Here is a 230,686-nt window from a genome sequence, read left to right as displayed (position 1 = left end):
TCCGAATTCGAAAAACTTAATATCCTGATTTTTTCTATTGATATTATAAACTGCATTCTGCAAAAGTCCTTCCAACAAAGACTTTCTCATAAATGCCAAATCACCGCTTAATGGGTTTAATAATTTCACAGCGTCAGTTTCATCTTTCACAGAAGTTAATGAATTGTTCATTACTTCGTTGAAACCTAAACTCTGCAAAGTTCTCGCCCAAGAATTTTCCAATTCATCCTGATCGTTTGCACTTAATTTTACAGGAGTAAATGAAATTTTTTGCGGAGCATCAATTTTATTGTAACCATAGATTCTTAAAATCTCTTCGATCACATCAATTTCTCTCGTTACATCGGCTCTGTAAGCAGGAACAGATATTTCAAAACCATTCTGAATTTCATTTAAAACCTGAATTTCAAGTGCTTTTAAAATTTCTTTTACCTTTTCTCTGTGAATTTTTGTTCCTAAAATCTGCTCGATTTTTGAAAATCTGATGATTACGTAATTATCTTCGATTTTCTTAGGGTATTCTTCCAACAACTCTCCTACTAACTTTCCTTCCGCTAATTCTTCGATTAATTTAATTGCATGCGTAATTGCAGTTCTTGTAATATTCGGGTCAACACCTCTTTCAAATCTGAAAGAAGCATCGGTATTCAAACCATGGAATTTTGCTCCTTTTCTTACCGCAACCGGATTAAAATAAGCACTTTCCAGGAAAATAGTTTTCGTTTGATCAGAAACTCCAGAATTTGCACCACCGAAAACTCCGGCAATACACATCGGAGTATCTTTTCCGTCTTTTATGATAATTTCAGAACCGTTCAAAGTTCTTTCAACACCATCTAAAGTCGTGAATTTTGTTCCTTCAGCTACGGTTCCAACTTTTACTTTTTTGTCTGCAATTTTATCAGCATCAAAAGCGTGAAGCGGCTGTCCTAAACCGTGAAGAATATAGTTTGTAATATCTACAATATTGTTGATCGGGTTTAAACCGATTGCTTTCAATCTGTCTTTTAACCAAGACGGAGAATCTGCAACTTTTACGTTTTCGATTACAGCACCGATGTATCTTGGCGTTAATTCTGTATTTTCAACTTCAAGCGTAAAACTGTGAGAACCTTCGTTATTTAAAGCAGAAGAAGAAACTTTCTGAAAATCAGATTTTTGTTGGTTGGTAGAAAGAAAAGCATGTAAATCTCTTGCCACACCGTAATGTGACATTGCATCGGTTCTGTTGGGTGTTAAACCAATTTCAAGAACTTCGTCATTTGTCAATTCAAAAAAATCGGCAAAGTTTTTACCAACTTCATATTTTGTTTCGTCCAAAATCATGATTCCGCCGTGATCGTCGCTTAAACCTAATTCGTCTTCTGCACAAATCATTCCCTGAGAAACCTCACCTCTGATTTTCGCTTCTTTAATCTCGAAAAAACTTCCGTCTTTAGCATAAATTTTAGTTCCAACTACGGCAACAGGAACTGTTTGTCCTTCAGCAACATTAGGAGCTCCGCAAACGATGTTTAAAACTTTTCCATTTCCTACGTCTACCGTTGTTTTGTTTAATTTATCAGCATTTGGATGTTTCTCACAAGTCAAAACCTTTCCTACAACGATGCCTTCAAGACTTCCTTTTACACTTTCAAACTTTTCTATTCCCTCAACTTCAAGACCGATATCTGTAAGAAATTCGCCGATTCTCTCGGTTTTCAGTTCTGTTTTGATGTAGTCTTTCAGCCAGTTGCTTGATATTTTCATTCGTAGAAATTTTTAAATTTAATCTTCAGATTTTGCATTCATCATTTTAAACAACAATAAAACACACCTAAATTTTACGTCTACAAATGTCGTGTTTTTTTAAGAAATACCGAAATCCAAAAAGGTTAAAAAAATCATATAAAACCTTATTTGGATTGAGGAAAAACTATCATTGCACAAACTTTATTTTAATAAGTTTATTTGAAATTTAGAAAGCTTAACTACTCTAGTTCAGTTTCAATGAATTTCCTTTATATTTGAAATTATAAATAAAAACTTCAGTTTTTATTTTCTCACTTAACTCTTTTCAACCCAACATTTTGAAAAAATTTCTTGCCTTAACCATTACTATTTTTACTTGGATTTGTTTCTATTCTCAAAACACGTACGCATTTTTCGGTTCATTCAATTGGGACAAAAATACGGACGGAATATATGTTTACAAATTAGACACTATTACCGGAAATTTATCCAAAGTCACTACATTTAAAGGCATTTCAAATCCGTCTTTTCTTACTTTATCACCTGATGGAAAGTATGTTTTTGCCTGTACTGAAAGCAAAACAGAAAATGGAGGAAGTATAAGCAGTTTTGAATTTAATCCCGAAAAAAAATCGCTAATCTTTATCAGCAAACAAAAAAGTGGTGGCGAAAATCCTGTTTATTTAATGGCTCATAAAAATGGGAAATGGCTCGTTAACGGAAATTACACTGAAGGCAGCATTTCGGTTTATCCGATTATAGAAGGTGGAAAAATTGAACCTTATGTTCAAAATATACAATTCAATGAAGGAAGTATAAATCCTGACAGGCAAGAACGTGCACATATACACTCTACAGTATTTTCTCCTAACTTCGATTATATGTTCCTTCCTGACTTAGGAGCGGATAAAATCAGAGTTTTTAAATTTGAAAATGAGAAAAATCAGCCACTTCAGGATGCTGAAATTTCTTTTATAAAAACTACTTTAGGAAGCGGACCGAGACATTTTACATTTCATCCCAATGGAAAATTTGCTTACTGTATTGAAGAAATGGGAGGAGCGATAAGTGCTTATTCTTACGAAGATGGAAAATTAAATAACCTTCAAAGAATTTACACTCATTCAGAAAAACTTAAAGATAATTTTGAAAGCTCGGATGTACATATTTCTCCTGACGGAAAGTTTTTGTACGCTTCCAATCGTGGAAAGGAAAATAATATTGCCATATTTTCAATTCAAAACGATGGAAAGTTGAAAACAGTCGGTTATCAGTCTGTAAAAGGCAGACATCCAAGAACATTTAGTCTTGATCCAAGCGGAAAATTTTTGATTACAGCTAATACAGGAACTAATAATGTAGTTGTATTTAAGAGAAATTCGGAAACTGGTCTATTGAAAAAGGTTGGTAAAAAGATTAAAATTAAGAACGTTTCGAATGTGCAGATTAGGAAATATTAATTAGATTTATTAGAATAAAAAAACTTAATAATCCAGCTAAAAACTTCAATAATGAACAACCATACATTTTATATTCAATATCATAATGCAGATAAACTTGGATATTTTCCAGGCGACGAAATCAATTTTAATACATTAGTCAAAGACATTACACTGAAAAATGAAGAAGATGATGATTTTTGGATTTACACAAGCAAGAAAAAATCAGTAGAAAAATCAATCGGAAGCAGATGTTTTTTAATTTTAGGAAAAACTGAAAATAAAATTAAAAATTATTATTTGTGGTCCTCCTTTGAAATTCAAGATTATCAACAAAAAGACAACGAAATAATAGATGTTTATGGTAAAGGGAGAAATATAAAGAATCCAATTTATCTAAATAATTTACCCTATTTTGATAATTTTAAAAAATTCTGTGGAAACTTTGGAATAGGTTTTCAAAACATAACAAACAACAATTTCTGTCAGATATTAAACTCTTATACGAGTGATTCGCCGACAAAAACAAATTAACAATACCTTCTACAATATGAATGAATATGAAAAATTTTATATCGAATATGGAAAATTTATAATTCACTTTGAAAATATAAACTTTCAACTTTCCTATTATATTAGAAAAATTTGTACCTCAAATAATATGTTTTCTGAAGAAGATAGAAGAATAGATATTCTTTTAGAAGGATTAACTGCTAACCCACTTCTTTCTAAATTCAAAAGTATTTTTTTAACAACCGAATTATCAAAAAATTTAGAACTAAGAAATTTAGTTGATAGATTTGTGAAAAATTTTATAAAAGTTATTGAGATTAGAAACTTTCTTGCTCATGGAACTTTTTTCTTGGGAGATCCTCATGGTAATGTTGAAAATTTCGAAGTACGAAAACCAAAGTTAGGTAGCAAAGGCTATCAACAAAACGTTAATATTATATCAATTCAGTCTTTAGAGAAACTAAATAAAGATATTCAAAAATTAGAAAATTTCATTTCAAATTTGAAAATTTATGTCGCAAATATTGAAAAGGAGCACACGGTTGCAATCTACAATGAGATGAAATCTGTATTAGAAAATTTAGATATATCTTTAAATATTTTAAACAAATCAATCGATTAGCAACATTTATAGTGAAGCAACATTATCTCCCCACAGAATCACTTTTCTTAAACGCATCCACTTTCAGATAAGAATCATTCTCTTCTTTTTTCTTCTTATCTGAAATTAAAATTCCGAAAAGATGGTCGATTTCGTGTTGAAAAATAACGGCGGTAAAACCTTCCACCATTTCTGAAAATTTCTGTCCTTTTAAATCAACATATTCCAGCTGAATCACTTTGCTTCTATAAAATTCATCTCTAAATTCAGGAATCGATAAATCACCTTCTGGACCGAGATTTTGCAATTCTGATCTCCAAGTAATTACCGGATTTAAGAAATATTCCAACGGTTCGCCTTCTTTATCAAAACGTTGTACCCAGATTACTTTTCTATTAATTCCCACTTGCGGAGCTGCAATTCCTACTCCACCATCGGTTGACAATAGAGATTCTTTCATTCTTTTTACCAGAGTCGCTGTGTTTGGATCTTTTGGATCAATTTCTGTTGAAAGATTTAACAAAGTTGTATGTTGATGAGAATCTGTTGTTTGATAAATCTGTAATGCTGTATTGATGTCGCCTTGATTGATGAGAGCAATTTCTGATTTTGTCAGCTTTTGGGCGTTGATGAAACCAATGAACAGAACGAAAAGTATGAAGATTTTTTTCATTTTAAAAGAATGTTTAACAAAGATAAAGATGTTTTTAGGTTTTGGCTAAAGCCAATGGAATTATTTGCATAAAAAAACGGGCTAAAGCCCGTCTCTATTGAATATTTTTAATCACGTTGACAAGTTTTATGGATGTTTTCATCTCCCACAGATTGCACAGATTTACACAGATTTTTTATATGCTTAATTTGCGTGAATTTTAAACATGGTTCTTAAGACTTAATAAGTCTTGGTCATATCCGCAGGAATAATCAGATTAAAATCTGTCGGGATGTACTCTTTCTCAGGAACTTTTAATTCTGGATCTTCAGATTCGAAGACAGAGATAACTGCTATTTTCAGATTAGGATTTTTCTGTTTGATGTACCAATAGATCCCACCAAATTCTTTACTGTGGAAGTTTCCGTTGTAATGGATGAATATTTTTCCGGGCTGCAGGTTTTTCAGGATAGATTCCGCCATTGTAGCGTCTTTTATCGCCTGAGCCGAAATAAAATTCATAACCTTCGTTCCTTCAGCATGATCACCCATCATTTTTTTCATTTCAGGATAACCCGGAGTATCTAAGGTAACATTTATCGGCAATTGAGCGATATAAGATTTTTCTCTTTCGCTGAGTTTATTTAATGATTCCAAGCCTTCTTTTGCGGTTTGTGAAGCATATTTTCTCGGAACATTGGTTGCAATAAAGTTCAGGTTTTTGTCTTTAGCAAAATCAACCAAAGGTTTGTAATCTGTGGTATAATTATTCCACAAACGGACAGAATCTTTCAAGCTTTTTGCTTCAATTTTTCCTGCAAGATATTTATTAAGCTGTGGCTGATTATCTCTTTCAAACATTTCAGCACCCAAAGTAATCTGTTTATTTTTTTGATTGTACAAACCTTCCGTTACCTTTAACTGTAGCCAATGAACCATCGAATTATTGTGAAGTTCACCAAAAAAAACAACGTCGTAATCTGCAAGTTGCTTGACCAATTTTTCTGTTTTAACGGTTTTACCTTTTTTGTTATAAAACTGATAAGGTATAAAATTCTGTGCATTGATGACAGAAAATCCGAAAACTAATATGGCGATAAAAATATTTTTCATTTTAAATTTTGATTTTTTAAATACAAATGACACGAATGATTTTCACAAATATCACAAATTTTAATCGAATTAAAAACTTGTTGGTTTTCGCAAAGGCGCAAAGATGTTTTTAATTTATTATTTTTTAAGGCGCAAGAAAATCAAAGATTTTCAGCAAGTAATTCATTATTCAAATTAAGTAAATATGGAGTTTTAAATTTTATCTTCGATAAAATATTTGCGCCTTAAAACTTAAATTTAGAAAACTCTTGCGCCTTTGCGTTTTCCAACACAATAATAATACTATCAAACAATTGGTAATTTACAAATTTGTGTTATTTGTGAAAAACATTTGTGCAATTAGTGTTAATATACAAAAAAGACCGCTTTGAATCTACAAACAAAACGGTCTTCATCAAATCATTTAATTATTATGCTTCAAGATTTGCTACCAAATCTTTCCATTCCTGAAGTTCAGGAATTCCAGGTTTTCTTTTTCCGAAAAGTTGTACAATGAATTCTCCTTCTTTGTTGAATACTTCAATTGCTGTTACTTCACCATCTTCTGTTGGTTTTTTCACGATCCAAACTTCAGCGATTTTAGTTACATCCAAATGTAAATTGAAATCAGGATCCATTACGTTAAACCATTGCTGGTGCCACATTGTTTTTTTCACCTCACCCGTGTGAATTTGGATAATTCCTCTGTTTCCGACAAAAACCATGATTGGTAAATTCTTTTCAGAAGCTTCTTCCAAAACATTTACTACTTTTGAAGAATCGATTTTTTGAGTATAACCTTCAGGAGCCAATCTCAGAGCCTGAGTTCTTGAAACCCCAAATTTTCTGGTCATCATAAAGAAATCGTGGGTGTCTTTCAATTCTGTCCAAGCTTTTTTGAAACCTTCAGCATCAATTTCTGAATCTGCTTTTTCAGGAGCTTTTGGTGCTACCGTTTCAAATTCAAAACTTTCCTCTTGATTTTCAGCTTTAAACTGAGCAACAATCGGTTCGAAAGCATCAACATTGCTGTCTTTGGTTAAATAAATTTTGTGAAGCGCCAAACCGTCTTTTCCGAAGAACTGAAGACTTCTTTTATCACCTTCAACCACTGCAAAAGCAAATATCCAGTGATTTTGGAAGATTCTCAAATCGATATCTTCTCCCACGAAAAGCTGAGCATGAGGACTGCTGAAATCTCCATTTAAGTACGTTCCTTTTCTTTCGTGAACACACTCGTCGTTTCTGGTTAGAGCCATTACTTTTCCTAATTTTTCAACTTCAGTTAAGATGTTGGCAAATTCAGGTCTCAGAATGGTAACTTCTTCACCTACGTTAGTTAATAATAATTCTGCTTCGCTTACACCCAATTCTGCAGCTGCATTTCTTATTCTCAAATGTGGGTTTTCTGCTTTCAGAGCTTCCCATTTTTCTTTCAAGTCGTTAACTATTGTATTCATTTTTTTATTTTTTTATGGTTAAAACTGTATATAATCTTGTGACGGTTTCGTTGCCTGCTTTACTTTTTACCTGCTCTTCTTTTTCGGAAATTTTCATTCTTTTAAAATGACTTTTAGAAACTGTTTCTTCCATTTCATCTGAATTGTAAAGCGTAAAATTGAATTGAGTGAAAGGTAAAGTTTCCATAAAATCCCGCTGACCAAAAGTGAGAACAAATGTTCCGTTGTCTTTTAGAACTCTGTAAATTTCATTTAAATATTCCACCGGTTCTTTCCAAAAATAAGCAGTGTTTACGGTAAATATTTTATCGAAAGTTTTATCTTCAAAGGGAAGTTTCGTTCCTTCATACAAAACAAATTCAGCCTGATTTTTAAATTCTTCATTTAATCTTTTGGCTTCATTATGCATTGTTTCAGAAATATCAATTCCTGTATATTGTATGTTTTGGGCTAAATGCAAAAGGCTTTTGACGTGGGCTGCATTTCCGTGACCAATTTCCAGAATATTTTCTCCATCCTCAATTAATAAGGTATGGATACTTTCTAAAGTCATTCCGATATTGGTGGCGTTCATCATTTCACCAATCTCAATACCTTTTTCACCTTGTGGATTACCAAGGTTTTGAGCTAATATTTTTAAATCTTTTTCTTCCATTTATCCAAAAATAATCATTGGGTTTTTAGTAATCGGATGGTCGCAAATGGTACAAGGAAAGTTGTATGCTGTCGTTATATTTTCAGCAGTAAAAACCTCTTCCGGAGTTCCATAAGCAGAAACCTGACCCGATTTCATCAATAAAATTTTATCAGCATATTGAGCGGCAAGATTTAAATCATGTAAAACTACGACCGCTGAATTTTCATGAGTTGTGAAATTTTTGATGATTTCCAAAGCTTTATACTGATGTTTTATATCTAAATTGTTCAACGGTTCATCGAGAAAAAGCAATTTTTGAGTAACTTCATTATCCAACTGAGCCAAAACTCTCGATAAATGAACACGCTGTTTTTCACCACCCGACAAAGTGTTGTATTCTCTGTCTTTTAGATGATAAACATCGGTTTCGTACATCATTTTGTTCATTGCTTCGTGATCTTCCTTTTTTGGCTGAGCATCAAAATACGGATAACGTCCCATCATCACGACATCTTTCACTTCCAAAGGAATATCGTTGGAATTGTGCTGAGAAAATTTAGCTTTATGTTTAGACAGTTCGGCAATTTTCCAATCTCTGATGTTTTTATCTTTTAATAAAATATTGTGATTCGTTTTCACTTCATTCGCCAAAACACTCAAAAGACTCGATTTTCCAGCTCCGTTTGGACCGACAATGGCTAAAAATTCACCAAAACCTAAAGAAATATCCACATCGTTTAAAATATGAAATTCTTTATGTTTATAACTGATTTGCTTTGCCTTAATCATTAAATTGACTTTTTAAATTTCAACAAAATAGCAATGAAAATCGGTGCTCCCATCATTGCAGTTAAAATTCCGATGGGTAATTCTGAAGGCGCTACAATACTTCTGCTAATCGTATCTGCTGTTAATAATAGAACACTTCCGAAAATTGCTGATAACGGTAAAATAAAATTGTAATTTGATTTAAATAAAAGCCTTAAAATGTAAGGTACAATCAATCCTACAAACCCTATCGTTCCGGAAAATGCAACGCAACTTCCCACCATTAATGATACGATAATGACGATTTGTTTTTTTAATCTTTCAACATTAATTCCCAAATGCTGTGCATCTTTTTCACCCAACATCATTGCGTTTAAAGCCTTCCCTTTAGGTAAAAGAATTGAATAAGAAATAATTAAAATAACGGTTAAAATAATATTCTTCGTCCATGTTGCAGCGGCTAAACTTCCCATGTTCCAGAACGTTAAATCTCTCAACTGATCGTCTTTTGAGATGAAAATAAGAAAACCTACGATTGAAAAACCGATTGCAGTAATAGCAACACCCGATAGAAGCATCATGACCACATTGGTTTTACCACCGCTTGTAGAAATTTTGTACACCAGCATCATTGCTAAAAGCGAACCTACAAAAGCGGCAATCCCGACGAGCGAAAATTGTACTGCTTCAGGAAGATACTCTCTGAAATATCCTCCTAAAACAATCGTAATTGCTGCCATTAAAGTCGCTCCCGCAGTAAGCCCGATTAAATCTCCTGTTGCCAACGGATTTCTGAATAATCCCTGTAAACTTGTTCCAGAAACCGAAAGCATACTTCCGATGATGATTGCCATTACAATTCTGGATGCTCTCACTTCCCAAACTATATATTTGTCGCTTAAAGACAAATCGGTATCTCCCGTTATTACTTTTCCTAAAACTTCGAAGGCAGATTTTCCGCCAAAATCATATACACCCGTATTAATAGACCATACTGCTATAAAAAAAAGCAGTATGGAACTTAATGTGATGTATAAATATAATTTACTTTGCGTTTTCAATTAAAAGTTTGTTTAATGAAACTGCAGCCTCTCCCACTCTTGGTCCGAAACCTGAAATCAAACCTCCATCCATAGCAATTACTTTTTTGTTTTTCCCTGCGTTGGTTTGTGAAACTCCCGGCATTTTTAAAGCACCTTCTATTCCACCTGAGCTTTCCAATCCGCTAGAGAAGAAAAATAATACATCCGGATTTGCTTTTACAACAGCTTCCGGAGTTAATGGTTTGAAATCTTCAAAATCATTCACTGCATTTTCACCTCCGGCAAGAGCAATCATTGCTGCCATTGGTGTATTTTTACCTGAAACCATCATCATATTCCCTCTTGAGTAAATGAATAAAACTTTTGGTTTCTTAGCAATTGGCTGAACTTGTTTGATATCAGCATCAATTTTATCATTTAATTTCTGATAATCTGTATTCCCTATTGCTTTTGCAACTTCAGCAATTAATTTTTTAGTTCCTTCAACGGTATATTCCTGCTTAAAAGTTTCAGTTTTGATTCCTGAAGCTTTGATTTTCCCCATCAATTCAGCATTAATGTCTTTATCTGAAGCTAAAATCAAAGTTGGAGAAACCGCCATGATTGGCTCAATTGTAATTGATCTAACGTGACCTAAATTTTCTGAAGATTTCTTTAAAGATTCAGGATACGTACTGGTAACATCTGTTGCAACGATTTCTTTTTCATGTCCTAAAGCGGCAACGATTTCTGTAATTCCACCGTTTAATGTTACAATTTTATTATTTGATTTTGGAGCTTCTGCAACAAGTTCATTTCCGTTTTCTGTAGGTTTATGCGCTTCTTTTTTGCAAGAATAGACTGCCATTAAAACAGAAGCTGCAAGTATGAATTTTTTCATTTTTATTTTTATCTGATTTATTTTTGAATTATAAAGGTTTGTACTCAAAAGTTGGAAAACCTCTTGTACCAGCTAAACCTTGGCTATCTGTTGTAGCTTTTGTAAGTCGCGAAAATCTAAGTTTAAAATAAAATCCGTCGGCATCTTTAATAATATAAAAACGGTCATTATAAACTTCTAAACCATTAGTTCCTACAGGATTTCTCCAGTTTGCACCAATTATTGTGTGATCATTGTAAATAAATTTAGACTCCTGAATATCGGAAGCTTTAAAATTATTGTATGCTTCAACGCCTGATGCAGGCGCCGCTATTTTCATTTCATAAACTCCAACTCCACCGACATTATTATTATTTACAAAATCGGCATAAACGTAACTTCCAGCTCCTGTAATTATATTGGTAAATACTGTAAAACAAAGATCCCATTTCTTTTTTTCAGGCTGAATAAAAACTTCTTTGTCGTTGGTAAGACTTAAAAAATTATAGTTGTATGCTGTATTTTTTGTTACGATGATTTCTTTATGAGTGCTTTCACTAAGTTTAGCGTATTTTACTTTGTACCCATCTCCAGATCTTACAATCTGTATTTTCATCCATCCTCTTGGGTCACCACTGTAAGTCACAGAGCCTAAAGGAACAGAGCCATTGTAAATATCTTTTCCCATATTTAAAAGATAAACTGAGTTTTCTGAATCAGTAGCTTTAACTTCTCCAATTGCAGTATAACCTCCAGGAAAGTTTCCTTTTACATCGTCTATATAAATTTCATTATTAACATCAAAATTAGCTACCTCAACCTGAGTTTTTAAAGATGCTAAACTAGCTTCTGTTACCGCATCAATATTTGTTGCATTAGGTATTTTTCCTGCTGCCATTTGGATTGAAGAGTTCAAAACCACCTTGAAAGCACTTCCTGAATAAAAAGCAAGCTCCCAATCTGTTCTTTTTGTTAAAACTCTCTTATTTTCGCTAAGATCAAACCAAACCTGATTAGGTTGTGTAGGACCACCAACACTGATATCTACTGTAGACCCATCAATTGGAGCAACAGCAATCGGATCTTCGTTATCGTTGATACAAGACTGAGAAACCAAAGAAGCCCCAAACAATAATCCAATTAATATTTTTTTCATTTTTAATATTTTAGAAGTTATAATTAAGTCTGGCAAAATAACTTCTGCCATAAAAAAGATTCTGATTACTATCTGCTGCATTATGTGCACCTCCTGATTGTACAGAATTTCTGATACTGCTTACATCAAAGATGTTTTTAACACCTGCACTGATTTCAAAATGATTATTAAAGAAAGGTTGAGAAACAGTAAAGTTTAGCATACTAAAATCACCCACTTCGCCTAAAATAAAATTAGCTGGAGCACTTACGTCTGCTGTAGACTCTTGTACAAACTGTTTTCTAGTTCCTGTATATTTATAGTATAATGCAAATAAAGTTTTGGTTGGAGCAAGTGTGTAGTTTGCCGCTAAATTAGCTTCTGCATAAAAATTGTAATCGTTTGGTGAAGTAATATTTCCCGCAATAAGTTCCTGAGAAATACCCATTACAGAAACTCCGGCATTAAATGAAAACTGATTTTTCTTAGCAGTAAAACCTCCTCCGAATAGCAATGAATTATACTGATTTATATTCAGAAAAGTTTCTACACGTGGACTCACGGTAATGATAGCGCTCTCGATTCTGTTTTTCACATCCAAATACATTGCAGATAAGCTCACATCAAATTTCCAGTTATTCGAATTAGCAGTCTTATAATCCCAAAATAATCCTACCGAATATCCTGTTTCAGGATTTAAATTTTCATTTCCTTGAATGTTATGATTCGCATCTACAACATAAGTGTAAAGTTCTTCGTAAGTTGGAAATCTATTTGATGAACCAAAAACTGCTCTTAAGTCAGATTTTTCTGAAGTTGAATATCTTGCTGTTAATGAATAGTTCGATTGAGAATCAAATCTGTCACTTAGAGACAGTCTATATCCCGGTCTTAATGAGAAATCATCTGAAACTTTCCATTCTGCAGAGATAAAATTAGCATAACTAAAGATGGCCCGGTTTACATTTTCACGAGTACCAAGTCCTGGAACTGTTTCTGCACTAGCAAAACCGCTTGTTCTGTCTAATTCATAACCTAATTGGAAATTAAATTTTTCACTGTCTAAAAAGTTACTAAATAAACCTCTTGAGTATAAAACCTTAGAATCATAATAAGTTTCTTTAGCATTACGAGAAATTTCCGTTCTGTTTGGAACATCATATCTATAATTCTGAGTTTCTCTTTCCTGAGTTTGATAAGAAAAATCACCTAAATAGTTGATTCTTCCTAATTGGGTTTGAATATTAAACTGGTGAATCCAACGGTTGGTAAAATAATCTTTATCGTTGGAAATATACGTTCTGTTACCGCCGCCTAATGGAAAATCTTCAGTATTTTGATTATAGAAATTGATGTTTTCTTTCAGGTAATTAATTTTATAAAACAATGAAGTATTGTTTTTAGCATATCTTATCGCTGCATTTGCAGTTATTTGATCTTTTGGAAGCCATTCATACCCTCTTTCTCCGTTTTTAACTTCGCTGAAATGCTTATATCCGTTATACTTTCCTTTATATCCTTGGAAATCGTTATGATTAATATCTGCACTTACAGTCCACTCGTTATTAATCTTATAACCCAAGTTTAAAGACTGTACGTGTCTTCCGTTTCCTTTTTTAAACCAATCGTAATCTTTACCAACAGTTTCTTCCTGAAGAGAAAGATTAACATTGATTTTTTTTGCGTAATTTTTTTTGGTAATAATATTAATAACTCCTGTTACGGCGTTATTTCCATATTCTACACCCATTGCTCCTTTTACAATCTCAATACGCTCTATATTATTGACATTGATTTTACTAAGATCCATTTGATTCCCACTTCCTCTGTCGGTTACAACAGGAATATTGTCAATTAAGATTTTAGTATAAGCTCCACCTAATCCCATGATATTTGCCTGAGAATTTCCATCTCCGCTATCAGGTACGATTTGAATATTTAAGTTTTGATTCAGAACTTCGGCCGCTGTAGTTACAGCCATATTTTTGATTTGTTGAGCATCAATTACCTCAACTTTATAAATTGATTTGTTGATTGATTGCTGCATATATTGTCCGGTAATGACAACTTCTTCTATTTTTTTCTGATTTAGAGAATCTTTTTCCTGTGCATGGATCCAAAAAATAGCGGATAAAGACACAATAGAAAGCACTTTCTTCTTCATAAACTCAAAATTTTGCCACAAATATAGTGCTTTATTTAGAATAGTTAAAAATAAATAATTATTTTTGCCACATGATTTTAAGCATGATAGACAGGATTATCAAAAATTTGATAATGATAACTCAGGCTTATTATAATATATGTTCTTTGCTTTGCAATTATTAATTATTCTAAAACAAGATAAATGTCATTCTTTAATTTAGAATAATTAAAAACAATTACTTAATTTTGTAAAATATTAAAAATAGAAAAAAATGAAATTAAAACTACTTTTAGGAGCTTTGATGTTTTCAGCTGTTGCTGCAAATGCGCAACTTGCAACTATAAACGAAAATTTCGATGGATTTACGTCAGGAAATGCTACTTTTCCTCAAAATAACTGGTCTGCAATAATAGCAACTAACCCACAACCATATCCACCTGCACCCTTAATGATTGTAACTACAGGTACAAATAAGGCAGTTCAATCTTATGCAGGTAACAATGGAACAGCTCCTTCATACCTTATAACGCCACAAATTGTAGCTCCAACTGGAGATAAAACATTATCTTTTACTGCAGGTTTAGTAGCTCCGTCTCCTGGTGCTCCATCTCCCGGTACATCAACAATACAAATTGGATTGGCTTCAAACCCTGCTGATATGACGACATTTACTGCAGTTGGAAATCCTTTCTCTATTACAGCTACTAGCAATCAATCTTATTCTGTAAATATTACTGCATCTACATCTTCATACATTGTTTTCAAAATTACACCAACCGCAGCTCATACTGCTACTTTGATTGATGATGTTGTTTACGAAGCTCCTGCAGTAGGAACAATCAACGAAAACTTTAACGCTTTTGTACCAGGTGCTCCTACGACTTCTCTCCCGCAGAATGGTTGGAATAAAGTTATAGCCAATTCAGCAATTAATGTATATATTGCAGCTAACAATGGAAGTAATACAGCTCAGTTTTATGCAGCAAATTCGCCGGGAACATCGTCATATTTAGTTGCTCCAAAAATCGTTGCTCCAGACGGAAGTAAAAAACTTCAATTCACAATAGGAGCGTCAGCCAATTCTACAGGTAGTTCTACCATCGAGGCAGGTATGGTAACAAATCTGACAGATATGACAACGTTTACTTCTTTAGGTGCACCAACAACTATTGCCGTGGGCTCTTCTCCTCAAACATTCGTATTAGATGTACCAACTTCTACTAAACAATATATCGTATGGAAATTTACTGGAGCAGCAACACATTCTGCAGCTTATGTAGATAATGTTGTCTATGATGTATTAGCAAACTTAGGAACTACAAATATCAAAGCTAACACGAATATTTTCCAATTTGTTATCAATGCAAACAACGAAATTCAGTTTGTAGGTAAATCAAATGTGAAATCTGTGAAAGTTTATTCTGCATCAGGAAATTTAGTTGCACAAGGCGCCGTTAACAATAATAGATTTGATGTTTCTTCTTTAGCTACTGGCGTATATATCTTTACTTCAGAAGATGATAACAAAACAGTATCTCATTCAAAATTTATCAAGAAATAATTGATTTAAAATATATTCTGAAAAGGTTGACTACAAATTGTAGTCAACCTTTTTTTGTTAACAAAATGAATAACAACCATTTGTAAATAAATTTTAATGAAAAAAAATTAGTAAAACATGATATTTATCTTGTTTTTATTTAGAATTATTAAAAACAATTACATAGTTTTGTAGAACAATTCTAAATAAGGAATAAGGTTATGAAAACAAAATTATTTTTTGCTTCTCTTTTTGCACTTTCAATACAGCAAACTGTATTAGCACAAACAGATGCAAACGGGTATACTACGGTAAATATGTCTATGGGAAGCCAATACCAGAACAGAGTATTCTTTGATTTAAGCGCCAACAATATGGTTTCACAACCAGCAAATACATGGGATATTGCTTTCTACAGAAATTCAACTTATGATTTCGGATCTAGAGTTAATGATGATAAAAAAATTGAAGTTTATGAAGCTTCAAATTCTGCATCAAATTGGGATAACATTAATCTTGCTAATATTGCTTCTTGGGGAGCTCCCAAATATAATCCAGATAATTCAACATCTCTTCATAATGGAGCTTTTGAACAAGGTTCTGCAAGTTCAGGATGGGGAGTTTACCAATCTAATCACCATATTACAGGATCTATTATTTTTGTTCTAAAATATCTTTCTACTGGTGAATATATTAAATTCATGATAGAAGATTATTTTGGTGGATATACATTTAAATATTCTAAATGGAATGCAACTACATCAACTTGGGAAGCGACGCAAACCAAGACTTTAGCAAATGGTACCGATGATGCTTATTTTAATTATTTCTCTTTTACGACAGGAGCAAAAGTTGAGAATTTAGAACCGCCAAAAGCTAATTGGGACTTAATGTTTACAAGATATTATACATTCTATATGAACATTATGATGTATCAAATGTCTGGAGTTCTACAAAGTCCAACAGTGAGTGTCGCAAAAGTACAGCCGGAAACTCAGGCAACAGCAACTTCTACTCTTCCTGCTTCTACAGCATTTTCAAGTAATATTACTGCAATCGGACATTCTTGGAAACCGACATCAGGATTCTATAGTGATGTTGTTTATTATATCAAACAAGGTTCAGAGTATTATAGAATGTATTTCATCTCAAATGAAGGTGCCAATACAGGAAACATGTACTTTAAATACAAAAACATTACCTCAACATTAGATGTTACAGAAGTAAGCAAAAAAGCGACTTTCGGTATTTATCCAAACCCGACAACTGCTGATAAAAAAGTAACGGTTTTATATGATGTAAAAGAAAAAGCAAACAATAAAGGTAGTGTTGAAGTTTATGATCTTACAGGTAAAAAAGTTTACAATACAGAACTAAGCAATCAAACAGGTTTTTACAAACAAGAGATGAACTTATCTCATCTTCCATCAGGAAATTACATTGTGAAAATTTCTTTTGGAGGTAAAACGGAAACCAAAAAACTTATTGTAAAATAAGGCAATGTGAAAATGTGAATTTACTTCGCAGTGAATAGTCAATTGTCAATTTTTAAAATTCACCATTGACAGCAAAGCTAATTAACAATTCACTCTAAAATTAATACTTTCTATTTTTTCTAATAAAAAAGGCAGTTTCAAAATGATGAAACTGCCTTTTGACTTTTTTGGCTTCTAGCTTCTAGCTTCTAGCTTCTAGCTTCTAGCAAATTTAATAAATCTTAAAACCTTTATAAACCTGTGCCGATTCTTCTGAAATTTTAGAGGCATTTTTTCTGAATTCAAAAAGATGATCGGTTCCGTTGTGAGCATTGTGATGTTCTACGCTTTCCCACAATTCGACAAGGAAAAAAGTTCCTTTATTTTCGTTGTCTTCTATAAGTTCGTATTGCAGACATCCAGCTTCTTTTCTGGTTTCTCTTACCAATGTTTGAAATAATTCCACCGCTTCCATCAGATGGTTCTCTTTAAATCTGAACAGAGCAACAATATGTAAATTCATGTATTATTTTTAGGCTGTAAATGTAAATTATTTTTGATTTTAATTGAATTCTTATTCTGCTAAATTTTTCACAAAAAAAATCTAAAATAATGATTTAAAAATCGTAATCGAACTCATCACGATAACTAAAGTTCCGATAATTAAAAACATATTTTTCACGGGAAGTTTTGCAGTTAGCATTGCAGAAAATGGTGCGGTGATAATTCCACCAATTAAAAGTCCCAAAATGATATTCCAATGCTGAATTCCTAAAGTAAAAAAGAACGTTACCGCTGCGGTGATTGTTAAAATAAATTTTGCAACAGTAGAACTTCCTACTGCAAATCTCGGAGTAAAAGAATTTTTAATTAAAGTTCCGGTAACCAACGGTCCCCATCCTCCACCTGCAAAAGAATCTATAAATCCACCTATAACGCCGAGTCTTGTTAAGTTAGTTTTCTTTTTTAAAGACTTATTCTGTTTTGGTTTAAATGCATTTAAGAAAATTTTAAAACCGAGATATAAAGTATAAAAAGAAATGACAGTTTTTGTAATTTTTGAATAATACTCGCCTAAATAAGTCAAAGAAATAGCTCCGATAATGGCTCCAATAATTGCAGGAATGGCTAATTTTTTAACCAAACTTTTGCTGACATTCTTCAGTTTAATATGACTGATACTTCCAGCCGCAGTCGTAAAACTTTCTGCAGAATGAATACTTGCACTTACCGCATGCGGCGGAATTCCAAGAAATAAAAGTGTCGTCGTACAAATTACACCATATCCCATTCCCATTGAGCCTGCTACAATTTCGGCAAAAACTCCTACCAAAAGCATCCAATAAAAAATGTGATTGTCTTTAGCTAAGATAATTTGTAATTCATCCAAATATCCTAAACTGTAAAGTGAAAAAAATGCAATAACTAAAACTGCAATTGTTGCCAAAAGCAAATTAATTCTGAGCTGGATTTTCGGAGTAATTACCATATTATTACATGTTTGAATTAGTATGAATCACAAAATCATCACAGCTCCCACTGTAGAATTGCTAGTTTCATCAATCAGAATCGCATTTCCGGTTGATTTGCTGTCTTCAAAACTATCAAAAACCAAAGGCGATACGGTTTTCAACCTTAATTTAACGACTTCATTCAACTTGATACTTTCTGTAATCGGAGTTTGTTCAAGCGTATTCACATCAATTTTATATTCGATTTCTTTGATAATAGCTTTCAAAGTTTTGCTTTTATGCTGAATAAAATATTTGTTGCCCTCGTTCAATTCCTTTTTATCAAGCCAGCAAACTACGGCTTCAAATTCATTTTCAACTTTAGGCTGCTGATTTGTTTTCACTAAAAAATCTCCACGACTGATATCGATATCGTCTTCAACATGAATTACCGCAGGTTGATTGGTAAACACATAATCGGTTTCTTTTCCTCCTGTTTCAATTTTAGAAATTTTAGTCTGAATATTTTGCGGAAGAACGGTAATTTCATCTCCTTTTCGATAAATTCCTGAAATCACTTCTCCTGCATAACCTCTGTAATCATGCAGTTCATCGGTTTGTGGACGAATCACATATTGCACCTGAAATCTCGGATTTTCATTGGCTTGAATTTCATTAATTTCAACATTTTCAAGGAAATCTAAAAGAGGTTCGCCTTTATACCAATCTGTTTTTTCAGATTTTGAAACAATATTATCTCCGTGAAAAGCCGAAATTGGAAAATAATTAACGTTTTCAAGCTTCAGTTTTTTTGCTACTAAATCGTATTGTGCTTTGATGTCATTATAAATTTCTTCGGAATAATCTACCAAATCCATTTTATTGATGGCAACAACAACATTTTTCATTTTTAATAACGAAGCGATAATCGAATGTCTTCTTGTCTGTTCAATTACGCCTTGTCTTGCGTCAATCAAGATTACAATCAATTGCGAGTTTGACGCCCCAGTAATCATATTTCTGGTGTACTGAATATGTCCCGGCGCATCGGCAATAATAAATTTCCTTTTCGGTGTTGAAAAATACCGGTAAGCAACGTCAATCGTGATTCCCTGCTCTCTTTCGGCTCTTAGACCGTCGGTGAGAATGGCGAGATCAATTCCGTTTTCGTTTTTATTTTTGGACTGTTTTTCCAATGCTTCAAGCTGGTCAATCAGTATATTTTTGCTGTCGTAGAGAAGTCTTCCGATCAACGTACTTTTGCCATCATCTACACTTCCTGCGGTGATAAATCTTAGTATGTCCATAAGTTTATTTATTAATGATAATTGATGAATGATCATTGATCAATTATCGCTCATCATTTATATTAAAAATATCCTCCTTTTTTTCTGTCTTCCATTGCGGCTTCTGTTGCTTTGTCGTCGATTCTAGTTTCGCCACGTTCGGAAATTCGGGAAGCAGTGATTTCACCTAATACATCATCCAAAGTTTCAGCAGAGCTTTCAACGGCGGCAGTGCAAGTCATATCTCCAACGGTTCTGTAACGTACTTTTTTATTAACAATCGTATCATTTTCATCAATTTGGATAAAATCTGAAACCGCAATTAATTGTCCGTCATATTCAATTACATCACGATCATGAGCAAAATAAATAGATGGCAACTGAATATTTTCCTTTTTAATATAATTCCATACATCAAGTTCAGTCCAGTTTGATATTGGGAAAACTCTCACGTTTTCACCTTTATTAATTCTTCCGTTGTAAATATTCCACAATTCCGGACGCTGTAACTTTGGATCCCATTGTCCGAACTCGTCACGAACAGAGAAAAATCTTTCTTTTGCTCTTGCTTTTTCCTCATCTCTTCTCGCTCCGCCAATACAGGCATCAAATTGAAATTCTTCAATTGTATCTAATAAAGTATGCGTTTGAAGCCAGTTTCTTGAAGCAAATTTTCCTTTTGGCTCGGTTAAATTTTTAGCTTTAATCGTATCTTCAACCTTTCTTACGATTAATCCCGCACCTAAACTTTCGGCAAAATAATCTCTAAACTGCAATGCTTCCGGAAAATTATGTCCCGTATCAATATGTACAAATGGAAAAGGAATTTTCATCGGAGCAAACGCTTTTTTAGCCAAATGAACCAATGTAATCGAATCTTTTCCACCACTGAAAAGCAATGCAGGTTTTTCAAACTGAGCCGCAATTTCACGCATAATATAAATGCTTTCGGCCTCTAACTGTTCGAGATAATTTAATGTATAGTCACTCATTATTATTTGAAAGAATTAAATGTGAATTAGTTTGAATGCAGACCGCATTCTTTTTGTGAAGTTTCCCACCACCAACGTCCGGCTCGCGGATTTTCGCCTTCTTCAATAGCTCTTGTACAAGGTTGACAACCTACACTGATAAAACCTTTTTTATGAAGAGACAGTTCCTGAACTTTATTTTGTTCTAAATAATTTAAAACATCCTGATAAGTCCAATTGATTAAAGGGTTGTATTTGTATAAATTTCTCTCCTCATCCCACTCTAAAATCGGCATATTTTCTCGATTTTCAGACTGTTCGGCTCGAAGTCCGGTAATCCAGACTTTAGCATTTTCGAGCGCCCGATTTAAAGGTTTTACTTTTCTGATGTAGCAACATTCTTTCCTGTTTTCAACGGAATGATAAAAAGCGTTGATTCCTTTTTCAACAACGTATTTTTCAACATCTAAAGATTCAGGAAAATAAACTTCTGTTTTTTTCTTGTACCGAGAATTGTTTTTTGAAAGCAAATCGTAATGCTCGTAAAAAAGTCTCCCCGTATCTAAAGTGAAAACTTTTACCGTTAAATTATTCTTAAAAATAGCGTCAGTAATAACCTGATCTTCCTGACCAAGCGAAGTTGAGAAAACAACTCCTTCCGAAAATTTTGACGAAATAAATTGTAATCCGTCTTCTAAAGTAAGCTGTTGTAAAGTATTTATATCTTCTTGTGAAAACATTTTTTCTGTTTGATACCAGCAAATATCCAACAAAAATATTATCCTACCAAATAAGTAGACTTGTAAAATTAAAATTTAAACTGATTTAATCAATTAGATCTAACAGTGTTTTTTCCTCCAAAATTTTCAATGAAGCATCTCTCACTTCTATCAAAACATCGTGTAAGCTGCAGTGATCTTCGTTGCAATCTGCACATTTTTCATAAAAATTAAGACTTACGCACGGAAGCATCGCAATTGGACCGTTTACAAGACGGATAATCTTTGCTAATGTCACGTTTTGAGGATTTTCTTTAAATAAATAGCCTCCACCTTTTCCTTTTTTGCTGTCTAATATATCGGCTTTTTTGAGTTCAAGGAGGATGTTTTCAAGAAACTTCAAAGGAATTTTCTTGTTTTCTGCAATTTCCGAAATAAGTATTGGGCCTTCATTTCTCTTTTCTACAAGATATGAAAGCGCTTTAAAAGCATATTGAGATTTTTTTGACAGCATTACAGCAAAAATAGGAAAAAGTTTTTTTTAAAGAGCTTAAAAAAATCAAGATCGTTATTCTCTGCTCTCTCATATACTTTTCACTTGTTTCTTTTACCTTTTTACTTGACTCTTTTTACTTAAATTTGTCCCATGTTCAGTAAAGAAGAAGCGCAACAATTAAAAAAGGAGTTTTGGACGGCTTTCGGAAAGTCTTTCCCAAGAAAATGGATTTTGTATGATACAAAAGTCAAGGATTTTTCATTTAAATTTTATGCAGATAAGAAAAAAGCTGAAGTTTCGTTGGATATTGAAATGAAAGATGAAGTTTTCAGAGATGCTTATTACAATAAAATCTGGTCGCTTGAAGATATGTTGAAAGACTACATTGGAGATTTTTACAAGGAAGAATTTTATACTTTAGAAAATGGTAAAGTCATCAGCAGAATTTGGGTAGAAAAAGAAGGTATTTCTGTTTTTAATAAAAATACTTGGCGAGAAGCTTTTGAATTCTTTGTTGAAAAAATGGATGGGTTTGAAAGGTTTTATAATGAGTTTGAGGATTTTATAAAGGATGTTTAAATTAAGTTAATCAATATATAAATGAAAATCTCTTTAATATTATTATTCAGTTGTTTTTTAGCTTTAAATTGTCAGTTAAAAAAAGATAGTTTAAACGATAAATTTACAGGTTGGACTTCACATAACTTAAATGGTAAAGTAAAAGAAATTACTATTAAATCATTTAAAATTGATTCAATAGATAATACAAAAAAACAAGAAGGCTTATATCATCAATTCGAGTTTTCACCGACTGGTAATGAATTAATTTATAATATTTATGATGAAAACGACGTATTAAAATTTAAATCAACTCCTAAATATAATAATGAGAAAGTTGTTAGTTCTACCATAGATAATATTGGAGAAAAAACTACAGAAAACTGGGTAATAAAAAAATATCTTTTAGATTTTTATGGTGGAGAAATTGACTGTTACATTGATAATAAATTAGTAAAGAAAGCTTTCAATACAATTAATAAAAAAGGACATCAAACAAGCTTAAAAGTTTTTAGTAATGATAATAAAATACTTTACGAAAAATATTTGGAGTATGATAATCGTGAAAACATAATTAAGACTACAGATAATTCTTACGCAAATGACACTCTCTATATAATAAAATCTTCATTTACATATACCAAGTTTGATAAAAACAACAATTGGATTGAACGAACTGATAAAGTGGATGGTAAATTTTTGCTTACAGAAAGATCAATTGTTTATTACTAAGATATTAATTTATAAGAAACTTTGAAAAATCACATATAACTGAAGTTTATTTTTTGTCCAAAATATGTTAATAAAAGAAAACTTTAGTACTTTTAAAACAAAACACACTTATGAAAAAAATTGCCTTATTATTTGTTCTATTAGTATTTCCTTTAGCATCTGCTCAAAATGTTTTCAAATCACAAAAGCAAATCTACTTAGCAGAATATTATGCTCATCAGAAAAATGATCAAAAAGCTTTAGACCACTACTTGGAAGCAATTAAAATTAATCCTAAAGTTCCGATTAGTGATGCATATTTAGAAGCATCATCGATAGCTTTTAAATTGAAAGATAATAAAACTGCCAAAGAATTACTTACCCAAAGTATTACCAAACAATTAGCTCCTTTAGATTTTTTAAAAGATTTTGAAAGTCTTCAGACATATAAAAATTTCAAAGAAATGAAGGAAGTTTTGGCTCAATATGATGATTTGGAAAATCAATATTACAGAGAGCTTAAAAATCCAGCGGCATACATGGAAATTCATGAACTTATTGCCACAGATCAACTCATAAGAAAGGAAGATAAAGTTTTTGGCAAATTATCTAAAGAAACAGATTCCATGAATATTATTAAACTAATGGAACTTACCAAAAAATATGGTTGGGAATCTCGTGCATGGATGCTATTGTGGCATCATCGAGGGTATACAGATGATCAAAAATTTGTTTGGGATTTTTTTAAACCTTATTTAGAGAACGAAATTAAAAAAGATAATGTTAGTAAAGATTTTTTTGTTGACTTTGATGAATTTGACAGTTCTATGAATGATTTTACAAATAAAACAAATAAAGGATCTCTTTACACCTTACAAACTTTAGGAAATATAAACCACAACACAACCTATTATGACATAAAAAATCTTGATAAAAGAAGAAAGTCTGTAGGTTTGCCTCCGTTATATTTTGAGCATTTTCTTTATGGATCACAACTGCCAAAAGATTATCAATACAATCCCGAAAATCTTCTGAAAGATCTGGAAAATTTATAATCGTTAAATTTCAATAAACATAACGCAATTTAAACCATTGTTTAAATATTTTCCTTATTTTAGTGATACCAAAAACATCAACATCTACTTATTCATCAAGCTTTTCAGCAGAATACATTATGATATTGACTTAAAATAAAATCACAAAATTTTTAAAATAAAATGGAAAATAACTCATTTATTTTCACGGACGGAAAAGATCCTAAAATGATTAAAGCGTACAAAAAAGCACAGGAAACCTTTAAATATTTCTGGAGAGAGCTTTCGTGGGAGCAAAGAAGAATTATTCCCGGATTAAATCTTGCCTGTGTAAAAGCTTCTTTTTCTGAAAAAACTCCCGATGGAGAACAAATCGTTGAACACATGTGGATGAATGATATCTACTTTGATGGTGACACTGTAAGCGGATATCTCATCAACGAGCCCAATGATTTGACCACAATACAACCCGGAGATTATTTTGAAATACCTCTAAATGAAATCAGTGACTGGCTTTTTGCCATCACTCCTATGCAGAAAAAAACAAAAGGACTTTCGAAATTATTTTCTTCATCTTCAGAGCCAATTCCAAAAGCGTATGGCGGATTTACCATTCAAAAAATGCGTGCAGATATGTCAGAATCTGAAAGAAAAGATCATGATGAAGCGTGGCAACTCGATTTTGGAGATTTTAATGAGATTGAAGTTGTCAATGAACAAAAAGAAAAGCCTGAAAACCTCATTGAACATCCGATGAGCAAAAATATGAAAGAAGATTTTGTGAAATTTCTAAATGATTATCCCGCAGAACTCACCAATATTGATGAAAACGGCTTTACGCTTCTTCACAGAGAAACAATTGCAGGAAATCTAAGCTCGGTAGAAGTCTTGCTTGAAGCCGGAGCTGATAAAAATTTAAAAACCAACAACGGAAAAACAGCTTTAGATTACGCCAAACAGCTCAATTGGGAACATCTGATTCCTGTTTTAGAAAATTAATTTTATAAAGAGAGACTTTCGGGTTTCTCTTTGTATTTTTTACCAAATGACAAATGCCGTGAAAATTTCTTTAGCTAAATTGCATTCATGAAAGAATTATTTGATTTTATCTTAAAATTTGGAAACCTCAACCAGCAGCAAATCGATTTTATCTCAAGCAAAGCCATTGAAATCAATCTTTCCAAAGAAGAATATTTTTCAGAAGCCGGAAAAATAGCAAAACAAGTTGGCTTTGTGGTTGATGGAATTCTTAGGGTTTGCTATTATAACAATCAAAGTGAGGAGATTACAAAATATTTCATTGAAGAAAATAATTTGGTTGTAGATTTAGAAAGTTTTGATAATCAAATCTGCTCGAGCGCTTATGTTCAGGCAGTCACAGATTGTAAAATGATAGTTTTCGAAAGAAAAGACTGGCTCGAACTTTTGCAAACTATCGTTGGGTTTGATGCCATTGTACATAAAATCATTTCCCGAGCTTTAATGCAAAAAGTGGAAAGAAGAAGTCCGCTTGTATCGGAAGATGCAACAACACGTTATTTAAAGTTTCTTGAAATTTATCCGACGGCTGTTAACAGAATTCCGCTTTCTTATGTAGCTTCTTATTTGGGAGTAACGCAATCTTCCTTAAGCAGGATCAGAAAGAATATTACTTTATAAATCATTTTATTTTAAATCTAATCAACTAAAATTAATTTCTCTTTTTGCCAAATGGCAAATGCCACGCTGTTTTATTGACGGAATTTTACACCATTAATTAAAACATACAAAATGCAAACAGTATTAATAACAGGAGCCAACAGAAGTATTGGCTTGGAAACCGCAAAACAACTTTCAGAAAAAGGTTTATTCGTTTATTTAGGAAGCAGAAATCTTTCAAAAGGCGAAGAAGTCGTAAAAGAATTAAACGAAAAAGGATTTCAAAATATCAAAGCTATAGAAATTGATGTGACGAATCCTGACTCTATTTTAAAAGCAAAAAACATTGTCGAAAACGAACACGGAAAACTGGATATTCTGATTAATAATGCCGGAATTTTAGGTGTAAATCCACAAACTGCTACAGAAGCTTCTATTCAAGATATTCAGGAGGTTTTTAACACCAATTTCTTTGGAGTAATCAGTGTGACGCAGGCATTTTTAGATTTGCTTAAAAAATCTGATAGCCCTAGAATAAGTAATATTACTTCAGGATTAGGCTCATTAACTTTACATAGTGATCCAAATTGGAAATATTATCACGTAAAAGCAGCAGCTTATGGTCCGTCAAAATCAGCTTTGAATGCTTACACCATCGTTTTAGCTTACGAATTGAGAGAATTGCCTTTTAAAGTAAATGTTATAGACCCAGGTTATACAGCAACAGATTTTAATCATCACAGTGGTCCCGGTTCTGTAGAAAGTGCAGTTTCATTCATTATTAAACATACTTTAACTGATGAAAATGCTCCAACAGGACAATTTTTCAGCAATGATATTGAAGATGAAATCGGAATCAGCCCTTGGTAATTTTTAAATTCTAATAATAAATAAGAGAAACTTCCGGGTTTCTCTTTTTTTATACTTGTAACAAAATTGTAACTTTAGAAAACGGCGCAATTACCAATATTTTTGAAAAAAATAATTTTGAACGGCTGAAACATTTTAAATTTTAAAACAATGGCAATTCCGTCAAATAAAGAAGAACTGATTTCTGCAATAGAATTGAATTACAAAAAACTAAAGGCAGAAATTGATTTAATTACAGAAGAATTATCAGATTTAAAAACTTTGGAAGGTCATTTAAAAGGAACTCTGATGTCACCAAAAAATCTTATTTCTTACTTAATTGGTTGGGGCGAATTGGTTTTAACATGGAATTCAAAAAAAGATAATAACGAAAACGTAGATTTTCCGGAAACAGGATTCAAATGGAACGAACTTGGAAAACTTGCTCAAAAATTTTATCAAGACTACGAAAATGAAGATTTCAATAAGTTAAAGTTAAAACTTGATTCAACGGTTGAAAATATTTTACTATTGATTGATTCAAAATCAAATGATGAACTTTACCGAATAAGTTGGTATGAAAAATATACTTTAGGAAGGATGATTCAGCTTAATACTTCTTCACCTTATACAAATGCAAGATTAAGGTTGAGGAAATGGATGAAAGAACAACAATTTATCTAGTTCATTTAGAACCTAAATTTCGTCAATTCGAGTAAAATTCTGAAAGAATTTGTATCGAGAATTAGAACCATTTAGCAAAAAAATTCTCAATACATTTTTCCTTCTCTCCGATACTGAAAAACACTCGAATTGACGAAAATTTAAATCAAAAACCAAAAAGACATCTGCATTTCTACAGATGTCTTGATATTTATGACTGTTTCAGATTATTTTTGGTCAGCTTTTACATCGATAGCGATTTCGATATCTTTGCTGATCATCCATTCAGCTGGATCAGTTTCGTCAGTTCCGAATTTAATTCCCCAATCAGCACGGTTTACAGTGAATTGAGCCTTTAAAGTTGCAGACTTTTCTACGATGTCAACTTTTGCAGGGAAAGAAACGTTCATTGTTTTTCCAAGAAGCGTAAGGTTTCCGCTTACTGTTTTGTTTGCTCCGGCAATAGCGTCTGCTCCTGGAGTTGCAAGATCTTCCACTTTAGTGATTTTGAAATCAGCAGTTGGGTGTTTTTCAACATCAAAGAAGTCAGCATTTTTAAGGTGACCTTCAAGATCTGTGTATTTTTTGTCTTTTTCAGTTACAGAAGCCGGATCTACTTTTAGAGACTTCATGTCAATCACAAATTCTCCAGATGCCAATTGATTATCCGCAACAGATAATTCTCCTGTAGAAACCGCCAAAGTTCCCCAACGTGGAGCAAAACCTCCTTTGTGGAAAGCTTTCCAGTTTACTTTAGAAGCTGCTGCATCAACAGTGAAAACATCACCTTTCTTTTCAGCTACATTTTGTTCCTGACCTGCAGTTGCTGCTTCTTTTTTATCACCACAAGATGCAAGAAGTAAACCTAAACTTGCCAAAGCGATTACGCCAATTTTCTTCATTTTTTAAAGTATTTAATATTATTTTTGATTGTTGTCTTAATAAACCTCAAAACTTTTATTTTATTGTTTTGACTCTGCAAACCTCCGAAAATTTGAAGGCTTAACGATTAACATAGGATAAGAAAAGACTAAAATTATAAAAAAGTTTTGGAAATAGATGATTTATCAGTTTAAAAAGATTGCTTATATAACATTTAATCAAACAAAAAACTCAATATTAATCGTAGAAAAAACTTAATATGATTTTTCTACGATAAGTGATTTTAAACGGATTTTTTTTATATTTGAATGAATGGATTAAATATCAAGCTTTTCATTCATTCTAAAATTAACACCAAAAAAATATTATGGGACTAGATATGCGACCAATGGGCAAGCCAAAAGCCGGGTTTGAAGAAAGATTTTTAGAAATATTTCAAATGTTGTCAACAGACAATATTCCGCAACCTTCAATGTATGATAAGCTAAAGGGAAAAAAGTATCCTACAAAAGAAGAATTACTAGACGAATGGTTTTCTAATCAAATTGAATCTTACGAAACCATTAAGGCTCCCAAAGTAGGGCAAAATCAGGAAGCAAATAACTGGATACAAAACAAATACAATGAATTAGAGGAAAAACCGCCACTTGAGGAATTCTTAAATGAATATGACGGCTTTTATGTGATTGAATTAGCCAAAGAACAAGATGGTGTACCTGTTTACATCTCTATGGGAAAGGATGAAAATGTATTCCGAGGGCAGTTTTTGCAGGATTGTGAAGATTTAATTGGTGAAGAACTGGTGAATGAAGCTTGGATGACTAAAACAGCAGACGAAGCATTAGATTACGGAAACAGATTGATGAAAATAGCAGACGAAATAGCTCAACAAAATAACTTAGGATATTTAAAAATTCAAAGATTTCCACCTGAAACTGATGAAGACACTATCGAAAGTAAATTGCATATCCTTTTTTCATTAGCAAAATGGCTGATTTTTTATGGAAAGAATGGGCATGGTTATGAAGCTGATTTTTAATGTAGATTTTCAATTAAGTCGAATACAATGAAACGATTTCTTTTAGGGCTTTTAGTTTTCATTAATTTAAATGGTCAATTAAAGAACAATAATATAAATGAGTGTTATGATGGACAAACTACAGATTTTCAAGAATTCAAAAAAGTGTATCAAAATATTGTTGTAGATGATTACAAAAAAATATTAACTGAAAATAATGATCAATCTCAAAATGAATTTGAAATCATTTTATTTGAAAGAGGCGATAATTCTAAAGGCTCACTAGCTGTTTTTAATGTAAACGGTGATCAAATTTTTGGTTACAATAAGAATATTACTAATGTACATTATCTTAACATAAAAAAAGAAGATATTCTTGAACTCACTAAAAATTTAGCCTTTATCAAAAACAATTTTTATGGTGAAACCTGTATGAAATTACAGCATAATAAGATAAATACATTAATTATTAAAAAGAAGGGAATGATAATTTCTGGATATGTATCATATAATTCTTCAAAATTAAAAACATCAGAAAATAGCAAAGATTTAATTGCCTTGAAAAAAATCCTTTCTATAGTTTATCAAAATTCTTTTCAAAAATAAAAATATGATATGGGAACCGATTACATTACAAGAACTGTCTTCAGAAATTTTAAAAGGAGAAAAGGAAATGACTTCAGAAAACCTAAAATTTTGGAATTATATAAAATTCACTCCCACCAAATGGAATGAACGTGAATATGGAGATGAAGGCGGCGGATTTTGGGTAGTAGCAAAATATAAAAACTTTGTACTTTATTACAATGATATCGAAGACGGATTTAATATCTCGGAATTTGAAAAAGATGGAGAAATAAAAGAATATGGAGCTGAGCAAGATGAATTACAATATGCTTTAATTAAATTCAGAAAATTGATTGAATTTAAATCATAATCAAAAAAAACAACTTCTAAATAAAAGTTGTATGAATAGTATTTCAAACAAAAAAGAGAAACCTCACAGTTTCTCTTTTTCTATATTCTATCCAAATTTCTTTTTTCTTAACCAGAAAAACAATCCTCCTAAAAGTCCTATGATTGCTAAAGGAAGCAACAAGTTCAGGTATTGCCAGTTTGTTCTTTCATCGGTGATTCTTTTACGGTCAAGAAGACGTTCTTCGATGTTTCTGTTTCTCAATTCCATCAGATTACTGTCGTCGAGAAGATAATCTAAAGCATTTCTTAAGAATTGTTCGTTACCAAATTGTTCCTCTGTCAACATATCAACTCCCAAAGGTAAAGCCTGTCCTTTAATTACTTTATTTCTTCCGACGTCACCGTCTGCAATCACAATCATTTTGTTTTCAGGACTTGAAGCTTTAAATCCCGGATAAGATTTTCTTTCAATTCTCGAAGCATAAGCAGAATTAAATTTCCCCTCCAAAGCAACAGCAAAAATCTTTGGTGTACTTGGTCTTTCCATTTGTCCGAGGCTGTCTACACTTGCAATTTCTTTCAGCTCAACATAATTCGGAACCTGCTTTAATAAAGTTCTTTCACTTGACTCAAATAAAACATTGGTTTTAAATTTTCTGCCACCTAGAGTATCGATAGATGTAGGAAACTCAAATTTTACAGGATTGATATTTTTTGTAATTGGATGATCATGCTCTGCAATTCCCAAAGGAAAATAAGGCCACGGAAGACTTGTGTATTGTGCATTCCCTCCTACTTCACCAGTTACAAGCTTTAAAAGAGCATATTTTTTCACATCTTTTACCAAAGCCGGATTGATTCTTAAACCATAATTAAAAAAGAAATCCGTCATGTTGATATCAACCGGGAAAGGCATTACTTTCTTGGACTTCGTTAAAGTATCCATTTCAGCGTTAACTGCATCAATCATCCAAAGCGTTTTTCCACCGTTCATGATGTATTGGTCAAGAATTACTTTTTCTTTGTCTGTAAAAGCTTTTCTTGGTTTTGCAATGACCAAAGCGCTCATTTGTTTCAATAATGGTAAATCTGCCTGAGTAATTTCCACATTATTTTTTGGAACAATCGGACCTGCGTCGTAACTTTCTGTAGCCAATCTCATGAAGCTTTCAAATTCCGTCGGACTCAATTCATCCTGATTTACCAGAATTCCGACTTTTTTTCTCTTATTCGTAGCAACAGCTTTAATATTTGAAACCAAATTATATTCTAAATTTTCAATAGATTTTCTTAACTGCTCATCTGCGTTAATATTCGACTGCTGTACAACCAATGGAATAGAAATTCCTCCACCATTGTATTTTACGACCGCGTAAGGAAATAAATAAATCTGGGTAACTTTTCCGTCTTTAAAATCAGGAAGAACCGAAGGTTGCATTCCCATCGCCATCAAAGTATCCTGGGACATTTTGGTTTTCATGGGATCGATGAATTTAAAATCAATTTTCGGATTGATTTTTCTGAATTCTTCGAGCATAAATTTAGTTTCACTCTGAAGCTGTTTAAAACTTGCCGGAAAGTCTCCTTCAAGGTAAACATCAACTGTCAAAGGTTTTTTAACCGATTCTAAAACTTTGATGGTACTGTCTGAAAGCGTGTATCTTTTTTCTTTTGTTAAATCTAATCTGATGCCCGAAAACGCAAGAACCAATGCAATAACAAAAGTTCCAATCAATAAAATGGCAAATGGAGATTTTAAGTTAATCTTCTTCATGTTTTTACTTCTTTTTATTGATAAAATGATTAGACAATGTTAACGTAAGACCAATGATGAAAACGAAATAGGCAACATCTTTAAAATCGATAAGCCCTCTTGTAAAGCCCAAGAAATGCTGATAAAAACCTATATTCTGTAAAATAAAATCTGCGCCGCCCAACAATTTATAACTTGCCAATTGTTCAATCCCGAAATACATGATGAAACACATGAAAACGCCTAACAAATAAGCCATAATCTGATTCTGAGAAAGCGAAGATGCTAAAATTCCAACACCTGAAAATGCAGCAATCAGAATAATTAATCCAAAATAACTTCCGAAAGTCATTCCCATATCAATATTTCCTTCCGGAACTCCCAAAACGTAAATTGTGTAGAAATAAATCAGCGAAGGAATCAGACATAAAATTCCAACAACCCAAACCGAAAGAAATTTCCCTGCAACCAAATCTGAAACTTTCAGAGGTTGAGAAAACAACCAGTTTAAAGTTCCCGTTTGTTGTTCTTCCGCAAATGTTTTCATCGACAAAGCCGGAATAACAAACATCAGTAACCAAGGTACCAAAACGAAATAGCTCTGTAAAGAAGCCAATCCGATATCGAAAATATTAGAATCATTCTCGAAAAAAAACAGAAACAAAGTCATTATCAGACTGAATGCCGCAATGATAATCCATGCGCTCCAGTTCCCGAAATAACTCCAAAGTTCTTTTTTAAATATTGCAATCATAGTTTTATTGTAAAATGTTGTTAGTTGATTGTTGTTAGTTGTTAGATTCTTTCTATCAACCATAAACCAACAACTATCAACCAATCATTAGTTTTTCTTATTCTTATTTACAAATTTTACCGTCATCATAATCAGAAATACCAAAACGAAAAATCCTGTAATTAATTGCCACCAATATTCAATGACCTGAGATTTTAAGATAACAGTAAATACCACCAAAAATAAAATAAATGTGGCAATTTCGTTTGCCTGTCGCAGTTTTAAATTGGCAGTTTCTAAAGTATTTCCGTTGAGTTGGGTTAAATGTTTCACTTTTTTCCAACACCAATAATGGTAAATCGCCAATCCAATCAGGAAAGTCAGTTTTAAATGAAACCATGCCATTTTCATTAAACCGGTATTCAGAAATATCATTACTAAGCCGCAAACAGCCATAATTATTCCGGCAGGAACGGTGATGATATTCCATAATCTTCGAGCCATAAAGATATATTGTTCTCTCAGAATCAACTTTTTTTCATCTGAAAAAGCATCGGTATCTTTATAATACACGAAAATTCTTACGAGATAAAAAATTCCCGCAAAATAACTGACCATAAAAATAATGTGCAACGCCTTGATGATGGTATAAAGCATCGTAAAAATTTGTGTGCAAAGATAGTTTATTTCAGAAAAAAACAGGTTTTAATCTTTAGAAATGGTTTTAAAATAATAGAATCTTAAATCTATTTAAAATTTGAAAATAAGTTTGATATCAATATTGAAATTAAAACCAAGTTTAGAACCTTCCTTATTCAGCAAAAATTGAAATGGCAATCCATCAGTCGGCTCATATCTTTCTTCCCGATTCACTACATTGCTGTAAGAAATATCACTCTGTCTGATTCCGAATCCTATTTTCGGCATAAAGCCAAACCACGAAGATTCTTTGTGAAGCATGATGCTGTAATTGATGTTTACTCCCGCTTTAGTTCTTTTATAATCTGCTGAAGAGAATGAATAATAGTTATTATTTTCATCATAATAATTTCCATTGACATTATCACCTTTATGATTTAGGTAAAAAACTTCTGCGGAAATTAAATGTTTTAACCTTGAGTCCGGATTTAAACTGTAAAAGACTTCTGGTCGAATTTCAAGCATATTGAACTTTCCTTTAAAATCATTGTGGTTAAAAGGTGTAATTCCTTCAGAACCATAACCCACTTCTGCACCAATCCACCATCTTTCCGAAATTTTTCGCATATAGCCCACATTGTATCGTTGGTCACGAAACGGAGCGAAAGAACTTACAGTAATTATTGATTTATAATCATCAGACTGCGCAAAAATTTGACTTGATAAAATACAAACAAAAAATAGGAGTAATGTTTTTTTCATAGAAAATTTTCAACCGATTAACCTGCTAAAAATAAAAAAATTCTCTGTTCCGCAGCAAAATAATTCATATCTCTTAAAATAATTATTTAGCAAAAGAAATACTGTCAACTTTCTTTCCATCAGCGTATTTTTTAATGTACTTGAGTTTTCCGTTTTCATCATAATATTTCCAATCACCGAAATAATACCAATGTCTTTGAGACTCGGAAATATCCAATTTAGATTGCCCTCTTTCCATCACATTACCGTTTGGGAAGTATAATTTTGTTTTAGTAACCGTTTTTCTGATTTTATCTTTTTGATACAATTTATCCTGGAAAGTAGTTTTCCAAACGCCTACTTTTTCACCTTTTTTATACTTTCCGACTGCAATCAAAGCTCCTTGATCTGAAGAATATTCTTCCTTCCATTTCCCATGGCGTTTTTGAGTTTTAGAATCAATTTTCATGTATTGATTCATTTTTTTTGTCTGACACGAGACAAAAATAAAAACTGAAAACAGCGCAAGTAAGAAATTTTTAAGCATAAAAAAACAGAATTTTTGTAAATATAGAAATTTTGTTTTTATTCTACAATTGTAGAATCGTTTATTTTTTTAAGAAATTATTTTGATGTTATTATTACTTTTAAAATCTATAAACAATTTTAAAATCTCCGACAATCCCATTTTTTTCGGTTGAACCGAAATGACTAATTGACAACCAATTAATTCTTAAATCCTCAATTTCCTGTCTGTTGATTACATTATCATACTTAATAGTAGAATTTGCCAATCCAATACCAATTTTTGGCATGAAATAAAAAGATTTAGACCTTCCAAAAGGAATCATCGGGGCATAACTTACCGTAAATCCTTTTTTATTTCTCATATAATCAGCTCGGTCAAAACGAAAATCTCCGTCATCCGTTGTATATTCGTCTAAAGTTTTCACTTGCGTTTTCTCAATATAAAAAAGAGAGAATGAAACAAAATGCTTAATTCTTTCGCTTGCTTTTGTATCATAATAAAATTCCGGACGAATTTCAAAACCTCTGTAATTATTTTCTGTTCTATCATCTAATCTTGTTCCGTCTGAACCATAACCTGCTTCAATACCGAGCCAAGCTCTGTCATTTAATTGATGTACATATCCTGCTACAATTCTTGGTGCAAAACTTACAACCGGTTTTACAACACTAAAAGTTACAAAAGACTTTTTTTCTTCTTGAGAAAATAAAAGTTGTGCAAAAACACACAATCCTAAAATCAAACTTTTTTTCATTATTAACATATTAAATTTCATAAAAAAACCACTACAATTTTGTAATGGTTTTGGCAAATTATTTTAAGAAATTACTTCTAATTCTTTTCCTACTTTCTCAAAAGCTGTAATTGCTTTATCTAAATGCTCTCGTGTATGAGCCGCAGAAAGTTGTACCCTGATTCTCGCTTTCTCTTTAGGAACCACAGGATAGAAGAAACCAATGACGTAAATTCCTTCATCCATTAGTTTTTCTGCCATTTTCTGAGCCAATTTTGCGTCGTATAACATGACAGGAACAATTGCAGCGTCTCCATCCGGAATATCAAAACCTTTAGCTTTCATTTCTGTTCTGAAATATTCTGCATTTTCCATTACCGTATCACGAAGTGAAGTGTCGTCTGAAATCATTTCTAAAACTTTCAACGCTGCCCCAACAATTCCCGGAGCCAGTGAATTTGAAAATAAATATGGTCTAGAACGCTGTCTCAACATATCGATGATTTCCTTTTTACCAGAAGTAAATCCGCCTAAAGCACCACCTAAAGCTTTTCCTAAAGTAGAAGTTATAATATCTACTCTACCCATCACTTCGTTTGCTTCGTGAGTTCCACGTCCTGTTTTTCCGATGAAACCTGTAGCGTGAGAATCGTCAACCATCACCAAAGCATCATATTTATCGGCTAAATCGCAAACTCCTTTTAGGTCTGCAACAATTCCATCCATTGAGAAAACTCCGTCTGTAACGATGATTTTGAAACGGTGATTTTTTTCGGAAGCAGCAATTAACTGAGCTTCCAAATCAGCCATATTATTATTTTTATAACGGTATCTTGCCGCTTTACAAAGACGAACTCCATCAATAATCGAAGCGTGATTCAATTCATCAGAAATAATCGCATCTTCTTCTGTAAACAATGGTTCGAAAACACCTCCATTTGCATCAAAACAAGCTGCATAAAGAATAGTATCTTCAAGACCTAAAAATTCAGCAATTTTTTCTTCCAGTTGTTTGTGAATATCCTGAGTTCCGCAGATAAAACGTACAGATGACATTCCGTAACCGTGAGAACCAATCATTTCCTGCGAAGCTTTCATTACTTCAGGGTGATTTGACAATCCCAAATAATTATTGGCGCAAAAGTTCAAAAGCTTCTTCCCATTAGCTTCAATTTCTGCACTTTGCTGAGATGTGATGATTCTTTCTTTTTTAAAAAGTCCGTCGTTTTCTATGTTTTTTAGTTCGTTCTGTAGATTTTCAAGATATTTTCCAGAGATCATTATAATTAAATTTAGTTGCGCTAATTTAATAAAAAGGCATTAAACAAAATAAGTTTCGACATTTTTTATTGATTTTTTTAATCGTTGAAAAATTAAAATTTAAAACCAATTAGTCTACTAATTTTGTAGGATATTATTATATTTGACGATTCTAAATTAATTGTAATGAAATTAACACAGGTAAAAAGCACTCAGAATATCAGTTCAGAAGAATTTATTTCAAACCACATGAAAGCCTGTAAACCCATTATTCTAAAGGATTTCGTTGAACAAGACAGTCCGGCTTTTCAAAAATGGAATTATGAATATTTTAAAGAAATCGCAGGCGAAACCAAAGTAAATGTTTACGGCAGTGAGCTGGAATCAATTGATCGAGTGGCAAGTAAACCCGTTGCAGAAACTACTTTTTCAGAATATTTAGACTTAATCAGTACAAAAACTACAGAATATCGTTTGTTTTTATTCAATCTTTTAAGCATAAAACCTGAACTAAAAAATGACCTTCATTATAAAGATGTAACGAAAGGAAAGGTTTTAAAATGGCTTCCTTTTATGTTTTTTGGTGGAAAAGGTTCTATTACAAGAAATCATATTGACATTGATATGTCTCATGTTTTCATAACGCAATTTCAGGGAATTAAAAGAATCTGGCTTTTTCCTTGGGAGCAATCGGATTTGATGTATAAACTTCCTTACAATTTTCACAGTCTGGTTAATCTTCAGGAAGCTGATTACGAAAAATATCCGGCTTTGAAATTTTTAAATGGTTACGAAGCAGTAATTAAGCCTGGAGAAACACTTTATATCCCTTCAGGTTGGTGGCATTATATACAATATGAAACGGAAGGTTATTCTGTTTCGGTTCGTGCTTTACCTTCAAGTTTGCTCGAGAAATGGAGAGGATTTAAAAACTTAGTGATCATCAGACATTTTGATAATGCGATGAGAAAAATTTTTAAAGAAAAATGGTTTAATTATAAGGTTAAAATTGCCAATAAAAGAGCTGAAAGAGCAATCAAGAAAATATATCAATAAAAAACCTTCCAGAATTCTGAAAGGTCTATGTTTGATTTTAAACAATCTACTTTTTGATAAATTTCTTGTTAAATTCCGATGTAGAAGTTTTCACTTTAATCATATAAACACCAGTCACTAAGTCTGAAACATTCAAAATTTTTCCATTGGAAATTCCACCTTCCTGAAAATTTTTAATTAAGCCTCCTTTAGCATCAAAAATTGCAATCGAATTTATATTTCCGTCTGTTTCAATATTTAATTTTTCAGCTGTAGGATTAGGATAAATTTCTATCGATTCTTTTTTTCCAACTTCTGCAGTTAAAAGGACTGCTAAATTATTAATCTGAATATTATCAGCTCTAAATCCAGATCCGAAATCATCATAAACAAAATCAATAACCTGTACATTTTTATTAGTTCCCAAAGTTCCTGAAAAAATTTGCGTCCCATTCAGAAAATACTGTAAAGTATTCGTAGACTGTTTAATAACAATTTTTAAGTTATACCATTGATTTTCTGTTAGAACGGGTCCGTCAACGAATCCTGTCGCATTTCTGTAACTCAAAACACCTGTAAGATAATCGATTCTAAAAGCAGCAGTATAATCAGAAATTAATGCATTGTTATAAATTGCAATTTCATAATCTGAGAATTCAAGATCTGAAAAACTATAATCAAAAGAAATCTCAACATCTCCACTCGTCACTAAACTTGTAATATTTTTTTCAATTCCACAAAAATCCTGAACAGTCTCATTACTAATCATGTTAAAAGATCGGGTTCCATCTGTTGGATTTGAATTAACAACCTGCGCGTTCGCTGCGGGAAGCCCTCCCCAAACTGTCCAACCTTGTTGACCTCCAAGATTTCCAACAGTGTATCCTTCTGTACTTTCAAAGGATATTTTTTGCATCTGCGCTTTAATAAAAAACGCTCCAAACGACATAAATGCCATTAAAGTAAATAGATTTTTTCTCATAGAAAATATTTAACAATTAATGAATCAACAAGTTATAATTTTACGAAGCTGCAAAATTAATACCTTATTTTCAATAATTTAAATATTTCTTTTTATATTTAGTTAATATTCAAGTTTTACCAGATATAACATTCATATCATCAACGTGTGACAAGTATTTTAAAGAAATTAATTTCACAAATCAGAGAAACAAAAATTTAAAATTGTCTTTATAAATGTTTAAAAACAAAAAAAGCCTTCAAAAAAAATGAAAGCTTTAGCATTAAGAAGTAAAATTTATTTTATTTTTTCACTTCATGTTTTTTATATATTACTCCTTGTAAAGATTTTATTCGCGCAGTACATTCATCGGAAATGAATGTCATCACAAGATTTTCTCCTATAATTTCATACTTATATTTCCCAGTAGTTCCTGCATTGCAAGGTGTGCCTCCAGAATTTTTCACGATAGTAATTTCTCCGTTATTGAGACTATAATTCATGTTCTCAATAACTTTATCTCCGAGCAAAACATCTAACTTATCTTTAGAAAACTTCAGAACAACTTCTGTTTCCTGAGGGATTTTTGCAAGGCCACTCCACTGTGTATCCAATAAAGGATTGTCTGATTTTTTAGATTCACATGATGTTAAACCGAACATCAATACAGTGATTAAAACAACTTGAAAAAAGAATAAAGATTTACATTTCATATTTGTCATTTTTTTGTTTATAAACAAATATACACTGAAAATCAATACAATAATTATTTTTTTATTCTTTTACAAATTTTAAGTTTGAGTTATTTATCATAATAAAATAAACTCCTTTTTCCAAAATAGTTATATCAATCTTTTGATCGGCTTTTCCTTTTTTCACCAATCTTCCGTCTGCTGTGAGTATTTGATAATTGGCTTCTTTTTTTAATCCTGAAATAAACAATTCATTTTTTGCAGGATTCGGATAAATACTAAATTCCTGAGTTTTAAAATCTGTTGTACTTAAATTATTATCTTGTGTAACCGTAGAATTTTTCTCCAAAATCTGATATTCATAATTAAACTGAACACTTGCAATGGGAAAACTCACAGTTTCGTTGAAAAATTGGTTATTTGAAGTGTTATTTAGAGCAAAAAAAGCAGTTTGTCCGCCGGTTCCGGTTACTTTAATTGGTAATGGCATCTCGAAAAAACTTACCGAAGAATGACTTTGCGTTTGGGATGCTTTAAAAGTAACCTGATTTCCTGTTTGTTTCCATCGGATATCATAAGTTGGATAACCTTGACCGTAAATCCAATCGTTGAAAAACTCCGTGAAATTTGTTCCCGTAGAAGTTAAAAAAGAAGCATTTAAATCTGAAGTTCTTACATAATTATAGGCTAAATTCGGTCTCGCATGGTAATCTTTTAAAGCCTGATAAAACACTGTATCACCTAAAATCCATTTCATCATTCTTACCACATAACCACCTTTTGAATACGTTAATCTACCATTAAAAATAGCACCTACACTTCCTAAATTACTGTCTGCAACATACACACTTCCTTCTGTATCACTTGTGATATAATTTTTTTCATTGAGAAGATAATTTAGAAATTCAGCATTGGTCATGGTCAATTTTTCATAAGCAACGTGCTCTCCAAAAGTGGCAAAACCTTCATTTAGCCAAATGTCATTCCACGCACCGCAAGTAACTTTATCACCAAACCATTGATGCGCCAATTCATGGGCAATTAATTGTTTACTCCAAGCTCCCATTGAAGTCATCGTTTGATGCTCCATTCCACCACCTGCTGTAAATTCCATGTGACCATACTTTTCATTTCGGAAAGGATAAGCTCCGAAATAGGTTTCAAAAGTATTCATCACGGTTTTCGTCCACTCAATATTATCCATACTTGGTGCATGAGCATAAGTTGAAGGATATAAATAATTGACAAACGGAAATGGAGGAGTTCCCATGGTATCATTCAATTTAACAAAATTAGTAATTGAAAGCGCGACTAAATATGCGGTAACAGGATATTGCGTTCTCCAGAAAGTACGTTTTTGCCCGTTTCCTAAAATCGTTTCAGACATTAATCTTCCGTTTGAAGCAACGCTGTACTGAGCCGGAGTTGTCACTTTTATATCAAATCGTTCAATCTTATCGTTTAAACTTTGCTTCGTTGGAAACCAATCTTGTGCACCATAAGGTTCATTTAAAGTAGCAAGAACTGCCGTTCCGCTTTGAGTATTTGTAAAAAAAGAATTATTTGCAGTAGAAGGCGCTCCGTTATATTGAATTGTAAGCGAATCTAAAACGTTCGCGGCCAAAGCTGCTGTAAAATTAATTTTTATTTCTTTGGTTGAAAGTTGCTGAAAAGTAAGATTCTGACCATGATAATTAACCTGAGAAACATTCATGTTATTATTTAAATCAAAATAAATACTGCTCATTGCCTGGTTCGGTTTGAAATGTGAAGTCACAGAACCCGAAATATTATAAACCGCCGGATCAATCGAAATATCCATTCTTTGATACTGTAAATCGTAGTTTAGAGTATTGGTATTTATATTTCCTGCAGCCATTTTTGCTGCATAAGACTTCATTTCTTTTTTGATTAATCCTTTTTTTTCTACATTCTCATTTTTATATTGAGCCGAAAAAGTATGAAAAGCAAAGATGCTTAAACACAAAAGGTAAACATTTCTCATAGTCAGATAATTAGGGAATAAAGATAAAAAAAACCTTTCAATCGGAGATTAAAAGGTTTCTATATGAAATTAAAATTTTTTATAAATCTAAAGCCGGTTTCAGAATCGCTTCCATTTTGCTTTTTACCTGACCAACAGAACCTGAATAATTATTAACCATCAATGAAAAACAAAGCGTTCTTCCCGAGTTGGTTTTTAAATACCCTGCCAATGTTTTTACTTTATTTAAAGTTCCTGTTTTAGCAAAAACCTGTCCGTTTCCTTCTGTTACAAACATACTTTTCAATGTTCCGGATTGTCCGCCGATTGGTAAAGAATTAAAATAAGTTTTGTAATGTTTTTCATCCATCAAAGAAGTCAAAAACTTTACCTGAGAAATTGGTGTTACATGATTACTTCTCGACAAACCGCTTCCATCCATATAATTTAAACCTTCCAAATCAAAAGCAATATCTTTCAGGTGATTGTTTACAACCAATCTACCCGATTCTGAAGTTTGATCCCCCATTTTGAAGTAACCAACAGTTTTTAATAAAGCTTCCGCTAAAGAATTATCGCTTCTTTGGTTTGTGTAATAAATAATATCACCCAAAGTCGGAGATTTGTAAGATGAAATCATTTTTCTAGCTTCCGGAGAAGATTCTGTAATTCTAGGAGTTACTTTTCCTGTAACCGCTACTCCACTTTTCGCCAAAGTTGCTTTAAATGAATTTGCTAAAAAAGCAGGTGCATCCGGTAATTTTGTAGTTAAAGTTCCGTTCCCGTCGTATTTCTCAGCATACACCATTTGATTGGCATAAGGTGAAACATAGAAATATTTTTTATCTGCAGCAGAATTCATTGATTTTTTAACGATCAGTTTTTCATTTGCCGGATTGATTTCACGGGTTGTACCAACAGGAAGATAGTAATTATTGTTTTCTAGCCACACAACATTTTCCGGAAGTCTCGAAATGTTACCTTTGAAAAGCGCTGTCTGAATAATAATATCACCATTTACCTTTTTGATGCCTTCACGTGAAATTCCGCCTGCAAAATCCGAAACAATATCTTTGTAAGACCAAGCTCCTGCTTTGTTGGTTCCCAAACTCGGATCACCACTTCCTACAATATAAAGATTACCGTTAAGAACTCCATTTTCGTCGATTTCTCCAGAATATTCTAATTGCGTCATCCAACGGTAGTTTTCACCCAACATACTCATTGCAGTTTCGGTGGTTAACAATTTTGTTGTAGAAGCAGGAACAAGCGGAGTATTTTCGTTATACGAAGAAATCACCTTCTTCGTTTTCGGGTCGTAAACTACAAATCCCCAAGTTGCGTTTTTCAGCACAGGATCTGCCATCATCGTGTTTACACTGATATCTACAAGTTCTTTGGGCGACAAAATAGCTTTCTCCACGTACGCAGCCGGCGAAGGAAGGTTTAAGCTACTTTTTTGATTGTCGTAATTCTGAGAGTAAAGAACTGTAGAAACGGTCGATTGAGCAAGGAGAAAACCAGCAGTCAAGACCGTAATACCTGAAATATATTTTCTGAAATTTACCATCTAATTTTTCTTTTCGTTATATTTTGGATAGTATAAAAAACGATTAGTTAAATCATTAATTAAATCCCAAACATATAATCAACGGTCAAATGTAGAAATTATTGTTGTATGGTAGTTCAGTAGACTGTTATAAAACAGCATAAAGTTTGTTAAAGTTTGTTAAAAATCTACAAATATGTCTTTTTTAATGCTTTGATAAGCAGTGATTTCGTCAAATTCGTTTAAACTTAATAAAACCAGACTTTTAAATTTCTCATAGTTTTTACCTCGTGGAAGTTTAAGTAAAACCTGAAACTGATATAAGTTATTCAATCTCGCAATTTGCGCTCTTTCAGGACCTAAGATACAATCTTCGGGAAGGTATTTTCTTAAAATTGAACCTAAAAACTGCGAAGCGCGATCTACTTTTTCGTCTCTTCGGTGTTTCAACTCAATCATAATTAATTTTGTGAAAGGTGGATAATTGAATTTTTGCCTTTCGGTGAGGAAATATTTATAAATTTTAGAAATATTATTCATTTTAATCAACTGAAAAACAGAATGATCAGGATTAAAAGTCTGAATTAAAACTCTACCATTTCCAGAAACTCTTCCCGCTCTTCCGGAAACTTGAGTAATCAGTTGATACGCTCTTTCTTCGGCTCTGAAATCCTGCACATACAACATCGAATCTGCTTTAGGAATCGCAACCAATTCAATATGATCAAAATCCAAACCTTTGGAAATCATCTGAGTTCCAACCACAATATCGGTTTCTCTGTCTTCAATTTTTTCGTATAATTTTTCGTAGGCAAATTTCTTGCGCATCGAATCAACATCCATTCTGTCGACTTCATTATCTGGGAAAATTTTAGAAATTTCTTCGTGAATTTGCTCAACTCCTACTCCTCTTTCGTTCAGATTTTCTGAAAAACATTTTGGACAGGCTCTTGGTTTTGAAGCTCTTTGTCCGCAATAATGGCATTTCATTTCGTTTGCGGCTTTGTGATAGGTCATCACAACATCACAATTTGAGCAGTAATTTACATAACCACAAGACTCACATTCCAAAACACTGGCGTAACCACGACGGTTATGAAGAATCATCGTCTGATTTTTTTCTTCTAAAGTTTTTTTAATCTCATCAATTAATTTCAAAGAAAAATTTCCGGAAACTTTTTTAGAATCCTGAGCTTCTTTAAAATTAATCAATTCAAATTCCGGAAGCTTTACATTTCCGAATCTTTCATTCAGAAAAATATATTTCATCTTCTCTTTTCTGGCTAAATAATAGCTTTCAACAGAAGGCGTTGCCGAGCCTAAAATCACATTGGCTCCATAAAAATTCGCCAAAACCAAAGCCGAATCTTTTGCATTGAAAAAAGGAGAAACTTCTCTCGGTTTATACCCCGAATCATGCTCTTCGTCGACCACAATTAAGCCTAAATTCTGATACGGTAAAAACAAAGAATTTCGTGTAGCAATAAGGATTTTAATATCATTATTTTTAATTCTCCTCCAGATTTCAACCTTTTCAAAATCGGTCAGTTTCTGATGATAAAAACCGAGCTGTCTTCCGTATTTTTTTTCTAATCTTTGGGTAATTTGTTTCGTTAAAGAAATTTCAGGAAGTAAAAACAACACATTTTTACCTTCAGAAATACATTCTTCGATTTTCTCTAAATAAATATGTGTTTTCCCGGATGAAGTTACACCATGAAGCAACACATTTCTGCCTTCTTCGAAAGCTTCATCCACTTCAACTTTTGCAGCTTTCTGAACTTCTGTAAGCTTTTCAACCTCTTCAATTTCGCCTTCATAGCTTTCAATTCTGTCTTTTTGCATGTAATATTCTTCAACAAGATTTTTATCTGCCAAAGATTTAAAATGCGAACTCCCAAAATATCCGTCGTCAAATAATTCTGATTTTTTAATGTGTAAATCAGGGTTCTCAGTCTGTTTTTCTAAAATATGAAGAAAAAGATCTTTCTGTTTCTGAGCTCTTTTCAAGCTTAAAAGAATCTCAGTAAGATTGTTGTTTTTTAAAACCTCATCGTTGATTTTTACATAAGCAACTTCTTTCGCTTTGTATTTTTCAGCGATTTTCTCGTCGATTTCAATATATTGCAAATCAATCAGTGAATTGATCGTCTTAATAATATCTTTTTTCGGGATAAATGCTTCAATATCCGTTAAATTTATCAATTGTCGCACTTCCAATGCCTGAATCAGATACATTTCGTTGACATCAAGATTCTCAAATTCTACAGTAACGTTTGGTTTTAATTTAAGATAAGTTTCACTCTCCAGTTTTAAAGAAGATGGAAAAGCAAAGCGATAAATTTCACCCAAATTGCAGAGATAATAATCTGAAAGCCATTTCCAGAACTTAATTTGTTGCGATGGCAAAATCGGCTGTTCATCTAAAATACTGATGACTTCCTTCGGAACAAACTGCGTAGGTTCTTCATCATGCAACTCAAAAACAATTCCCGTATAGATTTTTTTTCCGCCAAATTGAACCAAAACTCGCATTCCGGGCTGGATTGTTGAAAATAATTCTTCAGAAACTTTATAAGTAAAAGTTCCTTTCAGATTGAGCGGTAAAATAATTTGAGCGTATTGCAAGGGAATAATTAAAGTGTAAAATTAGATTTTTCTTTATTTAAACACAAAAAAGTTGTCTTGGTTTTTTAATAATTAAAATTTGTATTAAATATTCATAAATTAAATAAGTCAGTCATTCGTAATAAATTTCTAATTCAAAAAAACTTTATCTTTGCCTTTATGATTTTACGAGGAGAAAACTTAATCAAAGAATACGGTCCCAAAAAAGTTGTAAAAGGCGTTTCTGTACAGGTTCAGCAGGGAGAAATTGTAGGTTTGCTTGGTCCGAACGGAGCCGGAAAAACCACTTCGTTCTACATGATCGTAGGTTTGGTGAAGCCTACTTCAGGAAAGATTTTCCTTGATAAACAGGAAATCACTTCCGATGCGATGTATCGTCGTGCTCAAAAAGGTATAGGTTATCTTGCTCAGGAAGCTTCTATTTTCAGAAAACTTTCTGTAGAAGAGAACATCATGGGCGTTTTACAGCTCACTAAACTTTCAAAAAGAGAGCAACAAATAAAATGTGACGAACTTATTGAGGAATTTTCTTTACAACACGTTCGTAAAAACCGAGGTGATTTGCTTTCCGGAGGAGAAAGACGTAGAACCGAGATTGCAAGATGTTTGGCAACAGACCCAAGTTTTATTCTTTTGGATGAACCTTTTGCGGGAGTTGACCCGATTGCAGTAGAAGATATTCAGAAAATTGTAAGAAGTTTGACCGATAAAAACATTGGAATTCTCATTACCGATCACAACGTACAGCAGACTTTGGCGATTACCAACAAAACGTACATTATGTTTGAAGGAAAGATTCTGAAAGAAGGTCTTCCCGAAGAATTGGCAAACGATCCGCAAGTAAGAGAAGCGTATTTAGGAGAAAATTTCGTTTACCAGAGTATTTTCGATAAGCCTAGTAAGAAAAGCTATGCTTATAATATTTGGGCAGGAAATTTTGAATCTAAGTCTAAATTTCAGGGTTTTGTAGATGAGAATTTTGCCCAGTTTGATGATTTGAGATTGATGTATGGTTTTGAAGACATTAGTTTTTCATCATTGGGAAATTCAGAAATTCAGCATATTTTCAATGATGTTGTTGACAAAAATGCGAATAATTCTTTTGTTTTCCAGAAGAAAGAAATCAATTCAAATTATTCTTTGGAACAAGCTGAAGCAGATTCTAAAGCAGCAAGCAAAACTGAACTGCATTATCTGACGACTTATGTTTTTGAGGGGTAATTTTTTTTTAACAATTACATTTTTCTGCTTTGCATTTTTTGCTAAAGCACAATTGAATGTAAAATTCCCGTTTTTTTCTGATTCATTTGAAAGTTCTTATTACTTAAATTATGGAATAAGTTTATGTAATTCAGAAAACGGAAACTATGAAAAGGCCTTGCAATTTCTTAAACATGAAAGTTTAAGGAAAAATCCTAAAAATCAATATTACTTACGCTGTTTAATTGATTACCAAACAAAAGGTAAAAGTAAAACTCATGAAATCATAGATTTTTCAAAATTAAATGAAAAAGAAAAAGCTCTTCTGAAATTATGGTTATTTGCGGTTACTAAAAATGACGATGACTACTTCGTAGCTCTGAAAGATATTCAGAATAAATATTCTGCTGATATCGATTTGAAAAAATTAGAAATACGAAAAGCATTACAAGATCGATACGAGTTAATTTTCACCGACGTAGATTTTAAATCTCTTTCTGATAATATTGAAAATATAATTACAAAAAATCATATTTCTAAGGAGGATAGATTGTATTTTAAACTTTTACAATTAGATTGTAATGAATATTTTTACAGAGATAAAAATAAAACAGAAATTGAAAGAGAGAAAATTTTAGGCGAATATTCTTCATTATGGAATGAAAATAAACTTTTTTTTTCAGATCAATACTCTAAGATAAATTTTAAACTTAAATCTAAAACTTCGAAACAATATTTTCATCTGACGAATGAAAATCCACCAGATGATCATATTTTTGATGAATATATAACTTTTGTCTACGGAGAGCCAATACAGGATTTAGCAGGAAGTGACAATAAAAAGTATATAGATTACATAAAAATCAATCCATTTTATTACGGAGAAAAAGAAGGTGGACTTAATTTGGACACTGTCGACTGGAATACAAGTCCAAAAAAAGTAAAAGATAAAGAACAGTTTGAAGCATTTCTTAAAAACATAAATCAAGTAATTACTGAATTCCCCGGTGCAAAAGGTCCTAAAATGACTTATTTAGATGCGCTGATAACCAACAAGAAGTATGTGTATGGTAAGGATTCTGAAATGTATCATACTCAATATCTAAAAAACATCATTGGTGTTTTTGCTTTGGATCAAAGAGCTGATTTTGAAAATCATTTTACCTATTTTAGAGATATTTTAGAAAAAGATTCATCTGAGATAAAATTTGATGATTATTATAAAATATTTCTTAAACAAGTTAAAAATAAAAATGAACAGGAAATAGTTGACTATTTAAATATAGTTGAAAAAGAGTTTCCAAATAATAAGAACATAAAATTATTTGTGAAAGAGTTTTCTAAAGCTTAAAACTGAATTAAATATTTGCGCTAAAAAATAATAAAACGTACCTTTTCTCTCAAAAACGGTACGTTTTTCTTTTAAAACCAATTCATGGCAAAACCTTTCAACAGAACAGTTACTTTATTTGGAATTTACAAACAGCTTATTCCTTTTATAAAACCGTATCGACCGATGATTTATGGGACTTTGTTTCTAACTTTCCTCGGTGCTTTAGCAGCTCAAGTCAATCCTTTAGTTTTAAAATATACGGTGGATGAAGTCACAAAACTGACTCATTTACCAAATCCGATGAATGAAGGAGTTCATATTTTAATTCTCATCTCGGTTATTTTATTGGGAAAAGAACTCTTAAATATTTTCATCAATTTCGGGCAAAAATTTTATGGTGAAAAAATAAGAATTAATGTAAGTTCGGTTTTGGCACAGTCGGCGATTGACAAGATTTTGACGTATAGAGTTGCATATTTTAATGATGAAAACCACGCTTCAGGAAAATTACAAACAAGAATCGACCGTGGAATTGAAAGTTTGACAAGACTCGTTCAAAACTTCTTCATCGATATGCTTCCGCTATTTTCAAATGCATTTATCGCTCTAATTATTATGTATTTGCAAAACGTTTATGTAGGAATAGTTTCTACGATTATTGTTCCTATTTATTTTTATATCAGTTCATTACAGGCAAAAAAATTGGGAGGAGTGAGGCGAACGTTGAGAAATCAACGTGAACAAAAAACTTCCGGACTTTTAAATTTAATCAATTCCATTATGGTGATTAAAAGTTTTGTCCGTGAAAAATTTGAAGGTAAAAAACAGTACGATTTGCAAATGCAGTTGATGGACAGCCAAATGTTTACCCGAAAAACGAGTTTTATCTACGACGGTTTAAAAACTTTTATCGAGCAGTTTGGGGTTGTTTTAATTATTCTTCTGACGGTTTACTTGGTTTTGGATCAAAAGATGACCATTGGTGCGATTATGCTTCACATCATGCTTTTCAATAATGTCTCTTCACCAATCAGACAGCTTCACAGAATTTATGATGATATGAATGATGCGATGATTTATGCGGAAGGTTATTTTGATATTTTAAATGCCGAAAACGAAACTGAACCCAACGGAACTTTTGTAGAAAATAAAATTAAGGGAAATTTTGAATTAAAAAACGTTAATTTCACCTATCCAAACGGAACAAAAGCACTCAACAATGTTTCGATGACTTTTGAAAATGGTAAAACTACCGCTTTAGTAGGATTAAGCGGAGCCGGTAAGTCAACAATTATCAATCTCTTGTGTAAATTCTATCTTCCCGATTCAGGCGAAATTATTTTAGATAAAGTTGATTTGAAAAATTACAACAATACTTTCTTGAGAGACGATTTAGGCTTGGTATTGCAGAAAAATCACATTTTTCAGGGAAGTATTGAAGACAACATTCGCTACGGAAATATGAATGCGAGCTTCGAGGAAATTGAAGAAGCTGCTAAAAAAGCTTATCTCCACGAGCAGATTTTAGATCTTCCTGAAAAATATCAACATGACGCAACTCAACTTTCAGGTGGACAACAACAGAGGATTGCGATTGCAAGATTATTTTTGAAAAATCCACCGATTATTTTTCTGGACGAACCGACTGCAAGTCTCGATGCAATTGCTACGGAACAGATTAAAAATTCTTTGGATGCCATAAAAGCTGGACGAACAGTTGTAATTATTTCACATTCTCTTTCACAAATTTTAGATTCAGATAAAATTTATGTGATGAAAAAAGGACACGTCGTAGAAAGCGGAACTCACGATGAACTGGTGCAGATGAATGGAACTTACCGAGAAATTTTTGATGCTTCGGCGAGGAGTTTGAATTTGGATAGATTGGTGAAAAGTTATAAAGATGAAAATTAGGTTTTTATTTTTAATGGTTTTATTTACTAATTTCTTGTTTTCTCAATTGCCATGTCCGCTAAAAACAGGAGAAATTATACCATCTATTCTTAGATGTTTGGGCAGTGGAGATGATAAATCTTTAAATAGAATCAAATCGGATAATAATCAGGTTTTTAGCCTTTCAGAAGGAAAAGTTGTTAATATTCTTTTACACAGTGATAATTCTAAAACATTGTTGGTTAGAACTGTTGATGATTATTTTTATACTTATTCAAATTTGGATAAAGTTTTTTTTAAACCCCAAGACAAAATTGAAAAAGATGCGTTGTTAGGTTTCGCTCTTTTTGATGAAGATGAAAAAAAATATTTAGTAGAATTTCAATATTGGAAAAAAACAGAACGTCTTAAAGTTGAATTAAATTGTAAAAAGCCCGATTAGATGAATGATCATTACCTAAAAAAGCTCGACCGCGTCACCGCCATTCTCACTCAGTTACAATCAAAACCGATTGTAAGAGCACAGGATTTGGCTGAAAAATTTGAAGTGAGCGTAAGAACGATTTACCGTGATGTGAAAACGTTGGAAAACGCAGGAATTCCGATTGTTGGTGAAGCGGGAAGCGGTTATTCTTTGATGGATGGCTACAAACTTCCGCCTGTAATGTTTACCAAAGAAGAGGTTTTAAGTTTTATTACTGCTGAAAAACTGATGCAGAAATTTTCACATGAAAGTTTGGGAAATCATTATAAAACGGCAATGGAAAAACTGCGGTCGGTATTAAGAAATTCAGATAAAAATTTAATTCAGAATATTGAAAATCAGATTGATATTTTTGATTACAGTCCGAAATCGGATGATTCTATCAAAAATGTAATTCCGATTATTCTTGAAAGTATTGCCGAAAAAAAACAGCTTTCTATTGAATATCAAAGTGTTGGTGCACAGGTTTCAAATCGTACCATTGAAGCCATTGGAATTTTTTACGAATTTACCTATTGGTACATCATGGCTTTTTGTACGTTAAGAAAAGATTTCAGACAATTCAGAGTCGACCGGATTTTGAAAATTTCCAAAACAGAAATTTCTTTTTCGCAGGAATACGGTAAAATAAATGATCATCGGAGAATTGCCTCAAAAACAACCACAAAAGTAAAATTACTGGTCGATAAAAAAATCATGGGATATTTAATCAATTCTAAAAGCTATTACGGATTGATTGAAGAAAAAGAAACTGATCAAGGCATCGAAATGACCTTCGAAACTGAGTGGATTGATGAAGGATTTCCACGCTGGCTGATTACTTTCGCAGATTATGCAACAATATTGGAACCTGAATTATTAAAAACCAAAATGAAAAATTTAATTACTAAAATTGCAAAAGATTTTAAATAAATGAAGACCCTATTTTTACGAAGCTTACTTTTAATTTCACTTACTACTTCTATTTCCACTTCTGCGTGTTCAGCATTTTTACTGAAAGGAAAAGATTACTGCGTGATTGGTTTTAATGAAAACTGGAAAACGATGCCCGGAATGATTGTCGTTAATAAACGAAATGTTCAGAAAAGAAATATCAGCTGGGAAAATCTAACGACCGACAATTTAAATTCAAAAAAAGAATGGAATTCAAAGTATGGTTCAGTTACTTTTAACCTTTTAGGGTATGATTTTCCTTGTTATGGAGTCAATGAAAAAGGACTTTTTCTAGTTGAATTATATCTTGAAGAAACCACAAAAGTTTTTAATCCTAAACAGTCGAATATGTTTTGGGCACAGTGGATTCAATATCAACTGGATAATTATAAAACTGTAAAAGAAGTTGTCGATCATTTGAACGACGGTCCGAATATCGACTGGTGGCCCAATGCAGCAGGAAGCCATTTTTTTGTGACAGATGCCAAAGGAAATACGGCAACTATCGCTTTACTTGACGGCAAATATAAAGTGCTCACCGATAAAGAAATGCCGATGCCACTTTTATGCAACAATCAGTACAGAAAAGATTTTCAAAGTGCTCAAAAACTTGATTTTTTGGGTGGAAATGAAAAATTTGATTTTGCGCAACAGGGAAAATGGGAAGACCGTTACAATCGTGCTTATTATATGCTACAAAATTATCAATACGACCAAAAACCGATAGCGTATGCCTGGAATATTTTAAATTCAATTCATGCGGGAGAATGGCAAACCGTGATTGATGTGAAAAATATGAATCTTACTTTTCGTTCTGACCTTAAAAAAGAAGTGAAGACAATCGATCTTAGAAAGCTAGATTTTTCTAAAAATTCAAAAGTGAAATTTTTAGATATTCACACTAGTCAGTTAGGTGAAGTCAACAAAGATTTTCAGACTTTGACTTTAGACAAGAATAACGAATACGTTGAAAAAGGATTTCCGATTGGCTACGACAACAAAGAATTTGGAACTTCTGAAATTTTTGTGAAACTTAAAGAAAATATCAGAAAATTCTTTCAATCTGTATTACCTGACTAATTATTTTCAGTTCGCTAGTTCGAGTATTTTTTCGAAATGAAATGGAGAAAAATGTATCGAGAACCAGTGAGCTCCCGACAAAATATATAAAACTGAAAAGTATCAGCAAAAACTTCTCGATACGATTTTTTGCAAAATTTAAGCAAAATGACGGTAGCGTAAACTTTAAAAAAAAAGCTTTCAGAGAATTTCTGAAAACTTTAAAAAATTCATTAAAGGCTAAATCTTTCCCAGAAGAAAGGCGGCTCAATTCCTAGAGCTCTTAAATAGACAAATCCCTGTCCACGGTGATGCACTTCATTATCCACAAAATAAAGAATATTCTGATATACCGGAAATTCGTACTGACCGAATAAATTGAACATTTCTTGAAATCTTTCTTCAGAAATCTGATTAAAATAATGATTGATTACCACTGTTTCAGAATCCCATTTTGCCAAAAGCTCTTCTTTAGTTTTAGGCTTAAAAGCTTCTTCCGAAAACTTCTCAATTTGTTGATCTACGATTCCTTTCAAAGCTGGACCTGCAATGCTGATTAGTTCAACTGCTAATTTTGCAAACGGTCTCATTCCACCAATCGAAAACTCAAATAATTCTTTTTCAGGGAACATTTCAATCACTCTTCTTGTCAGGTTTCTGTGTCCTTGCCAATGCTCTAATAGTTGTGCTGAAGAGATAAACTGTGTCGTTGCTGTTGCTGTAGTTGTCATAATTTTTGTTTTAAGTTGTTAATCTTATGACAAAGATAATTCGGGTTAATGACAACAGTTTGTCAGTAGGATTTTTGATGTTTAAAAATTATTTTTTTTTTCAAATAATTAAATATTTCTCACGTTAGATGGATATCCGATACACAAATGTTTCAATTGTAAATATGTAGAGGTAGATAAATTTTGAATTAGGCCGGTTTTTAAAATCGGTCTTTTTATTCGTTCATTGCATCCCAAAGACTCATCACATCAACTTTTCCCAAAGGTTTTGAAAGGGTAATTTTTCTTGATGTATTTGGAAGTAAATCAAAATAATTGTCACTAAAATGTGTATCCCCCACTAAATATACATTTTTCGCCAAAACGTCTGTAGAGATTTCGATTTCAGTTGTTGAAATATTCTTGATTTTAATGGTGGGCTTTGTTAATTTTAAATCTTTTGGTTTTACAAAGAAATGATTATTCTGAGCAATGATTTTTTCGTTTTTATCTTTTAAAGTTAACTTTAAAAAGACTTCATTTTTACTGGAGTCTGAAATTAAATTTTCAATTTCAATCGGATCAAATTTAACAATTTCCTTTAAAGTTTTTCCATCCGGAACGGTTGCAATTTCGTTTAAAACTTTTCCATTAAAATCAATGACTTCAATCTCAACAAAAACATCTTCAAAATTTTTCAAACCATCATTAATTCCATAAAAACTCAAGACTCCATCTTTTTCCTCAGTTAAAATCACCTGATTTTCAAAACTTCTTTTCACCTGATAATGTAATGCTTTCCAGTTTCCCAAATAATCAATCGAAGACCATGAAACTACAGGCCAACAATCATTCAACTGCCAGTACAAAGTTCCCATATTGTAAGATTTTGCACGACGATGCGCTTCAATGGCGATCTGCATTCCGCGAGCTTGAAGTAATTGAGAAACGTAATTGTATTTCACAAAATCCGTAGGAATTTTATAATCCCGTTTCATGTATAAATCGATAATTTCCCAACCTCTGGAATGCTTTTCATGAGCTTTTATCGTTCCGTTTTGGAAGTTTAAATCAGGTTTTTCTGAGAACATCGATTTTGTAGTTTCCAAAGTCGGCATTCCCTGAAAACCATATTCGGAAGCGAATCTCGGAACTTTTTCATTATAAATTTCAAACGGCTGTTCTCCCCACCAAACTCCCCAATAATGAGAATCACCTTCGGTTAAACTTTCTTTGTGTCCCCATCCGATTGATGGTGAACTTTCCCAATAAATCTGCTTGTCATTTGAAGCATATTTTTTGATGGCATTCGGAATCACTTCATGGAAAATTTTCTTATAATCTTTCCAAACCTGCAGAGAATCTTCTTTTGAATATTTGAATTGTTTTTGATATCCCCAGTTGACAATCGCTTCATCAATTTCATTATTTCCGCACCATAAAGCCAATGACGGATGATTTTGTAGCCTTTCAATCTGATCTTTCACTTCAAATTCTACATTTTTCTGAAAATTTTCATCAGCAGGATAAAAACTCCCAGCAAACATGAAATCCTGCCAAACTAAAATCCCGTTTTCGTCACAAGCTTTGTAAAATTCGTCGTCTTCGTAAATTCCGCCACCCCAAATACGAATCATATTCATATTTGCTTCTTTGGAATCTTGTATAAGTTTTTGATAGTTCTCTTTGGTGATTCTAGGGGTAAAACTGTCAGAAGGAATCCAATTGGTTCCTTTTGCATACATCGGATTTCCATTGACTTTAAAATAAAAAGATTTTCCTTTTTCGTCTTTTTCTTGAATTAATTCAACTGTTCTTAAACCAATTCTTTCTGCTTTTTCTGCTAAAATTTTTGAATCTTTCTGTAATGAAATTTTCAAATCATATAAGATTGGATCACCCCAACCATTGGGTTGCCAAAGTTTTGGATTGTTAATGGTAAAAGAAATTTGAATTGTATTTTTTCCTTTTTTTAATTGAATATTGTTGACTTGGTTATTAATTGAAACGAAATATTTCCCTTCTTTATCAGCAAAAATTTCTGTATAAACATTCAATTCTGCTTTTTGCTTTGCTAAAACTTTCTGTTCAATTTTAACATTTTCAATCTTTGCATTATTCCAAAATTCAAGCTTTATATCTTTCCAGATTCCTGCAGTTACCAATCTCGGTCCCCAATCCCAACCGAATTGATATTGTGCTTTTCTGACAAAACTTCTTGGTGATTCCGGCACTGTGAAAGGAACTTTTTTTGCTAATTCTTTTCCAACATTTACCGAAGATTTGAATTTAACTTGTAAAATATTTTCACCAATTTTTAAATTGTTCTTAACAGGAATTTCCCATTTTCTAAACATATTATCTGTTTTTTTCAACAGTTTTCCATTCAGGTAAATTTCAGAATATGTATCCAATCCATTAAAAACCAATTCAATATTTTGATTCTGCAATTCTTTTGATGAAATTTTAAATGAAGTTTGATAATCCCAATCTTCATTTTCTACCCACTGAACTTTTTTCTCATTCTCATCTTTGTAAGGATCGGGAATCATTTTATTATTCATTAAATCTAAATGAACCGTTCCAGGAACCGTTGCAGAAAGCCAATTTTTATCTTTTGAATTTTTAAATTTCCAATTTTCTGATGATAAGTTTCGTTCCGAAAATTGTGCAAAAATCAGATTTTGAATGAGAAGGAAAGCAAAAAGGATAATTTTGTTCATTAATAAATGGATTAAATTTTGGCAAATTAAACGTTCAATTTGTCATTCTGACGAAGGAAGAATCTAAACAATTACAGTTTAAACCATTAAAATTAAAGTTAAGTTTTTAAGAATATTAAATGGAGATTCTTCACTCCACTTTGTTCCGTTCTGAATGACAAACACACCGTTGAATTACAGAGATATTTATTTATTCTTCAAAGCAACAACCTCATCCGCATTTGCAAAAGCTCCACCATCAGTAATCGCAGAAGAGTGGAAATATTCCGCTTTTGTAAACTCTCGAAGTTCTTTAATATTTGTTGAACGAAGTCCGCCCCCTACAAGAATTTCGATTCTTCCGTTAGATAATTCTATCAGTTTTTTAAGGTTTTCCTTGCCTTCTGAAACATTTGGTTTTTGACCGGAAGTAAGAATTGTTTTAAAACCACATTCAATAATTTTTTTCAAAGAGTTTTCCAAATCTTTTGCGCGGTCGAAAGCTCGATGAAATGTACACGGATAAGGTTTTGCTAATTTAACCAATTCTTTATTTTGTTCGATATTTACCTCATCATTTTCATCTAAAATTCCGAAAACGAAACCATCAATATTTAATGATTTTAATTTAATTAATTCAGATTTCATTTGTTCAAATTCTTCATTAGAATAAGTAAAATCTCCTCCGCGAGGACGAATCATTACAAAAATCGGGGTGTTTATTTTTTCACGAAGCTGTTTTGTAGTTTCAAAATTTGGCGTTGTTCCTCCTTCGCTCAATCCGTCGCACAATTCTATTCTGTCGGCTCCGTTTTCAAAGGCGATTATTGCTGATTCGGGGTTGAAGCAGGCGATTTCTATTGTTGACATTTAGATTTAGATTTAGGTTTAGGTTTAGGTTTAGGTTTAGGTTTAGCAAAATTAATTTCTAATTTCTTACTTTATTTCAAAGCAAATTCCGGTTTTTCCAGACGGTTTCCTTTTTGATCATATACCGCAAAATTAAATCCGTCCTGAATACAATACGAACCATATTCCCCTTTTTTATTGATCGCAATAAACCCCACCTGAATATCTTTTAAATTCTTATTTCTTCTCTTGGTAATCTGTACAATTCTTTCAACCGCTTCTTTACAAGCCTGTTGAGGTTTTTTCCCTTGTCGCATCAATTCAACAACCAAATGAGTTCCCACCATTCTGATCACTTCTTCGCCATGACCCGTCGCCGTTGCTGCACCTACCTCATTATCAACAAATAAACCTGCTCCGATAATTGGTGAATCTCCAACTCTTCCGTGCATTTTGAAAGCCATCCCGCTCGTTGTACAAGCTCCGGAAAGATTTCCTTGTGCATCCAAAGCAATCATCCCGATTGTATCGTGGTTTTCAATGTTTACAATAGGTTGATATTTACTGTCTTTCAACCATTCTTTCCATTCTTTCTCAGATTCGGCAGTTAAGATATTTTCTTTTTTAAAACCTTGAGAAATGGCAAATTGCAAAGCTCCGTCACCCACCAACATGACGTGCGGCGTTTTTTCCATTACCGCTCTCGCAACCGAAATCGGATTTTTGATATTTTCTAAAGCCGCAACCGAACCGATATTGTAATTTTCATCCATAATACAGGCATCCAAAGTCACTCTTCCGTCTCTGTCGGGACGACCGCCGTAACCAACGCTTCTTTCAGTCGGATCATTTTCAACTAAACGAACTCCTTTTTCAACAGCATCTAAAGCTCGACCTCCTTTTCCAAGAATCGTCCATGCTTCTTCATTGGCTTTTAAACCAAAATTCCAAGTGGAAAGAACAATTGGTTTATTGACTGTTTTTATATTATTTTCAGGTAAATCTTTTGCAATCAAATCCAATGGATTCAACAATAATGCGGAAGAAGCCAATACTGTATTTTTAAGAAATTTTCTTCTTGAGTTCATAGTTTTAATAAGTATTTAAGTTGCAGGTCACAATTTTTAATTTTAATAAAACGTACAATTTTAATTTGCTCCGATTTCATCAACAAAAAGCCATGCTTTTGAATCTGCTCCCGGATTTCCGGCCGGAATAATTCCTGCGTTTTCTATTTTTATTTTAATATATTTTGAATTTTGGTTTCCAACATTTAATTTAATTTTTCCTTTTGCATTTACAATCTCATCTTTCCCGATTTCTTTGATCATCTTAAAGTTTGTTCCATCATCAGAAACAAAAATTTGAGCCGATTTTGCCCTATGAATCCAGCTTCCTTTATTTTCTAAGGTGTTAAAATACACTTCTGAGAATTGAGTTTTATTTCCAAAATCAATCGTTGCGACAACATCTTTTCCCTGGAAGCCAAGCCACGTTTTGCCTAATTGTTTTACATTCCCAACAATTCCGTCAGCTAATGTGAAAGCTCCGCCAAAAGAATAATTTTCGCTCGGCTGCTGTTCTAATGTAATAGTTTTTCCTGTAGTCTTAGATGTTGTAAATTGTTGAGAAGAAATCGCACTTTTCAATTGTCCGTTTTCAAAATAAGCAGATTTTATCGTCATTGATTTTGAAACCGGAATCGGATTTTGATAGGTTTGAGAATTGGCATTTGGCTCTGTTTCATCTAAAGTATATCTTATTCCATTTGGATTTTGTGAAGTTGAAAGTTCGTAAGAAACTCCATTGTTGTTGGGAATTACTTTACCTAAAACGTTGTAAATGCTTTTCGCAGAATTCACATTCATTTTATCCAAAATTTTGAATTGATTGATTACTCTTCCTTCAAATTCTTTATAATTTTTAGGATCAGAAGTTCCCCATCCGACTTCGGAAAGAGCAAATAATCTTGGAAAAATCATGTATTGAACCTGTTTAAAATCAAGAATATATTCCGTCCATAAATTCGCTTGAACTCCCAAAATATATTTTGCCTGTTCAGCATTCAGTTCGGAAGGAATCGGATTGTAAGAATACACTTTCTCTAAAGGAGTAAAACCGCCAAAAGCATTGGGTTCTGTTGCCGGATCTCCTTGATAATGATCGAAATAGCAATAAGAACCGGGAGTCATCACAGCAAAATGATTTGATTTTGCGGCTTCAATTCCTCCATTCACACCAGTCCAGCTCATTACGGCGGCGTTTGGAGCCAATCCGCCTTCTAAAATCTCGTCCCAACCGATGATTTTTCGACCTTTAGAATTTACATATTTTTCAATTCGGTGGATGAAATAACTTTGCAAGCCATGTTCATCCTTTAATTTATTTTTCTTGATTAATTCCTGACAATGAGCACATTCTTTCCATCTTGTCTTGGGACATTCATCGCCTCCAATGTGAATATATTGTGATGGGAAAAGTGTCATTACTTCGTCTAAAACATTTTCTAAAAAGTTGAAAGTTTCATCCTTTGGACAAAATACATCATCAAAAACACCCCATTTTGTAGCTGCTTCAAAAGGTCCTTTTGTGCAAGCCAATTCAGGATAAGCCGATAAAGCCGCCAAAGCGTGACCGGGCATTTCAATTTCCGGAACTACCGTTATATGGCGGTCTTGAGCGTATTTTACAACTTCTTTTATCTGTTCTTGTGTATAAAAATAAGGTCCGTAAGGTTTTCCGTCGAAAGTATTATCAACGTAAGCTCCTATCATGGATTCTTTACGTTTTGCACCAACTTCCGTCAGTTTCGGATATTTTTTAATTTCAATTCTCCAACCCTGATCGTCTGTTAAATGCCAATGAAAAGTATTCAATTTGTACATCGCCAGATAATCGATGTATTGTTTTACTTCTTCAACCGTGAAAAAATGACGGCAAACATCCAGATGCATTCCTCGCCAAGCGAATTTGGGTTCATCCTCAATTTTCATCGCTGGAATTTTCCCTGAATCTTTGTATTGCTCAAATAACTGAATTAATGTTTGAAGAGCTAAAAAATAGCCCTGCTCTGAACCTGAAGTAATCGTAATGTTTTCTGAAGATACTATTAAAATGTATTTCTCACGATGCCCTACAAGTTGCCAAAATATTAGATTCGGACGTTCTTTTTTCGTTCGTGTACTAAACTCTAAGTAATTGACATTTTTTTTTAAATACTCTGTTTCTTCTTTAGGCAAAACAGTATCCAATTTAAAGTTTTTCGGGATAATAAATTCACCACTCAGAAATTCAACTTTCTGCGGATAAGGAATTAAATTTAATCTTGTTTGAGTAAAAAACAGACTTGAAATTAATAAAGAAAAAGCCAAGAGAAAACGCTTCATTTTTAGTGGAATTAGATTTTAGCGAATATAATTCTTTTCTGAAAAATATTTCTGCGATTTAACTTATTAAGTCAATAATCATCTAATTTTGTACAAAAATAAACGATGAGAAAAACAATTTTATTAGCAGCCGGATTATTATTCTCGGTTTCTACACAAGCACAAATTTTAGATATGATTAAATCTACCGTTAAAAACCAAACTGGTGTAGATTTAAGCAATACTAAAACATCTACTACAACTTCTCCCACTACAACTCAGCAAACTCCAACAAAAAATACTTCATCCATAAATTTAGGAAGCCTGACTTCAACACAAATTTCATCAGGTTTGAAAGAAGCCTTAAATCTTGGCGTAACTGAAGGAGTAAAAAAACTGTCTGTACAAGACGGATTTTTAAAAAATGAAGCCGTAAAAATTTTAATGCCTGAAAAATTAAGAGTTATTGATACCAAACTTCGTGCTTTTGGTTTAGGAAGTTTAGCAGATCAAGGCATAAAACTTTTAAACAGGGCTGCAGAAGATGCTGTGACAGAATCTGCTCCGATTTTCACAAAAGCTATTACGTCGATGACGATTACTGATGCAAAAAATATTTTGTTGGGAGGTGATAATTCAGCAACAAATTATTTACAAAGTAAAACCCAATCTCAACTTTTCACTGCTTTTCAGCCAAAAGTAAAGGCTTCGTTAGGAAAAGTTGGTGCTGATAAAGTTTGGAATAATTTAATTTCGAAATACAATACTTTAACAGGACAAGCTGTTTCGACAGACTTAAATGAATATGTAACCAATGAAACCATCAACGGAGTTTTTAAAATGGTTGCAGAAAAAGAAAGTGGAATCAGAAATAATTCTGTAATGAGAACAACGAGTATTTTACAGAAAGTTTTCGGAGCGCAAGACCAGAAATAAATAACCATTTTTGAAACATTAAGATATTTAAAGTTTTAAGATGTATTAAGTGAAATATTAGAGATGTTTATTAAGTGAATACTTAATTTTAATTGATTCTAAATACAACAAAAAAACCTTGTCAGTGTGACAAGGTTTTTATTTTATCTAAAATTGCATTTCAGGAATTTCACCTTCAATGATTAAATCTGCTTCTGTAGATTGAATGATGTGCTCTACTGAAACTCCGGGAGCTCTTTCAACAAGCTTGAAACCATTTGGAGTAACATCTAAAACTGCTAATTCGGTTACTACTTTTTTAACACAATTAATTCCTGTAAGAGGAAGTGAGCATTTTTTTAGGATTTTGCTCTCTCCAGCTTTGTTGACATGCATCATTGCAACGATAATATTTTCAGCTGAAGCTACCAAATCCATTGCACCACCCATTCCTTTTACCATTTTTCCGGGAATTTTCCAATTGGCAATGTCTCCGTTTTCTGAAACTTCCATTGCTCCTAAAATTGTTAAATCAACTTTTTGGCTTCTGATCATCCCGAAACTGAAAGCTGAATCAAAGAAAGAACCTCCGTCTAATATTGTAATCGTCTGTTTTCCGGCGTTGATAACATCTGCATCTTCTTCGCCCTCAAAAGGAAATGGCCCCATTCCTAAAACCCCGTTTTCACTCTGAAATTCTACAGAAAGATTGTCCGGAACGTAGTTTGCAACCAATGTCGGAATTCCGATTCCTAAATTTACATAATAGCCGTCTTTTACTTCTCTGGAAATTCTTTGTGCAATTTGTTCTTTCGTTAACATAGTATAATCTTATCCCGCCAAATTAACCATTTTTCCAGAATTACGAAATAGTTTCTTTTCTTATCCTATGATAAATTTTACTACTCAAATTGTCGTAAATTTGTGCGCTTTTAATTTTACAAATGAAAATTCTATTAAATTATTTAAAACCATATAAATGGCTAATCTTCGCTTCGTTGTTGTTAGCTTCTATCAATCAAGTGTTTTCACTTTTTGCTCCGGCGATTACTGGAAATATATTAGATAAACTTGTAAACCAACCCAATCATTTTGATAAAGAAAAACTCATCCCAAGAACTTTAAATGAATATTTGTACGGAACAGATATTTATCACGGAGTTTTCTACTTTTTAACATTATTGATTGGAACCGCCATGATTAGTCGTATTGCCAAAGCTTTTCAGGATTATGTGGTAAGTGTGATCATTCAGAAATTTGGTGCTAAAATTTTCACTGATGGTCTACAGCATTCTATGAGATTGCCTTTTCAGGAATTTGAAGACCAAAGAAGTGGTGAAACGCTTTCAATTTTAACTAAAGTGCGTGAAGATTCTGTGAAATTTATCAATAATTTCATCAATGTATTTTTCGGAATTTTGGTAAGCATTATCTTCGTTTCAGTTTATGCCATCCGTTTACACTGGTCGATTATGCCCGTTTATGTGGTTGGAATTATTTTGATTGCAGTTGTAACCAATTTATTGAGTAAAAGGATTAAAACAATTCAGAAAAATATTGTTACAGAAACTACAACTTTAGCAGGAAGCACCACCGAAAGTCTTAGAAATATTGAAATTGTAAAGAGTTTAGGATTAACCAATCAGGAAGTTGAACGTTTAAATAATAATACTTACAAAATTCTTAACTTGGAATTGAGAAAAGTGAAAAGTATCCGTTCTTTGAGTTTTGTACAGGGAACTTTAGTTAATTTTCTACAGCAGGTTATTACTTTCACTTTATTGTTATTAATTTTTAAAAACATTGTAACGCCGGGACAATATTTATCGTTAATGTTTTACGGATTCTTTATTTTCGGACCGATGCAGGAAATCGGTAATATCATTATTTCTTATCGTGAAGCCGAAGCATCACTTCAGAATTTTGACCGAGTGATGAAAAAAGAAGTGGAACCTAAGCCTTTAACTCCAAAAAAAATCGGAGCTATTGAAGATTTAAAATTTGAAAAAGTTTCTTTTCAACATCAAAGTGCCCATTATAAAGCTTTAAATTCTATTTCATTTCATGTAAAAAATGGCGAAACGATAGCTTTTGTAGGACCAAGTGGATCAGGAAAAAGTACATTGGTGAAATTACTTGTCGGTTTATACAGACCAAAGGAAGGTTCTATTCTTTATAATAATATTGACGGAAAAGAATTTGATTTTGATGAATTGAGAAATCAGATTGGATTTGTAACACAGGACACTCAACTTTTTGCCGGAACAATACGAGAAAATCTTTTATTTGTGAATCCTTCTGCGACTGAAGAAGATTTACAATTAGCTTTAAAAAAATCAAGCTGTACTGCACTTTTAGAGCGTGCTGAAAAAGGAATTGAAACCGTAATTGGTGAAGGCGGATTAAAATTAAGTGGTGGTGAAAAACAGAGAATTGCCATTGCAAGAGCTTTATTAAGAAAACCACATTTACTTATTTTTGATGAAGCAACTTCTGCTTTGGACAGTATTACGGAAGAAGAAATTACGACAACTATTAAAGAAATTTCAAGAGAAAAAGAGCAGATTACTGTTTTGATTGCGCACAGATTAAGTACAATTATGCACGCCGACCGAATTTTTGTTTTAGAAAGAGGTAATATCATAGAGACTGGTTCACATTTACAGTTAATTGAAGAAAAAGGGCTGTATTATGCGATGTGGAGACAGCAAATCGGGGAAAGAAAGACTGCAGAATTACCTTTGGCTTGATTTTCACCACAAAAGGGCAAAAAGCTTTAGATTTTTAAGTTGAAAATATTTTCCATTATTTTTTTTGAATAATACAAAACAGGGTGATTTTATTAGTAATTTTAGGTCGTTTTAAAACTTAAAATTCATTTGAATGAAAAAATTTCTATCTGTTTTTATTTTAACGATTTCAGCTTTTATTTTTGCGCAAGAATCAAAGGAAAGTAATTGGATTTTAAAACTAAATGCAACTCAATTAGTAGATGTAATTTCTTATCCTACTTTACAAATTTCTGCTGAAAGAAAAATTAATCCATATTTCAGTGTGAACGCCGAAATTGGATATCAATTATATGATTTTAGTAAACCTGATACGATATTTTTAAAATCGAAAGGATTTAAAGCTAATCTTGAAGGTCGGGCTTATTTGTTCAAAATGCTTCATTCAAGAATTGAATCGAAACGGAATGAATTTTATGTCGGTTTACAATTATTTTACCGTAAAAATCAAAGTACAGATATTGTAGATTATTCTCCTTTAAATAATGCTGATGTAAAATATACCGATAATTTCGGATTTAAAAGAAAAGCAAAAGGTTTTAATGTGATGTTCGGAAATCAGATTTCAGTATCCAAAAAAATTGTTTTGGAACCTTATGTAGGTTTAGGATTAATGAACAGAAAAGTAGAAAATACTGCTATTGATTACAATGAGTCTAAACATGAAATTGCAGGAACTGGCTTGACGCCGCTTTTCAGAGAACTAAATATGGAAAAAAATTCGGGCATTACTTCAACTTTTGTTTTGGACTTAGAGTCGGATATAGATTGTAGAGGAAGGTAGATGCTGAAAGCTGAAAGTTTACATAATTGAAAACAGAGATTCCTCCTTCGTCGGAATGACAACTTTGAAAATAAATTTAAAATGATACCCCGAAAGATGATTTCAGGGTACTATATTTTTAGAAATAAAAAAATTAATCTTTTTTTCTAACTGTTCTCTGCTCAATTCTTTTTTCAAATTTTTCTCCCTGAAAAATTCTTTGAATCATAATTCCAGGAATATGAATTTGGTTTGGATCTAATTCTCCTGGTTCAACCAATTCTTCTACTTCAGCAATCGTTATTTTTCCTGCTCCTGCCATTGGATGATTGAAATTTCTTGCAGATCCTTTGAAAATTAAATTTCCTGCATGGTCACCTTTCCAAGCTTTAACGATGGAATAATCTGCTTCATAAGCGTGCTCCAAAATATGAGGTTTTCCCTTGAAATCTTTTACTTCCTTTCCTTCTGCTACTTCAGTTCCGAAACCTGCAGGTGTATAAAAAGCCGGAATTCCCGCCTGTGCGGCTCTGCATTTTTCTGCCAAAGTTCCTTGTGGAGTAAGCTCAACTTCCAATTCTCCTGAAAGCATCTGTCTTTCAAACTCGGCATTTTCTCCTACATAAGACGAAATCATTTTCTTGATCTGTCTTTTGTGAAGCAATAATCCCAATCCGAAATCATCAACTCCGGCGTTGTTTGAAATACAGGTTAAGTCTTTTACATCGTTATCTACCAAAGCATTGATTGAATTTTCCGGAATTCCACACAATCCGAATCCACCCAACATTAAGGTCATTCCGTCTTTGATTCCTTCAATTGCTTCAGTTGCATTTTTTACTCTTTTATCGATCATTTTAAGTATAAAATTTGAAGGTCTTAAATTAGTATTTTTCTTTGAGATTAAGAAAACTTGTTTTTATTACTTGAAAAAATGTAAATTTTAACGCAAAGCTCGCTAAGTTTTTTTTAATCATTGCGTATATTTTTCGTTCGCAAAGGCGTTTCACTCAGCAAAGACTAAAGCATATTATTTTTCGATTAGAAAAATTTTAAAATATTTAATTATTGGAAATTTTTAACTTCAGTTTGTCATGCTGTAAGCATCTCAGCATAGATTCAGTCGGAAAATAGATTAGATTGTCTTTGGTAATTAATTGAAAGAAAAACTAATTTTGTTTTGCGTGAGGGATGGAAGCGGCATCCTTTTTTGGATTGGGAGATGCAGTTGCGAAAAAGATATAGCGGACAGCCCGACCCGAGTGAGGAAATGGAGCGGAGCGGAATGACCGAGCGAGGGACACGCCCACAAAATATAAGTAATGGGTAATGAGCAATTTACAAATATTTATTTTCTATAAATATTTAATAATAATTATTTGCTAAATTAATTTTTAATTGTATTTTTGCAATCTGTTATTCAACCTCTGACGATGTCCGTGTAAGTTGCTTAGCCTAAACATTTTTTATATTATTAATAATGGATTTATTAAAGTACGTACAAGACAAGTACATTACAAAAAAAGAATTCCCTGAATTCAAAGCGGGTGATACGATCACTGTTTATTACGAAATTAAGGAAGGACAAAAGACTAGAACTCAGTTCTTTAAAGGAACAGTTATCCAATTAAGAGGTACTGGTTCTACAAAAACTTTCACTATCAGAAAAATGTCTGGTGATGTAGGTGTAGAAAGAGTTTTCCCTATCAATATGCCAGCTTTGCAAAAAATTGAAGTTGACAGAAGAGGTAAAGTTAGAAGATCTAGAATCTATTACTTCAGAGATCTTAGAGGTAAAAAGGCTAGAATTAAAGACGTTCCTTACAAGAAGTAATTCAGACAACAACACATACGAAAAGAGGCTTTCTATTTTAGAGAGCCTCTTTTTATTTTGGGGTTTTATTATTTCACTTCATGTTTAGTAGGATTTTATCCTATCCTTTAGAAGAGCGTCCCTTTGCGAACTTTATTTGAAATCTTTCTTTTAAAACAATTCTTTTTTACCACCCCGTCAAAAATTTCAAAGAAATTTTCGCCACCCCTCCAAAGGAGGGGAATATTTGAGAGTGTATAAAACATAATTAGTTTAAATTTAGGATTTTGTTTTCAATATTATAAACATCCAACACCCCGCTTCCAGCTTCCAGCTTACATCCTATTTAATAAACTCATACAAAGCATTCCAAAATTTGTCGTAGACTTCAATATGTGGAAGGTGACCTACATTTTCTAATTCTACTAGTTTTGAACCAACAATTTCTCTTTGGGTTTTCTTACCAAGTTCCTGATATTGTCCCATTGTTGGCTGAATTTCTTTTGGAGCACGGTCTTTCCCGATTGCAGTTCTGTCTCTTGTTCCTATAATTAATAAAGTTGGGGTTTTGATGTTTTTAAATTCATAAACTACAGGCTGATTGAAAATTATATCGCTTGTTAATGCCGCATTCCAGGCAACTTGCGGATAATCTTTGTGTAAAGTCCAGCCTGCGATTAAATCAAGCCAAGGTTGGTATTCTGATTTCCATTTGTTGTCGTAATAGAATTTCAACTGATAATTTTTGTAGGTTTCAGCGGTATTTTTTAATTCAGACTGATACGCCTCATCGACCGTCTGATATTTTGCTAAAGTTTTATAATCTTCCAGCCCGATTGGATTTTCAAGAATTAATTTTTCAACAGTTTCAGGATACATCAATGTGAATCTTGTGGCAATCATTCCACCCATTGAATGTCCTAAAACAATGACCTTATTGATTTTTAATTCATCTAAAATTGCTTTTGTATTATTTGCCAATTGTGCAAATGAAAACTGATAACTCTGAGGTTTTGAAGATTTTCCAAAGCCAATCTGATCCGGAATTATGACTCTAAAACCTTTATCTGAAAGGTCTTTTGCCGTTTTCTCCCAATATGCTCCGTTGAAATTTTTCCCATGAAGAAGCATGATAGTTTTTCCGTTGGATTTTTTTGGAGAAACATCCATATAAGCCATTTTTAGATCTTGTTTTTGAGATTTCAGATTTAAAAAATGAACTTCAAAAGGATATTGATAATTGGAAAGTGTAGCATCCAAAGGTTTTATCTGCGAAAAAGCTAAAGTTGATGTGATCGAAAATAAAATTCCTGTGAGAATATTTTTTAATTTGGTCATGAAGATTGAATTTAGACATAAAAATAAAAAAACCGCTTCAAAAAAAACGGTTTTGGATATTATTTATAATTTAATTATGATTACTTAGTGCTAATTTTTAACGCAGAGTTCGCTAAGATTTTCTTAAAATGATTCTGCATATTTTTCGTTCGCAAAGGCGTTTCACTCAGCTAAGACCAGAAAGTTTTTCAAATTAAATTTTAATGTTCGTATTAAGAAATGGTTTCGGGAATAAGTTTTTCCTTTTTGGAAGGCAAATTCATTAAGACAATTGCCATTAAAATTAAAACAATTCCAATCCACTGAATGAGAATTACTTTTTCACTTAATAAAACAAAAGCCATTGTAACGGAAACCGGAAGCTCTAAAGATGAAATGATACTTCCCAATCCCAAACCCGTATTTGGGAATCCCAGATTAAATAAAATCGGTGGAATAATTGTTCCGAATAATGCCAAAATAAAACCATACGTCCAAAAGATAGAGTAATCAAAAGGTCTTATATGTTCTGTATTTTCAGTAAAATTTATGTAAAATGATTTTAAACTTTCAGAATACAGCGGTCCGATTTGTGCGAAAAATAAAAATGTTAACACGATTACTGAACCTCCAGTCAACATGATGATACTTTTTCTGAGAACCGGTAAATGGGTCGCCAAAGTATTTGATGTGAACATCGTCAGCGTGAATGACGCTGCTGCTAAAAGTCCCCAAAAGATTCCATGCCAATCTAATTTTACTTCTAAATTAATCAGATTAGTTGCTAAAACGGTTCCTAATAAAACAATTAAAGTGGCAACTACTTTTTTAGCATTCGGAAATTTTTTAGTGATAAAACTTTCCACAACAACACTGAACCAAACCGACTGCATCAACAGAACAATCGCAATAGAAACGGCAATATACTGTACTGCAATGTAGTAAAACAAACTGGTGCATCCCAAAGAAGTTCCTGCCATCAAAAGCATTCTGAATTCTTTACGGCTCGGTGATGATAATTTCTTTTTTGAGGTAATGGTCTGAACGAAATTCAGAATTAATAAACCAACTAAACCTAATGCAAATTGAGCTGTTGTAACTTCCGAAGTTGTAAAACCATCTTTGTAAGACATTTTAACGAAAGTTGCGAGCATTCCGTAGATACTTGCACCAAAGCCAACAAATAATACTCCTTTTAAAATATTTTTCTTCTTCATAATTTTTTTCGCAGCCGGCAAAGTTACAATATATTATTTTAAAAAGGAGACAGCCTTATACTAACAAAAATCACTTCAGAAAGTTCTGAAGTGATTTTAATTTTAAAGTTTTTAAATCTATTTTTTAACAATAATTTTTGTGCTGGAATCAATTCCGATGCCTTGTAATTTCACAACATACACTCCGTTTTCAAAGTCTTTTGTTGAAACAGGAATTCTTGAATCCTGTGAAGATCTGTTTTCTGAAAGAACCAATTTTCCTGACATATCATAAATCTGTAAATGAAGACTTCCAATGGTAAAATCTTTCAAATAAATAAAAAATTCATCTTTTGCAGGGTTCGGATAAATGGAAATTAAACTTTTATTCGGTTGAATATTTGAATTTCCATCTGTACAATCTTTAGGAATTGAAAAATCTTCCACCTGATCGTTGATATTCATTTTATTTCCCGGCAAAGCATTTAGCCCTAAACCTCTTTTAGCAAAAGTTTTCCAAATCATACAACGGTTTTCTCCTTTCGTTGTCAGCATTTCAGCGGACAAAATAGCATTTCGCCCATCAATAAACGTTGGGTTACAAGCCTGTAATTTTAATGCATCCGTTACCAATTGTAAAACTCTTGCACTTCCGCTGTTTGTACTTGAAGTTACGTCTGAAGAATATCCGTATTTTGCAGCATACTGCCAATGAAGATCCCAAAGCATTGATGCCCAAACAAATCCTATTCTATGTACATCGGGAACGATTTCGCCGTCTTCGTCGATTTCCATTCCGTTTGTATCCCCGTAAGTATAATTATTAACTGAAAAATCAGGAGAATATTTTGCCGATCTGAATCCAGCTCCGTTTATTGATTGTCCGCTTGCGTAAGTTCCGATACTTCTTAGAACATTCGCAGTAGCATTTGGCTGATTGGTAAGCATTAAAGCAAAAAAATCTGACCATCCTTCTCCCATTTGCTCTTTACTTGCAGATTTCAGAAGACAAGTGTAGCCATTTCCGGTCAATCTGTTTGAAATTCCATGTCCGTACTCATGAGTGATAATTCCGTTATCAAAACTTCCATCAGGTGTAACTGCAGTTGTTGGATCACTTTTTAAAGTTACATTTACTGTTAATGAATTATTGAGTTGTGTCTTAATAAATTCACCTTCACTATTTGTAATCAAAACTGATGGAATTGTAATTGTCGTATCTGTTCCTCCCATTGAAGAAGGAAAATTTACAGCAGCCGGATTATTATAAATAATTGCTGCAATTGCACCCGCATTTTGAGCATTTTTTACTTTTAAAGCAAATGTACAGCTTGCGTTACCTCCTCTTTCCATCAATCCGATTTTTCCGGCTAAAGATCCGGAAGGTAAAGCTGAACAACCATCAATTACTAAAGCTAAAGCAACATCTCCTGTGACTCCTGTTCCATTAAGTTGTGGACCAAATTGTGCCGGACTCGCTTGAGGAACTCTCGGAATTGCCGTGATTGGTGCATTATAAAAGAAATATCTGTTTACTGTTGACCAAAGATACATTTGCATCAAAGGTCGATTTCCATCGGAAGGTGTGGTGAAATTGGCATTATTTAAACCTCCTCCATCTTGAGATTCTGCCAAAACATAATCGTTTCCTACTCCACCTTTTCCTAAATTATTTTGCTGGAAATTCCTGGCCGATTCTGTAAATCCAAATTTGTAGAAAATATCGTGAACCTTATTATTTATATAGAATACATTGGTGATTGCAGCATTCCTGTTAAAAGTCGGAGTTCCATTTATTGAAAAAGGAAAATCAAAATTTCTATTCAATCCTCCATCAGGAGAAAATCCGGGTTGATCTAAATTTGCAGCATCTTCGTAAGCAAAAACATTATTTCCACGTGTAATTGTATAGCTTGTACTTCCTGTTGAATGCCATCCTTCCGGAGATGAGGCTAAAATCCATGGATTTGAAACAAGAGAACGGTTTCCAAAAGTGGGAGCTTCAATTGGTAAAGGGAAAACATTGTAACTCGCATTATCAGCTAATTTTAATGAATTGTTATGAATATTTTGAGACTTTAAAACATAAGTTGAAGATTCACTTGAATAAGCATCCGAATGAAAATTACATGATAGATTTAAATTTTCCTTAGAAATAATTTCACCGGAATTTGCATCAATTAAAATATCCCAATAATTTGAAGATTTTGGTTCCTGAAAAGAAAATTCGTACGCTAATTTTAAATTTGAATTTACCTCAACAAACGTCAATTTTTGCTTAACAAAATTTTTCTGATCAGATTCAAGGGAAGTACTTTCTAAAATTTGGAAGTTTTCTATTTCATTATTTTTTAAAGCTAAAGCTATATTTTTAAGTGCTTTTTCTTTAGGAATTGTTCCAGTTTCTGATGTTGAACTATTATAATTTTTCAAAAAAGAATCAGAATAATATTCGACTTTGCCATTTTTAATCAAAACTGTTCCGACAGCATTGTAGACCGGGAGATTTTTAAATTTTTGCTGAACTTTTACAATTTCGCCTTTTAAAGATTCAGAATAATCAACATTATCAATCTCAAAATCTATTAAATCTGATTTTTCAAAATCTTGTGCGTGTTTAGTAGAAATATAGTTTTTAATCAATCTTTTGTTTTCTTGAGAAAAAAAAGAACAGGGTAATAAAACACAAAGCGCAAACAGAATCTGAACATTTCTATTTTTTATTTTAAAAGTAAAATTGTTAATCATGATTTTAGTTATTATTACTGTATAAAAATAAGAAATCGCATTTGATTTACATTAAATATTATCACATTAAATATTATCACAATAAATACAAAAAGACTGCTTCAAATGAAACAGTCTCAATTATTATTAATTCAAAAGAAATTATTTGTTGATAATAACTTTTGAAGTGGTATCAATGCCTAAACCTTTTATTTTTACAAGATAAGTTCCGTTGATTAATTTATCTGTAGAAATTGCTTTTTTAGCATCCGGAGAAACTTTACTTTCTGAAGAAATTAATTTTCCTGACATATCGTAGATTTCAACATTCACCTTACCTAAAGTATTACTTGGGAAATTGATATAAAACTCATTTTTAGCAGGATTTGGGTAGATTGAAATTCCAACATTTTTCACATTATCTGTCTCAGAAGTTGAAAGGAAACAATCTGCAGGAACAGTGAAATCTTCTACCTGATCATTGATATTGGTTTTAAGTCCGGCCGAAGCATTTAGTCCAAGACCTCTTTTTGCAAAAGTTCTCCAAATCATACATCTATCGGCTCCACCTGTTTTAGCTAATTCTGCAGCTAAAATAGCAGTTCGTCCCTCAACAAAAGTTGGGTTGCAAGCTTGTAATTTTAATGCATCTGTTACCAATTGTAAAACTCTTGCACTTCCGCTCGTTGTACCTGAAGTCACGTCTGAAGCATACCCATATTTGGCAACATATTGCCAATTTAAATCCCAAAGCATGGTTGCCCAAACGAAACCGATGGAGTGAACATTTGGAACTATTGCAGAACCGTTATTGTACTGCATTCCGTTTGTATTTCCGTAAGTATAAGAATTTATGGCAAAGTCCGGAGAATATTTTGCAGGTCTGATTCCAACTCCCGTAATTGCCTGTCCTGCAGCATAAGTTCCCATCCCTCTCGGTACAGAAGCGTTATCTCCAGGTTTATTAGTCAACATTAAAGCAAAAAAATCAGACCAACCTTCTCCCATCTGCTCTTTACTAGAATTTGAATTTAAACAGTTAGAGCCTGTACCCGTTAATCTATTTGAAATACCGTGACCATATTCGTGGGTAACAATACCATTATCATAACTTCCGTCATATTTAGCATCAAGTCTTAAATCCACATTAACGTTGATATTTGATGATAATTTTGTTTTAATATATTCACCTTCGGTATTCGTAATCAAAATTGACGGAATTGTAATCGTAGCATCTGTTCCACCCATTGTTCCAAGAGAAGAACCGTTCGCTGTATCATTATAAACAATTACACCTGTTGCACCCGCATTCTGAGCATTTTTTACTTTTACTGAAAAAGTACAACTTGTACCTCCTCCTCTTTCGATTAAACCAATTTTTCCAGCAAATTCTCCTGCAGGAAAAGCTGTACAACCATTAGTATTGCTTGCAAATTTCACATCACCTGTAATTCCAACGTCATTAAGACCAGGACCGAATTGCGCTTCAGCTCCCACAACATTACGTGGAACTGCATCTGTTGGTGCACTATAAAATAAAACTTTATTTGAAGCCAACCAAAGATACATCTGCATCACTGGATTATAATTATCGGGGTAAGGTGCAAAATTAGCATTATTGTAACCTCCTCCATCTTGAGATTGTGCGAAAACCTCGTCATCATCTAATCCACCATTTCCGAAATTATTACTTTGGAAATTTTTGGCAGATTCTGTAAATCCAAATTTGTAAAAGATATCATGCACCATATTGCTTATGTAAAACAAATTGGTGGTAGAAGCCGATAAATTATTGATAGCTTTTGTATTTGCATCGTAAGGAAAATTGAAATTTCTTACTGCGCCTCCATCTGGAGATGTTCCGAATGTGTTTTCATCATCATCTTTATCATCGTATGCATAGACATTGTTTCCTCTCGTAATTGTGTAATGGGTAGTTCCGTTTGAATGCCATCCTTCCGGAGAAGAAGCGATAATCCAAGGATTTGTAACGATACTTCTTGCGGCAAAAGTTGGCGCTTCAGCTGGCAAAGCAAAAACATTGTATGAAGCATTATCTGCTGAAAAAACCATACTGTTTTTGCTCATATTATAATATTCTTTATTTTGAGGTAAAAAATTACTCAAATTTTGAGAGTCTCTGCTGTATGCTCCTTCATGAAAGTTACATGATAAGTTCATATTAACTTTACTGATTACTTCTCCTGATTTTGCATCAATAAGGTAATCCCAATGATTGGAAGTTTTTGGCTCATGAATTAAAAACTCATACGCAAATTTCAGATTTCCTTGATCATCGGAAACGTAGACTAATCTTTGTTTAGCAGCAAGATGCTTATTTTCTCCTTTCTCAAAAAATTCCATAATTGGAATAGCAGAGATTTGAGTATTGCCTAAATCAGCAGCGATTTTATCAAGTGCTGTTTTCTTATTCAAAGATGCAGTTGCATCACTTGAAGTTGTATAATCTTTAATAAAGTTGTCTGTGTAGTAAGTAACTCTTCCTTCTTTAATCAAAGCAGTAGAAACTGCATTATAAATTGGATACCCTTTATAAGTTTGCTGAGTTTTGACTATATCACCATTTAATGATTTTGAAGAATCTACATTATCAATGACGAATTGATTAAGATCTGATTTTTTGTATTCTCGTAATTTATTTTGAGAAATATAATTTTTAATGAGAGTTTCATTAGATTGAGCAAACGATTTCGACGGTATTACTGCTAAAATTGCAATAACTAGTGGTAGAATTACTTTTTTCATTTTCACTTTTAAAGGCGCAAATGTACAATTAAAACAACAATGAAAATATATTATCTTTGAATTATTCATAAAATGAATCAAACCTAAAAAGTCAAGTGATTTTATCTAAATATTAAAACAAAAAAACCACTCTTTCGAGTGGTTCTTATAGATAGAAATGATTGGTGGATTATTTACCTCCTTCCATTTTCTTTTTCAATTCTGCTAAAGCATCGATATCTCCAAGAGTTGATCTTTCTTCATTGTTTGAAGAAGATGTATTGTTAGATCTATTGTTGTTAGAAGATTCTCTTACGTTTTTCTTCTCTTCGTCTCTAAAAATACCAGTATGAGATACTACTACTCTTTTGAATTCTTTGTTGAATTCGATTACTTTAAACTGAGCATCTTCACCTTTTTTGATTTTAGATCCGTCTTCCTTCTCTAATAATCTTGATGGGCAGAAAGCTTCAACTTCAGCATCTTCGAATTGTACAGAAGCACCTTTATCGTGTACTTCTACAGCTTTTCCAGCGTGTACAGTTCCTTCAGCATATTTAGTTTCAAATTTATCCCATGGGTTTTCCTGAAGTTGTTTGTGACCTAGAGATAATCTTCTAGCTTGGATGTCTAATTCTAGAACTACAACATCTAATTTATCACCAACTGCACAGAATTCTGATGGATGCTTGATTTTCTTAGTCCAAGAAAGATCAGAGATATAGATTAATCCGTCGATACCTTCTTCCAATTCTACGAATACACCGAAGTTTGTAAAGTTTCTTACAGTTCCAACATGCTGAGAACCTACTGGATACTTAGCTTCGATATTTTCCCATGGATCTTTAGATAATTGTTTCATACCTAAAGAGATTTTTCTGTCTTCTCTATCAAGAGTAAGTACTTCAGCTTCCACTTCGTCACCTACTTTTACGAAATCTCCTGCGCTTCTCAAGTGAGTAGACCAAGACATTTCAGAAACGTGAATTAATCCTTCTACACCTGGAGCGATTTCTACGAATGCACCATAGTCAGCAAGAACCACTACTTTTCCTTTTACTTTATCACCAACTTTCATGTCAGCAGAAAGAGCATCCCAAGGATGAGCTTCTAATTGCTTCATACCTAATTGGATTCTGGTTTTCTCATCATCAAAGTCAAGGATAACAACTTTTACAGTCTGTCCGTCTTCTAGGATTTCAGATGGGTGGTTCACTCTAGACCAAGAAAGGTCTGTAATGTGGATCAATCCATCAACACCTCCTAAGTCAATGAATACACCGTAAGAAGTAATATTCTTAACAGTACCTTCAAGAACTTGTCCTTTTTCAAGCTGCGCGATGATTTCTTTTTTCTGACCTTCGATATCTGCTTCGATCAATGCTTTGTGAGATACAACTACGTTTTTGAACTCAGGGTTGATTTTCACAACTTTGAACTCCATAGTTTTACCTACGAACTGATCGTAATCTTTAATTGGCTTAACATCAATTTGAGAACCTGGTAAGAATGCTTCGATTCCGTGTACGTCAACGATCATACCTCCTTTAGTTCTAGACTTAACAAAACCGTTAACGATTTCTCCAGTTTCGTGAAGTTCGTTTACTCTATCCCAAGCTTTAAGCGTTCTAGCTTTTCTGTGAGATAACTGTAACTGTCCTGTTTTGTCTTCTCTTCTGTCAACCATTACTTCAACATCATCACCTACTTTTAGGCCTGGGTTGTAACGGAATTCGTTAAGAGAAATAACACCTTCAGATTTGAAGTCGATGTCTACGATAGCTTCTTTGTCAGTTAATCTTACAACTTTACCAATGATAACGTCGTTATCATTTAAGCTGCTAAGAGATCCGTTATAGATTTCTTCAAGATCACTTTTTTCTTTTCTCGCATCTGCATCAAGACCTGATTCGAAAGAATCCCAATCAAATTGTTCTGGTGCTACGTTTTGGTTTAATAAAACCTCTGCTGAATTTGTCTCTTTTGACATTTTCTAATAAAATTTGTATTCCTTCTTTTTTAATGGTCTAAATAAATGTGGAATTAAAAAATACGGAAGTAATTAATTTATAATAATTTACCTTTTTCAGACCTACCCACAAAAAGTGGTGCAAAATTACAAAATATTTTAACTTTCACAATACATTTACAAAACTTTATTTAAATAGTTTTCTGCTAATTTTCAATAGATTACAAACAAAAGACGAATGCCTTTACACACTCGCCTAAAACACAAATTAAGAATGAATTTTAATTTAATGATTCTACAACTGTTGTACTTAGAGAAATTTTAGATAAAAAATTACTCATATTGTCACAGGTAGGATTTCCTGAGTTGGAACTTCTTGCAACTCCTCCATAAACAATGCTTTGAGTAGATGAGTTTGAGGTTGATGAGATATTTCTTGCCATCACTTTTATCGTATGACTTCCTCCTACACTCAAATTATTAACAACTCCATTTAAAATAAATTTATGCCAAGAACAGGTAAAGGTTTCTGCATGTTTATGGTATTTTCTAACCACTACCAATTTATCATCCACGAAAATTCCGATTGCATATTCATAATATTCACTTAAACTCCTATCAAGCTGTGTCATTCCTTCAATGGTGAATGCTAAAGAATTTTTAGCTCTCGTAAAGGTTTTGGTATCTGTAATCCCTAAAGACGTCCATCCAGAAGTACCGGTTCCAAGAGTAATTGCTCCCGGATTAAATCCTGTAATCGTAATATTTCCTGAAGAAGAAACTGAACTTACATTCACCAAATCCAATTGAGGAATTATCTGTTCTTTTGTATAAAGTGTATTCCATTTTCCTGCTTCAAAATAAGCAACACTTTGTGGAAGTGTGGCAGTAGAATTGGTATTAAAAACAACATTTCCGTTTTGAGGATTGGGTACTGTAACAATATCTACATTTGAAATCAACGGAATTCTTGGAAATAAAACTCCTTTTTTATCTGAATCTAATTTTAAAATTGCACTATCATCCAAATTTGGAGTAGTCTTATCTGTCATCACAACCTGTGAAAAAAATAAAGTTGGAAACACTGACAGAATTAATAGATTAAATAACTTTTTCATAATTAATAAGGTAAAGGTTGATTAACTAAAACAATAGCACTTACTCTTGCTTCATCATTTGAAATATTTGTACAGCTTGAAGATTTCTGACCATAATTTACTGTAGTACTGGTTGTACTAGATCTATTCATTACTGCCAATCTCACCGTGTGATTTCCTACTGAAAGATTATCTTTTAAACCTGTAATTGTAAATTCCTGAAAAGCACATGTGTTATCCACGTTCATCGATGCAGATTTTGAAGATATTAGCTGCCCGTCAATAAATATCCCTAAACCATAAGTCAAATTTTCGCTTGTGGATGAAGTATTGTTCAGCTGAAGCATTCCCGTAAAAGTTACAACAGCATTATTTATAGGTCTGTCAATGGTAATACTTAAATCTGGCCCATCAACTATTTCTATCCAAGGCAAAGTCAGCAAAGTTCCGTTAGTAAAGAAAGGCACCGAAACTAAATCCGGAGTATACAAATTTGTAGAAACTCCCGTAGTATATATTTTTGAATAATATTTGGTAATTCCCAACAGTAAATTGATATTCGCCGAATTAAAATAAAAATTCCATCTTGTTCCATCCCAATAATAAAGTCCTATTCCACCCGGAAAACCTGCATTTATATTATAAACCAAAAGAGATTCTATAGGTTTAGCTGCCATAAAACTGTAATCTGAAATATTAGCCGGGTTTAAAGAAACTTTAGGAATCATCAACCCTTTATTTGTAGAAACAAGATCTAAAATTGCTGATGCATTTGGAGAATTTGTACCAATTCCCACCGAACCAGTTTGAGCTAAGGTTTTCATCCCTATTGTAATCAATAGGAAGAATAAAAATAATTTTCTCATTTGTGTTGTTTTTTTAAGACTTTTCAGTCAATTTTATAAACATATTTATTTTAGACATATCTTCATTGACAGATGATGTATTTGCAGAACCGCCAAATCTCCAAATAGATGCATTAGAATAATCATTCACTCTCATAGAGACGTAAGTCTTTATCGTATGATTTCCTACGCCTAGATTCTTAAACAATGTATTTATTGAAAAAAAATCGTATTGATAAGATTTTCCATAATTAGTAGAGTAATTTCTCACACCCGCTAACTTTCCATCTACAAAAATCCCGACTGCATAGGTAAATGTATTTGAACGGCTTACATTAGTATTATTAGCCTGAACCATTCCTTCAGTAATTACAAAAACACTGTTATTGGTTTGTGTAATGGTAATATCTTTTGAAAGACCGGGAACTTCCGTCCAGACTGTTCCGGGAATCGAATTTTCAGCATAATTTAAAGCGCCGGAAAGTGTAGAAACATTTAAAGGAGACGAGTTTGAAGTGCTGTAAGAAATCGTCAAACCTAAAATAGAATACACATTTCTTGCATCTACAAGTTCACTCCATTTAGTTCCATCCCAAAAATTGAATCCTTGTTTACCGCTGTAATTATTGTAAGCTAATAAACCTAATGCGGGAGAAATAACTGGATTTGGCGCATTTAAATTAGGAATTGAAAGATTAGGAATAAGAACTCCTTTATTAGTAGAAGAAACTTTCAGTAAAAGATCATTTTCAACCGAAGTTGTACCTATCCCTACTTGAGCCTGAAGGTTTTGAAAAAATAGCATGCTGTACGCTGCCATTAGGTGAAGCTTTTTTTTCATCTTGTTTGTATTGTGTTTATTAATTTTAGCTAAAATTGAGTAATCATCTTAGCATCTAATTATAATACAAATTTATAACTAAATTTTCATCAAACAAACAACAAATAAAAAAAACTCCTATTTTATTGAAAAAATCAATAAAGTAGGAGTTTATGATAAGAAATAAAGTGAATTATTTAATCGAAAGTTTTACTAGAATCTTCTAAAAGTAAATTTAAAGTTGACAGTTCATCTTCTGAAAGATCTCGCCATTTTCCAATAGGTAAATCAAGTTTAATATTCATTATTCTGATACGTTTCAACTTTATAACTTCATAACCTAAAAATTCACACATTCTACGAATTTGTCTGTTCAATCCTTGTGTTAATACAATACGGAAAGTCATATTATCAATTCTTTCCACTTCACATTTTTTAGTAACTGTATCTAAAATCGGAACGCCGTTACGCATTTTTTCAAGAAATTTTGAATTAAGAGGCTTATCTACTCTCACCAAATATTCTTTTTCGTGGTTATTTTTACCTCGCAGAATTTTGTTTACAATATCTCCGTCATTGGTTAATAAAATCAAACCTTCGCTCGGTTTATCTAATCTACCAATCGGGAAAATTCTTTTCGGATGATTAATATATTCTATTATATTGTCGATTTCACGTTTTGTATCTGTAGTACAAACTATTCCTACTGGTTTATTAAAAGCAATATAAATAGGTTTGTCTTCGGATTCACGGATGGGTTTTCCGTCAACTTCTACCACATCGTCATCTGAAACTTTTGTTCCAAGCTCAGGAATTTGACCGTTAATTTTTATTCTTCCTTCTTCCAAAAGCTTATCTGCAGCTCTTCTTGAGCAATAACCAACTTCCGAAAGATATTTATTAATACGTGTTTTTTCCATTAGTCTATTCCTTCTACTGTATAATTTTTATTACTGAAAATTGTGATTCCGTAACTTATTCCTATAAAAAAAGGATTATTATTTCCTACTTTATGACCTTCAAAAAAGAGCCCACCTTCCTGACTTAATCTCTTTGAATACGAAACCTGAATTCCAAGTCTGGCTCCCCAAAATTCTGAGTCTGAAACAGCAGAATTGTTTATCTGTTTGCCATAATTAAGATCAATATAAAAAGGCTGATCTCCGGGATTAAAAATAATTTTAGGTTGAATCATCCAATAAACCAAATGGTAATTGTCTTCTATAAAACTATATTTCAATCCAGTTCCCAATGCAAAATTAGGAAGAAAATTATAACCTCCAATTGCGGTAATACCATAACTAATCTTACGTTTTGCCTCCGGCTGAATATATTGAGTATTATTGGGTACCTGTTTTTCTTTTTTTAAGTTTAAACCTACATTTAGAGAAGGATTAAAATAAAAACCCATTTTAGGCTTCTTTGAATCATCAACTTGCGAAGATAATGCCGTTGAAAACAGTAAAGCTGAAATCAATAATAAATTTTTAATCATAAATTTCCAAATCTATATTCGTTTTCTAAAAAATCGCTGGTTCCATCTTCAATTTTATAATCGCCGATTTTTGTTCTTCTCAACTGCGTAAGATAAGCTCCAACATTCAATTCCTGGCCAATATCGTGCGCTAAACTTCTGATGTAAGTTCCTTTTGAACATCCAACGGTAAAACTTATTAATGGAAAATTAATTTCGACATCTTTAATATAATGAATCGTCGTTTTTCTAGATTTCATTTCAACCTCCTCTCCTGCTCTCGCCAAATTGTAAGCTCTTGCTCCATCAATTTTAATGGCAGAAAAGATGGGTGGCTTTTGTTCTATTTCACCTAAAAATTTGTCTAAAGCATTTTTCACATCTTCTTCAGTGACATTTGAAAAATCCTGATGAAGAATCTCAGGTTTTTCGGTGTCGTAAGATTCGGTTTGAACTCCAATTTTAATTTCCGTCCAGTATTCTTTGGGAGCATCCTGAATTTCAGGAATTTTTTTAGTGAATTTTCCAGTGCAGACAATTAATAATCCTGTCGCTCTCGGATCTAAAGTTCCGGCGTGACCGATTTTGAATTTTTTCGGAAGATCAAATTCGCGTTTTAGTTTATATTTCATTTTATTGACTGCCTGAAAGGAAGTCCAATCCAGAGGTTTGTCTAATAAAAATATGTGTCCTGACTGTAATTCTTCTGCGGTCATTGTTGAGTTTGAGAGTTTTTAGAGTTTGGGTGATTAGATTTTTAATTATTAGAAATATTCTTATGAAAGACCAGATTGCAGCCTGGCTTGAACGAAGCTCTTTTTGCCGCAGCGTAGCGGAGGCAAAAAACGGGAGTGGAAGACGGAATTAGCTGCCCAAAATGTAATTGATATTGGTTATTTAAAGAAATAAAAATAAATCAACAAAGCAATTCCCACAAAAATACGATACCAACCCCAAGGTTTGAAACCATATTTATTCAAAACTCCGATGAATGCTTTAATTGCGATAAGTGCTACGATAAATGCAACGATATTCCCAACAATAAAAATGGTGATATGATCCTGAGATTCAAGAATCATTTCGTAACCTTTCATAGGGTTTGCTGTTTCTTTTCCCCAAGTTTTTACAAAAACTGAATAAACCGTTACCGCTAACATCGTAGGAACTGCCAAAAAGAATGAGAATTCTGCCGCAGCTTTTCTTGATAAACCTTGTGTCATCCCACCAATAATCGAAGCAGCACTTCTACTCGTTCCCGGCATCATCGCAAGACATTGCCAAAAACCAATAGTGATTGCCTTTTTGATTGATAAATCTTTTTCGTCGTTAATGACAGGATTTTTAAACCATTTATCAGCAAACAATAAAACAACTCCACCTAGAACCAAAACTGAAGATATTGCAATCTGATTTCCCAAAACCGATTCAATCATGTCATCAAAAATATAGCCTAAAACCAATGCAGGAATTACCGCAAATGCCAATTTATAGTAAAACTGAAGATTTTTAAGATCAAAAAACTTTTTCCAATAAGCTACAACAACCGATAAAATTGCTCCGAACTGTATGGAAACCTGAAACATTTTTAGAAACTCGGTTTCTTCCAATCCCATCAAATTCGCAGTAAAACCCATGTGAGCCGTTGACGAAATTGGTAAATACTCTGTAAGCCCTTCTATGATTGCAATAATTATTGCTTTGATTAAATCCATTTTATATAATAAAAATTAAAAAGATTAAGAAATCCGGAGATTTAGCAACGGTGTCTAAATTCCCAAATTTCTTAATCTTTAAATAAAAATTGTAATTCTATTTTCTTTTTAAAATTGCGTACACTTCAATCACGAAGCCCATTACAACAAGCAACGGCGCAATTCTGATTCTTCTGATGGAAAAAATATCGTCGTTCCAAACATTTGGATCCAGTTTTCCGTCAACGGTATTTGCATCAGGTCCCATCATCAGAAGAAAACCAACAATGATACACGCAAGACCAATCAGCATCCATTTAAAATTCTCTTTACCGAAATAAAAATTGCTTTCCTCAGACACTTTTGTTTCGTTACCATAATCTGATGCCGAAAATTTATTTGTTTTTTTGCTCATTTTTAAGAATAATATAAATCGTCAACATTAGATCTCAAGAATCTCCAAGTTGCAATTATTGTACTTAATATTGTAATGAAAATTCCCAGCCCAAAGATAGAAACAACCAACCAAATATATTGATTTGTATCTTGTACGAAAGGAGTTTTTATAGTAGTTGTAAAATAATACCAAATTCCGAAAAGTGCCAAAAGACCGATAACTGCACCTAAAACCCCTAAAATAAGAGCTTCTTTTATAAAAGGTGTTAAAATAAATCTTCTTTTTGCACCAACCAACTGCATCGTCTTGATTATAAATCGTTTAGAGAAAACTTTTAAACGTATTGAGTTATTAATCAGCACAATAGCTAAAATCAAAAATAATACACAGAATGCTAAAATCCATTTTAGGATTTTATTTAAATTATTGTAGATTTTCTGTGAATCTGTATCGTTTTTTACATCAATAATTCCAGGAACAGCTTTAATCTCTTTTAAAACGCCTGCAATTTTTGTGGAATCTGTGTATTCCGCTTTTAGAGCAACTTCTACCGAGGCAGGATAAATATCTTCTTCGAAAAGTGCTTCGGTGTCAATTCCCAAACTTTTTTTAGCTTCAGCTGTAGCCATTTTCTTAGAAATATATTTGGTACGTTTTACCGACGGCATCGCTTTAATAACTTCAACGGCAACTGCTTCTTGTTTCGCTATTTTAGCAGAATCTTTAATATCGTAGTTTTCATCGAAATAAGCATTTACTACCAATTGCTCTTTTAAATAGTCAGAATATTTTTGAGCATTGATTAAAATAAGCCCCATTAATCCTAACAAAAACAGCACTAATGCGATACTTACTACGACCGTAATATTGCTAGACCGAAGCCTTTTCTTATTAAACTCTTCTACAGATTTAGCCATTAATATTAAAATTTTTGGCTAAATTAGAAAAAATCTTCCGAAATTTGGAACGAATTATAGAAAATCATTGTTAACGAAATCATAAAAAACATTGAGTGTAAAAGCAAAAAAACATCTCGGTCAACACTTTTTGACAGATGAAAATATCGCAAAAAAAATAGTTGACGGCCTAAGTTTTGAAAATTACGAAAACGTACTCGAAGTAGGTCCCGGAATGGGAGTTCTTACGAAATATTTAATTGAAAAAGAGCAAAAAATATTTCTTGCAGAGATTGATAATGAGTCGATTGAATATCTAAAACAGAATTACGAAAAAATTACTGAAGAAACTTTTGTAGGAGATTTTCTGAAGCATGATTTTGCTGGTTTAGAAAACGAACAAATTGCTATTATCGGAAATTTCCCTTATAATATTTCATCACAGATTCTATTTAAAATTGTTGATCATTATCAACAGATTCCAGAAATGGTGGGAATGTTCCAAAAAGAAGTTGCGGAAAGAACTGCCGCCGTTCCAAGAACAAAAGACTACGGAATATTGACGGTTTTAATTCAGGCTTATTATGATGTAAAATATCTTTTTACGGTTCATGAAAATGTTTTTAATCCACCACCGAAAGTAAAATCGGGAGTCATCAGACTGACAAGAAATCCAAAGGAAGGTTTAGTCGGAAATGAAATTCTTTTTAAGCAAATCGTAAAAGCAGGATTTAACCAAAGAAGAAAAAAATTATCGAATGCTTTGAAAGTTCTAAATATTCCTGAAGCCTTGAAAACGCACGAATTTTTAGATAAAAGAGCTGAAGAACTCAGCGTATCAGATTTTATTTCTTTCACTCAACTTTGGAAAGAAAATCAATAAACAAAAAATGCCTTTCAGATTTGAAAGGCATTTTTCTTATTTCTTAATGAGAATTACTCTCTGTTTTTCAACATAATCCAACCCGATCTGCTCATCTGAGTTTTAGACTTATTGTATTCAAAATTGAATTTGTACCAATACGTTGCAGTTGGTAATCTTTTACCACCTACTGTTCCGTTCCAGATTGGTGTTTCTTTAGTAAATCTGAACATCTCAACACCGTATCTATCGTAAATAGAACCAGTAAAGTTTTTGAACGCTCCTAAAGATGTTAAATCTAAAACATCATTTACTCCATCATTATTCGGTGTGATGACATTGTTAATTTGTAAAGTGAAAAATTCAATTGAACCATAACAAGTTGTCCCTTTAATTCTTACTCTCACTGTATAATTTGTATTATCTAAAAGACCAGTGAAAACATTCGATTCTTGCCATTGAACACCTCCATCAATAGAATATTGAAGCACTCCGGGAATATTATTAATTGGAGGATTTTCTGCAGTAACTGTTAAAGTATTGTTCTCATAGTTTAGGTTAGTAATATACGGAGAAGCTGCGGCAGTAACAGTCACTGTAAATTCTTTTTCGCAAATTGCATTTTTGATAAGAACCTTGTAAACACCAAGCTCAGTGGCAGTAATTGTTTGAGTAGTTGCACCCGTGCTCCATAAATAATCGGTACCCGTAGCTGCTCCAGCGTCTAAAACAATACTGTCACCAATACACATTTCAACATCCAATAAAGGAGTTGTAATTGCCGGGATTACTTCTACCGTAACATTTGCAGGCTGAAAAGATCTACATCCTTTAGCTCCTATAGCATAAACCTGAAAAGTGGTTGTCTGATAAACCGGTATTGTTTGTGTATCGCCACTTCCCATGAAATTTACCCATTCGTAAGTAACTCCGCCTGTAGCTTTTAAAATTACACTTTCACCTGCGCAAACTCTTATTCTGTTTGAAGTAAGACCTGCAATAGGAGTAACTTCTCTCTCTAATTTAAGTTCGATTAATTTACTACAGAATCCACCGTCTGAAACCTGTACATAAAGAATCTGACCATTTGTCCCATTATAATCGGAAATATTTGTAATAAAACTGTTATTTAAAGCCTGTGCATCTGCCAAGTTTTCATAAAAACGGAATGTAGCTGTTGTCGTTGGGCTGATTAATGGTTTAGCACCGTTTAAGTTAAAAGTTGTAACATCCGGAGTACTGCAAAGTAAATAAGTAGCATTTTGTGCTAAAGGAGTTGTACCTCCATTAATTTTTATACTTGCAGATCCTGGGCAAGGATTTCCTGGAACACTTACTTCAATTTTATAATTTCCAGGTTGTATTGCTGTAATTGTATTTGAAGTAGCATTAGGAATTACAGCCCCATTTAAAAACCACTGATAATTTAAATTTGGTCCACTTGTAGATGCCGTAATCACTTGCGGTACGTTATCACATACGTTAATTTCAGCAGGCAATTGAGCTCCTGCAGGATCTAATAAATTTACACCAATATCAAATGAACCTGCTTCTAAAAATACTGCAGAACCATAACTACTATCTCTTGCATCAGCTACAACCATCTTGATGTGGTAAGATTGTCCGGGAATTACAGTGGCTTCAGCAGTAAGAGGTGCTGTAGTACCATTATAATTGGTTGCATTGGGAGATAATGAGCCAAAATATTGAGCATTTATTGGGCCACAAGAAAAACTTGCCGGTAAAATATTGGGTACAGAAACGGGTCCTGCACCTCCCGGTAAAATTGCCAAATTTGTGTAAGTAGAACCTGGTGTATTAGGTTTCAATAACAAAGCAAAAGCATCATCATATTGAAGTGGTGGACAAGGATAACTACCTTCATATTCCTCAGATGCGAAAATATATCTGAATTTCATCTGAGAACTTGTCGGTACAAAATCAAATTCTAAAATAGCAGCATTACTAATTTGAGTAGTTACTCCGATAGCTGCAATAAGATCTGCATCACTTCCTCCACCATTACCATCACTTAAAGTAATGGGTTCATTGGCATTACCTGCCTTTCTTGCCCAACCTGTCGTTAAAATAATCCCTTCTTCAAAAGGAAAAGTTGAAGTTGTTTTATTGAAATAGCCCCAAAATCTGTTGTTATTTGTTACAGGCTGATTTGGGCTAACTGTAACATTAGAAATATTCGGAGTTCCGCAAGAGCCAGAAGTACCTACCAAAACATCTGTAACCAATTGTGTAGGTGTATAATTACTTGCAGGATATGGAGGAACATTTACATCAATATAAGCTCCTGCTTTTTTTGAAGCTAAATTAGTTTCTCTAATCGGTTTTCTTGATTGAATTTGTTGAGCATAAAAAACATTGGTGGTGAGTAAAAATAATGAATACAGCAGTAAATATCGCTTCATAATAATATTTGTTTCAACAAATTTAAAAGTTTTTTAAATATACCCCATCAATAATTCTCTTTTTAACATAATAAAAAAACACGCCTTTCAAATCGAAAAGCGTGTTTTAGAAAATATGATAAATATTAATTTCTATTTTTAAGAAGTATCCATCCGGATTTCAACTCAAGTTTTTTACTAGCCGGATTTTCCCATTGAACTCTATACCAATAAGTTCCTGTAGGTAAATTAATTCCTTTAAGAGAACCATTCCACATTACACTTGATTTACCTGCTTTAAATAATTCGGCTCCATATCTGTCAAAAATTGATGCAGCAAAATTTTTGTAATTGCTAATTCCAGAAAAATCTATATAATCATTTACACCATCATTATTTGGAGTAATTGCATTGCTCATCAGGAATGTGAAAAACTGCAATGAAGTTCCACATTTTGCACCAACCACTCTCACTACCAAACTATAATTGGTATTCTTCATCACACCATAAAATACATTTGAAGCTTGCCAGGTTACGCCACCATCAATTGAATATTCTAACACTCCTCCGGAAGGATTTGTTGTAGAAATTGTAAGAATATCTTTATCAAAAACTACATTGGTGAATTGTGGTAAGTCTGGATTAATAATCTGTGCCGTAAACAATCTAGAACAAGTTCCGTTGCTTATTGTTACAGAATAAGATCCCGGAACATTCGTTGTAATTGTTTGTGTAGTTGCGCCTGTACTCCAAACATAAGTGTAATTTGGTCCCGCTCCCGCATCTAATGTTGCTGGATCTCCCGCACAAACATTGACATCTTTTAAAGCAGAAACTATTGCGGGAACAACTTCTATTGTAATTGTTGCAGGTGTTGTAGATACGCAACCATTTCCACCTAATGCAAAAACCTGATAAGTTGTCGTTACATTCGGGGTTACAATTTGTGTATTACCTGTTCCTGTAAGGCCAACCCAATTGTACGTAAATCCTCCGCTCGCCGTTAAGGTAGCTGATTCACCCGCACAAATTTTTAATTTAGAAGCAACAACAGACGCGGTTGGTGGTCCTACAACTATAGTAATAGAGGCGGGATTAGCAGAAATACATCCATTTGCTCCTACAGCAAAAACGGTATATGTTGTATTATTTGCCGGAGAAACTACTTGAGTCGCACCATTTCCGGTAAGACCATTCCCCCAATTGTAAGTTGCGCCACCCGAAGCCGTTAATGTAACAGATTCTCCAGGACAGATTTGCTGGAATGTGGATGCTAAATTCGCAACAGGTAAAACTTTATCCTGTACTACAGTTACAGAAGCTGTAAAAGTACACGTCAGATTTCCTGGCTGAGTTATGTTTGTTACCGTTAAAGTATAAGTTCCTCCTGCATTTACAACAGGATTTAAAGTATTAGCACCCGAAACAATAGTTCCTCCGGCTGTTGTCCACAAAATTGTTGATCCGGTTGGAATTGTTGATGCTGAAGCATTAAGAGTTATCTGTGGAACAGAACAGGTAATGGTTTGAGGAGCGGCTATTGTTAAATTTGTTGCAGCGGTTGTTTGCAATTGTAAATTTACCACATAGCTACAGCCTCCATTTTTTACAAGTACATAAATTGTTTGATTTCCTGCACTTGAAAAAGTTGTAGGAGCACCAATTGTACTTGTATTCCCTGCATTCGCATCTGCCTGATTGATGTAATATGCAAAAGTTGCAGTTCCTACAGAGGTAATCTGACTCTGAGCAGATGTTAAATCATAAATAACACCTCCTTGCTGGTAACATTTTAGAAGAGTAGCATTCTGTACAGTTATTGGCTGTGAAACTTCAATTGTAATCGTTGCAGGAGCACTCGAGATACAACCATTTGCTCCAGTTGCTATAACCGTATAAGTTGTAGTTGCTGTTGGTGTTACAGTTTGGGTATTTCCAGTACCAGCAAGACCTGTCCAAGTATAAGTTCCACCTCCTGAAGCTGTGAGAGTAACAGTTTCTCCCGAGCAAATCAATACTTTACTTGCAGTAAGCCCAGTTGTAGGCGGCGTACTGTTTCCAACAACAGTTACAGCAGAAGTAGCTGTACAAGCTACATTTCCTGGTTGGTAAGTATTGGTGATGGTTAAAGTATAAGTTCCTGCTGTATTCACTACAGGGTTTAATGTATTTCCACCTGAAACGATATTTCCACCCACTGTAGTCCATGCAAATGTAGAACCTGTTGGATAAACCGATGCAGAAGCATTTAAAGTAATCTGAGGATTTGTACATGTTAACGAAGTTGGAGCCGCAATAGTCGCTGTTATTGGTGGAGCTTTTACCAATTGCAACTGCGCAACTTTTGAACAAAATCCATTTTTAACTAAAACATATATTGTTTGACCTCCTGCACTTGAATAAGTTGTAGGAGCTGCAATAGTACTTGTATTTCCTGCATTAGCATCCGCTTGATTTACATAATAAGAAAACGATGCTCCGGGAGTTGTACTGATTGCATTTTGAGCGGTCGTCAAATTAAAATTAACATTGCCTGCTGCATAACAACTTGTAAGTGTCGCATTTTGAACTGTCGGAGAAGTTCCACCAACTATAGTAACCGTTGCTGTTCCAGGACAAGAATTTCCGGGAATCAGTACTTCTACTTTATAAACTCCCGGCAAAGTTGCTGTATAAGAAGCTGAAGTTGCTCCAGGAATAACTCCATTGTTTAAATACCAAACATAAGTCGCTCCAGGAACTTGAGTGGAAGCGGTAAAAGTTTGCGGTGCATTATCACAAACATTTATTGAAGCTGGAAGCTGAACTCCTCCAGGTCCTAAAATCTGTACACCGATATCAAATGAACCTGCTTCTAAAAATACTCCTGAATCATAAGCTGGATCATCATAATCCGCTAAAACCATTTTAAAATGATAAGATTGTCCAGGAACTACAGTAGCTTTCGCTGTTAACGGAACTGTACGTCCACTAAAATTAGTTTCTATCGAACTTGTGTTATATCCTCCAAAATAAGCAGCATTAAGGGCTCCACAATTTAATGGGTTACCATTAAATTGATTTGCCGGTCGAATATTGCTAACACTTACAGGTCCTGCACTGCCCGGTAAAACTGCTAAATTCGTATAAGTTGAACCAGGTGTATTTTGTTTCAAAAGCAAAGCAAACCCGTCTCCAAATTGACATGGATAATTCGACTCATATTCTTCAGAAGCAAATAAATATCTGAATGTAACCTCAGTTGATGTAGGCACAAAATCAAATTCTATATAAGTTGCATCTTTCAATAAACTGTTTGATATTCCTAACGCTGCAGCCAAATCCGGGTCTCCTTGTGTAATAACTCCATCACTTAGCTGTGCTGCTTGAAAATTATTCCCTGCTTTATTGGCATGTCCCGTTGTAAGTACAATACCTTTTGCAAAAGGAAAATTGGTAGTTCCCTTATTAAAAAATCCCCATGTTCTTGTTGCATCACCAGTTGAAAGATTTGGGGAAACCAATACATTGGAAACGTTTGCAGTAGAACAAGTAGAACCTCCTGCAATAAGCACATCTTTCACCAATTGTGTTACACTATAGGAAGATTCCACATAAGTTGGTGTATTAACATCAATAAATGCCCCTACTTTCATGCTTTGACTTGTTGGTTTCATAGCACTTTTAGCATTTGCCCGCTGTTGCGACAAAGTAAAATTGCTTAGAAGCAGCAAAATCAAAATCGGAAGTAAATTTTGTAATCTACTATTTAACATTTTAAACTATTTTCAACAAAAATACTATTTTTTTTATTCAAAATTTAAGCAAAATTCAATTACATTAGTTTTAACACAATTATATAAAATTCAGATTTTCAGTTTCGTAGAGTTTAAAAATAAAAAAGACCGAATTTTTTCGGTCTTTTTATAAAAATTTAATTATTGTTATTCAAAGTTTTTCAGTAAAATCCAACCAGTTTTTACAACCAGTTTTTTACTTGCCGGATCTTCGAATGTTACCTGATACCAGTAAGAAGCTGTAGGTAATTTTTTACCTTGGAAATATCCGTCCCAATAAGGTCTAGTTTTCTCAGCTTTATAAACCACTCTACCATAACGGTCTGAAATAGTAGCCTGGAATTGTTTATATTCACTTACCCCTCTGAAATCAATCATATCATTTACGTTATCCCCGTTTGGAGTAATCACGTTTTGCATTACAAAAGTGAAATATTCTAAGAATCCTACACAAGTTGTAGTTTTCACTCTTACTCTGATAGAAACTATTGTGTTATTAGGAATATTATTAAATACATTAGAACCTTGCCAAGTTAATCCGTTATCAACTGAATATTCTAATACTCCACTTGCAAGATTTGTAGCAGTAATCACTAATGTACCACTTTGATTGTAATCAACATTTACAATTTCAGGAATTAGAGCTTGTTTTACTTCTGTAGTATATCTTTTAGTACAAACACCATTGCTAATATCTACATAATAAATTCCCGCACTTGCAGCGACAATAGTTTGTGTTGTTGCACCATTGCTCCAAGAATAAGTATAGTTTGGTCCTGCTCCAGCATTTAGAGTCATTCTATCACTTTCACAAATAAATCCTCCTGAAAGATTAGATGTAATTGCCGGAACAACTTCCACAACTACAGTTGCCGGCTGTAAAGATTTACATCCTTGAGCTCCGATTGCATAAACCGTATAAGTAGTAGTCTGAGTAGGTGACAATGTACGGATAGGAGTAGAAGCAGCTGTATCATTCCACTGATACGTAACACCTCCTCCAGCTGTTAATGTTACCGATTCCCCAACACATATCTTTAATCTAGAAGCTGTAAGTGTAGCAACAGGAGTTTCTTCTTTATTTAAAGTTAAAGTAACCAACTTACTACAGAAGCCTCCGTTGGAAACCACAACATGTAAAACCTGCCCATTAGTTCCATTATAAGATGCTAAACTTGCTTCAGGAATATAATTATTATTTTGAGCTTGAGCATCAGCTAAATTCACATAAAAACGAAATACTGCACCGGTAGTTGTACTAATAGATGGTTTTGTAGAATTTAAATTAAAAGTAGATAAACTTGGTGTAGTACAAATTTTCAAAGTAGCATCTTGTGCAACGGGACTTGTACCACCAATAATTGTAATTTTTGCTTCAGCAGGACAGTTTTGACCCGGTATGTTAATTTTAACAGTGTAAACACCCGGACTTGTCGCTGTATAATTTACATTAGTAGCATTAGGAATAGCCACATCATCTTTATACCATTGAAATGTCATTCCGGGAGTAGCAGCAACCAAAGCCTTTAAAATCTGAGGTGTATTATCACACATATTCAAAACTTCCGGTAAAGGATTTCCAGCTGAATCCACAATAGTTACTCCAATATTAAATGATCCCGCTTCTAAAAACACCGCTGAATCATAGATTGTATCACGCGCATCCGCAATAACCATTTTAATATGATACGATTGCCCCGGAATTACCGTAGCTTCAGCTGTAAGAGGCACTGTTCGTCCGTTATAATTTGTTGCATTTGGTAAAAGTGAACCAAAATATTGTGCATTAAGAGGACCACAAGCGAAACTAGAAGGAAGAATATTTGGTACAGATACCAATCCTGCACCTCCAGGTAAAACTGCTAAATTTGTATAAGTTGCTCCTGGAGTATTAGGCTTAAGCAATAAAGCAAAAGCATCATCAAACTGAGTTGGCGGACAAGGATAATCACCTTCATATTCGTGAGAGGCAAAAATGTAATTAAACTTCATCTGAGCACTTGTCGGTACAAAATCAAACTCCAGAATTGAAGCATTTGTAATATTTGTAACTCCAATAGCAGCACTTAGATCAGCATCTGCAACTCCTCCATTATTATCTCCCATACTAGCTTGCGAAGTATTACCTGCTTTTCTTGCATAGCCTGTAGATAATACGATACCTTCCTGAAATGGAAAATTGGAAGTTGATTTGTTAAAATATCCCCATGCTCTGTTATCAATACTTGCAGCGGTATTTGGTGTAACGGAAACGTTGGAAATATTGGGTACAACACATCCGCCTCCAGTTCCAACAAGAACATCTGTAACAAGCTGTGCTGGAGTATAGTTAGTTGCGGGATACGGAGCTACATTGACATCAATATAAATTCCTGCTTTCGCACTAATTGGCATTTTTGTCGGTTTCTGAATTCTTTTCTGAGCAAAAGTGGAAGCGCCTAAGAAAAATAACAGAACAAAACTAATTTTAAAGTAATTTTCAATCCTATAATTTAACATTTTGTAATTGTTTGCCCAAAAATACTACTTTTAAATGATTTAAAACGCACTGTAAGGGATATTATTGGCAGTAATATTCTATTTTATTTAAATTCTAATGAAATTTTAATTTATTTCTAATATTGGAAAATAAAAAGACTACCAAAGTGGCAGTCTGTAGATATTTTTTTTAATCTTTTTTCATTTCATCAATTTTAAGCTGAAGCTCAGCAATTTTATCCTTTAGAAATTTAATTTCATTCTTATTAGAATTCACATTGCTTTTCAAAATCGTGTTTTTCGCTCGCTCATTGTGATCTTCATCGTCATCCTCATCGTTTATTTCTTCAATATCTTCTTGAATATCTTCAATATCTTCGCTAATTTCTTCTAAATCTTCAGAAATCTCTTCAATATCTTCACTGATTTCTTCTAGATCCTCCTGAATATCCTCAATATCTTCTTGAATATCTTCAATTTTTTCGTGACTTTTATTCACAGACATCTGGATAAGAATCGAGAGATAAATGGCTTCCAAAGACAAAACCGTCGTCAAAACCAATAACATTTTATCAAAATCAATCAATCCTAAAGCAGGCAATAGAAATGACGTCAAAAAAAATAAGGTATGCAAAATTAATGATGGAATTGAGCCAATCCATGAGGTAATTCCATCTGCTATTTTCTCTAAAAATTCTATTTTTTCGTGCGATGTTTTCATTATTTTCTTGTTTAAAATAATTCTTTCGTTACTCCCAATCCAAACAAAGCAAAATCATATTTTGCAGGATCGTTTTCGTCAAATTTTCTTATAATTAGATCTAATTCTTCAACTGTTTTCCAATCGTTTTGAGTTCTGGAAATCAGTCCTAATTTTCTTGAAATATTTCCAGTATGAACATCCAAAGGAATTGATAAAAATTTAGAATTGATATTTTCCCAAATTCCAAAATCTACGCCACGATTATCATTTCTAATCATCCATCTTAAAAACATTATGATTCTTTTTGAAGATGAATTTTTATAAGGCGAACTCACGTGTTTATGCGTTCTGTGCTTTTCAATTCCTAAAAACTTCTGTCTAAATCTTTCAATAGAATGCTGAAAGTTGCTTTCATCATTATTAACTAAAAACAAATCTTCAAGACTTTCATTTTCATTGTAAATCTTATGAAACTGTTTGATAAAATAAGAAAAATCTTCGCCATTAAAAGTCCTGTGAATACTTTTATCTTTAATAAACTTTAAATCTTTCTCAGAATAATTCATCACAAAATCATACGGAGAATTACCCATAATATCGAGCATTTTTTCAGCAGATTTAATAATTGATTTCCTGTTTCCCCATGAAATTGTCGCAGCCAAAAAACCGGTAATCTCAATATCCTGTTTCAAAGAAAAACGATGCGGAATCTGAATAGGATCATCCTGAATAAACTCAAGATTATTATAAATATCAGCTTTTTCGTCAAGAAAATCTTTTAATTCAGAGAAATTCAACTTCATAATTAAATCAACATTTAGTAATTTAAAAGGTTTTTTACCATTAAGATTTTGAAGTAATTAAGTTTTGGTCAAGAAAAAATTTAAAAATATTCATTAAGCATTTCGCTGAATATAAGATTTATCTGAATCTTAAAAAAACTTACTAACTCAAGCATCTTAATGTTTGATGTCTTTAAATTTTTATCGCCTCCAAAGCTTTTGGCAAAAATGTATTCGGGAAAATCTGCCTTGCTTCATCGGTAAAAACGGTTAAATCTCCATAACGATTAGAAAAATGTCCTAAAATAAGTTTTTCAACCTCAGCTTTTTTGGCAATCGTAGCAGCTTCCAAAGCCGTTGTATGACCTGTATAATCCGCCATTTCTTTTAAATCATGCAAAAATGTAGACTCATGATACAAAACAGTAACATTTTTAATAATAGGAATTACAGATTCCAAATATCTTGTATCACTACAAAATGCATAAGAAACTGATGGTGCAGGAGTTGTCGTTAAAATTTCGTTCTTTAAAATATATCCGTCACTCAAAACAAAATCTTTTCCGGCTTTCAAATTATGGTAATCGCAGGTTTCAATTTCATCATATTTTGAAACTTCTTCCATATTAATGTGACGTTCCTTCGGTTTTTCTTTAAACAAATACCCATTACAATAAATCCTGTGATCAAGCGGAATTGTAAACACTTCTACCCTATTGTCTTCATAAATTTTCTCTGAATAATCTTTGTCTAATTCATGATAAACCACTTCAAAACCGCGATGTGTTTCTGTCATAGTAAAAATAGTTTCCAGCATTTTTTTAATTCCTTTCGGCCCATAAACATGCAACGGAACTTCTCTTCCCAAAAGTCTGAAAGACGCTATCAATCCAGGCAAACCAAAACAATGATCGCCATGAAGATGAGATATAAAAATATGATTGATTTTTGAAAATCTTGCTTTCGCTTTTCTCAGTTGAACCTGCGTTCCTTCCCCACAATCAATCAAAAAACATCGTTCTTCCATTTCTAGAAGTTGCGCTGTTGGCGAAGTATTAATCGTTGGTATTGCTGAATTAAAGCCTAATATCGTTAAATAAGTACTCAAATCAATAGTTTATTAAAGCAAATGTACAACAAAAGGTTGAGGTGAAGGCTGAGAATTAGGTTAGGGCTTAGACTAAGAATGAAAATAACAGCTCTAAACTCATAACCTAAACCTTAGCCTTAATCTACTTTTTTAAAAACTCCAAAAACAAATCCAAAGCTTGTTTTCTATGGCTTATTTTATTCTTGTCTTCGGGATTCATCTCTGCAAAAGTCATCTCATAACCTTCAGGAACAAAGATTGGATCATACCCAAAACCTTGATGGCCTTTATTTTCTTTCAGCAAATTTCCGTGAGCTCTGCCGTCGAAATATTTCGCACCGTTTTCGTCATAATAACATAAAACAGTGATGAAATATGCCTTTCTATTTTCTATATTTCCCATTTCACTTAAAACTTTTTCGATGTTTTTAGCAAAATCGTGATCTCCTGCATAACGCGCCGAAAAAATCCCTGGTCTTCCGTCTAAAGATTCCACAACCAAACCACTGTCATCACCCAAACTTGGAATTCCTGTTTTCTCAAAACAATATTTAGCTTTAATTAAGGCATTTGCATTGAAAGAATCCCCATCTTCAACAATCTCATCATGAAGATTGTAATCAGAAAGACTTTTTACAATAAATTCGTCTCCTAAAATCTGTTGTATTTCTTCTTTTTTATGCAAATTGTGCGTTGCAACCAGTAATTCCATTTTCAATTTATTTTTTTTAAATTCTATTTTTTCCAAACACAAAAAACCACTAATTTTCAAGCACTTACTTCACAAATAAATATTATTGTGTTATTTGTGAAAAATATTTTTATGATTTGTGTTTAAAACTATATTTCAGAATAGTGTACTTTATATTTCTTCATAAATAAATAGTAAAATGAAGAAAAAAGTAAAATTCCGACAGCTAATATGATGTATTCTGAAACTTTAAAAGAGTCTGCAAAACTTTCTGTTTTTGCATAAAATATCAAGATTGACGAACAAAGATTGTTAAATCCATGCAAAAGCATCGGCAAAAGAAGTGATTTTGTTTTGTAATAAACCAATCCTAAAACTGTTCCCAATAAAACCGCTCCTACAAACTGCCACGGATTTCCATGAACCAAGCCGAAGACAACCGATGCGAAAAATATTGCTTTCCAAGGTTTCACTCCTTTATTAATCAAACCTTTTTGAATAATTCCTCTGAAAATAATTTCTTCAAAAATCGGCGCCATTATAACTGCTGTGATGATCATTACAACAGGATTATTCGTCATCTGATTCATCAAATCTGTAAAAAACTCATAATACTTACCAAAAAAAGGACCGGTTGTAGGAATTTGTGAAGTAATAAATTCTCCAATGAACATCATCCCCAACATCATTGGAAAAATCAAAAGATAGGTGTAAAAATTGGTTGGAGAAAAGTTGAAATTCAACTTCATTTTTGTAGAAGGTCTCACAATTAAAAAATCAAAAGCAGCAATAGCCGCAAGAAATCCAGCAGCGTTGGCAATCATAAAAAACCAATCTTTATGTTGTAAATCTTCTTTAAAAACAAACATCCAAAAAACATTAAAAAAAGAAACCAGCATCGTTCCCGCAATCAGTCCAACAAATAAAACGAGACCACCAAGCCAGGTAAAAGTGAATTTAGGATGTTTGCTTTTTTCCATTTTAATGATTTAAATTTTTTGTGAAACAAAGATAAATGTTTTTAAAAGAAAATTGGAAAGGAGAAATTCAGTCTCAATAAATTTTCAGTAAATTATTATTTTATAAATGTCGTATAATTTCTTTTATCTATCGCAAATGCTTCATTATGAAGTTTAATCAGACTACCTTTGCAGCTTAATTTTTCAAGTCACATGGATACTTCTTTAAGCCAGCCTAAAAACCTCAATTTACAATTAATAACTTATGTCTGTTTTACTTTTGTAGGATATTTTATCATCGGATTATCGCTTTCTGTACTTCCTATTTTCATTAATAAAAGTTTAGGTTTCAGTCTTTTGATTGCAGGAATGGTTATTAGTTTACAGTATATTTCCACGTTTTTTCTAAGAGCTTATTCCGGGAAAATGATTGACGGGAAAGGTCCGAAACCAGCAGTTTTATTAAGTATGATTGGATTTTCTTTTACTGGAATTTTCTTGATTTTGGCTTACTATTTTAAATTCTCACCCATTCTAAGTCTTACATTTTTAATTATAACAAGACTTTTGACAGGTTGCGCAGAAGGTTTGGTTGGAGCAAGTCCTATCAATTGGGCAATTATGGCTTTAGGTGAAAAACATACTGCAAAAATCATTTCGTATAACGGAGTTGCGTGTTATGGAGCTTTGGCAATCGGCGCATCTTTAGGAATTATTATCGAACAAAAATTCAGTTTATACGGAATCGGAATTCTCTCCATTATTTTAGGAATTGTCGGGTTTTTATTTGCTAAAACAAAGGAAAACAAAACCAATATCAGTCAGAAAGAAACACAATCTTTCTGGAAAGTTTTAGGTAAAGTTGCACCATTTGGAGTTTGTTTGGCTTTAGGTGGAATTGGTTTCGCAAGCATTTCCACTTTTATCACTTTATACTACAATCATTTTCATTGGAATAACGGAGCTTTATGCCTAAGTGTTTTCGGAGGATTATTTGTTGCCGGAAGATTAGTATTCAGCAACGTCATCAATAATTATGGGGGAATTAAAGTTGCTATTGCATGCCTTTTAGTAGAAACTATTGGACTTTTTATTATTGCTTTTGCAACGAATGCACAAATGGCATTAATTGGAGCCGGAGTAACAGGCTTAGGATTTTCATTGATTTTTCCGGCTTTAGGAGTTATGGCAATTAAAAGCGTCTCGCCTTCAAACCAAGGTTCTGCTTTAGCTGGTTACGGACTTTTTATTGATATTTCCCTAGGCGTTGCAGGACCCATTATCGGAAGTGTTGCCGATTTTTTCGGAATGCAGTTTATCTTTCCTTTCAGTGCCGCAATGGTTTTTATTGGTTTAGGTCTTGCGTATTTCCTGAAAAGAAAGACAAATTTGAATAAGATTGAGGAATAAGTTTTAATCTCACACAAAACATCTTTGATTTTTAAACTAATGTGACTCACGTGTTAAAAATCTCCCGCAGATTTCACAGATTCACATAGATTTTTTTCCTACAACTTTTGCGAACTTATAATTCTACATTAAAACTTCAAAGCAATATGCTGTAAAATCTTTCGTGATTTTTGTGGTAAAAAATTAACTATTTCAATTTAAAAATCCGATTTTCAGAATCCGATAAAATTCACGATTTTTGCAACTTCAAAATACAGTATGTCAGACTTAATCAAAGAAATAGAAAAAAGAAAAACCTTCGGAATTATCTCTCACCCCGATGCCGGAAAAACCACTCTTACGGAGAAGTTACTACTTTTTGGAGGTGCGATTCAGGAAGCGGGTGCGGTAAAATCCAATAAAATAAAAAAAGGAGCCACCTCCGATTTCATGGAAATTGAAAGACAAAGAGGAATTTCCGTGGCAACTTCCGTGTTAGCTTTTGAATACAGAGATCACAAAATCAATATTTTGGACACTCCAGGTCACAAAGATTTCGCTGAAGATACATACCGAACTTTAACTGCTGTTGACTCTGTAATTGTTGTTATCGACGTTGCAAAAGGAGTTGAGGAGCAGACTGAAAAATTGGTAAAAGTCTGCAGAATGAGAAACATCCCGATGTTGGTTTTCATTAATAAATTGGATCGTGAAGGTAAAGATGCATTTGATTTGCTGGATGAGGTTGAACAGAAATTAGGTTTAAGAGTTTGTCCGCTCTCTTTGCCAATTGGTATGGGAAGCGATTTCCAAGGAATTTATAATATCTGGGAAGACAATATTCAATTATTCTTAGAAGAGAAAAAACAGAAAGTAGGTGATTCTATTAAGTTTGATGACATCAATGATCCAAAAATTGACGAAACTATTGGTGAAAAAGCAGCAAGAAATCTACGTGAAGAATTAGATTTAATACAGTCTGTTTATCCTGAATTTAACCGTGAAGATTATATGAATGGTGAATTGCAGCCTGTTTTCTTTGGTTCAGCTTTGAATAATTTTGGAGTTCGTGAATTGCTTAATGCATTTATCGATATTGCGCCAATGCCTCAACCAAAGGAGAGTGATACTCGTTTGGTGAAGCCTGAAGAAAGCACTTTTACAGGATTTGTTTTTAAAATCCACGCCAATATGGATCCTAAGCACAGAGATCGTTTGGCTTTCGTGAAAATTGTTTCAGGAACATTTAAAAGAAACGAAAATTATTTATTGGTAAGAGAAGGCAAAAAAATGAAATTCTCTTCTCCAAATGCATTCTTTGCAGATAAAAAAGAAGTTGTTGACGAAAGTTTCCCGGGAGATATTGTCGGACTTCACGACACCGGAAGTTTCAGAATTGGTGATACTTTGACTGGTGGCGAAAAACTAAGCTTTAAAGGAATTCCTAGTTTCTCTCCTGAACATTTCAGATATATTAATAATAATGATCCTTTGAAGGCAAAACAGTTGGCAAAAGGTATTGATCAGTTGATGGACGAAGGAGTTGCACAGTTGTTTACGCTTGAAATGAACAACAGAAAAATCATCGGAACAGTGGGTGCACTTCAGTATGAAGTTATTCAATATCGTTTAGAGCATGAATATGGTGCAAAATGTACTTATGAGCCACTTTCTATGCATAAAGCTTGTTGGGTTGAAGCTGATGAAAAATCGGAAGAATTCAGAGAATTTGCAAGATTAAAACAGAGATTTTTAGCAAGAGACAAATATAATCAATTGGTTTTCTTAGCCGATTCTTCTTTTACAATTCACATGACACAGGAGAAATTCCCGAATGTGAAACTACATTTTATCAGTGAGTTTCAAAATGCTTAACTGAGCTTTTAAATTTTAAAATATAATCCGCAGATTTTTTCTGCGGATTTTTTATTCTTTAGATAGTTTTTTGGGGATTATTTCAATCATATAGAATCATTTATCCTGAATGATAAACTATTTTACAATAAAAAAAACCGCTCTTTCGAACGGTTTCTATATAATTTTTTTATTAATATAAATTACTTATGTAACATCAATAATTTTTTAACAATTTTCTCTCCATCTACAGTTACATGAATCATATAAGTTTCTGTAGGAACATGCTTTAAGTTAATTTGTTCCAAATGCTCTCTAAAAATATGACGAGTCTTTTGAGGAACAACTAATTTTCCATCCATCGCATATACTTCATAAGTAACTTTATAAGGCGATGGTTCTCCTTTATCATCTAATTTAGACGGGAAATCTGCTTTAATGTAAACATAACCGTCATTTGATGGAACCGGATAAATCATTAAACCTTGGAAAACACGAACCGGTGGAACTACAACTGGAGGAGTTACTACTACAGAAGAATTAATTGTAAAATTTTGTAGGTTTACATTTAAGAATATATTATTTACAGCTTTAACCATAATTCTTGCGTTAGCAATATTCCCAAGACCACCTGGAACTGTATAACTATAACTACCATTATTTGGCGTACTTGCAACTAATACCGTTGGGAAAGTAAGACCACCATCTGATGACAATAGAATTGTTACATTTGGTGTGCTTACAGGTGCTGCAGTTGTATTAGCAACATTCCAAGTAATGTTTTGTACTTGCCCTTCACTCCAAATAATTCCTGCTGTATTTTGTGAAGTAACAGTAAAAGGACCTGCTCCTGCATTTACGGTTACTACCATATCATCTGAATTATTTCCGGAACCTCCCGCTCTATTATCACGAGTAGTGAATCTAAAGTTATATGTTCTTGCCACATTTGATAGAGCTTCTACAACAATAGGTGAAGCCGTACCTGTAGGACTTGAGGTTGTAGTCGCTCCAGTAAGTATTGCTGCTAATGGCGGGAAATATCTGAATGGAACCGTTTGAGGAGTGTAAGATCTGAAAGTTGGCCCTGAAGCTTTTGTCGCAGAAGCAACCGAGTTAGCATTAGTTTGAGAAGTAGAAGCATTATCCATTTGTTCCCAAATATAAGTAAGAGGATCTGAGTTTCCATCAGTACCAGTTCCTGTAAGCACAAATGGAGTTCCTCTCGGAATAATATAATCTGCACCGGCATCAGCTGTCGGAATTGCATTTCCTGTATCTGTAACGACAGGACATGTTTTTGTTTTAATATTATTGGTAATCTGCTGAATACTTACTGCATGAAAAAATGGATCTGAATTCATTTGAACATTATAGTTAGTGATACCAGCGTAAGCCATAATTGTAGAACCGCCACCTGGCTCCACATTCACTCCTGTTCCTTCATTAGCATTCGAAAATGTATGATTTCCTCCAAACTGGTGTCCCATTTCGTGCGCTACATAATCGATATCGAATGTATCTCCAGACGGAATACCATTTGCAGGTGAAGTATATCCACGACCTTTTGTACCGTTTGTACATACACAACCAATACAGCCTGCATTACCTCCACCTCCTGTAGAACCAAATAAATGACCTATATCATAATTTGCTTCACCAATTGTAGCAGTTAAGTTATTTTGTAATTGTGTATTCCAATTCGCCATTGTTGTATAAGGATCTGTAGCTGCATTTGTATAAATAACGCTAGTGTTATTTGCAATTAGTACCATTCTCGCAGAAAAATCTTTTTCAAAAATTCCGTTTACACGAGTCATTGTATTATTCATTGCAGCTAATGCACCTGCTACTGTTCCTCCAAAATAGGTAGTATATTCACCATTACAAGATAATGCCAGTCTGAAAGTCCTTAATTTACTATCATCGGCATTTGGTCTTGCAGTAAGACTAGAATTATCAAGACCTTGCTGAGCAACATCAAGTACTGTGCATTCAAACTTATCTAAACTCTGTTTCTTATCTGATTTTTTATAAACAACATACGTTGAAAGATCTTTCGTGTATGGCTCAATAAAAACGGCAGATTTGTTTCCATAAAGCTCCATTGAAGACAATCCTAAAGGTGAAATACTGAAATAAACAGTATTGCTAGAATCTTCCAAACTTTCACCAATATAAGATTTGATATCTGGATATTTCGCAGCTAATTCTGGAGCAAAGTTTGAATTTTCTCTCACTTTAAAATCTTCAAAAACACCTTCAGAATTTGGGAAAGATATAATATTTGACTTTGTAAAGCTTTTGGTCGTTTTTACCAAAGCATTTTTTAAACCTGAAAAATCAAGGTTATAAACTTTGGGATGTACGATGTTTGTTTTATTCTCAAATATTTCTGAAGTATTTCTTGGAGATGCCTCTTTCCAAAGTTGTTTGGTTTGTGCCAAAAAAATATTGGAAATAAAAAACACACCCATCACTAGTAGTTGTTTTTTCATATAGTCTTTCTTTTTATATATCTAATTAAATTTTATTAATTATTCACTTCAATATTCTCGTATTGATTCTTTTTAATTTCAATTCAAACAGATAAAATCAGCATTTAAAAGTATGAGTATTTGATTTATAACAAATAATAAAACATCAATACTAATAAACTACGACTTTTCTTTATGAATGTCTCAAAAAGCAAAGGTAAATATTATTATATTTCCAATGATAATTTTCTTTTAACATTTTTAACATTTAACTAAAATCTTTGTAAAACTATTTTGAAAATTTTACAATTAACTGGTTTTCAATTAAATAAAATTTTACCAAAATCATACATTTCTTTTACAATCTTTACAAAAATTTCGCACCTAATTTTACTTCAACAAAAAAATAATCTTATGAAAAAGTTCATTTTATTAGTTGCAGTATCAAGCACTTTAGTAATGTGCAAAAAAGGTGAAGCAGCAACATCTCAGTTAGAAAATGCTATAAATAGCACAGATAGTACAGTTTCAAATGTCGGTGAGGAAATTAATTCAATCAATGATGAAGCAAATGCTGTTTTTGATTCTGCCAATGTCAGAATTAAAGATTTTGAAAAAACAAAAAGTGAAGCAGTACAAAGAATGGAAACAACTTCCAAAAGTATAGATTCACTTTCAGAAAAAATTTCCAATATGAAGCTGGAATCAAAATTGGAAAAGAAAGATTCTCTGAAAAAAAATGCTGAAAAAATAGTGGTAAATGTTCCTGCTCCGAAAATTATTAAAGAAACTAAAATCATTTACAAAGACAAACCTAAAAATGAAGAGCCTGTTTCTAAAGATAGAATGTCGAAAAACGGAGTTTTAGAACTCAATGTAAACGATGCAGAAACGTCTAAAGAAACCGTAAAAGAATTGGTAAAAAAATATGACGGATTTGTAAAAAGTGAAAATATTTCCCTGAATAACGACGACCGAAAAATCGCTTACATTAAAGTAAAAGTTCCGATTCAGAAGTTTGATTATCTGATGGATGATTTAAGTTTTAATATCGGAAATATAGAAAATAAATCAATTGATGTGAACGGGCAAGATTTTGTAAACAATACGATGTGCGATCTAGAAATCACACTTTACGGAATTTCAGAAAATGCGTTGGTAAAAAGTGAGCCCGAAACTTTTGGTGGAAAATCTTTCGCTGCAGTTTCTTCAGGCTGGAACGTCATTACTTCTATTTTTCTATTTATTCTTCCGCTTTGGCCTTTGTTTGTAATTGCAGAAATCGGATATTATTTTTATAAAAAGAAAGCTCATAAACAGTCCGAAAATAATTCAAATTAATGATTCAATTACATTTTTAATTAAATTTTAAGGTAAGATTTTATTGAGCAATAGATTTTTCTACTAATTTTATCTGCTCATAATATTAATATTTGTGGTTTAGTGTAAAAGAAAAGGCTCTCAATTGAGAGCCTTTCTTGTTATTTCATATTCACTATTTTATCTACAACATATTTTGTGTTACCTCTCCAAGGAAGCGTTCCATTGTATTCCTTATAATGAAGATCAAAAGTTTTTCCACTATTGAGTTCCAATTGCTTGAAAACTTCGGGATCAGAAACAGAAAACTCAAACTCATAGCTTGTAATGGTTCCTGTTTTTCCTTTTCCAAAACCTTCCTGAATTAACTTGCCTTCATACGTTTTAAAAATATAACCTTTATTAATGGCATAATTTAAATAACCTGATTTTACACCTTCTCCGAAAACGAAGAAAAATTTATACCAGATAAAAACTCCAATCAGAAGTAAAACTACTCCAACGGTAATCCACAAAGGCTTTTTCATAAATAGTGTTTTGATTTTTTTTAAATTATTTTGAGATACTTCTCGAAATCACAATTTTTTGGATTTCAGAAGTTCCTTCATAAATCTGAGTGATTTTTGCATCTCTCATCATTCTTTCTACATGATATTCTTTTACGTATCCGTATCCACCGTGAATTTGTACAGCTTCAATCGTAGTATCCATTGCAACCTGAGAAGCGTATAATTTTGCCATTGCTCCACTTTCAGAAATATCTTTTCCAGCATCTTTTTCACAAGCAGCCTTGAAACAAAGCATTCTTGCAGCTGTAATCTGAGTTGCCATATCTGCCAATTTGAAAGCAATTGCTTGGTGATTGATAATTTCAGTTCTGAAAGCTTTTCTTGTCTTAGCATATTTCAAAGCCAATTCATAAGCTCCTGAAGCGATACCTAAAGCCTGAGAAGCGATACCGATTCTACCTCCATTTAAAACAGCCATTGCAAAATTGAATCCGAAACCGTCTTCGCCAATTCTGTTCTCTTTCGGCACTTTTACATTATTGAAAAGCAAAGAATGCGTATCACTTCCTCTGATTCCTAATTTATCTTCTTTAGTTCCGATTTCGAACCCTTCCCAACCTCTTTCAACAATAAAAGCGTTAATTCCTTTATGTTTTTTCTCAGGATTAGTTTGTGCAATTACGATATAGTAAGATGCAGTTCCACCATTTGTAATCCAGTTTTTAATACCATTTAATAAATAGTAATCTCCTTTATCTTCAGCGGTAGTTTGCTGAGAAGTTGCGTCAGAACCAGCTTCAGGCTCAGACAAAGCAAAAGCTCCGATTACTTTTCCGCTTGCAAGAGGTGTAAGATATTTTACTTTTTGTTCTTCAGAAGCAAATTTTTCAAGACCTGCACACACCAAAGAGTTGTTTACAGACATTACAACAGCTGCAGAAGCATCAATTTTCGCAATTTCTTCCATTGCTAAAACGTAAGAAACACTATCCATACCTGCACCGCCGTATTTTGGGTCAACCATCATTCCTAAAAGCCCCATTTCTCCCATTTTCTTTACTTGTTCAGTCGGGAATTTCTGATCACGGTCTCTTTCAATAACTTCAGGTAATAGTTCTGTTTGAGCAAAATCTCTCGCTGCCTGCTGAATCATCAGCTGTTCTTCTGATAAATTAAAGTCCATAAATTTTTCTATTATATGGAGGCTAATTTACACTTTTTGAGCAAATCTGAAAATAGATTCATTAATTAGGACTTAATCAAGGTTTCAAGGGCTTTTTTAAATATTCATTAGAAATAAACTTACTTTGAATTATTAAATATATTATGGCATACATTTTAGTAATTCTTAATCAATAAGAACTAATTCTCACAGTTAAAAAAAATCCTTATATTTAAAATCCTAACTATATATTTGAAAATTATGTCAATCAAAAGATTATTCGATATACCTCACTACGCTTTACAACATTTACCTAAAAGTGATATGTTTGTTACAAAATATCAGGGTGAGTGGCAAAAAACGTCTACCCAGGAATTTGTAAATCAAGGAAATAAGATCTCAAGAGGACTTTTAAAACTAGGTATAAAACCCGGTGATAAAATTGCTTTAATCACTACCAATTCCCGTACAGAATGGGCAATAATGGATCTTGGACTTTCACAGATTGGTGTAGTTTCGGTTCCGGTTTACCCAAGTATTTCACCTGAAGATTACGAGTTTATCTTTAATAATGCTGAAATTAAATACTGCTTTGTTTCTGATAAAGAACTTTTAACTAAAGTCATGAAGATTAAACATAACGTTTCAAGTCTTCAAGGCGTTTTTACATTTGATAATATTACAGGTGCTGCAAACTGGAAAGAAATTCTTGATTTGGGTGAAGATGATTCTACTCAGATTGAAGTTGAAGATCTTTCAAAATCGATTAATACAGAAGATTTAGCAACATTAATTTACACTTCAGGAACAACAGGAAAACCGAAAGGCGTTATGTTAACTCATGAAAATATTGTTTCGAATGTTCTAGGTTCAATTCCGAGAATTCCGAAGAAAAAAAGTTTAGATTATAAGGACACACGTGTTTTAAGCTTCTTACCAATCTGCCATATTTTTGAAAGAATGTTGTTTTATCTTTTTCAATACAATGGTTTTTCAATTTATTTCGCTGAAAGTATTGAAAAAATGGGTGAAAATGTGAAAGAAGTAAAACCTCATTATATGAGTGTTGTACCTCGTTTGGTTGAAAAAGTTTACGATAAAATTTATAATACCGGTTCTAACGCAGGTGGTTTCAAACAAAAAATATTTTTCTGGGCTTTGAATTTAATTCAGAAAAAGAAAGAAGTTTCAAAACCATCAGGTTTAATGGAAATTATTGCTGATAAATTGGTTTTCAAAAAATGGAGAGAAGGTTTGGGAGGTGAAATTATCACTTTGGTTTCCGGATCGGCGGCTTTGTCTACAAGATTAAATTTAATGTTCCAAAACGCAGGAATTCCTATTCTGGAAGGTTATGGCTTAACGGAAACTTCACCTGTAATTTCAGTAAACTCTTTCGGAAAAATGAAAGTGGGAACTGTAGGACATCCTTTGGATAATTTAACGGTAAAAATTCAACAAGACGGAGAAATTACCGTAAAAGGACCTTCTGTTTTTAAAAGTTATTTTAAAAATGAGGAACAGACTAAAGAAACCTTTACCGAAGACGGATTTTTCAAAACCGGAGACATCGGTCACATAGACAGCGAAGGTTTCCTACAGATTACCGACCGTAAAAAAGAAATGTTTAAGACTTCCGGAGGAAAATATATTGCCCCACAAACGATTGAAAATTTAGCCAAAGCTTCGAAGTTTATCGAACAAATTATGGTGGTAGGTGACGGTGAAAAAATGCCAACAGCTTTGGTTCAGCCTGATTTTGAATTTGCTAAAAGCTGGGCGATGAGAAATAATTTAAATATCGGAACAACTCCTGCTGAAATTGCTAAAAGCCCTGAGTTAAAAGATAGAATCGAAAAAGAAATTGACAACATCAACGAACATCTTGGAAATTGGGAAAAAATCAAGAAAATTGAATTGACACCTGAAGTTTGGGGAATTGAAGCCGGACTTTTAACGCCAACTTTAAAACTGAAAAGAAAAGCGATTAAAGAGAAATTTATTGATCTTTATAATAAGATGTACGAACATCATGATTAAATAATACGAAGCCGTTTCTTTTGGAACGGCTTTTTTTATCTTTTGAAGAATATTTTTAAATTTTGGTAATTTTAAACTAATATATTCATAGAACCACCCCGTCAAAAATTTCTTTGAAATTTTCGCCACTCCTTCAAAGGATCGGAATTTAAATTCAAATGGGTGGATTTATAAGATTGCTTCGTCACTATGCTTCTCGCAATGACTACAATCAAAAAAAATAAGACCGAAAAATTCCGGTCTTATTAATATTTTTAATAAAATGAGTAATTAAAATTTAATTACAGATTTCATTTTTTCATTTTCTTCCATTACCAATTCGTCATCAACAAGGATTTTCCCAGAATGCTCATCAATAATAATTTTCTTTCTCTGAGCAATCTCCATTTGCTTTTGTGGTGGAATTGTAAAGAATGATCCTTTTGGAGCACCTCTTTCAAGACCTACAACCGCTAAACCTGTAGAAGAACTTGTTCTGATTCTGTTGTAAGAAGCTAATAATCTTGCATCAATTTTAGAAGCAAATTCTTTAGATTTTTCGATTAAATATTCTTCTTCTTTTTGAGTTTCAGAAATTAAACCTTCCAATTCTTCTTTTTTGAATTTAAGGTGATTCTTCAAATCGTCGATTTTTGTAGTCAACTCATTCAAAGTTTCTTCTTTGTGAGCGATTTTAGCTCCAAATTCTTTGATTCTTTTTTCAGAAAGTTGAATTTCTAGTTCCTGATATTCCATCTCCTTTCCTAAAGCTTCAAATTCTTTATTGTTTCTTACGCTATCTTGTTGAGATTTGTATTTTTCAATCAATGTTTTTGCGTGGTTGATAACCTCGTTTTTTGTATTGATCTGGTCGTTCTGCTCTTTAATATCTGCATGAAATTTTTCAGCTCTTGTTTCAAGACCTTCAATCTCGATTTCCAGATCTTCAACTTCGATTGGCAATTCTCCTCTTGTGTTACGGATCTCGTCTAGTCTTGAATCTATGATCTGTAAATCATATAAAGCTCTTAATTTTTCTTCAACTGAAATTTCGGTTATATTCGCCATATCTTAAAGGAAATAATTTACTGGGTTTGTTTTTTCACTAGATTTTAAGATTGCAAATGTACTAATTTTTTGCGACAAAATTTCAAATAATTGTTGAGCAACCCATTGTTCTGATTCATAATGACCTACATCACAGATCAACATTTTAGATTCTGCCAGAAAATAATCGTGATATTTGAGATCTCCGGTGATATAAGCGTCACATTTTTTAGCTAAAGCAGATTTTATTCCGCTTGCTCCTGAACCGCCTAAAACCCCTACTCTTTTGATTTTTTTATTGGTGAAATCTGAATGTTTAATGATTTCGATTTTAAATTTATCTTTAATAATTCTCAAAAAATCTTTTTCATCCATTTCTTCTTCAAATTCACCATACATTCCCAAACCTGAATATTGATTTTCATTGTCTAAAGAATAAATCTGATGTGCTACTTCTTCATAAGGATGCACTTCTTTCATCGCAGCAATAATCTGATTTTGCTTAAATGATTCAAAAATTACAGAAATCATGCTTTCTTCGGCATTTTCTCTCACATTTTGTTGTCCTGAAAAAGGATTTGAGCCTTCAATCGGTCTGAAAGTTCCATTTCCTTCGATTTTAAAACTACATTCATCATAAAAACCAATATTTCCGGCTCCGGCTGAGAAAAGAGCTTCTTTTAACTGTTCAGCATATTCTTTCGGAACATACACCGTAAGTTGTTTTAAATTATTTTTTTTGGGCTGAAGTATTTTTTGATTTTTTAAACCTAACTGGTCACAAATTCCAGCATTGACTCCAAAATAATCATTATCAAAAGCAGTGTGAATGGCATAAATCGCCACTTTATTTTCGATAGCTTTTAAAACCGCTCTTTCAACATAATTTTTCCCGGTAAGAGATTTTAAACCTGAAAAAATAATCGGATGAAAACAAACCACCAGATTACAGTTTCGAGTAATTGCTTCGTCGATAACGTTTTCTAAAGCATCATGACAAAATAAAACTCCGCTTACGTTACGATCTTGAACTCCACATAAAAGTCCGACGTTATCAAAATCTTCAGCTTGAGGCATCGCAATCTGATTTTCTATGATAGAAATTACTTCTTTTATTGTCATTTTATTCTGTAAGTTTGTTACGAAATTAGTTATAATTTTACTAAAAATAAAAACACTCATGGAAAGAGAGCACAATCTTGTTCCCGGAGATAAACTCTGGAAAAGATTTTTGTACCGAATCATTTACCGCTCAGATACCAAACTCGGAAAACTGTTTGACGTTATCCTTCTATCACTCATTTTGGTAAGTACTTTTATTATTATGATGGAAAGTGTCCCAAAGCTTGATAAAAAATTTCACGTTTATTTTATTATTTCCGAATGGGTTATTTCAGTTTTTTTCACAGCGGAATATTGGTCTAGAATTGCAGTTTTAAAAAACAAAAAGCATTACATTTTCAGTTTTTTTGGAATAATTGATTTTCTTTCATTGGTTCCTTTTTATCTAAGTTTCTTTTTTCCTGTGACTAAATATTTTTTGATCTTCAGAATGTTGAGAATGCTGAGAGTTTTCAGGGTTTTCAACCTTTTAGACTTTATGAATGACGGAACTGTGATTGTAAGAGCTTTAAAGAATAGTTCAAGAAAGATTTATATTTTCCTTTTGTTTTTAATAATATTCTCGGTAATCGTTGGTTCTTTAATGTTTATGGTAGAAGGCGGAAGACCTGGCTTTGAAACGATTCCGCAATCAATTTACTGGGCTGTAGTTACAGTAACGACGGTCGGATATGGAGATGTTTCTCCTATAACTCCAATGGGAAAATTTTTTGCGGTTATTTTAATGTTGGCGGGTTATTCAATTATTGCTGTTCCTACAGGAATTGTAACTGCTGAAATGAGAAACAAAAGACAGAATCTAGAATTGATCTGTGATCGTTGCGGAAATGAAGATATTGACGATGATGCACGGTATTGTAAACAGTGTGGCAAGAAATTAGCTTAGTAGATTCTATACAAATTGATCTATTAACCAAAATCGACAAAATCATGGAACCACAAAAGAAAAATAGACCCAACAGCTTAGTATTGATATTATTTGGGTTGGTGATATTAATGATTATTATTTATTTTATTCTCGTCATGTTCTTCCCTACAGTTTTTGACCTTATGAATACAGGAGAAATAAAACCAGTACCTTTAGATAAATAAAGTTCTTTGTACATAAAAATCAGACTTTCCAAAAATGGGGAGTCTTTTTTAATGAAAATAAAAAAAGAGACTAATCAATTGATTAGTCTCTTAAAAAAGAAATTTAAAATAAATTATTTTTTAATTGCTTTAATCGTTTGCTTAGAACCATCTTTCATATTAAGAACAACTAAATACATTCCTGAATTTAATTCTCTTAATTGAAGTGCAGCTTCTGGCTTATCAAAAGTTTTAAGTAATTTACCCGAAACATCCATCACGTAGATAGATTTCACATTTGAAACATTTGAAATATTCAAGACATCAGCAAATGGGTTTGGATAAGCTTTAATATCATTTTTAGCTTTAACAGCTTCTGATGTTGATAAACTTGCGTCGTAAGCTGCAATTTGGAAAGTACCATTATTTGACGAACTATAATTCCAAACACCGATCAATAATGTTGAACCAGGTGTCTGACCACTTAATGTAACTAATGAGAAATTACCGTCTGTAGAACTATCATCATCACATCCTACTGAAACTAAAGCACCGCAAGTACCAGAATAAACCCCTAAAACAGTATCAGTTACAGGAGAACCATTAACACCTCTTGTTTCAATAGAAATATTTCCACTTGCAGGAACTACCACAGAATACCAAGTATCTGCATATCTTGTTGTTTGACAAGCAGTCGTTGCAGTTGTATCAGATGTTAGTGTAGCACCAATTGTAGTTCCGGTAGCCGCATTTTGGGCAAAGCCTCCACCTGGTGTAAGTGCTATTGCTCCAGAACAATTATCATTTGCTGGTGGTAAAGCTAATGTTGTAAATGAAGTCATAGAAGTCCAAACAGATTGGCTAGATCCACAATTAGCTCTTACCCATACATAGTATGTTGTTGCTGGAGTAAGAGGAGTTAAAGGAGTACTTGTTGTAGTAACACTTAGCGTAGGTGTTGTTGTAGCTGTAGGTACAGTATTAGTTGTACTATAATAAACCTGATAACCACTTGCTGGGGCTGTTGCAGGAGCAGTCCAAGCTACAGAAGCACTATTAGTAGTAATACTTGAAATAACAACTGCTGTTGGCTCTGTACATAATGGCGTAACATCTATATTAATATCATCTACATACAATTGGTTCATATCAAGTGCAGAATAAGCTTGAAAACCGAAATAATAAACACCACTTACTGTTGGAGTAAAATCTTTAAAATCATAAGTAGCAACTCCATTTGTAATAATATTAGGATAATCTACCAATGTATTTGTCATTGCAGCACTTGCTGCAGAAGTACCATAAGCAACTTTCATTTTTTCTGCATATTGCGTTGTACCTGCGGCATTCGCATATTTATATTTAATTCTATAGCTTGTACCCGCTATAAGATTTATACCTCTAGTAAAAAACCATGTGTTTGCCGGATTAGTTGTATTATAAGAGTAATTAAGTACATTTCCCGTAAAACCTGTTGGAGCCGATACTGTTTTCCATACATTTCCTGTTCCATTATTGACAACAGTTGTACAACTTGGTAACGCTGGAGTTGTAACACCGTCAAAGTCTAAAGTATATGAAACATCAGCTGAAGTACAAGGTGTTGTAAAGGTATATACAGGCGACCACAAACTTTTATCTGTAGTAGTACAGTTTGATCTCACCCATACATAATATTGAGTATTTGCAGCAAGACCAGACAATGCTCTTGTAGTTCCCGTAATCGCTGTATAAGTAGGAGTAGTTGTCGATGTAGGAGCAGTTGCACTAGTACTATAGTAAAGTTCATATCCACTCGCAGGAGCCGTAGTAGGAGCCGTCCACGAAATATTTGCTGAACCAGTTGTTATACTTCCTGCTGTTACGGCACTCGGTGTTAAGCATGAAGGTGCCGCACCTTGAGAAATTGCCACATTATCAAAATAATAATAATTATCTGCTGAAGAATTTGATATTACATTAAACCTAACATACAAACTTCCCGATCCTGGATTGAACGTAATTGTTTTTGTTGAGCACGTATTAGCAACAACATGATTAGTTGCATCTATAGTATATGCAGTTGTCCAAGGACCTGTTGCAGCAGAAGCGTATTCTACTTTTATCATTCCTATAGTACCAATTGCAGCTCCAGTAGTACTGGCAAAATAATCAGTTATTTTATAATCAAACGCCATTGTAATTAAACCTTGATTATTTCCTGTCAAACTGGGAGAAGTAAATTGACCCGATGTTCCGTAATACTGTTCACTACGAATAGTTCCTCCAGCAGTACCACAAATTTGCGAAGCTGTTGTATTTCGTGAAAACGATCCTCCATCAGATGCGGAAGTCCAGCTATTTAACCCTGTAGCAGTCCAGTCTTGTGTATAAGAGACTTGAGCCATGAGTAAAGTGCCAAGAAATAATTGACACATTAATAAAACTTTTTTCATACTTATTAATTAAAATTAGAAAATAAATTTAATACTTTTTAACAAAAATATAATAACATTTTAGCTAAATATTTGTTTAAAAATTATTTAAACCATCCAAACACAATAAAACACATAATGAATTATTGAAATTATACAATAAAATACCTTTTATAAAATGTTAAACACTTAATAATTTAAAACATATTAATAATTATAATAGTTTATTAAAACATTTATTAATTTCATGATTTTAAAAAAAACTTCATTATACGATTACTATATATCAAAAAAATAGCGACCAATTGGTCGCTATCTTATAAATCAAATTTTAAAGATTATTTTTTAATTACTTTAATAGTTTGCTTAGAACCATCTTTCATGTTAAGAATAACTAAATACATTCCTGAATTTAATTCTCTTAATTGAAGTGCAGTTTCAGGCTTATCAAAAGTTTTAACTAATTTACCAGAGATATCCATCAAAGAGATAGATTTCACATTTGAAACATCTGAAATATTCAAGACATCAACAAATGGGTTTGGATAAGCTTTGATTCCTTTTTTATTAGAAACCATTTCATTCGTTCCAAGTGAAGCTGCTATTTCTGCATAAGATAGAAAACCTGTATAATTAGCAGCTCCTAATGCAGTGGTAGATTGTGTAGTGTTTGGTGTACCTGCAGCATAAGTACCTGTAGTACCAAATAAACTATCATATATTCCGCTTGCAGTTGGTGCAATTACTGGGAAATTAGCATTTGTAACTGCACTCTCTCCTAATCTTACATTAATTGTTGAGAAAGTACCTGAAACTAATGGTGCTTCCCATCTTTTTGACGATAGATTTTGGATAGTAGCAGTTGATGCAGTTCCAGAGTTGGTATCAAACGTTTCTGCCTTCATATTAGCAACTGAAGTAGTAACCGGAGCTAACCAAACTGGTGCATAAGCAGTTTTACCAACAGGATAATGAATATAGGTTGAAGCTGTATTTGCATTAGCAATAGTTCTAGCAAATGGTCCAACAATATATGCTGTACTTGATCCACCTGATAAAGTTCCAGCAGCTGTTGCGGTACCTAATGTTAATAAATTGGTAGAAGTTGTATTTACTTTACCGGCTGTAAGTGTTAATGTTCCGCTTACTGATAATGGTAAGTTTAATGTAACCCCTGTTGCGTTTGTATTATTAACCAATAAGCTATTTAATTGAGCTGTAGGGTTTGTTGTTAAATTTGCATAAGTACCAGTTCCTCCAATTGTTTGAGGATTTGTTACTGCTGAATCCGTAATAGCAGTACTTGAAGTATAAGTACCATTGCTTAATGATAAGATTGCAGTATTTACGAAAGTAGCTCCCGCATTTACAAAAATATTTCCTACAACATTATATTGCGTTCCGTTAAATCTTAGTTCACCAGCTGTTACCGTCAAATCTCCACCTATGATTGCTTTATAATTTTGTGTTACAAACCTATTTGTTCCTGCAGGTGCATTAATGATATAGTTTCCTGTTTTTAAAGCACCAGTACTTGGCCAAAAATAAATATTAAACCCAGAAGTAGAACCACCTGCATCAGTAGAAACACCATCACCTATTTGTAATGTATGCGCTGTTGTTGCTGTAATATTATTTGCATTACTTGATAGGTAGGTTACAAAAGCATAATCAGATGTTGATGTGCTTACACATGGATCAACAATGATTATTTTACCTCCTGTCAAAGAAACTGTTCCTGTGGAATAGGCAGTTGCTGAAGTACCAATAGCAAATATAGATGTTCCAGTAGCAACACTACCTGTAGTCAAACCTGCATTATTTCCATCGACAGAAATTGTTCCTCCTGATTGATTGAAATTACTACCTGTTGCAAAAGCTACGTTTCCATTAACATTAAGATTTCCTCCACCAACTGTTACAGTTCCTCCAGAAATCACTGATAATGTACTATTATTTAGTGTACAGCCTACTGTTAAATCTCCCGAGGCAACTGTTAAAGTACCTCCGGAATTAACCGTTACATTTTTAGACCCATTTCCTGCATTGTTTACTGTTACCGTAGTACCAGCTGCAATTTGTACCAAATCTGTACATGTAGGCACTGTTCCCTTGTTCCAAGTAGAAGCAGCATTCCAATTACCATTTGCAACAGAAGCAAAAGGAATATCCGAAGCACTAATACCTAAATAATAAGTATCAGCTAAATTAACCAATGGTACAACCGTTCTTTGTGCATTTACATAAGTTGTTCCTGTTTGGTGTGTACCCAAAGCTGGAGCTGATGCCAAAGTTATCCTGCTGTTTCCAGTAGCAGCAGCATAAATATCCTGTCCGCTTATTGCCATACTATAAGTAGGCGTTCCTGTAATTCCTGATTGAGAAACAACCCAATTAGATTTAGCTTGTGTATCTACAGTATAAGTTCCGTCTACAATATTTACAGTATTAGTTCCTGCCATATCGTTGTATTTTACTGCAATTTTTCCACCAGTTGTAGCAGCTGCTGTCTGATTCAAATATAAATTACGTGCGACAAAAGCAGAAGATGTACCTGCAGTAAAAGGATAAACACCAGTTCCTGTTCCAGAAGGAGTAGAACTCGCCGTAATAGTTGCCCCACCTGTTGTTGTTGGCCACCATCTTGCAAATGTACTTCCTGTGCTAAATCCACCTGCAGCATAAGATAAAGTACCGTTAGAAGTAGCTGAAGTTCCTAAAATAAGTGTATTAACACCTGTGTTTACAAATCCTGTTGTCAAAGTTAATGTCCCAGACACAGTTCCTGTATTTGCTCCATTTAACAGAGAATTTGCATTCGCAAATGTTACTCCTGTTGAAGAACTATTATTAATTGTTACTGAAGTAAAATTTGCAGTAGAACTTGCTGTAACAATATTATTTCTAAACACACCAGTTCCTGAAATAGCCTGAGATGTAGTAGAAGCTGTAGCAGTTGAATTTTTGAAATTTTGGAAACTCAAAGTGGAAGCAGTATGTGTAAATGTACCGTTATTGGTAAAGTTACCCGCAATACTTACTCCAGATGTAGGTATTCTAAATTCTCCATTTGCATTAATCGTTAATGTATTAATACCAATCGTGGAAGCATTTGATACATATCTATTTGTACCTGAAGCTCCGTCTATTATTACATTTTCAAAATATATTTTGCTTCCTGCATTGTTCCAAATAAATCCTCCCACAGCTGTAGCAGTTGCAGTAGTTCCACCTGCATCAGTAGAAGATCCGTCACCAAACTTCAAAGTCCAGCCTACAGTATTATCAATAGCGGTTCCTCCAGTATAGGAGAATGCGTATGAAGTAGTACTATTAGCTGCGTGTGGATCTACCACAGTCATAGTTCCACCACTAAGTGTTACGTTTCCAGTAGCTATATTTACTATGCTTGTACCCGAAGCTACACTTGTTGCTACAGCTCCTGCATCATTTCCATCCACATTTATATTTCCGCCTATTTGAGCAAAAGTAGAACTCGAAGCATTATTAATATTACCGTTTACTAAGAAATTTCCTCCAGATATCGATAAAGTACCATTATTATTAACGTAATTATTTTTGTTAACACAACCCACAGTAATAGATCCTCCTGTTACAGATAAATTACCCCCTGCATTAATAATAATATTATTAGGTGTTGCTGTAGTTGAAGCATTTACAGTTACCGTATGACCCGATAAGATAGCTGCATTTGCACAACTTGGCACTACACCTCCTACCCATGTGCTTGTACTTTGCCAAGGACCTGATTGTGCAGATTCTATTGGCATTTCTGCCGCAATAGCTCCCAATGTATAAGTAGCTGCAACATTGGCTGCCGGAACACTTATTCTCTCTCCCATTGGTTGATTAGTACCTGCCTGCGCCGTACCAACTAATGCTCCATTATTCAAAACAATAACATTAGCGGAAGTTGACGAATATGTACCTTGCCCTTGAATTGCTAAAGTATGTGTTGTAGACGAATCATAGCCAGCCAAAGCCGTAACTACCCAATTAGCATTAGTCTGTCTATCGTAAGTCAAAGAGCCTTCTGTTATTGGTGTAATTGCAGAAGTTCCTGTCGCTCCGTTAAATTTAACGGCCAACTGACCTGCCGTAGCTAATAATGCGGTAGCTCTGTGAAAATGATTAGCAGAAAGTCCGGTTGTAGGATTTCCCATTACAAAAGGATAAGTACCTGCACCTGCTGTAGGAATAGTTGATGCAGCTATTGTAGTTCCCAATCCTGCCGTTCCATACCATCTACTAAATGTAGAACCTGAACTAAAACCACCTGCTGTATAACTTAAAGTTCCTACAGTTGTACCAGAAACTCCAAGTATAAAAGTATTAGAACCTATATTTACAACACCATTTGTAAAAGTTAAGGTTCCTGAAACAGTACCTGTATTAGTTCCACTTAATAACGAGTTGGCATTTGCAAAAGTAACACCACCTGCACTTGAATTATTAACAGTTACACTCGCGAAATTAGCTGTAGAAGTTGTTGCTGAGTTTCTAAAAACACCCGTCCCTGATACGGTTTGAGCAACCGTATTAGCAACACTTGATGTACCTGAAGGCATTGCAAATGTTACTGTGGAACTCGCTGTGTGAACCCCATTATTTACTAAGTTACCTCCAACAATTAACCCTACTGAATTTTGATCCAATTCTCCAGCCGTAATCGTTAAGTTCCCTTTTACACCATTAGTATATGTATATTCTTTTACAATTCTATTAGTACCTGAAGGGTTGTTTATTTCAACATTACCAAAATTTAGTTTTCCAGAACCGACATAATTATATAAATAAAATCCTATTGCATTTCCTCCTGCGTCCGCTGAAACACCATTTCCAAATTTTAAACTATGACTTAAAGAAACTTCTGAAGAGACAGATGAATTATAGTAAATCGAGTAATGTGAAGATGAGGTTGAAGCAGGTGGATCTACTAAAACCAAAGTACCTCCTGTCCAATTTACTCCATTTGATGAAGTAATATTTAATGTATATTGACTACTTGTAGTACTTGTTGCCGTAGCCCCAGCATTATTTGGATCAATAGTTATTGTACCTCCACTTTGGTTAAAATTACCAGATGAGTGATTTAAATATCCATTGATTATGACATTACCACCAGAAACAGTAAATGTTCCTCCACTCACAGTAAGATTTGAATTATTTGCATTTGCAATACTTACTGTAAGAGTATTTGCTGCAACAGTTAAACTTCCTGAATTAATAGTAAGTTGTCTTACGGAGGCGCTACTAGGAAGCGTCATCGCAGAAGCATTTTGTATAACAAAATTGTCTGCATTACTAATACTTGTTGGGGACATACCTGTACCATCGGTAGCGGTACCCCAACTACTCACAGCTGTAAAATCTGTGGCAGAAGCTTTCGAATAGTACGTGGTTTGTGCTGACATTGTAGCAAAACCGCCGACCAACGAGAGCCAAAGATAAGTTTTTTTCATACTCAGTTAAATTAAAATTAGAGGGCTAAATTAATAAATATTAACATTCAAAATCAAAAAAAATGTTAATATTTTGAAAACATACTAATAATGAAGTTAAAATAATGACATATTATTAAACAAACATTTAATTATTTTTGAGTTAGAGAACAACTAAATACAATCAAATATCAGAATATCAATCAATTACATAATTTAAAATTATTTCTATTTAACAATAAATTTTAAGCTCGCAATTTCAGCTATTGTGAAAATTTCAAGAATAAAAAAACGCAACCAATAATTGGATTGCGTTTTTATAATATTTCAAGATATTTTAAAAAAAAATTAATTCAAATAAAATTCATATTTATTAAGCAGTTGTATATTTTTAATCAAGTCTCCATTCAAACTGACAGAATGCTTCATTGATTGAACTTCAATATGAGTATCGTCATCAATATTTTTTATATAAAATTTAAATTTCTGACTTCCTTGATTTTGATCTATAATATTTCTGAAAAAACTTAAATCTTCTGGTCGAAAATCCATCACATCCATTATTAATGAAATACTTTTAGCAAATTTCTCGAACGCCTCCTGAAGTTCAATAACATCAACAACATTCACAAAAACTCTCCCATCTTTCACCTGAGCAAATTTTATTTTTAAAATCACAAAACGCTGCACTTCAAGCTTATCCTTTAATTTCATATAATCTCGGTCGCCTAATCTGAAAGAATAAGAACCAGAATAGTCTTCCAAAGTTAAAAAAGCAACCTTTTCACCACTTCGGAAACCGTCTCTTACCACATATTCTGTGATTAAACCCGCAACAGTATATTCTTTTCCCCCGCCGCCGTTTTCTCTTTCCTTTTGAAGCGTTTTCCAGTCTTTTTTCTTTTCTTCAAACAGTTCTTCTTGTTTATTAGCAAAAGCCTGCTCTTTATAAGCATCAACCTCATCAAGATTTAAAAATCCAAAAACACCCTTCGGCTCAGCTTTTTTAGTAACTTCCTCTATAATTTCTTCCTCTTCACCTGCAACAATGTCATCAGAAACGATTTCAATTAAATCTGCAACATCATCTACAGAATCTTTTTCCAAAATCGGAACTTCATCAGTAATCACTTTTGCCTCTTCGTCTTTTTCTAAAACTGCTTTTTTAGACAAACTTCCCTGCATAAACTGATATTGAAATTTAAACTCATCCAGTGGATGCGCAGAAAGATAGAATCCAATGGTTTCCTTTTCCTTATTCAACATATGCATATTTGGCCATTCTGGACAAGGCGCAAGTTTAGGCTGCTCAATCTGAACTTCTTCTGCAAAATCAGCAAAAAGAGAATGTTCCATTTCATTTTTACTTTCCTGAAAACTCTGTCCGTAACGAATTAATCTTTCCAAATTCGTTCTTCCTGCCATATCAATATCGAAATACTGACCTCTGTGAAAAGAATCCAATTCATCAAAAGCTCCTGCAACAACCAAACTTTCCGCCACTCTTTTGTTCATTTGAGAAGGCAAAATTCTTTCGAAGAAATCGTAGATATTTTTAAACCTTCCATTGGTTCTTTCTTTGGTAATTCCTTCACTCGGACCTTCACCAATCCCTTTGATAGCACCCAATCCAAAACGAATTTGTCCTTTTTCATTTACCGAGAATTTATATTGAGATTCATTTACATCTGGTCCTAAAACATCTACCCCCATACTTTTACAATCTTCCATAAACATGGTAATCGACTCGGTATTGTTAATGTTGTTACTCATCACACTCGCCATATATTCTGCGGGATAATTAGCTTTTAAATAAGCAGTTTGATAAGCAATTAAAGCATAACAAGTAGAGTGAGATTTATTAAATGCATACTCTGCAAAGGCTTTCCAGTCGTTCCAAATTTTTTCTAATCTTTCCTCATTAAGATTATTCTTTCTTCCACCTTCAATGAACTTTGGATACATTTTATTCAGAACTTCAATCTGTTTTTTACCCATCGCTTTTCTCAATGTATCGGCTTCACCTTTCGTAAAGTTGGCTAATTTTTGAGACAAAAGCATTACCTGCTCCTGATACACGGTAATTCCGTAGGTTTCTTTTAAATATTCTTCAGTTTCATCTAAATCGTAAACAATTTCCTCAATTCCATGTTTTCTATTAATAAAGTTTGGAATATATTTAATCGGACCAGGTCTGTAAAGCGCATTCATTGCAATCAAATCAGCAAAAACTGTCGGCTTCAATTCACGCATATACTTTTGCATTCCTGGACTTTCATACTGGAAAATCCCGACCGTTCTTCCTTCTTTAAATAGCTGATACGTTTTAACATCATCCAAAGGAATTACATCCGGGTCAATATCAATTCCATGCCTTGCTTTAACTATTTTTAAAGCATCTTTAATAATGGTCAAAGTTCTAAGACCCAAGAAGTCCATTTTCAAAAGACCCGCACTTTCCGCAACCGAGTTATCAAACTGAGACACCAAAATATCCGCATCTTTCGCAGCAATCGTCACTGGAATAATATTACTTACATCTTCTGGTGTAATAATTACCCCACAAGCGTGAATTCCAGTATTTCGGATACAACCTTCCATCTTTTTCGCACTCGATAGAACATCGTGACGAGCATCATCGGGTGTATTCAGAACATACTTCATCTCATCGACAAGCATCTGTTCTTCAGGTTTCAGCTTATCATATTTTGATAACGCTTTCGCAATATTCATTCCCGGACTTGGAGGAATCAGTTTTGTAATATTAATAGTATCCGGAATTGATAAATCCAAAACCCTTCCGGCATCTTTAATCGCAGACTTTCCACCTAAAACCGAATACGTAATAATTTGCGCAACTTGGTTTTTACCATATTTTTCGACTACCCATTTGATGATTTTATCTCTACCTTCATCATCAAAATCGATATCAATATCGGGCATCGAAACCCTTTCAGGATTCAAAAATCTCTCAAATAGTAGATCGTATTTAATCGGGTCAACATTGGTAATTCCGGTACAGTACGCAACGGCAGAACCTGCTGCAGAACCACGACCGGGACCAACCCAAACGCCCATTTTTCGGGCTTCGTTACAAAAATCCTGTACAATCAAAAAGTAACCTGGATAACCTGTGTTGGCAACTACTTCAAGTTCAAAATCAAGGCGTTCTTTAATTGCTGGAGTAATTCCTGTTTCGGCATATCTTTTTCTAGCGCCTTCATAAGTTAAGTGAGTCAAATATGCCATTTCACCACGTTTTCCACCATCAACCTCATCTTCTGCGTGAATAAATTCTTCAGGAATATCAAATTTCGGAAGAAGTACGTCTCTTTTTAAAGTATAAGGACTGAATTTTGCGGTAAATTCTTCGTAAGCATCAAAAGCATCTGGGTAATTTAGAAATGCTTCCTTGATTTCGTGTGCATTTTTAATATAATATTCTCCCGCAGCCAAACCTCTTCTCTTTCCAAATCCTTTTCCCACAGGGGTCGACAACTTTTCACCGTCTTTAATACAGCTTACAATATCTTGAATATTAGAATCGTCTTTATCGGTGTAATAAGTTTGGTTTTGAGCTAAAATTTTGACATTATATTTGTCTGCAAAATGTAGTAAAACATCATTTAAATGCTCCTCTTCAGGAAGTTTATGGTTTTGAATCTGAACATAAAAATCGTCTTCAAAAGTATCTTTCCACCATCTGAAAAGTTCCTCACCTTTCTGTTCACCGGTATTTAAAATCGCATCAGGAATATCTCCGTTAATTCCTGAAGTCAATGCGATTAATCCTTCTTTATATTCAGCAATCACTTCACGGCTGATCCTTGGAACTCCGAAATAGAATCCTTTCAGGAAACCAATACTTGAAAGTTTGGCTAAATTTTTATAACCATTAAAATCTTTCGCAAGCAAAACAACCTGCGTTCTTCTGTCCGGATCGTCTTTGGTAAACTGCTTTTGTTCGTAACGGTCTGAAATATAAAATTCACAACCTACAACGGGAATCAAAGGTTCTGAAACAGGTTCATTTTCATTAAATTCTGTACCGTTTTCTTCAGCTTCCTGCTTTTTTGCTAAATATTCTTTATGTTTTTTTGCTCGGTCACCATTTGCACCCTCAACTGCAGAAACAAATTTAAAAGCACCCATCATATTTCCCAAATCAACCATTCCTACGGCAGGAAAATTTTCATCTGAGGCTTTTTTAATTAGATCATTAATGCTTGAAGTCGCCGTCAACGTTGAAAAAACACTTTTGTTATCAAAGTTGAAATATCTTCCTAAATCAATATCATCGATACTTCCGACATCAGACTGCTTTTTCTTATTGTTGAAATCTGCAACCTGCCTTCTGATAATAATATTGAATGGCTTAATCGGATTTGGATGAAGCGTTTTAAAATATGCCAACTGATCTTCCGAAGTTTTCAAAACCTCAGCCGGAATTATCCCGATACGCATCATTTCGAAGAAAACTTGAGCCGTTGCATTTACATCGGCTGCAGCGTTGTGCGCCTCATCGAACTTATGACCGTATAGTTTTTCGTATAATTCTTCTAGTTTCGGAGACTTGAATCTCCCTCCTCTTCCACCGGCAAGCTGACAATAATCTGTTCCCAAAATCATCGTATCGGCTTTGGGTTTTTCCTGAAGATTGTCCTTTATATTTTTTCGATAAAACTCGGCTCCGACAATGTTGTAATCAAACTCAACATTGTGACCGGAAACAACTCTTACTCTTTCTAAAACTTTAGCAAATTCATTTAAAATTTCTTCAAGATCACGACCTTCTTCATTCGCAATCTTCGTCGTAATCCCGTGAATTCTTGCGGCGTTAAAGGGAATATCATAACCTTCAGGTTTGATGATATAATCCTGATTTTCTAATAAAGTTCCGTCATCATCATGCAACTGCCACGCAATCTGAACCATTCTTGGCCAGTTGTCTGAATCTGAAAGCGGTGCGTTGAAATTCTTTGGTAAACCCGTGGTTTCTGTGTCAAAAACTAAATACATGTAACTTTTTCGAGTTTTTAGATTAAAAAAGAATGTAAAGTTAGGCTATTTTTTTATGTTTTGAAATCTGTTTTCTGTTAAATTTAGACCAAAACCAAACGACATTTTGGAGGTTTAAAAATTGTTTAAAAATTACCAATCCAATCTTATCAATTTAAAAATCAACACGATAATTCGGTAAACTAACAATTGTTCGGATTTCTAATTTTATGTATATTTGCTTTCTATGGAAAATACACTTCACGAAAAAGTTTCTCAGGACATTTTATTAAAGGCTTATAACCACATGATGCTTGCCAAAGCGATGGCAGATATTTACGAAGAAAACAGAAATGTTTGTAAATATGTTCATAGCACATCACGTGGTCATGAGGCGATTCAGTTGGCAACGGCTTATCAGTTAAAGAAAGAAGACTGGGTTTCTCCTTATTACAGAGACGAAAGCATTCTTTTGGGAATTGGTTTTGAGCCTTATCAATTGATGTTGCAATTATTAGCAAAAGCTGATGATCCTTTTTCAGGAGGAAGATCGTATTATTCTCACCCATCGAGCAGAGATGAGGACAAACCAAAAATTATCCATCAAAGTTCAGCTACAGGAATGCAGACTATTCCAACAGCTGGAGTTGCTCAAGGAATCAAATACATTGAAGATTTTAATTTACAGCAGTTTGAAAACAATCCGGTTGTAATTTGTAGTCTTGGAGACAATTCTGTAACGGAAGGTGAAGTGAGTGAAGCACTTCAGTTTTCGGCATTGCACCAATTACCTATAATTTTCTTAGTTCAGGATAACGAATGGGGAATTTCTGTAACAAAAGAGGAAGCAAGAACCGTAGATGCATATGATTTTGTAGCAGGTTTTGAAGGTTTAGGCAGAATGAGAGTCGACGGAACCGATTTCGTGGAAAGTTTTGAAGCGATGAAGAAAGCTGTTGATTTTGTTCGAACTGAAAGAAAACCTTTGGTTGTTTGTGCTAAAACCGTTTTAATTGGTCATCATACTTCTGGAGTCAGAAGAGAATTTTACAGAGATGAGGAAGATTTAACCAAACACAGAGCAAAAGATCCGGGAAATATTCTTAGAAATCATTTGCTTGAATCTGGTGTAGACGAAGAATTATTAAAACAAATTACAAAGAAGGCAAGATTAGAAGCGGAAGAAGCATTCGAAAGAGCTCAAAAAGCGGAAGATCCAAAGCCTGAAACAGTAATGCAACATATTTTTGCACCTACTCCAATTACGGAAGAAGTAGGAACCCGCGAACCAGAAGGTGGAGAAAAAATTGTAATGGTAGACGCTGCGATTCATGCGATTCAGGAATTGATGTGGAAGCATCCGGAAGCTTTGTTGTACGGACAGGATGTTGGTGAAAGAATTGGTGGAGTTTTCCGTGAAACGGTGACTTTAGGGAAGAAATTTGGCAGCAAAAGAGTTTTCAATACGGCGATTCAGGAAGCGTACATTATTGGTTCTACAACGGGAATGAGTGCAGTTGGTTTAAAACCAATCGTTGAAGTTCAGTTTGCAGATTATATTTATCCGGGAATCAATCAGTTGATTACTGAGATTTCAAAATCGAGTTATTTAAGTCAGGGAAAATTTCCTGTAAGCAATATTATCCGTGTTCCGATTGGAGCTTACGGCGGCGGCGGACCTTACCACAGCGGAAGCGTTGAAAGTATTTTAGCCAATATTAAAGGAATTAAAATCGCTTATCCAAGTAACGCTGCAGATTTTAAAGGTTTATTAAAAGCAGCTTACTACGACCCGAATCCGGTTGTTATGTTGGAACATAAAGGTTTATACTGGAGCAAAGTTCCGGGAACTGAAGATGCAAAAACGATTGAACCGGCAGAAGATTACATTTTACCTTTCGGAAAAGGAAAAATCGTTATTGAAGCTGATGAAAATGAAATTAAAAAAGGAAACACTGTTGTCGTAATCACTTACGGAATGGGCGTTTACTGGGCAAAAGAAGCAGTGAAAAACTTTGGTGGTAAAGTGGAAGTAATCGATTTAAGAACCATCATTCCTTTGGATGAAGAATTGGTTTTTGAAAGAGTAAAAGCACACGGAAAATGTATTGTTTTAACAGAGGAACAACTTAATAATTCTTTCGCAGAAGCTTTTGCACACAGAATTTCAAAGAATTGCTTTAAATATCTTGACGCTCCGGTAGAAACTATGGGATCTTTGGATACTCCTGCAGTTCCTATTAATTTAGTTTTGGAAAAAGAAATGCTTCCAAATGCGGAAAAATTAGCAGCAAAAATCGAAGAAATGCTTAAGTATTAATTCAGACAAAAAATAAATAAGACCTCTAAAAAAATTTTAGAGGTTTTTTTGTACACTTTTTGCTAACTTGGTTCTACAAATTTTATTTTTAAAATGATCACGACCAAATACGTCAATTACAAACAGGTACTCAACTTATCCGGATTTCATCTTATTTTAATTACTTTTTGGTGTACATTGATTGCAGTTCTTTTCCATATTTTTCATTGGGATTGGATGATTATTCCATGGGTTCCGGTAGCGTTGATTGGTACTGCAGAAGCTTTTTTGGTTGGTTTTAAAAACAATCAAGCTTACGATAGACTTTGGGAAGCAAGAAAAATCTGGGGCGGAATCGTTAACTCCAGCAGAATGCTTGGTTCAATGGTGTATTCTTTCGATACCGCAAATGAAAATGTAGGAGAATTTGACTTTGAAGAAAGACGCAAAAGGATTGTTTTCCGTCATATAGCGTGGTTGTATCAATTCCGTGACCAGCTTTTGATTCCTGCAGAATGGGAACATATTAAAGTGGAAGAAGAACATTTTAAAAATATCGATCATAAGCGTAACAGGTTAATCAAAGCGGGGTTTCCTGATTATGGCAGAACTCCGATTTTCCTTAATAAATATTTATCGGAAGAAGAGGTAGAATTACAATCTCACTATAAAAATTTCGCGACTTATCTTATTGCTCAACAGTCAAAAGATGTGAATGAACTGAAAAATATGAATGCGATTTCAGAGTTTAATCAAATTCAGTTACAGGATTGTCTGAATGAATTTTATACTTTGCAGGGACAAGCTGAAAGAATCAAGAAATTTCCTTTACCGCGACAGTTTGCGAGCACTGCTTTTGTGTTTAATATCATCTTTATTATGTTGCTTCCCCTTGGATTGGTGAGTGAATTTGCAAAATTGGGAGACTGGGGAATCTGGGCTTCAATTCCGTTTTGTATTACAATTGGCTGGATTTATATCATTATGGAATTGGTGGGTGATTATTCTGAAAACCCTTTTGAAGGTTTAATGTTTGATATTCCGATGCTTTCGATTTGTAGGGCAATTGAAATCGATCTTTTACAAATGGTAGGAGAAACCGATTTACCGGACACAATTACATCTAAAAATGGAGTTTTAGTATAATTTTCTTACTTTGAATCACTTGCAGCCCGACTTGAGCGGAAATCCTTTTTTGGCGATTGAGCTTGTCGAAATCGCCAAAAAAGATTGGGAGCGGAAGGCGGAAAAAGCTGCCCAAAACTAACACAGTAGTTCGACGGAATTAAATAAATATAAAATCATAAAATAATCTCAGTAGTATGTTTCACTTCAGAAATCGTGAAAGAGCTGTGTGTACTCGCAATATGTTGCAGAGTGGTCAACTTGGTGACCATAAAATTCCTGTAATCATCCATGTCTTTTAAGCAGATTTTTAAAATATAATCGTAATCACCACTTACGTGGAAACATTCTGTGACTTCTTTTAAATTTAAAACCTCTTTTTCGAACTGCATCAGATATTCTTTTTTGTGCTGAATGAGTTTTACATGACATAAAATAAGAAACTTTTTGTCAATTTTTGTTTTATCAACCAACGCAACATATTTTGAAATTACACCCGAGTTTTCGAGCTTTTTTATGCGTTCATAAACTGCCGTTACTGAAAGTCCGAGCTTGTAAGACAGTTCTTTGGTGGTTTGTTTACAGTCTTCCTGTAGATATTGAAGTAGTTTTTTGTCGGTTTCGTCAAATTGCATAGAAAATATTTTAGCAAAATTTAGCTTAAAGCAAATATACCCAACTTTTATTCTATTAAAATTAATTTAAATAGTTTTATTTTCTAAATAATTAAATTATAGTTGTAACAAATATCAGAAAGATTCATTTTTAAAACAAAAAAAATATGAATCGATTCAACGCGGCAAATGAGATACAGGATTTACAGTATTTTGGAGAATTCGGAGGAGTAAACCCTTCGATTTCGGACAGCTCCACTTATACTTTTCTTTCAGCAAAAACAATGTTTGATACGTTTGAAGGCAATGCAGAAGGTTGTTATCTGTACTCAAGACATTCGTCGCCGATGAATCTTTATCTTTCCGAAGCTTTGGCAAAAATGGAAAATACCGAAGCTGCAAATGTTACCGCTTCCGGAATGGGTGCAATCACTTCTGTTTTAATGCAGGTTTGCAAATCGGGAGATCATATTATTTCAAGCAGAACCATTTACGGTGGAACGTATGCTTTCCTGAAAAATTTTCTTCCGCCATTTCAAATTGAAACTTCTTTTGTAGATATCAATAATTTTGAATCTATCGAAAATGCAATTAACGAAAACACAAAAATTATATATTGTGAAAGTGTGAGCAATCCACTTTTGGAAGTTGCAGACCTTAGAAAACTTTCTGAAATCTGTAAAAAACACAATTTAAAACTGATTGTAGACAATACTTTTTCTCCGCTTTCTATATCGCCGACTCTTTTGGGAGCAGATATTATCATTCATAGTTTAACTAAATTTATTAATGGCAGCAGTGATACAGTGGGCGGAGTTTATTGTGGAAGTCAAGAATTCATCAACGACACCAAAAACGTCAATAACGGAGCTTGTATGCTTCTTGGTCCTACAATGGACAGTTTCCGTTCGGCAAGCATTCTTAAAAATTTAAGAACGCTTCACATTAGAATGAAACAGCACAGTTACAATGCAATGTTTCTTGCTCAAAGATTTGAGGAAGACGGTTTAAAAGTTTCTTATCCCGGTTTAAAATCTCATAAAAATCATGATTTAATGAAAAGTATGATGCATGAGGAATACGGATTTGGCGGATTATTAACTTTAGATGCAGGAACCACTGATAAAGCCAACGAATTGATGGAAATGATGCAGCAGGAAAACCTGGGTTATTTAGCCGTAAGTTTAGGCTTTTACAAAACATTATTCTCATGCTCAGGAAGCTCAACCTCATCGGAAATTCCTGAAGAAGAACGTGAAGCCATGGGAATTTCAGACGGATTAATAAGATTCTCAATCGGTCTTGATCACGATATCGAACGAACATACGAAAAGATGAAAGAATGCATGCTCAAAACAGGCGTTCTAAACCATGAAACCATTTCATCCATATTCTAATTATTGTTATAAAAGCTGTTGAATTTCGACAGCTTTTATTATTTTTTGTTTTAACCGCAAAAGTCACAAAAGATATTTTTGCGTTATATTTTTAGAGCATTTCAAAAGCTCACAAAATGAAAATTTTAGATTTTAAAAATGTATTTTGTTCTTTTAAACTTAATGCTTAAAACAATTATATTAAAGTTTTTGTCGATTTTGTGGTATAATTAAACTTTATGAAAATGTGTCGGGAATGCATTCTCTGGTTTCATTTTTAAAACATTTAATAAGATCCATGATTTTAAAAATCCATAACCGTAAGAAAACATTTGAATGTACGTAGAAATAACCGCCATTCCCGCAATTGCAATATTTTTAGTTACAATCATAGCATGAAGCAAAACCATCATAGTATACAACCCGAAAAGTGATAGAACAAAACCTTTTTGTAAGATAAAATATTCAATAAATCCTAAAACGTAACCTAACAGAAATAAAGTCGGGAACGCAAAAGAAATCTTCACATAATTTGGATGTCTTTGATTTAGAATTGGTCTTGCACAACCAAATTGATAAACCTGTTTTGAGAATTTTCCAAAGTCTACTCTTCTTTTATGATAAACGGCAATTGTATCAAAAAAAGCTGTTGTGAAACCATTTTCCCAAAGTGTCATCGATAAATCCGGATCTTCCCCAATTCTCATCTCTGAAAAACCACCAACTTTTTCGAAAACTTCTTTTTTCACACCCATATTGAAACTTCTGGGTTGAAATTTTGAAACCGCCTTTTTATTCCCTCTGATTCCACCAGTTGTAAAAACGGAAGTCATCGAGTAAGAAATTGCTTTTTGCATCAGATTAAAACCTCTATGAGCTTTATCGGCTCCACCAAATGCATCACAAGGAATGGAAAGAATACCATTTTTAATATTTTCAATATAATCATTCTCAACAATCACATCGCTGTCTACAAAAACCAACCAGTCATTCGAAGCTCTTTTTGCACCGTAATTTCTCGACAAACCAGGTCCAGAATTCGTTTTTTTGAAATATTTTATATTTAAAATTTCCTCAAAATTGTGAATCGTTGGTTTCAAATCAATTAAAGAACCATCATCAACAATGATTACTTCAAAATCTTTATCAGTCTGAGCATTGAGTGAATTGAGAAGTTCAAAAAGTTCATCTTTTCGATTAAATATGGCAACAACGATGGAAATAGTAGGTTTCAAATTGAAAATTTTTCAAAATTAAAGATTTGAAAAGGAATCTCAATGTATTTTAAAACAATTTATGATTTTAATTTAGATGGAAATGATGAATTTAAAATAAACAATAAAAACCACTGAGATAATAAATAAAATTAAAGAAAAACTGAACAATAAAAGTTTAGACAAATTTTTAAAGTAAAAAAGCCCTAGATGATAAAGGCTGAAAAATGCAATAAAAGAAATTACAAAGCCTGCAAGAATACAAATTAACAAAGTCTGCGAGTAATTATCTTCGGGTAAAGGATTTTTAAATACCATAAAATAAAGAATGGAAGCTATCACGAGAAAGCTTCCACTCCATAATTCTGTGGTGTATTTTGATTTTTTTGAATATTTACTCTTCTTTTCAGAATCCGAAGAAGATTTTGAAGAAAATCCGAAATCTAAAAATTCAACGAGAATTTCTAAACCGTCAAACAAATCAAAAGGCATATTTTACTCTTCTTTATTTTCTAATTTATGCAATTTCTTCGTTCCTTCATACATTTCATACTGCAAAAATCTTGTCTCCAATTTTCCGTTGAACAATTTTATTTTTCTTGAAGGTCGAAGTCCGATTTTCTTTACAGCTTCCAAATCTGAAGAAATTAACCAAGCTAAAGTATTCGGATAACTTGTTTTGAAAGTGTCACCTATTTTCTTGTAAAAGTCATCATCATTGATAGAAATTCTCTCGTCATAAGGCGGATTGAAAACCATCAACAACGGGAATAAATCTTTTTTGGTATCGAAGAAATTTTCTCTTCTCACTTCGATAATGTCTTCCATTTCTGCAGATTCTATATTTGCTGCTGCTGCATTTAACATTCTTCCATCAATGTCATAACCTACAATTTTACCTGTAAATTCTCTTACACGATTTATTCTTACTTCTTTTATTTTAGAAAATAAATCAGAATCATAATTGTTCCAGTTTTGGAAACCAAATCTTCTTCTGAAAGTTTGCGCCGGAAGATCTAAAGCAATCATTGCCGCTTCAATTAAAAGTGTTCCCGAACCGCACATTGGATCAAGGAAATTTCCTTTTCCGTCCCAACCTGCCAATTGCAACATTCCGCTTGCCAAAACTTCATTAATCGGAGCTTCTCCCTGCTCTTTTCTGTACCCTCTTTTAAATAAAGCATCACCTGAAGAATCTAACGAAATTGTCACCAATTCTCTGTCAATGTGCAAGTGAAATTTAATATCCGGAGATTTCGTTTCTATACTTGGTCTTTTCCCGTATTTATTTTGAAAATAATCTACGATTGCATCCTTCATTTTGAAAGTCATAAACTGAGAATGGCTGAATCTTTCAGAATTCACCGTTGAATCAATCGCAAAAGTCTGATCAACATCCATAAACTGATCCCACTCAAACTTGAAAAGTTTATCGTAATATTTACTTTCATTATACGCTTTGAATTCCTCAATCGGAACCAAAACTTTCAAAGCCGTTCTAGCCGAATAATTTACTTTATATAGAAAGCCCAAATCACCTTCACAGTTTACTGCACGGTTTTTAAGCTCAACATTTCTCCCCCCTAATTTTTTAACTTCCTCAGCAAGAATTGGTTCTAATCCGAAGAATGTTTTTATCTGAATTTTTAGATTTTCTGTATCCATTTTGCAAAAATAGTCATTTTAGTTATTGGTTGTCAGTTTATAGTTGATAGAAATCATCGGATGTGATAAAAACCATCAAACAACCACTACTTACCATCAACTAAAAACACTATTTTTGCAGGATGGAATGGTTTGAATCTTGGTTTGATACCCCTTATTATCATTTATTATACAGCAACAGAGACTATACAGAAGCTGAAAATTTTATTACAAAACTAACTTCAGAGTTACAGCTTCCTCAATCGGCAAAAATCATAGATTTGGCTTGTGGAAAAGGAAGACATTCGGTTTTTCTTAATAAATTGGGTTACGATGTTCTTGGTTTGGATCTTTCAAGACAAAGCATCGAACATAATAAAAAGTTTGAAAATCAGACGTTGATTTTTAATGTTCATGACATGAGAAATCCTATTGATTATGATCCTGTAGATGCTGTTTTTAATCTTTTTACCAGTTTCGGGTATTTTGACAATGAAGATGATGACAGAAAAGTTTTCCAATCTGTTTGTAATGCTTTAAAAAAGGATGGATATTTCGTTTTAGATTATCTGAATGAAGAATTCGTAAGAAACAATTTGGTTCCTGAAACCACGATTACCAGAGGAGAAATTGATTTTAAAATTTCAAAAAAAATCGAAGGCAGACATGTTGTAAAAGACATTACGTTTGAAGCCGATGGAAAATCTCATCATTATTTTGAAAAAGTAAAACTTCATACTTTGGATGCCATTAAAAATTATGCTGAAGAAAGTGGTTTTGAAAGAATTAAAATTTGGGGAGATTATCAACTAAATGATTTTAATAAAGATACTTCATTACGTTGTATCAATTTATTTAAGAAGAAATAATGATTTTCATTTTACTTATACTAAGCGTCGTTGCCGGAGTTTTCCTTGGGAAATATTTTGGTCAGAAAGAAAAATTTTCTAAAAACTTATTGATTTTAAGCGCCGGATTTTTAATTACCATTTGTTTAAATGAAGTTTTTCCGCAGGTTTATACTTCAGATATTGGAAATTTAGGAATTTTCGTTATTGGTGGTGTTTTATTACAAATGATTTTGGAAGCTTTAACAAAAGGTTTCGAGCACGGACATTTTCATCATCATGGAGAAAGTAATATTCTTCCGATGGCTTTGATGGTCGGACTTTTTATTCACGCATTTATTGAAGGAATTCCTTTGGCTAATGAAACGGATCCGTTTTCGCCTTATTTGTTGGGAATTTTATTTCACAACCTTCCAATTTCTTTTATTTTGGGTGCATTTTTATTTAACAGAACAAATTCAAAAGTATCTTATCCATCGATTCTAATTGTAGCCTTATTTGCTTTGGCTTCACCTTTCGGAATGCTTTTAGGAAACTATTTTAATCCAGCTTGGCAGCCTTACTTTTTAGCGATTGTAGGTGGAATTTTCCTCCATATTTCATCCGTAATTATTTTTGAAAGCAATAAAAATCACAATATTGACTGGTCAAAAATCGGACTGGTTATTTTGGGCGTTTCATTGGCTTTGATGATGCATTTATTTCACGATCATTCTCATGTAGGACATCATCATTAAATTTAATTTTATCAAAATTTAAATATAACAAAAAGGCTTCGAGAAAATTTCCCAAAGCCTTTTTTATATTTTAACGATATTAATTTAGAATTTCCATCCAACTGTTAAAAAGAAATTGTTTCTCACATTTTTAACATCTGAAACCACTGAATATGGAGTTGCTACATCAAAATCTCCTGAATAATATCCTGTTCCAAAGCTTTCATTTCCACTTAAGAAAGGATTTTTATATTCTGAAGTAATATTTTGATACGCTGCATCGATATAAAATTTACCAAAATCATATCCGATACCTGCTCCAATCGTATTTCTATCTCCTAAAATCAAATTACTGTAATTTACATCTCCAGTTTGACCATTATTTGAGTAAGCACTGATTGTCATTGCATCAAACGGACTTGAAGCGTAAGAATAACCACCTCTTAATCTGATAGCTTTGATTCTATATTCTGCTCCAACTTTAATTTCAGACAGGTTTTTGTAAGAATCGCTGAAGAAAGAGTTTAGCTCGCTTTCTGCATCTCCCTGAACTTTATATCTAGGTTTTGTTAATCCTAAAGTATAATCTACATTGATTGCAAAGTTTTTAGACGGAACAAATGCTCCACTTAGAGTCGCTTTCATCGGAGATTGAAATCTTCTGTCTTCAACAAAGTTATCAGCATAGATGTAACCGTCGGTTCCTGTATAATAATCAGTATAAATTCTATCCAAAGACCACCAAGTTGGCGACTCGATTGAAGCCCCCAATCTAAACTCTTTGGTAATTTTCCCAATTACACCCACACTTGCAGAGAAACCATTTGATTTTTCAGAATAAGGTGTGTATTGCTTGTCGAATGAATAAGCCGTATTGTCTAAATTTAAACCAAATTTAGCACTGTCATACTGCTCCAAATCAACATAGTGCATATTAACACTTGCCCCAACATATAAAGCGTTGTTGTAATTTGCGCCAACCCCTATATTAAATTTAGTCTGAGTGCCATATCTGTTGTAAGCGTGACCTAAATAAGAAAGATTACCTACAACAGGATTTCCGCTATTATCTACAAGATTTTTTGCAATAGAAACATTTCCATTTCCTGGAGACTCAACGTAGTTTTCAATAGACTGAGTTGATAAATTAGCACCAAGCGTTACAAACTTCCACGGACTTTCTGACATCAGCTGAAAAGTTGCTACACCGCCTAAATTTCCAATATTTACTTTATTGATATTGTAATTAACAGACGAACCCGCTAATGAACTTGTATTTTTATTTCCGCCAACAGCTAAAGTTACAGAAGCATCACCTGCAATGGCAACTCCCAAACCTGCAGGGTTAGTAAGAAGCGCAGTTGCATCTCCACCCAAAGCTCCGTTTGAACCAGCCATCGCATTAAACTTAGACGAACCTGTCATTGGAGTATTAGAATATACATCAATTGAATTTCTTATAACCGATATATCCTGAGCCTGCAGATAAAATGCCGCAGTAACACCCATTAATACTAGAGATTTTTTTAACATTATTTTTTAAATAGTTATTAAGTTTAAATTATCTACCACCAGATCTGAAACCTCCGCCTCCGCCGGATCTCATTCCACCACCGCCGCCAGAAGAACCACCTCTGAAACCGCCACCGCTGCTTCCAGAATTATTAAATCCGCCTGATCTGAAACCGCCGTTATCACTTGGTCTGTAGCTATCATTTCTTCTAGGAGCAGATTGCTGCTGCTGATTATAGTTATAATTTGGTCTTGATGGTCTTACTCCATTATTCATATTTGGATTACGGAATCCTCCTTGCTGTCCTTGTCTGAAACCGCCATTAGCATTTCCTTGTCTGAAACCTCCGTTGTTTGATCCATTTCGGAATCCGCTACTATTCGAAGAACCGTTTCTAAAACCTGATCCATTATTATTTCTGAATCCTGAAGCTACTTCAGCTCTTCTGTATGCTGATGTATTATTTTTAAATCCACTAATTCTTCCGTTCGCTCCACTTCTTGCATAAGGAACTCTGTTGTATCCACCCCAGTAACCAGCTCCACCATATCCCCAATAAGGATTTCCGTAGTAACCACCCCAGTAAGGATTGTACCAATTATTCCAACCATAGTTCCAGCCCATTCCCCAGTAAGGATTGTAGCCACCCCATCCCCAAGAGTTACCCCAGCCGAAGGACATTCCCATTCCCCAACCAGATCCCCAGTAAGAACCGAAACCGCCACCCCATCCCCAAGGTGAGCCCATTCCCCAACCCCATGAATTATCATAGTAATTGGTTTGACTTCCTGCGAAATTTCCCCAGTCAGAATCTGTTGCGTTACTATTCCAGTCATTATTTGACCAATTATTGTAACGATTATCTTGCTCTGCTGAGTTAATTTGTGAATTTTGGATTAGGTTAGAATCATCTTGATAATAATCATAATATTGTCCTACTCTATTCCCTTCATTACCATTAATGATTACACCTTCTGGTAAAGTATCTTTATTTGGGTCGTAATACACCCCATCTGTCTCGCTATATCCACCCATTTGTGCACCACAAGACATTAACAATAATCCACTTGAAATCGCCAAGATACCTTTTGATTTTAGCATTCCAAATAAATTTTTATGTATATTTCTTTTCATGATAATGTATAAATTTTTAAATTAAATTATATTTGCATCTTGTACCAAAAATATACCAATTTATTGGCAGCAAAAATCTATCAAAAATAGATTTTTATTTTTAGATTACATAATTTTAGAAAAGTTAAAATATTAAAAAAAAATTAATGGCAAAATTAACTTCAAGAAGCGAAGATTACAGCAAATGGTATAATGAATTGGTTGTAAAAGCAGATTTAGCTGAAAACTCCGGCGTAAGAGGTTCTATGGTAATTAAACCATACGGATATGCAATCTGGGAGAAAATGCGCGATGAGATGGACAGAAAGTTCAAAGAAACTGGTCACGTGAATGCTTACTTTCCACTTTTTGTACCCAAAAGTTTGTTTGAAGCAGAAGAGAAAAACGCTGAAGGTTTTGCTAAAGAATGTGCCGTAGTAACGCATTACAGACTAAAAAATGATCCAGACAATCCTGGAAAATTAATTGTAGATCCTGAAGCTAAATTAGAGGAAGAGCTTATCGTTCGTCCGACTTCCGAGGCAATTATCTGGAATACATATAAAGGATGGATTCAATCATACAGAGATTTACCTATTCTTATCAATCAATGGGCAAATGTTGTTCGTTGGGAAATGAGAACGCGTCTTTTCCTTCGAACTTCTGAATTTTTATGGCAGGAAGGTCACACCGCTCATGCTACAAAAGATGAAGCTGTTGAAGAAGCAGAAAAAATGAATAAAGTCTATGCAGATTTTGCAGAAAACTTTATGGCAATGCCCGTTGTACAAGGTCTAAAGACTCCATCAGAAAGATTTGCAGGAGCAGATGAAACCTATTGTATTGAAGCTTTAATGCAGGATGGAAAAGCACTTCAGGCAGGAACTTCTCACTTCCTTGGACAGAATTTCGCAAAAGCATTCGACGTAAAATTTACCAACAAAGAAGGAAAAATTGAGCACGCTTGGGCAACTTCTTGGGGAACTTCAACCCGTTTGATGGGAGCTTTGATTATGACACATTCTGACGATTTTGGTTTGGTTCTTCCTCCAACTTTGGCACCGATTCAGGTTGTAATTGTTCCTATTTTTAAAGGAGAAGAGCAATTAGAACAAATCAGCGAGGTTGCATTAGAAATTCAAAACAAATTAAAATTAAAAGGAATTTCTGTTAAATTTGACAATGATACTCAAAACAAACCAGGCTGGAAATTCGCTGAATATGAATTGAAAGGAGTTCCGTTGAGAATTGCAATGGGACCAAGAGATTTAGAAAATAAATCTGTTGAAATTGCAAGAAGAGATAATCTTACGAAAGAAACCCGTTCTTTGGAAGGCTTGGATTCTTACATCGAAGATTTATTGAAAACCATTCAGCAAGATATGTACACAAAGGCTTTCGAGTTTAGAAAAAATAATTTTACAAAAGTAGATTCTTACGAAGAATTCAAAAAAGTATTAAAAGAAAAACCAGGATTTATCTACGCTCATTGGGACGGAACTGCTGAAGAAGAAGAGCAAATCAAGGAAGAAACTAAAGCAACCATCAGATGTATTCCTTTGGATGATGACATTGAAGAAGGGGTTTCTTTAATTTCAGGAAAACCCTCAAAAAGAAGAGTATTATTTGCGAAAGCTTACTAACACTTAACATAATAATTATTAAATCTGCAAAAATTCATAAGTTTTTGCAGATTTTTTTTGAAAAAATAATATTTGGAAAGATTTTTGTTTAAATTTAGATAACATTAATTCAAAATAATATAATATGTCATTAAACATTATTGATCTTATCAAAGGGCAGCTTGGTTCTGCATTTGTTTCTCAGGCTGCATCGCAACTTGGAGAAAGTGAAGCGGGAGTTTCTAAAGCCATTTCTGGTTTACTTCCGGTAATTGTAGGCGGATTAGCCAACAATTCTGATAAACCTTCGGTCTTGGATTCTATCTCAAATGCATCTTCGCAAGGCATTTTGGGGAATTTATTTGATTCAAATTCTAATAATTCTTTTATTTCAGGATTATTAACCTCTATTTTTGGTGATAAGTTGAGCGGAATTATCAATGCTATTGCTACTTATGCAGGGATCAGCAATAATTCTTCATCTTCCTTACTAAATTTAGTGACAGGAGCAACAGTAGGTTCTGTAGGACAATATGCCGCAGATCATAATTTAGACAAAACAGGTATTTCATCATTATTAAATGATCAGAAAGGAATTGTTTCCACACTTTTACCTGCAGGTCTATCTTTAGCATCTTTAAATGTCGGAGATTGGGCAAAAGGTTACAAATTTGACAATGACCAAGACGAAATAAAACCTGTAACTCACGAAGAACCAAAGGTTGAAGTAACAAGAAGCGTTGCAGATGGCGGAACTTTCCCTGACCGAGCAACTTCTTCGGAAGGCGGCTCAATCTGGAAATGGCTTCTTCCTATATTATTATTAATTGCAGCATCTTACTTTTTATGGAAGCAATGCAATAAAAAAGAAACAACTACTACAACGACAGTTACAGGTGATTCTTTAAACGTTTCTGAAGATTCATCATCAATGCCGATGGATTCAAACACAACGGCAACTGTAACAAAAGTTGACGAAGACATCGATCTCAATGGAACTGCGCTGAAAGGTTACAAAGGCGGAATGGAAGATCAAATGATTACTTTCCTGAAAACTGACGGATATAAAAACGCAGCCAACGATGATGCTTTAAAAACCAAATGGTACGATTTCGATCACGTAAATTTTAAAATTGGAAGCGCAAATGCTTTGGAAGCTGGTTCGGAAGGACAATTACAAAACTTGGTAGCAATTTTAAAAGCTTTTCCAGATTCTAAAATTAAAATCGGTGGTTACACAGATAAAACCGGTGACGAAGCTAAAAACAAAAAACTTTCTGCAGACAGAGCCAATTATATCAAAGATTGGTTAGGAAAACAAGGTGTAGGAACACAAGTTATTGCAGCCGATGGATATGGAAGCGAATTTGCAAAAGTAGATGCTTCTGCTTCAAATGACGAAAGAGCGGTCGACAGAAAAATGTCTGTGAGATTTGCAAAATAATCTCATTCACACATAAATAATTAAAATCCCGGAAATATTTTCGGGATTTTTTTGGTAAAATAGATTTCCATTTCATTTATTTAATTAAATTTGTTAGTCATTTCTAACAATGACTAGTTTTAATATGAAAAACGCTTGGCGAAAAGATAAAACATCACATTCATTACCAGAGGTATTTTCCTCAATTTCTATCCCTAAAGGTTCAGGTTTTTGGCGAAAATATTTAGCATTTGCAGGTCCCGGACTAATGGTTGCAGTTGGTTATATGGATCCAGGAAACTGGGCAACCGATATTGCAGGAGGATCACAATTTGGTTATACTCTACTTTCGGTAATTCTTATTTCTAATATTTTCGCAATGGTTTTGCAGCATCTTTCTGTGAAACTAGGTGTTGTTGCAGAAAGAGATTTAGCTCAAGCTTGTAGAGATCATTTTAAACCTACAACCAATTTTATTCTTTGGATTTTTTGTGAAATTGCCATCGCTGCCTGTGATTTGGCGGAAGTAATAGGTTCTGCCATTGCATTAAATTTACTTTTTGGAATTCCTTTAACCTGGGGAATTGTGATTACAACGATTGATGTTTTAATCATTTTATTGCTTCAGGCAAAAGGTTTCAGGTGGATTGAAAGCATTGTTGCCGGACTTATGTTTATTATTCTCGTTTGTTTCGGGTATGAAGTAATTATTTCAAAACCTGAAATCAACGCTATTTTAGGAGGTTTAATTCCACAAAAAGAAATCATTACAAACCCCGCAATGCTTTACATCGGAATCGGAATTCTCGGCGCCACGGTAATGCCACATAATCTTTACCTTCACAGCAGTATTGTGCAAACAAGAGATTATACACGTGATAAAGAAGGAAAAAAGGAAGCGATAAAATTTGCCACTTTAGACAGCACGGTTTCTTTATTATTAGCATTTTTCATTAATGCAGCCATCTTAATTTTAGCCGCCGCAACTTTTCATACGACAGGAAATCAACACATTGCAGATATTCACGATGCTTACAAAATGTTGACTCCTATTTTAGGCGCTTCAATGGCAAGTATTGCTTTTGCGATTGCACTTTTAGCTTCCGGACAAAATTCTACTTTAACAGGTACTCTTGCCGGACAAATCGTAATGGAAGGATTCTTAAATATTCGTCTTAAACCGTGGCTTAGAAGACTGATTACGAGATTAATTGCAGTAATTCCGGCATTAATAGTGACTATTATCTATGGCGAACAAGGCACAACAGATCTTTTAGTTTTAAGTCAGGTTATTTTATCGATGCAATTAAGTTTTGCGGTTGTTCCTTTAGTAATGTTTACCAACGACAAAGCTAAAATGGGTGAATTTGCCAACAAAGCATTCTTAAAAATCTGTGTTTGGATTATTACGATTGTGATTATTGTTTTGAATTTGTATTTATTGTACCAAACATTTTTTGGAGAATAGACTGGTAAAACCGTCTTTTTCTTAAAAAAAGTGATAAACCTGTTATGCATTTTAAATCATTGTCTTTCGAAAAAAGTAAAAAGGCTTAGTTTAACTTGACATCTAACTTATTACAATTTTTTTGTATAGCCTTGCGTTTTTTTATCGCCAGGAAAAACAATGTTTTTATAATAAATTCTGTTTTTAAGGTAAACAATGGCATTTCATTTAGCAAAAAAAATACAAAGACTTTAATTATCAACTACTTGGCATTGTCTGCAAAATGCACAACGTTAAATGATAATATTTTTTCACAAAAGCACAAATCTTTAATACTGCATTATATCCTTTTTTGGATGACAAACTTCGTGGGTATTTTTCAAATATTTTGAATAGAAGACTGCAACCTTAGCCCCGATTGTAATGGAAATCCTTTTTTGCAAAAAAAGATTGTAATGGAAAGCGGGAAAAAGCTCCTAAAAAAATATTTTTAAATCTGCCTAAATGTCATTCTTTTTTCTTTGGCAGAATGTTTGACAAACAACTTCTAAATAGTTATTGAAATATGGAAAATCAGGATATCAACGAAGAAAACATCAATAAACAAGAAGAAAACACAACTCAAACTGAAGAAACAGTTCAGGAAAATGTGACAGAAATACCTACTCCGGAAGAACTTTTGGCAGTAGAAAAAGACCGTTACATCAGACTGTACGCAGAGTTTGAAAACTATAAAAAAAGGACTTCAAAAGAGAAAATGGAATTCTTCACGTATGCCAATCAGGATATGATGGTTTCTATGTTGGGAGTTTTGGATGATTTTGAAAGAGCTATAAAAGAAATTGCTAAAAACGGTAATGAATCTGACCTTCAGGGTGTTGAATTAATTTACAACAAATTTAAAAACAAACTGACTGAAAAAGGATTAAAAATAATGGAAGTAAAAGCTGGAGACAGCTTTAATGTAGATTTCCACGAAGCTATTACTCAAATCCCTTCTCCTTCTGAAGATTTGAAAGGTAAAATAGTAGATGTTATCGAAACAGGATATACTTTAGGTGACAAAGTAATTCGTTTTGCAAAAGTTGTAACAGGAAACTAAAATTCATTAATGATAAATGATGAGTGATAATTGAGAATAATTTTCACTTATGAAATTTTAAAATCAGTTATCATTTATCAATCATCAATTATAATATATCATGTCAAAAAGAGATTATTACGAGGTTCTTGAGGTAAGCAAATCTGCGAGTGCCGACGAAATAAAGAAAGCATACCGAAAAATGGCTATTAAATATCACCCAGATAAAAATCCGGGAGATAAAGAAGCTGAAGAAAAATTTAAAGAAGCTGCAGAAGCTTACGAAGTTTTAAGTGACGATAACAAAAAAGCCCGCTACGACCAATACGGTCACGCAGGAGTTGGCGGTGCCGGTGGTTTTGGCGGAGGAGGCTTCGGTGGCGGTATGAACATGGAAGATATTTTCAGCCAGTTTGGTGATATTTTCGGTGGTGGCGGTTTCGGAGGATTTGGTGGCGGCGGTGGTCGTCAACAGGTGAAAGGTTCTAATTTAAGAATCAGAATCAAGCTGAATCTTGAAGAGATGGTGAACGGAAGCCAAAAAACTCTTAAAGTAAAAAAAATGAAGATGGCAGAAGGTGCCACTTCAAAAACCTGCCCAACTTGTAACGGAGCCGGTGTTCAGATGAAAGTGATGAACACAATGTTCGGACAGATGCAGACTCAAACCACTTGTGGAACCTGTCAGGGAATCGGAAAAGTTGCCGATAAAATTCCTGCAGGAGCAAATGCACAAGGTTTAATAAAGGACGAAGAAGAAATTACGATCAATATTCCTGCAGGAGCAAGAGACGGAATCCAGCTTAATGTAAGAGGAAAAGGTAACGACGCACCTTTTGGTGGTGTTCCCGGAGATCTTTTGGTCATTGTAGAAGAAGAAGTTGATAAAACAATAAAGAGAGAAGGCGATAATCTTCATCAGGAATTGTATATTTCTTTTGCTGAAGCAGCTTTAGGAACTAAAAAAGAAATTCCTACCGTTGGCGGAAAAGTAAAAATTACTGTTGATCCTGGAACTCAATCCGGAAAAATACTGAGATTAGCCGGAAAAGGTTTGCCAAGTATCGACAGTTACGGAAAAGGCGATATGTTTATCCACATCAATGTATGGACACCGCAAAAACTTACGAAAGATCAAAAAGACTTCTTTGAAAAACAGATGAGCAGCGGAGAAATGGTTGCAGAACCGTCTGGAAAAGAAAAAACTTTCTTTGATAAAGTAAAAGATTTATTTAATTAAAAAATACTTGAAAAGAGGCTTTTTAAAGTCTCTTTTTATTTTTAAATTTACATCGATTTAAAATTTGACATTTTCCTGAAAAAGGATATTGTAAATATACAGCCATGAATTATAAGCTTGAACTGCGTACCCCTGACTCACAACCTAAACTGATTTTCCATGCCATCACTTTTGATGCCTTTAAAGTGAATATCGTGGAAAGATATTGTGGTGTGAAACCATTGTTATGCGATGTTTTATTTAGAGTAAGAACTTTAGATAATCAAATCATTAATAGAAAAGACGGACACGTAAAAATCAGAATTAAAGATGAAGATCTTGAAATCTACCAAAGATTGCTAAAAGTTTTCAAGTCTTACGACTATAAAAATAAATTAATCAGCAGAAGAGATGCAGAGCAGGATCTTGTGCATTTTATTTTGAGATTGGTCATCATAAACTATGAGCTAAACTAAAAATTTTCTATATTTTCGTACAAGTTAACTGCGAAAATATTTTTTCATGAGAAAAGCTTTTGTTCTTTCATTGGTTTGCGCAATCGGTTACGCACAAGAAAATCCGAGATATTTATCCGACGAACTTTACTTTGCAGATCCTTCTGCTCATGTTTTTGACGGGAAAATTTATATTTATCCGTCCCATGACATTCAGACTGATGTGAAAGATGCAGCAAACGGTGCACACTTCAACATGAATGATTATCATGTTCTCACGTTGAATAATGTGAACGAAAAAACAAAAGATAATGGAATTGCTTTAAAACTTGAAGATATTCCTTGGGCAAAACAACAGCTTTGGGCTCCCGATGCCGTAAAAAAAGGAAATAAATATTACTTATATTTTCCGGCAAAAGATAAAAATGATTTGTTTAAAATAGGAGTTGCGGTAAGTAAAAATCCAACAGGTCCTTTTAAAGCCGAAAAAAATCCTATCGCAGGAACATATAGCATAGATCCGACAGTTTTAGACGATAAAGGAAAATATTATATTTATTTTGGCGGTTTAAAAGGCGGGCAACTTCAGAATTACAGGAACAATCAATATTCTACAAATTACCCTGAACTTCAAAAGGAAGAAAATGCTTTGCTTCCGAAAATTGCCCGATTAAAGAACAATATGAAAGAACTTGCTGAAGTTCCAAAAGATGTTTTGATTGTAGATGAAAACGGGAATCAGTTAAAATCCGGAGATCAGCATCGTCGCTTTTTTGAAGGAGTTTGGGTTCATCAATACAACAACAAATACTACCTTTCCTACTCCACCGGAGAAACTCATAAATTGGTTTATGCAATCGGTGACAATCCTTACGGGCCGTTTATATTTAAAGGAGAAATCTTGACTCCAGTTGTTGGCTGGACAACTCATCACAGTATCATAAAAATTGATAAAGAATGGTATCTTTTTTATCATGATTCAAAAAAATCAGGTGGAAAAAGTTATCTGAGAAGTTTGAAAATCAGAGAATTAAAATATGATGAGAATGGTTTGATTCAAACCATGAACGGACAAGATTAATTACAATACATATTTCAGTTTTCGATTCAAAAAAACCAATAATAGACTTACCGGAATTAAAATTAATAAAAAGATTAGAATTTTATATTCCGAAGTTATTTCTTTATAAAAATCAGATTTCATAATCAACGGATGCACAACATAAATGGCGGTTGAAAGACTTGCCAAAATTTTCGACTGTGTTTTAAAATAGATTTTCTGACCATATAAAAAGAGAATCGGGCTTACAAAAAGTAAAGAAAATAGAATATCTGTACTTTCTGAGCTTATCATTCTGTAATTGAAATAAGCCTCCGCAACAACCAATAATACTGAAAAAATAACCAGTACATAGGAATATTTACACTTTTCAAAATCAATTTTCAGTTTATTCATCAGAAAGCCAATTGTTAAAAAGGGAAAGCATACAAAAAGGAAATTCCTATACAAAAGATAATCATTCAAAAGTGAATCTGATTTAGGATTTAAGTGATGCAAATTTCCAAAAATCTGAATTATATATCCTATTCCGAAAAGAAGAAAAACCAAAACTGACAGCAAAATCACTTTCTGATTTCTTAACAGAAATAAAATAATTCCGGAGAAAAACGTTCCAATTAAATACCACAAATGATGGTACCCGAAAATTGCAGTAAGCCAAACCTGATCGTTATCTTTCCAATACGAAATATAAACCAGCATCCAGATTGCATATAATAAAAATGTTCTGAAAAGCCATTTTTGAAGTTTTTTGGTGGTATCAATATGAAAAAAATAGAATCCTGTAATGACTAAAAAAACAGGAACCGCAATCCTAAAAACACCATTAACCAAAAGGAAACTCATCATCGGATAAGTTTCTTTAAGAAAATTCATATGTAGAAACACGACAAATAATGCCAGTATAATTTTTAAAACATCAATGGTTAAGTTTCTACCCATAATCTACTGAAAATCAAATTATTCAAACAAATTAAATGATAATCTGCTGCGTTAATTTTTGCAAAAATAATTATTTAAATCGTATTTGTTATAATCTTCATAAAAGCTCTGATTTTAGATTCTCCTTTCTCTTCTCGCAATAAATGTGAATAGCACAAATCACTTCGTAATTTAAGAAGATTGGAGCAAAATGTATAACTATCTTTCCCATTTAATAATTCGTCATCATTTTCGTTGTAGATTTTGGCATCCTAAATATTCATACCAAACTTCTCCATCTTTGTTCTTATTGTTCCTTTATTTTCTTTTCGTCAATATATATTTAATTTTTTTTCCATTATTAAAATTAAAATCAATATAAGGACTTTCCCATATATAGCTTTCTTCATTAAAAGTAATAGTCCCAAAATTTTTTGTTTTTTCTAAAAGAGCACTTTCTGAACCATCTAAAAGTTTATCAAATGATAATTTCACAGTATTATCAACTATATTCTCATCACTTTTTAATAAATATTTTTCGAAAAGCTGATAGCCAGTTGCTTCATAAATCATAGAGTCTTTTGTAATACTAATTGAAATATCATAAGATTTCTCCCAATTTTTTTTATCTTCAAAATAGCTTAAGTAATAGTCACCATACCATTTTGTGAAATGTTATTATTTACATTATTTAAAACAGTACTTCCACAATCATCAGAACATTCAGAACATGGTTGTGTTATATTTGGTATTTTATTAACATATAAACTATCAATAAAAATTTCTCCATTAATTTTCCAGTACATTTTATCTTTTCCAACTTTTTCAAATATTACTAAACTATCTTTAGTACCTGGGATTTCATTATTGTATTTGTAGTTGGTTCTAAATGAAGTTTGAAGTTTCATATTTTTTACCGAAGTAATATTATAGCTATAATATTCTTGTGCCCAATTATGAAAGATACTATCCTTAAATATTTTATATTTCGGAATATTTGCGTCGCATGGCTTATATAATACTTTACGATTTTTTGTTTGACTTACTTTGAAAAATGTATGCCCTATAATTCCCTCAGGTATTTCATCTTTTAAATTATTTTCTTTAGGTTTATTTTCTTCGCAAGACATAATTGCGAAAGAAAATATCAAGCTAAATATTTTTAAATGTTTCATTTTTTATTTTAATTGTTTTATTAATATTCTCCTGTATGAAGGTGATCTTCAAGACCAAATGAATAAATAATCCCAATTAATCTGGAGCACCAACTTCCACTTTCAAAATATCCTTTAAAAACATCTAATTTTATTCGGTAATATATGATATGCGATTTAATCTTTATGGCAGTTCTACATTTTATTTCTTTCTTAGTTCCTGCCAACTTAGATTAAGAAATCTCTTACTTTTTATATAATATTTTTCATTTTCAAATTTTATACAAAAATCATTTATATCATCCTCATCACATTTTCCTTTTGCATGTATAACATTACCGATGATTGATAAACTATAATTTCCTTCGCACCAATAGTCTTCACTATTTTCTTCACCGATTGTTATTGTTCTTGACAACTAACAAAACTAATAAAGATTAAAAAAAATAATAGACGTATTTGTTTCATTTTTCTTTTATTACTATTCTAAACTAGAATTACTTTTGCATTATCGAATTTTATTAAATTTATACCCATTTCGTTCAATTTTTTCTTCTGCTTTTTTCAGAAAACCATTATATTTAAGATAAAAATTTCCACTTAGATTATATATTTCACCAATCACTTTTGAATTATTATCATAAATCTGATAAGTCTTCTTATTTATTTTCTTCGAAAATATCTTGATTTCCTTTTCTACATTCTGCCCATCTATCTTTAAGATATTATATTGTTTTTTAATTATAAAGGTGTATAATTCACACGTAGCAAAACCAGTATCATTTGTAGGAGTGCATAAATCTTTTTCATATTCTCCTTTAAAAATATAATACAAATCATTTTCTTTTTGTAATTTTTGCGAACTTGCTAATATTATTAGAAAACATAATAATAAAGAATACAGTTTTTTAAACATAATGTTCTATTTTAAAAAATCATTACAATTAATCTTTTCACTTTTAACATATGATACTCCTTCCTCATCGATTTCAAAAGTTTTAGTATATAAAATTCCTGATTTGTCTAAATAACCAACTTTCTTTTCTACAGCATAAGGGTAACTTTTATTTGAATAGGCATTGATACGTTTTACTAATCTATTTTTATCATAAATTAAAATATCTATACCTTTTTCTTTAGGTGAAGAATCATAATTTAAAGTTTTATAATATTTTATATAAAGTAATCTTCGATTTGCAATAGATATTGAATCAATTAAAAACAATGAATCTAATTTTTCTTTTTTGTTCATTAAAATCTCATTATATTTATTTTTATTAATAATCTTGCACTTGACCTCATCAAAAAAATCTAATTGTTCCATCTTTTTTTGATTTGCAGAGTCTTCTCGATTCATAGGTGGTGCTTCATCATAAACTTGAACATACCATCGTTTTGGAAAATTGAATAATGGCAAATTTTTATTTCCAATTTCTGTAAATTCAATTTTTTGTTCACTTTTATTTTTTAAGTTAAAGCTTTGATTAGTGTTCCTTGAGGATTTATTACACGCTAAAAGAAACAAGAATAAAATTGTAATATAACTTCGCATAATTTAGTTTTCTTTAATAATTTTAACTTTTGAGGAATCAAAATTTCCACTATGTAAATGATCATCATGTAAATCTCCTCCGTCAGATGTATTTTGTAGTTTTTTAAAATAAGAGTCGTTACCTACTTTTCTTTCTCTAAAATGGAAAAGCATCATTGCATTAATAAATTTTTGATCTGTTTCCAGATTCAAGAAATATTTTGTATCTACACTTTCTCCATTTACATGAAACTGACTCGGAAAGCAAGAACCCTCTCTGAAGCAAGAACCTGTTGTTTTAACTGATAAACCTGTTTGGGCTAAAGCTCCAATAAAACCTGCAAAATAGTTTGGTCCTGTATATTGTCTCTTTGTACCAGAAAAACTGTATTTAACGTATTTTACATTTTCTGGCATTTTAACCAGTTCAATTTTTTCTGATGTCGCAGCATAAAGTCGCCAGAATGTATCTCCCTTATTACTACCATATTCTGCAATATCTCCATTCTCATAAATTACTCTTCTTTGAGTTTGTCCTTCGTTTACAATATTATCAGATAAAACTTTTGAATGAGTTGGCTTAGCACGTAATTTAGTTTTACTAGGTAATTTTTTTGAAGTTGTATGCCATTCTGTAATACATATTTCATGTTCTTTATTATCTTTATCATGATAAACATATTTGTATTTTTGTGCATATTCTGGTTTTATTACTTGGGGAATATGTTTTTCAATTGTTCCGTTATCATATATATGAAATGTAACAATATCTTTAGCATTTATGTTTTCATTAGAATTATTGTCTGCATCACATTCATATATTTTAGCTTTATGTTGACCTCCTTTCTCATACCAACTTTCAATTTCTTTTCTCACCTCCCACATATAAGTTTTGGCTTCAACATTTTTATTATAACCTCTTTTATAAATCGTTTTCCCCTTTTTATCTTTCTTACCAGAATCTATTTTATTTTCCCATTCTCCTTCTTCTTTATGAAATGCAGGATTATTGTAATATGCTTCTCTGCTATTTGTCCATAGCACGTAGTTATCGTCATTTCCCTTCCCTGTTAAATTTGGCAAAAGAACACATAAATATAGATCCGTTAAGTTTTTAATTTTATCTTTCTTAAGAACTATATGTTTTTCAACATAATCTAGTTGATCCACAGCAGACATTTTAATTAAAGCAGATATGGTTGTTTTCAATGTTGAAGCTGCTGAATCTCCAAATTGGATTAAACCATAATAGCCCATTTTATTATCATAGGTATGATCAAAAGTTCCTATAGTTTCTAACGCCATCACAGCCATCAAGCGATTCGCTCCTTCATTCTTTTCTTGTGGTAATCCTAAATTTTTAGCAATTTGTACAACTTTCTTCCTAAATTCGCAACTAACTTTTTCTCCCCAAATCAAATCATATTGTTGACACACACAAGTTCCATTTGTCGATTGTTGTACTTGTTCACTTCCAACCGTCACCGCTCCAACATAACTTGCTTCTTTCAACAAATCACTTTGTGGCGTAAGAACTGTAGAACATAATATATCACTATCCTTCCCGTCTAATAATTCATCATCGTCTTCATTATAGATTTTGGCGTAGTAATTTTTGGTTTTCTTATTTTGTTTGGCATCTTTTAATTTGCTCCAATTAATTTCGGTAACTAAAGTTCCATCTTCGTTTACCGTTCCTGTAGCATCTAGTTCATCGCATTTTTGATCAAACTTATACCAAGGAATATTTTCAAATATCTTTACTTTCAGTTTCGTACCCTTTGGATAAGTAGTATTTGCATAGACATAACTTATAACATCATAATCTACAGGATTATGCCTTGCTCTTCCGTTTTGATCTCCTATAATAGCACGGTAAACTTCTTCTTTATTATTAACAGTAAGATTTTTTTCAGTTCCTTTTTTTTCTTGAACATCTGCTAAAGCAACATTCTGAAAACCTATCAACTTCGCTTTAGCAAAAAGCTTTACCTCATCAGTTATAATATTGGTGGTTTTTTCTTTGATTGATTCATCTAATTTTATTCGGTGATATGTTACTTGATTATTATTCAATCCTATTATATTAGCATTAGAATAAGCAAAGTCATTTCCACTTGCTCCATCGTTATCATAAATATGAAGTTCTATCTTTTCTCCTTCTATATTTTCACCTTTAATACAATAATCTACAGTTTGGCCCCAACTTGCACGACTTATTTCACTACCTCCGAAATCGTTCCAGAAACCTTCCGTGATTTTTGCTTCTACTATTGGTTCTGATTTTATAATACCTTTTTGAGAATTAATATAACATTTTACCGTTACTACTCCAGAAATTGTGGGTGTAAAATCTACATAATGCCCTTGAAATATTTTACCTCCTATATTCCAGTAGATTGTTTCGTTTGCAGCTAAGTTTTTAAATATCAAATCATTATTTCCAATACTAAAACGGGTGCTTTTACCCACTTTCAACGAACCACTTTTCTGATAGCTTACAATATCATTATGCTTCACTTCAAAATGCCAGTCATCTTCCTCATGTTTAGCTGCTGTTCCAAAGGCGTTTGCCATTTTACAATATGCTTCTACCACATATTTTTGAGGAGTAAGAAGCATATTTCCCGGTATGGTAATGCTTCGTCCTGTTCCTATTTGTATTCCATTAAGATTCCATTTTATTTCAGCAATTTCATCGCGGGTAATATCAAACTCGAGGTCATTGGCAATGAAATCATATCTCATTTTTTCAACATGAAATGTAAGAGGTGTCCCCGGACGAACGACTTCATTTGAATGACTGATGCCCACTACAGTATTGCTTTCTGTTTCTCCACTGAGTTTTTTGGTAATTATTTCTCCTGATTCAGTAGTATACTCCGCAACAATAGTATAAACGGCTTTGCTGTTTTGTGGTGTTAAGGTAAGATTCACCCCTTGAACTACTACATTTGTAAGCACATTACCTGCTCCATCTAACGCATACATTCTAAGACGAGTCTTTTCTTCTGAATTTCTTGGCATACGGAATTTCGCATTAAAACTTACAGGAAAATTTTGCCTGAATTTTAATTTCTTTCCATCTAGACGATTGGAAAAACTATCTGTTAAACATTCCAAATCATAAAGAACATTTTCTATCACTTCAATGTCTATAGAACATGTAGGATCGCATTTATCATATTTCCCCTTTTCAAAATCAGGGCTTTTAGGTTTTCCGTAGCCTTCTACACGATATTTTCCGTATTGCTCGAAACTTTGTGAAAACTCTGTTCCTACTTGAGCTCTAATTAATATTCTGCTTTCTTTTGATCCTTTATGATCGTTATAGACAACCCAAGAAGTCAGTTGTTTATTTCCTTTGCTCAATTGCGCTCCAAACTTTGCTTCTTCACCTTTGCGAAGATAAATAATTGGATGTTCTGCTTTATCTGTCTTTGAATTTTTAGGTTTAAAATTTTGCCTGCTTTCTATCTGATTAATTGATATAGAAGATATAGAAGGATATTCTGTTTTTTTCTTAGGTTGTTCTACTGCCGGATTTACCATTGCCAGTTCCAGCGGATTGGTATTGTCGGCATGAGCATTGGTTACAGAATCTGTCTGACCGTGTTTTTTGATGGTAATTTTTCCACCCGTTGTACATAGCAATTCGGAAATCTCAGTTAGCGATTTTTTACCTTGTACCTGTGTACTTTCATAAGATTTATTCCATTTTGGAGCTGCAGCTAATACACAAGGTAAATTTCCAGAGGAAGATGGTTTTAGCGTACATTTTCCAAAAGTTGCAGCAGGTGGAATAAAGGTTTTATCATCTTCTGTTGCCAAATATTTTCCTGATTGATCATTAAGCACAATAATATTATGGGTAGTAACTTGTAAATCTGCTGTTTTGGTTGGGTCTTCCGCTTTATCACAAACACATTTTGCACCATGCACCACAAAGTATTTACCATCGTGTTCTCCTTTGGCTGCCTTTTCCCGCTTTTTTTGTTCGTCTTCTTTTTTCTTTTCGTCTTGCTGTTTTTGTTCTGCTTGCTTTTGTTCTGCTTTTTCTTCATTTTCAGGAACATCTTTCTCTCCGTTAAGCACAGCAACTTCATCAGGTGGAGGCGTAAGTAATTCGGTATTGGCATACAGTGTATTGCCTACCTGTTTATTGAATCCGGCATGTTGATTATGATAATTTTTCAGATTATGCCAATCTTTCAGCCCTAATTTTTTTGCAATTGAAGAATAGGTATCCCCAGATTTTACAAGATAAGGAATTGGTTCTGCCATCATTTTGTGTTTTTAAGTGTTTTAAATATTTTTCAATGTTATTTTCTGCTCATACAGAAAAACATTTTCTACATCAATACATATATTCGTTTCTGATTTTTTTATTCTACCTGTTTTTCCAGTATATTCTGTTTTATGATAGAAGTCTGCAAAAAGCGGTACGTTTTCTTGTTTTAAATCGACGTTGTAATCATGCTTATGAATGTAATGAATAATGCTATCCATCACTTCTTGTGCATCTTGTATTTTGGGTTCATAAATTATTCTGTTAAGATTTTTATCATATTTTATTTCTCCTCTCCATGTGGAAAATCCTATTGGTAAAATGTTCCATTGGAGTTGATAAACTTTTCTTTGTTCAAATTTTTGCATTCCCAAGCTAATCACCTTCATAATAGAAAATTGCTTAATGAAACTTCTTAATTTATCTTCATTTTCTACAGCATCCAAAAAATTATTGCGAATATGTTTTATTCCATCTCCATGATACGCATTTTGTATCTCCTTGTCTATTTTCCTGATTCTTTCCTGAATATCACTAATATTGGTAACATACAATCGATATTCTTTTATCTTACATTTTAAAGGAAACATTGCGTCTACATAACGATGAGCAATTCCCAAAAATTTGGTATCTATCTTTTGTCCATTAATTTTGTAATCAGATCTAACAATCTCCGCATCGTACAAAGAACCCTTTCCTTCTTCCAAAAAAAGAGTGTATGTTAGAATAGTTTTATATTCTTGTACTCCTATCTTCAAAGTACATTTGTCTTCGATGAAGTAAGTGGAAATAGGTAATATTGAAGAAGAAGATGATGATAGTAGCTTTGCCATTTTCTTATAGGATGTTCATATAGACTTTTGATTATTTTGTTTTCTATTTTATATCAATCTGTCTTTATAGAGTGTGAATTATTAATCATCAATAAAGAAAAATTGCATATTATTGTTAATATATATAACACTAATAATATTACATTTTTAAATTGATTTTTTTGAATTTTCTTTATCACTTCTTAAACTTAATAATTGTTTTATATAAATTAAAGGATATATAAATATTATTAATATGAATATTATAAAAAGATAGGTCATTATTAAAGAAAAAATACTTTGCAAATTAATTTCTTCAATACCTTTGTTAAAATATTGATGAGCAGAATCGTTCCAATAATAGATAAAAGCAAGTACATTAAATGACACAAAAATACAAACTTGCGAATTGTATATTGTTTTCCAGTATTTAATTATTATTTCTTTTATCATTGATTAAATTATTTAATTTATTTCCCTGCCACATAACCAAAATAACCATCTTTGAAAACAGCAAAAGACATTACCCAGGTTTTATTGATATTACCCCAAGTGAAAACATTGACACTGATTTCTTCATTACTTTCATCTAAAGAAATACCTCTTAATCCAACCCAATGACTAGGAGTAGAAAAAATACTTTTTTTATTATGTTTAAAATTGTCTACATTAATTAAAAGACCTATACTATAACCTGTTTTCAATAAATCTAATAATTCTTCGGCTGAGCTTTTTGTGCTTGACCACTTACTAGTTGCCAAATTAGTTTCATCTTTAATGTCTGTATATGCAAGTATATTTTTCATCATTGCTTCAACCTCGTGTGGTAAAGTTAGATCTGTACCCCTTTCTGTAGAAATATGATTTTCATCTTTTAAATTCAACACATTTTCATTCAATAACTCCACTTTATGACTTGTTATTTCTTAATTTTCAATGAAGATTTTGAATCCAATACTATAAAAGAATCTTCCCCTTTTATAATTTGATCATTTACTGTAGCATTGATTTTATAGAAAATAGTATATCGTCTTCCTAAAGTAAATGTTAAATGGGTAGTATCTCTAATAGTTTGAATTTTTTTAAATTGATACTTTAAACTATCATTTATTGTTAAAACAATATCCGAATTTATTTCTCCCTCATTTTTGAATTTCGGAGTTAAATATAATATTTTTAAAGATTTGTTATTCTCTATAATAAATTCAGAATTTTTTGATTCAACTATTTCCAAGTTACTCCCTTTTTTATACTTATAAAAATCAACTTTTAAAGAGTCTTTATCTGAATTCCAATTTTTTATCATTATTGTACTGAAAGAGTCATCTATGGTTTTATATTCATCACAACTAAATAAAATAATACAAAATAATAAACAGTAAAATTTAATAAACTTCAATATAACCATAATAGTTTGATTTAAATGATTTTACAGAAATTGTATTGTTCCCCAAAAGAAAAACACTATCCTTATCCCACATAGGTTTTCCTTTTTCATTTTTGTAATCCACAGGGTTATATCCCCACGTAAAAATTCTAAACGTTAATGACTCAACATCATCTAATACTGAAGTAACTTTGCTATTTTTATCAAAAAACTGTAATCCTCCTTCATAAACTACCCAGTGTGAATCATTTCCTATATCTACAACAGAATTATAACTCGATTTATTATCAATCATATCGGCATCAATCATCATCAAAATAGTATGTCCTAATTTGTATGCTTTATCAATATTTTGTAACTCTTCTAAATCACTATTTGAAAAATAATCGTGAATTCTTGCTGAAACTAATCTTTTTTTATTATTAATAGCATTAAAACCTAAATTATGCGAAATAGCATTGCTAAATCCTGCAACTTCTTTACATATTCTAGTTAACATGTCTGGCCAATTTACGGCTTTCAGCATATCAATACGACCATCTTCAAATCCTTTATAAACAAATTTACTATCTAAACTTTCTTTGCTTCGCGTTGTGGCTAATACAATCCAGTCTATCTCAAACATTCCCATAGCAATATAGTTGCTATCGGTAGTTTTAACATCATACATACCTAAAGCCTTTTCGTGTGGTTTAATAGTGTATTTTCCTATTGAATGTTCTCCAGTTCTAAATAGATTTTGTGCTAATTTTTTATATTCTTTTGGGTCTCGTTTTAACATAGCATAATATAATGCCGCCATCCCGCAAAGAGAACTGCTTCCTTGTTTTATTCTCCAAAAGTCCTTAACACGATCTTCAATTTGCTTATAAACAACCTTTCTATCAAACCATCTAAATCTATTGTGATGCCATATTTTTAAGTACCCTTCAGAATCTTCATCATTAATATAGGCAATGAGATGCAAGGTTCTTCCGCATATATCTTTGTTATTCATATGAAGATTATATTCTTCTCCTGTAACTTTTGATGTATGCTCTATCCACTTATTTTGGGAAAGACTGTGATAACGATACTTCCATTTTATTGTTTTTTTGTCTATAGGAACTCCATTCGTGTAAGCATCTACTTTAAATTTATACGTCTTTCCAAAAACAATTCCCGATTTAGGTTTAATTGTTCCTAAATTGTCATTTGCAGCGCCACCATCTAATTCGGTCAAAAGCTTAATGCTTTTAACCTGTGTAGGCTCAATTCCCTTTCTTTGAATAGGTTTTTTCTTATCATATACTAATCCTGGTGGCATACTAATTCTTTTTGTAGGGTTATGTAACAAGATTACTTATTATCAAAATCGAGTTTAAAATATTTCCCTTTTTGTTCAAACAAAAAAGTCATTAAAAGACTGTCATTAATATTTATTATTTCATATACATAGTTTTCCAAATTTTTATGATAACCCAACTTATCTATCTCTTCTTTTAATAATCTCATTTCCTGCATTGTAAAATCTACTTTATCAATTTTCAAAATACTTTTTCCTGAATTTTGTTCTTTTATATTTACTATTAATGGGAAATTTGTAGATTTTATTTTGGGAATATGGATATCTTTTATACGAAAATTATCTTCATCTAATTCGTATTCTATAAGTAAATTCTCCGGCCCTCTTTTAAAGCTTTCTACAGCTTTATAAAATAAAATATTTTCCGCAGAAGTAGGAAGACTTTGAGAAGATATATATATATAGGCTTCTTCTTTAGTAAGATTTTGTATATGATGCATTATTGAATCTCTTACTTTTTTTGATTCTTGAATATCTTTTTCTGCAAAATCATTAATTTGTTGTATACCTTTTATGTTATCTTGATAATTAAAAACATAATTTGCATAAACATCATTCATTGAAGTATATTTAATTTCCATATTTTTTTTATTTTGCACACATGAAATATTTGATAATAAAAATATTATCCATAAAACTTGTCTCATAAATCAATATCAATTATTACAGCAAATGGCTGATATTTAGTTTTGTCTTTAACATTTTTAAAATGCTGTAAACAAAACATAGCAACTAAACCAGGTATCCATTGTTTTACCATTCCACTAGCTCCTCCATCTTCCCAGCCTGCTCCAAATGTATCAAGAAAAGACACTTTACTAATTTCAACATCTATCTCTTTACTCTTCTGGAATTGATAAATCTTATAACTAGCAATACATCCCTGAATTCCACCTATAAAAGCTGCTGCTTCATTAACAAAGGGATTGTATATTGCTTCGGCAGGGCCATAATATGGAAGTTTTGTAGAAAACTGATATATATTCGTTAGTGATTGATTTATATATTTTTTTTCTTTATATCTCTTTTTTAATTCTTCTTTTAAATTATTCAGAAAATCTTTTTTAAATCTTCCTGAATCTTTCACTTCATTAGATGGATTGGAGCCAACCCCAAATACAAATGGAATTCCTTGTTTCGAAAAGAAATGATTCGCTAAATCCCTTCCATTTTGACCAAAACCATCTTCAACATCTGAAAACCCAACTAAAGTACCTTTAAACTCTGTCTTTAAATAAGTCTCTGTATAGCTTTTAGTTAAATCCACATTAAATATATCATAATCAGACATTCCATTCGCTTTCATCATTTCTTTATTTGGGTTATCTCCAAATTCCCAGTCATAACCACGATGTCCTTTATTATTTACGATAACAGTTTTACCGTGCTCATTAATCCAATACCCCTTCTTGACTACACCTTCGTCTACGAGAATCTTAATATCTTTTTCTTCATATTCATATTCATATTCATATTTATTATCATCATCTTTACTTTCTTTCCCAAATCCTTGTTTTACAACTCTCTTTTGGCTGGAAAGCTCCAAATTTTCATTCAAAGCATCAATAATCACCTCTTCAGACTCTTCATAAGAAACTTTACTGATAGATTTATATTCATTTTTAACCTGAATATTAATGTTTTTAGCATTTTTTATAATAGCCATACCATACATATTTAGTGTGAATTACCCTCTTCTCCACTTTGGGATTTTACTGTTTTTTCACTTTGTAAAATCATATTTTCTTTGGTACTTACTACTGTAACCTTTTCTGCATACGAATCGCTTTTTTTAGATTGAACATTTCTCTCGTTTTCAGAGATTTCCGTTCTCTTATCAGATGATTCATGGATGTTTCCTGTTGCAGATTGCATAATATCTTTTCCTGCAGTGTCGATCATATTAATTCCTGCGCTGGAAACAATATTAACTGTTGCTGTAGATAAAATATTTTTCCCTGCCGTCATAGAAATATTCTCTCCCGCTGTAAGGTTCATATTCTTCGGTGCATTCACATTGATATTTCCATTACCATCCATCAGATAAGTATTCCCGCTTGGATCTTCTATAAAAACAGAACCCTCCGCATCATTCAGAATAATCTTAGTTCCACTTCTCGTATGAATCACTTTCTTGTCATTTCCACTCGTGTGATAAGAACTCGTTTCACTTCCGTTGTAATGCGTTCCCATCACAAAAGGCTTCTCAGCGTTTTGGGATTCATGACCTACCAAAACTTCCTCGCCAATCTCCGGAATAAAATGAAAACCTTTTCCACTTCCGGAATGCGGTTGTATCAACCTAATCCAAGGTGATTTCTCGCCTTTATTTTCCTGCCAAGAATACTGAACACGAATTCGTCCCATTCCCATCGGATCATTATTATCAACCACTCTTGCAGGTTGTTTCTCTCCAATAGGCAATGCCTCATTATTTTGATAAGGTGCATTAAATAAATCAGGAATTCCTGTAAATTCATTATAATACGTATTACCATCATGGTAATGCGTGATTGCTATAATACGGTAAGTTTCCATTGCTTTTCCGTTAATGTCGATAAGCTTGGCTCTTCCGCCTATTTTGAGTTCAGGATCTTTGCTTTTGCCTTTTACCTGAACAAGATTTTCTCTGTTTTCTTTTTCACGTCTTGTTGCTTCTTGTAGCTCTTTATCTGTACTTTCTGATATTCCGGTATGGTTTAAAAGCATATCCGGAGTTTTCTTGTACACATTTTTAGATGCATTAATTGCAATCGCCTGAAAAGGATTTTCTTTGTATTGTACCTGTGATGAAGAACCCGATTTATCGGTTTTACTTCCTGCCTGTACATCATAAGTATGATAATTAAATTCCTGTGGACGGATGTTCATTTCTAGCTCCACATCTATCAAATCAATATTTTCTTCCAAAGTCACAATCGGTTGCACTTTATTTCCGAAAACCATTTGCTGGCCGTTGTAGTAAAAATATTCACCATATCTCGCAGCGAGTCTTTTGATAAAGCCGTAATCGGATTCTTTGTATTGTACGGTATAAGGAAGGGAATATTTGGTATTGGGATTTTCTACCAGCACTTTTGCTATTTCAGGATATTCTGAAGTAGTTTCTTTAATGATCTGTTCTAAAGTTTTATCTTCAAAACTTTGGCAGTCTTTTCCGTTTTCCAAAAGAATACTTGGTGCGGAACCTGTAATGAAAAGCTTTCCGTAGCCATTCTCTTTTTTATTTCGGATATTGGAAATAATTCCCGTAAACACATTTTTTATTGCTCCGAAACGATGTAGATTGATGGTTAAATTTTTACCTAAAATATTTTTAGAATTTTCCATTACATAACCCTGAAAACTGTCAAGCGCATCATCCGGAACAGTAATGGTAAAACTATCGTGGTCATTTGTTTTTTGATCCAGATGCAAAGAAAAGCCTGATTTGTCCAGAAAAGCCTTCCCATCTAATGTTAAAGTACAATAGACTAACGGACTGGTTATATCAGCCAAAAAATCTTTAAAGGTTTTGGAAGAAAAATATTTCTTAAGATCATCGGGATGATTCAGCCTGCCATTGCTCATCGCATCTGAACCCTGTTGAAAACCATTTAACATTTCATCTGAATATATTCTTTTAGACATATCGAAAGATTTTAGAATGTGAATATAAATTTGTGTTTTTTATTTTTTTACTCTTTCCACGATTTTTCGTGAGTGGCTCCGTTAACATCGAATTTCTTGGCAATCAAGTGCATTTCGATTTGTAGAGGCTCTGCATTGACAGAATTAAAGTGTTCTGCAAAATTGATACAGTAAGCCTTCTCAAAATTGAGTTCCTGAAGCTTGCTCATCGCATCTCTCCTGAAAAAAGTAATTGTTCCGTTTTTGGTTTGGTTGTGATCGAGCATCCAGCCTAAAAGTTCAGGATTTCCTGTGCTTTCGATACGGATGAAAATTTCTCCGCCTTGTGGCATTCCCTGTGGTTTTCCCGTTCCATCGGTAGCTTGTGAAAAGCTATATCTACACTCCAAAATATTGTAAGTGTTGCCGTCTAGTTCTAATTTGGATAAAAAGGACATATTTCTTAATTGTTTATTGGTGGGTATCAGTTAATCAAAACCGACTATTCTATTCTTATGGTATATTCTTTTAGAATAAAAGCTCTACTTTTTAAAATAAAACTAAAAAATGGGCAACAATTAATTATTGCCCATTCCTATTAATTTACAAAGAACCCGGCCACTCATTTTCATAAGCACCACTTCCCAATACAATCTTTCTTGCAGAAATAGTAAACGTTTCAGTTAATGGATTTTCTCCTGTAGAATCAAAGTTTTCCTTGTGCTTTACCAAATATCCTTCAGTGAATTTTAATTCTTTCAATGTTGCATCACTGTCTCTTTTAAAGAAAACTACACTTCCGTCTTTTCTTTCGAATGAATTGGTCATCCACTCGAAAAGATCTGTAGAACCCGTGCCTTCTACTACGACATCAATCTTCCCCCCTCTCGTTACTGTTGATGGTCTTCCTGTTGCATCAGTTTCCTGAAACAATCCGTAACTTACGTTTAGTGCCGTGAATTCTTTTCCGGCTACTTTGAATTTTGCTTTAAATGACATAATTTTTTATATAAATGTGTTAAATATTTAATGAATTTGAATGATTATTCTAATCCCTATCTAATCATATAACTAGATTTAAACAGATTAAAATGAATGAAAAAATAACGAAGAATTTATTAAAGAGTCCACTCGTTAATGTGATTGGCATTACCCATTTCAATTTCTTTTGCAGAAAGAGTGAATGTTTCTGTTAATGGGTTTTCTCCTGTAGAATCGAAGTCTTCCTTATACTTCACAATATAAGCTTCCTTGAATTTTAATTCTTTCAACGTAGCATCGCTGTCTCTTTTAATGAAAACAAGGCTTCCGTCTTTTCTCTCGAAAGAATTGGTCATCCACTCAAAAAGATCTGTGGCTCCTGTGCCTTCTACTGTAACGTGGATTTTACCGCCTCGCGTAACAGAAGATGGTCTTCCCGTTGGGTCGGTTTCCTGTAGCATTCCGAAATCTACAGCTAAGATGTTGCGCTCGATACCGGCGGCTTTGAATTTTGCTTTAAATGACATAATAATATATTTTAAGGTTAAATATCTAATAATACCAATAATGGAAATATACCCTCTGTTTTTATAAATATATTGTTTTTACAATGACCAACAAGGGAATATATTTTTATCAAATATATAAATTATTCTAACCTAAACAAATAAATTTTCAACAACAAAAAATAGCTTAAATTACAAATAATCACAATATAATCAATAAAAAGAAAATATATTTACAAATAAAATAATGAAATTAAAAATTATATTAAATATAAAATATTTAATTATTATTGATTAAAGTATTAAAATAATTAATTTATGTTATTATATTAATTAGCAAATATCTTAATTAGTAATTGGATTAAAATATTATTCCTCCAAAAGAGAAAATTAAAATTTGAAATAAATTTTTAATAATGATATATATTTAAATAAATAAATTTTAATCTTTTGCTATTCTAAGCATAGTATTTTTTAACAAAAAGCGTGGAAAGAAAACCTCCCCACGCTCAAACACAAATAACGAACAATAGAAAGTATGGCATAAAATCATCTTAAAAACAATTTTAATGCTTTTAATTTTCTATTTCCATTTATTTTTCAAATTATTTCTGCTCGTATTCTGTTTCCCACTCATTTCCATCATCGCCTTTATGTCCATCCATTTTAATAAGGAAGTTTTTAGCAGGGAAATAAGGTTTCATATGAATATCTAAATGAATTCTGTCTTTCTGCACAGGATCTTGCTCAAATTTTCTGATTTCGAAGTTTTCAATCAGCTTACCAGGACCGGTAATTCCGTCAAGAAAACGAACAATCTGATTCATAATTTCCTTTCTTGTAACCGCTGTAAAGTTTTCAAATGCTCTTCTGTTTAAGAAATCCATCAAAACTTTAGTTACATAATCGAAAACTCTTACAACAGAATAGGTTTGAAGTCCTAAATTATCTCCATTAAACAAAGTTTTACCAGAGAATGCCATTACTTTTCCGTACTCGTTTACCATTGGGATCAATCCAAGATTTTCAAGATTGGCAATTTCACTTTTCTTCAAATCGAATTTTACTCCATCAACTTCATTGATTCCTCCAAACTTTTTACCTGCAGTAACCTGAGACATTAAAGTGTGGTAAATTTTCCCTGCTAAAGCTGCAGAAGGCGGAATAAATAAATCCTCAGTTTCGTTAATTTCTTCGAATCTTCCTCTTCCAACCAACCAGTTGCAAGTCATCAAAACATTGGCTCTGTAAACATCTCCACCAGTCAAATAAGCCTGATCAAACATTTCCATAACATCATCCGGTTCATCAAGATGTTCAAAATCGGTAACCAACATCACTTTATTTTCGTGAGCCAGTTTCGCCCATTTTTCAACCACTTTATTTGATCCTAAATATCCTGGAATCACCAAAATTCCATAGTTATTTTTAAGATCTAATCTATCGTAGTTATCTGATAATTCTGCGTGAATGGTATCAATAAACCTTGTGTTATCAAGATCTTTTAACTGCTCCAAATTAGCGTTAACAACAGTAATATTTTTTACTTTATCAGATTCTGTATTCTTATAAAATAAAGCAGCCGTTCTGTAATTAGCTTCCAATTCTCTTGTGATATCAACTGCTTTTGATAAGTTTTTAGAAAGTAAATCTTCGGATGATTTTCTTTGATCTTCGCAGTTAGCCACCATATCTGTTAAAGATTCGTTATTGCTAATTACATTTGCCCAAAGTTCAAGAGTTTTCTTCAGCGTTTCTCTTTCTTTTTCTTTACCTAATTCTGTAAGGAAGATTTTTCTTCTCGCTTTTCTGTCTGGATTGATGTTTTGTACACCTTCAATAGAAGTTTCCAATAAATCGAAACCGCCATATCTTGCTAATTTATTAAGGTTGCTTTCTAATGATGCAGTTCCTCTTTTTTGTTCAAGTACGGGAGCAACATTTGCCTGTACTGATTCTTCTTGCTTTGCCATAGTTTGTGTTTTTAGTTGTTATTTGTCGTATTATTGCTTTCCAACTCTTTAATTAAAGATTGAAGAGTATCTACCAATCCTTTTTTAGCATCAGGATCTTCCAAAGCAGCCTTTAGAATTTTGTTTGTTTTCAATTGCTTGATAATTTTTTGGTACTGATCTTTCTCCGTTTCAAGACCACTTAAAAATCCGCTCTGTCCTGTAATTCCTTTGGTACCGAAATCACCCAAGTTTTTGAATTTTAAGTTTTCCATTTTCACAGATCCTGCTGCGTCTTCAAAATCTACTTTTATTTCAGGTTTGAAATGCTCAAAAACTTTGTCAATAGTAGTAAGACCTTCTACCAATTCTGGTTTTACAGGATCTTCTGCTGTAAGTTTTTGTGCTAAAAGCGTTCTGTTTTGAGGGATTTCGAAAATCGCCTCACTCGCATCTAGTGGAACTTCATTCCCACCAATTCCTTTGTTTGATAACATAGTGTGTTTTTTTAAAGGGTTAATAATTGTGTTTAGTTTTGAATATCATAAAACTTTTTTAAGTGATATTTTTATTTTTCAAAAATTCTGTAAGGATATATGTTTGCCGAGGCATTTTTTAGTTTTAATAAAAAACTTTCACATAAATAATCCCATTCCGAGTCTTTTATTGAGTCTTTCACATCCGAATTTCTGACTAAATAGATGTCAATGGTTCTGCTAAATCCTCCTTTTAAAGAAACTTCTTTTTTAGTTCCTTTAGAAACCTCAACATCCTTTATGGTATTTTTAAAATGATTTAATCCAAAAATTCTTATATCCGCCACTGTCACAATTCTACCTCTTGTTAACAAAGAATTTCTGTATTCTAAAATTTTATCTTGTGGAGACAAACTCTTTCTACCACCGGTTGATGATTTTATCATTACTGCTGTTTTATCCAGCGTTACAGCATTAGAACCTTCAACTGTTAACACTGTAGCAGGTTTAATCTCATTCCCTTCCTCTGCAGTTGTGAGCCAGTAAGAAATATTACAGGCTATTTCAGAATCTTGCGAATCTGCAGTTATAACTAGATATGGATTATTGGCTTGTGAAAAGCTTTTTTCTTTCGCCAATTGATGTAATGCCGCAACATTTTGGTTAATTTGTCTCAATGTTTCTTTCGCAGAATCTCCACCAATCCCAGAAAATGCAGCCGTTTCATCTTTGATAAGTTCTAAAAGATATTGCAACAATTCTGAAGCTCCTCTCTGATCAAATCTCGACACTCCACCTTTTCTTAAAACTGCAGAAATACCATTGTTTTCAGCAGTATAATTTTTCACATCAAACCTTCTTCCTCTGTCATCCGACACATAATCGAGATCCAGGAAATAATCATCAGATTGTATCGGAATAATATTAAGTCTTCCCGTAACTCTATGGTACGACGATATATTATGAATATTCACAACAGGAATACAATTGAGTGTAACACTCACATTTTCCAAAACTTCGCTTACAACAGCTTCAGAAAATTTGAATTTCAGCCAAATAATATTATCGTCTTCTGAAAGCTTATTGCCCTTAAAATATTTTTCAAAAAGCTCTTCTTTTTCAGGTTTATCAGCATAGGATAACTTTTCTTTTAATGTGAAAAAATTAGAAAAATAATACTGATTGACATCTTTATAAATATGCTCTAAGTCTGAATAATTCTTTGTAATAATATTTTCAAGATTAAGACCTTCCTTATCTACATTATACCCTTCTTGTAATGAAAATTCTTTTTCTCCGAAATAAATTTTTGCCTGCCTGAAATAATAAAAAAACAGTTCTTTTTGATAATTGTTATTAATGTCGATATGAAACATCAGATTTTCAATATCTGTCTTTTCTTTGCAGCGAATTCCTACCCACATTTCTCCTGAAGGAATATGATGATCAGATTTTGTCAATAAATCTGTAAAAAAGAAGCTTTCAATATGGTTTAAAGTATTTCCGTAAGCAATATATTCTACTTTTGCTGTGATTAACTTCGCTTCAATAGTCGGACAAAAGAAAATATCTTTACTTCCGCTTTCACTTGGATTGTAGACATTATGAATACGTTTACTGGTCTTAAAATGACTGTATAATGATATTTTAGACTGATTTTCTAAAGGAAAAATCTGAATTAAAGATCTTGAAGGAATAACTCCCGAAACCTCTTCCGGAAACATAATTTCGAGAATTCTTTCTATAATTCTTGAGCGTGAACTTTCAAGCTCAAAACCTAATTTTTCAAGCTCAGAAGCAGTTGCAGAAAGAAGTAGGCTCACAATCGGGTCAAAGGAAGTTTCAGCCTCCAATTCATTATAACCCCAAAGTCTTGCGGCTCTTCTTAATATTCTATCTTTTATTCTTTCCTGATTCATTTCGTGTTTGTGTTTTAATATGAAAGAGGTCCTACAAAAAATGAGTTTTGGAAAAGAAAAGGTCTGTTGGTTTCCAAAACCTGTCCTTTTACAGAAATTACGACTCTTTTTTTCATTCTTCTTTTTCCGATAGTTCCGAGATTATGATCTTTTACTGAAACCTCCACATCTTCCAAAAGAAGTCTTTTCTCGTGCATCACAATTGCTTTTTTCATAGAATTCACAATGAATTCTTTCAAGCTGTTGTCGGTTTTAAGAAGATCAAAATCCATTTCCCAAATTTCTGTTCCAAAAGTTTCATCAAACTTACATTCTCCCATAGCGGTTGTTGAAATCAGAAAAATCTGTTGACTTATAGAGTTGTCAATAGAGATTTTTTCTGCATCTTTTTTATTGACAATCGCTTCGAAATCTATTGGGATTTTATAGTAAATTCCTTTCATCGTTATTTGATTTGTGTTTTAATGCTAATTTATTTTACAAATAAATCATTCTCTTAATATTACCTTTATCATCATATTCAAAATTCTTTGCTACTTTATTTCTTCTAATAATTTGCAATTCAACTTTTGGTGTAAGTTTTAAAAATTTTTCACGGTATAAAATGTCTCCAATAAAGCTTTTCCCATCATTATTATCAACAATCATAAAATATTGAGTGATCTGATTTTGCTTTTCAAATTCATTGATATTTCCTGAGTATACTATTATATTTTGTCCATTCCCGGAAAGCTGATAAACCAATTTATCTTCACTTATGCTTCTATGACGTGAAATGTCAAATGTTTCGATACTTTCCAAAAGCGGCTCGTAAGCAATATTTTCATATAAAAAAGAAGTTTTATCAAAACGCTTAATTCCTAAAAATGATAAAAAACTTTTCTTTGTTGTTGTCTTCACAAAGCTCAACGTATCTCGTGTTACCTGATAAGCTTCTGTTTCATTGGTTTTGTCGTCTGTAACAGTTAGTTTATACGTAGGAACTTCAATTTCTTTATTATTTATTTTCAAATGAACTTTTCCTACTTCCTGTTCCGAAATAATCATTGATATTGTATGTTTGCGAAGTCCGGAATCTGTTCGCACAATAATTTCATCTCTTTCACCTTCTGATGAAGAATTTTTGCTTATTCCAAGATTTAAATTAAGTTCAGGAAGCGGACTCATTTTTTTTCTTTTTTAATTTTTACTTCGTCAGTTTTTTTAATCTTATAAGCCAACAAACAATCTAACTGATTATCAATATCCAGATTTTGAACTTCACTTACATACAATTCGTAATTCTTCTTATAAGTATATAATTTAATCAGGTCAATATCATTTAGCCTTAACTTTTCAAACTCCTTTTTGCTAAGCTGTTTTGCAAAAAACCCATCGCAATTCAAAGAAAAACCGTTTTTATAGGTAACAACCTCTCCTGTTTTAAAGAAAATATCTAAAACCTTATCTTTTTTCACACAAACATTTTTATCTAAAACCTGAATGTACATAAAGACTTTATTTTTTCTTTTTCCAAGTTGCAAAGTAGCATACACATAGTCGCTGTTGTTCACTCTGAGATGTAATGCAGGCGTACTTGCAAACTGTTTTTTATCGAGTTTCTGCTTTGTCTGCACAATTCCACAATCATAACTCGGAACTGCTTCTAAGCTATCTGAAACCATTTTCTCTTGAGCATTTGCCGAGAAAAAGCCAATAAGAAAAATAATAAATATGAATATTGATTTCCTCATTTTTCAATTATTGAGCCTGATACAATTGTCTACAAACATCAAGGTCTGTTCTTATTTTATCATATTCTGCCTTCAAAGTTTTATTGATGGTACTCAAACTGTCCATTGTCATTTGATTTCCTGATAATTGCTTTATTTGTTTTTTAGCATCAACCAAATCTTTGAATGTCATGATGGTATTATTATACATTATTTTATTCTTCAAAGTATCTTTCGGAAGCTGTTTGTACATATCTGCTAAAATCGACAATGATAGTTTTTCATTAAAAAAATCATTCTGCCCGGGAACTCCGATTGAATCTACAGATGCTTTTACTTTTTCTAACTGGAAAGAAAACTTATCCTGAGTTTCCATTTCTTTTTTCATTCTTGCATTTTCTGTTTTCAGCAAACTGTTTTCTTTGAAAGGGAAATAAGCATTAAAAAATACGGCAATAAGCAATACAATAACGGTAATAACGAAAAACAGGATGAAAAAGGAAAATGCTCTTGAGCGTTCTTTTTTATTAAGGACTTCCATATATATTAATAAGTATTATCGATGAGCGATAAATGATGAGTGATAAATAAATATTTATTACAAACATCAATTATCATTTATGAATTATCATTGAGGTTTTTAATCAGCTAAAAATGTTCTGCTTCGTTTCGCATGAATTACAGAATCTCTGTCGTCTGTATTTTCAGAAACGAATATGCTTCCGTCGCGTTTTTTACCAATGTAATCCAACCTGTTCAGAACAGAATACAAATCTTCAAGGGTTTTCATAAACGTCTGAATCTTTGTAATCGTAATATCCATTTGATTATGATTATAATCTGTATTAATGACTTCTGAAAATATTGTTTCAAAATGTCCCTGACTTACATTGCACCATTCAGCAAAATAATTAAGTAATTCTTCTTTTCCAGCTCCAGAACGGGCATCAATAAAGTTTTTTAAAACTCTTGCTAAAGCAACCACAGACAACAGCATATTTGCCGGAGCAGTATGTGGAGAAAGCCATCTGAAACGATTGATTTCCTGCCCGAGATAATTTAACGTTTTATCTGACATCAAACCCATCATTACAGCCAAAGAATTATTCTGTTTTTTAACGTGGATTTTTTGTTCTATTTGTACCGCATACAACTCAATTTGTCCATAAAAACGGTCAATCTCTACGTATAAATCTTGTAATTTTTTAGAACTTGTAATACTTACACAGGGCGGAATGTAGTTTTCATCAATTCTTGATTCAGCAGCATTTACCAATATTTTACCTATCGTAAGATAACCCGTACCAAAACCAAATGTATTTTTCAGCTCTTTTTCAGGAATAAGATTTAAAGAATATTCCGGTTGTGTATAAGGATATCTTGGCGGATTTTCTTCAGGATCTGGTTCGCCGAAAGGTGTTCTTTTAAAATGATTAACAGAAAGACAAGCCATTAAAACAATGCTTTCATTATCTTTTATTTCATAAACTGCTTCCGGATATGGAATTGATAAGTTAATCGCTTCGGAGCTACCGTTTCCGATGTCAATTCTTGATCCACTTGGAGTAATTGCATGACATTCTTCTACTTTTATCCTGAGTAATTTATGATTGTCAATAATCAGGCTCAACTTGATGGAATCATTTACAGGCAACAATCCGTAATTGATCATCGAAGTATGAATTCCTACTGAATCTCTTACAGAATCACTCACAAAATCCTGAACGTCTGCAAAATGGTTTTTATTGATCTTCATCCCGTCTATCCAGTTTACGGGGAAGTGATTTAGCTTTTCGATCATGGTGTTTATTTATTTTTTTTTAATTTGGTTTATAAAAATTTTAGTTTTTTCTTCGAAATGTAAAAGCTATAACTAAGAGAAGTAGAGAAAGTCCTCCAACAATTGTTGTAAAAAGCCATTGGTTTAAAAAACTATTAATTTTAGCATCTTGCGGATTTTCTTTTGAGTAGACAATTTCAACCTGACTACCAACCGAATATGGTTTAGAATTGCCATGTCCCACATTTGATTCTACTTGTGTAAGTCGATTTTGAAGATCTTTAAATTCGAATTTTGGGTAGTAATAAGTAGTACTTTTTGTCGTTCTTTTGTTTCCATTTTTCTTCGTTTCTTTCTCAGAGGTAGTTCTGTAAGAAATGACAGTTGCTTTTGTTGTGATAGCATTTTCTAAAAATGTATATTTATTATATCCCATATACACAGCTATACCTAAAAGAATCAATCCTATTGATAATAAACCTTTATTCATTTTATGTTTTTTGGATTTTATTTATTCTGTTGTAACTCGTTCGTTATCTTTTTCTTTATCATATTCAAAGTCAGGAACTTCATTCACATTTCTATCTTCAGAAATTTTCAGCTCATCAGATCTCATACAAAATACGACGCTATTTTCTTCAATTCCGTTCATATAAAGCGTGTATTCCGGATCTATATATTTTGTAGATTCGTACCATTTTGGCTGAAGAAAGAAAACCCAGCTGTAGAGTCCGTTTGGTCCTTCAATTTCAATCTGATCTTCAGAATGTCTTTCATTATAATCGATAACGAAGTTGTAAAATAATCTTCCAAAATCTACTCTTGTCGGTCCTTTTGCACGATAAACACTATATTTTTTTGCATGACGGTCTTTATCCATTAAAAAAGTAAAGACTACTAAATCTCTCATTTCTTCATCGCTAACCCCCGCCAATTCTTTATAATTTTCCGGAAACTGCCATGTTTTATATATTTTAGGAGGAATTGCCATGGCTTTATTAAATGTATCATTCAAAAATGTAGGAATGAAAAATACCAGAAAATGTCCCAACATTAAAAATGAGAAGTCAATTCCGTTCAAAAAAGTAAAAATAAGGGTGAAAGGAATTGCTGAATACATCACTGTTACCGCTGCAAAAAGATATTCTGTTCCGCTTTTATTTCCTCCAAATTTTTTGAAATAAGTTCTGTACATCGAACAATGTATAATTCCCATTATCAATGAACAAGCCTGATAAAAAACAAATTCGTAAAGATTATTATCCTGAAAAAGTTTGTTAAATCCTAAAAACGCAATAATTGAATAAATAAATACTACTGAAAATATGTACGTGTAAAATTTACCCTTATATTTCTGCTTAAAGTCTGGGACTTTTTGTGAAAAGACCATCGTAAGAATAATACTGATTGCTAAAAAAATAAGAATAGCAGCCAATATTTTGGGTTCAAATAAATTAATAAAATATTTTTTCAACTGTGTCATATACGTGTATTATAGCCTAATATTGAGTATTGTTGTGCACTAAATTCGAATTCCTGTTTTTCTTCCGGAAGCAAAATTGTAGTTTCTATCTCTACTTCGATTGGAAAAAAATATTCATAAAAAAGATCTACAAACTTTTTCATTGCACCATCATGAATATATTCTGAAAACCCTGAATTGACCAATGGACCAATCTGAAGATTAAAATGACTTGAATAATCATCATAACTATTCCCTGTTATAAGTTCCAATCCCAACCTGGCTTTTCCAAGTAAAATACTTTGCTCTTCATCCAGATATTTTTGATAAGCTTTGGTATTTGTACTTACTTTTTCTTCTATTAATGATGAAAGAATTTGGCAAGCTAAATCTACATTTCCTACTATTTTATAAGCATAAGGAAGTATTCTGATAAATTTCGAGACCAATAAAGGCGGAAGATCTCTGCTGATTCCCCAAAAATCATAAAACATTTCAGGAACCAAAAAACTATTTAGATCAGACAAGAAATCTTGTTCAAATCCCTCAATTTCAACTCCGTAGCTAAATATTTCATTTTCAAAAGGCTGAAAAAACTGTCTTGCTGCTTTTTGTTGCTTTTTTTGAACCTGATATTCTTTAATCATTCCATCAACATCTTTTCCGGGAGCATCATTTCTTGCCTCATGGTTTAAACTTTCAGGAAGCATATCGTACAAACTATCCCGTGAAAGCAATATGGTCAAGAATTGGTTTGCATCAAGATCATAATCTACAATCCCCGAATCTAAAACATCATACCTAAATGCTCTTGAAAACTGACCTTGTTTAAAAACGACATACTGCGATTCATTTATATCATTATTTTTCAATAGATTATTGATGATAACTTCGGCTCTGATGTCATTTTTCAGAGAAGTAATATGTTTCGCAAGATTATTAAGTTTTTCCATCGTTAATTCTTTGGTTTTAATCTTCCTGCAGCAACATATCTAAGCTGAAAGTATTCATTATTAAAATCATAGATGTTTAAACCATCAGATGTACAAGCTAATATTCTGTCATTATTTAAATAAATCCCAACATCCGAAATAGGATGTGTTTTATCATATCTGAAAAACAAAATATCTCCTTCTTTCAAAAAAGTTCTTCCTGTAAATAACTGAATTGATTTTGACCGAAAAATTCCATCTGGTGTTTTCTGAAAAGTTTCGCCATAAACATCGCTGTATAAAGACTGCACAAAGTAAGAGCAATCAACACCTTTTTTTTCCTCTAAAGTTTGTTTCTTATATGGAGTTCCTATCCATCGATCGATGTAGGAGTAGAGTTTATAGTTATCAACTTCCTTTGGCATGACCTCCATAATGATTGAGTATTTCTCTTTAAGGCGAAGTCCTTCGTCACTTAATTTTTCAACATTATCATCTACACGGGAATATTTAGAAACAAAACTATTCTTTACATCTTCGGTCTTTTGATTGTATGTTTCAGCTGAAAAATTATACGGAATCTCTTGTATATACTGTTTGCTGGTACAAGAGCATATAAAAAGCAGTGAGAAAGCAAATGCTGCTGATTTGTAAAATTGCCGTTGCGAGATCATTATTAAATCATTTGTGTTTGACAAATATATTTAAAAAAGTAATACAAAAAACATTTTTATTGCAAAAAAAAATTTGTCTATAAAAAAAATCATAGATATATTTGCGAGCAACACAAAAAACAAAATGAAAAAAAACAAGATTAATTTATTTTCAAATATCGATCCCAAGGTTTACATAAGTCTGGGAATTCTTTTACTACTAAGTTTAATAGTACTCATCTACCAATATACTCGACACGTTGATTGCGAGAACGCAAAATTCATTATTCATTCTGATGAATTTATGATAAATCGTGTTGTAGAATTTTACGATAATACTGAAGGTGCAAAATCATGGGATTGGGATTTCGGAGATGGAACAACTAGGGATAGAAGACAAAGAACTTTTCACAAGTACGCAAAACCTGGGGAATATATTATTAAATTAAAAATTAATGGTAATTGCGTTCATGAAAAACTGATTACTATTTCAAGTATGAGTCAGCAAAAAGGATATTTACCTACGATTATTAGTCCGAATGTTGTAACAGTAGGAGAATCAATTAGTTTTGATGCTTTTAAAGAAGACGGAGAATCTTGGGAATGGAGTTTTGGTGAAAATAGAGGGACGGATGCTTTAGAAAGAAATCCATCGTATAAATTTAAATCTGTAGGTGAAAAGAAAATTACGCTTATTGTAAATGGCGATGTGGAACATACTGCCGTAAAAACGATTTATGTTGCACCAAAAACCATTATTGCAAAACAAAAAATTGACATGAAATCTTATGAATTTGAAAGACCTCATGTTGCTTTTTCTCTTCCCGTTGGAAATGCCCAAAAAGACCCTTTGGTAGATATGTTACAGTATATTCCGGTATCTCCGAAATCAAAATCCAAGAAAGATTCTATTGCTGCTGAAAATAAAGTTCCTGAAATTTCTAATGAACAGTTCCAATTATTACTAAACCAGGTTGCTGCACAGCTCAAAACGAAAGATGATTTTAAAGATTATCTCTGCGGAAAATTTGATATTCCGGTAGTTGTTAATGATAAAAAATTGGTTCCGTTCGATCAGTTTTGTCAGTTGATTGCAGGGAAAAAGATAAAAATTAATGCGCTCAGAATCAATAAAGACCAAAAAAATTGCATCCAAAATCTGAATATTCAATATAAAGTCAAAAAAATGATGATTTGGGTAAAAGAATAAAACACAAAATACATTTATGATGAATCAAGAAGAAATTACCTACAGTTCTGAGGTAACGAAAGCCCTCAATATTGCTCAAAAAATTGGTCGGGAAAACCTAAATGCACATTATACAGGAGCGCACTTATTAAAAGCGATGCTCAACAGAGATTTATCCTTGCTGAAACATTTGGAGAATCTCGGAGTTGATGTTTTTTATCTGGAAGAATGGGCGGAAGTCCGTATCGAGGAATTGCCAAAATCGCCTAATAAATATTCCTGCGAACCCGGTGAAATCATTGATGAAATTTTTGCTGAAGCAGATCAAATAAGAGAAATGCTGGATGAGCAAGAGATCTCTCTTTTTGCTGTAATGACTGCAATTAGCTCTCCCGGAGTAGCTTTTAGCTTTGATCAAATGAAGACATTTCCCGTAACCAGAAATGAATTATTAAAAGACATATCCGCATTTGGAGAAGAAAATATGATTGGGACAGCCGAACCTGCAAAAAAAAACAACAAAGGTTTTATTCAGAAATATTGCATCAATACGAAAGATAAAATCAAGAAAAAAAATAAGAAAGAATTATTAGTCGGAAGAGATACAGAAATCAATAAAATTACCGAAATCTTATGTCGATACAGCAAGCAAAATGTTCTTGTAATTGGAGATCATGGTGTTGGAAAAACCGCATTGATTGAAGGTTTTATACAAAAAGTTTTGTTGAAACAAATTCCTGATATCTTGGGCGGATTAGAAATTTTCGAGCTTGATATGGGAGCGCTTATTGCCGGAGCTTCTTATAAAGGTGAAATTGAAGACCGAATCAAAAATATTGCACATGAACTCAAAGCTATTCCAAAATCGGTTTTGATTATAGAAGAATTTCATTCATTATTTGGAAGTCACGGTTCAGATTCCGGGATTATTAATCTTTTGAAGAGCGAACTTTCCAATGGTCTTACATTGATTGCAACCTCCACAATAGAAGAATACACCAAAAAAATTGAGAAAGAACAAGGTCTTGCAGGAATGTTTGAGCTTCTAAAGTTAGAAGAAAGCACGGATGAAATTCATTTCAGAATGCTGAAACAGACTTTGGAAGACTACCAGATTCACCATAAAATAAGCATCGATGATCAGACGATGAAAGAAGCAATCAGACTTTCCCAAAGATATATGAAGGAAAAAAGTCTTCCTGCTTCTGCAATTGACATGATTGACCACACAATGTCGGTTTTGAAAACTGCAGGAGAATCTTTTTTAAAGGAAAGAAATCATCTCGTTACAAGAATTATTCATCTTGAAGATAACACCAATAATTATTCTGAAGATGAAAGAAAAATGCATGCAGATTGGCTTTTGAAAGATTTGGTAGAAAAAACGAAATACTTGATTAGTACCGCAGACAGCACTCAAGAAGAAAATGAGCTTCCCGAATTTGAAAATACGGACGAACTTTTAGCATTTGCAAGAAATCTTATCGAAAAAACCGAGAAAATTGCTCAGGAAAAAAGAACCAATATTACCGATTTCGATTTAGCTTTAATTATTTCTCAAAAAACAAATATTCCAACAGGAAAGCTGAAAGAAGAAGAAAAACAAAGACTTAATGAGATGGAAGATGTTTTGGCTAAAAGAGTTGTCGGGCAAGATCACGCCATTACGATTGTATCAGAAGCCGTATGGGAAACCCGTTCAGGATTAAGTAAAGCCGGACAGCCAATCGGTTCATTTTTCTTTTTAGGACCCACTGGAACCGGAAAAACAGAATTAGCAAAATCTTTGGCAGAATTTCTTTTTCAGGATGAAAATGCAATCATTCGTTTTGATATGTCGGAATTTAAAGAAGAACATTCGGCAGCCTTACTTTATGGAGCTCCTCCAGGATACGTCGGTTATGAAGAAGGCGGACTTTTAGTCAATAAAATCCGTCAAAAACCCTACTCTATTGTTCTTTTTGATGAAATTGAAAAAGCGCATACATCGGTTTTTGATGTTTTTCTTCAAATTATGGATGAAGGAAAATTACACGATAGATTAGGAAAAGAAGGTGATTTTTCCAATGCTATTATTTTGTTTACTTCAAATATCGGTTCAGAATTTATTGTTGAATCGTTCGGGAACGGAGAAATCCCGCAATCTTCTAAATTATTGGAAATGATGAGTCGTTTTTTCCGTCCGGAATTTTTGGGAAGATTGACAGAAACAATTCCTTTTGCGCCTATTAGCAAAGATAATGCTCTGAAAATATTTGAGATTCACTTGAAAAAAGAATTGCTGGATTTAGCAAAAGGACTAAATATTAATTTAAATATTACTCAGGAAGCAAAAGAATTTTTATCAATTGAAGGTTATGATATAAAATACGGAGCAAGACCATTAAAAGGTGTTATAAGAGGGAGATTGAGAAGACCTTTGGCTAAAAAAATTGTTTCGGGAGAGTTTAAAGATGGTGATGATATTGAAGTTTCAATAATTGAGGGAGAATTGATTTGGATAAAAACTAATGAATAGTTTTTCATAACATACCCATCCATTTATTAATTTAGATAAATGGATGGGCATCTTTATTTATTTCTTTGTAGCTAATGAATAAACTTTCTTTCCGCCAGTAATTATAAATAGAGCAATTAATCCACCCGCTAAACCGAACAAAACCTGTTTCAACGTTTCGTGCCAAGTTGGTAAAGCATGATGAAGCTGATCGATGTTATGATCAAAAATTCCTCCTGCAACCAAAATCAATGCGATTGTTCCGATAATTCCTAAAGATTTTATTACCCATGGAAGAGCCTTTACAAGCAAGTGTCCGAGTTTACCGAAGAAACCTTTGTCGTTGCTTTTTTTGATTAATTTAAAACCTGCATCGTCCATTCTTACAATTAATGCTACAATTCCATAAACACCAACTGTTGCGATAATTGAAACAATTGAAACTGTAACAATCTCAACAAGAAAAGGATTAAACTGTGATTTTAATGCTTCGTAACCGTCTTTTGCTGCAGCTAATGCTATGATAACGATTTCAAGAGACAAAATAAAATCGGTGGTAACTGCAGATTTTACTTTAGCTTTTTCTGCAACTTCACCTTCTTCAACTACATCATCAGATTCTTTTATAACTTCATGCCCTTTTTTATCTCTGTGAAACAAAAATTCAACAATTTTTTCGACGCCTTCATAAGCAAGATAAAATCCACCAATAACTAAAATAATTTTAATTGCAGGCGAATACAGCCATTCCAGCAGAAACACAAAAGGAACAATAATCAGTTTATTGATAAACGAACCTTTCATAATTTTCATTAATACGGGAATCTCTCTTGAAGAAAGAAAACCTGTTGCTTTTTCAGCATTTACGGCAAGGTCATCACCCAAAATTCCTGCTGTTTTTTGAGTCGCAATTTTACTCGTTACTGCCACATCATCCATCAAAGCAGCGATATCATCTAAAATCGCAAAAAAACCAGAAGCCATAGTATTTTAATATTTTTTTAATAAATGTTAAGTCATACAAAAATATATATTTAATTTGATTTTAAATGTCTTTTAAATATCATTCATCAGAATAATTGTTAATATCATAAAGGAATTTTATATTTAGAAAAATTTTTACCTAAATTTATTTTAATGAAAATATTTTCGGAAATTTTAGTTGCGATAATTGCACTTGTACTATTTTCAAGCTGCAAAGAAAAATTGGCAGAACCTATATTGTTTTTTGAAAATTATGATTTAAAATCAGGAAAATATAGATTAGAGGGTCACCAAATTGAAGGTGAAATTATCGATGATTTTACAAACTTTTATATTGATGATCCTGAGACTTTAATTACAATGCAAAAACAATGGATTTTCAAATATAAATCAGGCATACAACCTTGTGGTTACGGATATTCAATTGTATTAAAGGAAAACAATAAAATCATCAAACAGACCTTGGTAAATATAGATTGTGAATATATGTCGGGCTGGATTTATTTTCCGAAAGAATATCTTACAGACTACAAAAATCATTTTGTTAAAATGAAATAATCAGATTAAAATTAAACAGTCAACATATTTTTTGATTTTGAAGTCGTTTTTCTTTCCAGGTTTCTCCGTCATCGCTTCGTCATGTCTCCGTCTCAATAATTATCTTAAAATTTAGTCTAAAAAACTAAACAGATTATAAAAATCATATCTTTAGATTATCATTAAAATCATTTTCTACTTACCTTTACTTTATGAAAAAGCTGATTCGCAACTACCATTTCTTTGTTTTAGGTTTAATTGGCTTGATTTTAAACTCTTGCAACACCCGAAAATTTAAAATTTGGGTGGGAACGAATAACGAACAGAAAATTTACAATCTGAAATACGGCGAACACAAACGTCAGAAAATGGATGTATTTCTTCCTTCAGATTATCCTCAAGATGCTCCAGTAGTTCTAATTGTTCACGGTGGCGCTTGGAAATACGGCCGTAAAGAACATATGATTCAAATTCAAAAAATGCTTTTTGAAAATCAAATTCCGAGCATTAATATGAATTACAGGCTGGTTTCAAAACATTTAACGTATAAAGAACAGCTTGAAGACATCAATTCAGCGATTGAAAAATTTAATTCTCTCTCAGAAAAATCTGAACTGCTTCCTAATAATTACATTTTACTCGGCGAAAGTGCAGGAGGACATTTAGCATTACTTTACGGCTATCAAAATCCTGATAAGATTAAAAAAATTATTTCTTTGAGCGGTCCTACAGATTTTTATTCTCAAGAATACCTGAATTCATTTTACTCAAAATATACTTCAGGAACCGTTCAAAAAATGGTTGGAGCTAAATTTCACCGTAAACATTTATCTGAAGATTTTCAAAAAGCAAGTCCTATAGCTAATGTTACCAATGTTCCGACGCTTTTGTTTCAGGGAAATCAGGATTTTTTGGTCAATCAAAAACAAGGTTTGGCTTTAGATTCTGTTTTAACAAAAATGAATATCCCGCATAAATTGGTTTTTATGGATAAAACCGGTCATGCTCCGAGATTTTTCAATAAGAAAAAAAGAGACAGCATTATTTATCCGAATATTTTGGAGTGGATAAGGAATTAACGGTAATTAGATTTTGTTCATTAATCTTATTCGGATTTTGGTAAAATAAACAATCTTCGCTCTTTAGCTATAAAACGAATATTCAGCGGTCACTTTGTCATTCTGTAAGAGTCTAAATTACTTTATTTTTAGGATATTGAGATTCCTACGGAATGACAAACATACTTTTAAAAGCTAACTTATTAACTATAGATGCTTACTTTTGGACAAAAAATAACCCGCTGTAAAAGCAGGTTATTTCTATATTTTAAATTGATTATTTTTCTTTGTCAATCAAGTCATCCAAAACTTCATCTTCCAATTTCGGGTTTTCTTTTGGTGCTCCGAAAACAAACTTAAGTATTACAGGAACTGTTGTAACTAATACAATGATAATGATGATGAATTCCAGCTTTTCTTTTAAATTAATACCGAACTGATCCATGAATAATTTATCAAGATAATGTCCCGCAAAAATTAAGATAAATGACCAAAGAATACCTCCGATAACATTATCTCTCACAAACTGCTTTTTATCCATCTTTACAATCCCTGCAACAATCGGCATAAAAGTTCTTACAACAGGTAAAAATCTCGCCATAATAATCGCTAAAGCACCGTTTTTCTCGAAAAAATCATGCGCCTGATACAAATATTTCTTCTTAAAAAGCATTGTATCTTTTTTATTATATAAAGCCGGACCCGTTTTTCTACCAAACCAATACCCTACCTGATTACCAACAATTGCAGCAATAGCAACGGCAGTAGCCAAAATAGTTGTATCTAAAAAGTCAGTCCCTGTAGAACCAAAAGTTTCTTTTATGATGTCTACAGCATAAATTCCTGATACGAAAAGCAGTGAATCTCCCGGAAGGAAAAACCCTACAAATAAACCGGTTTCGGCAAAAATGATGAACAAAATCAGCCAAAACCCACCCATCTTAATATAAAGCTCAGGGTTTAATAAATCTTTCCAACTATTAATATCTTCCATATATATTGCTATGACGCAAAAGTAAGCTTAATACCTTTTAAAAGGAAATATATTAGCATATTTTAACGTAAATGTAAACATGATTTTTATAAGTCTAAATCGTCGTCTGAAACCGCAGTTCCATCTGCCATAAGATACGCTTTTAAAAATGGAGTGAGATTTCCGTTCATTACTGCATCAACATCTGAAGTTTCGTGAGCAGAGCGCACATCTTTCACCAATTTGTAAGGATGCATCACATAATTACGAATCTGACTTCCCCACTCTATTTTCATTTTTCCAGCTTCAATTTCGTTTCTTGCTTTCAGACGTTCTTCCAATTCCATTTCATATAATCTGGATTTCAAAAGCTGCATTGCCTTTTCTTTATTCTGAAGCTGAGATCGGGATTCTGAGTTTTCGATGATAATTCCTGTCGGAGCGTGACGAAGACGAACCGCAGTTTCTACCTTATTTACGTTTTGCCCACCTGCTCCGGAACTTCGCATTGTTTCAAATGAAATATCGGCAGGATTAATATTAATTTCAATCGTATCATCCACCAAAGGATAAACATAGACAGAAACGAAACTCGTGTGACGTTTTGCATTAGAATCGAAAGGTGAAATCCTTACCAATCTGTGAACCCCATTTTCGCCTTTAAGGTAACCGAAAGCATATTCACCATCAATTTCTAAAGTCACTGTCTTCACTCCCGCAACTTCACCTTCCTGATAATTAAGTTCTTTAATTTTATATCCTTGCTTTTCTGCCCACATGGTGTACATTCTCATCAACATTGCAGCCCAATCGCAACTTTCGGTTCCTCCTGCTCCTGCAGTAATTTGTAGAACTGCCGAAAGCTCATCACCTTCGTTGGAAAGCATGTTTTTAAATTCGAGATTTTCGATTTTTTCTACCAATTGTGGGAAAGATTCGTCTAATTCTTTTTCAGAATCTAGATCTTCTTTGGCAAATTCTAATAAAACCTGCAAATCTTCAAACTGAGTATTGATTTCCTCGTATTCTTCAACCCATTTTTTCTTGGAACGAAGTTGTTTCAGGAAAACTTCTGCTGTTTTAGGATTATCCCAAAATTCGGGAGCTGCAGTTTTTTCATCATCATTTGAAATCTCTATCTTTTTTTTGTCAATCTGAAGGTATCTGTGTAAATCTTCAATCCTTGACTGAACTTCTTTTATATGGTCGTTGTTGATCACGATTTTTTATTTTTTGCAAAAATACGGATAAAATTAAGAGTAAGAATATTGCAGCTGAATTAGAAATCACCTTTTAATAAAAATGCAATCACAACCAATAAACTATGGACTAAAATAATAAAAGGCAAAGCTTTTTTCAAGCCATATTTATCTATAACATATCCAAAAATAGGGAACTGAAGAACAGCAAAAATGTAAAACAATGTCGCTATTCTTTCATTGTCTAAGAAAATCCCGATAAAACCTAACGGAAAAACAGCAGCAATAGGAGTATAAGTTCCATGACCTCCGCCAGCAAAAAAAATGCATATAAAAATCAGCGGGATCGTTATAATGCCAAAGAGATTTGTGTATTTATATTTCCTCATAAAAGTTATTATATCATTTTGGCAACAATTTCTCCAATTTTTGGAGCCAGAGCAACTCCCATTCCTGAAAGTCGAACAGCGCAAAACTGCCTCTCAGAAACTTGCTTTACAATGGCAGTTTTTTCTGAACCCATTGCCATAATTCCTGACCAGCGCAGAGCAATCTTAACTTCCTGATTGGGTACAATTACTTTCTTTAAAAAATTCTCTAAATGATTTTGTAAAAATTCTGTGGTTTCAAAATTCGTCGTTTCTTCTGTTTTAAAATCCTGATTTCTTCCTCCACCTAATAAAATTCTGTTTCCAAGGTTTCGGAAATAATAAAAACCCTCATCATAGTGGAAAGTTCCTTTAAGCTTTAAATTTTCAATCTCTTCGGTTAAAATGATTTGTCCGCGAGCAGGAATTATTTCTTCATTTTCTAAAAACTTTGAAGCAAAAGCATTTGTACAATAAATTAATTGATCAGATTTAATGGATATATTTTCAGACAATTGAACCTCAATTTCGGCTGAATTCTCAATAACACTTTCTAATTTTGTTCCGAAAAGAAATTCAACTTTCAATTCGTGACATTTTTCTAATAATTTCTGCAATAACTTTCCTGAATGCAAACTTCCTTCACAAGGATTTTCAATTAGATATTTAGATTTTTCAAGTCCGAATTCTTTTATCTTATCTTGATTTAAAAAGTATGTTTTTCTAATATTTGTTATAGATTTCAGTTTTTCATTAACCTCATCAATTCGTTGTAGAGATTTATCATCATTAAGAATCTCAAAGCCTCCATTCAGTTCAAAATCAATTTCTGCGTTTTTAAAATACGATTGTATTTTCTGTAATCCATCAAATCTCATTTTCACCAAATCAAGTGTTTTTTGCCAACCCATTTTTTCGGAATCAGCAATAATTTCCGTTAAACTTCCGAAACACGCAAAACCTGCATTTCTCGTAGAAGCTCCCAACGGAATTGAATTTCGTTCAATGATTACAATTGATTTTTCAGTATATTTTTCTTTGATAGAAATCGCTGTCCAAAGTCCTGTAAAACCAGCACCGATAATAATTATGTTTCGTTTTCTATAAAATGTTTCAAATTCCCAAATGCTGTTATTCATGAGTAAGAATTATTGGTAAAAAGTAGTTAAATTTAACCACATATTTATCAAAATCTTAAAAAATGTAAGGCTATTAAAAAGAAACAAGCCGATTAATTAAAACCGGCTTATTGCACAATGATTGTTCGTAAATTATATAATAATCAAAGTGAAAAAAACTCTATCTTATTTCTTAACAAGTTTTTGAGATGTTAATGTTCCGTTTTTATTTTTTAGAACCAAAATATAATTTCCTTTATCTAAAGATGAAAGATCTAATTTTGATTCAGGCTGAATATTAGTTTTAATTGATTTTCCTGAAAAATCTAAAATTTCGATTGAAGAAACATCTGAAACATTCACCAAATTCAACTCACTTGAAAATGGATTTGGATAAACTGATTTTTCTTTAACTTTTTTCGCATCTGAAACAGATAAATTAGTAACCTGCGCAGAAATTCCAAAAACATTAATTACCGTTGCAGCCGTAGATGTTTTTTTAACGGTAACTGAAGTGATTAATTTACTTTGATTTGCAGCACTTATCGCTAACGTGATCTGATAAATTCTTGGGTTTGTACCACCTGCTGCATCTAAAGCATTTGTAGCTCTGTTGATTCTGCCAATTCCTTGAATTGCCGCATTAGTTCCACCATACCAATCCTGAAAATTTGTACTGGCAAAAACCTGTGTTGTTCCATCCTGAAAATTAACGGTAATATCACCCGTTGAATCTCCACTTCCACTTACAGCCAAAACGTAAAGATTATTTGCTGCTTTTGGCGTCGCTAAAGTTAGTGTACCTGCATCGTTTGCATTGGGAAGTCTCAAAGAATTATTTTCTGAATAAGAAGCCATTTGATAGGTTAATCCACTTGTTGTTGTCACTGCAGAAGTAATTAAACCATTTTCAGGCAATCCGTAAGTTAAAGCCGTTGCCGAAGAATTTACTTTAAAATCTCTCGACATATATGCGAAATTATCGGTGTCTTTATCTAAACTCATGGTTGTAGAATTCAAAGACGGACCCACTCCGTTTGCAATAACATCTGCATTAAATCCAGTAACCGTTAACGACTGATAAGTTTGTGCATTCAACTGAGCCAAAGTTAAAACAACACCTAAAGAGAGTAGCTTTCTTTTCATAATTTTTATTTTAATGTAGATTAGTTTTTAGAATAAGTTAAGCTTCTCTTAGAATCAAAACCTCAACAAATATATTAGAAGACCTCTGAAAAGTACTACTCTGAGCGTAGAAAGTACATACTCAATACATACTCACCGCCTGTAGAATTGATATAAAACCAGAATTTAAACAATTCAATACAATTTATGTCAGCAAAAATTTAAAATAAAAACAGAAAATTTACAGAATATAGAAATAATATGAAAAATTTACAATGAGCAAAAAGTGATAATTTAAAAATATTTACACTGAAGCAAAATGAGATTGAAGTAAAATTTTGTACTCACTGATTGTTTTAGATTTAAACCAAAAAAAATCCATCACGATTTTTTAAATCAAACAGTGATGGAAATCTATATTTTTTAATTAAAAGAAAATCTATTTCTTTTTTTCGTCCTCATCATTATGCTGAAAACCAATTTCTCTTCTCGGCGTTTCAACCTCCTGATAAGTTTCCAATTCTGATTTTAAAGCATGAATTCTCATTTGGAAATCATCAAGATTATTAATAATGACATCGCTCAAAAATTGGGCAATCTGAGTAAGATATTCTTCCGTTAATTTTGCTGCCGCATCACGCAAAGCTCCGTTTAAAAGAACATCATCAATGATCATTTTCTCATTTTTCACTCTTTGGTAACGGTTTTTAATACGTTTTTTTAAACTTTGGGTAAAATCAATGAGCATTGTGTTGCTGAAAACCTTCATTTTTGAGGCAATATTATTCCAGAAAGGAATTTTATCTGCTTTATTGTTTTTAAGAATTTTAAAAAGAAGCGAATCTTTATCGAGATTTTTAGTCATTGAATACAAAATAATCTCAGATCTTTCCGCAGCATTTGGCGGGAAAACAGGAACCAGAACATCAAATCTTCCGGGTGCAAGAATTTCTTCGTCAATATCTGCAACTGTATTCGCTGAACCCACCATTAAGACTTCTTCGCTTTCAAACTTTGAAATATGATGGAGAATTACTTCCTGAGATTCAAGATTACAGGAAGCAACATCGTTTTCAGCTTTTCTCGCCATCATAATTTCGTCAAAATCTTCTAAGAACAGCAAAACTTTATCTTCTTTCATCATTTTTACCAGAAAATCATTGAAGTTGGTTTCATTTCCATCAACGAAAGAAATTCCGAGATAATGTTTCTTGACTTCTTTAAATTTATAACTGATAATTTCAGCAATTTTGTTTGCCCAAAAAATCTTTCCGCTTCCGGGAGGACCATATAAAACAATTCCTGCCGGTTTATTAATTCCCCAATCTTTAATCTGCTGCGGATTTAAAAACGGTTCTAAAATTCCAGAAATATAAAAGAACAGATCTCTGTAACCGATAAAATCACGTTGCTGAAGACTGGTTTTATTTCCAAAATAATTATAAACGAATTTGTAATTCCCACCTAATTTCTGATCAATTCCATAACTTGAAATCGATGAACGGAAAAATCCGTTATCGAAAATATTTGATGGATTTTCTTCAATTGCTTTTTCTATTTTATCTTTAGGCTGATTGATGGTTTCTGCAATTTGCTCGACGGTTTTATTTTCATCTAAATCTTCTTCATATTGTTTTAAAAAATCTACATTTTCACGGGCAAATTTTTCAAAATCTTCTTTCACTTCAAAATTGGTCGAAATACAGTCGATCAAATCAAGATCAAAATCCTGAATAAACTGTTTGATAGCTTCTGCGGAAACATTCAATTCTTTTGCAAGCTGGATTAACTTCATACAAACATCTTTAATTCAAATTTAATGATTTTTTTGAAAGATGGGATAGAAGTTAGAAGTTAGAAGTTAGAAGTTAGAAGTTAGGCAAAAATAATTCATAATTCATAATTCATAATTCATAATTCATAATTCATCATTTACAAATTATTTTAACAAACTTGTAACATTTCACGAAAAAGAGAAACCTATTAGGATATATAACAAATCTACATGGAAAAAGTTTTATCAGTAAAAAATCTGACGAAAAAATTCAAGAGAGTCGTAGTTAATAATATTTCCTTCGACGTAGAAAGAGGTAATGTTTACGGACTTCTCGGACCAAACGGAAGCGGAAAATCTACTACTTTCGGAATGCTTCTTTCGACAATCAATCCTACAAGCGGAGATTGGTTTTGGTTTGGCAAAAAAGGAACTGATCCTGAAACACTTAAAAAAATCGGAGCTATCATCGAGCAGCCCAATTTCTATCCTTATTTAAGTGCAGAAACCAATTTGAAAATTGTTGCCGAAATTAAGGGAACGCCGTTTTCGAGAATTGATGAAGTTTTGAATACGGTGAAACTTTTAGAAAGAAAAAAAGATACCTTCAAAACCTTTTCTTTAGGGATGAAACAGCGTTTGGCAATTGCTTCTGCTTTGCTTAATAATCCTGAAGTTTTGATTTTGGATGAACCGACAAACGGTTTGGATCCTGAAGGAATTATTCAGATCAGAGAAATTATCAATTCAATTGCAAAACAGGGAATTACCATCATCATTGCAAGTCACCTTTTGGATGAAATCGAAAAGATTTGTAGTCATGTGATTGTTTTAAAAGAAGGAAATGCGATTTATTCTGGAAGAGTAGATGAAATGACCAGTAATCAAGGCTTTTTTGAATTAAAAGCGGATAATAATGCTGCCCTTTTGACAGCTTTGGAAGAATTACAATGGTTTACTTCTGTTGTTACTGAAGGGGATTTGATTAAAGCACAGATTCGTGATGACGCCTCAATTTCTGCTTCAGCTTTAAATCAGAAACTTGCCGAAAAAGGTATTTTCCTTTCTCATTTGGCGAAGAAAAAGAAATCTCTTGAAAATCAATTCCTTGAACTTGTAAAAAACACTAATTAATCATGATGAAATTATTAAAATTAGAATATTATAAAAACCTGAATTACACGCCGTTTAAGGTTTTCACAATACTGTATTTTGCAATATTAATCGTTTTTCTTTGTATTGGCTTGATTGATTTAAAACTTTTCGGCAGTACGATTAATTTGAAAGAGCAAGGAATGTATAATTTCCCCGAAATTTGGAATTTTACAACCTGGACTGTCGCTTTACTAAAGATTTTCCTTGGTTTAATCATTGTATTTTCTATTTGTCAGGAATTTAGCAACAGAATGTTTAAACAAAATACAATTGACGGTTTGAGCAGAGAAGAATTTATTGGTTCTAAATTATTGACTATTGCTATTTTCACACTAATTTCTACTGTTCTAGTTTTTGTAATCACAATATTTTTAGGGTATCAATATTCAACTTCTACAGAATCAGCGTTAGTTTACAAAGAAATATTTTTCATTGGAAATTACTTCCTTAAACTTTTCTCTTTTTTCTGTTTCTTAATGTTTTTATCCATTTTACTGAGAAAATCGGTATTTGTTTTCTTAGCATTTTTTGTAATCTGGATCGGCGAATCTGTTATCGGAGGAATTGAAACTTATACAAAAGTAGCAGGAACGCAGGCTGCGGAAAGAAACGAAATCTTTCAGAACGGATTTTTCTTCAGCAAACTTTTACCATTAGAAAGTATGTCGAGTTTAATCCCCAATCCGATGATGAGATTAAATATGGCAAAAATGATGGGTTTAAAATATGAATTTACTTACCCTACAGAAAGCCTTGTTGCTTGTTTAGTTTGGTGCGGATTATTTATTTTCGGATCTTACCTGATTCTTAAAAAGAGAGACTGGTAGAATTTATTTATATTATTCAAAATTAAAAGTGATTCAAATGAATCACTTTTATTGTTTTAAGTCAATAAAAAATCCGCACTCTTTCGAGCACGGATTTCATTTATGTAAATCTCTAATTAATTAGAATTTTAAATCTCCATTTACTTCTCTTACCGCTTGTGCAGCTTCAGCAAATTTAGCTTTTTCCTCTTCAGTTAAAGAAATGTTGACAATACTTTCAACACCGTTTTTCCCGATAATTGCAGGAACACCTAAACAGATATCGCTTTCGCCATATTCTCCATCAAGCATTAATGAACAAGGAATCATTTTCTTTTGATCACAAGCAATCGCCTGAACCATTACAGAAACTGCCGCACCTGGTGCATACCAAGCTGAAGTTCCTAATAATTTAGTCAATGTAGCTCCACCAACTTTAGTTTCTTCAATTACATATTTTTGTTTAGCTTCGTCAAGGAACTCAGTTACAGGAACTCCGTTTCTTGTCGCTTTGCTTAATAAAGGAAGCATCCCAGTATCACTGTGAGCAGCGATTACCATTCCGTCTACGTCAGAGATTGGAGCTTCTAAAGCTTCAGCCAATCTGTATTTGAATCTTGCAGAATCTAGAGCACCACCCATACCGATGATTTTGTGCTTAGGAAGACCTGAAGTTTTGTGTACCAAATAAGTCATCGTATCCATTGGGTTAGAAACCACGATGATGATTACCTCAGGAGAATTTTTTACTAAATTTTCAGTAACTTCTTTTACAATTCCCGCGTTGATACCAATTAATTCTTCTCTAGTCATTCCCGGTTTTCTTGGGATACCAGAAGTGATTACTGCAACGTGAGAACCTGCTGTTTTGCTGTAATCTCCTGTTGTTCCTGTAATTTTTGTATCAAATCCGTTCAAAGATGCAGTCTGCATCAAGTCCATTGCTTTTCCTTCAGCAAAACCTTCTTTAATATCTACTAAAACTACTTCTGAACAGAAGTCTTTCATTGCGATGTATTCTGCACAACTTGCTCCTACAGCACCTGCACCTACTACGGTTACTTTCATAATCTATTTATTATTTATTTTTGTTAGTTTAATTTTTTGCTTCCCAAATGTACAAATTCCCGAAAAATTGAGCAATTTTTCGGGAATTTTAATTATTATTTAAGAAAATTAATTAACGTTTAGTAAAAACGTATATAATTTTTTAGCTCCGGATAACACTTCGTTGTAGTTTTCTTCAGTAACTTCAGTGTCTAAAACCTCTTTAAAGTTTTTCCACATCGGCCCTGTATTTTCCTGATAGCATCCGAAGAAGTTGAACGTAACATCATCAAAACCTTCCGTTTTTGAAAGCTGTTTTGCAATAACGTTTCCACCTAAAGTAGAACCTTCAATTACATACATTGCTCCCAAAGCTTCGTGCTCGTTTGCCAATTCAAAATCGTGAGAAGCCGTTTGGTTTTCTAAAGCTAAACTTGCCAAATCCTTTTCAATTAATGGAAGCTTAACTCTTTGATCTAACTGAAGTTTCTCGCTGAATTTATCAGAAAGACTGTTGAATATTTTGTTTTCACTGTGAAGAAGCATCAAATAATTGGTATTGATGATTTTTTTGTAATCTTCTAAAGTGAAAGTTTTGCTGAAAATTTTATCAGAACTAAATAATTTTTCTGCTGCATCGTGAAACTCGGCAGTGTTTTGTTTTAAATACTCAGATACCATTGTTTTTTAACATTTAAAGTTTCACAAATTTAGGCTTTTGAAACGTTAAAATAAAACAAGTTCCCTCATTACTGCTTTCGTAATCTACATTTCCGCCCAATCTGTTCATAATTCTGTGAACAATAGATAATCCTACTCCATTTCCTTTGAATTTTTTGGCATTATCCATTCGGTTGAAAATTTTAAACATCTTGTGTTTATTTTCTTCAGGAATTCCTATTCCGTTGTCTTTGATTCGGTAAATGATTTTGTCACCCTGCTCAGTTCCCTCGATTTCTATAATCGGTTGTTCCTGGTCTGATGAATATTTTACAGCATTATTAATGATATTTAAAAATACCTGATGCAACATTGTTTTGTCCGCCAAAACTTCGGGACATTCTTTGATAACAACAATACTTTTCTGTGCATCGTATGTCATTTTTGCATTCTCAGTAATTTTCTGAATCGTAGGATTGGTCTCAATATTTTCAAGCTGAATTTCGCTGTGTTTTGCACGACTCAACTGAAGAACATTTTGCATCATTTCTGCCATACTGTCGATTTCATCGATGATAGAATTGATTTTATTTTTGTTCTTGTCTGAAGTTTCTCCAAAGCTTTTAAGCAACATTTGAGCATTCAGCTTCATCACTGTAAGCGGAGTTCCCAAATCGTGTGAAATTGTGTACGAAAAACTATCGAGTTCTTCATTTACTTTTTTCAACTGATCATTCAGTTTTTTAATTGTAATATATTGTTTATGTGAAGTTTCTAAAACTAAATCACGGATAAGATTTACTGCAATCACGTTTTTAGAACCCCATCTTTTAGAATTTCCTCTAATATTTTCTGTAAAAACCTCAAAAGACTGACGTGGAGAAACAAATTGAGTCTCGATACCATCTTTAGAAAAAACATCGATTTTTTTCTCAGGATTTCCTGCCCAATTGATGTGTTCGTCAAACTCTTTTCTGAACCAGATTAAAATTTCTTTTTTACTTCTTTCAATAAAATAAATGATAATTCCGGCGCTGTCTGAACTTAAATTTAATTCTTTACCGTGATCTTTCAGAAAACTATTGCTTACAAAAACATTCTCTGAAATATTTTGATATGCCCAGTCAATAATATGATTAATGATTTCTTTATCAGGAGTAACTCCGTCTGTAACGATCTCATTATCTGAAACAATTGCCAATCCGTCTGATTTTGGAATTGATCTCAAATCACATTTATTGGCATCCAAAGATTCAAATAAAGTTCCGTGTTTTAGAAATTCAGATTTTAAATAACTTAATTTTTCATTTAAATCTAATCGATATCCTAATTCTTTTTTAGCCTTAAAAGAAGAATAAGCATTGGACGCTAAAACCGTAAAAATTCCTGCCTGAACGCGATCTTCAAGATCCACATGTTTGGCTTCAGAATTTTGGCAGGTAACCAATCCCCACAATTTATCATCAATAATAATCGAAATACTGAAACTTGAAGAAGCTCCCGAATTTTTTATGTACTGACCGTGAATTGGTGACATTGCTCTTGAAGCCGCAAAAGTAAGATCAATATCGGTTTCTGTACGGCTCAAAATACGAACTGGCTCTGAATGAACATTCGAAAATATTCTTTTTCTCTTTTTTTTGTACAATTCACGCGCCTGTCTCGGAATGTCGTGTTCGGGATAATGAAGTCCCAGATAACTTTCAAGATGATTGTTTGTTTTCTCAGCAATTACTTTCCCGGAACCGTCGTTCATGAATTTATAGACCATTACGCGGTCATAATTGATGATGTTGAAAAGGGTATTTAGAAGTTGATCCCAAATTTCCTGATCATTATCAACAATATAAAAATTATCGTATTTGTTTGTAATGCGTTTCTGAGAATTTTTAGAAACTGCTTCAAACTCAAGGAAAATATAATTATTTGCACGAAAAACAGAAAAATGATACTGCTTTTCGCCTATAAAAATTTTGTCAAAATAAGTTTCGTTCTCTCTCCTTTCAAGAAAACCTGCATCCTGAAAAATTTCCGAGTTGATAACGTTCTGGAAAACCTCAGGAAACTGTGAAAGTTTCTTTCCAAAAAGCTCGCTGGAATCTTCTATTGGAAAAATATCTGTAATATTTTCACTAAAAAAAGTGATGGCGAGAGAAGCTGTGTCAATGCCAATCAAGTATCCAAAACTTTGTATGTAGCCCGGAATATGGATGGGCTCATCATGACATTCTACAAAATTCATAAATATCTAATAAAGTATCAAAGGTACTGAATTTGCAGTTCAAATGCACACTTGTGGTACCTAATTCAGAATCTGTATAAATAATTAACAAAAATTACGATTTATTAAGTTATTTTATAAAATTGCAGTTATCGAAATCATTTAAAATTAACAATTATTAAAAAATATTTATTTTTATTCACTTATTATAGAATGAGAAATTGAGTTATAACTTTTATTTTATCTCCGTAATTTCATTCGTTAAACCGTTGGTTTTTATAATATAAGTATGTTTTTTATTCAGAGAATCCAAAACTTCAATTTTTGAAATATTTTCATCTGTAAAATCATAATTTTCGAGCTGAACAAGAATCGGAGAAGTTATTTTGTTAATCTTTAAAGGAAAATTTACATTCCATTTTATATCATTATTCTTATTTGTGATATTGGTAATTGTAGCACTTCCGCCATTATTACTTAGAAATATCAATACTTTTTTATTGGTGTAATCATTATCTTCTTTTCTGATTTCACCTTCAAGAAATGGAGCGTCAAAATTGTAGACTTCTTCAATTTTATACTGAATACCAGACTTGAAAAAATCCATTGTTTTTGAAGTGTTGTAAAACTCTTCTATCGTTTCGGGAGAAATATTTGCTAATTCCTGCTTCTTAATAATAAAAGTTTGTGCAGTATCTTTTTGCTGCTCATAAAGATTTTTAGCATAAGAAAAATCTGCACCTGAAAAATATCTTCCGGTTATTCTTCGAATAGTAATATTATCACCTTCAATTTTTTCAATCTTAAATCCAAAGTTTAAAATATCATCACCATAATAATTACGGGCATCTACAACATAAAACTGATTGGTATTTGGATTTTTAATTTCAGACTTTAACTTCGTAAATTCATTAGACATTGTTTCTTTATACTCAACGGAAGCTTTATAATCTTTATAATAAGTCTTTCCAAAATACATTGTTGTAAGATAAATCGCTAAAACCGGTAAAATCCATAATAATTTATTGGTTTTAAAACCTGTTCGCTTCTCTTTTACAACGTAAGTTTCAGACAATGAATCATGCCATCCTCTTTTCGTAAAAAATGAAAGCGCGTCAAAAGGAATATTTCTACATAAAGTTCTGAGGAAAATGATAGAAGAATCCGGTGATTCTACTTTGGAATTTACAACTCTTGATTCTGTTAAAAATTTTGCCGGAGAAGAACCAAAAAGAATTTCCGAAACAGGATAATAAATAAAAATGAAAACTAAAACAAGAAAATAAAGCGCCCATCTGCTTTCTAAAAACATCGCTAAAGATTCATTTCTAGCTAAAAATTCGGAGTTCATCATCGAATATCCTAAAGTAATTATTAAAGGAATTGCCAATAATGACATTACCGTCAAATCTACAATCCAGTGAAAAAATCTCTGCCATTTTGGAGTATCTGTAATGGTAATTTTCTCTTCTGTCTGTAAAATATCAATCTCTTTTTGGCTTTTAATTATTTTTAAAACCCGTACACTGATGTATAATGCCAAACCTAAAGTAGCTAAACCAAATGTGGAATAAAATATCTGTAAAGAAGTGAGTCCGCCCCATTTTGTAATAAATATCTTATAACATAAACTTTGAAAAAGTAAAATAATTGACTGTAAAAAAATCACAGAAAACACGAACCCTACAAGACGAGTTTCTTTACCTTTTGTTTTGATAAACTGCAAACCGCCGATAAAAAGCAATACATAAAAAACGAAATTCCAGATTTCTAAATGCTCAAATTTATTGGTAAAATTAAGGTTCAGCGTTGTAAAAAGATATAAAAATTGTAAAACATCCGGAATAGATTTAAATTCTTCAATGCCTTTCCAAACTCCGTAAAATGTATAAAAACAGCAAAATATACCAATGATTGATATCACCATCGAACTGATGGCAATAAGCTTGTAGTTTTTCCCCATAAAAATCTTTTGAAAGTTATTAAACCTTTTATCTTACACCTCTTTATCGAAGTAAAGCATATAAAATTTTCCTTTTTCATCCTGACCTTGCTCAAGCATTTTTCGGTCACCATGAATGTAAATATGGAAATTTTTATCTAATTTAATAATACTTTTGAAATGACGCTGCGTTTTTTTTACCGCTGCTTCACTGATTGGGAATTCCTCAGAAATATTGATCTGCATATCCTGTTCGTAATCGGTTTTAAAATTATTAAAACTTTCAATAACATGCTCATCAACCAAAACTTCAGCAGCAAATTCATCCAGCTTAAATTCTTCTTTTTCTTTAAAGAAATTGATTGATTTATTAAGAAAATCTGCCTGATCTGCTTTTGAAACCTCAAATTCCTGTGGAAGCTGCTTTACAATGTAATCTTTGTAAACCATCAAAGCTTCCTGTGTGTGAAAATACTCATCATCACGCTGTTTTACCTTCAGGAAATCTTCAAACCAATAGTACATATCCCCGTTTTTGTTGTTGTCAACCACGGAAAGTACATAGCCATTTTCTTTATGATTATTGTAAATAAGAGCAGCTTTATCGATTTTTGACAAGCTGATACCCTGATCTTTTTCAATTTCGAACGATTCGTTTTTAGGGAATATTTTTAAGAATGAATCTCTTTTTTCGGTTTTAAAAATTCCGATTTTATCGACTCTCTCGTCGCTTTCTCTTTCGTCTTCAAAGAAAACGATAAAAAGTTCTCCACCCTGAACTCGTGGATTTTCTGCCGCTTCGAAAAGATGTTTAGCAATATTTTCAGCTTCCCAAAGAAACTTCGCTTTGTCTTCAAAAATTTCAGAAACTGAGCTAAAAACCGGATTGTTTACCAAGTAAGTATCGCTGTAAAACTGATACGTTTCTTCAGTTTTAAATGAACCTAAAAAATAATTTTCAAGCATTTCTACAGTTCCTTCATCCAATTGAAGCTCTTCCTGCGAAAGTATAAGTGATTCTCCGTTGATTTTATTTCCGACTCTGTGGACTACAATTTTTGTAAACATCTTTGATTTTTATGGACTGCAAATATATTTATTCTGAAAGTTAAAAAAGGAATAAATTTTTGTTCCCGCAGTTTTTTTTGACTCAGCAGATTTGAAAGTTGAGAAAAATATCTGCAAAATCAAAGAAATAATAATTTATATAAGAAATTAAACGGATGTTAGATTTTAATAAAATTTTGGCACCAACTACTTTCATTACATAATTTAAATGTTTCATTACAAAACAATAAAAACACTCATTAATTAATCATATTAAAAATCAACGAATTACATATTTAATCCCAAATAAAGGAAATAATATGATTTCAAAACATTTATAAATAAACAGTTTGGAGAGAATTAAAGATTTTAAATTAATTTTTAAAAGAAACATTTTTTTAACATTAAAAAGGAAAACTTGGTACAGTTTTAGCTAATGTATGAGTGTTCTAAAAAAATATTTAAAATGAAAAATATTGAGAAGAAGGTAATTAATGAAAATGGGGCAATTGAGCATTTAAAAGTATTCTATCCTACGTTACAGAATGAAATCGAAAAGCTTTCTGTACAAAATAATTTTGCAGGCGTAATACAAACCACCGTAGATCACTTGAAAAATCTTTTACAGGAATCGAAGATTAACATTGTGAATCACAACATCAAAATGATGGGCTGGCTTTACAGAAACGGAACAAATACCGTAAAACAAATGATTGAGAATCTTTTCGTGAGATCTTTCAGAAGTTTTAAAAAGCAAACCGATACTCACCAATGGAATATTTTATACCAATATATGCCTGTAAGTTTCCAAAAAATTTACGTTAAGCAGACAAAAATGGACGAAGTATTATTCAAGAGACACTAAATCACATCATATATCAAGAAAAATCCCGAGGCAATTGCGCTTCGGGATTTTCTATTTTTGGGAAGTATTTTATGTTTATAAAAAGAAAAAATTAAAATATAAATTTCTAAATTTCGTTTTTCAAAAAACATTTCATGAAAATTAAATTAACTCTCCTACTTTTGATTCAAACTTTTCTTTTAAATGCTCAAATCTCAAATAAGATTAAGAAAATGGTGGAAAAAATTGATGGAAAATATTTTACAGTTATTCAAAAGAAAGATTATGATTCGATTATTTATGGTGAGCTCAATACATTATTTTCTGAAATTTCAAAAACCGCAACGAATGATGAATTATTCTTTTTAGCCTTAAATGGAAATACATTTATTCGGCATAATGCAGCTACAAGTTTAGTTTATAAAAAAGATAAAAGAATAATCGACCTTTACAGATATTATTCTGAACTTCCTATGATGTACAAGATTAAAATGAGTCACGTTATTCAAATACAGGATATGGCCTTGAATATCAGAGGAAATATTTTAACTGAACTGAAAAATTATGAAAATTATAATTTTCTGAAAAGCAAGCAAATGAATCATTCTATAACAGATTTCTATTCTAAGGAAGATATTAGTTATTATGAAAATTTAGATTCAGAAGTGTTGAAAAATTTCATTAATGAGTTTGAGAAAATTGACAAGATATTTATACCTGAAAGATTAGAAGTTTATAAAGAAATAAAAGATAATTGGATAGATGATAAACTTCAAAAACCCAATGATCAATAAAAATTAAAACCTTCCAAAAAGATGAAAGGTTTTAAATAGATAAAATATGAATGTATTAAATTGTGCGTTATTGATTTTACTGAACAATAATTTTAAAGTTACTGTTTAGATTTTCTCCCGAAACGTTCAGAATGTAATTTCCTGAAACTTTTTTGCCGGCAATATTTAAATTAAAAATTCCGTTTCCATTTGCTTTTACATTTTCTTTTACGATAACTTTTCCAGACATATCCATTATCGTAGCCGTTAAACTAGATTTTTTATACTCAGGAAGCTTAATGTTTATCTGATCTTTTACAGGATTCGGATATACAGAACCTTCATTTTTACTAATGCTAAATTCTGCATTACTTAAGACTGCCTGATTGTATAAAGCTGATATTTCTGTCGCAGATAACGCATAATTATACATTTTCAGTTCATCAAACGCACCTTTGTAAGGAGCAGGAGCAGTAATTGTCTGAAATTCTAATTCCCCGATATTTCCGATAATTAAATCACTTGCTTCACCAATTCCGGTAACTGCAGTTTCATCACCTTCAGAACTTAAAACTCCGTTGGTATAAATTCTCATTTTATGAGCCGTAATATCTCTCTGAATCACCACATGTACCCAATTATTGGTAAAATAGTTGGCAATTGGAGACGTTATTTCTTTTTTCGTAACATCATCATCAATCGCATATCGTAGTTGACCACCTTTTATTTCAATATTAAAACGTTTTCCTGTAGCACCTGTAGTAAGATTTTTAGTAAAAGAACCTTTACACAGTACATATAAACTTGTCGCCGAAGAAGTTGGGATCATGCTTGGTGGAGCTTTCATCCAATAAGACACAGTGAAAGAATTGTTATTAAATAAAATCTGATCCTGATGCGGAATACTTGCTATATAAGGACTATTGGGAGAAGTTGCCAAATCCAGTGCATAATTTTCTTTTCCAGGAACTCTTACACTTGCGTTGTCATAAGCAACATTTAATGTTCCGTTATTGGCATAAGAAGTAAGATCTGCAATTTGCTCACCCGAAAGAGGAGCTTCCGAAAATGGCCAATTTCCGACAAGACTTGGAGTCAGCGCACGGAAACTCCAAACATCTCCAGTCACTGCACCCAAAGTATTAGAAGAATCTATTCTCCAGTAATAATTGGTTGCCGTATTTAAGTTGGTTAACTGATACGATGGTGAAGCAGAGTATGGAACTGTAGCAACATTGTTTAAATTTTGCGCATCTGTTCCAAAATAAACGGTGTAATTGGTTGTATTTGTACTGCCTGTCCATTTTAAAAGAAGATTTCCATTGGTTAATTGCACATCATTAAATCCGTTTGCAGGATTCGGAGCAGTTGCTTTCGTTGGAGCTGAAGGAACAGGAGGTGTAGTAACAGAAGCATTCGGTGTATAAACTGAAGAATCTGTAGTATTTATTGCTTTTACCCTGTAATAATATTGAGTATTTGGAGTAAGCCCAGTTTCATTATAACTTGTAGTATTTGCAGGAAGTGTAGCAATTACGGTGAATGCCGTTCCGTTTGGTGAACGCTCCAAAACATAATTGGTTTCATTCGTTGCATTATCGCTCCAGCTAACTGTAAGAGAGCTTGAAGCGGGATTTCCCGAAGTTAGCGCGTTGGTAAAATTCATACCAGAAGGCGGAATAACAAAAGCCGGAGCCGGAGTATTTGGTAAACCATTAATGTAAACTTCAATATTCAGATAAGGTGCATTGGTAGTACTTACAGCCAAAGCATCGGCAACATTTGGATTTAAACCATGTGTAATTTCCCATGCATCGGGCATTCCGTCATTATCTGTATCTAAAGGAGCCGGAGCTCCGTAAATATGCCCTGCTCCACCGTTGGTAAATCCAAACTGAGTTGTTAAATCACTTTGTACATAAACATAAGTAGCAGTCGTTCCTTTCGATTGTAAATCTGAAACCATCAACTGATCTACCTGATCACGTACCGGATAAGATGCTCCAACACCTGCGATAATATTATCGAATGCACCTTGAGCCGTCAAAGTCGGGTTTTTCATCGGATAATCATACGAAGTAGCTTGAATTGCCGTTGCATCTCCAACCGGATATCCCGTCAAATCTTGTGGAACTAAAGTGCCATCTAAAACTCCGTTTTTATTATTATCGAAATAATTTCCTGAGCCGTATAAATTGAAATTGGCATTTCCAACACTGAAAGGTGTAGTAACCGTACCACTCGTATTGGGTCCTCCGATAAAATAATTATTGATGATATTTACAAAAGAAGCTCCCGCAGAATCTCCACCCATAATGTAAGCTTCACCAGATTGAGTATGTCCGTAAGTATTTCCGTAATTCCCCCAGTTGTAAACGACATTGTTTACAAATTCGTTAATTCCTTTTACTTTATTATTTCGGGTTTTATTACAGATATATAAATTTCCGATTAAACTGATTTTTCCGCCTGCAGAAGGTTGCATTAATCCACCTGCAGAATGGTTGTGACGGTGTAATCCTTGTCCGATAATCGAATTTTGGATGGTAATATTATCAGGACTGTTACCGTTATTATCCCAATTGATAGAGAAAACTTCGTCGGTTCCCCAAGTAAAGGTCATGTGATCCAGAATAATATTTGCACCGTTGGAAATTCCGGATGCATCCTGATTTTGAGCTGTTCCGCCATAACGAAGACGCATAAATCTTGCAATCGTATTATTAGATCCCGAAAATGAAACTCGTGGCCCTAAAAATAAAATTCCTTCTCCGGGAGCGGTTTGTCCGGCAATTGTAGTATTACTCGCAACAGCCACAACAGATTGTAAATTGACAATACCACCCACTTTGAAGATAACAAATCTTCCCGGCTGACTTACCGCATCACGGAAAGATCCTGCTCCGCTGTCATTTAAATTCGTAACCAGATAAATTTGAGGATTGGCTGCTCCTCTTGCTCCTGTTGTAAATCTACCAAAACCGGTAGCTTCAGGAAATGCTAAAGTCTGAGCATTAAGATCAACTGCAGACAAAGTAATTCCACAAAGCAGTAAGGATTTAAGAGTCTGCTTAAAAAGTAAGGATTTTTTCATGAATATTAATTTTGTGTGAACTAATCTACCAACAAACCCAAACTGGAGCATCCTGTCCCATCCTGCTACTATCTAAATATCAAATGATTAGAAATGAATCATTGATAGCTATACAAAAATAGCTACTCTAATCTTTAAGGTTTTACCTCATTTTTATTCAAGAAAATATGCACTTCAGAAAAAGAGTTTTAGATAAAATAGTATTAGATTTGAAAATCAATTCTTCATTATTGAATTAAACTTTAAAATGACACATCCCCTTAAAAACTATTATCATGCAGATGTTTTAGGCAAAATAAATCACCTCATTCAAGCATGGGAACTCACACCGTTACAGGGAAAAGGCTTAGTTGCAAGGTTTAATGGTGGTAGAAGTGGTTATGCTCATATTGAACTTACTATTAGTCAAGGTATGGAATATACATCAGAGGTAATATGGAATGTTAATGAGCATCAGATTCCTTTTAACTTCGGACATATTCCTGTTGTAGAATCGGCACTGTCATTTTTCTCCAATTATGTATCCGGAATAAAAGGAGAAAGGGTAAAACTTCAGTTTAAGATAACCAATATTGGAATTCATATTATCGACACCCAAGCCAAACATTTTTTTGAGGCAACTATGAAGGCTTTGATAAGCTGTTTTGATCCTGATATTTTCATTTTTAACAGCAATTTAGCAAATCGAATCTCAGGAAATTCTGTTGAATACAGTCGTCAATACAAAACAAGTTTCTTAAAAAGTGAAATTTTAGATTCATTTAAAATTAAAGAAATCTCTGAAGTATTGAGTAAGATTTTCAATGAAGATAACGTTGATATCAGAATGCTTAACGGACTGCATTTTAACACTTATATTGATGAAAGTTTTGAAATCAGAAAAGTTCTGCTCAATGAAAATGACATGAATATTTTAAGAACAAACAATGCTATAAATGACAGAATTACAGATATTGGAAAAAGCAAATATTGCCAAAATTTTAGACGATTTTTATGATTTAAGATATCATTTTAATATTTTGCGAGAAGATTTGATCTAAAATTTAAAAACATCAATTTCCTTGATCAATAAAAAATGGCAACAAAAAATAAAACCACAGAAACCCATGTTGATGTTACGGATTTCATTAACTCATTTGTTGATAACGAGCAGAAAAAACAAGACAGTTTTCAGCTTATTGAGCTTATGAAAAAATGGTCAGGTTTTGAACCCAAAATGTGGGGACCAACGATGATTGGTTTTGGAAGCTATCACTACAAATATGCAAGTGGACACGAAGGAGATGCTATGATTATAGGTTTTTCACCTAGAAAAGCACAGTTTTCACTCTATGTTGCAGCTCCCGGAGATGAAAATCAAAAACTGCTAGAAAAATTGGGGAAAATTAAAATGGCAAAAGCCTGTATTTATTTCAAAAAATTATCCGATTTAAATCTTGAGATTTTAGAAATTTTAAGCAAAGCAACCATCAAATATGTCAGCGAAAATAATGAATGTGCCTGCAGAATTTCCGATTAATTATAAAAAATATTCTAACTTTTCACCAAGTAATCCAACAAACAAATTGACAACATGATCAACATTTACCGTAGAATAGCAATTATCGAGGGAATTTCTTATTTAATTTTACTCTTCATTGCGATGCCTATAAAATATATTCTTAATATTTCAGAGCCTGTAAAATATTTTGGCTGGATTCACGGAGTTTTATTCTTAGTTTACATGGTCATTCTTATTATTGCTTCTATAAAATACAGATGGAGCCTCAAAAGAATTGCAATCTACCTTATCGGATCTGTTTTACCGTTTGTTCCTTTTATTTTAGATAAAAATTTAAAGAAAGAATATCAATCGAAAAGTAATTGATATTTTAATGTATCGAAATCGCTTACTACTTTCGTTTATTTTCCCTTATTAAAGAAATAAAATTCTGGCTAAATCTTTTATCTTTACGAAATATTAAACTAAAGTTAAAGCTTGATGGATAAAAGCAATTTGTTAATTATTGTAACGGTCATTTCTTTGTTCATTTCTTTTTTTCTTGCCTTTTTTCTCCTCACGGTTAAGAACAGAAACAGACTCAGCAATTCACTTTTTGCATTCTATCTGATTCTTATTGCGATAGATGTAAGTGAGCCTATATTCAGTTTGATTATTGACAGACCCTCAAATCTGGGAATGCTCAGAAGTACATTTGCCTTTTTACAAATTCCTGTTTTTTATCTGTATGTGATGTCAGTTTGTTATTCAGATTTTAGGCTGAAATCCAAACATTTGCTTCATCTTCTACCCTTTTTAGTGATAAATATTATCCTGATCCCGAATTTTTATTCCGTCGATTTGATTTCTAAATTTGATTTTATCAAAAATCGACAAAGTATGATAGAATTTCAATTCATTCATATTTTCATACACATTCAGTTAACAGCCTACATTATTGCTGTTTTACTGATACTGAGAAGAACAAAAACACTTTATCTGGAAAATTTCGCCGGTACAAATGTTCATTCTTATCATTGGCTGTTCCAATTTACAGTTGTTATCACAATTTTATATTCGGTGGCTCTTATAAAAAACATTTTTAAATTTTCAGATTATCCCGAGATTTCCGAATGGATAAAAATTTTCGGATTGGTTTTGCAGATGTTTATTGTCTGTTGGTATTTGTATAAAGCTCTGAATAATCCTGATTTATTCAGAAATATCAATTCTAAACTAAAACTCGTTTCCGATATTATTTCAGAACAAAAAACGACTGAAGAATCATTTATAAATGAACAGGAACACAATGAAGATTTATTGAAACTAAAGAAATATATGAGCGATGAAAAACCATTTTTAGATCCATCAATTACGATTCAAAATATTTCTGAAAACATCAATATTCCTGTTCGGGAATTATCGGTTTTAATTAACCATCAATTAGGTCAGCATTTTTATGATTTTGTAAATACATATCGAATTGAATATGCTATGGAAATCTTAAAAAATCCAGCAAAAACTAAAGTTACTGTTCTCGAAATTTTGTACGAAGTCGGATTTAATTCTAAGTCTTCATTCAATACCGCTTTCAAAAAACATACAGGAAACACACCAACCTCATATCGTAAAACACTACAAAACAAAACTTTGTAATTACTCGTACGTTTATATTTCATCATTCGAACTCATTTTTTTAGTAGAAATTCGTCTAAGTGTATTTATTCGGTCGTGTAAAATTTTGTTCTTCCGCACATTTGTACCATAATCTTAAAACAAGGTACAATGAAAACTACATTCACACTTTTAACAGCATTATTATTCATTAGTAATTTTGCTTTTTGCCAAGACTTTTCTAAAAGAATTGACTCTATTATTAAAGCCAGTTATGATAAAAACCCGGACGTCGGAATCAGTGTTGGTTTTATCGGCAACAACAAAGAATTTTATACTTCTTATGGAAAACTGAGTAAAAAAAGTAAAGTTGATATTGATAAAAATTCAATCTTCGAAATTGCTTCTATTACCAAAATCTTAACAGGAAATATGATTGCTCAGGCTTCTTTGGAAAAGAAATTAAAACTGGATGATTACATTGATAATTATCTTCCTAAACAATATATTCTGCAAAAAAATCTTCAGAACAAAATCAAAATATCAGATTTGGCTTCACATCAGTCTGGCTTACCAGATTTTGATTTTCAAAAACTGATTGAAATAAATTCTCAACAACCAATAAACAGTGTTACAAAAGAGTCATTAGCAACGATGATTAATCAATCTACAGATCTCATCGATTATGGAAAATTCCGATATTCTAATATCAATTTTACTTTATTAGGACAAATTTTAGAGAAAATATATGGTAAAAGTTATGATGAAATTATCCGAGAAAAAATATTGAAACCTGCAAAAATGACTAAGACATTGACTCAAGATTTTAATGTGAAAAACATTACTACAGGTTATAATCCTGAAGGAGGTGCTCAAGAGTTTCTCTTGTGGAATGTAACTGCACCTGCCGGATTGGTAAAATCTAATGCTTCTGATATGACGAAATATCTTAAAGCACTTTTAAAGAATGAAAATTCAATTTCAAACGCAGCTTTATTAGCCGAAAAAATCTATTACAAAGATGAAAAACGTGAAATGGGGTTAGGTTTTAACATTAGCACTACAGACAACGATACCATTTTCCTGAAATCTGGTGATTCTATGGGACAATCTTCTATTATTTGCTACAATAGAGCTAAGAATTGGGGAATTATCATTCTTTTAAATCAAAGAAACTCAAAAATGAGACAAGATTTGTTGAATCAGATTTATGAAACGGTTTTGAAATAAAACCGTTTTATATTTTGGAAAGATTTATTTGTTCTGATTATGAAAAAGAACTTTAACCGTAATTTTGTATTTAAAAATAAAAAAGTGATTGAGGAATATTTTCGCAGTTTCAATATATTTAAAGAAGAAGAGATTAGAGATTTGGTTCAGTTATTTGAAGTCAGAAAACTTGCAAAAAATGATTTCTTTGCAAATGAAGGTGAAAAATGCAATGAAGTTGCTTTTATAAAATCAGGAATTTTTCGTTCATACTATACAACTTCAGAAGGAAATGATATGACCTATTGTTTCAGATTTCCAAATGATATGCTTGCTTCTTATTCTTCATTTATCACCGGAAATCCTAGTTTGGAAACCTTGCAAGCCATTTCATCTGCAGAATTATTGGTCATCGGAAAAGATACGATTGATAAACTAACCACCAACAGTTATCATTGGACGATGTTTTTGAAAATAATTGCTGAACAGAATTACATTGAACTGGAAAAGCGAATCTTTCAACTTCAGAAAGAAACTGCCATTCAAAGATATACTGCATTAGTTGAAAATCAACCCGAATTTATACAACAAATTCCACTACAATATCTTGCTTCTTACCTTAATATTACTCAAAGACATTTAAGCAGAATCAGGAAAGAAATTACTTTTTAGACATTTGTCCTACATCAGGAAAATCACGCTAACTATTTTTGTTGTATTAATCAATAAATATGAAAAAAATAGTAGTTATAAATGGTCATCCAAATAAAGATTCTTTCAATTTTGGCATCGTCAAAGCTTATAAAGAAGCAGCTGAAGATTCAAAAGCTGAAGTGAGAGAAATTTTGATTGCTGATTTAAATTTCAATCCTAATCTGCAATTTGGTTATCAAAAAAGAACCGAATTAGAGCCAGACTTGCTCGAAGCTTGGGAAACTATAAAATGGGCAGATCATTTGGTTTGGGTACATCCTGTTTGGTGGGGCGGTTTACCTGCGATTACCAAAGGATTTATAGACAGACTTTTTTTACCGGGATTTGCTTTTCAATACCGAGAAAATTCTATTTTTTGGGATAAATTATTGAAAGGAAAATCTGCAAGAATAATAACAACGCTCGACCAACCAGGCTGGATTTACAGACTTTTATTTGGCAGACCAAGCGTAAATCAACTAAAAAAATCAACACTTCAATTTTGCGGAATTAATCCTGTAAAAGTAACTTATATTGGTATCGTTAAGACTTCTGATGAAAAAATGCGAGCGAAATGGTTAAATGAGATTAGAATTTTAGGGCAAAATAATAAGTGAAAATTTTATTCTACTTTTATTGTTTAAAGATCTAATGATTGAAACAAGAGTTTGATAGTGCAACTCTCTGTATGTTTAGTAAGTATAAATTTCACATAGAAAACTTTTTCATGATAAATATTTAAGAATAAAAAACAGCTGAAAAAATTCAGCTGTTTTTTATGTTAACTAAAATATCTCACGGATATTTATATTTCCTGTAGCGCCCTGTGGCAGAAATACAACTTTCCTTTTAATAGCTTTTGCCTTTTCTAAAGCTTTAATTGCTTTTTGACGCTCAATTTCTCTTGTGTAGTGAGAAGCAATGTTCTCGGATTCTGTAGATAGTTTCATATTAATTGATTTAGGTTTATACCGGAAGTAATCTAATTCTGTACCAACCAAAACCAATTTTGAAATCTGTGGTATTTAAAATTTAAATTAATGTAAAAAAGGGTTTTTAAAACGAAAAAAATAGTAGAAATCATTGTCAGTATAATCTGCGTCATAACATAATATATTCTTACTTCTTAGGTTTGAATATGAATGCCTGCATTGACAACAAATAATTGAAGCTTTACATTTAATAAACTTATTACATTTCAGATGTTGCAATCTAATATAAAAAAAATAATCCCACATTTCGGTGGGATCATTTTTAAGAATGAGAGATAAAAATTATTTTACAGCTTTTTTTGCTGTTTCAGATTCCATTAAGTGATGCTCCAAAGCAGGAATGGTTTTCGATGCAAAAGCTTTCAGAGAAGTTTCTGATCCTTCAGCAGATTCCTTTTTAAAATCAGCAATTGTTTTCTTATGATCATTTACCATCATATCTGTATACATCTTGTCGAATTCTGTACCTTTTTTGGCTTTTAACTCATCATATTTTTTTTGTTGATCAGCATCTACCGCAGAAGGTAAAGTATAAGAATTTGCAGAGGCCCACTGTTTCAATTCGTCATTTGCTTTGGTATGATCTTCTACCATCATTTCAGCCAATGTTTTTACAGTAGCATTGGTTGCATTTTGCATCGCCAATTTTCCTGCCATTACTTCCATCATACTGCCTTTCGCTGCAGCATCAGCAAATTTTTTATCTTGATCGTTAAGAGAAACTGCTGCTGAACTGTTTGCAGAAGTAGAAACCGAATCACTGGTCACAGGAGTTGAATCAGTTGGAGTTGACATTTCCATAGAATCACTTGATTCATTAACTGTTGTAGATTCCTTTTTGTTGCACGACATTACCGTAGCGACTGCTAAAAGCATTACAATTGATTTTTTCATAAATAATTTATTTGGTTTGATAATTAAATGTAGTGTTATTCACAAATCAATAAAGAAGTATATATGATAAAAAATCTTTACAGCAGAAATAAGACTTTTTCTGACAATTTTGAAATTGTGTACTCATATAGATATTTGATTGGTGACTGTCAAATTTAAAAACTAACATCCAACTATTTATATGACCGCAGTCATAAGATTGGGTAATCTGCATCAATAGAATTTAATTTTGTCTATTCGTAAATACTCAATATGCTAAATTTATTTTACCCATTCTTTAATAATCAAAACAAAACCGCTGTAAACATTACATTTACAGCGGTTTATTATTTATAAATTGATGTTAAATTACTTAACTTCTTCAAAATCTGCATCCTGAACATCTTCTGCTCCGTTTGCCTGACCTTGACCTTGTTGAGCTCCTGCATCTGCACCTTGACCTTGTGCATACATTTCTTCAGAAGCTGCCATCCAAGCTGCATCTAGAGCTTCTGTTTTAGCTTTTACATCATCTCCATTTTTAGCTTCGAAAGCGGTTTTCAATTCTGCGTGAGCAGTTTCGATGGCTGCTTTTTTGTCAGCAGACAATTTATCACCAAATTCTTTCAATTGCTTTTCAGTTTGGAAAATCAATCCGTCAGCTTTGTTGAAGATTTCCACTTCTTCTTTTCTCTTGTTATCTGCTGCAGAGTTTTCCTGAGCTTCTTTTTTCATTCTTTCGATTTCTTCGTCAGAAAGACCTGAAGATGCCTGAATTTTAATAGACTGCTCTTTACCAGTTCCTTTATCTTTAGCAGAAACGCTCAAGATTCCGTTTGCATCGATATCGAAAGTAACTTCAATCTGAGGAACTCCTCTCTGTGCTGGTGGAATATCTGTTAAATCAAATTTACCAATCTCTTTGTTGTCGTTAAACATTGGTCTTTCACCTTGTCCAACTCTGATGCTTACAGCCGGCTGATTGTCAGAAGCTGTAGAGAATACTTCAGATTTTTTAGTCGGAATTGTAGTGTTTGCTTCAATCAATTTAGTGAAAACAGAACCCATTGTTTCGATACCTAAAGAAAGTGGTGTAACATCTAATAAAAGTACATCTGTAACATCTCCAGTTAAAACTCCACCTTGAATAGCTGCACCGATTGCAACAACCTCATCTGGATTAACTCCTTTTGAAGGCTTTTTACCGAAGAATTTCTCAACTTCTTCTTGGATAATTGGGATTCTTGTAGAACCACCTACCAAGATTACTTCGTCAATATCTGAGATAGAAAGACCTGCATCAGAAAGCGCTTTTTTACAAGGCTCCATAGATCTTCTTACCAAGTCTGCAGATAACTGCTCGAATTTAGCTTTAGTTAAAGTCTTCACTAAGTGTTTAGGACCCGTAGCTGTAGCTGTAATATAAGGAAGGTTAATTTCAGTTTGAGGAGAAGAAGACAACTCGATTTTTGCTTTTTCAGCTGCTTCTTTCAATCTTTGTAATGCAATTGCATCAGATTTTAAGTCAACACCTTCTTCAGATTTAAATTCGTCTGCCATCCAGTTGATAATTACATCATCAAAATCATCACCTCCTAAGTGCGTATCACCATTTGTAGACAATACTTCGAAAACTCCATCTCCTAAATCAAGGATAGAAACGTCAAAAGTACCACCACCTAAATCGTAAACTGCGATTTTTTGGTCTTTGTGAGACTTATCCATTCCATAAGCCAAAGCTGCTGCTGTAGGCTCATTGATGATTCTTTCTACTTTAAGACCTGCAATTTCTCCAGCTTCTTTTGTAGCTTGTCTTTGCGCATCGTTGAAGTAAGCCGGAACAGTGATTACCGCTCTTGTTACTTCTTGACCAAGGTAATCTTCAGCAGTTTTCTTCATTTTCTGAAGCGTCATTGCAGAAATTTCCTGTGGTGTATATTCTCTGTCGTCGATTTTTACTTTTACAGTATCATTTGGTCCAGCAACTACTTTATAAGGTACTCTTGAGATTTCAGCAGAATCATCTTTGAAATGAGTTCCGATAAATCTTTTGATTGAATAAACCGTTTTTGTAGGGTTTGTTACGGCTTGTCTTTTAGCAGGGTCACCTACTTTTCTTTCTCCATCTTCTGTGAATGCCACGATAGATGGCGTCGTTCTTTTACCTTCTGCGTTAGGAATTACAACAGCGTCTTTCCCTTCCATTACAGCAACACAAGAGTTTGTTGTACCTAAATCGATTCCGATTATTTTACTCATAATATTTATATTTTTTCTAATTTTTAAATTTTAATAACACTCTCACATTCTCAATATTTATACCATTTGTTTTTTTATGACAAATTGACATACTAAAAATAAAACCTCGATAAAATCGAGGTTTTTTAATATAAAATATTGGAAGAAATTTCCGATTATTTTTTAATGAACTTCATAGACTTAACAAACTCTTTATTATTATAAGTTCTTACATAATAAACACCTGTTGCAAAATCTCTAACATCAATTTTATCAGTTTCATTATTTATTGTAGCTTTTTTAACTAATCTTCCCTCAGCATTAAATATTTCAACTTCATTAATTTTAGCTAATGGAGATGCAATAGAAATATACTGCGTTGTAGGATTAGGAAATAAATTGATAGAATTTACTTTCTCAATATTATTTACAGATAAGAAACTACAAGCGTTGGAATTTAGCAGGCTAGCTCTTGGACCATTCATTGTGTTGGTTTTAATCGTTTTTTGATCATTTGTAAAAAGAGCCATTTCTGTATCTGTTACATAATCCATAAAATTCATAAACATTGCTCCATTTGCCGAAGGCACACAAGTATATGCATTATCTGGAAAAACATTCCCACCGTAATGAGCATCAGAAATAGCAGGCGTATCAGCACAACCATCATCATTATCTGCTGTTCCACAAGCGCTGCCATCTTCTCCCCATGGATGTAAAAGTCCAAAATAATGACCAATTTCGTGTGTTGCAGTTCTACCTCCGTTATAAGGATATTGCGCAGCACCAGTTGTTCCAAAATAATTATAGCCAATTGCTAATCCGTCAAAAGCATACCCTGCAGCATCCGGTAAATAAGCCCATCCTAAGTAAGGATTAGGCATATCTCCCACCCAAATATTAAGATATTTCGTAGGATCCCAAGCAACAAGCCCTGAAGACTGGTAATAATTATTAGGAAAACTAAAACTCGTTGCAACAGATTTTCTTTCAATACCCGTTGTAGAACTACCATCACTTTTTTTAGTCGCCATGCAAAAAACAAGCTCCATATCTGCCGCAAAAGGTTTAAAAGCATCTGGAACTACAGAACTGTAATCCGAATTTAATTTTCTAAAATCAGCATTAAGTACAGCAATCTGAGAGGCAATTTGAGCATCAGAAATATTCTGAGCTGCATTTTTATACAAAACATGTACTACAACAGGAATCGTTACAACTGTTTGCGTATTTTTCGCAGTTGTATTCTTCGTTGTTAAATAGTTTCTTAAATCCTGCTTCTTCGCTAATGCATTAGGATTATTTGCGAAGAACTCATTCATTTTTTGATCTGTACCGCAAAATCTTTGTCCATTAACATTTGCAATTAAAAGAACCGCAAGGAATAATAGATATTTTTTCATTCTAATTAATTTAATGAGCGAATGTAGAAATTAAATATAATACTACAAAAAGACATTTAAAATCATAAATAACATTTATCAAACTAATAATACAATAAAATTATCAAATTAATTATAAATGACAATTATAAATGTGAAATACATAACATTATTCAAAGTAAAATAAAACCAAGGAAATTTATTAAAAAACAAATTTTAACATTTAATTAAAGCTTAATATGAAAATAAGTGTATAAATAATAGACAATGACTATTTTTGAGAAATTTTACTCACAAATATGTCATTACATTTTAATCCCAGAGATATTACATGGTTATCATTCAACGAAAGAGTTTTGCAGGAAGCAATGGACGAAAATGTGCCGCTTCACCTCAGAATTCGTTTTCTCGGGATTTTTTCAAATAATTTAGATGAATTTTTCAGAGTGCGTGTTGCAGGTTTAAAGCGTGCAATGGATTTTAAAGAAAAGGTTATTGCCGAATCTTTTTATCAACCGCCTTCAAAAATTCTTCAGAGAATCAACGAAATTGTAATTACTCAACAAGCCGATTTTGACAGAACCTGGAAAAGAATTCAGGTTGAAATGGCAGATCATAAGGTTTCGATTAAAACTTCAAAAAATTTAAGTGCAAAACAAAAAGAATTTGTAAGACAATATTTTGATGAAGTAGTAGAAGCTAATGTAATCCCGATTCTTCTTCACGAAAACACGCCAATGCCTTATATGAGAGACAAAAGTCTTTATTTAGGTGTTGCCATGAGAAAAAAAGACTGGAATTATCACAGTAATTATGCGATTATTGAAATTCCTTCGCGTTTTGTGGGGCGATTTGTTTTGTTGCCTACTGAAAATCCGGAAGAAAAAAATGTGATGCTTTTGGAAGATGTAATTACGTTTAACCTTCCACATATTTTCTCTTATTTCGGATATGACGAGTTTGCTGCAAATGCATTTAAAGTAACAAAAGATGCCGAAATGAATATTGATAACGATATCAAAACCAATTTCGCAGAAAAAATAGAAAAAGGACTTAAAAACCGTAGAAAAGGAAAACCTACAAGATTTGTCTTCGATAAAGATATGGATAAAGCTTTGCTTGAACTTTTAATTAGAAAATTAAATTTAAGCAAAAGAGACAGCATTATTCCAGGTGGAAAAATTCATAATTTCAAACATTTCATGGATTTTCCGGATGTTTTTGAATATTATAAAAAACCTGTCGAAAGAACTTCATTCACACATCAGGCTTTTGAACATGGAGAAAGAGTTACCGATGTTATTTTAAAGAATGATGTTTTGCTTTCTTTCCCATATCATACTTACACTCCCGTAATTGATCTTCTTCGTGAAGCAGCGATGGATCCTGATGTAAAATCGATTCAGATTACGGCTTATCGTTTGGCGAGCAATTCAAAAATCAGTAATGCTTTGATTTATGCGGCAAGAAATGGTAAAGAAGTGACGGTTATGCTTGAACTTCAGGCAAGATTTGATGAAGAATCAAATTTGATGTGGAAAGAAATGTTTGAACCTGAAGGAATCAATGTTTTAATAGGAATTCCAGATAAAAAAGTTCATGCTAAATTGTGTGTGATTAAAAAACGTGCAAATAACAAGACTCTGCAATACGGATTCGTGAGCACCGGAAATTTTAACGAAAAAACGGCGAAAATCTACGGTGATCATTTAATTATGACTTCCGACCGTGGAATTATGGCAGATATTAATAAAGTTTTTAATGTTCTTAAAAAACCGAAAGAGGATTATTTAACGGTATTAAAAACATGTAAATCTTTAATGGTTTGTCCGCAGTTTATGCGTGAAAAAATCATGCAACATATTGACAAAGAGATTGAAGAGGCAAAAGCAGGAAGAAAAGCTGAAATGATTATTAAAGCCAATTCAGTAAGCGATCGAGCTTTAATTATAAAATTATATGAAGCGGCAGAAGCCGGCGTAGTAATAAGAGTAATCGTAAGAGGAATTTACTGTGCGGTTAATCAGAAAGATTTTAAACAAAAAATCAAGGCAATCAGTATCGTTGATGAATATCTGGAGCACGCAAGAGTAATGTATTTTTATAATAAAGGTTCTGAAGACATATACATTTCATCAGCAGACTGGATGAACAGAAACCTGGATTACAGAATTGAGGCTGCTGCAAAAATCACCGATAAAAATCTTAAAAAGGAGCTAAAAGATATTCTGAATATTCAACTGAACGATAATATGAAAGCCAGAATTTTAGATAAAAAACTGAGCAACGAATACATTAAAAACGATGAAAAAGATTGCCGTTCTCAGATTGAAACATATAGATATCTGAAAGCTAAGACTTCAAAGAAATAACCGATCATCAGAAAGCTGAAATTTATCAATTCAAAAAGAGAATAATTTTTGTAAATTTCGACTTTAAAGTTTTCAAAAATTTAAATAAATCACTGAATTTCAATAAAATACATCATAAAACATGATTATTGCAGCGATAGACATAGGAAGTAATGCAGCACGACTTTTAATAAACGAGGTAAAAATCCAAAACGGAGAACCCGAATTTATTAAACTTAATCTTTTACGAGTTCCACTGAGATTGGGAATGGATGTTTTCACTCTCGGAAAAATCGGCGAAGAAAGAGAAAAAATGGTCATCGATACTATGAGAATTTTCAGCGATTTGATGAGTATTTATAAAGTGGAACATTATCGCGCCTGTGCAACGAGTGCAATGCGTGATGCCGAAAACGGACAGGAAATTATTCAAATTGTAAAAGAAACTTCAGATATTAATATTGAAATTATTTCCGGAGACGAAGAAGCTACCTTAATTTACGAAAACCACGTCGCAGAAGGACTTGATAAAGATTTTGCTTATCTTTATGTAGATGTTGGAGGGGGTTCTACCGAACTTACTTTCTACGAAAACGGAAAAATGGTTTACGAAAGATCTTTCAACATCGGAACAATCCGTTTGCTGAATAACCTTGTTACTGAAGACAATTGGAAAGAGATGAAAGAAGAAATTAAATCTCATATTGTCAGCAAAAAACCAATTGTAGCCATCGGATCCGGAGGAAATATCAACAAAGTTTTTTCGATGAGTAAAACCAAAGACGGAAAACCAATGGTTGCTTCTTATCTAAAAAAAGTGTACAAAGAATTAAGCGTTCTTACCGTTGACGAAAGAATGACGAAACATAATCTGAGACAAGATCGCGCCGATGTTTTAGCTCACGCTTTGAAAATTTACAACAATATAATGACCTGGTCTGAAATCAACAAAATTTTTGTTCCGAAAATTTCTGTTGCGGATGGTTTGATTCATAATATTTATGATAAAGTTTCGGGGAAGAAGTAATTTGATGAAATTAGCTATTAGCTATTGCACTTATAATAATTATGCAATTTTATAGAATAGTTATTTATGCAGTACATATCTCTGCTAAATATCTATAATACCTACAAAACAATTTTATAAATCATGAAATATTTATTTTTCACTTTCTTTTGTTTTTCATTGTGCTTTTCACAATCCCCTAAGCGAGTAATAAAAAAAATTGGTAATAATCCAATTATTTTTATTGATAGTTTAAATGTACATTCTTCGGAAATGCAAAAATATGATCCAAAAGTGATAAGTTTATTTACAGTTTATAAAGACAAAGAGGCTACAGATTTATTTGGTGAAGATGGCAGAGATGGAGTTATATACATAGAAACAAAACCTTTTAGTGAAAAACGTTATCAAAACTATTTCAAAACCAAATCCGCTGAATTTAAAAAAATTATTGACACTGAACCTAAAGAAGATATACAGTATTTGTTAAATGGGAAAGTACTATCTGAAAATTATGAAGGAGACTTAGCATTAATTAATGATAAAACGTTCAAAAGTGTAAAGATTCTGAACTCGGAAGAATTATTAAAACAGTACAAAATATCTGGTAAAAAATATGGAATTTTGATTATTTCCGATATTCCTGAAAATCTATATAAAGGAAAAGAAAAATTCAAATAAGCGTTATTGCTAACTTTCGAAAAAGTTGAACCATGTATAATTTTTAGTATAAAAAAGGTTTTATAATCTTATTATTTGTAAAACTATCTCCTTAGTCAATCAACATCTTTTAGCTATATAGCCTAAAAACAATTAACAATTATTTAAAGAACCCCCTTTATTTAAACAAAATATTAATCATTTCTTAAAATTAAATTAAAAGCCTCACAACTTACAATCTTCATTTTTGCAACAATCTAAAATTAATAAAAATGAAGAACAAATACCTTTTGAGAGGTCTTTTGCCTATTGCCGCTTTATTTCATGGCGCAGTTTCAGGACAAAGCACATTAATCCATTACTGGAACTTTAACACCAACACATCTGTTGCATCAATTACTACGCCTTCATCGGCTGCAGCATTACAAACAGGAACAATTACAGCTTTTCAAAACGGTACTGCTGATCCTAATACTTTTATTAACTTATCAAGTGCTACTGGTAACGGTTTTGGTACAATAAACGGGAGAAACGGAGATGCTGCAGGTACCCATTTACGTTATAACAATCCTATACCTGGAAATATTCAATTTGCTTTACCTACAACAGGTTACAACAATATTGTCGTAAAATTTACAACCAGAAGATCAGGCTCCGGAGCAGGAAAGCAAAAATGGTTTTACTCGATTGACGGAGTTTCTTTTTTACCTTTCACTTATACTGCAAACAACGATCCCGAAGGTGCCGTTTTACCGGTTGACGGAGATCCGACCTTGGTAACCCTTGATTTCTCAAACAACTTTAGCGTAAACAATAACCCAAATTTTAAGCTGAAAGTTGAATTTACTGCAGGAGCGGGAGGAACAGTTGGTAACAACAGATTCGACAATTTCACGGTTGATGCTACAGCTATGAGCGGAATTGATACTACTCCCCCAACAGTTACTTATTTGCCTGCAAACAACGTAAATAACGCTTCAACAACAGTAAATCCTATCATTACTTTTAATGAAAATGTAAGATTAATTGATAACTCTGCGATTACTGCTACAAATGCACAAAATCTTGTAGAATTAAGATTAAATAACGCAACAGGAACAGCTATTCCGTTTACGACAACATTTGCAAATAATGTGATTACGGTAATTCCTACAGGAGGTTTAGTTCCCAACCAGGCTTATTATTTAGCATTAAAACCAAATATGGTGGAAGATACAAGTGATAATGCAGTTACAACCACAACATCAAGCACTTTCACAACCGCAGGAACTAGTATTTCTTTAGATAAAACCTTAGTTAAAGTAAACGAAAACGCAGGAACTTTAGCCTTTAAAATAAATGTTACAAATCCTTCGAATGCAACGGTAAATTTAGTAGCAAAAACTGCTTACGGAACAGCAAATACAAGCGATTACACATTTACAAACCAAACAATCAACATTACACCTTCAACGACAAGTGTAACGGTAAATATTCCGATTATTGATGATACTTTGGAAGAACAACAGGCTGAATATTTTGTTTTAAGTCTTGAAAATCCGGTTGGAACAACGATTACAGGAGATACTTCTTCTACAGTTTATATTATTGATAATGATAAAGCTGCACCTGTTCCATCAAATCCAAATATGCTAAGTTATATTGGAAGCTTTGATCCTTCAGGAAACAGCACAAGTTCTACAGAAATTGTTGTTCATGATCCTGCAACTCAGAGATTATTTACGATCAGTTCTTTAACGGATGTTTTTGATATTATTAATTTTTCTAATCCATTAGCTCCTTCGGTTATTCAAACGGTGAATATGCTTCCTTATGGTGGAATTACAAGTATTGCGGTGAAAAATGGAATTGTAGCTGTAGCTTCACCAAACGGAACAAACCCTCAGGGAAATGGTTCTGTGGTTTTCTTTAATACGAATGGAGTATTCTTGAAACAGGTTACTGTAGGAGTTTTACCAGATATGATTACTTTCACTCCGGACGGAAACAAAATAATGACAGCAAACGAAGGAGAACCAAATGATGCTTACACAGTAGATCCAGAAGGTTCGATCAGTATTATTGATATTTCTGGAGGAATTGCAAATTTAACGCAATCAAATGTTACCACTCTTTCTTTAACACCATTTAACGGACAGGAAGCTACTTTAGCTTTAACTGGAGGAAGAAAAGTAAAATCTACGAGCACTTTAGCACAGGATCTTGAACCTGAATACATTACAATCAGTCCGGATAGTCAGAAAGCTTGGGTTTCTTGTCAGGAAAACAATGCCATTATTGAGGTTAATTTAGCAACAAATACTTTAGGAAATATTTGGGGATTAGGTAAAAAAGATATGAGTCTTCCAGGAAACGGTTTCGATGCTTCAGACAACAATGGAGAAGTTCTAATTGCGAACTGGCCTGTAAAAACATATTACAATCCCGATGCAATGGCATCTTTCAAAGTTGGAAATACCAATTATCTGGTTACAGCCAATGAAGGAGACGAAAAAGACTTAGGTGGTTTCAGCGAAAGAACAACAGTTGGAGCCAACGGATATACTTTAGATTCAGCGATTTTCCCGAATGCATCTATTTTGAAAGCTTCTCATAATTTAGGAAGATTCAGAGTAACCAACGTAAACGGAAATACAGATGGTGATGCAGATTTTGAAGAAATTCACGCTTTGGGAGCTCGTTCATTCTCAATTTTCAATGCAGATACCAAACAATTGGTTTTCGACAGTGGAGATCAGTTTGAAAGACATACCGCAGCTTACCATCCTTTGATTTTCAATGCCGATAACGAAGCCAACGGTGCAAAAAGCAGAAGCCGTGCAAAAGGTCCTGAACCAGAAGGCGTAACTTTAGGAACTATCGGAACTCAGACATTTGCATTCATCACTTTGGAAAGAACCGGAGGTGTGATGGTTTATAACGTTACAGACCCAAATAATGCAACTTTTGTAGATTACAAACATTCAAGATCGACTTCTGCATTTGGTGGAGATAACGGTCCGGAAGGAATCACATACATTCCTGCTGCAAATATGAATAACGGAAAAGCTTATATCATCGTTGCCAACGAAATCAGTGGAACTTTATCGATGTATGAAGTAATGACTTCTCCAACTCTAGCAACAGGCGAAGTAAAAACCGAAAAAGCAACGTTCAATATCTTCCCGAATCCTGTAAACAAAGGAAACACTCTTTATTTCAACAGAGCTCAAGGATACGAATTGTACGACATGAGCGGAAAACTTCTTGGAAAAGAGAAAAACGCTTTGACAATAGATACTTCAAAACTTTCTACCGGAGTTTATTTAATCAAAACTTCAGAAGGAGAAGTGAAGAGAGTCATCATAAAATAATTTTCTTACTTAATAATTTACACTTTCAAGCCTCGGAATTTTTCGGGGCTTTTTTTGTGCTAAAATCTTAATTGTTTATTGAAAAAAAATATTTCATTATTTAGATATTTTTTGATTTATATTTAAACATTTATTTTTATTTAATCATCTAAACATGTTTATTTCAGAATATAATTACGCTTTAAATCTTCCTGAAACTTGGTCTGAATACATAACTGACGAGGAAAAGACTAATGCTTTTTTCAATACAAAAAAATGGACAGGAAATCTGAGAATAACTCCAACAAATCATCAATTTCAGAATCCAGACTTCTTAAATGAACTAAGAATTGAAAATAATGCTACAGAAATTATGTGGAATAATATTAACGGTATTCAGTACAATGATAATAATGAGGGAATTTATTATTGGTATTTAATTGTAGAAAATACACTCTTTTTATGTTCTTTTACTCTCGGAGATTTACCTAATACGATTGACATACAAAATGAATTACTTATTGTAGAAAGTATTTTAAAAACGATAAAAAAAATAACATTTGTAAATAACATTAGATAGAATTAATATCTATTGCAAACAAAAAAAGACAGACCCAAAAGCCTGTCTTAAAAAAATATATCGTCGTATTTTTTATTCTACATTTACTACCTTTTCAATTTCGGGAGCGTGCTGTTTGATTGTGTTTTCAACTCCTAATTTTAGGGTAGAAAAATTAAGAGAGCAACCTGAACAGTTTCCTAAAAGTTTTACAAAAACAGTATTGTCTTTTACATCCAAAAGTTCAATGTCACCGCCATCTTTATTCAAAAACGGACGAATGCTTTCCAGAGCTTCCATTACCTTAGTTACTGTTTGTTCGTGTGCTGTATTTGTCTCCATATTTGGGTTTGGTTTTCAAAAAAGTATTTGAAATTATTTAATTATTTTTTTGGTGAGCAACCTGCCATTGTTGAGATTTTTACTGCTTCAGTCGGTGGAAGAAACTTGTTTCTTTCCAATAAACTTTCTACCATTTTTTTGGCAGTTTCAGTATAAATTTCAGCAATTTTAGAATTCTCTTGCAAAGCTGCAGGTCTTCCTACATCTCCTGCTTCTCTAATGCTCTGAATTAAAGGAATTTCCCCTAAAACAGGAATATTTAAATCATCTGCTAAATATTGCGCTCCCTGGTTTCCAAAGATATAATATTTATTGTCAGGTAATTCTTCCGGCGTAAAATAAGCCATATTTTCTATCAATCCAAGAACCGGAATGTTAATACTTTCCATGTTGAACATCGCAATTCCTTTTCTAACGTCCGCTAAAGCAACGTGTTGAGGTGTACTTACAATTACCGCTCCTGTTACCGGAACTTCCTGAATAATCGATAGATGAATATCACCAGTTCCCGGAGGAAGGTCGATTAACAAGAAATCTAATTCTCCCCAAGCTGCGTCTCTGATCATTTGGTTCAATGCTTTTGAAGCCATTGGTCCTCTCCAAACTACTGCCTGATTGGCTCCTGAAAAATATCCGATGGAAAGCATTTTCACACCGTAATTTTCGATAGGTTTCATTAAGCTTTTTCCGTTTACATCAACAGAAATTGGCTTTTGACCTTCAGTATCAAACATCGTAGGAACTGATGGCCCATAAATATCGGCATCTAAAATCCCAACTTTAAAACCCATTTTTGCTAAAGTTACCGCAAGATTCGCAGCAACGGTAGACTTACCAACACCTCCTTTTCCGGATGCAATGGCAATAATATTTTGAATTCCCGGGATCTGTTTTCCTTTGATCTGACTTAGCTGAACTTCACTTGGTTCCGGAGAAACAATTTTCAGTTTTAAATTGATTTCTTCTCCAAATTCGCTTGCAAAAGCCTGTTTCATTGCAGCTTCAAGCTTTTTCTTTTCGTGCATTGCCGGTGAATGCGCAGTCATATCTATATAAACATCATTCCCCATCAATTGGAAGTTAGAAACCAAGTCGTCTACTTCTATTTCTTTAAGGAAATCCTGAATCTTTTCTTTAGTCAACATAAAAATATAAATTGACCACAAATTTACGGAATTTTTAGCTATTTAGAATCAATAAACATGGCGATAGATAAATTCTTTTGTAGAACGAATTATTGTAGTATTTTAGGGCGATTTTAATTTTACACCATGAAAAAAATAATCTTCATCCTTTTAGGATTGATTAGCCATAATTTATTTTCACAAAATTATTCGCAATATGTGAATCCATTTATCGGAACAGGCGGTCACGGTCACACATTTCCGGGTGCGATAGTACCTTTCGGGATGGTTCAACTTTCTCCGGACACGAGAATTGACGGAAGCTGGGACGGCTGCAGCGGTTATCATTATTCAGATTCTGTCATCTACGGATTTTCTCATACCCATTTGAACGGAACGGGAGTTTCAGATTACGGTGACATTATGTTGATGCCCACAATGGGAAAACCGGGATTAACGCCAAAAGAATATTCATCAAAATTTTCTCATAAAAACGAAAAAGCAACGGCTGGTTTTTATTCTGTTAAATTAGATAAACATGACATCGATGTTCGTTTAACGACAACAAAAAGAGTCGGTTATCACGAATACAAATTCAATAAAGCAGGAAACGCCAATATTATTTTAGACTTAAATCACAGAGATAAACTTCTGGAAGGTGAAGTGAAAATTATTGATAACAAAACCATCGAAGTTTTCAGAAGAAGTGAAGCTTGGGCAACCAATCAGTATATTTATGCGAGAATTGAGTTTTCAAAACCGATGATTGAAACAAAATCATTGGTTGAGAGTCCATTACAACATGGTGTTGCTAGTACAAATTATAATGGAACAAAAATTCAAATTGCATTTTCCACTAAGGTTAAAAAAGGAGAAAAAATCCTTGTAAAAGTTGCAATTTCTCCGACTGGTTACGAAGGCGCAGGAAAAAATATGTTAGCTGAAGGAAAATCAAATGATTTTAACGAAATTCAAACACAGGCGATTGCAGATTGGAATAAAGAATTGTCAAAAATTGAAGTTAAATCTGACGACAAAAACAAACTTACGGTTTTCTACACCGCTATGCATCACGTTTTCACGCAACCCAATATCAATATGGATGTTGACGGAAAATACCGTGGAAGAGACAACAAATTTTACATGGCGAATGATTTCGGATACTACTCTGTTTTCTCGCTTTGGGATACTTTCAGAGGCGCACATCCTTTGATGACTTTGATTGACAGAAAAAGAACAGCAGATTTCGTGAATACTTTCATTAAACAGCGTGAACAGGGCGGAAGAATTCCAGTTTGGGAGCTTGCTTCCAATGAAACGGAATGTATGATCGGTTATCACGGAGTTTCAGTCATTGCTGATGCCATGGCAAAAGGAATTACGGGTTTTGATTATGAAAAAGCTTTCGAAGCTTCAAAAAATTCGGCGATGCAGGATATTTTTGGCTTAAATGCTTACAAACAGAACAACTACATCAGCATTGACGATGAGCATGAAAGTGTTTCAAAAACTTTGGAATATGCTTATGACGATTGGTGTATTGCTCAGATGGCGAAAATTTTAAACAAAAAAGAAGATTACGAATACTTCATGAAACGTTCTCAGAACTGGAAAAACCTTTACAATCCAAACAATGGTTTTATGCAGGCAAGAAAGAATGGAAATTGGTATGAGCCGTTTGATCCAAATGAAGTCAACAACAATTATACGGAAGGAAATTCTTGGCATTACTCCTACTCTGTTCAGCAGGATATTCCGGGATTGATTCAGGCGCATGGCGGAAAAGAAAAATTTGAAAAGTTTATAGACGATATTTTTGCAGCTTCTGATAAAACGACAGGAAGAGAACAGGTAGATATCACAGGTTTGATGGGACAATATGCTCAGGGAAATGAACCGAGCCATCACATCGCTTACCTTTACAACTTCGTTGATAAACCACAGAAAACAGAAGAAAAAATTAAATATATTCTTGATAATTTCTACAAAAATTCGCCGGATGGTTTGATTGGAAATGAAGATTGCGGACAAATGAGCGCTTGGTTTATTTTAAGTTCAATGGGAATTTATTCGGTAACTCCGGGAAAACCTGAATGGGAAACTGTAACGCCTTATTTTGATGAAATTAAACTACACTTAGAAGACGGAACGACAAGAATTATTACAAAAAACACTCCGAAAAGTGAACTTAAACATTTAGGTTTTGAAAATGTAAAAGTTGTTAAAGATTTAAAATACACCGAACAAACCGCATCTCCTGTAATTGCTGCAGACCGTCTTTTTGAATTCACAACTCAGGTAAAAATTACGCCTTTAAACGAAAAAGACAAAGTGTATTACATGACTTTGGATGATGACGATAAAAATGTGAGAAAAACTTTTAAAGTCTACAAAGAACCATTTACCATTAATAAAACAACGATAGTTTCGACTTATGCTGAAAGAAATGGAGAGAAAAGCGGAATTACCACTTCAAATTTCAACAGACGACCAAATCATTGGGATGTAACAATTAATTCAAACGTAAATCCGCAATATACAGCAGGCGGAAAATTGGCAATTATCGACGGAATCAACGGTGATGTAAATTGGAGAAAAGGCGAATGGCAAGGTTATCAGGGACAAACAGTGGAGGCGATTATTGATTTTAAATCACCTCAGCAAATCAATGAAATTTCGTCAACCTATCTACAAGACAGCCGAGCATGGATTTTAATGCCTAAAAAAGTAGAATACTACGCTTCAATGGACGGAAAAACATTTATTCTTCTGAAAACTCTGGAAAATAACATTGACGCTAAAGATGAAACCGTTCAGGTAAAAGATTTTACCACTGATGTTCTTCCAACCGAAGCTCGTTACCTTAAGGTAAAAGCGTATCACTTCGGAAAGCTTCCGGAATGGCATCAAGGTGCGGGTGGAGAAGCTTATATTTTTGTGGATGAGATTTCCGTGAAATAAGAATTTTAAACTTAAAATAATGAAACCTCTTTCGATTTGGAAGAGGTTTTTGTTTTTGTTAATAAGAAAGGGGCTTAGCCCTTTTTTAATTAGGGGAAACTCCAATTGGCTTTAGCTAAAATCTAGAGCAATAGATTTTTTTAGTAAATATGTTATTTCGTTTTAATTTTGTTTTCTGAAAGAATATAATTAATAAACACGAAGCCGTTTTTACAATATTTTGCTAACATCAATGTTTGAAGTAATGTTTAAATTACCTTCAGCGTAAGTCGCTTTTATAAGAATTTCAAAAATATCTTTAGGTAAATCCTTAAGAGTCAATGGCATTGACGGAGATGCTACCAAATGATAATTACTATCAAAGTAGTTGTTTACACAAGTTTTATCAAATGAATACAATCCTTTTTTTGTCATTAAAAAAAATCTTGTAAATATCTTTCATCCACACCATTTCCAAAAACTTCATGTATCAGAGAATCCAAATTAGGATTAATAACTATACTGGAGATATCTCGTAAACTTCTGAAATAAGATATTAATTTCTGATTGTTTTCTGATGACCCAGCTATTACTTCAGGCAATTTACCTCCTCCAGATGCTACAAAACCTATATTTTTGCCATCAGTAAAAAACCAATCAATATCTAATGTTTCTTGTTCAATTTCTGTATACATATAACTATTATTCTCAGCTTTCTATCTACTAAAAATATTTCATTTACTTTTAGCTATTAGCTTCGTGTTGAAATATCCTCTCCGACCAATTCAATTCTTCAGGCAATTCTCTATCAGAAAACTCAATGTGAATCACTCTCCTCTTCTTTCCATTTGTAGTACGGTTTGAACCGTGTAAAATTAAAGGTTTCATAATCATAATTCCGCCTTTTTCTACGTTGCAGATATTTTCTGTTTCAACATCCCAATTGATAGTTTCTGGTCTGTAAATTCCTTTTGAATGGGATTTTGGAACAACTTTTAAGGCTCCATTATTTTCATCGGTATCGTCTAAATGAATTCTTATGGTAAAAATATTTTCAAGAATATCTAAAGGGGGTTGTACTGCAAACTGATTCTGTTTGGTTGTCCAAGGTCCGAAATTTTCCAATTGAATTTTCTTGTCAACAGAAATTGTCAAATCCTGATGATACGCAACATACCAGTTTGATTTTTCAGGTTTATCAAAGTAAATACTTTTGACTGCAAAATAGTTTTCGCCAAAAATTTCTTCAATAATCGTTTTTAAATTTTCATTAAAAATCAAATCTTTTACTTCAGGAATTTCCTTTAAAAACTGACGGATTGCAAAAAGGTCTTCCGACTTTCTAAATGTATCTTTTGAAGTGTCAATTGATTGAATAACCTTAGCAATTTTTTCAATTTCTTCCTCAGAAAAAACATTGCTGATAACGGAAAATCCATTATCAGCAATTGTATTTTTATGTTGTTGTAAATTCAACATTTTTATTTAAAGTTTAGTGTTCTTAATTAAAGTTGAAGAGTATTCAAATTACTCATTACCAATTACACATTACTTATATCTTTACATATCTCCCCCATGATTATCCAACTGCCCTTCCCATTTCGAAACAGCAGAAGTTGCCAAAGCATTTCCTAAAACATTCGTCATACTTCTCGCCATATCGCAGAAGTGGTCGATTGGTAAAATTAAGGCAATTCCTTCTGGTGGAATTCCGAACATTGAACAGGTTGCCACAATGATAACCAATGAAGCTCTCGGAACTCCGGCAATTCCTTTTGAAGTTAACATTAAAACCAAAAGCATGGTAATTTGTTGTCCGACAGACATTTCAATTCCGTAAATCTGAGCGATGAAAATAGATGCAAACGTCATGTACATCATACTTCCATCCAAATTAAACGAATATCCTAAAGGTAAAATAAACGAAACTACTCTATTATTACAACCGAATCTTTCTAATTCCTCAACCAATTTAGGAAAAACAGCTTCCGAACTTGTTGTAGAAAATGCGATTAACAAAGGAGATTTTATTCTTTTTAATAAATCGAATAAACGGTTTCCTAAAATCATATATCCAACCAACAGTAATACAAGCCAAAGAACAGCAATTGCAAAGAAAAAATCTCGGAGATAAATTGCGTAAACTTTAAAAATTTCAAAACCATTAGTCGCAACAACTGCAGCGATTGCACCCAAAACTCCAAGCGGTGCAAACCACATAATGTAACCTACCATCTTCAAAATTGCATGAGCAATAACATCAAATAATTTGATGACAGGTTGAGCATATTCATCACCCAAATTCGCCAAAGCAACTCCAAACATGATGGAGAAAACAACAATCTGAAGAACTTCATTGGTTGCAAAAGCTTCAAAAATACTTTTAGGAATAATATGTTTTACAAAGTCTTCCATAGAAAAACCTTTGCTCGATTTTAAAAGCTCATCGGCAGATGCTGCATCTTGAATGGGAAGTTTTGTAACGTGTCCCGGTTCAAGCCAATTCACCAAAATCAAACCGATAAAAAGAGAAACCAAAGAAGCTGAAATAAACCAAAGCATCGCTTTAGACCCTACTCTACCAATCATTTTGATGTCACTCATTTTTGCAATCCCGACCACCAAAGTTGTAAAAACCAATGGCGCAATAATCATCTGAACCAACCTGATGAAAACCGTTCCCAAAAGTTTAATGTTTTGAGAGAATGGCTTTGCACTTTCAGGATACTGAATGTGTACAAATCCGCCGATTGCAACACCCACTACCAATGCAACGATAATGGCGATAAATAATTTATTCTGTCCTTTCATATATAGAGTTCAAGAGCCACAAATATAATGGTTTTTCGGTTGAAGCCTAAACTTATGTTAAAATTGCATAAAATTCAGTAAAGAAAAATTAATATACAGATAATGAAACGATTAAATTAAAACCTTGATATATTTATTTATTTTTTAGATAAACGGTATAGAATTTATTATTACATTTGAGTCTAACAAAAACATTAAATAAAATCAATTATGAGAAAAACGATCACAATGTCTGCTTTGGCTTTAGCAGTTTCATTTGGGGCAATTTCGTGCAAAAAGAAAGTTTCTGATGCTGATCTTCAGACTCAGGCAACAACTATTGTAGCTGCAACTCCTACTGCAACTATTGAAGTAAAAGAAGGTGTTGCTCATCTTGGAGGAACATTTGCTTCTCAAGCTGAAAAAGATGCTGCAATTAAATCTTTAAAAGAAATTAAAGGAGTAAAAGACGTGCATGATATGGCGACTGTAGAAACAGTTCCACCTCCACCACCTCCAGTAGAAACTACATCAGCTGTAGATCCTATGGTTCAGCAAAAAGTACAGGATGCTGTAAAAGATTTTCCAACTGTAAAAGTAGAAGTTGTTAATGGAGAATTAACGCTTACAGGAACTGCTTCTTCAGCTCAAGCTAGAAAAATTAAAGAATCTGTAGATGCTTTAAAAGTTGGAAAATATAATAATAAATTAGTAGTAAAATAATCAGACATGAGCACATTACAAGATAAATATTCAAGTGTAGTTTCTGCTGCTCAGTCTGCAGGAGTTTCTAATCTTCAGGTTCAGGAGCAAGACGGTATTCTTTATGTTTCTGGAAATGCTGCAAATACAGCTGCTAAAGACGCAGTTTGGAATGCTTTAGGAGCAATCGATTCTACGTATTCTGCTTCAGATATTAACATCGACGTTCAGGTTGCAGGTCTTGCTGCAGGTGCAAATCTTACGGTTGCCACTGAAGAATCAAATTTAAATATCAGACAAGAGCCTTCAACTGAAGCTGCTGTTGTAGGAAAAGCTGCTAAAGGTGCTTCTGTAACTTTAGTTGAGCAAACTTCAGACGATTGGTGGAAAGTAAAAACTGCCGATGGACAGGAAGGTTATGCTTATTCAAGATATTTGAAAGCTTAATTTTAAGAATTTAACTCACTTTAACTATAAACATCCCTTTCAAGGGATGTTTTTTTATTACTTTTGCGCCATAAAATCAATAAATGGGGAAAAAGTTTTGGTTACTGATCTTTGTAATCAGCAATTTATTATTAAATGCACAAAAATTAAGCATAGACGGAAAAGTTTTAAATTTTGAAAAAAAACCAATTGAAAACGTCACCGTTTATTTACTTAAACAAAAAGATTCCTCTATTGTCAATTACACACCGACTAATCGTGAAGGAAAATTTTCTCTAAAAACAGATGAATTATCAGAATCAACTATTTTGAAAATTGATGCTGAAAAATATATCACCTATTCCAAAAGCTTTGATGTTATTAAAGAATCGGTTTCTTTAGGAGAAATTGAGCTGGAGAAAAACTCCGTTCAAAATATTGAAGAAGTAAAGATTACGGCTTCACCGGTTAAAATTAAAAAAGACACCATTGAATTTAATGCTTCAGCAATAAAAGTGCGACCAGACAGTAAGATTGAAGAACTTTTAAAGCAAATTCCGGGAGTTGAAATTAGCAATGACGGAAAAATAACGGTTAATGGAAAAGAAGTTGACCAAATTATGATTAACGGAAAACCTTTCTTCGATAAAGACGGGAAAATCGCATTGCAGAATCTTCCGGCTGATATTATCAAAAACATCCAGTTTACTACTACCAAAACTAAGGAAGAGGAATTGAGTGGTAAAGCTGCGAAATCGAATAATACAACCATCAATTTTAATATTGATGAAAAGAAAAACAAAGGACTTTTATCCCGACTGACTGCAGGATATGGTTCAGACGAGCGTTATGAAGGCAGTTTACTTTTGAGTTATTTTAAAAAAGATACCAAAATCAGTCTTTTGGCTTCGTCAAACAACATCAATTCGCAAGGATTTTCTAATGATGAGGTTTTCGACAGTATGGGACACGGTAGAAATTCGTGGATTATGCAGGGCGGATCTGTGATTACAGACGGCGGAAACACCTATTACACACAAGGCGGAAATAATACAAAAGGAATTCAGAGAAGTACAACGATTGGTTTTAATTATAGTGACAAATTTGACAAAAATGCAGATTTGGAGACTTTAAGTTTAATGCACGTCAATAATAATTTAGAGACAAGATCTAAAGTTTCCAGAACGACTTTACTTCCTGATTTTACTTTAAAAACAAACTCGGAAAACAATGGTGAAAACGAGACTCAACAATACAATTTTGACACCGCAGTAAGAATTAAAATTGATACACTTACCAATATTTATTTCTCACCCAATTTTTCAAGAACGGAAGGTTTTAGTTTTAATAATTCAAAATCATCTACTTTAAGAGATAATGTACTTCTTAACGAAAGCGATTCTTACACAAGCAATAAATCTGAGAGTAATAACTTCTCACCAAATCTTTATTTTTCAAGAAAATTCAAGAAAAAAGGTCGTGTTGTTTCAGCAAATATGAACACCACTATTTCAGAATCAAAAAGAGAAAATACAAATACTTCTTCAACGATTTTCTACCAAACCACAGATCCGAACGATGTAAGAAACCAAATTTCCAGAACAAAAAATCAAACCAACAGATATAGATTTACGACTGCATATTCTGAACCTTTATCTGATTCATCGAATGTAACCGTTAACTTAACGTACGAAAATAAATTAATCAGAAACTTACGAGATGTAAATGATTTTGATCTGAGTAACGGACAATATTCCGATTACAATGATGCTTTATCAAACAGGATGAGCCAGAAAATCAACCAACTTAGCCCTGAAATAACTTATGAACTTAATAAGAAGAAAATCAATTTTTGGGCAGCGGCAAGTTTGGATATTACAGATATGAATGTGAATTCGTTTTTCAACAGTCAACGATACAATTTGCAAAACAGTTTTGCATTGCCAAGTTTTAATATGAATTTTCAATATCAGTTTTCAGACAACAAAAGACTGAGTATTTATAACAACGGCGATTTTTCAATTCCAACTGCAGAACAGCTGAGCCCATTTACAGACAACATCAATCCTTTGGTGAGCTATCGTGGAAATCCGGAATTGAAAAACAGATGGCAAAACTCCACATATATTTATTACAGCAATTATAATATGTTGAAAAACATGAATTATTATATGAACTTAAGTTTCAATTACTATAATAATGATGTGACTAACTATTCTTACTATGACGATTCCGGGAAGCAGTTTGTAACGTATGCCAACGTAAGCGGAAACAAATATGTAAACTTGGGTGGTGGTTTTTCTAAAACTTTCAAGTGGAAACAGAATAAACTGACTTTAAGTCCAAAATTCAATATGAATTATGGTTACAACAGAGGTTTCATCAATGCAGATCAGTTTACCAGCGAAACATACAGCATTAATCCTGGCTTCAACTTGACGTATGAAATCAAAGATAAAATTACCATTAAACCATCCTATTCTTTGGGTTACAATTTCTCAGAATACAAAAATTATAGCGTTGGAAATGTGAAAACCAGCAATCAGATTTTAAAGATGGAACTTACCAACTATGTTTTTAAAAGTAAACTTATTTTCGGAAATGATTTTGAATACAACACAACATCAAACATTGCACCCGGTTTCAAAAGAGATTTCTACTTCTGGAATACCAGTTTAGGATATTCATTCTTTAATAAACAGCTTACTGCAAAAGTAAAAGTATATGATGTCTTAAATCAAAACCAAAGTGTAAGACGTACCATTACAAACACTTATTTTGAAGACCGAGAAGATTTAATTCTAAAACGTTATGTGATGTTTTCTTTAACCATGAAACTCAACAAGTTTGCAGGAAAGAAAGCAGAAGTAAAATAAAACACAATCATTGCTACTAAAATAGCCGGAGAAAATTCTCTGGCTATTTTTTATTTTTAAATTATTTTTGATGAATTAGAGCCCGTTTAAATTCTCAATTTCAATTTTACAGGATTGTGTCATTTTGAGCGAAACGAAGTGGAGTCGAAAAATCCCAAATACCTGAATTTTAAAAGATTCTTCATTTCATACTGCTTCGCAAAATTCCATTCAGAATGACAAAAAAGAACTTTTAGATAAAATTTAAACAGACTTTTAATATTGTCATTTATTCAGCTTCTTCATTATTTTTCTTTCTCGCAACTGTAGAATTTTTTGCTGCTTTTACCAATTCATTAATCTCAGCATAAGCATCTTTCCAATCGGAAATATCTTTCATAGCGGTGAGCATATTAAAGTAAGATTTCAACGTTTTTTCTAAACTTCGGCGCACCGATGATGCACTTTGCATTTGCCGAAGACTTGCATTCGCCTCTGTCTGTTCTTCGAAAATATCTTCAAAATACTCATGCTTGGCTTTCATCTTAGCAAAAGCAATAGATAAAGACAGATTGGCAATTTTCTGAGTATTCACTGGAAGTTCCAGCTCTTCAATCAGTTTGTTCATCTGAGCTGTTTGCGAAGAATAGCTCATACGGTCGAGGTCTAAACCAAATTGCACAAAAATCTGATACAAATCTTCCGCATCCTCATAATTCGGCACCGAAACGACTTGTCGATATCCATTCAAAAAAGCTTTGATACAACTAAAAGCAATATCTCTGTCATGGTCTGCCGCTGCAACATCTCTTCCTTTTCCGCTAAAAGTTTTCTTAGCATAAACCGCATCATAATCTGCATAATGCGTAGTGAGTTCGTTTATCAAAGGATGATCTGCCAAAACCGAATATTTTCCCGAAACTGAGACAGTGATCGTTCTTTCTGTAAGCGTCGCCAAATCTTTTGTGCTTACTCTTTGTAATGAAATTTTCATTCGCCAAATGTGTTTTTTTTTATTAATAATTGAAAAATTAATTCAATCAAATATAAAATAAATTGCATTTAGATACAAACACCATTGTTTGAACTCAATGTATCTTGATTGTAAGGACAAACAACCGTGTTTCAATTCAATGTCAATTGATTGTGAATACAAACAACCTTGTTTGGACCTAATGTAAGATGAGTGTAAGAGCAAACATACATGTTTGGAGTTTATGTATAATGAGTTTGAATGAAAATAGAAGTGTCTTGGTTTAAATGCTTTTTCAATTTATTGCTTGAATGAGGAAAACCGTAATTTTTATAACATTTCAAATATTATTTTTATATCCAAAAGAATAATAATTTTAAACAAGTATTTATGAATAAATTTTTTGTCATTTTATCTGCAATTTCATTAATTAGTTGTAAAAAAGAAGAAAATAAATATTCTCCTGAAATAGAAATGAAAGCCCAACAAATGGTTGACAGCATTACAAAATCAGTTAAAAAAGAATCTGCTATAGAGAATAAAGAAGACTCTGACACTCCTGTAACTATAATAAAATCACGTTTTATAGAAAAAGAATATTCAACTTATAAAGATGTTGAGCTTACTTATAAAAACATTTCAAACAAAGACATAAAAGCCATTAAATTTGAGTGGTATGGCGAAGATTCTTTCGGAGAACCGGCAGACATGGGTATTACAGATGGAAATGGCGGAGGATTTACCGACGATATTTTAAAGGTAGGAAAAAAGCGAACTTCCGAATGGAATGTATTAAGTAGAAATGGAGATAAAGTTTTAACTGCAAGAGCTTATGAAGTTGTATTTACTGATGGTACAAAATGGAAAGCAAAATAATATTTTCAATTGTATAACCAAACACGATTTGACGCTTTACACAACAAAAGATCAGAAGAAATTCCGGTCTTTTTCATTTCCTAACACTTCATCTTTCAAACCATAACCACCAAAACTTTTTAATCATTAAATTAGCATCAAATTTCATCTATGAACTTTCGATATTCATTTTTACTGCTTTTGCTTTTCCTATTTGGGAATGCGCAAACTCAACCGCAAGATAATTATGTAAAAGATAATTTCACGAAGCAGGAATTTTATATTCCGATGCGTGATGGTACAAAATTGTTTACGGCAGTCTATATTCCGAAAGATATTTCAAATAAAAACAAATATCCTTTTCTGATGCAGAGAACCTGCTATAGCATTGCACCTTATGGTGAAAATGAATATCGCAGAAGTCTTGGTCCGAATAAATATCTAATGAATGATAAATACATTTTTGTCTATCAGGATGTTCGCGGAAGGTACATGAGTGAAGGAACTTTCACTAATATGACACCGCAAGTAGAAAAGAAAACAAAGAAAGATGTCGACGAAAGCACCGATACTTACGACTCGATAGAATATTTAATTAA

Annotated in this window: 193 protein-coding genes and 1 pseudogene (2 of these 194 only partly in view); 70 read left to right on the top strand and 124 right to left on the bottom strand. The window is 32.9% G+C overall.

What is annotated here, in order from left to right; translation table 11 throughout:
• Positions 1 to 1,749: the 5' portion of a phenylalanine--tRNA ligase subunit beta gene (pheT, locus tag OF897_RS07615; protein WP_267265098.1), read on the bottom strand. The gene continues 687 nt to the left of window position 1, outside the view; the window shows 1,749 of its 2,436 coding nt (coding positions 1-1,749); it begins with the start codon at positions 1,747 to 1,749; the stop codon falls past the left edge of the window.
• A 320-nt stretch (positions 1,750 to 2,069) separates the two neighbouring features.
• Here pheT and OF897_RS07610 point away from each other — a divergent pair, with 320 nt between their 5' ends.
• Genes OF897_RS07610 through OF897_RS07600 form a run of 3 tightly spaced genes read left to right on the top strand, consistent with a single transcriptional unit; the run spans position 2,070 to position 4,305 of the window.
• Positions 2,070 to 3,191 (top strand): lactonase family protein, encoded by a 1,122-nt coding sequence (locus OF897_RS07610; protein WP_267265097.1) that lies wholly within the window; start codon positions 2,070 to 2,072, stop codon positions 3,189 to 3,191.
• Positions 3,192 to 3,242: 51 nt separating this feature from the next.
• Positions 3,243 to 3,704: a hypothetical protein gene (locus OF897_RS07605; protein WP_267265096.1), complete on the top strand. Its 462-nt coding sequence runs from the start codon at positions 3,243 to 3,245 to the stop codon at positions 3,702 to 3,704.
• A gap of 16 nt (positions 3,705 to 3,720) precedes the next feature.
• The gene (locus OF897_RS07600; RefSeq protein WP_267265095.1) at positions 3,721 to 4,305 is read left to right on the top strand and encodes a hypothetical protein; all 585 of its coding nucleotides are present in this window, start codon (positions 3,721 to 3,723) and stop codon (positions 4,303 to 4,305) included.
• Between the two features lie 22 nt (positions 4,306 to 4,327).
• Here OF897_RS07600 and OF897_RS07595 read toward each other — a convergent pair whose 3' ends face one another.
• The 9 genes from OF897_RS07595 to OF897_RS07555 form a co-directional block, all read right to left on the bottom strand.
• The gene (locus OF897_RS07595; RefSeq protein ID WP_267265094.1) at positions 4,328 to 4,957 is read right to left on the bottom strand and encodes a peptide deformylase; all 630 of its coding nucleotides are present in this window, start codon (positions 4,955 to 4,957) and stop codon (positions 4,328 to 4,330) included.
• A 219-nt stretch (positions 4,958 to 5,176) separates the two neighbouring features.
• Positions 5,177 to 6,049 (bottom strand): ChaN family lipoprotein, encoded by an 873-nt coding sequence (locus OF897_RS07590; RefSeq protein WP_267265093.1) that lies wholly within the window; start codon positions 6,047 to 6,049, stop codon positions 5,177 to 5,179.
• A 410-nt stretch (positions 6,050 to 6,459) separates the two neighbouring features.
• Complete coding sequence (locus tag OF897_RS07585; protein WP_267265092.1) at positions 6,460 to 7,488, bottom strand: hemin-degrading factor; 1,029 nt, start codon at positions 7,486 to 7,488, stop codon at positions 6,460 to 6,462.
• Positions 7,489 to 7,492: 4 nt separating this feature from the next.
• Positions 7,493 to 8,143: a class I SAM-dependent methyltransferase gene (locus OF897_RS07580; RefSeq protein ID WP_267265091.1), complete on the bottom strand. Its 651-nt coding sequence runs from the start codon at positions 8,141 to 8,143 to the stop codon at positions 7,493 to 7,495.
• A complete protein-coding gene (locus OF897_RS07575; protein ID WP_267265090.1) occupies positions 8,144 to 8,914 on the bottom strand; it encodes a heme ABC transporter ATP-binding protein in 771 nt (256 codons plus the stop codon).
• The gene (locus OF897_RS07570) at positions 8,914 to 9,954 is read right to left on the bottom strand and encodes a FecCD family ABC transporter permease (RefSeq protein WP_267265089.1); all 1,041 of its coding nucleotides are present in this window, start codon (positions 9,952 to 9,954) and stop codon (positions 8,914 to 8,916) included. The genes OF897_RS07575 and OF897_RS07570 overlap by 1 nt, the downstream gene beginning before the upstream one ends.
• A complete protein-coding gene (locus OF897_RS07565; protein ID WP_267265088.1) occupies positions 9,938 to 10,816 on the bottom strand; it encodes a heme/hemin ABC transporter substrate-binding protein in 879 nt (292 codons plus the stop codon). Before OF897_RS07565 ends, OF897_RS07570 begins: the two co-directional genes overlap by 17 nt.
• A 28-nt stretch (positions 10,817 to 10,844) precedes the next feature.
• Positions 10,845 to 11,951: an HmuY family protein gene (locus OF897_RS07560; RefSeq protein WP_267265087.1), complete on the bottom strand. Its 1,107-nt coding sequence runs from the start codon at positions 11,949 to 11,951 to the stop codon at positions 10,845 to 10,847.
• A 10-nt stretch (positions 11,952 to 11,961) separates the two neighbouring features.
• Positions 11,962 to 14,094, bottom strand: coding sequence for a TonB-dependent receptor plug domain-containing protein (locus tag OF897_RS07555; protein ID WP_267265086.1), 2,133 nt, complete (start codon positions 14,092 to 14,094; stop codon positions 11,962 to 11,964).
• A 253-nt stretch (positions 14,095 to 14,347) separates the two neighbouring features.
• Here OF897_RS07555 and OF897_RS07550 point away from each other — a divergent pair, with 253 nt between their 5' ends.
• Together OF897_RS07550 and OF897_RS07545 are read left to right on the top strand one after the other, a co-directional pair.
• Entirely contained in the window at positions 14,348 to 15,637 is a 1,290-nt protein-coding gene (locus tag OF897_RS07550) for a T9SS type A sorting domain-containing protein (protein WP_267265085.1), read from the top strand.
• 200 nt (positions 15,638 to 15,837) lie between these two features.
• Positions 15,838 to 17,112: a T9SS type A sorting domain-containing protein gene (locus OF897_RS07545; protein ID WP_267265084.1), complete on the top strand. Its 1,275-nt coding sequence runs from the start codon at positions 15,838 to 15,840 to the stop codon at positions 17,110 to 17,112.
• A 211-nt stretch (positions 17,113 to 17,323) separates the two neighbouring features.
• Here the strand turns inward: OF897_RS07545 and OF897_RS07540 are convergent, their stop codons facing one another.
• The 6 genes from OF897_RS07540 to OF897_RS07515 all read right to left on the bottom strand — a co-directional run bounded on the left by OF897_RS07540 (position 17,324) and on the right by OF897_RS07515 (position 22,032).
• Positions 17,324 to 17,614, bottom strand: a complete 291-nt coding sequence (locus OF897_RS07540) for a putative quinol monooxygenase (RefSeq protein ID WP_267265083.1) — start codon at positions 17,612 to 17,614, stop codon at positions 17,324 to 17,326.
• An 81-nt stretch (positions 17,615 to 17,695) separates the two neighbouring features.
• Positions 17,696 to 18,580 (bottom strand): sulfite exporter TauE/SafE family protein, encoded by an 885-nt coding sequence (locus OF897_RS07535; protein WP_267265082.1) that lies wholly within the window; start codon positions 18,578 to 18,580, stop codon positions 17,696 to 17,698.
• A gap of 27 nt (positions 18,581 to 18,607) precedes the next feature.
• Positions 18,608 to 19,849 (bottom strand): sulfate adenylyltransferase subunit 1, encoded by a 1,242-nt coding sequence (locus OF897_RS07530; RefSeq protein ID WP_267265081.1) that lies wholly within the window; start codon positions 19,847 to 19,849, stop codon positions 18,608 to 18,610.
• A gap of 62 nt (positions 19,850 to 19,911) precedes the next feature.
• Entirely contained in the window at positions 19,912 to 20,820 is a 909-nt protein-coding gene (gene cysD / locus OF897_RS07525; RefSeq protein WP_267265080.1) for a sulfate adenylyltransferase subunit CysD, read from the bottom strand.
• Between the two features lie 26 nt (positions 20,821 to 20,846).
• Positions 20,847 to 21,539, bottom strand: coding sequence for a phosphoadenylyl-sulfate reductase (locus tag OF897_RS07520; RefSeq protein WP_267265079.1), 693 nt, complete (start codon positions 21,537 to 21,539; stop codon positions 20,847 to 20,849).
• Between the two features lie 85 nt (positions 21,540 to 21,624).
• On the bottom strand, positions 21,625 to 22,032 hold the full coding sequence (locus tag OF897_RS07515; RefSeq protein WP_267265078.1) for an RrF2 family transcriptional regulator: 408 nt from the start codon (positions 22,030 to 22,032) through the stop codon (positions 21,625 to 21,627).
• Between the two features lie 132 nt (positions 22,033 to 22,164).
• Here OF897_RS07515 and OF897_RS07510 point away from each other — a divergent pair, with 132 nt between their 5' ends.
• The 7 genes from OF897_RS07510 to OF897_RS07480 all read left to right on the top strand — a co-directional run bounded on the left by OF897_RS07510 (position 22,165) and on the right by OF897_RS07480 (position 27,488).
• Entirely contained in the window at positions 22,165 to 22,593 is a 429-nt protein-coding gene (locus OF897_RS07510; protein ID WP_267265077.1) for a DUF4268 domain-containing protein, read from the top strand.
• A 21-nt stretch (positions 22,594 to 22,614) separates the two neighbouring features.
• Positions 22,615 to 23,304 (top strand): hypothetical protein, encoded by a 690-nt coding sequence (locus OF897_RS07505; protein ID WP_267265076.1) that lies wholly within the window; start codon positions 22,615 to 22,617, stop codon positions 23,302 to 23,304.
• Positions 23,305 to 23,414: 110 nt separating this feature from the next.
• Complete coding sequence (locus OF897_RS07500) at positions 23,415 to 24,338, top strand: tetratricopeptide repeat protein (protein ID WP_267265075.1); 924 nt, start codon at positions 23,415 to 23,417, stop codon at positions 24,336 to 24,338.
• Between the two features lie 162 nt (positions 24,339 to 24,500).
• Positions 24,501 to 25,316, top strand: a complete 816-nt coding sequence (locus OF897_RS07495; RefSeq protein WP_267265074.1) for a DUF2314 domain-containing protein — start codon at positions 24,501 to 24,503, stop codon at positions 25,314 to 25,316.
• Positions 25,317 to 25,403: 87 nt separating this feature from the next.
• Entirely contained in the window at positions 25,404 to 25,976 is a 573-nt protein-coding gene (locus tag OF897_RS07490) for a Crp/Fnr family transcriptional regulator (RefSeq protein ID WP_267265073.1), read from the top strand.
• Between the two features lie 111 nt (positions 25,977 to 26,087).
• Positions 26,088 to 26,825, top strand: a complete 738-nt coding sequence (locus OF897_RS07485; RefSeq protein WP_267265072.1) for an SDR family oxidoreductase — start codon at positions 26,088 to 26,090, stop codon at positions 26,823 to 26,825.
• Between the two features lie 150 nt (positions 26,826 to 26,975).
• Positions 26,976 to 27,488 (top strand): ClbS/DfsB family four-helix bundle protein, encoded by a 513-nt coding sequence (locus OF897_RS07480; protein WP_267265071.1) that lies wholly within the window; start codon positions 26,976 to 26,978, stop codon positions 27,486 to 27,488.
• 206 nt (positions 27,489 to 27,694) lie between these two features.
• Here OF897_RS07480 and OF897_RS07475 read toward each other — a convergent pair whose 3' ends face one another.
• Positions 27,695 to 28,369, bottom strand: a complete 675-nt coding sequence (locus tag OF897_RS07475) for a YceI family protein (RefSeq protein ID WP_267265070.1) — start codon at positions 28,367 to 28,369, stop codon at positions 27,695 to 27,697.
• 347 nt (positions 28,370 to 28,716) lie between these two features.
• Here OF897_RS07475 and OF897_RS07470 point away from each other — a divergent pair, with 347 nt between their 5' ends.
• From OF897_RS07470 to OF897_RS07460, 3 genes are read left to right on the top strand one after another with little or no spacing between them, the layout of a single operon-like run.
• Positions 28,717 to 29,388, top strand: coding sequence for a hypothetical protein (locus tag OF897_RS07470; RefSeq protein ID WP_267265069.1), 672 nt, complete (start codon positions 28,717 to 28,719; stop codon positions 29,386 to 29,388).
• Between the two features lie 27 nt (positions 29,389 to 29,415).
• Positions 29,416 to 29,973, top strand: coding sequence for a hypothetical protein (locus OF897_RS07465; RefSeq protein WP_267265068.1), 558 nt, complete (start codon positions 29,416 to 29,418; stop codon positions 29,971 to 29,973).
• Between the two features lie 4 nt (positions 29,974 to 29,977).
• Entirely contained in the window at positions 29,978 to 30,304 is a 327-nt protein-coding gene (locus OF897_RS07460; protein ID WP_267265067.1) for a hypothetical protein, read from the top strand.
• Between the two features lie 87 nt (positions 30,305 to 30,391).
• Here OF897_RS07460 and gldG read toward each other — a convergent pair whose 3' ends face one another.
• From gldG to kbl, 7 genes are all read right to left on the bottom strand, one after another.
• Complete coding sequence (gldG, locus tag OF897_RS07455) at positions 30,392 to 32,059, bottom strand: gliding motility-associated ABC transporter substrate-binding protein GldG (protein ID WP_267265066.1); 1,668 nt, start codon at positions 32,057 to 32,059, stop codon at positions 30,392 to 30,394.
• A 4-nt stretch (positions 32,060 to 32,063) separates the two neighbouring features.
• Positions 32,064 to 32,792 carry an ABC transporter permease subunit gene (locus tag OF897_RS07450; protein WP_267265065.1) on the bottom strand — a complete coding sequence of 243 codons (729 nt, stop codon included), beginning with the start codon at positions 32,790 to 32,792 and terminating at the stop codon, positions 32,064 to 32,066.
• A gap of 87 nt (positions 32,793 to 32,879) precedes the next feature.
• Positions 32,880 to 33,428 carry a CopD family protein gene (locus OF897_RS07445; protein ID WP_267265064.1) on the bottom strand — a complete coding sequence of 183 codons (549 nt, stop codon included), beginning with the start codon at positions 33,426 to 33,428 and terminating at the stop codon, positions 32,880 to 32,882.
• Positions 33,429 to 33,521: 93 nt separating this feature from the next.
• Complete coding sequence (locus tag OF897_RS07440; RefSeq protein WP_267265063.1) at positions 33,522 to 34,172, bottom strand: hypothetical protein; 651 nt, start codon at positions 34,170 to 34,172, stop codon at positions 33,522 to 33,524.
• An 82-nt stretch (positions 34,173 to 34,254) separates the two neighbouring features.
• Positions 34,255 to 34,632: a toxin-antitoxin system YwqK family antitoxin gene (locus OF897_RS07435; protein WP_267265062.1), complete on the bottom strand. Its 378-nt coding sequence runs from the start codon at positions 34,630 to 34,632 to the stop codon at positions 34,255 to 34,257.
• A gap of 166 nt (positions 34,633 to 34,798) precedes the next feature.
• Positions 34,799 to 35,434, bottom strand: coding sequence for a hypothetical protein (locus OF897_RS07430; RefSeq protein ID WP_267265061.1), 636 nt, complete (start codon positions 35,432 to 35,434; stop codon positions 34,799 to 34,801).
• Between the two features lie 63 nt (positions 35,435 to 35,497).
• Entirely contained in the window at positions 35,498 to 36,694 is a 1,197-nt protein-coding gene (kbl, locus tag OF897_RS07425) for a glycine C-acetyltransferase (RefSeq protein WP_267265060.1), read from the bottom strand.
• Between the two features lie 165 nt (positions 36,695 to 36,859).
• Here kbl and OF897_RS07420 point away from each other — a divergent pair, with 165 nt between their 5' ends.
• Entirely contained in the window at positions 36,860 to 37,729 is an 870-nt protein-coding gene (locus OF897_RS07420) for a cupin-like domain-containing protein (RefSeq protein WP_267265059.1), read from the top strand.
• 46 nt (positions 37,730 to 37,775) lie between these two features.
• Here the strand turns inward: OF897_RS07420 and OF897_RS07415 are convergent, their stop codons facing one another.
• The 5 genes from OF897_RS07415 to priA form a co-directional block, all read right to left on the bottom strand.
• A complete protein-coding gene (locus OF897_RS07415) occupies positions 37,776 to 38,690 on the bottom strand; it encodes a T9SS type A sorting domain-containing protein (protein ID WP_267265058.1) in 915 nt (304 codons plus the stop codon).
• A gap of 281 nt (positions 38,691 to 38,971) precedes the next feature.
• Positions 38,972 to 39,382: a hypothetical protein gene (locus OF897_RS07410; protein ID WP_267265057.1), complete on the bottom strand. Its 411-nt coding sequence runs from the start codon at positions 39,380 to 39,382 to the stop codon at positions 38,972 to 38,974.
• Between the two features lie 61 nt (positions 39,383 to 39,443).
• Positions 39,444 to 41,366, bottom strand: coding sequence for a M1 family aminopeptidase (locus OF897_RS07405; protein ID WP_267265056.1), 1,923 nt, complete (start codon positions 41,364 to 41,366; stop codon positions 39,444 to 39,446).
• A gap of 79 nt (positions 41,367 to 41,445) precedes the next feature.
• Positions 41,446 to 42,915, bottom strand: coding sequence for a D-alanyl-D-alanine carboxypeptidase/D-alanyl-D-alanine endopeptidase (gene dacB, locus OF897_RS07400; RefSeq protein WP_267265055.1), 1,470 nt, complete (start codon positions 42,913 to 42,915; stop codon positions 41,446 to 41,448).
• Positions 42,916 to 43,074: 159 nt separating this feature from the next.
• Positions 43,075 to 45,522 (bottom strand): replication restart helicase PriA, encoded by a 2,448-nt coding sequence (priA, locus tag OF897_RS07395; RefSeq protein ID WP_267265054.1) that lies wholly within the window; start codon positions 45,520 to 45,522, stop codon positions 43,075 to 43,077.
• A 159-nt stretch (positions 45,523 to 45,681) separates the two neighbouring features.
• On the opposite strand from priA, the pseudogene lptB reads away from it, so the two are divergent.
• The 6 genes and pseudogenes from lptB to OF897_RS07365 all read left to right on the top strand — a co-directional run.
• Positions 45,682 to 46,407, top strand: a pseudogene (gene lptB, locus OF897_RS07390) (LPS export ABC transporter ATP-binding protein); the annotation flags it as partial.
• 388 nt (positions 46,408 to 46,795) lie between these two features.
• The gene (locus OF897_RS07385) at positions 46,796 to 48,073 is read left to right on the top strand and encodes a hypothetical protein (protein WP_267265052.1); all 1,278 of its coding nucleotides are present in this window, start codon (positions 46,796 to 46,798) and stop codon (positions 48,071 to 48,073) included.
• A 165-nt stretch (positions 48,074 to 48,238) separates the two neighbouring features.
• Positions 48,239 to 49,969 (top strand): ABC transporter ATP-binding protein, encoded by a 1,731-nt coding sequence (locus OF897_RS07380; protein ID WP_267265252.1) that lies wholly within the window; start codon positions 48,239 to 48,241, stop codon positions 49,967 to 49,969.
• Entirely contained in the window at positions 49,959 to 50,390 is a 432-nt protein-coding gene (locus OF897_RS07375; RefSeq protein ID WP_267265051.1) for a hypothetical protein, read from the top strand. Before OF897_RS07380 ends, OF897_RS07375 begins: the two co-directional genes overlap by 11 nt.
• Positions 50,391 to 51,344 carry a helix-turn-helix transcriptional regulator gene (locus tag OF897_RS07370; protein WP_267265050.1) on the top strand — a complete coding sequence of 318 codons (954 nt, stop codon included), beginning with the start codon at positions 50,391 to 50,393 and terminating at the stop codon, positions 51,342 to 51,344. It begins immediately after the preceding gene.
• Positions 51,345 to 52,445 (top strand): linear amide C-N hydrolase, encoded by a 1,101-nt coding sequence (locus OF897_RS07365; RefSeq protein WP_267265049.1) that lies wholly within the window; start codon positions 51,345 to 51,347, stop codon positions 52,443 to 52,445.
• A gap of 212 nt (positions 52,446 to 52,657) precedes the next feature.
• Here the strand turns inward: OF897_RS07365 and OF897_RS07360 are convergent, their stop codons facing one another.
• From OF897_RS07360 to OF897_RS07340, 5 genes are all read right to left on the bottom strand, one after another.
• Positions 52,658 to 53,155 (bottom strand): DinB family protein, encoded by a 498-nt coding sequence (locus tag OF897_RS07360; protein WP_267265048.1) that lies wholly within the window; start codon positions 53,153 to 53,155, stop codon positions 52,658 to 52,660.
• 215 nt (positions 53,156 to 53,370) lie between these two features.
• On the bottom strand, positions 53,371 to 55,857 hold the full coding sequence (locus OF897_RS07355) for a beta-mannosidase (RefSeq protein WP_267265047.1): 2,487 nt from the start codon (positions 55,855 to 55,857) through the stop codon (positions 53,371 to 53,373).
• 186 nt (positions 55,858 to 56,043) lie between these two features.
• Complete coding sequence (locus OF897_RS07350) at positions 56,044 to 56,706, bottom strand: copper homeostasis protein CutC (RefSeq protein WP_267265046.1); 663 nt, start codon at positions 56,704 to 56,706, stop codon at positions 56,044 to 56,046.
• Positions 56,707 to 56,777: 71 nt separating this feature from the next.
• Positions 56,778 to 57,773: an isoaspartyl peptidase/L-asparaginase family protein gene (locus tag OF897_RS07345; RefSeq protein ID WP_267265045.1), complete on the bottom strand. Its 996-nt coding sequence runs from the start codon at positions 57,771 to 57,773 to the stop codon at positions 56,778 to 56,780.
• 60 nt (positions 57,774 to 57,833) lie between these two features.
• Complete coding sequence (locus OF897_RS07340) at positions 57,834 to 60,071, bottom strand: glycoside hydrolase family 20 protein (protein WP_267265044.1); 2,238 nt, start codon at positions 60,069 to 60,071, stop codon at positions 57,834 to 57,836.
• A gap of 105 nt (positions 60,072 to 60,176) precedes the next feature.
• On the opposite strand from OF897_RS07340, the gene OF897_RS07335 reads away from it, so the two are divergent.
• Positions 60,177 to 60,986, top strand: a complete 810-nt coding sequence (locus OF897_RS07335; protein WP_267265043.1) for a DUF4197 domain-containing protein — start codon at positions 60,177 to 60,179, stop codon at positions 60,984 to 60,986.
• A 147-nt stretch (positions 60,987 to 61,133) separates the two neighbouring features.
• Here OF897_RS07335 and OF897_RS07330 read toward each other — a convergent pair whose 3' ends face one another.
• Complete coding sequence (locus tag OF897_RS07330; RefSeq protein WP_267265042.1) at positions 61,134 to 61,787, bottom strand: CoA transferase subunit B; 654 nt, start codon at positions 61,785 to 61,787, stop codon at positions 61,134 to 61,136.
• Positions 61,788 to 61,909: 122 nt separating this feature from the next.
• Between OF897_RS07330 and OF897_RS07325 the strand changes: the two genes are divergently transcribed.
• Positions 61,910 to 63,715, top strand: coding sequence for an ABC transporter ATP-binding protein (locus tag OF897_RS07325; RefSeq protein WP_267265041.1), 1,806 nt, complete (start codon positions 61,910 to 61,912; stop codon positions 63,713 to 63,715).
• Between the two features lie 133 nt (positions 63,716 to 63,848).
• Positions 63,849 to 64,538 carry a DUF3575 domain-containing protein gene (locus OF897_RS07320; RefSeq protein ID WP_267265040.1) on the top strand — a complete coding sequence of 230 codons (690 nt, stop codon included), beginning with the start codon at positions 63,849 to 63,851 and terminating at the stop codon, positions 64,536 to 64,538.
• Positions 64,539 to 64,671: 133 nt separating this feature from the next.
• Here the strand turns inward: OF897_RS07320 and OF897_RS07315 are convergent, their stop codons facing one another.
• On the bottom strand, positions 64,672 to 65,373 hold the full coding sequence (locus tag OF897_RS07315) for a CoA transferase subunit A (protein WP_267265039.1): 702 nt from the start codon (positions 65,371 to 65,373) through the stop codon (positions 64,672 to 64,674).
• Between the two features lie 624 nt (positions 65,374 to 65,997).
• On the opposite strand from OF897_RS07315, the gene rplS reads away from it, so the two are divergent.
• The gene (gene rplS / locus OF897_RS07310; RefSeq protein WP_267265038.1) at positions 65,998 to 66,351 is read left to right on the top strand and encodes a 50S ribosomal protein L19; all 354 of its coding nucleotides are present in this window, start codon (positions 65,998 to 66,000) and stop codon (positions 66,349 to 66,351) included.
• Positions 66,352 to 66,672: 321 nt separating this feature from the next.
• Here rplS and OF897_RS07305 read toward each other — a convergent pair whose 3' ends face one another.
• The 14 genes from OF897_RS07305 to OF897_RS07240 form a co-directional block, all read right to left on the bottom strand.
• Positions 66,673 to 67,668, bottom strand: a complete 996-nt coding sequence (locus OF897_RS07305) for an alpha/beta fold hydrolase (protein WP_267265037.1) — start codon at positions 67,666 to 67,668, stop codon at positions 66,673 to 66,675.
• A gap of 212 nt (positions 67,669 to 67,880) precedes the next feature.
• Positions 67,881 to 68,864 carry an EamA family transporter gene (locus OF897_RS07300; RefSeq protein WP_267265036.1) on the bottom strand — a complete coding sequence of 328 codons (984 nt, stop codon included), beginning with the start codon at positions 68,862 to 68,864 and terminating at the stop codon, positions 67,881 to 67,883.
• Positions 68,865 to 68,981: 117 nt separating this feature from the next.
• Positions 68,982 to 71,591 (bottom strand): T9SS-dependent M36 family metallopeptidase, encoded by a 2,610-nt coding sequence (locus OF897_RS07295; protein ID WP_267265035.1) that lies wholly within the window; start codon positions 71,589 to 71,591, stop codon positions 68,982 to 68,984.
• Positions 71,592 to 71,732: 141 nt separating this feature from the next.
• On the bottom strand, positions 71,733 to 74,336 hold the full coding sequence (locus OF897_RS07290; protein ID WP_267265034.1) for a T9SS-dependent M36 family metallopeptidase: 2,604 nt from the start codon (positions 74,334 to 74,336) through the stop codon (positions 71,733 to 71,735).
• Between the two features lie 169 nt (positions 74,337 to 74,505).
• Complete coding sequence (gene rpsA, locus OF897_RS07285; RefSeq protein ID WP_267265033.1) at positions 74,506 to 76,305, bottom strand: 30S ribosomal protein S1; 1,800 nt, start codon at positions 76,303 to 76,305, stop codon at positions 74,506 to 74,508.
• Between the two features lie 260 nt (positions 76,306 to 76,565).
• Entirely contained in the window at positions 76,566 to 77,402 is an 837-nt protein-coding gene (locus OF897_RS07280) for a hypothetical protein (protein ID WP_267265032.1), read from the bottom strand.
• 2 nt (positions 77,403 to 77,404) lie between these two features.
• Positions 77,405 to 78,247 (bottom strand): hypothetical protein, encoded by an 843-nt coding sequence (locus OF897_RS07275; protein WP_267265031.1) that lies wholly within the window; start codon positions 78,245 to 78,247, stop codon positions 77,405 to 77,407.
• Between the two features lie 13 nt (positions 78,248 to 78,260).
• A complete protein-coding gene (locus OF897_RS07270) occupies positions 78,261 to 79,067 on the bottom strand; it encodes a hypothetical protein (protein ID WP_267265030.1) in 807 nt (268 codons plus the stop codon).
• Positions 79,068 to 79,243: 176 nt separating this feature from the next.
• Entirely contained in the window at positions 79,244 to 79,966 is a 723-nt protein-coding gene (rluF, locus tag OF897_RS07265) for a 23S rRNA pseudouridine(2604) synthase RluF (RefSeq protein WP_267265029.1), read from the bottom strand.
• Positions 79,966 to 80,541: a hypothetical protein gene (locus tag OF897_RS07260; RefSeq protein ID WP_267265028.1), complete on the bottom strand. Its 576-nt coding sequence runs from the start codon at positions 80,539 to 80,541 to the stop codon at positions 79,966 to 79,968. The genes rluF and OF897_RS07260 overlap by 1 nt, the downstream gene beginning before the upstream one ends.
• Complete coding sequence (gene truB, locus OF897_RS07255) at positions 80,538 to 81,236, bottom strand: tRNA pseudouridine(55) synthase TruB (RefSeq protein ID WP_267265027.1); 699 nt, start codon at positions 81,234 to 81,236, stop codon at positions 80,538 to 80,540. The genes OF897_RS07260 and truB overlap by 4 nt, the downstream gene beginning before the upstream one ends.
• Before the next feature lie 177 nt (positions 81,237 to 81,413).
• Positions 81,414 to 82,232, bottom strand: a complete 819-nt coding sequence (locus tag OF897_RS07250; RefSeq protein WP_267265026.1) for an undecaprenyl-diphosphate phosphatase — start codon at positions 82,230 to 82,232, stop codon at positions 81,414 to 81,416.
• 97 nt (positions 82,233 to 82,329) lie between these two features.
• Positions 82,330 to 82,626, bottom strand: a complete 297-nt coding sequence (locus tag OF897_RS07245; RefSeq protein ID WP_267265025.1) for a DUF3098 domain-containing protein — start codon at positions 82,624 to 82,626, stop codon at positions 82,330 to 82,332.
• A 2-nt stretch (positions 82,627 to 82,628) separates the two neighbouring features.
• Positions 82,629 to 83,525, bottom strand: a complete 897-nt coding sequence (locus OF897_RS07240; RefSeq protein WP_267265024.1) for a cell division protein FtsX — start codon at positions 83,523 to 83,525, stop codon at positions 82,629 to 82,631.
• Positions 83,526 to 83,616: 91 nt separating this feature from the next.
• Between OF897_RS07240 and rsmA the strand changes: the two genes are divergently transcribed.
• A complete protein-coding gene (gene rsmA / locus OF897_RS07235) occupies positions 83,617 to 84,387 on the top strand; it encodes a 16S rRNA (adenine(1518)-N(6)/adenine(1519)-N(6))-dimethyltransferase RsmA (protein ID WP_267265023.1) in 771 nt (256 codons plus the stop codon).
• A 53-nt stretch (positions 84,388 to 84,440) separates the two neighbouring features.
• On the opposite strand, the gene OF897_RS07230 is transcribed toward rsmA, so the two are convergent.
• From OF897_RS07230 to OF897_RS07195, 8 genes are all read right to left on the bottom strand, one after another.
• Complete coding sequence (locus OF897_RS07230; protein ID WP_267265022.1) at positions 84,441 to 86,789, bottom strand: choice-of-anchor L domain-containing protein; 2,349 nt, start codon at positions 86,787 to 86,789, stop codon at positions 84,441 to 84,443.
• A gap of 125 nt (positions 86,790 to 86,914) precedes the next feature.
• On the bottom strand, positions 86,915 to 90,424 hold the full coding sequence (locus OF897_RS07225) for a choice-of-anchor L domain-containing protein (RefSeq protein WP_267265021.1): 3,510 nt from the start codon (positions 90,422 to 90,424) through the stop codon (positions 86,915 to 86,917).
• Positions 90,425 to 90,691: 267 nt separating this feature from the next.
• Positions 90,692 to 93,043, bottom strand: a complete 2,352-nt coding sequence (locus OF897_RS07220; RefSeq protein WP_267265020.1) for a choice-of-anchor L domain-containing protein — start codon at positions 93,041 to 93,043, stop codon at positions 90,692 to 90,694.
• A gap of 169 nt (positions 93,044 to 93,212) precedes the next feature.
• Complete coding sequence (locus OF897_RS07215) at positions 93,213 to 93,743, bottom strand: DUF1003 domain-containing protein (RefSeq protein WP_267265019.1); 531 nt, start codon at positions 93,741 to 93,743, stop codon at positions 93,213 to 93,215.
• A gap of 11 nt (positions 93,744 to 93,754) precedes the next feature.
• A complete protein-coding gene (locus OF897_RS07210; protein ID WP_267265018.1) occupies positions 93,755 to 94,528 on the bottom strand; it encodes a TIGR02757 family protein in 774 nt (257 codons plus the stop codon).
• A gap of 172 nt (positions 94,529 to 94,700) precedes the next feature.
• Positions 94,701 to 95,615 (bottom strand): ribonuclease Z, encoded by a 915-nt coding sequence (locus OF897_RS07205; protein ID WP_267265017.1) that lies wholly within the window; start codon positions 95,613 to 95,615, stop codon positions 94,701 to 94,703.
• Positions 95,616 to 95,739: 124 nt separating this feature from the next.
• Positions 95,740 to 96,315, bottom strand: a complete 576-nt coding sequence (gene rdgB / locus OF897_RS07200) for an RdgB/HAM1 family non-canonical purine NTP pyrophosphatase (protein WP_267265016.1) — start codon at positions 96,313 to 96,315, stop codon at positions 95,740 to 95,742.
• Between the two features lie 122 nt (positions 96,316 to 96,437).
• Positions 96,438 to 97,268, bottom strand: a complete 831-nt coding sequence (locus OF897_RS07195; protein ID WP_267265015.1) for a CPBP family intramembrane glutamic endopeptidase — start codon at positions 97,266 to 97,268, stop codon at positions 96,438 to 96,440.
• Between the two features lie 192 nt (positions 97,269 to 97,460).
• Between OF897_RS07195 and OF897_RS07190 the strand changes: the two genes are divergently transcribed.
• Together OF897_RS07190 and OF897_RS07185 are read left to right on the top strand one after the other, a co-directional pair.
• Positions 97,461 to 98,657 (top strand): MFS transporter, encoded by a 1,197-nt coding sequence (locus OF897_RS07190; RefSeq protein ID WP_267265014.1) that lies wholly within the window; start codon positions 97,461 to 97,463, stop codon positions 98,655 to 98,657.
• A gap of 258 nt (positions 98,658 to 98,915) precedes the next feature.
• A complete protein-coding gene (locus tag OF897_RS07185) occupies positions 98,916 to 100,511 on the top strand; it encodes a peptide chain release factor 3 (RefSeq protein WP_267265013.1) in 1,596 nt (531 codons plus the stop codon).
• A gap of 182 nt (positions 100,512 to 100,693) precedes the next feature.
• Here OF897_RS07185 and OF897_RS07180 read toward each other — a convergent pair whose 3' ends face one another.
• Complete coding sequence (locus OF897_RS07180; RefSeq protein ID WP_267265012.1) at positions 100,694 to 102,988, bottom strand: reprolysin-like metallopeptidase; 2,295 nt, start codon at positions 102,986 to 102,988, stop codon at positions 100,694 to 100,696.
• A gap of 393 nt (positions 102,989 to 103,381) precedes the next feature.
• On the opposite strand from OF897_RS07180, the gene OF897_RS07175 reads away from it, so the two are divergent.
• Positions 103,382 to 104,308 (top strand): DUF4349 domain-containing protein, encoded by a 927-nt coding sequence (locus OF897_RS07175; protein ID WP_267265011.1) that lies wholly within the window; start codon positions 103,382 to 103,384, stop codon positions 104,306 to 104,308.
• A 140-nt stretch (positions 104,309 to 104,448) separates the two neighbouring features.
• Here OF897_RS07175 and OF897_RS07170 read toward each other — a convergent pair whose 3' ends face one another.
• Entirely contained in the window at positions 104,449 to 104,814 is a 366-nt protein-coding gene (locus OF897_RS07170; RefSeq protein ID WP_267265010.1) for a hypothetical protein, read from the bottom strand.
• 25 nt (positions 104,815 to 104,839) lie between these two features.
• On the bottom strand, positions 104,840 to 105,979 hold the full coding sequence (locus OF897_RS07165; protein WP_267265009.1) for an acyl-CoA dehydrogenase family protein: 1,140 nt from the start codon (positions 105,977 to 105,979) through the stop codon (positions 104,840 to 104,842).
• A gap of 240 nt (positions 105,980 to 106,219) precedes the next feature.
• Here OF897_RS07165 and OF897_RS07160 point away from each other — a divergent pair, with 240 nt between their 5' ends.
• Positions 106,220 to 107,998, top strand: a complete 1,779-nt coding sequence (locus OF897_RS07160; RefSeq protein ID WP_267265008.1) for an AMP-dependent synthetase/ligase — start codon at positions 106,220 to 106,222, stop codon at positions 107,996 to 107,998.
• Between the two features lie 270 nt (positions 107,999 to 108,268).
• Here the strand turns inward: OF897_RS07160 and OF897_RS07155 are convergent, their stop codons facing one another.
• Both OF897_RS07155 and OF897_RS07150 read right to left on the bottom strand, forming a co-directional pair.
• Positions 108,269 to 109,045: a zinc ribbon domain-containing protein gene (locus tag OF897_RS07155; RefSeq protein ID WP_267265007.1), complete on the bottom strand. Its 777-nt coding sequence runs from the start codon at positions 109,043 to 109,045 to the stop codon at positions 108,269 to 108,271.
• A 3-nt stretch (positions 109,046 to 109,048) separates the two neighbouring features.
• Positions 109,049 to 110,146, bottom strand: a complete 1,098-nt coding sequence (locus OF897_RS07150; protein WP_267265006.1) for a Nif3-like dinuclear metal center hexameric protein — start codon at positions 110,144 to 110,146, stop codon at positions 109,049 to 109,051.
• A gap of 58 nt (positions 110,147 to 110,204) precedes the next feature.
• Between OF897_RS07150 and OF897_RS07145 the strand changes: the two genes are divergently transcribed.
• On the top strand, positions 110,205 to 111,032 hold the full coding sequence (locus OF897_RS07145; protein ID WP_267265005.1) for an ion transporter: 828 nt from the start codon (positions 110,205 to 110,207) through the stop codon (positions 111,030 to 111,032).
• A 319-nt stretch (positions 111,033 to 111,351) separates the two neighbouring features.
• Here OF897_RS07145 and OF897_RS07140 read toward each other — a convergent pair whose 3' ends face one another.
• The 3 genes from OF897_RS07140 to dnaE all read right to left on the bottom strand — a co-directional run bounded on the left by OF897_RS07140 (position 111,352) and on the right by dnaE (position 124,112).
• Positions 111,352 to 113,652, bottom strand: a complete 2,301-nt coding sequence (locus OF897_RS07140; RefSeq protein ID WP_267265004.1) for a fibronectin type III domain-containing protein — start codon at positions 113,650 to 113,652, stop codon at positions 111,352 to 111,354.
• A gap of 317 nt (positions 113,653 to 113,969) precedes the next feature.
• Positions 113,970 to 119,114: a T9SS type A sorting domain-containing protein gene (locus OF897_RS07135; protein ID WP_267265003.1), complete on the bottom strand. Its 5,145-nt coding sequence runs from the start codon at positions 119,112 to 119,114 to the stop codon at positions 113,970 to 113,972.
• A gap of 327 nt (positions 119,115 to 119,441) precedes the next feature.
• Positions 119,442 to 124,112 (bottom strand): DNA polymerase III subunit alpha, encoded by a 4,671-nt coding sequence (gene dnaE / locus OF897_RS07130; protein ID WP_267265002.1) that lies wholly within the window; start codon positions 124,110 to 124,112, stop codon positions 119,442 to 119,444.
• Between the two features lie 226 nt (positions 124,113 to 124,338).
• On the opposite strand from dnaE, the gene OF897_RS07125 reads away from it, so the two are divergent.
• Positions 124,339 to 126,411 (top strand): alpha-ketoacid dehydrogenase subunit alpha/beta, encoded by a 2,073-nt coding sequence (locus tag OF897_RS07125; RefSeq protein ID WP_267265001.1) that lies wholly within the window; start codon positions 124,339 to 124,341, stop codon positions 126,409 to 126,411.
• 93 nt (positions 126,412 to 126,504) lie between these two features.
• A complete protein-coding gene (locus tag OF897_RS07120; protein WP_267265000.1) occupies positions 126,505 to 127,536 on the top strand; it encodes a bestrophin family protein in 1,032 nt (343 codons plus the stop codon).
• 155 nt (positions 127,537 to 127,691) lie between these two features.
• Here the strand turns inward: OF897_RS07120 and OF897_RS07115 are convergent, their stop codons facing one another.
• Complete coding sequence (locus OF897_RS07115; protein WP_267264999.1) at positions 127,692 to 128,150, bottom strand: Lrp/AsnC family transcriptional regulator; 459 nt, start codon at positions 128,148 to 128,150, stop codon at positions 127,692 to 127,694.
• A gap of 146 nt (positions 128,151 to 128,296) precedes the next feature.
• On the opposite strand from OF897_RS07115, the gene OF897_RS07110 reads away from it, so the two are divergent.
• Entirely contained in the window at positions 128,297 to 129,526 is a 1,230-nt protein-coding gene (locus OF897_RS07110) for an aminotransferase class I/II-fold pyridoxal phosphate-dependent enzyme (protein ID WP_267264998.1), read from the top strand.
• Between the two features lie 209 nt (positions 129,527 to 129,735).
• Here the strand turns inward: OF897_RS07110 and OF897_RS07105 are convergent, their stop codons facing one another.
• The 3 genes from OF897_RS07105 to OF897_RS07095 form a co-directional block, all read right to left on the bottom strand.
• Positions 129,736 to 130,740, bottom strand: coding sequence for a glycosyltransferase (locus tag OF897_RS07105; protein ID WP_267264997.1), 1,005 nt, complete (start codon positions 130,738 to 130,740; stop codon positions 129,736 to 129,738).
• A gap of 72 nt (positions 130,741 to 130,812) precedes the next feature.
• Positions 130,813 to 131,211, bottom strand: a complete 399-nt coding sequence (locus OF897_RS07100; RefSeq protein ID WP_267264996.1) for a branched-chain amino acid ABC transporter substrate-binding protein — start codon at positions 131,209 to 131,211, stop codon at positions 130,813 to 130,815.
• Between the two features lie 3 nt (positions 131,212 to 131,214).
• On the bottom strand, positions 131,215 to 132,384 hold the full coding sequence (locus OF897_RS07095; protein ID WP_267264995.1) for a THUMP domain-containing class I SAM-dependent RNA methyltransferase: 1,170 nt from the start codon (positions 132,382 to 132,384) through the stop codon (positions 131,215 to 131,217).
• A gap of 122 nt (positions 132,385 to 132,506) precedes the next feature.
• Here OF897_RS07095 and OF897_RS07090 point away from each other — a divergent pair, with 122 nt between their 5' ends.
• A complete protein-coding gene (locus OF897_RS07090) occupies positions 132,507 to 133,232 on the top strand; it encodes a class I SAM-dependent DNA methyltransferase (RefSeq protein WP_267264994.1) in 726 nt (241 codons plus the stop codon).
• On the top strand, positions 133,232 to 133,948 hold the full coding sequence (locus OF897_RS07085) for a ZIP family metal transporter (RefSeq protein ID WP_267264993.1): 717 nt from the start codon (positions 133,232 to 133,234) through the stop codon (positions 133,946 to 133,948). Before OF897_RS07090 ends, OF897_RS07085 begins: the two co-directional genes overlap by 1 nt.
• 84 nt (positions 133,949 to 134,032) lie before the next feature.
• Here OF897_RS07085 and OF897_RS07080 read toward each other — a convergent pair whose 3' ends face one another.
• Both OF897_RS07080 and OF897_RS21590 read right to left on the bottom strand, forming a co-directional pair.
• Positions 134,033 to 135,460, bottom strand: coding sequence for an OmpP1/FadL family transporter (locus tag OF897_RS07080; RefSeq protein WP_267264992.1), 1,428 nt, complete (start codon positions 135,458 to 135,460; stop codon positions 134,033 to 134,035).
• A 28-nt stretch (positions 135,461 to 135,488) separates the two neighbouring features.
• Positions 135,489 to 136,574, bottom strand: coding sequence for a prolyl-tRNA synthetase (locus OF897_RS21590; RefSeq protein ID WP_323809031.1), 1,086 nt, complete (start codon positions 136,572 to 136,574; stop codon positions 135,489 to 135,491).
• A gap of 146 nt (positions 136,575 to 136,720) precedes the next feature.
• On the opposite strand from OF897_RS21590, the gene proS reads away from it, so the two are divergent.
• The 7 genes from proS to OF897_RS07040 all read left to right on the top strand — a co-directional run bounded on the left by proS (position 136,721) and on the right by OF897_RS07040 (position 144,881).
• Positions 136,721 to 138,196 (top strand): proline--tRNA ligase, encoded by a 1,476-nt coding sequence (gene proS / locus OF897_RS07070; RefSeq protein ID WP_267264991.1) that lies wholly within the window; start codon positions 136,721 to 136,723, stop codon positions 138,194 to 138,196.
• A 124-nt stretch (positions 138,197 to 138,320) separates the two neighbouring features.
• Complete coding sequence (locus OF897_RS07065; RefSeq protein ID WP_267264990.1) at positions 138,321 to 139,619, top strand: OmpA family protein; 1,299 nt, start codon at positions 138,321 to 138,323, stop codon at positions 139,617 to 139,619.
• Positions 139,620 to 139,728: 109 nt separating this feature from the next.
• Positions 139,729 to 141,066, top strand: a complete 1,338-nt coding sequence (locus tag OF897_RS07060; protein ID WP_267264989.1) for an Nramp family divalent metal transporter — start codon at positions 139,729 to 139,731, stop codon at positions 141,064 to 141,066.
• Positions 141,067 to 141,610: 544 nt separating this feature from the next.
• A complete protein-coding gene (locus OF897_RS07055) occupies positions 141,611 to 142,147 on the top strand; it encodes a nucleotide exchange factor GrpE (RefSeq protein WP_267264988.1) in 537 nt (178 codons plus the stop codon).
• 100 nt (positions 142,148 to 142,247) lie between these two features.
• A complete protein-coding gene (dnaJ, locus tag OF897_RS07050) occupies positions 142,248 to 143,366 on the top strand; it encodes a molecular chaperone DnaJ (RefSeq protein ID WP_267264987.1) in 1,119 nt (372 codons plus the stop codon).
• Between the two features lie 104 nt (positions 143,367 to 143,470).
• Complete coding sequence (locus OF897_RS07045; protein WP_267264986.1) at positions 143,471 to 143,821, top strand: prevent-host-death protein; 351 nt, start codon at positions 143,471 to 143,473, stop codon at positions 143,819 to 143,821.
• 46 nt (positions 143,822 to 143,867) lie between these two features.
• Positions 143,868 to 144,881: a glycoside hydrolase family 43 protein gene (locus OF897_RS07040; RefSeq protein WP_267264985.1), complete on the top strand. Its 1,014-nt coding sequence runs from the start codon at positions 143,868 to 143,870 to the stop codon at positions 144,879 to 144,881.
• Here the strand turns inward: OF897_RS07040 and OF897_RS07035 are convergent, their stop codons facing one another.
• From OF897_RS07035 to OF897_RS06900, 28 genes are all read right to left on the bottom strand, one after another.
• Positions 144,882 to 145,802 carry an acyltransferase family protein gene (locus OF897_RS07035; protein ID WP_267264984.1) on the bottom strand — a complete coding sequence of 307 codons (921 nt, stop codon included), beginning with the start codon at positions 145,800 to 145,802 and terminating at the stop codon, positions 144,882 to 144,884.
• Between the two features lie 297 nt (positions 145,803 to 146,099).
• Positions 146,100 to 146,354 carry a hypothetical protein gene (locus tag OF897_RS07030; RefSeq protein ID WP_267264983.1) on the bottom strand — a complete coding sequence of 85 codons (255 nt, stop codon included), beginning with the start codon at positions 146,352 to 146,354 and terminating at the stop codon, positions 146,100 to 146,102.
• A gap of 68 nt (positions 146,355 to 146,422) precedes the next feature.
• Complete coding sequence (locus tag OF897_RS07025; protein WP_267264982.1) at positions 146,423 to 146,956, bottom strand: hypothetical protein; 534 nt, start codon at positions 146,954 to 146,956, stop codon at positions 146,423 to 146,425.
• 487 nt (positions 146,957 to 147,443) lie between these two features.
• Positions 147,444 to 147,851 carry a hypothetical protein gene (locus OF897_RS07020; RefSeq protein WP_267264981.1) on the bottom strand — a complete coding sequence of 136 codons (408 nt, stop codon included), beginning with the start codon at positions 147,849 to 147,851 and terminating at the stop codon, positions 147,444 to 147,446.
• Positions 147,852 to 147,857: 6 nt separating this feature from the next.
• Positions 147,858 to 148,487, bottom strand: a complete 630-nt coding sequence (locus OF897_RS07015) for a hypothetical protein (RefSeq protein ID WP_267264980.1) — start codon at positions 148,485 to 148,487, stop codon at positions 147,858 to 147,860.
• 3 nt (positions 148,488 to 148,490) lie between these two features.
• Positions 148,491 to 152,750 carry a DUF4280 domain-containing protein gene (locus OF897_RS07010; protein ID WP_267264979.1) on the bottom strand — a complete coding sequence of 1,420 codons (4,260 nt, stop codon included), beginning with the start codon at positions 152,748 to 152,750 and terminating at the stop codon, positions 148,491 to 148,493.
• A gap of 21 nt (positions 152,751 to 152,771) precedes the next feature.
• Positions 152,772 to 153,587: a hypothetical protein gene (locus OF897_RS07005; RefSeq protein ID WP_267264978.1), complete on the bottom strand. Its 816-nt coding sequence runs from the start codon at positions 153,585 to 153,587 to the stop codon at positions 152,772 to 152,774.
• A gap of 449 nt (positions 153,588 to 154,036) precedes the next feature.
• Complete coding sequence (locus tag OF897_RS07000) at positions 154,037 to 154,465, bottom strand: hypothetical protein (protein WP_267264977.1); 429 nt, start codon at positions 154,463 to 154,465, stop codon at positions 154,037 to 154,039.
• Positions 154,466 to 154,485: 20 nt separating this feature from the next.
• The gene (locus tag OF897_RS06995; protein WP_267264976.1) at positions 154,486 to 154,872 is read right to left on the bottom strand and encodes a hypothetical protein; all 387 of its coding nucleotides are present in this window, start codon (positions 154,870 to 154,872) and stop codon (positions 154,486 to 154,488) included.
• A gap of 79 nt (positions 154,873 to 154,951) precedes the next feature.
• The gene (locus tag OF897_RS06990; protein WP_267264975.1) at positions 154,952 to 156,259 is read right to left on the bottom strand and encodes a hypothetical protein; all 1,308 of its coding nucleotides are present in this window, start codon (positions 156,257 to 156,259) and stop codon (positions 154,952 to 154,954) included.
• A gap of 32 nt (positions 156,260 to 156,291) precedes the next feature.
• Positions 156,292 to 156,879 carry a hypothetical protein gene (locus OF897_RS06985; RefSeq protein ID WP_267264974.1) on the bottom strand — a complete coding sequence of 196 codons (588 nt, stop codon included), beginning with the start codon at positions 156,877 to 156,879 and terminating at the stop codon, positions 156,292 to 156,294.
• A gap of 62 nt (positions 156,880 to 156,941) precedes the next feature.
• Positions 156,942 to 157,964, bottom strand: coding sequence for a hypothetical protein (locus OF897_RS06980; protein ID WP_267264973.1), 1,023 nt, complete (start codon positions 157,962 to 157,964; stop codon positions 156,942 to 156,944).
• Positions 157,965 to 157,975: 11 nt separating this feature from the next.
• Positions 157,976 to 159,928 carry a type VI secretion system Vgr family protein gene (locus tag OF897_RS06975; protein ID WP_267264972.1) on the bottom strand — a complete coding sequence of 651 codons (1,953 nt, stop codon included), beginning with the start codon at positions 159,926 to 159,928 and terminating at the stop codon, positions 157,976 to 157,978.
• Positions 159,929 to 159,975: 47 nt separating this feature from the next.
• Positions 159,976 to 160,365 (bottom strand): type VI secretion system tube protein TssD, encoded by a 390-nt coding sequence (tssD, locus tag OF897_RS06970; RefSeq protein WP_267264971.1) that lies wholly within the window; start codon positions 160,363 to 160,365, stop codon positions 159,976 to 159,978.
• Positions 160,366 to 160,510: 145 nt separating this feature from the next.
• Positions 160,511 to 160,906, bottom strand: a complete 396-nt coding sequence (tssD, locus tag OF897_RS06965) for a type VI secretion system tube protein TssD (RefSeq protein WP_267264970.1) — start codon at positions 160,904 to 160,906, stop codon at positions 160,511 to 160,513.
• A 119-nt stretch (positions 160,907 to 161,025) separates the two neighbouring features.
• Entirely contained in the window at positions 161,026 to 161,415 is a 390-nt protein-coding gene (gene tssD / locus OF897_RS06960) for a type VI secretion system tube protein TssD (protein WP_267264969.1), read from the bottom strand.
• A gap of 584 nt (positions 161,416 to 161,999) precedes the next feature.
• Positions 162,000 to 163,367, bottom strand: coding sequence for a DUF5458 family protein (locus tag OF897_RS06955; protein WP_267264968.1), 1,368 nt, complete (start codon positions 163,365 to 163,367; stop codon positions 162,000 to 162,002).
• An 11-nt stretch (positions 163,368 to 163,378) separates the two neighbouring features.
• Complete coding sequence (locus OF897_RS06950) at positions 163,379 to 163,843, bottom strand: hypothetical protein (protein ID WP_267264967.1); 465 nt, start codon at positions 163,841 to 163,843, stop codon at positions 163,379 to 163,381.
• A gap of 71 nt (positions 163,844 to 163,914) precedes the next feature.
• Positions 163,915 to 165,741: a type VI secretion system baseplate subunit TssF gene (locus OF897_RS06945; RefSeq protein WP_267264966.1), complete on the bottom strand. Its 1,827-nt coding sequence runs from the start codon at positions 165,739 to 165,741 to the stop codon at positions 163,915 to 163,917.
• A 14-nt stretch (positions 165,742 to 165,755) separates the two neighbouring features.
• Positions 165,756 to 166,184 (bottom strand): GPW/gp25 family protein, encoded by a 429-nt coding sequence (locus tag OF897_RS06940; protein WP_267264965.1) that lies wholly within the window; start codon positions 166,182 to 166,184, stop codon positions 165,756 to 165,758.
• Positions 166,185 to 166,218: 34 nt separating this feature from the next.
• Positions 166,219 to 166,908, bottom strand: a complete 690-nt coding sequence (locus OF897_RS06935; protein WP_267264964.1) for a hypothetical protein — start codon at positions 166,906 to 166,908, stop codon at positions 166,219 to 166,221.
• Positions 166,905 to 167,474 carry a hypothetical protein gene (locus tag OF897_RS06930; RefSeq protein ID WP_267264963.1) on the bottom strand — a complete coding sequence of 190 codons (570 nt, stop codon included), beginning with the start codon at positions 167,472 to 167,474 and terminating at the stop codon, positions 166,905 to 166,907. Before OF897_RS06930 ends, OF897_RS06935 begins: the two co-directional genes overlap by 4 nt.
• A 7-nt stretch (positions 167,475 to 167,481) precedes the next feature.
• Positions 167,482 to 167,994, bottom strand: a complete 513-nt coding sequence (gene tssO / locus OF897_RS06925) for a type VI secretion system TssO (RefSeq protein ID WP_267264962.1) — start codon at positions 167,992 to 167,994, stop codon at positions 167,482 to 167,484.
• Positions 167,995 to 168,093: 99 nt separating this feature from the next.
• Positions 168,094 to 169,254 carry a hypothetical protein gene (locus OF897_RS06920; RefSeq protein ID WP_267264961.1) on the bottom strand — a complete coding sequence of 387 codons (1,161 nt, stop codon included), beginning with the start codon at positions 169,252 to 169,254 and terminating at the stop codon, positions 168,094 to 168,096.
• Positions 169,255 to 169,294: 40 nt separating this feature from the next.
• Entirely contained in the window at positions 169,295 to 169,723 is a 429-nt protein-coding gene (locus tag OF897_RS06915; RefSeq protein WP_267264960.1) for a DUF3592 domain-containing protein, read from the bottom strand.
• A 21-nt stretch (positions 169,724 to 169,744) separates the two neighbouring features.
• Positions 169,745 to 170,716 (bottom strand): TssN family type VI secretion system protein, encoded by a 972-nt coding sequence (locus OF897_RS06910; protein ID WP_267264959.1) that lies wholly within the window; start codon positions 170,714 to 170,716, stop codon positions 169,745 to 169,747.
• The gene (locus OF897_RS06905; protein WP_267264958.1) at positions 170,713 to 171,648 is read right to left on the bottom strand and encodes a hypothetical protein; all 936 of its coding nucleotides are present in this window, start codon (positions 171,646 to 171,648) and stop codon (positions 170,713 to 170,715) included. Before OF897_RS06905 ends, OF897_RS06910 begins: the two co-directional genes overlap by 4 nt.
• Before the next feature lie 2 nt (positions 171,649 to 171,650).
• Positions 171,651 to 172,301 (bottom strand): C40 family peptidase, encoded by a 651-nt coding sequence (locus OF897_RS06900; protein WP_267264957.1) that lies wholly within the window; start codon positions 172,299 to 172,301, stop codon positions 171,651 to 171,653.
• Between the two features lie 124 nt (positions 172,302 to 172,425).
• Between OF897_RS06900 and OF897_RS06895 the strand changes: the two genes are divergently transcribed.
• Positions 172,426 to 173,490 (top strand): PKD domain-containing protein, encoded by a 1,065-nt coding sequence (locus OF897_RS06895; protein WP_267264956.1) that lies wholly within the window; start codon positions 172,426 to 172,428, stop codon positions 173,488 to 173,490.
• 19 nt (positions 173,491 to 173,509) lie between these two features.
• The gene (locus OF897_RS06890) at positions 173,510 to 175,987 is read left to right on the top strand and encodes an AAA family ATPase (protein WP_267265251.1); all 2,478 of its coding nucleotides are present in this window, start codon (positions 173,510 to 173,512) and stop codon (positions 175,985 to 175,987) included.
• 57 nt (positions 175,988 to 176,044) lie between these two features.
• Here OF897_RS06890 and OF897_RS06885 read toward each other — a convergent pair whose 3' ends face one another.
• Positions 176,045 to 176,950 carry a DUF808 family protein gene (locus OF897_RS06885; protein WP_267264955.1) on the bottom strand — a complete coding sequence of 302 codons (906 nt, stop codon included), beginning with the start codon at positions 176,948 to 176,950 and terminating at the stop codon, positions 176,045 to 176,047.
• Positions 176,951 to 177,103: 153 nt separating this feature from the next.
• Here OF897_RS06885 and OF897_RS06880 point away from each other — a divergent pair, with 153 nt between their 5' ends.
• A complete protein-coding gene (locus OF897_RS06880; RefSeq protein ID WP_267264954.1) occupies positions 177,104 to 177,508 on the top strand; it encodes a hypothetical protein in 405 nt (134 codons plus the stop codon).
• A 191-nt stretch (positions 177,509 to 177,699) separates the two neighbouring features.
• Complete coding sequence (locus OF897_RS06875) at positions 177,700 to 178,566, top strand: alpha/beta hydrolase (protein WP_267264953.1); 867 nt, start codon at positions 177,700 to 177,702, stop codon at positions 178,564 to 178,566.
• A 256-nt stretch (positions 178,567 to 178,822) separates the two neighbouring features.
• On the opposite strand, the gene OF897_RS06870 is transcribed toward OF897_RS06875, so the two are convergent.
• From OF897_RS06870 to OF897_RS06845, 6 genes are all read right to left on the bottom strand, one after another.
• Positions 178,823 to 179,539, bottom strand: a complete 717-nt coding sequence (locus tag OF897_RS06870) for a DedA family protein (RefSeq protein ID WP_267264952.1) — start codon at positions 179,537 to 179,539, stop codon at positions 178,823 to 178,825.
• Between the two features lie 86 nt (positions 179,540 to 179,625).
• Positions 179,626 to 180,738, bottom strand: a complete 1,113-nt coding sequence (prfB, locus tag OF897_RS06865) for a peptide chain release factor 2 (RefSeq protein WP_267264951.1) — start codon at positions 180,736 to 180,738, stop codon at positions 179,626 to 179,628.
• A 59-nt stretch (positions 180,739 to 180,797) separates the two neighbouring features.
• Positions 180,798 to 181,106, bottom strand: coding sequence for a hypothetical protein (locus OF897_RS06860; RefSeq protein ID WP_267264950.1), 309 nt, complete (start codon positions 181,104 to 181,106; stop codon positions 180,798 to 180,800).
• Positions 181,107 to 181,114: 8 nt separating this feature from the next.
• Positions 181,115 to 182,224, bottom strand: coding sequence for an NAD(P)/FAD-dependent oxidoreductase (locus OF897_RS06855; protein ID WP_267264949.1), 1,110 nt, complete (start codon positions 182,222 to 182,224; stop codon positions 181,115 to 181,117).
• Positions 182,225 to 182,389: 165 nt separating this feature from the next.
• The gene (locus OF897_RS06850) at positions 182,390 to 183,349 is read right to left on the bottom strand and encodes a T9SS type A sorting domain-containing protein (RefSeq protein ID WP_267264948.1); all 960 of its coding nucleotides are present in this window, start codon (positions 183,347 to 183,349) and stop codon (positions 182,390 to 182,392) included.
• 418 nt (positions 183,350 to 183,767) lie between these two features.
• Positions 183,768 to 185,123 (bottom strand): AAA family ATPase, encoded by a 1,356-nt coding sequence (locus OF897_RS06845; protein WP_267264947.1) that lies wholly within the window; start codon positions 185,121 to 185,123, stop codon positions 183,768 to 183,770.
• A gap of 210 nt (positions 185,124 to 185,333) precedes the next feature.
• On the opposite strand from OF897_RS06845, the gene OF897_RS06840 reads away from it, so the two are divergent.
• Together OF897_RS06840 and OF897_RS06835 are read left to right on the top strand one after the other, a co-directional pair.
• Positions 185,334 to 186,236, top strand: coding sequence for an ABC transporter ATP-binding protein (locus OF897_RS06840; protein ID WP_267264946.1), 903 nt, complete (start codon positions 185,334 to 185,336; stop codon positions 186,234 to 186,236).
• 2 nt (positions 186,237 to 186,238) lie between these two features.
• Positions 186,239 to 187,084 (top strand): ABC transporter permease, encoded by an 846-nt coding sequence (locus OF897_RS06835; protein WP_267264945.1) that lies wholly within the window; start codon positions 186,239 to 186,241, stop codon positions 187,082 to 187,084.
• Positions 187,085 to 187,204: 120 nt separating this feature from the next.
• Here the strand turns inward: OF897_RS06835 and OF897_RS06830 are convergent, their stop codons facing one another.
• The 5 genes from OF897_RS06830 to OF897_RS06810 form a co-directional block, all read right to left on the bottom strand.
• On the bottom strand, positions 187,205 to 188,131 hold the full coding sequence (locus tag OF897_RS06830; RefSeq protein ID WP_267264944.1) for a malate dehydrogenase: 927 nt from the start codon (positions 188,129 to 188,131) through the stop codon (positions 187,205 to 187,207).
• Positions 188,132 to 188,239: 108 nt separating this feature from the next.
• A complete protein-coding gene (locus tag OF897_RS06825) occupies positions 188,240 to 188,791 on the bottom strand; it encodes a biliverdin-producing heme oxygenase (RefSeq protein WP_267264943.1) in 552 nt (183 codons plus the stop codon).
• A 13-nt stretch (positions 188,792 to 188,804) separates the two neighbouring features.
• Positions 188,805 to 191,012, bottom strand: coding sequence for an ATP-binding protein (locus OF897_RS06820; protein WP_267264942.1), 2,208 nt, complete (start codon positions 191,010 to 191,012; stop codon positions 188,805 to 188,807).
• Positions 191,013 to 191,226: 214 nt separating this feature from the next.
• Positions 191,227 to 192,954, bottom strand: coding sequence for an RDD family protein (locus OF897_RS06815; RefSeq protein ID WP_267264941.1), 1,728 nt, complete (start codon positions 192,952 to 192,954; stop codon positions 191,227 to 191,229).
• Positions 192,955 to 192,987: 33 nt separating this feature from the next.
• The gene (locus OF897_RS06810) at positions 192,988 to 194,001 is read right to left on the bottom strand and encodes a nucleoid-associated protein (RefSeq protein ID WP_267264940.1); all 1,014 of its coding nucleotides are present in this window, start codon (positions 193,999 to 194,001) and stop codon (positions 192,988 to 192,990) included.
• Positions 194,002 to 194,446: 445 nt separating this feature from the next.
• Between OF897_RS06810 and OF897_RS06805 the strand changes: the two genes are divergently transcribed.
• Entirely contained in the window at positions 194,447 to 194,845 is a 399-nt protein-coding gene (locus OF897_RS06805) for a DUF7674 family protein (protein ID WP_267264939.1), read from the top strand.
• 134 nt (positions 194,846 to 194,979) lie between these two features.
• The gene (locus OF897_RS06800) at positions 194,980 to 195,618 is read left to right on the top strand and encodes a hypothetical protein (RefSeq protein ID WP_267264938.1); all 639 of its coding nucleotides are present in this window, start codon (positions 194,980 to 194,982) and stop codon (positions 195,616 to 195,618) included.
• Between the two features lie 76 nt (positions 195,619 to 195,694).
• Here the strand turns inward: OF897_RS06800 and OF897_RS06795 are convergent, their stop codons facing one another.
• A complete protein-coding gene (locus OF897_RS06795; RefSeq protein ID WP_267264937.1) occupies positions 195,695 to 198,691 on the bottom strand; it encodes a LamG-like jellyroll fold domain-containing protein in 2,997 nt (998 codons plus the stop codon).
• A gap of 247 nt (positions 198,692 to 198,938) precedes the next feature.
• On the opposite strand from OF897_RS06795, the gene OF897_RS06790 reads away from it, so the two are divergent.
• From OF897_RS06790 to OF897_RS06760, 7 genes are all read left to right on the top strand, one after another.
• Positions 198,939 to 199,688 carry a hypothetical protein gene (locus OF897_RS06790; RefSeq protein WP_267264936.1) on the top strand — a complete coding sequence of 250 codons (750 nt, stop codon included), beginning with the start codon at positions 198,939 to 198,941 and terminating at the stop codon, positions 199,686 to 199,688.
• A 78-nt stretch (positions 199,689 to 199,766) separates the two neighbouring features.
• Positions 199,767 to 200,210 carry a DUF1801 domain-containing protein gene (locus OF897_RS06785; protein WP_267264935.1) on the top strand — a complete coding sequence of 148 codons (444 nt, stop codon included), beginning with the start codon at positions 199,767 to 199,769 and terminating at the stop codon, positions 200,208 to 200,210.
• 54 nt (positions 200,211 to 200,264) lie between these two features.
• Complete coding sequence (locus OF897_RS06780; protein ID WP_267264934.1) at positions 200,265 to 200,558, top strand: DUF3817 domain-containing protein; 294 nt, start codon at positions 200,265 to 200,267, stop codon at positions 200,556 to 200,558.
• Positions 200,559 to 200,672: 114 nt separating this feature from the next.
• Entirely contained in the window at positions 200,673 to 201,827 is a 1,155-nt protein-coding gene (locus OF897_RS06775) for a helix-turn-helix domain-containing protein (RefSeq protein ID WP_267264933.1), read from the top strand.
• Between the two features lie 129 nt (positions 201,828 to 201,956).
• Positions 201,957 to 203,015, top strand: coding sequence for a serine hydrolase domain-containing protein (locus OF897_RS06770; RefSeq protein ID WP_267264932.1), 1,059 nt, complete (start codon positions 201,957 to 201,959; stop codon positions 203,013 to 203,015).
• Positions 203,016 to 203,054: 39 nt separating this feature from the next.
• The gene (locus tag OF897_RS06765; RefSeq protein ID WP_267264931.1) at positions 203,055 to 203,666 is read left to right on the top strand and encodes a Crp/Fnr family transcriptional regulator; all 612 of its coding nucleotides are present in this window, start codon (positions 203,055 to 203,057) and stop codon (positions 203,664 to 203,666) included.
• Between the two features lie 59 nt (positions 203,667 to 203,725).
• Positions 203,726 to 204,304, top strand: a complete 579-nt coding sequence (locus tag OF897_RS06760) for an NAD(P)H-dependent oxidoreductase (protein WP_267264930.1) — start codon at positions 203,726 to 203,728, stop codon at positions 204,302 to 204,304.
• A 168-nt stretch (positions 204,305 to 204,472) separates the two neighbouring features.
• Here the strand turns inward: OF897_RS06760 and OF897_RS06755 are convergent, their stop codons facing one another.
• The 4 genes from OF897_RS06755 to OF897_RS06740 all read right to left on the bottom strand — a co-directional run bounded on the left by OF897_RS06755 (position 204,473) and on the right by OF897_RS06740 (position 209,193).
• Positions 204,473 to 204,637 (bottom strand): hypothetical protein, encoded by a 165-nt coding sequence (locus tag OF897_RS06755; RefSeq protein ID WP_267264929.1) that lies wholly within the window; start codon positions 204,635 to 204,637, stop codon positions 204,473 to 204,475.
• Positions 204,638 to 204,961: 324 nt separating this feature from the next.
• Complete coding sequence (locus OF897_RS06750) at positions 204,962 to 205,573, bottom strand: DUF4142 domain-containing protein (protein ID WP_267264928.1); 612 nt, start codon at positions 205,571 to 205,573, stop codon at positions 204,962 to 204,964.
• A 348-nt stretch (positions 205,574 to 205,921) separates the two neighbouring features.
• Positions 205,922 to 207,811, bottom strand: coding sequence for a molecular chaperone DnaK (dnaK, locus tag OF897_RS06745; protein ID WP_267264927.1), 1,890 nt, complete (start codon positions 207,809 to 207,811; stop codon positions 205,922 to 205,924).
• Between the two features lie 155 nt (positions 207,812 to 207,966).
• Entirely contained in the window at positions 207,967 to 209,193 is a 1,227-nt protein-coding gene (locus OF897_RS06740) for a zinc-dependent metalloprotease (protein WP_267264926.1), read from the bottom strand.
• 278 nt (positions 209,194 to 209,471) lie between these two features.
• Between OF897_RS06740 and ppk1 the strand changes: the two genes are divergently transcribed.
• The 5 genes from ppk1 to OF897_RS06715 all read left to right on the top strand — a co-directional run bounded on the left by ppk1 (position 209,472) and on the right by OF897_RS06715 (position 217,101).
• Positions 209,472 to 211,544: a polyphosphate kinase 1 gene (gene ppk1, locus OF897_RS06735; RefSeq protein WP_267264925.1), complete on the top strand. Its 2,073-nt coding sequence runs from the start codon at positions 209,472 to 209,474 to the stop codon at positions 211,542 to 211,544.
• A gap of 121 nt (positions 211,545 to 211,665) precedes the next feature.
• Complete coding sequence (locus OF897_RS06730; RefSeq protein WP_267264924.1) at positions 211,666 to 212,550, top strand: Ppx/GppA phosphatase family protein; 885 nt, start codon at positions 211,666 to 211,668, stop codon at positions 212,548 to 212,550.
• Positions 212,551 to 212,673: 123 nt separating this feature from the next.
• Positions 212,674 to 213,210: a hypothetical protein gene (locus OF897_RS06725; protein ID WP_267264923.1), complete on the top strand. Its 537-nt coding sequence runs from the start codon at positions 212,674 to 212,676 to the stop codon at positions 213,208 to 213,210.
• Between the two features lie 251 nt (positions 213,211 to 213,461).
• Positions 213,462 to 216,542: a choice-of-anchor I family protein gene (locus tag OF897_RS06720; RefSeq protein ID WP_267264922.1), complete on the top strand. Its 3,081-nt coding sequence runs from the start codon at positions 213,462 to 213,464 to the stop codon at positions 216,540 to 216,542.
• A 154-nt stretch (positions 216,543 to 216,696) separates the two neighbouring features.
• Entirely contained in the window at positions 216,697 to 217,101 is a 405-nt protein-coding gene (locus tag OF897_RS06715; RefSeq protein ID WP_267264921.1) for a DUF3805 domain-containing protein, read from the top strand.
• 72 nt (positions 217,102 to 217,173) lie between these two features.
• Here the strand turns inward: OF897_RS06715 and OF897_RS06710 are convergent, their stop codons facing one another.
• Complete coding sequence (locus OF897_RS06710) at positions 217,174 to 217,422, bottom strand: NifU family protein (RefSeq protein ID WP_267264920.1); 249 nt, start codon at positions 217,420 to 217,422, stop codon at positions 217,174 to 217,176.
• A 41-nt stretch (positions 217,423 to 217,463) separates the two neighbouring features.
• A complete protein-coding gene (locus tag OF897_RS06705) occupies positions 217,464 to 218,567 on the bottom strand; it encodes an Mrp/NBP35 family ATP-binding protein (protein ID WP_267264919.1) in 1,104 nt (367 codons plus the stop codon).
• A 126-nt stretch (positions 218,568 to 218,693) separates the two neighbouring features.
• Between OF897_RS06705 and OF897_RS06700 the strand changes: the two genes are divergently transcribed.
• The gene (locus OF897_RS06700; protein ID WP_267264918.1) at positions 218,694 to 221,507 is read left to right on the top strand and encodes a GH92 family glycosyl hydrolase; all 2,814 of its coding nucleotides are present in this window, start codon (positions 218,694 to 218,696) and stop codon (positions 221,505 to 221,507) included.
• A 210-nt stretch (positions 221,508 to 221,717) separates the two neighbouring features.
• On the opposite strand, the gene OF897_RS06695 is transcribed toward OF897_RS06700, so the two are convergent.
• The 4 genes from OF897_RS06695 to OF897_RS06680 all read right to left on the bottom strand — a co-directional run bounded on the left by OF897_RS06695 (position 221,718) and on the right by OF897_RS06680 (position 224,297).
• Positions 221,718 to 221,921 (bottom strand): hypothetical protein, encoded by a 204-nt coding sequence (locus OF897_RS06695; RefSeq protein WP_267264917.1) that lies wholly within the window; start codon positions 221,919 to 221,921, stop codon positions 221,718 to 221,720.
• Complete coding sequence (locus OF897_RS06690) at positions 221,921 to 222,181, bottom strand: hypothetical protein (protein WP_267264916.1); 261 nt, start codon at positions 222,179 to 222,181, stop codon at positions 221,921 to 221,923. Before OF897_RS06690 ends, OF897_RS06695 begins: the two co-directional genes overlap by 1 nt.
• A gap of 49 nt (positions 222,182 to 222,230) precedes the next feature.
• On the bottom strand, positions 222,231 to 222,965 hold the full coding sequence (locus OF897_RS06685) for a phytanoyl-CoA dioxygenase family protein (RefSeq protein ID WP_267264915.1): 735 nt from the start codon (positions 222,963 to 222,965) through the stop codon (positions 222,231 to 222,233).
• A gap of 81 nt (positions 222,966 to 223,046) precedes the next feature.
• Positions 223,047 to 224,297, bottom strand: coding sequence for a dicarboxylate/amino acid:cation symporter (locus OF897_RS06680; protein ID WP_267264914.1), 1,251 nt, complete (start codon positions 224,295 to 224,297; stop codon positions 223,047 to 223,049).
• A 210-nt stretch (positions 224,298 to 224,507) separates the two neighbouring features.
• Between OF897_RS06680 and OF897_RS06675 the strand changes: the two genes are divergently transcribed.
• The 3 genes from OF897_RS06675 (at position 224,508) to OF897_RS06665 (ending at position 228,280) form a co-directional block, all read left to right on the top strand.
• Entirely contained in the window at positions 224,508 to 224,999 is a 492-nt protein-coding gene (locus OF897_RS06675) for a BON domain-containing protein (RefSeq protein WP_267264913.1), read from the top strand.
• A gap of 6 nt (positions 225,000 to 225,005) precedes the next feature.
• The gene (locus OF897_RS06670) at positions 225,006 to 225,425 is read left to right on the top strand and encodes an SH3 domain-containing protein (RefSeq protein WP_267264912.1); all 420 of its coding nucleotides are present in this window, start codon (positions 225,006 to 225,008) and stop codon (positions 225,423 to 225,425) included.
• Positions 225,426 to 225,508: 83 nt separating this feature from the next.
• Entirely contained in the window at positions 225,509 to 228,280 is a 2,772-nt protein-coding gene (locus tag OF897_RS06665; RefSeq protein WP_267264911.1) for a TonB-dependent receptor, read from the top strand.
• Between the two features lie 268 nt (positions 228,281 to 228,548).
• On the opposite strand, the gene OF897_RS06660 is transcribed toward OF897_RS06665, so the two are convergent.
• Complete coding sequence (locus tag OF897_RS06660; RefSeq protein ID WP_267264910.1) at positions 228,549 to 229,253, bottom strand: DUF6261 family protein; 705 nt, start codon at positions 229,251 to 229,253, stop codon at positions 228,549 to 228,551.
• 369 nt (positions 229,254 to 229,622) lie between these two features.
• Between OF897_RS06660 and OF897_RS06655 the strand changes: the two genes are divergently transcribed.
• Entirely contained in the window at positions 229,623 to 230,108 is a 486-nt protein-coding gene (locus tag OF897_RS06655) for a hypothetical protein (protein WP_267264909.1), read from the top strand.
• 150 nt (positions 230,109 to 230,258) lie between these two features.
• Positions 230,259 to 230,686, top strand: the beginning of a protein-coding gene (locus tag OF897_RS06650; RefSeq protein ID WP_267264908.1) for a CocE/NonD family hydrolase. Its footprint extends 1,429 nt past the window's final position; the window shows 428 of its 1,857 coding nt (coding positions 1-428); the start codon lies at positions 230,259 to 230,261; the stop codon falls past the right edge of the window.

The organism is Chryseobacterium formosum (genome assembly GCF_026460885.1).
Classification (GTDB): Bacteria; Bacteroidota; Bacteroidia; order Flavobacteriales; family Weeksellaceae; genus Chryseobacterium; species Chryseobacterium formosus.
The sequence above is the reverse complement of the archived record's forward strand: the minus strand, read 5'-3'. Positions and strand labels throughout refer to the sequence as shown.

Bases quoted from the DNA above. Each gene is read 5' to 3' on its own strand.
- OF897_RS07250 (WP_267265026.1), bottom strand. From the start codon at position 82,232: ATGGATTTAATCAAAGCAATAATTATTGCAATCATAGAAGGGCTTACA.
- OF897_RS06805 (WP_267264939.1), top strand. From the start codon at position 194,447: ATGAAAAATATTGAGAAGAAGGTAATTAATGAAAATGGGGCAATTGAG.
- OF897_RS07315 (WP_267265039.1), bottom strand. From the start codon at position 65,373: ATGATCGATAAAAGAGTAAAAAATGCAACTGAAGCAATTGAAGGAATC.
- rplS (WP_267265038.1), top strand. From the start codon at position 65,998: ATGGATTTATTAAAGTACGTACAAGACAAGTACATTACAAAAAAAGAA.
- OF897_RS06795 (WP_267264937.1), bottom strand. From the start codon at position 198,691: ATGAAAAAATCCTTACTTTTTAAGCAGACTCTTAAATCCTTACTGCTT.
- OF897_RS07035 (WP_267264984.1), bottom strand. From the start codon at position 145,802: ATGGGTAGAAACTTAACCATTGATGTTTTAAAAATTATACTGGCATTA.
- OF897_RS07135 (WP_267265003.1), bottom strand. From the start codon at position 119,114: ATGAAAAAAACTTATCTTTGGCTCTCGTTGGTCGGCGGTTTTGCTACA.
- OF897_RS06995 (WP_267264976.1), bottom strand. From the start codon at position 154,872: ATGATAAAAAATTGGAATTCAGATAAAGACTCTTTAAAAGTTGATTTT.
- OF897_RS07145 (WP_267265005.1), top strand. From the start codon at position 110,205: ATGGAAAGAGAGCACAATCTTGTTCCCGGAGATAAACTCTGGAAAAGA.
- OF897_RS06910 (WP_267264959.1), bottom strand. From the start codon at position 170,716: ATGACACAGTTGAAAAAATATTTTATTAATTTATTTGAACCCAAAATA.
- OF897_RS06845 (WP_267264947.1), bottom strand. From the start codon at position 185,123: ATGAAGTTAATCCAGCTTGCAAAAGAATTGAATGTTTCCGCAGAAGCT.
- OF897_RS07505 (WP_267265076.1), top strand. From the start codon at position 22,615: ATGAAAATCTCTTTAATATTATTATTCAGTTGTTTTTTAGCTTTAAAT.
- OF897_RS07280 (WP_267265032.1), bottom strand. From the start codon at position 77,402: ATGAAAAAGTTATTTAATCTATTAATTCTGTCAGTGTTTCCAACTTTA.
- OF897_RS07540 (WP_267265083.1), bottom strand. From the start codon at position 17,614: ATGAATTTACATATTGTTGCTCTGTTCAGATTTAAAGAGAACCATCTG.
- OF897_RS06710 (WP_267264920.1), bottom strand. From the start codon at position 217,422: ATGGAGACAAATACAGCACACGAACAAACAGTAACTAAGGTAATGGAA.
- tssD (WP_267264971.1), bottom strand. From the start codon at position 160,365: ATGTCCTTTTTATCCAAATTAGAACTAGACGGCAACACTTACAATATT.
- OF897_RS06930 (WP_267264963.1), bottom strand. From the start codon at position 167,474: ATGAGGAAATCAATATTCATATTTATTATTTTTCTTATTGGCTTTTTC.
- OF897_RS07275 (WP_267265031.1), bottom strand. From the start codon at position 78,247: ATGAGAAAATTATTTTTATTCTTCCTATTGATTACAATAGGGATGAAA.
- OF897_RS06690 (WP_267264916.1), bottom strand. From the start codon at position 222,181: ATGTATACAGAAATTGAACAAGAAACATTAGATATTGATTGGTTTTTT.
- OF897_RS07560 (WP_267265087.1), bottom strand. From the start codon at position 11,951: ATGAAAAAAATATTAATTGGATTATTGTTTGGGGCTTCTTTGGTTTCT.
- OF897_RS07365 (WP_267265049.1), top strand. From the start codon at position 51,345: ATGAAGACCCTATTTTTACGAAGCTTACTTTTAATTTCACTTACTACT.
- OF897_RS07220 (WP_267265020.1), bottom strand. From the start codon at position 93,043: ATGTTAAATTATAGGATTGAAAATTACTTTAAAATTAGTTTTGTTCTG.
- OF897_RS07055 (WP_267264988.1), top strand. From the start codon at position 141,611: ATGGAAAATCAGGATATCAACGAAGAAAACATCAATAAACAAGAAGAA.
- OF897_RS07305 (WP_267265037.1), bottom strand. From the start codon at position 67,668: ATGACCAAATTAAAAAATATTCTCACAGGAATTTTATTTTCGATCACA.
- OF897_RS07085 (WP_267264993.1), top strand. From the start codon at position 133,232: ATGATTTTCATTTTACTTATACTAAGCGTCGTTGCCGGAGTTTTCCTT.
- OF897_RS06835 (WP_267264945.1), top strand. From the start codon at position 186,239: ATGATGAAATTATTAAAATTAGAATATTATAAAAACCTGAATTACACG.
- OF897_RS06730 (WP_267264924.1), top strand. From the start codon at position 211,666: ATGATTATTGCAGCGATAGACATAGGAAGTAATGCAGCACGACTTTTA.
- OF897_RS07345 (WP_267265045.1), bottom strand. From the start codon at position 57,773: ATGAACTCAAGAAGAAAATTTCTTAAAAATACAGTATTGGCTTCTTCC.
- OF897_RS07245 (WP_267265025.1), bottom strand. From the start codon at position 82,626: ATGAGCAAAAAAACAAATAAATTTTCGGCATCAGATTATGGTAACGAA.
- OF897_RS07465 (WP_267265068.1), top strand. From the start codon at position 29,416: ATGAAACGATTTCTTTTAGGGCTTTTAGTTTTCATTAATTTAAATGGT.
- OF897_RS07520 (WP_267265079.1), bottom strand. From the start codon at position 21,539: ATGTTTTCACAAGAAGATATAAATACTTTACAACAGCTTACTTTAGAA.
- OF897_RS07320 (WP_267265040.1), top strand. From the start codon at position 63,849: ATGAAAAAATTTCTATCTGTTTTTATTTTAACGATTTCAGCTTTTATT.
- OF897_RS06665 (WP_267264911.1), top strand. From the start codon at position 225,509: ATGGGGAAAAAGTTTTGGTTACTGATCTTTGTAATCAGCAATTTATTA.
- OF897_RS06700 (WP_267264918.1), top strand. From the start codon at position 218,694: ATGAAAAAAATAATCTTCATCCTTTTAGGATTGATTAGCCATAATTTA.
- OF897_RS07435 (WP_267265062.1), bottom strand. From the start codon at position 34,632: ATGAATCAATACATGAAAATTGATTCTAAAACTCAAAAACGCCATGGG.
- dacB (WP_267265055.1), bottom strand. From the start codon at position 42,915: ATGGTAAATTTCAGAAAATATATTTCAGGTATTACGGTCTTGACTGCT.
- OF897_RS07585 (WP_267265092.1), bottom strand. From the start codon at position 7,488: ATGAATACAATAGTTAACGACTTGAAAGAAAAATGGGAAGCTCTGAAA.
- rluF (WP_267265029.1), bottom strand. From the start codon at position 79,966: ATGGAAAAAACACGTATTAATAAATATCTTTCGGAAGTTGGTTATTGC.
- OF897_RS07210 (WP_267265018.1), bottom strand. From the start codon at position 94,528: ATGAAGTTGAATTTCTCTGAATTAAAAGATTTTCTTGACGAAAAAGCT.
- OF897_RS07170 (WP_267265010.1), bottom strand. From the start codon at position 104,814: ATGAAAAAGCCTTTGTGGATTACCGTTGGAGTAGTTTTACTTCTGATT.
- OF897_RS07480 (WP_267265071.1), top strand. From the start codon at position 26,976: ATGGCAATTCCGTCAAATAAAGAAGAACTGATTTCTGCAATAGAATTG.
- OF897_RS06770 (WP_267264932.1), top strand. From the start codon at position 201,957: ATGAAAACTACATTCACACTTTTAACAGCATTATTATTCATTAGTAAT.
- OF897_RS06655 (WP_267264909.1), top strand. From the start codon at position 229,623: ATGAATAAATTTTTTGTCATTTTATCTGCAATTTCATTAATTAGTTGT.
- OF897_RS07190 (WP_267265014.1), top strand. From the start codon at position 97,461: ATGGATACTTCTTTAAGCCAGCCTAAAAACCTCAATTTACAATTAATA.
- OF897_RS07065 (WP_267264990.1), top strand. From the start codon at position 138,321: ATGTCATTAAACATTATTGATCTTATCAAAGGGCAGCTTGGTTCTGCA.
- OF897_RS07080 (WP_267264992.1), bottom strand. From the start codon at position 135,460: ATGTTAAAAAAATCTCTAGTATTAATGGGTGTTACTGCGGCATTTTAT.
- OF897_RS07555 (WP_267265086.1), bottom strand. From the start codon at position 14,094: ATGAAGAAGAAAGTGCTTTCTATTGTGTCTTTATCCGCTATTTTTTGG.
- OF897_RS07600 (WP_267265095.1), top strand. From the start codon at position 3,721: ATGAATGAATATGAAAAATTTTATATCGAATATGGAAAATTTATAATT.
- OF897_RS07350 (WP_267265046.1), bottom strand. From the start codon at position 56,706: ATGTCAACAATAGAAATCGCCTGCTTCAACCCCGAATCAGCAATAATC.
- OF897_RS07095 (WP_267264995.1), bottom strand. From the start codon at position 132,384: ATGGATACAGAAAATCTAAAAATTCAGATAAAAACATTCTTCGGATTA.
- OF897_RS07015 (WP_267264980.1), bottom strand. From the start codon at position 148,487: ATGCGAAGTTATATTACAATTTTATTCTTGTTTCTTTTAGCGTGTAAT.
- OF897_RS06860 (WP_267264950.1), bottom strand. From the start codon at position 181,106: ATGAGGAAATATAAATACACAAATCTCTTTGGCATTATAACGATCCCG.
- rpsA (WP_267265033.1), bottom strand. From the start codon at position 76,305: ATGTCAAAAGAGACAAATTCAGCAGAGGTTTTATTAAACCAAAACGTA.
- OF897_RS07155 (WP_267265007.1), bottom strand. From the start codon at position 109,045: ATGGCGAATATAACCGAAATTTCAGTTGAAGAAAAATTAAGAGCTTTA.
- OF897_RS06780 (WP_267264934.1), top strand. From the start codon at position 200,265: ATGATCAACATTTACCGTAGAATAGCAATTATCGAGGGAATTTCTTAT.
- OF897_RS07460 (WP_267265067.1), top strand. From the start codon at position 29,978: ATGATATGGGAACCGATTACATTACAAGAACTGTCTTCAGAAATTTTA.
- OF897_RS06915 (WP_267264960.1), bottom strand. From the start codon at position 169,723: ATGAATAAAGGTTTATTATCAATAGGATTGATTCTTTTAGGTATAGCT.
- OF897_RS07125 (WP_267265001.1), top strand. From the start codon at position 124,339: ATGGAAAATACACTTCACGAAAAAGTTTCTCAGGACATTTTATTAAAG.
- OF897_RS06750 (WP_267264928.1), bottom strand. From the start codon at position 205,573: ATGAAAAAATCAATTGTAATGCTTTTAGCAGTCGCTACGGTAATGTCG.
- OF897_RS07290 (WP_267265034.1), bottom strand. From the start codon at position 74,336: ATGAAAAAAGTAATTCTACCACTAGTTATTGCAATTTTAGCAGTAATA.
- OF897_RS06720 (WP_267264922.1), top strand. From the start codon at position 213,462: ATGAAGAACAAATACCTTTTGAGAGGTCTTTTGCCTATTGCCGCTTTA.
- OF897_RS07230 (WP_267265022.1), bottom strand. From the start codon at position 86,789: ATGAAGCGATATTTACTGCTGTATTCATTATTTTTACTCACCACCAAT.
- OF897_RS07100 (WP_267264996.1), bottom strand. From the start codon at position 131,211: ATGCCTTTTGATTTGTTTGACGGTTTAGAAATTCTCGTTGAATTTTTA.
- OF897_RS07595 (WP_267265094.1), bottom strand. From the start codon at position 4,957: ATGAAAAAAATCTTCATACTTTTCGTTCTGTTCATTGGTTTCATCAAC.
- OF897_RS06825 (WP_267264943.1), bottom strand. From the start codon at position 188,791: ATGGTATCTGAGTATTTAAAACAAAACACTGCCGAGTTTCACGATGCA.
- OF897_RS07335 (WP_267265043.1), top strand. From the start codon at position 60,177: ATGAGAAAAACAATTTTATTAGCAGCCGGATTATTATTCTCGGTTTCT.
- tssD (WP_267264969.1), bottom strand. From the start codon at position 161,415: ATGTCATTTAAAGCAAAATTCAAAGCCGCCGGTATCGAGCGCAACATC.
- OF897_RS07450 (WP_267265065.1), bottom strand. From the start codon at position 32,792: ATGATTGCAATATTTAAAAAAGAACTTTGGAGTTATTTCGGGAACTGG.
- OF897_RS06985 (WP_267264974.1), bottom strand. From the start codon at position 156,879: ATGGAAATTAAATATACTTCAATGAATGATGTTTATGCAAATTATGTT.
- OF897_RS07150 (WP_267265006.1), bottom strand. From the start codon at position 110,146: ATGACAATAAAAGAAGTAATTTCTATCATAGAAAATCAGATTGCGATG.
- OF897_RS06870 (WP_267264952.1), bottom strand. From the start codon at position 179,539: ATGGAAGATATTAATAGTTGGAAAGATTTATTAAACCCTGAGCTTTAT.
- dnaE (WP_267265002.1), bottom strand. From the start codon at position 124,112: ATGTATTTAGTTTTTGACACAGAAACCACGGGTTTACCAAAGAATTTC.
- OF897_RS07180 (WP_267265012.1), bottom strand. From the start codon at position 102,988: ATGAAAAAACAACTACTAGTGATGGGTGTGTTTTTTATTTCCAATATT.
- proS (WP_267264991.1), top strand. From the start codon at position 136,721: ATGGCAAAATTAACTTCAAGAAGCGAAGATTACAGCAAATGGTATAAT.
- OF897_RS07430 (WP_267265061.1), bottom strand. From the start codon at position 35,434: ATGAAAAAAAGTTTGATTTTAGGATTGTGTGTTTTTGCACAACTTTTA.
- OF897_RS07030 (WP_267264983.1), bottom strand. From the start codon at position 146,354: ATGATTTATGAAGCAACTGGCTATCAGCTTTTCGAAAAATATTTATTA.
- OF897_RS07535 (WP_267265082.1), bottom strand. From the start codon at position 18,580: ATGGTAATTACTCCGAAAATCCAGCTCAGAATTAATTTGCTTTTGGCA.
- OF897_RS07340 (WP_267265044.1), bottom strand. From the start codon at position 60,071: ATGAAGCGTTTTCTCTTGGCTTTTTCTTTATTAATTTCAAGTCTGTTT.
- OF897_RS07580 (WP_267265091.1), bottom strand. From the start codon at position 8,143: ATGGAAGAAAAAGATTTAAAAATATTAGCTCAAAACCTTGGTAATCCA.
- OF897_RS06855 (WP_267264949.1), bottom strand. From the start codon at position 182,224: ATGAATAACAGCATTTGGGAATTTGAAACATTTTATAGAAAACGAAAC.
- OF897_RS07300 (WP_267265036.1), bottom strand. From the start codon at position 68,864: ATGAAGAAGAAAAATATTTTAAAAGGAGTATTATTTGTTGGCTTTGGT.
- OF897_RS07260 (WP_267265028.1), bottom strand. From the start codon at position 80,541: ATGATTAAAAATTTATTATTGATTTCAGCTTTACTGTTTTCAACGGCA.
- OF897_RS06950 (WP_267264967.1), bottom strand. From the start codon at position 163,843: ATGTTATCAAACAAAGGAATTGGTGGGAATGAAGTTCCACTAGATGCG.
- OF897_RS07225 (WP_267265021.1), bottom strand. From the start codon at position 90,424: ATGAAACCAACAAGTCAAAGCATGAAAGTAGGGGCATTTATTGATGTT.
- OF897_RS06670 (WP_267264912.1), top strand. From the start codon at position 225,006: ATGAGCACATTACAAGATAAATATTCAAGTGTAGTTTCTGCTGCTCAG.
- OF897_RS07165 (WP_267265009.1), bottom strand. From the start codon at position 105,979: ATGGACTTTAATTTATCAGAAGAACAGCTGATGATTCAGCAGGCAGCG.
- OF897_RS07330 (WP_267265042.1), bottom strand. From the start codon at position 61,787: ATGTTAACGAAAGAACAAATTGCACAAAGAATTTCCAGAGAAGTAAAA.
- OF897_RS07405 (WP_267265056.1), bottom strand. From the start codon at position 41,366: ATGAGAAATGTTTACCTTTTGTGTTTAAGCATCTTTGCTTTTCATACT.
- OF897_RS07325 (WP_267265041.1), top strand. From the start codon at position 61,910: ATGAAAATTCTATTAAATTATTTAAAACCATATAAATGGCTAATCTTC.
- OF897_RS06680 (WP_267264914.1), bottom strand. From the start codon at position 224,297: ATGAAAGGACAGAATAAATTATTTATCGCCATTATCGTTGCATTGGTA.
- OF897_RS06885 (WP_267264955.1), bottom strand. From the start codon at position 176,950: ATGGCTTCTGGTTTTTTTGCGATTTTAGATGATATCGCTGCTTTGATG.
- OF897_RS07025 (WP_267264982.1), bottom strand. From the start codon at position 146,956: ATGAAACATTTAAAAATATTTAGCTTGATATTTTCTTTCGCAATTATG.
- OF897_RS07355 (WP_267265047.1), bottom strand. From the start codon at position 55,857: ATGAACAAAATTATCCTTTTTGCTTTCCTTCTCATTCAAAATCTGATT.
- OF897_RS06740 (WP_267264926.1), bottom strand. From the start codon at position 209,193: ATGAAAAAATATCTATTATTCCTTGCGGTTCTTTTAATTGCAAATGTT.
- OF897_RS06920 (WP_267264961.1), bottom strand. From the start codon at position 169,254: ATGATCGAAAAGCTAAATCACTTCCCCGTAAACTGGATAGACGGGATG.
- OF897_RS07010 (WP_267264979.1), bottom strand. From the start codon at position 152,750: ATGGCAGAACCAATTCCTTATCTTGTAAAATCTGGGGATACCTATTCT.
- tssO (WP_267264962.1), bottom strand. From the start codon at position 167,994: ATGGAAGTCCTTAATAAAAAAGAACGCTCAAGAGCATTTTCCTTTTTC.
- OF897_RS07160 (WP_267265008.1), top strand. From the start codon at position 106,220: ATGTCAATCAAAAGATTATTCGATATACCTCACTACGCTTTACAACAT.
- OF897_RS06945 (WP_267264966.1), bottom strand. From the start codon at position 165,741: ATGAATCAGGAAAGAATAAAAGATAGAATATTAAGAAGAGCCGCAAGA.
- dnaK (WP_267264927.1), bottom strand. From the start codon at position 207,811: ATGAGTAAAATAATCGGAATCGATTTAGGTACAACAAACTCTTGTGTT.
- OF897_RS06715 (WP_267264921.1), top strand. From the start codon at position 216,697: ATGTTTATTTCAGAATATAATTACGCTTTAAATCTTCCTGAAACTTGG.
- OF897_RS07545 (WP_267265084.1), top strand. From the start codon at position 15,838: ATGAAAACAAAATTATTTTTTGCTTCTCTTTTTGCACTTTCAATACAG.
- OF897_RS07045 (WP_267264986.1), top strand. From the start codon at position 143,471: ATGAATTATAAGCTTGAACTGCGTACCCCTGACTCACAACCTAAACTG.
- OF897_RS06765 (WP_267264931.1), top strand. From the start codon at position 203,055: ATGAAAAAGAACTTTAACCGTAATTTTGTATTTAAAAATAAAAAAGTG.
- OF897_RS07195 (WP_267265015.1), bottom strand. From the start codon at position 97,268: ATGGAAAAAAGCAAACATCCTAAATTCACTTTTACCTGGCTTGGTGGT.
- kbl (WP_267265060.1), bottom strand. From the start codon at position 36,694: ATGATCTCTGGAAAATATCTTGAAAATCTACAGAACGAACTAAAAAAC.
- OF897_RS07440 (WP_267265063.1), bottom strand. From the start codon at position 34,172: ATGAAAAAAACATTACTCCTATTTTTTGTTTGTATTTTATCAAGTCAA.
- OF897_RS07445 (WP_267265064.1), bottom strand. From the start codon at position 33,428: ATGCTTTATACCATCATCAAGGCGTTGCACATTATTTTTATGGTCAGT.
- OF897_RS06790 (WP_267264936.1), top strand. From the start codon at position 198,939: ATGACACATCCCCTTAAAAACTATTATCATGCAGATGTTTTAGGCAAA.
- OF897_RS07360 (WP_267265048.1), bottom strand. From the start codon at position 53,155: ATGACAACTACAGCAACAGCAACGACACAGTTTATCTCTTCAGCACAA.
- OF897_RS07530 (WP_267265081.1), bottom strand. From the start codon at position 19,849: ATGGACATACTAAGATTTATCACCGCAGGAAGTGTAGATGATGGCAAA.
- truB (WP_267265027.1), bottom strand. From the start codon at position 81,236: ATGACCGCAGAAGAATTACAGTCAGGACACATATTTTTATTAGACAAA.
- OF897_RS07590 (WP_267265093.1), bottom strand. From the start codon at position 6,049: ATGAAAAATATTTTTATCGCCATATTAGTTTTCGGATTTTCTGTCATC.
- OF897_RS06775 (WP_267264933.1), top strand. From the start codon at position 200,673: ATGGATAAAAGCAATTTGTTAATTATTGTAACGGTCATTTCTTTGTTC.
- OF897_RS06800 (WP_267264938.1), top strand. From the start codon at position 194,980: ATGAAAATTAAATTAACTCTCCTACTTTTGATTCAAACTTTTCTTTTA.
- OF897_RS07470 (WP_267265069.1), top strand. From the start codon at position 28,717: ATGGGACTAGATATGCGACCAATGGGCAAGCCAAAAGCCGGGTTTGAA.
- dnaJ (WP_267264987.1), top strand. From the start codon at position 142,248: ATGTCAAAAAGAGATTATTACGAGGTTCTTGAGGTAAGCAAATCTGCG.
- OF897_RS07020 (WP_267264981.1), bottom strand. From the start codon at position 147,851: ATGTTTAAAAAACTGTATTCTTTATTATTATGTTTTCTAATAATATTA.
- OF897_RS06810 (WP_267264940.1), bottom strand. From the start codon at position 194,001: ATGTTTACAAAAATTGTAGTCCACAGAGTCGGAAATAAAATCAACGGA.
- OF897_RS06955 (WP_267264968.1), bottom strand. From the start codon at position 163,367: ATGGCAAAGCAAGAAGAATCAGTACAGGCAAATGTTGCTCCCGTACTT.
- OF897_RS06815 (WP_267264941.1), bottom strand. From the start codon at position 192,954: ATGGGGAAAAACTACAAGCTTATTGCCATCAGTTCGATGGTGATATCA.
- OF897_RS06905 (WP_267264958.1), bottom strand. From the start codon at position 171,648: ATGGAAAAACTTAATAATCTTGCGAAACATATTACTTCTCTGAAAAAT.
- OF897_RS07485 (WP_267265072.1), top strand. From the start codon at position 26,088: ATGCAAACAGTATTAATAACAGGAGCCAACAGAAGTATTGGCTTGGAA.
- OF897_RS06890 (WP_267265251.1), top strand. From the start codon at position 173,510: ATGAATCAAGAAGAAATTACCTACAGTTCTGAGGTAACGAAAGCCCTC.
- OF897_RS06755 (WP_267264929.1), bottom strand. From the start codon at position 204,637: ATGAAACTATCTACAGAATCCGAGAACATTGCTTCTCACTACACAAGA.
- OF897_RS07410 (WP_267265057.1), bottom strand. From the start codon at position 39,382: ATGAAATGTAAATCTTTATTCTTTTTTCAAGTTGTTTTAATCACTGTA.
- OF897_RS06875 (WP_267264953.1), top strand. From the start codon at position 177,700: ATGAAAAAGCTGATTCGCAACTACCATTTCTTTGTTTTAGGTTTAATT.
- OF897_RS07185 (WP_267265013.1), top strand. From the start codon at position 98,916: ATGTCAGACTTAATCAAAGAAATAGAAAAAAGAAAAACCTTCGGAATT.
- OF897_RS06840 (WP_267264946.1), top strand. From the start codon at position 185,334: ATGGAAAAAGTTTTATCAGTAAAAAATCTGACGAAAAAATTCAAGAGA.
- OF897_RS06990 (WP_267264975.1), bottom strand. From the start codon at position 156,259: ATGCCACCAGGATTAGTATATGATAAGAAAAAACCTATTCAAAGAAAG.
- OF897_RS07215 (WP_267265019.1), bottom strand. From the start codon at position 93,743: ATGAAAACATCGCACGAAAAAATAGAATTTTTAGAGAAAATAGCAGAT.
- OF897_RS07270 (WP_267265030.1), bottom strand. From the start codon at position 79,067: ATGAAAAAAAAGCTTCACCTAATGGCAGCGTACAGCATGCTATTTTTT.
- OF897_RS06705 (WP_267264919.1), bottom strand. From the start codon at position 218,567: ATGTTGACTAAAGAAAAGATTCAGGATTTCCTTAAAGAAATAGAAGTA.
- OF897_RS07040 (WP_267264985.1), top strand. From the start codon at position 143,868: ATGAGAAAAGCTTTTGTTCTTTCATTGGTTTGCGCAATCGGTTACGCA.
- OF897_RS07120 (WP_267265000.1), top strand. From the start codon at position 126,505: ATGATCACGACCAAATACGTCAATTACAAACAGGTACTCAACTTATCC.
- OF897_RS07575 (WP_267265090.1), bottom strand. From the start codon at position 8,914: ATGATTAAGGCAAAGCAAATCAGTTATAAACATAAAGAATTTCATATT.
- OF897_RS06940 (WP_267264965.1), bottom strand. From the start codon at position 166,184: ATGAAAGGAATTTACTATAAAATCCCAATAGATTTCGAAGCGATTGTC.
- OF897_RS07175 (WP_267265011.1), top strand. From the start codon at position 103,382: ATGAAAAAGTTCATTTTATTAGTTGCAGTATCAAGCACTTTAGTAATG.
- OF897_RS07495 (WP_267265074.1), top strand. From the start codon at position 24,501: ATGGAAAATAACTCATTTATTTTCACGGACGGAAAAGATCCTAAAATG.
- OF897_RS07295 (WP_267265035.1), bottom strand. From the start codon at position 71,591: ATGATTAACAATTTTACTTTTAAAATAAAAAATAGAAATGTTCAGATT.
- OF897_RS07240 (WP_267265024.1), bottom strand. From the start codon at position 83,525: ATGGCTAAATCTGTAGAAGAGTTTAATAAGAAAAGGCTTCGGTCTAGC.
- OF897_RS06900 (WP_267264957.1), bottom strand. From the start codon at position 172,301: ATGATCTCGCAACGGCAATTTTACAAATCAGCAGCATTTGCTTTCTCA.
- cysD (WP_267265080.1), bottom strand. From the start codon at position 20,820: ATGAGTGACTATACATTAAATTATCTCGAACAGTTAGAGGCCGAAAGC.
- OF897_RS07605 (WP_267265096.1), top strand. From the start codon at position 3,243: ATGAACAACCATACATTTTATATTCAATATCATAATGCAGATAAACTT.
- OF897_RS07510 (WP_267265077.1), top strand. From the start codon at position 22,165: ATGTTCAGTAAAGAAGAAGCGCAACAATTAAAAAAGGAGTTTTGGACG.
- OF897_RS06850 (WP_267264948.1), bottom strand. From the start codon at position 183,349: ATGAAAAGAAAGCTACTCTCTTTAGGTGTTGTTTTAACTTTGGCTCAG.
- OF897_RS07115 (WP_267264999.1), bottom strand. From the start codon at position 128,150: ATGCAATTTGACGAAACCGACAAAAAACTACTTCAATATCTACAGGAA.
- OF897_RS06660 (WP_267264910.1), bottom strand. From the start codon at position 229,253: ATGAAAATTTCATTACAAAGAGTAAGCACAAAAGATTTGGCGACGCTT.
- OF897_RS06975 (WP_267264972.1), bottom strand. From the start codon at position 159,928: ATGTCTAAAAGAATATATTCAGATGAAATGTTAAATGGTTTTCAACAG.
- OF897_RS07140 (WP_267265004.1), bottom strand. From the start codon at position 113,652: ATGAAAAAAGTTTTATTAATGTGTCAATTATTTCTTGGCACTTTACTC.
- ppk1 (WP_267264925.1), top strand. From the start codon at position 209,472: ATGTCATTACATTTTAATCCCAGAGATATTACATGGTTATCATTCAAC.
- OF897_RS06695 (WP_267264917.1), bottom strand. From the start codon at position 221,921: ATGACAAAAAAAGGATTGTATTCATTTGATAAAACTTGTGTAAACAAC.
- OF897_RS07415 (WP_267265058.1), bottom strand. From the start codon at position 38,690: ATGAGAAAAAATCTATTTACTTTAATGGCATTTATGTCGTTTGGAGCG.
- tssD (WP_267264970.1), bottom strand. From the start codon at position 160,906: ATGTCATTTAAAGCAAAATTCAAAGTAGCCGGAAAAGAATTCACGGCA.
- OF897_RS06820 (WP_267264942.1), bottom strand. From the start codon at position 191,012: ATGAATTTTGTAGAATGTCATGATGAGCCCATCCATATTCCGGGCTAC.
- OF897_RS06935 (WP_267264964.1), bottom strand. From the start codon at position 166,908: ATGAGTCCGCTTCCTGAACTTAATTTAAATCTTGGAATAAGCAAAAAT.
- OF897_RS07060 (WP_267264989.1), top strand. From the start codon at position 139,729: ATGACTAGTTTTAATATGAAAAACGCTTGGCGAAAAGATAAAACATCA.
- OF897_RS06725 (WP_267264923.1), top strand. From the start codon at position 212,674: ATGAAATATTTATTTTTCACTTTCTTTTGTTTTTCATTGTGCTTTTCA.
- OF897_RS07475 (WP_267265070.1), bottom strand. From the start codon at position 28,369: ATGAAGAAAATTGGCGTAATCGCTTTGGCAAGTTTAGGTTTACTTCTT.
- OF897_RS06785 (WP_267264935.1), top strand. From the start codon at position 199,767: ATGGCAACAAAAAATAAAACCACAGAAACCCATGTTGATGTTACGGAT.
- OF897_RS07500 (WP_267265075.1), top strand. From the start codon at position 23,415: ATGAAAAAAATTGCCTTATTATTTGTTCTATTAGTATTTCCTTTAGCA.
- OF897_RS07565 (WP_267265088.1), bottom strand. From the start codon at position 10,816: ATGAAAAAATTCATACTTGCAGCTTCTGTTTTAATGGCAGTCTATTCT.
- OF897_RS06760 (WP_267264930.1), top strand. From the start codon at position 203,726: ATGAAAAAAATAGTAGTTATAAATGGTCATCCAAATAAAGATTCTTTC.
- OF897_RS07550 (WP_267265085.1), top strand. From the start codon at position 14,348: ATGAAATTAAAACTACTTTTAGGAGCTTTGATGTTTTCAGCTGTTGCT.
- OF897_RS06880 (WP_267264954.1), top strand. From the start codon at position 177,104: ATGAAAATATTTTCGGAAATTTTAGTTGCGATAATTGCACTTGTACTA.
- OF897_RS07490 (WP_267265073.1), top strand. From the start codon at position 25,404: ATGAAAGAATTATTTGATTTTATCTTAAAATTTGGAAACCTCAACCAG.
- OF897_RS06980 (WP_267264973.1), bottom strand. From the start codon at position 157,964: ATGGCTATTATAAAAAATGCTAAAAACATTAATATTCAGGTTAAAAAT.
- OF897_RS06895 (WP_267264956.1), top strand. From the start codon at position 172,426: ATGAAAAAAAACAAGATTAATTTATTTTCAAATATCGATCCCAAGGTT.
- OF897_RS06675 (WP_267264913.1), top strand. From the start codon at position 224,508: ATGAGAAAAACGATCACAATGTCTGCTTTGGCTTTAGCAGTTTCATTT.
- gldG (WP_267265066.1), bottom strand. From the start codon at position 32,059: ATGAAGAAGATTAACTTAAAATCTCCATTTGCCATTTTATTGATTGGA.
- OF897_RS07005 (WP_267264978.1), bottom strand. From the start codon at position 153,587: ATGGCAAAGCTACTATCATCATCTTCTTCTTCAATATTACCTATTTCC.
- OF897_RS07090 (WP_267264994.1), top strand. From the start codon at position 132,507: ATGGAATGGTTTGAATCTTGGTTTGATACCCCTTATTATCATTTATTA.
- OF897_RS07515 (WP_267265078.1), bottom strand. From the start codon at position 22,032: ATGCTGTCAAAAAAATCTCAATATGCTTTTAAAGCGCTTTCATATCTT.
- OF897_RS07420 (WP_267265059.1), top strand. From the start codon at position 36,860: ATGAAATTAACACAGGTAAAAAGCACTCAGAATATCAGTTCAGAAGAA.
- OF897_RS07375 (WP_267265051.1), top strand. From the start codon at position 49,959: ATGAAAATTAGGTTTTTATTTTTAATGGTTTTATTTACTAATTTCTTG.
- OF897_RS07380 (WP_267265252.1), top strand. From the start codon at position 48,239: ATGATTTATGGGACTTTGTTTCTAACTTTCCTCGGTGCTTTAGCAGCT.
- OF897_RS06830 (WP_267264944.1), bottom strand. From the start codon at position 188,131: ATGAAAGTAACCGTAGTAGGTGCAGGTGCTGTAGGAGCAAGTTGTGCA.
- OF897_RS06685 (WP_267264915.1), bottom strand. From the start codon at position 222,965: ATGTTGAATTTACAACAACATAAAAATACAATTGCTGATAATGGATTT.
- OF897_RS21590 (WP_323809031.1), bottom strand. From the start codon at position 136,574: ATGAAAAGAAATATACATAAAAATTTATTTGGAATGCTAAAATCAAAA.
- OF897_RS07110 (WP_267264998.1), top strand. From the start codon at position 128,297: ATGAATCGATTCAACGCGGCAAATGAGATACAGGATTTACAGTATTTT.
- OF897_RS07370 (WP_267265050.1), top strand. From the start codon at position 50,391: ATGAATGATCATTACCTAAAAAAGCTCGACCGCGTCACCGCCATTCTC.